This window comes from Hydrogenophaga sp. L310 (assembly GCF_055703065.1).
On the sequence record NZ_JBVPZA010000003.1, the window covers coordinates 111,610 to 333,690 of the forward strand.

Here is a 222,081-nt window from a genome sequence, read left to right on the forward strand (position 1 = left end):
ACAACACCCGGTAATCAAGAAAGCATCATGGCCAAGGAATACAAAGATCTGGTGGTTGGACTCGACATCGGCACCGCCAAAATCATGGTGGTGGTGGCCGAAGTGCAGGCCAACGGCGAACTCAAGCTCGCGGGCCTGGGGGTGTCGGCCAGCCACGGCCTGAAACGCGGCGTGGTGGTCAACATCGACGCCACGGTGCAGAGCATCCAGGCGGCCCTGAAAGAGGCCGAGCTGATGGCCGACTGCCGCATCGCCCGGGTCTACACCGGCATCACCGGCAGCCACATCCGCGGCATCAACTCCAGCGGCATGGTGGCGATCAAGGACCGCGAGGTCACGCCGGCCGACGTGGCGCGCGTCATCGAGACCGCCAAGGCGATCAACATCTCGACCGACCAGCGCCTGCTGCTGGTGGAGCCGCAGGAGTTCGTGATCGACGGCCAGGAAGTGAAAGAGCCCATCGGCATGAGCGGCATCCGGCTCGAAGCCAAGGTGCACATCGTCACCGGCGCGCAGAGCGCGGCTGAAAACATCATCAAGTGCGTGCGCCGCTGCGGGCTGGAGGTGGATCAGCTCATGCTCAACCCGCTGGCGTCCAGCCAGGCGGTGCTGACCGACGACGAGAAGGAGTTGGGCGTGGCCTTGGTCGACATCGGCGCCGGCACCACCGACGTGGCCATCTTTGCCGGCGGTGCGATCCGCCACACCGCGGTGATCCCGATCGCGGGCGACCTGATTACCAGCGACATCGCCATGGCGCTGCGCACGCCCACCAAGGACGCCGAAGACATCAAGGTCGAATACGGCTGCGCCAAGCAGTTGCTGGCCGACCCCGACACCCAGGTCGAGGTGCCCGGTCTGGGCGACCGCGGTCCGCGTCTGCTCGGTCGCCAGGCGCTGGCCGGGGTGATCGAGCCGCGGGTGGAAGAGATTTTTGCACTGGTGCAGCAGGTGGTGCGCGACTCCGGCTTCGAGGAGGTCCTGTCTTCGGGCATCGTGCTCACGGGCGGCAGTGCCGTCATGCACGGCATGGTCGAGCTGGGCGAAGACATCTTTCTGAAGCCGGTGCGCCGCGGCATGCCGCACTACGCGAGCGCCCTCTCCGACATGGTCGCCCAACCCCGGGCGGCCACGGTGATGGGCCTGCTGGAAGAAGCGCGCCTGGCGCGCGTCCGGGGCCACAAGGTCGCGCAGAAGGCGGGCTCCATGCAGAGCGCGCTGGAACGCATGAAAAACTGGTTTGTGGGGACTTTCTGATCATGAATCACACACACACGATGAGCGGTTTGTTCGGATCCCCTGCCCGCCCCGCGCGCCATGGCGCCGCGGGCCACTACCCGGTGCACCGATGTACGGAATGCACCGGGCCGCCTGGGTGATGCCGGGGCCGCGCCGCGGCCACCCCTCTGATCCATGCAACGAATTTTTATTGAAACAACGCCCGGCACCTCAGGTTCAAGGGCAACAACAGGAGAGAAAAATGAGCATCGAAATGATTGAAGTGGAAGAGTTCAACCTGGGCACCCAGATCAAGGTCATCGGCGTGGGTGGTGGCGGCGGCAACGCCGTGGAACACATGATCTCCCGCGGCGTGCAAGGGGTTGAGTTCATCTGTGCCAACACCGACGCGCAGGCCCTGGCGCGCAGCGCCACCAGCCGCACCATCCAGCTCGGCACCAGCGGTCTGGGCGCTGGCAGCAAGCCGGAAAAAGGCCGTGATGCGGCCGAACTGGCGATCGACGAAATCCGTACCGCCATCGACGGCGCCCACATGCTGTTCATCACCGCCGGCATGGGTGGTGGCACCGGCACCGGCGCGGCGCCCGTGATCGCCCGCGTGGCCAAGGAAATGGGCATCCTCACCGTCGGCGTGGTCACCAAGCCCTTCGACTGGGAAGGCGGCCGCCGCATGACCAACGCCGACAGCGGCCTGGCCGAGCTCGAAGCCAACGTGGACTCGCTGATCGTGATCCTGAACGAGAAGCTGCTCGAAGTGCTGGGCGACGACGTGACGCAGGACGAAGCCTTTGCCCACGCCAACGACGTGCTGAAAAATGCTGTGGGCGGCATCGCCGAGATCATCAATGAGTACGGCAACGTGAACGTCGACTTTGAAGACGTGCGCACCGTGATGGGTGAACCCGGCAAGGCCATGATGGGCACCGCGGTGGCCGCTGGCCCGGACCGTGCACGCATCGCCGCCGAAGAGGCCGTGGCCTGCCCGCTGCTCGAAGGCATCGACCTGTCGGGCGCCAAGGGCGTGCTGGTGCTGGTCACGGCGGCCAAGGGTTCGCTCAAGCTGTCCGAGTCCAAGCTGGCGATGAACACCATCCGCGCCTACGCTTCGCCGGACGCACACGTCATCTACGGCGCGGCCTACGACGACAGCCTGGGCGACGAGATGCGTGTCACCGTGGTGGCCACGGGTCTGTCCCGCCAGGGCGCACGCCGCACCGCGCCGCCGCTGCAGGTGCTGCGCACCGGTACCGACAACGTGGCGTTCAACATCCCGACAGTGAACACGGCGGTGGGTGGCCAGGGTGCCGGACAGCCCGACTACAACTCCATGGCGGTGCCCAGTGTCTGGCGCACCAACCGCACCCAGGCGGCGGCCAAGGTGGATGCGCTGGCTTCGGGTGGCATGGACGATTTCGAGATTCCGGCCTTTCTGCGCAAACAGGCAGATTGAGCGAAGTTCCGGGCACGTGCTGAGCCAGCATTTCGTGCCGAGACCTTGCTTGCGCGTGGGGGCAAGGCGCTCTGCTCCGCGAATGTCCCCCGGGTCGGCGGTGCCGACCCTCCTCCTTTACTTCGCTGCGCAGAACGCCTTGCCCCCACGAGCCCGTGACAGGTTGGTGTGTCAGCGGTCAGAGTGCCAACAGGTCGTCGGAACCCAGGGTAAATGGCGCAGCGAAGTCAAGGAGGAGGGCTGGCGCAGCCAGCCCGGGGGACATTCGCGGAGCCGTTTCCCCTGGGTTCCGACGACCGCCCCTGTCGGAGGAGAGCGTCATACCTATCACGGCCATCACGATTCTTCAAAGCGCTCTGGCACCGCAAAACTTAAAATCTCTGGATGCTTGCTCAAAGAACCCTGAAATCTCTCACCAAGGCGGTGGGTGTCGGCCTGCACAGTGGCCAGCGGGTGGAGTTGACGCTGCGCCCGGCCGCGCCGGACACCGGCATCGTGTTCCGCCGCGTGGACCTGCCCGAGCCGGTGGAGATTCCGGTGAATGCCGATGCCGTGTCCGACACGCGTCTGGCCTCGACCATCGCCAAGGGCGGCGCCAAGGTGCACACCATCGAGCACCTGATGAGTGCCGCCGCCGGCCTGGGGCTGGACAACCTGTATGTGGACATCACGGCCGAAGAGGTGCCGATCCTGGACGGTTCTTCGGCCTCGTTCGTTTACCTGCTGCAGAGCGCGGGCATCGTGACGCAGAAGGCGCCCAAGCGCTTCATCCGGGTGACCAAACCCGTGGAGGTGCGCGAAGGGGAGGGCAGCAACCTCAAGTGGGCGCGGCTGGACCCGTACCACGGCTACAAGCTGAGCTTCGAGATCGAGTTCAACCACCCGGCGGTGAATTCCAGCGGCCAGCGGGTCGAGTTCGACATGGGCAGCGGCCGCTACGCGAGGGAGATCGCCCGGGCCCGCACCTTCGGCTTCACGCGCGATGTGGAGATGATGCGTTCCCATGGCCTGGCGCTGGGCGGCGGCCTGGACAACGCCATCGTCATGGACGATGTGAAGGTGCTCAACGCCGACGGTCTGCGCTACCAGGACGAGTTCGTCAAGCACAAGATCCTCGACGCCATCGGCGATCTCTACATCATTGGCAAGCCGCTGCTGGCCGCCTACAGCGCCTTCCGCTCGGGTCACGCCATGAACAACCAGCTGCTGCGTGCGCTGCTGGCCCGACCCGATGCTTACGAGATCGTGAGCTTCGAGCAGGAGCGTGAAGCGCCCACCGGCTTCGCGCAACTCGCTCCCGCCTGGTAAGCGCCAGCCGGCGCCCAAGGCTTCACCGAAAAACAAGCCATGCTGCTGTTTCGCTGGACCATCTTCATGCTCCTGCTGGCGGCCGGCGTGTGTTTCGCCTTCTACATCGGCACGGGGCAGGCGAGGTTTCGCCAGTACGGGATCGTGATCCTGAAATGGACGGTCATCGCAGCGCTGGGCTTTTTTGGTGTGCTGGTGCTGGAGCGCCTTCTCTGATGTGCTGAAAGGCCAAAGGCCATCCCGACGGATGGCCTTTGGCTTTCAGGTTTTGAGCCGGATTCAGTGGGCGCCGACGAAGCGGGTGCCTTCGAACGAACGGGACTCACCGCTGGTGCGGTATTGCGCCCAGGCCACCATCAGCATCAGCGTGGCAAAACCACCGGCGATCAGCACCGGGTAAGCGGCGAGGATGTCGGTCAGCGGGAACTTCCAGTTCAGCGGACGACCAACGCCCAGCAACGCGGCGTAGAACCACGACACCGCCGACACCGAACCCGCGAACACTGCAAAGCTGCGCTGCGAGAACGACATGTTCAGCAGGGTGCCGGCCTTCTTCATCAGCGGCAGGACGCGGTGGTGCAGCAAGAAGCCATTGAGCGTCAGCAAGCAGACGACGGTGATCTTGGCTTGCAGCTTGGGGTTGGCGAAGTACTCCCAGCCTTTGACCGATGTGTCCAGCGCGATGATGCCCGCGCCGGTGGCCCAGAGTGCGACCAGGGCCAGGGCCACGGTGTTCTGCAGATCCTGCAGGTGTTTCGGGTCCATGCGTTCGTGGGGATCGCCAGAGATGAGCTGTTTGACCATGGCAATGTCGCTCATGAGGATCAACCCGATGGCCGCGCAACAGGCGATCAGGTGGGCGTAGACGAGGGCCATTCGTGAAAATTCAAGTTCCATTTGAGGTATCCGGGTGAAGGGTCAAGGGCTGTCCCGACAGAAACGGGCTCCGGGGCCCGACGGAAGTTTGCATCGAAGCCTTGGCCGCTAATGTGCCTATCCAGGCCGTGGTCATCTGTGCGCAGTTGCAACGGTTGGTCCCGTTGTCATTGATATTTATCAATTTGTACAAAAGGGGCCCTCAGGGGGAAAACCCCCATGAAGCTGTTGTTTTCATCCCTCAAATGGGGGATGCTCTGGGGAGCGCAGATACTGTTGTTACGTCCATGTACGGTTCGTAACAACCGCGCACCATCTGGCCGCTGACGGCCTGTCCCCTGTTTTCAGTAGTTCCGGCCGCCTTTGTAAGCCGCATGGGTACGTGCCTTCAGGGGGGACACCTTGTTGATGGCCTGCATCGTGCGGCTGACCTGCGCATGGGTGATGGCCAGGCCCAGGGCGTCGGCCGCGTCCTTGCCGGGCAGGCCGGGCAACTGCAGCAGGCGTTTGACCATTTCCTGCATCTGCGCCTTGTCGGCGCGGCCGTAGCCGACCACCGCTTTCTTCAGCTGCAGGGCGGTGTACTCGGCCACCGGCAGGCCGTTGGCCACCAGCGCCGTGAGGCAGCAGCCGCGGGCCTGGCCCAGCAGCAACGTGGCCTGCGGGTTGACGTTGACAAACACGATCTCGCAGACCGAGGTTTCGGGCTGGTAGCGCTTGACCACCTCGCTGATGCCGTCAAACAGGATCTTCAGCCGCTCGGGCAGCAAGGCGCCGTCTTTCGGGCTGGTCTGGATGGTGCCGCTGGCCACGTAGTGCAGCGTGGCACCCTCGGCGTCGATGACGCCAAAACCGGTGCACTGCAGGCCGGGGTCGATGCCGAGGATGCGCATGGGTGGTGTGCCGTTTCAGCGTTCAGAGGTTGAAGGTCCAGCGCACGGAGTGGAAAAACACCGGAGCGGCAAAACACAGGGCGTCCACGCGGTCGAGCAGGCCGCTGGCCCCGGTGACCGAGCGGCCGGCCGAACCCCAGTGGGTCACGCCGCGGTCGCGTTTGATGGCTTTCATGACCAGGTGCCCCAACGAACCGGCCATGCAGGCCACCAGCGCCATGGCCAGGGCCTGCAGAGGCTTGAAGGGTGTGAATCCGGCCAGGGCGACGCCGAGCAGGCCACCGGCGGCCAGGCCCGCCATCCAGCTGCGCCAGTGGAAACTGGCGCTGATCGCCGGTGCCACAGGGTCGCGCAGCCGCCGTGCCATCAGGTGCTGGACCAGCATGCAGGTCTGCACCACCAGCACCAGGAACACCACGAGGAATGCGGTCTTGCCGGCAAAGCGCGGGAAGTTGAGCCACAGCAGCGCCGGCACATGGCTCATGCCGTAGACGCAGACCATGATGCCCCATTGCAGCTTGGCGTTGCGCTCCAGAAAGCGTTGCGGGTCGTTGCCCAGCGCACTCACCACGGGGATGGCGAGGAACACATAGACCGGGATGAACACCGTGAAGAGGTTGAAGTGCTGGTTCCAGACCAGGGCGTATTGCAGCGGCAGCACGATGAAAAACGCCAGCACGAGGCTGCGGTGGTCACCGCGCCGGGTGGGCGAGAGGCTGATGAATTCGCGCAGGATGAAAAACGAGACCAGGCCGAACAGCACGATGGCCACGCTTTCGCCCGCGGCCCAGCCGACCCAGAACACCAGCGTCATCAGCCACGAGTTGCGCAGCAGGGCCTGGTAGTCGTGCAGTCGTCGGGCGCGATCGCCGGTGTGGTCGTCGGCGTGCTGGCGTTCGCGCAGCGAGAGCAGCACGCCCGCGCCGCTGGCGATCAGCAGCAGGCCGAACAGCAGCACGAACATCAGGCTGACCTGCTGTTCGGGGGTAAGGCTGCGCAGGAAGGAACCCATCAGACCTCCCGCAGGGCCATGACGGCAGCGCGTGCGCGGTTCAGGAAATCGGCACGGGCTTCATCCGCCCCCAGGGCCATCGGCTCACCGAACGTCACCGAGCACAGCACCGGCACCGGGATCACCTCGCCCTTGGGCATCACCCGCTGCACGTTGTGGATCCACGCGGGCACCAGCACCACCTGGGGAAAGCGCCGGGCCAGGTTGTAGATCCCGGACTTGAAGGCTTGCGGATCTTCCGCATGGCCGCGCGTGCCTTCGGGAAAGAGGATCAGCGAGTCACCGCTCTCCAGGGCATCGACGAGGGGTTGCAACGGGTCCTCGTCACCCTTCTTTTCGCGCTCGACATAGACCGCGTTGAACACCTCGGTGGTGATCCAGCGCTTGAAGTTCGATGCCGTCCAGTAGTCGCGCGCGGCGATCGGGCGGGTGATGCTGCGAAGTTCCTGGGGCAGAGCCGCCCAGATCAGCACCAGGTCGGCGTGGCTCTGGTGGTTGGCGAAATAGATGCGCTGCTCCGCCTTGGGCGGGCAACCGTACCAGCGGGCCTGGGCGCCGGTGAGCAGGCGCACCAGGCCGAGCAGGAAGGTGCTCACGGCCTGGGCACGCCAGTTCATGAACACATCCCGGCACAGGGCCAGAGCAAAGCGACTGCGATGTCCGAACCCAGGGACACCGCGGAACTGGCTTTGCCAGGCCGCTGGTGTCGTCCCCCTGGGGGGAAGCCGCGCAGCGGCGCAGGGGGGCACATCACGGCGCCTGAACTGCGCCCATGCGCGCCACGATGGTGCCTGTGCGGCGGGCCAGGTAGGCTGAGCCCTGCCGGGTTTCGAAGAACTTGGGGCTGGGCAGCATCACGGCCAGTCGGGCCGCTTCGTAGGCGCTCAATTTGGCGGCGGGCTTCTTGAAATAGCGCTGGGCCGCGGCTTCGGCGCCGAAGACGCCTTCTCCCCACTCCACGCTGTTGAGGTAGATCTCAAGAATGCGCTGCTTGCTGAGCAGCGCGTCCAGCGTGAGCGCGAGCACCAGCTCCTGGCCCTTGCGCAGCAGGTTGCGTTCACCCGAGAGCAGCAGGTTCTTGGCCAGTTGCTGGGTGATGGTGGAGCCACCGATGACCTTGGGCGGCTTGATGGCCTTGATGGCGGCTTCGGCCGCTTCGGGCTTTTTGGCGAGCTTGCGTTCGAGCTGCGCGGTCCGTTTCTCGACCTGCTCCAGGCGTTTTTCGTTCTTGACCCAGGCCGCTTCGATCGCGCTCCAGTCCACGCCGTCATGTTCCGCAAAGCCTGCGTCCTCGGACGCCATCACGGCCCGTTTGAGGTGCGGGCTGATCTGGTCATAGTCCACCCATTGTGCCGACCAGCGCCAGTCCTTGTCGGACCTGAGGCTCTGGCCAGCGACACGCCAGGCCTCCGAGCGCATGAAGGCAGTGCTTTGCGGATCGATCACCACCATCAGCGCGACACGCAAGACAAAAAACAGCTGCAGCGCCAATCCGGCCAGCACCACCCACAACAGCCAGCGACCGATCGATTTCATCACTGGCTGGACATCTGGGTTTGCAAAGTGGCGTCGCGCGTGAAACGGAAACGCGACACCACCACGATCTGGTCGGCCCGCTGGCGCATGGCTTCGTTGAAGCGACCAAAGCCGAGGCCGCGCACGATCGCCTGGGCACGCCGGTCCAGCGTGGTGTTGCCGGAGGTCTGCACCACCTCGGTGCCCAGCACGGTACCGGTGTGGTTCACCGTGATGACCATGGTGAGCTCGCCATAGAGCTTGCGACCCGCGGCTTCGGGGAAGTTGGTGGTCCCCCGGTCTTCGATCTTGCGGCGCAGTTCGTCGTAGTAGATCGCGTAGACCTCTTCGCGCGTGGCCGGGCTGACGTAGCGCTTGCGCGGGCGCTCGTTTTCTTGGTTGATGCGCTTTTCGATCTCGGCCAGCACCTTCACCAGCGCCCGGCGCTTGCGCTCGTGCTCAATGGTTTCCTGGCTGGTGTTGACGGCCTGCAGGTCTGGCGGTGGCATGTTGGCCAGTTGCTTGCGCACCTGGGTCAGGATCTGTTTTTGCCGCTCTTTGAGCGCTTCGATCATGCGCTCGTCTTCTTCGGGCGAGTCGCCGATGCGGGCCGTGGGGTTGGGCGGCAGGGGCGAGGTGGCCCGCCCTTTTTCCCTCTCGCCGCCACCGGCCAGTGAGGCTTGCGCAATGGCCTTGGCCTTTTCGGGCTTCTCGTCGCTCTTGGCGTTGACCAGAATGACTTCCAGCGGCGTGTCCTGAAACACCCGGTTGAAACCCTCGGGGTCGACAAAGCGGACCGTCAGCAGCGCGGCGTGCACGGCGACCGAGATTCCCAGAGCGAGTTGCAGGGTGCTCAGTTGTTTGAGAAAGGCCAGGACCGGTTTCACGCGAGCATTATCCGTGCTGGTGGCTCATATCCCGGGCGCCTCGGCAGGGGTTTCGGTGCCAGTTTCCGGACCATCGACCTGCGTTTCGTCGACGTCGATGGCCAGCGCCAGCGGCGCGGCCAGTTCGTCGTCTTCGCCGTCCTCGGATTCGCTGCTGTCATCCACATTGTCGACCGGCAAGTCGAGCCGCTCGACCACCGTGCCGGACACGTCCAGCGTGATGTGATCGATGTCGCCCAGCCGCACGCGCACATGCGCACCGCGCGGCAGGCCTTCGGCGCCCATGACCGGCAAGACCAGCGGCAGGCTGTCGGCTCGCACCAGGTTGTCCTTGATCAGCGTGGCGGTGAGCTCGCTGATGCCAGCCTGGCCCAGGTGCTTGAGCGTCCAGTAACGTTCCATGCCGTTCTGGAAACCGTTGTAGGCGGTGTAGGCGGCGTCGAAGCTGCTGATGATGGCAAACAGGTTGGCGTCTTTGGGCTTGAACGGCGCTGCGAGCGCAGCGGTCTTGCCGTGGCGCGCGCAGGCAATGATCTGCCACTGGTTGACCATGTCCACGTAACGGCGCAGGGGCGAGGTGCTCCAGGCGTAACTCTTCACACCAATGCCCGCGTGCGGCTGCGCCTTGGTGCCCATGCGCACCTTCACGCCAGGCGCCAGGCTGGCCTGGCTGCGGTAGATGCCGGGCACGCCGCAGTCGGCGAGCCAGTTGCCCCAGGTGCTGTTGGCCAGGATCATGGCCTCGGCCACCATCAGGTCGAGTGGCGCGCCGCGCTGTCGTGTGCCGATCACCACGGTTTCGTCGCCTGCGGGCTCGCTGCCCGTCACGCCTTCGAGTTTGAAGGTGTAGTCGGGCCGGTTGAAGTTTTCCGGTTTGCCGCGCACCACTTCGCGTTGCGCCTTGAGGTGGCACGCCAGGCGGAAGATGAAGGCCAGTTGCGGCTGCAGCTCTTCAATATGGGCCTCGGTGATCGCTGTACTGGCCGGCGCCTGGCCGGTCAGCCAGTCTTCGGTGATCACGGTGTCCAGTTGGTCGTGGCGCAGGTTGTGCACGATCGGCACCCGCTCCAGCACGGTGTGGCTGTCCTTGGGCTCCAGCGTGGCCTCGTCGAAGCTGACGTAGAGCGACACGGCGGGACAGTTCCGCCCGGCCATCAGCGTGTAGGCCTGCACCACCTCGTCGGGCAGCATGGTGATCTTGTGGCCCGGCATGTAGACCGTGGACAGGCGGTTGCGCGCCACCTGGTCGATGGCGCTGTCGGGCAGCACCGCGAGGCCGGGCGCCGCGATGTGGATGCCGAGCGTGACCGTGCCACTGCCCAGCCCCTGCAACGAAAGCGCGTCGTCGATTTCGGTGGTGTGCGAATCGTCGATGGAGAAGGCCTGTACGGTGGCCAGCGGCAGCTCGTCGGCGATGGCGGGGGCCTGGAGCGCCGGGAAACCCGTGCCCTTGGGGAACTGGTCGAACAGGAAGCGCTGCCAGTGGAACTGGTAGGCGCTGGCGATGGCGCCGGCGTTTTGCAGCAGGGTGAGCGGCGCCGTGTGGCTGTTGCGCGCCGCTTCCACCACGGCCTTGTATTCGGGCGCGTTCTTGTCCGGCTTGAACAGGATCTTGTAGAGCTGCTGGCGCACCGGCTCGGGGCATTGCCCGCTGGCCAGCTCGGCCGCCCAGGCTTCGATCTGGGCCTGTATCTGTTTCTTTTTCTCGATGCCGGCCAGCGCCTGCGCCAGGATCTCGGGCGGCGCCTTCTTGTAGCGGCCCTTGCCGGCGCGCCGGAAGTAGTGCGGTGCGCCTTGCAGGCAGAGCAGGGCCGCCACCTGTTGTTCGGTGCCGGCGCTGGCGCTGAAATACTCCTGCGCCAGTTCGGCAAACCCGAACTCCCCTTCGGGGGCGAATTCGTAGGCCAGCTCCAGCTCCATGGTCTCGGCCAGCGCGGTGGCCGCGGGCATCAGCTGGGCGGGGGCGGGTTTGTCAAAGCGCAGCAAGGCATTGGCGGACTTGACCTTGACCCGTTTGCCCGAATCCAGCTCCACCTGCAGGGAACTTTCGGCTTCGGACAGGAGGCGGCCGGTCATCAGTTTGCCGGCGTCGTCGAACAGAATGTGCATGGGCGGGATTGTCCCATGCGGGCGATGGACACTTCCCCGGCGACTCAGCCCACCAGCCGGAGAAACTTGAACACGGCCTCAATGTGGTCGTCAAAGTCGCTGATGGCGTGGTCGCTGCCGGGCAACAGGCGCAGCGCGCCACCGGCACAGAAGGCTTGCATCTCCCGCCAGTCCAGCACCTCGTCGTCCTGCGCCACGATGGCGAACTGCCGCTGCGGTGTGGCCGGGTGCTGCGGTCCCAGGTGCTGAATGTCGGTCTCCAGCACACGCAGCTCGTCCACGAAGGCGGGCTGGAAAAAGAAGCGCTCCTGCGGATCGTGCCAGGCCGTCTGTTCACCGATGTATTGCGCCAGATCGCGCGACGGGTGCACGGCGGGGTTGAGCAGCACCGCGCGGCAGCCGGTCTGCAGTGCCAGCCAGCGGGCGTAGAAGCCACCGAGTGACGAGCCCACCACGGCCATCTGCCCGCGCGGCCAGGCGGCGGTGCCTTCCCGGATCAGGCGGGTGGCAGCCGCAGGCGAGGGCGGCAGTTGCGGGCACCACCAGGTGACGCGCGGATGTTGCGTGTGCACCCGCTTGGCCACCTTCTGCGCTTTCATCGATTGGGGCGACGAGCGGAAGCCGTGCAGGTAGAGCAGGTGGGTGGTTTCTGGTGAAGGGGGGGTGGCGGGGGTCATCGCCGAAGGATAATCGGTGCCCATGGCCGTCGTCTTTGACAAACCCACCCTGCTGCAGCGCGTCGCCCCGATCTTTCAGGGCTTTGACGGTCCGCTGGTCTTTGCCATCCTGCTGCTCGCGGGCGCGGGGCTGATGACCATGTATTCGGTGGGTTTCGATCACGGCTCGCGCTTCGCCAGCCACAGCCGCAACATGATGCTCGCGGCCGGTGTGCTTTTTGTCGTGTCGCAGGTGCCGCCGCAGCGCCTGTTGGCGCTGGCGGTCCCGATGTACGTGCTCGGGGTGGCCTTGCTGCTGGCGGTGTTCCTGTTTGGCATCCAGAAAAAAGGGGCCCAGCGCTGGCTCAACGTGGGTGTGGTGATCCAGCCCAGCGAGCTCATGAAGGTGGCCATGCCCCTGATGCTTGCGTGGTGGTTCCAGCGCCGCGAGGGCCAGCTCAAGCCACTGGATTTTGTGGTGGCGGGCTTGTTGCTGGCGATACCGGCGGCGCTCATCCTCAAGCAGCCCGACCTGGGCACCACCTTGCTGGTGATGGCCTCCGGCATGGCGGTCATCTTCTTTGCCGGGCTGAGCTGGAAGCTGATCGTTCCGCCGGTGCTGCTGGGACTGGTGGGGGTGGTCATCCTGATCGCGATGGAACCCCAGTGGTGCGCGCCCGATGTGGACTGGCGCGTCCTGCACGAATACCAGCGCCAGCGCGTGTGCACGCTGCTCGATCCGTTCAAGGATCCGCTGGGCAAGGGGTTCCACATCATCCAGGGCATGATCGCCATCGGCTCCGGCGGTGTCTGGGGCAAGGGCTTCATGCAGGGCACACAGACCCATCTGGAGTTCATTCCCGAACGCACCACCGACTTCATCTTCGCGGCGTTTTCCGAGGAGTTCGGCCTGGTGGGCACGCTGGGACTGATGGCGGCGTTCCTCTTCCTGCTGATCCGCGGGCTGATCATCGCGGTGGATGCGCCAACCCTGTTCTCGCGTCTGGTGGCCGCTGCCATGACCGCCAATTTCTTCGTCTACGCCTTCGTCAACATGGGCATGGTGAGCGGCATCCTGCCGGTGGTGGGTGTGCCCCTGCCGTTCATCAGTTACGGCGGCACGGCGATGGTGACGCTGGGCGTCTGCCTGGGCATTCTGATGTCGGTGGCCAAGTCCAAACGCCTGATGCAGTCATGAGCCCCGTGCTGCCGCCCGAATGGGCTCGCACGACATCTCCAGCGGGCGAAGGCGTTTCCATGCAACTGCCCGATTGCCGGGTGGCGATGGTGGGAGCCGGGAACATGGGCGGCGCCATGGCCGCGCGCCTGTGTGAACTGGGCTGGCCCGTGGTGGTGTGTGACATCGACCCCGTGCGCCAGCAACAGGCGCTGGAAGCCGGCGCCTGCCTCGCCGACACCCCTGAGATGGCGGCCCGTGCGCTGGTGGCCGACGGCGTGTTGATCGTCTGCGTGGTGGACGCAGCGCAGTCGCATGACGTGCTCTTCGGTGCTGGCGGCGCCGCTGCGTCCCTGCACAGCGGCCAGGCCGTGATGCTGTGCCCGACCATCGCACCCCAGGACACCGAAGCGCTGGCAGCGGCCTTGTCCTCGCAGGGGCTGGACTGCATCGACGCGCCCATGTCCGGCGGACCGGCGCGGGCACGCGAGGGCAGCATGAGTCTCATGGTGGCTGCACCGGATGGGGTGCTGGAGTGCCATGCGGCGCTGCTCGCCGCCCTGTCGTCCAGGGTGTTTCGCATCAGCGAGCGTGTGGGCGATGGCGCCCGCACCAAGCTGGTCAACAACCTGCTCGCGGGCATCAACCTGGTGGGTGCCGCCGAGGTGCTCGCGCTGGCCGAACGCCTGGGGCTGGACTTGTCGACGACGCTGGACGTGATCGAACAATCCAGCGGCCAGAGCTGGATCGGCTCGGACCGCATGCGCCGCGCCATTGCGGGTGACCTGGCGCCGCGTGCGCACGTGACCCTGCTGGAAAAAGACACCCGGCTGGCGGTGGATGCGGCTCGGGCGGCAGGATTCAGTGGCCCGCTGGGTGACACGGCGGCCAGTGTTTTCGCCCAGGCCCACGCGGCCGGCATGGCCGGTCTGGACGACGGCGCCTTGCTGCAGCTGCTGCGGAAGACCGCGGGTTGATGCGTGCGCGCCGATCCTGGCGCGCTTGGTGCGCTCCAAGACCCCGCCACCAGCGCGCGAACGCTGTCCTTCTTACAATGGGCCCATGATTGCACGCGAACCCACCTTGGCCCGTTTGTCCAGCGCCCAGAGCCTCCTGCTCGATCCTTTTGGTTTGACACCCTCCCATTTGCAGCGCGCGCTGGGCGAAATCATGTCGCGTGGCGCGGACGATGCCGACCTCTATTTCCAGACCACGCGCAGCGAGGGCTGGAGTCTGGAAGAGGGCATCGTCAAGACCGGCAGCTTCAGCATCGACCAAGGCGTGGGCGTACGTGCCGTGAGTGGCGAAAAGACCGCTTTCGCGTATTCGGACGACCTCTCCTGGGCTTCGTTGCTGGATGCGGCGCACACCGTGCGCACGATCACGGCCCAGGGCCAGGACCGCAAGGTGCGCACGCCGGCCACCAAGGTGGCGAAATCGCGTTCACTCTACCCCGGTCTGGACCCGATCGGCACACTCGACAGCACCGCCAAGATCGCGCTGTTGGAGAAGGTTGAAAAACTCGCCAAGGCCAAGGACCCGCGCGTGGTGCAGGTCATGGCGGGCCTGGCGGCCGAACACGATGTGGTGCTGGTGGCGCGTGCCGACGGCACCATGGCCGCCGACGTGCGCCCGCTGATCCGCCTGTCGGTCACGGTGATCGCCGAACAGAAGGGCCGGCGCGAAGTCGGCTCCTCGGGTGGGGGTGGCCGCTTCGGTCTGGCGTATTTTGACGACGCCATGGTCCAGTCTTACGTGGACGAAGCTGTGGACGCAGCGCTCACCAACCTCGACGCGCGGCCTGCGCCCGCGGGTGAAATGACCGTGGTGCTGGGTTCGGGCTGGCCGGGCGTGCTGCTGCACGAGGCGGTGGGCCACGGGCTCGAAGGCGACTTCAACCGCAAGGGCTCCAGCGCGTTTGCCGGCCGCGTCGGCCAGCGCGTGGCGGCCAAGGGCGTGACCGTGCTCGACGACGGCACCATGGCCGACCGCCGCGGCTCGCTCAACGTGGACGACGAAGGCTGCCCGACGCAGAAAAACGTGCTGATCGAAGACGGCATCCTGCGCGGCTACATCCAGGACGCGATGAACGCACGTCTGATGGGCCTGAAGCCCACCGGCAATGGTCGGCGCGAGAGCTACGCCCATGTGCCCATGCCGCGCATGACCAACACCTACATGCTGGGTGGCGACAAGAGCCCCGAAGAAATCGTGGCCAGCATCAAGAAGGGCCTGTACGCCACCAACTTCGGCGGCGGTCAGGTCGACATCACCAGCGGCAAGTTCGTGTTCTCCGCCAGCCAGGCCTACTGGATGGAAAACGGGAAGATCCTGTATCCGGTCAAAGGGGCCACGCTGGTGGGCAGCGGCCCGGAATCGCTCAAGAAGATCAGCATGATCGGCAACGACATGCGCCTGGACAGCGGTGTGGGCACCTGCGGCAAGGAAGGCCAGAGCGTGCCAGTGGGCGTGGGTCAGCCCACCTTGCGCATCGACGGGTTGACGGTCGGCGGCACTGCCTGAAGCTGCGGAGGCTGGGCGGGTTCCCAGCCTGCCTCGCTGGCCCCGCTGCGGCCGGTTTGATATCATTTGTTCATCGGGAAAAACAGCCTCCCGAGTTCCTTGCGGAATAGACGGTTTTCGTCCAAGTGCTGGCCACCACCTGATGTGGAGTGCCAACCATGGAAACCGTCGACACAAATCCCTCACACGCTGTCAGTCCTGCCGCGTTGGCGGCGCTGCTCGGGCAACCCGACACCCCCTTGATTCTCGACGTGCGGCGCCCAGAACGCTTCGCACAGAGCCTGCACCGGCTGCCGCTGTCCCAGCATGTGGCACCGGATGCGCTGGTCGGCTGGATGCAGCACAGACCGCCAGAGGCGGTGGTGCTGTATTGCGTGTACGGCCACGAAGTCAGCCAGAACGCCGCAGCGCGGTTGCGCGCTGCGGGCTGGGACGCGCGCTACCTGCTGGGGGGCATCGAAGGCGGTGAGCCCGGGGTGGATGCCCCCGACCTGCTGACCAGCTGGCAAGCCACGCCAGCACCGCGGCTGCGCCAGCGTCCGGATCTGGGTGTCACCGGCGTGGGCCGTTCGCGCTGGATCACGCGCGAGCGCCCCAAGATCGACCGCATCGCCTGCCCCTGGCTGGTGCGCCGCTTCATTGACCGCGAGGCCGAGTTCTTGTTTGTGCCCACGGGCGAGGTGCTGGAGCAGGCCGGGCGCCTGGACGCCATCGCCTTCGACCTGCCCGGTGCGCCCATTTCGCACGAGGGCGAACGTTGCAGCTTCGACAGTTTGCTGGGCGCGTTTGGCCTGGAGCTGCCCGCGCTTCAATCGTTGGCCCACATCGTGCGCGGGGCCGACATCGACCGCCTGGACCTGGCCGCTCCCGCAGCGGGCTTGCTGGCGGTATCGCTGGGCATGTCGCGCCGCCACGCCGACAACGATCAAGCCATGCTGGAGGCCATGATGCCGGTGTACGACGCGCTCTACGCCTGGTGCTGCGATCAACTGGGCGGCAACGCAGAAACCCACAACTGGAGACCGGCATGAACACCGCGCGCAACGTGAATTTTCGGGAGGCCTTGCGTTTCTGGTTCAAGCTGGGTTTCATCAGTTTTGGCGGGCCTGCGGGGCAGATCGCCGTCATGCACCGCGAGCTGGTGGAGGAAAAGCGCTGGATCAGCGAGCAGCGGTTCCTGCACGCGCTCAACTATTGCATGCTGCTGCCCGGGCCGGAGGCGCAGCAGCTCGCCACCTACATCGGCTGGCTGCTGCACCGCAGCTGGGGTGGGGTGGTGGCCGGCGCGCTGTTCGTGTTGCCCTCGCTGCTGATCCTGATCGGCCTGAGCTGGGTCTATGTGGTGTATGGCCAGGTGGCCTGGGTGGCGGGCCTGCTCTACGGCATCAAGCCGGCGGTGGCGGCGCTGGTGCTGCAGGCGGTGCACCGCATGGGCGGCAAGACGCTGCGGCATCCCCGGCGCGCGCCGCTGCTGTGGGCCATTGCCGTGGGCAGTTTTGTGGCCATCGCGGTGTTTTCGGTGCCCTTTCCGGCCGTGGTGCTGGCGGCGCTGGCTTTGGGCTGGCTGGGCGGGCGCTGGGCGCCGGCGCAGTTTGCGCGCGCCGCCAGCGGGCACACCGCCGCGGTGACCGATGGCGTCCACGTGCTGGCGGTTATCGACGACCACACGCCCATTCCCGCCCATGCGCGCTTCAGCCGCGCGCGGCTGGTTCGCGTGCTGCTGACGGGGGCGGCTTTGTGGACGCTGCCCATGGGCGCACTGGTGGCCTGGGAAGGCTGGAGCGGCACGTTGCCTGCCATGGGCTGGTTTTTCACCAAGGCGGCGTTGCTGACCTTCGGCGGCGCCTATGCGGTGTTGCCTTATGTGTACCAGGGCGCGGTGGTGGAGCACGGCTGGTTGCTCGGGCCGCAGATGATCGACGGTCTGGCGCTGGGCGAAACCACGCCGGGGCCGCTCATCATGGTGGTGGCCTTCGTGGGCTTTCTGGGCGGCTGGGGCCAGCAGGTGCTGGGGCCGGACGCGCTGTTCCTCGGCGCAGCGCTGGCTGCGGTGGTGGTCACCTGGTTCACCTTTCTGCCTTCGTTCGTCTTCATCCTGGCGGGCGGCCCGCTGGTGGAGCGCACGCACAGCAGGCTGCATTTCACCGCGCCGCTGACCGCGATCACCGCGGCCGTGGTGGGTGTGATCGCCAGCCTGGCGCTGTTCTTCCTGGCCCATGTGGCCTATCCGGCGGGCACCGCTGCGAACGGCTGGATGCGACCGGACTGGGTGGCGCTGGTTCTGGTGGCGGTGGCTGCGTTGGCGCTGATCCGGTTCCAGCAGGGTGTGATCCGCGTCATCGTGGCCTGTGCGTTGATGGGTTGGGCGCTGCGTGGCGTCGTCTGGGCCTGAAGTTGTCGGCGGGGTGTAAGACGCGTGTCAAGCCGCCTGTGCTACATTCCAAACTTATGCAACAGCGCTTCGCTTTCGGCTTTTATTTTTGGTTCTCAGTCCCCGGCGGACGAGAGGCGAAGCTGTAAGCGCATCACCGAATCTCGACAAAACCGCCGGAGCCACAAGCCCGGCGGTTTTTTTTTGGCCCCTGTTTTTCTTCTTCCGTTTTCTCCGCAACCCCCACCGAGGAGCTCCCCGATGACCGCCAAAGCCACCCCCGCCAGAGCCGATGCCTGGCATTCGCGTCCCGCCGACAAGACCAGTCAGACCGACGACGAACGCATCAAGGACATCACCGTGCTCCCGCCTCCCGAACACCTGATCCGCTTTTTCCCCATCGGCGGCACGCCGGTGGAGGCCCTCATCAGCCAGACGCGCAAGTCCATTCACAACATGCTGCACGGGCAGGACGACCGCCTGCTGGTGGTGATTGGTCCCTGCTCGATCCATGACCCGGCCGCAGCGCTGGACTACGCGCGCCGCCTCAAGCCCTTGCGTGAGAAGTACGCCGACACGCTGGAGATCGTGATGCGCGTGTATTTCGAAAAGCCACGCACCACGGTGGGCTGGAAGGGGCTGATCAACGACCCCTACCTGGATCAGAGCTTCCGCATCGACGAAGGCCTGCGCATCGCGCGCCAGTTGCTGATCGAGATCAACCGCCAGGGCCTGCCAGCCGGCAGCGAATTCCTGGACGTGATTTCGCCCCAGTACATCGGTGACCTCATCAGCTGGGGCGCCATCGGCGCACGCACCACCGAGAGCCAGGTGCACCGAGAACTGGCCTCGGGCCTGTCGGCACCGATCGGCTTCAAGAACGGCACCGACGGCAACATCCGCATCGCGACCGACGCGATCCAGGCGGCGGCGCGTGGCCACCACTTCCTCTCGGTGCACAAGAACGGCCAGGTCGCGATCGTGCAGACCAACGGCAACAAGGACTGCCACGTGATCCTGCGTGGCGGCAAGGCGCCCAACTACGACGCCGGCCACGTGGCCGCGGCGGTCAAGGAGCTCGAAGCCGCCAAGCTCGCCCCGCGCCTGATGGTGGACTGCAGCCACGCCAACAGCAGCAAACAGCACGAAAAGCAGCTCGATGTGGCGCGCGACATCGCAGCGCAAATCGCAGGCGGCTCGCGCAGCGTCTTCGGCGTGATGATCGAAAGCCACATTGAAGCCGGCTCACAGAAATTCACCCCCGGCAAAGACGATGTCAGGAAGCTGGCCTACGGTCAGAGCATCACCGACGCCTGCCTGGGCTGGTCCGATTCGCTGGAGGCGCTGGAGGTGCTCTCTGAAGCCGTGCAGGGCGCACGCCAGCTGAAGTCTTGATGCCGGGTTGGGGTGCCTTGGCGCATCCCGGCGTTGGTCAAGTCCTGTGTCGAACTGGACAGACTTGTGCAGTTTGCACGCCACGGACCGTTGTCGCCGTTCAAGGCCCTTGGTATTCTGGTCTCCGTGTCGGTGAGGAAAGCTGTCGCACCTTCTTGCGTCCGCGCGCACAGCGGACCGGGAGGCCAGGCCAGAGGTCATGGGGAGTTGGCGTGGAGCAACCGGTTTTGCGTCTGGGTCTGTTGGGATTTGCCGAACCGGTGGGTCTGCGGCTGCAAGCCTGGGCCGCCCAGGTGCATGAAGGCTGGCCGCAGTGGCGCAGTTGCGACCCCCATCTGGCCGACGCCTGGATGATCAATGGTGCGTCGGTCGACGTGCTGGGTCGGGACGAGGTTGTCATCCACCACCCGTTCGGCAGTAGCGAGCGCCTGACGCTCAACCGTGCCGAGGTGGATCGACCGCTCGCCTTTGCCACGCCCTTGCCCGAGGGTTTTGCCTCGGCCGAGTTTTTCGAGGCGGACGACGAACAGAGCGTGCGCCAGCGCCTGCAGCGTTTTGAAGCCTGGCTGCGGCCTCTGCGCAGCCAGTTTGCACTCGGGGCCGAAGTGGTGAAGCGCAACGGTCTCTACAAAAACGGGGTGCACATCGTGCACGACGGCAAACTGCTCGCGGTGATCGACTTTGAGCGCTGGGTGACCGGTTTGCTGATCCCGGCCCGTCCGGTGGATCTGGCCATGGCCGAGTGGGTGCAGCGCCCCGGGTTGTCGCGCGACATCCCGTCATCCTTCATCCGGCTGCCGTTGCACCGGGTCATGTGGACCTACGCCGTGCGCACGCGCCTGGATGTGTTGCCGGAGCGCTACCGCGAGAAGATGATCTATTTGCGGCGGGTGCCGCACGTGCCGGCGCGCTGGTTTGACCAAGTGCACCTGCTCATCATGCGAGAGCTGCTGGCGATCCCGGCCTGCTTTGACGTGCTGAGGGAGCGCACCGGCATCGAAGCGTACGAGTTGGCGCACCATCTGGCGGTGCTCTACCACGCGGGTGGTCTGACCACGGACGCCGACAGCGCGCGCCGGGCCGAGCCCGCTGCGCGGCGCGCGATGACAGCTTTGCAGTTCGATCAGAACGATCAAGAGAACGATCTGCGTTCGCGTGTGGGACTGACCGAACAGATGCCGCCCTCCAGCATTCTGCGCGAGGCGCCGCACTCGCCTTTGCGCGTCTCGACCGCGTCCGCACCTTACGGGGATGGGTCACCACCAACACCGGAGCGGTCCTGAGGGGTGGATGCTGGGCAGCCTCGACGCGCCAAGGCACAATCAGGTCTGTCCATGACCCAAGATCCACACCGAGGAGTTGTCCGTATGCGCAGCCAAGTCACCGTGACCTGGGGTGAAACATCCACCTACCGCTTTGATCTGGAGGAGGTGCAGCCCATGCCGCACGACCAGGCCCGATCCTGGCTCGACGAACAGTTCACCACGCTGGGGTGTGAGCCGATCCGCCTGACCGGCAAGGTGCTGACGGCCGACAAGGTGTTGTGTGTGGCGCAGGCCGCGGGTGAAGAGCACTTTCGCGAAGCGGCCCACCGCGAATGGGCCATGACGTTCGCCCGTGCCACCAGCGCCGCGCTGGCCAAGCCGGTGGTGTCTGTGGATCTGGTGACGCAGTCGCTCGGCTACTGACGCACCGCGCCGTTTCAGGCCGTCCCGAGGGCTGACAGCAGGCGGGCGTGGATGCCGCCAAAACCACCATTGCTCATGCAGACCACGTGGTCACCGTCGCGTGCGGCGGCCACCACTTGTGCCACCAGTTCATCGATGGAGCGGGCCACCTGGGCACGTTCGCCCATGGGTTGAAGGGCTTCCACGGCATCCCAGTCAAGGCCGCCGGCGTGGCAGAACGCCAGATCGGCCGCATGCAGGCTCCAGGGCAGTTGTGACTTCATGGTGCCCAGCTTCATGGTGTTGCTGCGCGGTTCGAACACCGCGAGGATGCGACCGCCCGACGTGAGCTTCTGATCCAGGCGGCGCCTCAGACCGTCCAGCGTGGTGCGAATGGCGGTCGGGTGGTGGGCAAAATCGTCGTAGACCGTGATGGCGCCGCCCGGTCGGGCGACGGTGCCACGCACCTCCATGCGGCGGCGCACATTCTCGAACCGGCCCAGCGCATGGGCCGCTGTGTCCGGCGCAACGCCCACATGCTGTGCCGCCGCGATGGCGGCGAGTGCGTTGAGCTGGTTGTGCACGCCGGTGAGTGCCCACTCCACCCGGGCCACGGTTTGACCCCTTTCCAGCACATCAAAGGCATGGGGTTCGCCAACCGCAGTGAAGTCGCTGACCGCGGCGCCAAAGCTGCGCACCTCGCTCCACAGGCCCTGGTGCAGCACCCGGTCCAGGCTTTCTTCCAGACCATTGACCACCACCCGGCCCGAGCCCGGCACCGTGCGCACGAGGTGGTGGAACTGGCGCTCGATGGCCTTGAGGTCGTCGAAGATGTCCGCGTGGTCGAATTCAAGGTTGTTCAGGATGGCCGTGCGCGGGCGGTAGTGCACGAACTTGCTGCGCTTGTCGAAGAACGCAGTGTCGTATTCGTCGGCTTCAATGACGAAGAGGGGGTTGCGGGGCGGCTGTGCGCTCTGCTCCGTGTCCCCCGCCCGCGGCGCGGGCTCCTCCTTGATCTGCGCAGAGCGCACAGCCGCCCCGCCACCCAGTCTTGCAGATACACCAAAGTTCATCGGCACACCACCCACCAGAAAGCCCGGGTTCAGGCCGTTGGCCTCCAGAATCCAGGTCAGCATGGCGGTGGTGGTGGTTTTTCCGTGGGTACCGGCCACCGCCAGCACATGGCGACCCTGCAGCACGTGTTCGGCCAGCCATTGCGGACCGCTGGTGTAGGGGGCACCGGTGTCCAGAATGGCCTCCATCAATGGGAACTTCGGGCTTCCATCGGGCAGTCGTCCGCGGCTCACCACGTTGCCGACGACGAACATGTCGGGTGCCAGCGCCATCTGGTCGGCACCGAACCCTTCGATCAGGTCGATGCCCAGCGCCTGGAGCTGGTCGCTCATGGGTGGGTAGACGCCGGCGTCACAGCCGGTGACGCGGTGACCGGCCTCGCGGGCGAGCGCGGCCAGACCGCCCATGAACGTGCCACAAATGCCCAGAATATGAATATGCATCGGGCGATTCTAGGGGGACCAACCCTGCTGGCCGGCAGACCAAAGCTGTCCTTGGCGGCATGGGCGCGGGCCAGCAGGCAAAATGCCCCGATGCAAGCTGATCGATCTGGTCCCACCGCTGAAATGGCCGCCGTGGCCGCGCGCCTCGTGGTGGAAGAAGGGCTCGAATACGCCGCGGCCAAGCGCCAGGCCGGCAAGCAGCTCGGCTTGCCCTCGCGGGGGCTCTGGCCCGACAACGAGATGCTGGATGCGGCGGTGCGCGAGCACATCGCCATTTTTTGTGCCGACACCCAGGCGATCGAGCTGCAGGTGTTGCGGCGGTTGGCACTGGTCTGGCTGGACCGGTTGGCGGGTTTCAGGCCGCACCTGGGCGGCGCTGTCTGGCACGGCACCGCCACCCGGCACAGCGATATCCATATCCAGCTGTTCTGCGACGACCCCAAAGCGGCCGAATGGGCCTTGCTTGATCGCCGGGTGGATTACCACACGGGCACGGTCATGGGCTGGCGCGGCGAGCCGGTGGATGTGTTGTCCCTGCGCGTGCGCTGTGAGGAACTGGGGCAATGGGTGCTGATCCACCTGCTCGTGTACGACCTTGACGATTTGCGCGGGGCGCTCAAACCGGACGGGCAGGGCCGCAAGCCGCGCGGAGACGCGCAGGCCTTGCGCGATTTGATGGCACAAGGAACCGAGGAAAACTCCGCATGAGCATGAATCGACGGACCGCGTGGATGTTGGGCGTGGCAGCGGCCGCAGGCGCGGCCGGGGCCGGGTTTGCGCTGTGGCGTCATCGGCCGCAGCCGGTGTTGTCCGACGCCGAGGCCGAGTTCTGGGCTTCGCGTTTTGAAGACCCCGATGGCCAGCCGCTGGTGATGGAGCGCTTTCGCGGCCAGCCCTTGCTGGTGAATTTCTGGGCCACCTGGTGCCCACCCTGTGTCGAGGAGTTGCCATTGCTCAATGCGTTCTACCGTGAGCACCAGGCACGGGGCTGGCAGGTGGTGGGACTGGCCGTTGACCAGGTGCCTGCGGTGCGCAGCTTCCTTCAGAAGTTACCGCTGGTGTTTCCGGTGGGCATGGTCGGCTTTGCCGGCACCGAGCTCAGCCGGATCCTGGGCAATCCCGGTGGTGGCCTGCCCTACACCGTCGTGTTCGATTCGTCGGGCGTGGTGCTGCATCAAAAGGTGGGCAAAGTCAGCCAGGCCGATCTGGATTTGTGGGCGCAACTGGCTTGACAGATGGCGCGGGAGGGGGATACTTCCGCTCCAAAAAACGGGCACACATGCCGTTTGTCATGACGACTCAAATCTGGTGGAAAAAGGGATAAAGTCCCATAAATTGCAGCCAAACGTTCTTTTCTTCAGTTTGTTCATGGTGTCATGCGCCTGCGTTCCATGAGATCTGGAATGGAGCGCTTCGTGTACACTGCGACACCCCATTTGGCCAGCTGCATGCATGTTCAAGGGATTTGAGTGCAATTGGTCGGATTTGACAGATTTTCGTTGGAGTAATCATGGATCTGAGAAAGCTGAAGACACTGATTGACCTGGTGTCCGAGTCGAACGTGTCCGAGCTGGAAATCACGGAGGCCGAAGGCAAGGTTCGCATCGTCAAGAGCGCGCCGGTTGGCATGCACGCCCCGGTGACCTACACCATGGCCCCGGCGGTTCCGGCGCCCACCGCGGCAGCAACACCGGCGGTCGAGGTGGCGGCAGCCCCCGCCGTCGTGGCGGCCGAACCTGCCGGGCACACCGTCAAATCGCCCATGGTCGGCACCTTCTACCGCTCGTCCAGCCCTGGCGCCAAGGCCTTTGTTGAAGTCGGAGACACGATCAAGGAAGGCGAAACCATCTGCATCGTCGAGGCGATGAAGATCCTCAACGAGATCGAAGCCGACAAGAGTGGCACCGTCAAGCAGATCCTGGTGGACAACGGTCAGGCGGTCGAATACGGCCAGCCCCTGTTTGTCATCGAATAAGCGGCCGGCCCATGTTCAAGAAAATCCTGATCGCCAACCGGGGTGAGATTGCCCTGCGGGTCCAGCGCGCTTGTCGTGAGATGGGTATCAAGGCGGTGATGGTCTATTCCGAAGCCGATCGCGATGCCAAGTATGTGCGACTGGCAGATGAGTCGGTCTGCATCGGCCCGGCGGCTTCGGGGCAGAGCTATCTCAACATGCCCGCCATCATCTCCGCAGCCGAGGTGACCGATGCCGAAGCGATTCACCCGGGCTACGGCTTCCTGTCCGAAAACGCCGATTTCGCTGAACGGGTCGAGCAGAGCGGTTTCACCTTCATCGGTCCGTCGCCCGAGTCGATTCGCCTGATGGGCGACAAAGTCTCGGCCAAACAGGCCATGATCCGCGCGGGGGTGCCCTGCGTTCCGGGTTCGGAAGGGGCTTTGCCCGACGATCCGGTGGTGATAAAGCGCACCGCGAAGGCGGTGGGCTACCCGGTCATCATCAAGGCGGCTGGTGGCGGTGGCGGTCGTGGCATGCGTGTCGTGCACACCGAAGCGGCACTGCTGCACGCGGTGCAGACGACCAAGGCCGAGGCCGGGGCCGCCTTCGGCAACCCCGAGGTGTACATGGAGAAGTTTCTCCAGAATCCGCGCCACATCGAGATCCAGGTGATGGCCGACACGCACCGCAACGCGGTTTACCTCGGCGAGCGCGACTGCTCCATGCAGCGGCGCCACCAGAAGGTGATCGAAGAAGCGCCGGCACCCGGCATCCCCCGCCGTCTGATCGAAAAAATTGGTGAGCGCTGCGCGGCCGCCTGCAAGAAGATTGGCTACCGGGGGGCGGGCACGTTCGAGTTCCTGTTTGAAAACGGCGAGTTCTATTTCATCGAGATGAACACCCGCGTGCAGGTGGAACACCCGGTGACCGAGTGGATTTCCGGTGTGGACATCGTGCGCACCCAGATCGCGGTGGCGGCTGGCGAGAAGCTGCCGTTCACGCAGCGCCAGATCCAGTTGCGCGGCCACGCCATCGAGGTCCGGATCAACGCCGAGGACGCTTACAAGTTCACGCCCTCGCCCGGCCGCATCACCACCTGGCACATGCCGGGCGGTCCGGGGGTGCGCGTCGATTCGCACGCCTACGCCAACTACTTCGTGCCGCCGAACTACGACTCCATGATCGGCAAGATCATCGTGCACGGCGACACGCGTGAGCAGGCCTTGGCGCGCATGCGCACAGCGCTGGCTGAAACCGTGATCGAAGGCATCAAGACCAACATTCCGCTGCACCGCGAGCTGATGGTCGACGCCAGTTTTGTGACCGGTGGAACCAACATCCACTACCTTGAAGAGTGGTTGTCCCAGCGTGAGAGGTAAGCCTCTCCCCCGAAGGGCCTTCGGCGCCTTCCCCTCAGGGGGAAACACCTGCGGCCCGGCAAAGCCGGTTCCGCGGTGTGCTCGGTAAGTCTCTCCTCATTTGTTGAGGTTTCGTTGACTGTTCGAAATTCACCCCATGTCCTCCCTGTATGAGTTGGTCTTGCTGGCCCCTGAAGCCGCGGTAGAGATGGTCAGCGACGCGTTGGTGGCGCTGGACGCCTTGAGCGTCTCGGTGGAAGACGCCGATGCCCTGACGCCGTCCGAGCAGGCGCTGTTTGGTGAGCCGGGCATGCCCGCGCCCAAGGCGGGCTGGAACAGCTCGCGGGTGGTGGCGCTGTTCCAGACCGAAACCGAGGCGCGGGAAGCGGCTGCGTTGCTGGTCGTTCAGGACTTCTTTGAAGGCTGTGAGGTGCTGGGTGTGCAGGCTGTGATCGAGCAGGACTGGGTGCGGCTGACCCAGTCGCAGTTCGATCCGGTGGAGATCACGCCCACGTTCTGGATCGTGCCGAGCTGGCACGAGCCGCCCGCCGAGGCGCTACAGGTGATCCGGCTCGATCCGGGCCTGGCGTTTGGTACCGGGACCCACCCGACCACGCGCATGTGTCTGCGCTGGACGGCGCGACAGGGTGCGCAGGGGCAGCGGGTGCTCGACTACGGTTGTGGCTCGGGCATCCTGGCCATCGGTGCGGCCAAGCACGGTGCACGCGAGATCGACGCGGTCGACATCGACCCCGCTGCGGTCGAAGCCACGCGGCTCAACGCCGCGGCCAATCATGCCCAGCTGAATGCGGGTCTGCCCGACCGGGCACTGGGCGAATACGACCTGGTGCTGGCCAACATCCTGGCCACGCCGCTGAAGGTGCTGGCGCCGCTGCTTTGCAGCCATGTGCGCGACGGTGGGCACCTGGTGCTGGCCGGCATTCTGGCGCGGCAGGCCGATGAACTGAGGGAGGCCTATGCCCCCTGGGTGACTCTGTCCGTCAGCGACGAAGAGGATGGCTGGATCCTGATGACCGCGGTCAAGGCCTGAGGCCTTGTGCGTCGTGATGCCTGACGTCTGCGTCATGATTGGCAGGCCAGTTGGGCATGGCCTGCCTGCAATAATCTTGGCATGAGTTTCACCACCCGTTGCCCGGCCTGCGGAACGATGTTCAAGGTCGTTCCCGACCAGTTGAAGATCTCCGACGGCTGGGTGCGTTGTGGCCACTGCGCCGATGTGTTCGACGCCACGCTGTATCTGCAGACCTGGGAGGCGCCCGAACCCAGGCCGCCGGCACCCGAGCCCGCGCCGGCAGAAGTACCACCCGGAACAACCCCCGTGCACCCGTTCGACAGGGGGCCCGCCTCTGTGCCATCGGAGGCGGTGAATGAGCCCCCGATTCACGAACCGCAGACCACGGTCGTCGGCGAGGCCATCCCGGAAGCTTCGGTGGTCTGGGATTCGTCAGACGCGGTCATCGAATGCGCCAACGGCCTTTCCGGTCAAACGCCACCAGCAGGGTGGCCTGTGTCGCCCGAAAACGAGGACGGCGACTGGCTGCTCGCGCCGCCAGCCGAGGAATGGTCGCCGCAGCAAGAGGCAGAGGACGCGTTGGCCTGGACAGCACTGCAGGCCCCTGTCGATCCGTTGTATGACTCGCCCTTTGCACCGCTGGAAGCGGTGCGTGCGCTGGCTGAGCCGGGGCCGCTGGACTTCGAAGGCCGGCTGGAGCAGGCCAACACACCGGAGTCGCCGGCGGTGGCGGGCCGGGATGACGAGGCGGACTTTCAGGCAGAACTGGCGCGGTTCGCCGCCGCGGCGGTCGGAGCTTCACGGGCCGTTGAGGCGGAAGTCAAGGCACCACCGCCTGTGCCATTGCCCAAACCCGAGCGGGTACCGCTGGACGACGATCTGCAGGAGCAGGAGCAGGAGCAGGAGCAGGAGCAGGAGGTAGAGCCCGGCTTTGTGCTGCAGGCCCGGCGGCAGGCATTCTGGCATTCCCCGGGTGTGCGCGCTGCGCTGCTGTTGCTGGCTGTGGCTTTGGCGGCGCTGCTCACGGCGCAATGGGCTGTGCAGGAGCGCGATCAACTCGCCGCGCGGCACGCTTCGTTGATACCCCTGCTGAACCTGTTGTGCAAACCCTCGGGGTGTGTGCTGCAGGCGCCACGAGACATTGACGCGGTGGTGATCGACAGCTCGACCCTGGTCCGTCGTCTGGGCAATTTTTACTCTTTCGACCTGGTGCTCAAGAACAGCGCCCTCACGCCCGTGGCCATGCCGGCGCTGGAACTCAGCCTCACCGATGCAGCCGACACCGTCATCGCGCGTCGCGTCTTTCTGGCAGAGGAATTGCCTGGAGCGCCAGTGGTCTTGCCCGCCCAGGGTACGCAGGCTGTGAGTCTGCGCCTCTCGCTCGCCGAAGGCGGGGCGAGCGCGATGGCGGGTTACCGTGCACTCGTTTTTTATCCCTGAACCCTTCCACTCCATCCATGTCCATCCTCATCTGCGGCTCGCTCGCTTTCGACACCATCATGACGTTCGAGGGCCGCTTCGCCGAGCAGATATTGCCCAGCCAGCTGCACATCCTCAACGTGTCTTTTCTGGTGCCGGGCCTGCGCCGCGAATACGGCGGCTGTGCCGGCAACATCGCCTACGGTCTGCGCCAGCTGGGTTCGCCGGCCGTGCCACTGGCCATGGTGGGCAACGACGCACAGGACTACCTGGATCGCCTGCAGGGGCTGGGGGTGGACATCCGCTGCATCGGCACGACCTCGGACAACTACACCGCCCAGGCCATGATCATGACCGACCGTGACAACAACCAGATCACGGCCTTTCACCCGGGCGCGATGTCCGAGGCCCATGCGAACGCGGTGCCAGCCGACGCTGGCATCCGTCTGGCCATCATCTCGCCCGATGGCCGCGATGCCATGTTGCAGCACGCGCAGCAACTGCACGCCGCGGGTATCCCGTTCGTGTTCGATCCGGGGCAGGGTCTGCCCATGTTCAACGGCGAAGAGCTGACGCAGTTCATCGAGCTCGCGACCTGGGTCACCGTGAATGATTACGAGGGCAAGATGCTCAGCGACCGCACCGGTCTGAGCTTTGAGGCCATCGCGGCCCGGGTACAGGGGCTGATCGTCACCCTGGGTGAGCACGGGTGTGAGGTCTGGGAGCAGGGTGGCAGGACCCTGGTGCCCGGCGTGAAAGCGGCCGAGGTGCTGGACCCCACGGGTTGTGGTGATGCCTTCCGGGCGGCCTTGCTGCACGGTCTGGCACAAGGCTGGCCGCTGCAACGCTGTGTCGAACTGGGCAACCGCATCGGTGCGGCCAAGATCGCCAGCCGTGGCGGACAGAACTACGCGCTGGCGGACTGATCGCCACGAACCAGAGATGAAAAAGCCCGGCGCTTTCGCGCCGGGCTCGACAAGTCATCGCAGGGACGACTTCAGGGTTTGCTGGACGTCGGGAACGGCCAGGCAGCCTGAGGGTTCAGCTTGGTTTGAGCTGCAGGTGCCGCAGGGGCTGCCGGCTTCTTGGCCGGCTCAGCTTTTTTTGCTGGGGCTGCCTTTTTCACGACGGCTTTTTTGGCCGGTGCAGCTTTCTTGGCCGGAGCGGCCTTCTTCGCTGGGGCTGCCTTTTTCACGACGGCTTTTTTGGCCGGTGCAGCTTTCTTGGCCGGAGCGGCCTTCTTCGCTGGGGCTGCCTTTTTCACGACGGCTTTTTTGGCCGGTGCAGCTTTCTTGGCCGGAGCGGCCTTCTTCGCTGGGGCTGCCTTTTTCACGACGGCTTTTTTGGCCGGTGCAGCTTTCTTGGCCGGAGCGGCCTTTTTAGCTGGAGCGGCTTTCGTTGCCGGAGCGGCCTTTTTGGCCGGGGCTTTTTTCGCAGTTGCCATTGTTTTCTCCTTGATCAAGTTGCAAAGAGCACTTCAGTCGGTCGTTGTGCCGAAGAAGTGATTCAAGGCCCTGGGGTCGTGCGGATGCATCCACGGATGACCCCAAAGCGTTGAATCCTGTGACAAAACCCTGACCCCAACGCCAAGGCGCAGGAAGCAGGGTTCTGAATGTTCAAAAAACATGTGATGGATGGTTGCGGCCCCGGGTGGTGACGGTGTCAGTCCCAGGAAAGCGCTCCACCAGACTGGTATTCGATCACGCGGGTTTCAAAGAAATTGCGTTCCTTTTTGAGATCGATCATTTCGCTCATCCAGGGGAACGGATTTTCTTCGTTCGGAAACATGGGCTCCAGGCCAATCTGCGTGGCGCGACGGTTGGCGATGTAGCGCAGATAGCCTTTGAACATGGAGGCGTTCATGCCGAGCACGCCGCGCGGCATGGTGTCTTCGGCGTAGCGGTACTCCAGTTCGACCGCCTGCATGAAGAGCGCCTTGATCTCGGCCTTGAACTCGGCTGTCCACAGCATCGGGTTCTCCATCTTGATCGCGTTGATCAGATCGATGCCGAAGTTGCAATGCATGGACTCGTCGCGCAGGATGTACTGGTACTGCTCGGCGGCGCCGGTCATCTTGTTCTGGCGGCCCAGCGCCAGGATCTGCGTGAAGCCGACGTAGAAGAACAGGCCTTCCATCAGACAGGCGAAGACGATCAGACTTTTCAGCAGGGTCTGGTCGTTCTCGGGTGTGCCGGTGGCGAAGGCCGGGTCCATGATCGCTTCGATGAAGGGGATCAGGAACTCATCCTTGTCGCGGATCGACTGCACTTCGTTGTAGGCGTTGAAGATCTCGGACTCGTCCAGGCCCAGCGACTCCACGATGTACTGATAGGCGTGCGTGTGGATCGCTTCCTCGAAGGCCTGGCGCAGCAGGAACTGGCGGCACTCGGGCGCCGTGATGTGGCGGTAGGTGCCGAGCACGATGTTGTTGGCAGCGAGTGAGTCGGCGGTGGTGAAGAAGCCGAGGTTGCGCTTGACGATGCGGCGTTCGTCGTCGGTCAGCCCGTTGGGATCTTTCCAGAGCGCGATGTCGCGGCTCATGTTCACTTCCTGCGGCATCCAGTGGTTGGCGCAGGTGGCGAGGTATTTTTCCCAGGCCCACTTGTACTTGAACGGCACCAGCTGGTTGACGTCGGTCTTGCCGTTGATGATGCGCTTGTCGGCTGCGTTGACGCGGTGTGTGCTCGGCGTGGCTGCTTTGGGTGCAGCGAAAGCGGGGGCCGAATTTGCCGCAGAGGACAGTGACGCTTGCACACCCGGCATGTGAGGTGGCAGGGGAATCGATGCGGGCTTCGAGGAGGGAGTAACTTGATCGTCCCAGGTCAACATAGTGGTGTCCAATTCAACGGATTATCGAAGTGTCGGCATGAAATGCAAAGGACTCATGCGCGTGGTGAATGTTTTGTGTTGCGGTGTCGCATCGAATGCGCGACCTTCAACACCACAGCACACACACGCATCACCGGCAGCGCTCACTGGCAGGCTTCACAACCGGGGTCGTCGATCGCACAAAACTTGATGTCGGTGGCGGGCTCTGCCGACATCGAAGTCGCAACGGGTGCGACCATCGAAGCATCGTTGCCGTGCACCGAGACCGCGTTGAGCTGACCGGTGCGCCCCGTTGATTTTTCAGCCTGCGTGGCAGAGGTTGTGCGCAGGTAGTAGGTGGTCTTGAGGCCGCGCAGCCACGCGAGCTTGTAGGTGTCGTCGAGCTTCTTGCCCGAGGCGCCGGCCATGTAGATGTTCAGGCTCTGCGCCTGGTCGATCCACTTCTGGCGCCGCGCCGCGGCTTCCACCAGCCACAGCGGTTCCACTTCGAAAGCGGTGGCGTACAGCGCTTTCACTTCTTGCGGCACGCGGTCGATGGAGCGCAGCGAACCGTCGAAGTGTTTGAGGTCCATGACCATCACGTCGTCCCACAGGCCCAGCCGCTTCAGGTCTTTCACCAGGTAGCCGTTGATGACGGTGAACTCGCCCGACAGGTTGGACTTGACCGAGAGGTTGCCGAAGCAGGGCTCGATGGACGCGTCCACGCCGATGATGTTGGAGATGGTCGCGGTCGGCGCGATCGCCACGCAGTTGGAGTTGCGCATGCCGTCGGTGGCGATCTTCTGGCGCAGCGCGTCCCAGTCCAGGCTGCTGCTGCGGTCCACGTCCACATAACCACCTCGCTCGTGTGCCAGCAGGTCCAGTGTGTCGGGCGGCAGGATGCCCTGGTCCCACAACGAACCCTTGTAGCTGGCGTATCGGCCGCGCTCCCTGGCGAGTTCGGTGGAGGCCCAGTAGGCGTGGTAGCAGACCGCTTCCATCGAGCGGTCGGCAAACTCGACCGCGTCGTTGGAGGCATAGGGGATGCGCAGTTCGTACAGCGCGTCCTGGAAGCCCATGATGCCGAGACCGACCGGGCGGTGGCGCATGTTGGAGTCGCGTGCTTTCTTGACGGCGTAGTAGTTGATGTCGATCACGTTGTCGAGCATGCGCATCGCGGTCTTGATCGTCTTCTGCAGCTTCTGATGATCAACCCCACCATCTTTCAGGTGCATGAGCAGGTTGATCGAGCCGAGGTTGCAGACCGCAGTTTCGGTGTCGCTGGTGTTGAGTGTGATCTCGGTGCAGAGGTTGGAGCTGTGCACCACGCCGGCATGTTGCTGCGGGCTGCGCACATTGCAGGCGTCCTTGAAGGTGATCCAGGGGTGGCCGGTCTCGAACAGCATCGACAGCATCTTGCGCCACATGTCGGTGGCGGGCAGCTTGCGGTAGGGCTTGATCTCGCCGCGGGCGGCCTTCTCTTCATAGGCGACGTAGGCCTTTTCGAAATCGGCGCCGAACAGGTCGTGCAGGTCGGGCACGTCGTTGGGCGAGAACAGGCTCCACTCGCCTTTTTCCATCACGCGCTTCATGAACAGGTCGGGAATCCAGTTCGCCGTGTTCATGTCGTGGGTGCGGCGGCGGTCGTCGCCGGTGTTCTTGCGCAGTTCCAGGAATTCTTCGATGTCCAGGTGCCAGGTTTCCAGGTAGGTGCAGACCGCGCCTTTGCGCTTGCCGCCCTGGTTCACCGCCACGGCGGTGTCGTTGACCACCTTGAGGAAAGGCACCACGCCTTGCGATTCGCCGTTGGTGCCCTTGATGTGTGCGCCCATGGCCCGCACGCGCGTCCAGTCGTTGCCCAGGCCGCCAGCGAACTTGGACAGCAGCGCGTTTTCCTTGATCGACTCGTAGATGCCGTCGAGGTCGTCGGGCACGGTGGTCAGGTAGCAGCTGGAGAGTTGCGAGCGGCGGGTGCCGCTGTTGAACAGCGTGGGCGTGGACGACATGAAATCGAACGAGGACAGGACCTCGTAGAACTCGATGGCGCGCGCTTCGCGGTCGATCTCGTTGAGCGCCAGGCCCATGGCCACGCGCATGAAGAAAGCCTGCGGCAGCTCGATGCGGGACTTGCGCACGTGCAGGAAGTAGCGGTCGTACAGGGTCTGCAGGCCAAGGTAGTCGAACTGCAGGTCGCGCTCGGGCTTGAGCGCCGCGCCCAGACGGGCGAGGTCGAACTGCTGCAGCTTCTCATCGAGCAGCTCGTTCTGCACACCCTTCTTGATGAACTGCGGGAAGTAGTCGGCGTAGCGTGCGCCCATCTCGGTGGAGGGCACTTCTTCACCGATCACCTCCTTGACGATGGTGTGAAGCAGCAGGCGCGCGGTGGCGTAGGTGTAGTCGGGGTCTTTTTCGATCAGGGTGCGCGCGGCCAGGATGGAGGCCTTGTAGACCTCTTCGATCGGCACGCCGTCGTACAGGTTGCGCTTGGTCTCGGCGACGATCGGGTCGGCCTTGACGTCTTTGCCCAGGCCTTTGCAGGCGTCTTCGATCAGGTGCTGCAGGCGGTTCAGGTCCAGCGGCACGCGCTGGCCGCCGTCCATCACGTGCAGCAGGGCTTCGGCGGGCTTCTGCGCTTCTGCCTGATGGGCTCGTTCCTGCGTGCGGCGTTCGCGGTACAGCACGTAGGCGCGCGCCACTTCGTGGTGACCGCTGCGCATCAGGCCGAGTTCGACCTGGTCCTGCACGTCCTCAATATGGAAGGTGCCGCCGGCGGGGCGCGAGCGCATCAGCGCGCGCACCACGTTCTGCGTCAGGGCGTCCACCGTTTCGCGCACGCTGGCCGAGGCCGCGCCCTGGGTGCCGTGCACGGCCAGGAAGGCTTTCATCAGCGCCACCGCGATCTTGCTTGGCTCAAAAGGCACGACCGCGCCGTTGCGGCGGATGATCTGGTACTGGGCAAAAACCGAGCTGGCGCTGTCGGGCATGGCAGCGCTGGTGGCACCAGCGGAAGGCATCGCGGACGCGGTGGCGGATGTGGGGGATTGGGCAGTCAGCATGGTTCCTCTTTCGTTTGTTTTGTGGCGGCGGCCAAGGCGCGCGGTGTCGGATGGCAGCGTGGTGGGGAGGCCGGTTCCGCGACAAATCCGTTGGCTTGATCGGGTTTGAGCAGAAAAATCAAGAGGGTCAAGAGCCAGTTGATCGGGCGACCGCAACGCGCAGAGCACACTATATCTGGTGTGTGGTGGGTGTTCAAGCCACTACCGGTAGTGTTTGTGAAAAAACTGCGACCGACGCGATGGACCCCTTTCGTCAGACAAAAATGCCTGGGGTCTCCCGAACCGCTGCAACGTCAGCGAACGTCTGGTGACGGCTCAATGAGCCTTGCTGTCGGATTTTTTCTGCAGCAGGGATGCGGGCTGCCGGGAGTTTTGTCGTTGAAAGCGGCGCCCATGTTGCGCTGTGCAAACCGCCAGCGTTTGGGAAACTTGGGACCTCAGGGGGTCATGCGGGTAGACGGACGCGTGTCTTGGGGAAAACACGCATCGGACCAACCCAGATCTTGTTGTAGCCGTGTCCAGTCGAAACCGCTGCCTGGGTCCTGCTTGCGGCCGGGGGCAATGTGCTCGTGGCCCGCCACGTGGGCGATCGGGTAACGCCCGCCGAGGCTGGCGCACAAGCGGGTCAGGCAGTCGTATTGCGCACTGGTGAAGGGTTCGCCTTCCTGACCCTCCAGCTCGATCCCGATGGAGTCGTCGTTGCAGTTGCCGCGGCCACGCCAGCAGGACGTTCCGGCGTGCCAGGCGCGTGCATCGGCGTCGACAAACTGCACGAGTTCGCCATCGCGGCGGATGAAAAAATGCGCCGAGACTTCCATGCCACGGATCTGCTGGAAGTAGGGATGGGTGTCCCAGTCGAGCTGGTTGGTGAAGAGTTGTTCCACTTCCGGGCCCCCGTAGACGCCGGGCGGCAGGCTGATGGAGTGGATGACGATCAGGTCGATCCGTGCGCCTTCGGGACGCGGGCCGAAATTGGGCGATGCGCAGCGGCGGGCGGCACCCAGCCAGCCGCCATTCCAGTCGGTGGGCGACACGGACAGATCGCCGGCTTCAGGTTTCATCGTCACCGTCTGCGGGGGTGGTGATGCCGAGCCGCTGGATGCGGTAGCGCATCTGGCGCAGGTTCAGACCCAGACGTGCCGCGGCGGCTGTGCGGTTGAAATCGGTTTCCTTCAGCGCCTTGAGCAGAACCTGGCGCTCCTGCTCGTCCAGGTAGGTCTGCAGATCGGCCGGAATGCCTGCGGTCGGTGCCGAAACTGGGGTGGATGCTGCGAACGCTTCGACTGTTGTCGGGCTCTCCGGGCGCAACGCCATGTCGCTCGTATCGCCGAAATCTTCTGCCTGCAACACCGCACCGCTGCTGAGTGCCAACGCACGTTGCAGCAGGTTTTCCAGTTCACGCACATTGCCCGGCAACTCGCAGGTCTGCAGCCACGCCATCGCCGTGCTGGACAACGCGGGTACCGGCTGGCCCGACTCGCTGCAGATGCGTTTCAACAAGGCGTGGGCCAGCTCGGACAGGTCCTCGCGCCGCTCGCGCAGGGCGGGTGTGCGCAGACCGATCACGTTCAGACGGTAAAACAGGTCTTGCCGGAACTCACCGCTCTTGACGAGAGCGGCCAGATCGCGGTGGGTGGCGCTGACCAGGCGCACGTCCACCGCTTCTTCCTGCACGCCGCCGAGTGGGCGCACGCGCCGCTCCTGGATCACGCGCAGCAGCTTGGCCTGCATCTGGAGCGGCAGGTCGCCGATTTCGTCGAGGAACAGGGTGCCGCCCTTGGCCGCCTGGAAGTAACCTTCGCGGTCGTGGGTGGCGCCGGTGAAGGCGCCCTTGCGGGCACCGAAAAACTCGGCCTCGATCAGGTTTTCGGGAATCGCGCCGCAGTTGACCGCGACGAAGGGGCCGGTGGCCCGGTGGCTGCATTCGTGCACCGCGCGCGCCACCAGTTCCTTGCCGGTGCCCGATTCGCCCAGGATGAGCACGGGCGCCATGCTGGTCGCCACTTTTTCAATGCGGTTGCGGATCTGCACCATGCAGCCCGAGGCGCCGACGATGCGTTCGAGGGCCTGCACGCCGGCGGGCGGCGGCGGGGCGCTGCGCGGCATGGGTTCGCCCGAGGGCGGCCGCATCGCGGACGGGTACCGCTGGCTCTGCAGAGCGGCCGTCACCGCGGCACGCAGCTGCTTGAGGTCCACTGGTTTGGTGAGGTAGTCGAAAGCGCCGGATTTGAGCGCTTCGACCGCGTTCTCGGCCGAGCCGTAGGCGGTGATGACGATGCTCTTTTCGGTGCGCAGACCGGTGTTGAGTTCACGCAGCAACTCCAGGCCCAGACCGTCGGGCAGTCGCATGTCGGTGATCAGCACGTCAAAGTGGCGTTGCGCCAGCCACTCCCGGGCCTGGGTGAGGTCGGGGGCGGACACCACTTCATGACCTTCGCGCAGCAACGTCAGTTCGTAGAGGGTGCGCAGGTCCGGCTCGTCGTCGACGACCAGGATGGACGTGGGTGTGGGTGTGGTCATCTATCGGCAGGGGGAAGGGTCACCGCGTGGACAGGGACGGCGGGTCCGCCTGGGAGACGCCGGGGCGGGTCATGCCGGGCACCGAGTCAGCCACGGGGTAGGCTGGGCTTTGTTGTGCGGGCTGCCCGCTCGCTGTCGCGCTGGGCAGGAGCACAAAGAATTCGTTGCCTTCGCGCTGGTCGAGCCGGCTGCGCTGGTAGGCGATCTGCGCCCCGTAGCGCTCGCACAGTTCCCGGCAGATGTACAGGCCCAGGCCGCTGGAGCGGCTCTCCGAAGAGAAGAAGGGCTCGAACAGGTGGCGCAACACGCTGGCCTCCAGCGGTGCGCCATCGCTCCAGACCGACAGGCGCACGCGGTCTGTGCCGCCGGGCTGCGTGATGACGCGGATGGAAGAGCGCTGACCGCTGGCATGGCGCAGGGCGTTGTCCAGCAGGTTGATCAGCAGGCGCCGCAGGTGCTCGGGATCGAAGCTCACATGGGCTTGCGGCGCGTGCAGGTGCACGCCCAGGATGCCCTGAATCTGGTTCTGGCGGTTCCATTCGTGCGTGATCTGGCGCACGGTCGGATCCAGTGGCAGAGCCGACGCGTAAGCCCCGTCCTGAAGCGGTTGGGCGCGCGCCACGTTGAGGATGTCGTCCACGATGCGCGCGAGCCGCTGGGCGTTCTGCTCGATCATGCGCGTGAGCCGCTTCTGCCCGGGTTCGTTCACCTCTTCGTCGAGCAGCGCGTTGGCCTGGGTGATGGCCGACAGCGGGTTGCGGATTTCGTGCGCCACGGCCGCCGACATGCGACCCATGGCGGCCAGCTTCTCGGTGCGCACGCGGGCCTCGACTTCGCGCAGGTCCTCCAGGAACAGCACGCACAGCGCGGCCTGCGTCTGGCCCGGGGTGCGCGTGAGCCGGGTGCGGGCGAAAAACCGGTGCGAGGTGAATTCGTCGATGTCGATGCGCACCTCGGACTCCATGGGGTGCCCGAGCGCGAAGCTCTCGTTCACCAACTGGGACAGTCCTTCCCACCCGTGGCGTGCCGACAGCAGCAGTTTGGCCGCATGGGGGTAGTGCTCGCCCATGAGCATGGCCTTGGCCGCCGGATTGGCGTTGCGCACCACGCCGTGCGGGTCCACCACCAGCACGCCTTCGCTCAGGCTCTCGATCACCAGTTCGTTGACCTGGGCCTGCGTGCGGGCAGCGGCCTGGCTGCTCTGGGCCAGCACCTCTTCCCGGGCGAGTCTCACAGCGAGCTGGTTGGCCAGCAGGGCCACGATGAAGAAGCCCGTGCCCGTCAGACCCGACTGCAGGAAGCGCGAGGTGGACACCTCGCTGAGCAGCGGCGCACTCGCGGCTGCTTCACCGAGCAGGAACAGTGTGACGCTCGCGGCTGTGGCGAGCGCCAGCGTCATCGAACCCATGACCGCCGCCAGCAGGACTGGCAAGGCAAACAGGGGCGTGTAGTTGAGGCCCCCTTGCTGGAAGAACTGCAGCAGGCCGAACACCAGCAGGTCAACGCCAATGGTCAGTGGCCATTGCAGGCTGACCGCTTTCCCGGGGTTGTCGACACGCCACCAGACCATCATGGCCAGCGCGGCGGTGAGGTGCAGCGCGCTGATCAGCACCAGCCAGTCCGGGCCACCGCTGTGGTTGAGCAGCTCGAAGACCTGCAGCGCCAGCAAGACAGCGGCGATGAAGGCACGGGCCCGCATGAAGGCGCGCCACAAACGCTCGAAAGCGTGGCGCCGCTGTTCGCGCCCCAGCGATCCGTGCTCCTCATAGGGGGAGAACCAGGAGGGCGCGAAACTGGGGTGAAGGTCCTGGGCCATGTTCGTTCTTGCCTGGCGCACAGGCCCGTATCAGCTGCCCTGACGCTCGTGCGACGCGCGGTGTTCGGCGCAGCAGTAGGCGCCTCGGGGGCCTTTGATGGCCTCGTTCTCAGGCAGGTGTGCGCCACATTGCAGGCAGGCCACCATGGTCACTGGCGGGAGGGGCTTTCGGGGTGCAGGGGCTTGCGCACGGTCAGCGTCCTGCGAGCGGTTGTTGCGCCAGACCCAGAACGCCACCAGGACCACGGCCAGTACGAGCAGAAATTTCATGGACGGGGGTCTCAGGCACGCTGCAGAACGACTTCGAGAACGAAGCGGGAACCGACATACCCGAGCAGCAGAAAGCCTGCGCCGACGTAGAGTGTGCGCACTGCGGTGCGGCCCCGCCAGCCCAGCCGCCAGCGACCGACCAGCAAGACGCCCATGGTCAGCCAGGCCAGCACCGAGAAAGCCGTCTTGTGGTCCCAGACCCAGCCGTGGTCGAGTGAGCCCGAAAACCACCAGCCGGCCAGCAGCGTGGCGCTCAGCAGCGCAAAACCGGCCGCCACGAAGCGGAAGGTCAGCCGCTCCAGGGTCAGCAGTGGCAGGGTGGTGTCGGCCGCGGCGCCCAGGCGCATGGACCTTTCAGCCCGCTGCATCATCCAGGCGTGCACCACGGCCACGGCAATGAGCCCGTAGGAGGCGATGCCCAGCGCCCAGTGCAGCGGCAACCAGCTCGACCGCAGGGCCGGGTAGGGCGAGCCGGGGAATACCAGCGCCAGCAGCACCGCCACAGTGCCCAGCACGGCCAGCGTCCAGCGTGCGCGCATCTGGGGATACAGCCGTGTCTCCACCAGATACACCGTCAGGACCAGCCAGGCGGTGACCGAGAGCGCGGGTGCGAAGCCAAAGCGGGGAGGGTGTTCGAGCAGGCCCGAGGCGAGCACGAGCAGGTGCAGCAGCCAGGCGATGGCCAGCACGCCGCGTGTCTGCGCTGCCGTCAGGCGCGGGTGGGCCCAGGCCAGCACGGCGTACGACAGCGCCGCCACCGCGGACAGCAGGGCGGCGGGCGGGTTCGTCGACAGGGCGGGCAGGAGGTTCATTGGTTCAGCGCGGTACTCAGCAGGCGCCACAGGGCACGGCTAAAATCATCTGCACAGTTTAACGGTCTTGCCCCGAACGAGTTCGCCGGGTACCGGCCAGTCCATCCGGGACGCGCGGGCCTCCCGTCCGACCCGTCGCCACCCTTCCCGGCGCCCACCAGCACACCCGAGCACACCATGGCATCAGCCCTCTCAGACCGCCTCTCACGCATCGTCAAGGAAATGCGCGGCCAGGCCCGCATCACCGAAGACAACGTCGCCGACATGTTGCGCGAGGTGCGCATGGCCTTGCTGGAAGCCGACGTGGCGCTGCCGGTGGTGCGCGACTTCATCGCCCGGGTGAAAGAAAAGGCGCTGGGCCAGGAGGTGATCGGTTCGCTGTCGCCGGGGCAGGCGCTGGTGAGCATCGTCAACCGCGAACTGGCCGCCACCATGGGCGAAGGCGTGTCGGACATCAACCTCGCGGCCCAGCCGCCGGCGGTGATCCTGATGGCCGGCCTGCAGGGTGCCGGTAAAACGACCACCACCGCCAAGCTGGCCAAACACCTGATCGAGAAGCGCAAGAAAAAGGTGCTCACGGTCTCGGGTGACGTGTACCGCCCGGCGGCCATCGAACAGCTCAAGACCGTGACCGCGCAGGCCGGCGCCGAGTGGTTTCCGAGCACGCCCGACCAGAAACCGGTGGACATCGCCCGCGCCGCGATCGATTACGCACGCAGGCACTACTTCGATGTGCTGCTGGTCGACACCGCCGGCCGCCTGGCGATCGACGAAGCGCTGATGCGCGAGATTCAGGAACTGCACGCGGTGCTCAACCCGGTGGAAACGCTCTTCGTGGTGGACGCCATGCAGGGCCAGGACGCGATCAACACCGCCAAGGCCTTCAAGGATGCGCTGCCGCTGACCGGCATCATCCTCACCAAGCTCGACGGCGATTCGCGCGGCGGCGCGGCGCTCTCGGTGCGCAGCGTCACCGGCGTGCCGATCAAGTTCGCCGGTGTGTCCGAAAAGATCGATGGCCTGGAGGTGTTCGACGCCGAGCGCCACGCCGGCCGCATCCTGGGCATGGGCGACATCCTGGCCCTGGTTGAGCAGGTCACGGCTGGCGTGGACATGGCATCGGCGCAGAAGCTGGCCGCCAAGGTCAAGAGCGGTGAAGGTTTTGACCTCAACGACTTTCTCGACCAGATCCGCCAGATGAAACAGATGGGGGGGCTCTCCAGCCTGATGGACAAGTTGCCCAGCGCCATGACCGCCAAGGCCGGTCAGGTGGACATGGACCGCGCGGAAAAAGACATCAAACGCAAGGAAGGCATCATCTGCAGCATGACGCTCAGGGAGCGCAGCAGGCCCGAGCTCATCAAGGCCACGCGCAAGCGCCGCATCGCTGCCGGTGCCGGCGTGCACGTGCAGGAGGTCAACCGGCTGCTCAAGGAATTCGAGCAGATGCAGGGCATGATGAAAAAGATGAAGGGCGGCGGCCTCATGAAGATGATGAAGCGCATGGGTGGCATGAAGGGCATGCCCAAGCTGCCCGGCATGGGTTGACCGAAGTCAAGTGAGGGGAATGGTCAGCGGCCCATACTCCCTGCCCATGCTGACTGGTATCGAAATGGCGCTGGCCTTGGCCTGCATGGTGATGGCTTTGTGGTTCCGCCCCTGGCGCATGCTGGCGGGTCCCTTGCTCACGCCCGCGCTGGCTGCGCTCGCCCTGTTGCCCTGGCTCTGGCTGTTGCCTCAGAAGATGCCGCAAGGCCTTCAGGTGCAGCTCTCGGGCGCCTGCCTGCTGGTTCTGATGCTGGGCTGGCCGCTGGCGGTGCTGGTGCTCTCGGGCGTGGTGCTGGCCGTGTGGCTGCTGGGCCACTCGGATCCGGCTGCCGCGCTGTCCCAATGGGTCTGGATCGGTCTGGTGCCGGCCACGCTGGCGCTGGGTATCGGGGCGCTGTTGCGCCGCTGGCTGCCGCCCAATCCTTTTGTCTACACCCTGGGGCGGGGCTTTATCGGCACCGCCGCGGCGGTGTTTCTTTCGGGTGTGTTGCTGGAAGCCGCCCAGCAGTGGGTTGGCGGTGCCCCGCACGAGCAGGCGCTGGTGGCGCGCTGGCTCATGGCCTGGGGCGATGCCTTTCTGACGGGCATGTTCAGCGCCATCTTCGTGGCCTTCGCGCCGCAATGGCTGGCGACCTGGTCCGACGAGCGTTATCTCCAATCACCGAAGCCCTGAACGCTGGCCGGGCAAGCCGCCCGGCTCGCCACCCGCGATCAGGCGGCTTTGAGCAGCGACAGGCGCGAGGCGTGGCGCCAGGCCCGGCGCAGCACGGCCGGTGACCACGACTCTTCCGGGATCAGCAAGGCGCCTCGGGCGCGCATCCAGGACCCGAGCGCGACGTGACCGGTGGCCACGGTGAACGGCACCGCCAGGAGCAGCGGCAGGGTCACCGGCAGCATCCAGACCAGGGCTTCGATGTTCAACGAGGCCACACCGAACACCAGCACGCCGATGACGGCTGCGATCGGAGCCAGCTGGGCGAACGCGCCGCGCCAGGCCACGCCGACCGCTTCCCGGGGCGGGGACTTCCAGTCGAGCTGGATGCCGGTGACGGCGACCAGCACGAACAGCGAGTGCGCCACCATGCGGATGGGCGCCTGAAGCAGGGCCAGGGCGCTCTCCAGCAAGGCGCTGGACAGCAGGATGCCGGCGCCGCCGAAGCCTTTTTGTTCGCCCTTGAGGAACACCGACAGCAAGCCGAGCACACGGGGCAGGAACAGCAGGCACAGGGTCCAGATCCAGAGACCCAGGCGTTCGCTGGACGTGTCGTACCAGCCCGGCAGCTGGCTCGGGTCGGCCACACACAGGGCGGTGCCGAAGGCCAGGAAGGCCAGCCACATCGGGGCCGACAGGTAGGACATGGCACCGATGGCGAACATGGAACGGTGCACGCGGTGGATGCCGGGTTCGGCCATCAGGCGCGAGTTCTGCAGGTTGCCCTGGCACCAGCGGCGGTCGCGCTGCAGCTCGCTCAGCAGGTCGGGCGGCTGCTGCTCGTAGCTGCCGGTGAGGTCGGACACCAGCCACACGTGGTAGCCGGCACGGCGCATCAGGGCCGCTTCAACGAAATCGTGCGACATGATGCCGCCGGACATGCCGCCCGTTCCCTTGATCGGGGCCAGCGCGCAGTGCTGCATGAAGGGTTCGACACGGATGATGGCGTTGTGGCCCCAGTAGTGGGACTCGCCGAGCTGCCAGAACTGCATGCCGAGGGTGAACAGACGGCCCGTGACGCGCGAACCGAACTGCTGTGCGCGCGCGTGCAGCGTGGCGTGACCGATGGCCTGCGTGGCGGTCTGGATGATGCCGGCGCTCGGATTCGCGTCCATCAGCTTGACCATGGACACCAGGCAGCTGCCGCTCATGACGCTGTCGGCGTCGAGCACCACCATGTGGTCGTAGTCCTTGCCCCAGCGGCGGCAGAAATCGGCCACGTTGCCCGCCTTGCGGTGGGTGCGGCGCTCGCGCAGGCGGTAGTACACCTCGATCGGTGGATGGCCGGGCTGCTCGGCCAGGGCCGCGCGCAAGGCTTCCCAGGCGCTGCGCTCGGCGGCGGCGATGGCGGGGTCGTAACTGTCGGACAGCACGAAGACGTCGAACTGGCTGGCGTGGCCGGTGCCGATGAGCGATTCGCAGGTGGCGCGCAGGCCGGCGAACACGGTGGCCACATCTTCGTTGCAGATGGGCATGATGATGGCGGTGCGTGTGTCGGGGTTCATCGCGTGGTCGCGCACCGAGGCGGCGGTGAGGGTGTGGCGGTCGCCGCGCAGCAGCACCCAGAAACCCATGAGCGCGGTCACGAAGCCGGTGACGACCCAGGCGGACAACACGGCGAACAGCACCAGCTGGGCCATTTGCAGCCAGGTGTGTTCATCTTCCGGCTGGGCGCTGATGTACAGGCTGGCGGCCAGCGCCGTGCTCAGCAGCGTCAGCAACACGAACACCGTGCGGCGCCGGTTGGCCGCGATTTCCCAGGCCTGTGGTGTTGGTTGCTCGCTGGGGCGTACCTTGGGCGTGCGCGGTGGCAACCACTGGCTGGCGCTGGCCAGCACGGCGGTCCCGATGCTGTTCCAGAAGCCCCGCCAGGGGCGTGGCGCCATGGACCCGCGGTTGACCGGCGGGGCCGTCACCGCGTTCGGGTGGCGTTCTTCACGCAGCAGGCTGCGGCCACTCAAGGGGGCGCTCACTCGGGCAGGAGTAGTTGTGTCCATGTTTCGCTCAAGGTGTCGTTCTGGTGTTGGAGAAAGGCGCGCAGCTCGACCGGGCGGTCCGGGTCGATGCGTTCCACGCGCAGGGTCACGCGCCAGGTGCGCGTGGCCGGATTGGGGTAGGCCAGGGCTTCGAGGACCCGGCCGTTGGCGTCGGCGCTCACCACTGCGCGCACCGGGGCGTCTGCGGGCAGGTTGTCCAGCGCCGGACCGGTGAAGTCGAGCACGTACTGGGGCTGGCGCGCCTGTTCGCTGACGCTCAGCTTGGTGTAGCCGTAGCCGCGGCGGCTCTGGGTGACCCAGGCGGAAGGGGGGCGCTGTGGCGTGTCGCCCTGCCAGGCCAGCTCGTAGGCGTACTCAAAGGGTTCGCCGGGCGTGGGCAGGGTGGCGGGCACCCAGTAGGCGACGATGTTGTCGTGTGTTTCGTCGGGCGTGGGCAACTGCACCAGTTCCACGCGGCCGGCACCCCAGTCGCCCAGCGGCTGGATCCAGGCGCTGGGGCGGCGCTCGTAGCGGGCTTCCACGTCTTCGTAGCTGGCGAAGCTGCGGTCGCGCTGCATCAGGCCGAAGCCGCGCGGCTGTTGCATGGCGAACGAACTCACCACCAGCTGGCGCGGGTTCTGCAGCGGGCGCCACAGCCACTCGCCGTCCCCGGTGACCATCATCAGGCCGTCCGAGTCGTGGACTTCCGGACGGAAGTCGGTGGCGCTGGGCTGGTTCTCGCCAAACAGGAACATGCTGGTCAGCGGGGCCAGGCCGAGCGTGTTCACCGGCGCCGAGCCTGGGCGCAGGTAAACCCGGGCGTGCACGCTCACGGTGGTCTGGGCGCCCGGACGCAGCACGAAGCGGTAGGCGCCGGTGCTGCGCGGCGATTCCAGCAGGGCGTAGACCGTGATCTGCTTCGCGTCCGCCGCCGGGCGCTCCAGCCAGAACTCGGTGAAGCGCGGGAACTCTTCGCCGCTGCCGCCCACGGTGTCGATGGCGAGGCCACGGGCCGACAGGCCGTACTGCTGGCCGGCGCCGAGCGCCCGGAAGTAGCTCGCACCGAGAAAGGCGACGAGTTCGTCTTTCTTGGCCGGTTCGTTCAGTGGGTGCAGCAGCCGGAACCCGGCAAAGCCGAGGTCGCCCCACTGACTGGGATCCACCACGTTGCGCCCGTATTCAAACAGTTCGCGCCGGAAAGGCAGATCCTTCACGCCTTCAGGTGTGATTTCGTGAATGCGAACGGGTTGTGTCTGGTACAGGCCGAGGTGGAAGTACTGGGCTTCGAAAGGCAGGCTTTGCGTGCGCCAGGTGGACTGGTCTTCCCGGAAGCGGATGAACCGCATCTGGTCGTAATCCAGGGCGGCGAGGTCCGCAGGCAGTTTGTCGCTGTTTGCGCTGTAGGGTGCCTGCGCGCGGGTCCGGGCCAGCTGGCTGAGGGTGTTCCAGTCAAAGCCCTGTGCCTGCGCGGAAGCCGCGACCAGCATGGTGAGCAGCGCGATCAGCAGGGATCGGCTGCGCTGGATGCGGGGCGCTGGAAGCGGTCTGAAATCAATGGGCATGCCTGGATTAGGGCAAACCCTGTGCCAGGTCTGAAAAAACCTTTTAAATCAACTGGTTATGAATCGATTTTGATGTGATCGACCGGTTGGGCGTTTTCGGGAAGGTCCCGGATACCGGTTTTTGTCGTCGATCGGCGACAGGCAGGCGGGTGCTGGAAAAAAAACCGTGACAGATCAACGGTTTCTGGTTGTCACACATCGGCGACAGGGTCGCTGGACTCGGTGCCCGCACCGGCGCCGGCATCGCTCTTGAACAGGCCCGGCGTGAGCGCGTGTTTTTGCAGCAGGCGGTAGAACTCGGTGCGGTTGCGCTGGGCCAGACGGGCCGCATCGGCCACATGGCCGTCGGTCATTTTCAGCAGGCCGACCAGGTACTCGCGTTCGAAGCGCTGGCGCGCGTCGACGAAGCTCAGCACCTCGGCCGAGGGCGTGCGCAGGGCGCGCTGCACCAGCGCCAGCGACACCAGGGGCGTGGTGGACAGGGCGCACGCCTGCTCGACCACGTTGTAGAGCTGGCGCACATTGCCCGGCCAGGCGGACATCGTCAATGCCTTGAGCGCCTCGGGCGCAAAGCCGGAGCTGCGCTTGCCGTATTTGGCGGCCAGTTTGGCCAGGAAGTGGTTGGCCAGCAGGGCGATGTCTTCGCGCCGCTCGGCCAGCGTGGGCAGGGTCAGCGTAACGACGTTGAGCCGGTAGTAGAGGTCTTCACGGAACTGGCCCATGGCCATGGCGGCTTCGAGGTCGCGGTGCGTGGCCGAAATGATGCGCACGTCCACCGGCACCGACTGGCTGGACCCCAGCGGGCGCACCGCGCGCTCCTGCAGCACGCGCAGCAGCTTGACCTGCAGGGCCGGCGGCATGTCACCGATCTCGTCGAGCAACAGGGTGCCGCCGTCGGCGGCCTGGAACAGGCCCTTGTGGTTGGCCACGGCGTCGGTGAAAGCGCCCTTCATGTGGCCGAACAGCTCGGATTCGAGCAGGGCCTCGGGAATGGCGCCGCAGTTGACGGCGATAAACGGGCGCTTGGCGCGCGGGCTGGCCCGGTGGATCGCGCGGGCCAGCACTTCCTTGCCGGTGCCGCTGTCGCCGCGCAGCAGCACACTGGCGTCGGACTGGGCGACCATGCGGGCCTCGGCCAGCAGATCGGCCATGCGGTTGGAGCGGCTGACGATCTCGGCACGCCATTGTTCGTCGGCAGGGTGGCTCGGGCTGGCCGGTGCGCCCAAGGCCAGGGCCTGGGCGATTTTTTCCAGCAGTTCCCGGGCTTCGTAGGGTTTGGTGAGGTAGCCATAGACACCCCGCGCCGTGGCCTCCACCGCATCGGGGATGGTGCCGTGCGCGGTGAGCAGGATCACCGGCAGCGAGGGGTGGCGGGCCCGGATCTCGTCGAACAGCGCCAGGCCATCGCGCCCGGGCAGGCGCACGTCCGACAACACCAGCTGCGGGCGCTCGATGTCGAGCTGGCTCAGCGCGGCTTCGGCCGAGCCGACCGCCGTGACCTGGTAACCCGCCGCCCCGAGCCGCATCGACAGCAGGCGCAGCATGTCGGCATCGTCGTCCACCACCAGCAGGCGCGCGCGCGCCGCGCCAGGCGCCGGGGACGGTGGGCTGACTGGCGTGCTCATGGCTTCGGTGCTCGCCCGGCACCACGCGGTGTCAGGCTGCGTTCGATGGCGCGCATGGCTTCGAGCCGGTCGCTCAGCACCTCGATGCGGCGCTGGCTGTCGCGCAGCTGCTGCGACAGCCGCTCCACGCTGTCTTCCAGGCGACGCTGATCGAGCAGGCGGGCGGCCAGCAGCCGGGCCAGCGGCTTGAGGGGAGCGCTGTCGGGCGCCGGGTGGGCCATGACGCGCTGCAGCAGGCCCAGCGCGCGGGCCGTGTCGGCGGGCTGGTGGCTGTGCATCAGGACCAGCGCGAGCTGGATCTGGCGCACCGGCAGGTTGCCGGGTTCACCGAGCGCAGCCTGTTCCTGTGTCAGGCCGTTCGCTGGCAGACCCCGCAGACGGTCGGCGTAGGCGAGCACCGACTCCAGGGCTGGCGGTGTGAGGGCGTCCCCGGCCGGCGGGCTGTCCCGATCCCCGGAGGCCAGCGCGGGGGGCATCGGTGCCGGTGGGGTGGCCACTGCCGTGGTGGCGGTCGTGGGGGATGGTTCGATGGCGGGTACCGGCGGTGGTGCGGGAGCGGGTTCCGGTGTGGCGCAGGCGCTCAGGCACACGGCAGCGCTCAGGCACAGGGCGACGCGACGGGACCGGTTCTTCAGGTGGACGCGGCGGAACGCTCGCTGGAAGGTATCAACTGGCATGGGGCAATTCGATGCGGAAATGGGCGCCGTGGCGCGCGGGCAGCAACTGGACCCGGCCGCCGTGCGCTCCAATGTACTCGTGCACGATGGACAGGCCGATGCCGGTGCCCCTCACCGTGTCCGTGGGCTGGCGTTCGCCCCGGTAAAAAGGTTCAAAAACACGGTCGCGGTCGGCCTCGGCCACCCCGGGACCCTGGTCGATCACGTCGAGACAGGCCCGGCCCGCGTCGTCCTGCAGCACCAGGCGGACCAGTCCGCCATGGGGAGAAAAACGGATCGCATTCGACAGCAGGTTGCCGATGGCCGAGGCCATCTTCTCGCGATCCACCGGCAACACCATCGACGGACCTTCGGCGCGCACGCTGAGCTGGTGCGACTGCCAGCGCAGGCGCTGGGTTTCGATCTGTTCTTCCACCAGGGCCAGCAGGTCGGTGGGTTCGCGCTGGAGCTGGCGGGCTTCAAAAGCCGCGGCGTTGAAGCGCAGCAGCGCCTCGATCTGGTGTTGCAGCAACTGGGTGTTGTGCTGCAGGATGCTCACCACCTCGGCCTGGCTGGGGTTGAGCGGCCCGGCCACGCCGTCGCCCAGCACCGCCACGCCCTCGTGCAGCGAGGCCAGAGGCGTCTTGAGTTCGTGCGAGACATGGCGCAGGAAACGGGCCTTGTCGGCATCGAGTTCGGTGAGTCGAAGACGCAGCCACTCCAGCTGCTGACTGACCCGTCGCACATCGGGCGGGCCGGGGATGTCGATCGGCAGGTCGAGCCGGTTCTCGCCCAGGCCCACGATGGCTTTCTCCAGCCGCTGGAACGGCCGGGCCAGCCAGACGCCAAACCCCAGCGCCATCACGGCGGCCAGGGCGATGGAGCCCAGCACCTGTTGCGTCAACTGCCGGCGGCTTTTCTCGACGCGGTCCTGCAGCGCATCGTTGCGGTTGCCGATGATGGCCTGGACCTGCTGGGCAATCGCCGCGCTGTGGCCGTCGAGCTCGCGGAAGGCGCGGGCCACGGCGCGCTCGCGGTCGAGCGCGGTGTCCGGCGAACCGTCCAGCAGCGCCTCGACGTCGCTCAGCTGCTGCAGCCACTGGCGCGAGAACTCGGGCGGCAGTTCGTTGCTTTCGAGCCGGCGCAGGATGTCCCTGGCGTGGCCGGCCGCTTCTTCAAAACGCTGCCGCAGCTGGCGGTCGCCCAGCACCAGGGCCTGGCGGGCGGCCCGTTCCATGGTCAGGCTGCGCTCGCTGAGCGACTGGGCCGCGGTGCTCAGCGCGATCGCCTGGGTGGTGCTCTCCCGGCTCTGCGCCATGATCGTGTCGAGCGAAAACAGCGCGCGCAGGGCTGCCGCACCCAGCAGCGCGCCGATGAGCACAAAGGCCACCAGCAGCAACTGGGGGAAGGAAAACCGCAGCGTGGCTTTCAACACCGGGTGCCCCGGGTCAAGGGAGCGGTCACGGGACTGCCCTCCGCGCTGCGCACTGCGGGGCCGAGCGCCTTCGGTACGGCCCGGTGGAGGCTCATGCGGTTTCGCTCACCATCACTTCACCGCGCAGCGAATGCGCAAAGGTTTCGGTGATGCGCACGTCGATCATCTGGCCCACCAGACGGGCGGCGTTCGGTCCGGCGGCGAAATTGACCACACGGTTGCATTCGGTGCGGCCCATGAGCTCGGGCGCCTCGGCCGTGGATTTGCGCGACGGCCCTTCGACCAGGATGCGCTGCACCGTGTCTTGCCTGCTGGCGCTGATGCGGGCCACGTTGGCTTCGATCACGGCCTGCAGGTGCTGCAGGCGCTTGAGTTTCACGGCGTGGTGCGTGTCGTCGGGCAGGTTGGCCGCGGGCGTGCCCGGGCGCGGGCTGAAGATGAAGCTGAAGCTGATGTCGAAACCGATGTCGTCGATCAGCTTCATCAGCTTGCCGAAGTCTTCTTCGGTTTCGCCGGGGAAGCCGACGATGAAGTCGCTGCTCATGGCGAGATCGGGCCGGATCGCGCGCAGCTTGCGCACCGTGCTCTTGTATTCCATGGCGGTGTAGCCGCGTTTCATGGCCATGAGGATGCGGTCGCTGCCATGTTGCACCGGCAGGTGCAGGTGGTTCACCAGTTTCGGGATTTTCGCGTAGGCCTCGATCAGGCGCGGCGTGAACTCGTTGGGGTGGCTGGTGGTGTAGCGGATGCGCTCGATGCCCGGGATGTCGGCCACATATTCGAGCAGCAGCGCGAAGTCGGCGATCTCGGCCGTGTCGCCCATCTTGCCGCGGTAGGCGTTGACGTTCTGTCCCAACAGGTTGACCTCGCGCACGCCCTGGTCGGCCAGGCCGGCGATCTCCACCAGCACGTCCTCGAACGGGCGGCTCACCTCGTCGCCGCGCGTGTACGGCACCACGCAGTAGCTGCAGTATTTGGAGCAGCCTTCCATGATCGACACGAAGGCCGAAACGCCGTCGACCCGCGCGGGCGGCAGGTGGTCGAACTTCTCGATCTCGGGGAAGCTGATGTCCACCTGCGGGCGGGCTTGTCTTTCGCGCCGGGCCAGCAGTTCGGGCAGGCGGTGCAGGGTCTGCGGACCGAACACCACGTCCACATAGGGCGCGCGCTTGATGATTTCGGCGCCCTCCTGGCTGGCCACGCAGCCGCCGACACCAATCAGCACACCCTTTTTCTTCAGGTGCTGCACGCGCCCGAGGTCGGAAAACACCTTTTCCTGCGCCTTCTCGCGCACCGAGCAGGTGTTGAAGAGGATCAGGTCGGCCTCGTTCACATCCTGCGTGGGCTCGTAGCCTTCAGCGGCGTTCATCACGTCGGCCATCTTGTCCGAGTCGTACTCGTTCATCTGGCAGCCGAAGGTTTTGATAAAGACTTTTTTGGACATGCTGTGATCACCCCCTGCGCCGCTGCGCGGCTTCCCCCTGGAAGGGGGACCGCACTGGCGGCCCGGCGAAGCCGGTTCCGCGGTGCGCCTGGCGGGGCCTTTGCTGGTTGCTTGGGGTTATTCGCCGGCGCGCTTACGCTTCTCGGCGGCTTCGGCTTCGGTCAGGATCCAGACGTCGTGCACCAGGCCGTTGGGCTCCACGGTGTAGTTGACGAGCAGTTTCTGGTTCACCAGTCCGCCCGACATCAACAGCATGTTGTTGGTGCCCCGGATGCGGGAGCCGGGCGAGAGCTGGGCGGTTTTCCCGTCCAGCTGGATCACGGGGGGCTGCACCACGACCAGCGTGCCGCGCAGAGCCTTGTCCGGAAAGGTGCGCGGTTGGTTCTGGGCCAGGGCCGCGGGCGCCAGGCCGAAGGCCAGCAGGCCGATCGCGAGCGTGGTGGTGCGCCGGGCGGCGCGGAAGCGGGCAGAAAAGCAGCGGTTCATGGTATCGATCCAGAGGCTGTGGGTGGGCGGGGATGACCGCTCGCGCAAGGCAGGCGCGAGGCCTTGCATTCTCGCATGTTGGCCACGCCGCTGGAGGCGGTGCCACAACAGGTGACCAAGCAGGTGCTGCGCAGCCAGGGCTGGACGCCCGGCAAACACCGGGCCTGAAGCGCGGGCTTATTTCCAGCGGATCGGTTCGATGTGTACGCTGCCCCGCGTGCTGCTGAGCGTGAGCGCGCCTTCCTGCACGGTGGCCTGCAGCTGCATGCTGCGTTCGGCCATGGCCGCCAGCGCGGGCGCCACCTCGGTGGGCAGGCGCCAGACCTGCAGTTTCTCCAGTCGCGCGAGCTTGGTCTCGATGCCGCGCCACCAGACGTCGGCCGCCGAGCCGAAGGCGTACAGGATCACCGCATCGGCCTTGCTGCAGGCTTTGGACACCGGTTTGTCCTCGGGCTGGCCGACCTCGATCCAGATGCGCTTGCGGCCGGTGTAATCGGTCAGCGAAACATCGGGATCGTCCGGGTCCGACAGGCCGGCGCCAAAGGTCAGCGTGCCGTCGCCCTTGCAGGTGTCCTGCAGCTCGTGGGCGTGGATGGCCATGGCCGTCAGGCGCACCATCATGCGTTCGTCGGTCTCGCTCGGGTGGCGGGCAAGGGTGAGCGCGTGGTCGGCGTAGTAGCCGTGGTCGATGTCTGCGATCTGCAGGTTCGCCTTGAAGATGGTGGATTTGATGGCCATGAATCGGGCGGGCAAGAAAAAAAGCGGACACCGTCGCCGGGGTCCGCTTTTTGTAATTCTGGTGGCGATAGGTGGACTTGAACCACCGACATCAGCATTATGAATGCTGCGCTCTAACCAACTGAGCTATATCGCCAACGCGGTCGGCATTGTAGCCCAATTCGAACCCCGAATAAGGGCGGGGTCAGCGCGGCGGGCGGTCAGGCCGGCTTTTTCACGTAAGACGCGCACCAGCCCTGGGCCGCCACCTGCCTGCCCGCGAACAACGGGCAAGGCCCGGCGTCCGCGCCAGCCGTGCCCTGGTACAGCCCGCAGTTGGCACAGGTCTGGCTGTCGGCATGGTTGGGGTATTTGGTTTTGTCGGCCCGTGCCGTGTCCGCGACATAGCCGAGCGCCACGGCAGCGGCGTCCGCCTCGTCGAGCATGGGGCCGCCGCTGGCCTCCGGGGCCATCGGGGGAGCGGCGGGCTCGGGTGCGGGTGGTGGGGCCATCGGGGCGGCAGGAGCCATCTCGGGTGCAGCAGCGGGGGGTGTGGCCTGGTCCGAGCAGGCCGCGGCCAGCACGGCCCCGGAGGCGGGAATCATGAAAATGAAACGGCGGCGTGTGGTCATGGGGGTCTCCTGGAGTGGATCGGCGCGATCCACGCCCGCCGGGCTCAGACCCCAACGGTCATCGCTTGCCAGAGGCGTGGAGCCGAAGCCATTTATACGCCGGTGCCCCCGGGCGCCCTGTTACAGACTGTGTGCGTCCCAACATTGGCGCTCACTGGTGCTGGAACACCGCCTTGCGTTTGTTCACGAACGCGTCCATGCCTTCCTTCTGGTCGGCGGTGGCGAACAGCGCGTGGAACAGGCGGCGCTCGAACATCACGCCGTCGGCCAATGTGCCTTCGAAAGCGCGGTTGACGCATTCCTTGGCGGCCATCACAGATGGCTGCGAGAACTCGCAGATCATGAGTGCGGCGCCCAGGGCCTCGTCCATCAGCTTGTCCAGCGGCACCACGCGGCTCACCAGCCCGGCGCGCTCGGCTTCGGTGGCGTCCATCATGCGGCCGGTCAGGGCCATGTCCATGGCCTTGGCCTTGCCCACCGCTCGCGGCAGGCGCTGCGTGCCACCAGCGCCGGGGATGATGCCGAGCTTGATCTCGGGTTGGCCGAATTTGGCGTTGTCGGCGGCGATGATGAAGTCGCACATCATGGCCAGCTCACAGCCGCCACCCAGGGCGAAACCGCTGACCGCGGCGATCACCGGCTTGCGCACGCTGCGGATGGTTTCCCAGTTGCGGGTGATGTAGTCGCCCTTGTAGACGTCGGCGAAGGAGTAGGTCGCCATGGCGCCGATGTCGGCGCCGGCGGCGAAGGCCTTTTCGCTGCCGGTGATGATCATGCAGCCGATGCCTTCGTCGGCATCAAAGGCCTGGAGCGCGGCGCCCAGTTCGGTCATCAGCTGGTCGTTCAGCGCATTGAGCTGCTTGGGTCGGTTCAGGGTGATGATGCCCACGCGGCCTTCGGTGCGCAGGGTGATCAGTCCGGGGGTGGCGGTTTCGCTCATGGTGTTTCCTCGGGTGGTGTGTGATGATTGACGTAAACGTCAACTATAGCGGGCCGTCCGATACCGGGCCACCCAAGGGAAAACATTAACCGACCGATGGGTCGGTTAATGGTAGATTGCCGTTCCCATCCCACCACCAGCGCTGCGGAACGACGGCGCCAGGAGACAGACACCCATGAACGCACCCGCCGCGGGCAGCACCGTGCTCTATGAAGAGCGCGGCGCCGTTGCCCTGATCACGCTCAACCGTCCGGACGCCCTCAACAGTTTCACGCGCCAGATGCACCGCGAGCTCTGGGCTGCGCTGGATCGCGCCGAAGCCAACCCGGTGATCCGCGCGATGGTGCTCACCGGCGCGGGTCGCGGCTTCTGCGCCGGTGCCGACCTCGCCGAATTCGACTTCGAGCCTGGCCCCGATCTCGTCAAACGTGCCGATCCCGGGCCGGTGATCGATCAGGCTTTCAACCCCACGGCACGGCGCATCCAGTCGCTGCGGTTCCCGGTGATCGCCGCCGTCAACGGCGTGGCCGCGGGCGCGGGCGCCTCGCTGGCCATGACCTGCGACATCGCGATCGCCGCGCCCGGCGCGAGCTTCATCCAGGCCTTCAGCAAGATCGGGCTGATCCCGGACGCCGGCGGTAGCTGGTTCCTGGTGGAGCGGCTGGGCCTGGCGCGCGCCATGGCGTTGGCCATGACGGGCGACAAGCTGCCCGCCGCGCAGGCGAAAGAATGGGGAATGATCTGGGACGTGCAGGACGATCCGCTGGCCGCCGCGCTGGCTGTTGCCGAGAAGCTGGCCGTGATGCCGACCAGGGCTCTGGTCGCCACGCGCGCGCTGCTGCGCGACGCCGGCACCCGCACACTGAACCAGCAGCTCGACGTGGAGCGCGACATGCAGTCGGCGCTGGGCGCCACGCACGATTACATCGAAGGCGTGATGGCGTTCCGCCAGAAGCGCCCGGCGCAGTTCAAGGGGGAATGAATGAGCATGACGCCGCAAGAACGCGCCGCCAAGGTCGGTGAATCCATGTTCGCCGTGGACGTGGCGGCCCGCGAGACCATGGGCATCGAACTGGTCAGCGTGGAGCCCGGGCGCGCCGTGCTGCGCATGGCCGTCAAGCCGCTGCACCTCAACGGCCACCAGATCTGCCACGGTGGCTTCATCTTCACGCTGGCCGACACCACCTTTGCTTACGCCTGCAACAGCTACAACCGGAACGCGGTGGCGGCGGGCTGCAGCATCGAGTTCCTCAAGCCCGGCCAGGACGGCGACGTGCTGACCTGCGAAGGCGTGGAGCAGACGCTGCAGGGCCGGCACGGCATCTACGACATGCGGGTGACCAACCAGAAGGGTGAGGTGATCGCGATGTTCAGAGGCAAGAGTGCGGTGATTCCCGGGCAGGTCTTTCCCGAAGAGGTGCAGGCATGAACCACTTCCCGCTGGAACCGATCGAAAAAGCCAGCATCGACGAGCTGCGGGGCTTGCAGCTCAAGCGCCTGCAGGGCACGCTGCGCCACGCCTACGCGAACTCGCCGGTCTACAAGGCCAAGTTCGACGAAGCCGGCGTGCACCCGGACGACTGCCGTTCACTCGCCGACCTGGCCAAATTCCCTTTCACCACCAAGAAAGACCTGCGCGACAGCTACCCCTTCGGCATGTTCGCCGTGCCGCGCGAGCGCTGCGCGCGCATCCACGCCAGCAGCGGCACGACCGGCAAACCGACCGTGGTGGGCTACACGCTGAAGGACATCGACACCTGGTCCAACGTGGTGGCGCGCAGCATCCGCGCCAGCGGCGCGCGGCCGGGCGACATGGTGCACGTGAGCTACGGCTACGGCCTGTTCACCGGTGGCCTGGGCGCGCATTACGGCGCCGAGAAGCTGGGCCTGACGGTGGTGCCCTTCGGCGGCGGCCAGACCGAGCGCCAGGTGCAGCTGATGCAGGACTTCCGGCCCGACATCATCATGGTCACGCCCAGCTACATGCTGGCCATCGCCGACGAATTTGAGCGCCTGGGCCTGGACCCGCGCGAGAGCAGTCTGCGCATCGGGATCTTCGGCGCCGAGCCCTGGACCAACGACATGCGCGTGGCCATTGAAGCGCGCATGAACATCGATGCGGTGGACATCTATGGCCTGTCGGAAGTGATGGGCCCGGGTGTGGCCAACGAGTGCGTCGAGACCAAGGACGGACCGACGATCTGGGAAGACCACTTCTACCCCGAGATCATCCACCCCGAGACCGGTGAACCGGTGGCCGATGGCGAGATGGGTGAGCTGGTGTTCACCAGCCTGACGAAGGAGGCGCTGCCCATCATCCGCTACCGCACGCGCGACCTCACGCGCCTGCTGCCGGGCACGGCGCGCACCATGCGCCGCATGGAAAAGATCACCGGCCGCAGCGACGACATGATGATCGTGCGCGGGGTCAACGTGTTCCCGACGCAGATCGAGGAATTGATCCTGAAACGACCCGAGCTCAGCGCGCACTACCAGTGTGTGCTCACGCGCGAAGGCCATCTGGACACCCTGTCGGTGGTGGTCGAGACGCGCCCGGGCCTCGCGCCCGAGAGCATCGAAGCGCGCACCGCGGCCGAGCGGCTGCGTCACGAGGTCAAGGTGTTCGTGGGCAGCAGCGTCGAGGTGGTGCTCAAGCCCGAGGGCGGCGTGGAACGCAGCCAGGGCAAGGCCAAGCGGGTGGTGGATTTGCGGCCGAAGTAGCGGCCCCCCGCGCTCCGCCGCTGCCCGGCGGCGGGTTGACTTCCGGTCAGACTGCCGAAGCCAGCCAGGATTTGAGCAGGCTGGCATCGCCCACTGCCAGCCGCATCGCCTGTGTGGGTTCCGGCCAGACCAGCGGGCAGCGCAGCAAGCGTTTGTCGCGCGCGATCAGCGCGGTCAGGCGCTGGCGCTGGCCGCGCAGCAGGGCCACCTCGTCGAGTTTCCGGATGCGCCAGGCTTCAGCCGGCTGGCCGCGTTTTGCAGGGGGCAGTTCCACGCCCAGCCATTCGTCGCCAGCGGCCATGCCGGCGGCCTCGGCCGCGCCGCCGCGCAAAACGGTCTTGAGCGTGAGGCCGCCCGATTCGCTCACGCGCAGCCCCAGCTGCTGGGCCAGCGGGGCCTTGTCGTTGATGACCTTGGCACCGTGCTGCTGCAGCAGCGCCCGCACGGGCAGATCGGACGTGCCGTGCACCCAGTCGCGCAGTTCGCGGTCGAAGGCACGCCCGCCCAGGCGCTTGAGGGCGCGGGCAAAGTCGGCCTCGCGCATCGGGCCTCCCTGACAGCTGAGCCAGAGCTCGCGCATCACTTCGTCGAGGTTGCTGTGGCCCTCGGCGCGCAGCGTGAGGTCGAAACACATCGCCACCAGCGCACCCTTGGTGTAGTAGCTCACCGTGGCGTTGGGCGTGTTCTCGTGGATGCGGTAGTACTTCATCCAGGCGTCGAAGCTGGCCTGGGCGGCGGTCTGCACCTGCTGGCCGGGCGTCTGTTGCACCTGGTTGACGGTCTTCATCACCAGCTGGAGGTAGGTGGCGTCGTCGATCAGGCCGGCGCGGCGCAGGATCAGGTCGTCGTAGTAGCTGGTGAAACCTTCGAAGAACCAGAGCAGCTCGGTGTAGTTTTCCTGGTTGTAGTCGTAGCGCTTGAACTCGGCCGGGCGCAGGCGCTTGACGTTCCAGGTGTGGAAATACTCGTGGCTGATCAGGCCGAGCAGGGTGGTGTAGCCGTCGGTGGCTTTCAGCGCCGGAGGCTTTTCATCCTTGACCAACAGCTTGGGCAGGTCGGTGCGCTGGCAGATCAGCGCGGTGCTGTTGCGGTGCTCCAGCCCGCCGTAGCCTTCTCCGCTGGCGTGCATCATGAAGAGGTAGTTTTTGAACGGTGCTTCGCCGCCGGTACCGTGCCAGAAGCCGATCTGGGCCTCGCAGATGCGGCGCGTGTCGGCCAGCAGGCGTTCGCCGTCGAACCAGCCGCCTGCGCCGCTGACCACGAAGCGGTGCGGCACGCCGTGGGCCACGAACTCGCCGCTCCAGAACGTGCCCAGCTCCACCGGGCAGTCGGCGAGTTCGTCGTAGTCCTGCGCGGTGTAGTGGCCGAAGCCGTTGCCGTCCACGTCGCTGGCGGTCAGACCGGTGGCGACCCGCCAGCCCGCGGGTGCCTGTCCGGGAACAAGTTCCAGGCCTTGCGCCTGGTCTTCCTGTCCGATCACCCGCAGGCACAGGCTGGTGGCGTTGAAGAAACCGCGCGTGCTGTCGAGGAAGGCGGTGCGGACCGAGGCATCGAACGCGTAGACCTCGTAGCGCAGCACGAGCGCTTGACCGGCTTCGGCCGTCACCTGCCAGCTGTTCTTGTCGAGCTGGCGCAGCGGTACCGGTTCACCGCCCTGGGTGGCCTGCAGGTGCTGCAGGTGTTGCGAGAACTCCCGCACCAGGTAGCTGCCCGGTATCCACACCGGCAGGCTCAGGCGTTGGCGCGGCGCCGGGTGATCGATCTCCAGCGTGATGGCGAACAGATGGGCTTGCAGGCTCAGCACCTCGACGCGGTAGCGGACGGCGGGCTTCTCTGCGGCTGTTGAGACCGCTTTGGCGCGCGGGGAGGTCCGACGGGGGAGGTTCATGGAAGTCCGTTCACAGGGCACCAGCGCCCACAAAACAACTGAGCGCCGCCACCGCCGAGAGACGGAAGCGCAGGGTCAGCCAGGCCTGCAGGCCGGCGTGGGTGTAAAGCGTGCGGTCGGCCAGGTAGCTCAGCACCAGCACGAAGCCCAGCCAGGGCAGACCGGCGAACGGCGGCATGAGCACGCCGGGCCAGGCCAGCAGCGAGGGCACGATGCCCCAGAGAAAGTGGTTGCGCTGGGCGTGGTGCGGGCGCTCGGCGAGCGCCGCCGCATGCCGGCTGGCCAGCCAGCCAATGCCCCAGTGCACCCCGCCCAAGAATGACGCGATCAGCGCGGCGTAGCCCGCCAGCGCGACCGCCACCCAGGCCTGCAGCGCGGCATCCACCAGCCAGAGCAGGGCGGCCAGCAGCACAAAGGGGATCAGGCCGGCGTGGCCCAGGGTCCGCACCAGGGTGGTGTCGTTCGGGTCGTGCAGCACCGGCGGGGTCATCCAGCGCGCGGATCAGGGCTTGGCTTCGGCGAGCAGCTTCTCGACGCGGTCGGCGCCGATGGCGCCCGGCACGCGCGATCCGTCGGCAAAGATGATGGTGGGGGTGCCGGTGATGCGGGCCTTTTTACCGAACTCGAAGTTGCGGGCCACGGCAGCGGCATCGCATTTCGCGTCGGGCGGTGTTATGTCCTTGACCATCCAGTCGAGGAAGGCCTTGCCCTTGTCCTTGGCGCACCAGATGTTGCGTGATTTTTCGCCCGAGTCGGCGCTCAGGATGGGGTAGAGGAACACGTGGACCGTGACGTTGTCGATCTTGGTCAGGTCGCGTTCGAAGCGCTTGCAGTAGCCGCAGTTCGGATCTTCAAAGACGGCCATCTTGCGTTTGCCGTTGCCGCGCACGATGGTGAAGGCGTCCTTGAGCGGCAGGTCCTTGAAGGCGATGGCGGTGAGCTTTTCAACGCGCTGTTCGGTCAGGTCCTGCTGGGCCTTGGTGTCGATCAGCGAGCCCTGGATCAGGAAGTCGCCTTTTTCGTCGGTGTAGAAGATGTCGCTGTGGTTGATGCGCACCTCGTACAGGCCGGGCATCGGCGTCTTGGTGATTTCGTCGATGGCGGGCAGCTTGGGCAGGCGTTCGGCCAGGTTCTTGCGGATGGTGGCTTCCTGCGCGAACGCGCTCAGCGACAGCGCAGCGAGCAGCGCGAGCAGGGGGATCTTGGCGAGTTTCATAAAGTGGCCCGAGGGCATTCAAGGTTAAAAAGTCGGCAGGGCTGGCATCAGCCCGCCTGCCCCATGGCCTGGCGGGCCAGCCAGTGTTTCAGCGGGCCGAGGCGATCCACGCCCGTCATGCCCCAGTTGCGCAGGGCTTGTACGCGGCTGTCGGTCTGGGCAAACAGGCCAAACAGGCCGTCGGTCACCCAGCCCATGGCGTTCACATCGGCCTGCCGCGCGCGCTCGTAACGCCGCAGCAGCTTCAGGTCGCCCAGCTCGCGCCAGTACTCGCGCCCGTGCAGCACGCGGGCCAGTTCGGCGGCATCGGCCAGGCCCACATTGAGTCCCTGACCGGCCAGCGGGTGCATGGCGTGCGCCGCATCGCCCGCGAGCACCACACCGCCTTGCGGCGTGCGGGCGATCCAGCGCTGGGCTTTCGAGAGCTCCAGAGGCCAGGCCTGGGCCGGGCTTTCCAGTTGCATCTCGCCGAGTGCTTGAGCGCAGCGCGTCTGCACGGCCTGTGCCAGCGCTTCTGGCTCGGCTGCCAGCCAGCGGTCGGCCTGCTGTGCTTCCAGTGACCACACCAGCGCCACAGAGTTCCCTTGCGCCCGCCCCAGCGGCAGCAGGGCCATGATCTCGCCGTTCTGGAACCACTGGCGGGCCACGCCGCCGTGTGGCTGGGCGCAGCGCAGGCGGGCGGCCACGGCCTTGTGCGGGTACGGGCGGACCTCGTAGGTCAGCCCGAGTTCATCGCGGGTGGCGCTGCGCTTGCCTTCGCAGATCACCGTGAGCGCAGCGGGCGGGGCTTCCGTCAGGCACTCGATGCCGCTCTGGAAATGCACGGCATGGGCCAGCCGTTGTTCCAGCGCCGGCACGTCCACGATCCAGGTCAGCGCCTCGCTGCCCTGGTCGATCGCTGAAAACTGCACCGCACCGCCGTTGTCGCCAAAGACCTGCATGCCGGTCACCGGCGTCACGGTCGGGCCGGTGTCGGGTGCGGGACTGCTGGTGGGTGCCGCACTGTCTTCGGGCCAGGCGCGCACCGAGCGCAGCAGGTCGCGCGCCGCGGTGTTGAGCGCGTAGGCGCGCACGTCGGGAATCCCGGATGCCGGGCGCGGGGCGCTGACCAGGGCCACACGCAACCGGTCGCGGGCGAGCAAGAGCGCCAGGGTGTGCCCGACCACGCCGCCGCCCCGGATGGTGACGTCAAAACGCCGGTGGGCAGAAGAACGGTGGGAAGTGGGCGACATGGCGGGATTTTAGGAGCAGGGCACAATGCGCCCGATTCGCTCCGCCAAAACCCCCGTCCGCACCGGCCTCTACCGACCGCCGCACCCGCCATGACCACACCCACCGACGTGACCGCCCGCATCGACCAGCTCTGGATCTATCCGGTGAAGTCTTGCGCCGGCATCTCCCTCAACGAAGCCGAACTGACGGAAACCGGGCTGGCCTACGACCGCAGCTGGATGGTGGTGGACGCGCAGGGCACATTCGTCACCCAGCGCGAGCTGCCGCGTTTGGCGCTGATCCAGCCGGCGTTCAAGCTGGGCCAACTGGTGCTGCGCGCACCCGGCATGCTGGCGCTGCACCTGGCCCTGGACGCCGCCGAAGCACCCTTGCGCGTGCGGGTCTGGGACGACGAAGTCGAGGCCTACGACATGGGCGACGTGGCGGCCCAGTGGTTCAGCGATTTCCTGGGGCCGGACGCGCCCGTCGATCTGAAGCGCCTGCGCCTGGCGCGCTTCGACCCGGAGGTGCGCCGCCTGTGCAGCCTGAAGTGGACCGGTGGGCGCGAGTCCACCACCCAGTTCGCCGACGGTTTTGGTGTGCTGGTGACGAGCACCGCTTCGCTGGACGAACTCAATGCGCGGCTGGCGCAGGCCGGGCAGGGGCCGGTGGCGATGGTTCGTTTTCGACCCAACATCGTGCTCGGCGGTGTGGAGGCCCACGACGAAGACCGCCTTGGGCCCATGCACATCGCCACGGATGAGGGCAGCGCCTTAATGGAACCCGTGAAACCCTGCGCGCGCTGTCCGATCCCCAACATCGACCCGGTCACCGCCACCGCTTCGCCGGTGGTGGGCGACACCCTGCAGACCTACCGCGCCGACCCGCGCCTGGACGGCGCCGTCACCTTCGGCATGAACGCGATCGTGCTGGCGGGCGACGGCCAGGTGTTGCGTGTGGGTCAGAGCGTGTCGGCCGACTGGCGCTTCGATTGACCCCGCTGCCCGCGCGAGGTCATCGGCGGCGCCGAAACCGGCCGCCCCGCTAAAATCACCGGTTTCCCCGATCGACCCGAAAGTCCCCCATGAGCCTCCAATGCGGCATCGTGGGCCTGCCCAATGTGGGCAAGTCCACCCTTTTCAACGCGCTGACCAAGGCCGGCATCGCCGCCGAAAATTACCCCTTCTGCACCATCGAGCCCAACACCGGTGTGGTGGAGGTGCCCGATCCGCGGCTGGCCCAGCTGTCCGAGATCGTCCAGCCCGAGCGCGTGGTACCGGCCATCGTCGAGTTTGTGGACATCGCCGGTCTGGTGGCCGGTGCCAGCACCGGCGAAGGCCTGGGCAACAAGTTCCTCGCCCACATTCGCGAGACGGACGCCATCGTCAACGTGGTGCGCTGCTTCGAAGACGACAACGTGATCCACGTCGCCAACAAGATCGACCCGATCGCCGACATCGAGGTCATCCTCACCGAGCTCTGCCTGGCCGACCTGGCCGCTGTCGAGAAGGCCTTGCACCGCGTGCAGAAGACCGCGCGTTCGGGCGACAAGGAGTCCATCAAGCTGGTGGCGATCCTGGAGAAGTGCCAGGCGGCGCTCAACGACACCAGGCCCGTGCGCAGCATCGATTTCAGCAAGGAAGAGTTGCCGCTGCTCAAGCAGTTTTTCCTGATCACGGCCAAGCCGGCGATGTTCGTGGCCAACGTGTCGGAAGACGGCTTCGAGAACAACCCGTTCCTGGACCGCCTGCGCGCCTTCGCCGAGAAACAGAACGCGCCCGTGGTGGCCATCTGCGCCAAGATCGAGGCCGAGCTGGCCGAGATGGACGACGCCGACCGGCTCGAATTCCTGAAGGAACTGGGTCAGGATGAGCCCGGCCTGAACCGTCTGATCCGCGCCGCCTACAAGCTGCTGGGCCTGCAGACCTACTTCACCGCCGGCGTGAAGGAAGTGCGCGCCTGGACCATCCACGTCGGCGACACCGGCCCGCAGGCGGCCGGCGTGATCCACACCGACTTCGAGAAGGGCTACATCCGCGCCCAGACCATCGCTTTTGACGACTTCATCACCTACAAGGGCGAACAGGGGGCCAAAGACGCCGGCAAGATGCGCGCCGAAGGCAAGGAATACGTCGTCAAGGATGGCGACGTGATGAACTTCCTGTTCTCGTCCTGAACGCGCCCATGTCCGATACCGGCCGGCCCGAACCCCAACGCCTGGCCAAACGCCTGGCCGCACAGCTGCCCTGTTCGCGCAGCGATGCCGAACGCTACATCGCCGGGGGCTGGGTGCGCGTGGACGGCGCGGTGGTCGAGGAGCCCATGGCGCGGGTGCACGACGGCCAGACCGTGGCGCTGGACCCCAAGGCCAAGCTGGAGTCGCTCGACTCCGTGACGCTGATCTGGCACAAGCCCGCGGGCCGGGTGCTGCCGGACGTCTCACCCCTGCCCGATGCGCTGGCAGCAGAACTCTTCACCAACGCCAACCGGTTCAAGGGCGATCGGTCGGGCGTGCGTCCGCTCAAGGCGCACCGCCACAAGCTGCTGCCCGTGGCCCCGTTGTCCACCCCCATGAGCGGCCTGATGGTGTTTACCCAGAACCCCGGTGTGGCGCGCAAGATCAGCGACGAGTCCGCCCAGCTGGAACACGAGTGGCTGGTCGAGGTGGCGGCCGATCCCGAGCTGGACGACGAAGCCCGGCGCGACGCGGTGCTGAAGTCGATCGGCAAGGCGCTGTTTTTCGACGGCTGGAGCCTGCCCTCGGCGCGCGCCAGCTGGCAGAGTGAACACCGCCTGCGCCTGGCCATCAAGGGCACGCGGCCGGGCCAGGTCGAACACCTGTGTGAACGGGCGGGCCTGCAGCTGGTGGCGGTCCGGCGCCTGCGCATGGGCCGGGTTGCGCTCACGGGGCTGCCCGTCGGGGAATGGCGTTACCTGCTGGGTTACGAACGCTTCTGAGCCCGAGCGGCCCACACGCTCAGGGCCATCGCGAGGATCAGCACCACCAGACCCACCTGGTGCAGACGCAGCATGTGCCCTTGCGCGATCAGGAGGCCACCCAGCGCTGCGCCCAGCGCCTGTCCACCGTACATCGCGGAGGTGTTGAGCGCAACCGTGGCCGGGGCCAGCACCGGCGACAGGTGGACCAGCCGGGCCTGCTGCGCCGAATTGCAGGCGAAGCAACCCAGCGCCCAGGGCACCAGCACCAGCGCCTGTTGCCAGAAGCCCGCCTGACCCAGCGGCCAGAGCAGCAGCGTCAGCACCATGGCGCCGAGCGTGAGCAACACGGCGCGCGGTGCACCGATGCGGTCGATCCAGCGCGAAAGCCCCACGTTGCCGGCCAGGCCGAAGGCACCGAACCACAGGAACATCAGCGAGAGCGCACCGCCGCCCAGGCCGAGGGTCTGGAAGAAGTAGGGTGCGAAGTACGAGAACAGCGTGAACTGGCCGAAGGCCGAGAGCAGCGTGACGCCCACGGCGAGCATCAGGGGCGCCGAGCCCAGGGTCTGTCCCCAGGCCTGGCGCGACAGCGCCGCCGGGCGGATGCCGTTAGGCATCTCGCGCCACACCCAGGCCGCGCTGGCCAGCGACATCAAGGCCACCAGGCCAAACGCCCAGCGCCAGCCCAGCGTGCCGCCGATCCAGGCCGAGAGCGGCATGCCCATGACCGACGCCACCGACCAGCCCAGGAACACGAAGGTGATGGCGCGACCGCGCTGGGCCGGTGACACCAGCAGGCCCACGCTGGCGGCGGCCTGGGGCGTGAAGACGGCGGGCGCGATGACGGCGAGAACCCGCAGCGGCAACAGCGTGGCGTAGCTCGGCGCCAGTGCGCAGATGGCTGTGAGCAGGGCGTACCACACCAACGAGAGCGTGAGCAGGCGCCGCCGGTCCCAGCCCGCCACGAGCGTGGCGAAAGCGGGAGCGCCCAGGCCCATCAGGATGGCGGCCGCGGTGATGAGTTGGCCGGCCTGGGGAATCGACACATTCAGCGAGGCGCTGATGTCGTTGAGCGTGCCGGGTACCACCATGACCCCGGTGCCGATGACGAAGTTGCCCATCATCAGTGCCCACAGCGAGCGGGGCAGGGCTTGGTCGGTCGGTGAAAGGGTGGGGGTCATGCCGGGCGGAGTGGATTCGCAGCGCCCGAGTATCGGCGGCGACACCCCGGCCGTGTCAGAACGGCAGTCCCCCAGGGAACACCCACAGCAGGCCGGCGGTGAGCGTGAGGTAGCGCGCGAACTTGCCGATCGCCATGTAGCCCAGGCAGGGCCAGAAGGGAAACCGCAGCCAGCCGGCCACCGCGCAGATCGGATCGCCGACGCCGGGCAGCCAGGACAGCAGGCAGGTCTTGGGGCCGAAGCGCTGCAACCAGTCCAGGGCGCGCACGTGGGTGGCATGCCCGTGCCGTGCTTTATCGACCACGCGGTGCGCGCCATAGCCCATCCACCAGCTGACGGCGCCACCCAGTGTGTTGCCCGCAGTGGCGACCAGGATGGTGGGCCAGAACAGCTCGGGGTTGAGCTTGATCAACGCAAACACGGCAGGCTCCGAGCCCATCGGCAGCAAGGTGGCCGAAATGAACGCGACCAGGAAGACCGTGCTCAGGCCGACCTCGGGCAAGGCCAGTGTGTGCAGCAGAGAAACGATCCAGGCGGGCATGGGCAGAAGAAGAATCTGTGGAATGCGAGAGCATATCGCCTGCTGAAAAAACAGGCAGATACAATGCCCATCCCCGCCTGCGAAATGTCCGCTCCGCGGGGATCCCTCCAAACCCGCCATCCGAATCGCTCCCGCCATGCAACTGGGTCCGTTCACCCTGTCCAATGCCCTTTTCGTCGCGCCCATGGCCGGCGTGACGGACCGGCCGTTTCGCAAGCTCTGCAAACGGCTGGGGGCGGGTTATGCGGTGAGCGAAATGGTGACCTCGCGCCCGGACCTGCAGGACAGTCTGAAGACCTCGCGCCGTGCCGACCACAGCGGTGAGCCCGGTCCGATCGCGGTGCAGATAGCCGGCACCGACGCGGCCATGATGGCCGACGCCGCGCGCTACAACATCGACCGCGGTGCGCAGATCATCGACATCAACATGGGCTGCCCGGCCAAGAAGGTCTGCAACAAATGGGCCGGCTCGGCCCTGATGCAGGACGAAGCGCTGGCTATCGACATTGTTGAAGCCGTGGTGGCCGCCGCTGCGCCGCACGGCGTGCCCGTCACACTCAAGATGCGCACCGGATGGTGCGCCGACGTCAAGAACGCACCGACGATCGCGCTCGCCGCCGAAGCCGCTGGTGTGCAGATGCTGACCGTGCACGGACGCACCCGAGAGCAGGGCTACAAGGGCTTTGCCGAACACGACACCGTGGCCCACATCAAGAGCCGCGTGAAGATTCCGGTGGTGGCCAATGGCGACATCACCAGCCCGCAGCAGGCGCGTGAGGTGCTGCGGCACACCGGCGCCGACGCCCTCATGATCGGCCGCGCTGCGCAGGGCCGACCCTGGATCTTCCGCGAGATCGCGCACTTCCTGGCCACTGGCGAAGCGCTGCCACCACCCGAGCTGATGGACGTGAAATTCTGGCTGCTTCACCACCTGGAAGACCACTACAACCTCTACGGCGATTTCACCGGCGTGCGCAGTGCGCGCAAGCACCTGGGCTGGTACGCGCAGTCGCTACCCATCCCGGCGGTCGAGGCGCAGGCTTTCCGGCAGCGCATCAACGTGTTGACGACGGTCGAGGCTCAGTTGCAGTGTGTGAGCGAAAGTTTCGACGCATGGGATGCCACGGGTTACGACAAGATGAATTATCAAGAAGAAAACTGGAAACTGGCCGCATGAGCTCCCACAACAACCTGCACGACTGTGTGCGTGCCAGCCTGGAAGAGTATTTCCGAGACCTCAACGGCACCGACCCCGCCGGCCTACACGACATGCTGGTCAAGGCGGTCGAGAGACCGCTGCTTGAGGTCGTGATGCAGCAATCGCAGAACAACCAGTCGCGCGCCGCGCAATGGCTGGGCCTGAACCGCAACACGCTGCGCAAGAAGCTGCTGGAGCACAAGCTCATCGATTGAGCATCTGCGCTTTTGTACGAATCGAATTCAAAACCTCCCGAGACCCCTTCCCATGCGCGCACTCATCTCCGTCTCCGACAAGACCGGCATCGTCGAACTGGCCCAGACCCTGCACGGCCTCGGCGTGTCCCTCATCTCCACCGGCGGCACCGCCAGGCTGCTGGCCGAGCAGGGCCTGCCCGTGACCGAAGTGGCCGAGGTCACAGCCTTCCCCGAGATGCTCGACGGCCGCGTCAAGACCCTGCACCCCAAGGTGCACGGTGGCCTGCTGGCGCGCCGCGATGTGCCCGAGCACATGGCGGCTTTGAAGACGCACGGCATCGACACCATCGACCTGCTGATCGTCAACCTCTACCCGTTTGAAGCTACCGTGGCCAAGCCCGGCTGCACGCTGGAAGACGCGATCGAGAACATCGACATCGGCGGCCCGGCCATGGTGCGCAGCGCGGCCAAGAACTGGAAAGACGTGGCGGTGCTGACCGACGCGGCCCAGTACCCGGCCGTGATCGATGAACTCAAGGCCAGCGGCAAACTCAGCGACAAGACCCGCTTCGCCCTGTCGGTCGCCGCGTTCAACCGCATCAGCCAGTACGACGGTGCCATCAGCGACTACCTCTCGTCCATCGAGTTCGAAGAGGGCGCCAGTGTGCACAAGCGCGCCGAGTACCCCGGCCAGGCCAACGGCCGCTTCGTCAAGCTGCAGGACCTGCGCTACGGCGAGAACCCGCACCAGACCGCCGCCTTCTACCGCGACCTCTACCCGGCCCCGGGCTCGCTGGTGACAGCGAAGCAACTGCAGGGCAAGGAGCTGAGCTACAACAACATCGCCGACGCCGACGCGGCCTGGGAATGCGTCAAGAGCTTTGACGTGCCCGCCTGCGTCATCGTGAAACACGCCAACCCCTGCGGTGTGGCCGTGGGCAAGGATGCGCTGGAGGCCTACAGCAAGGCCTTCCAGACCGACCCGACCAGCGCCTTCGGCGGCATCATCGCGCTGAACCGTGTGCTCGACGGTGCCGGTGCCCAGGCCATCAGCAAACAATTCGTCGAGGTGCTGATGGCACCGGGCTACACGCCCGAGGCGCTGGAAGTCTTCAAGGCCAAGGCCAATGTGCGCGTGCTGGAAATTGCATTGCCGCCCGGTGGTCCGACCGCCTGGGACCAGGGGCTGAACCTCACCGACATCAAGCGCGTGGGCTCGGGCCTGTTGATGCAGAGCGCCGACAACCACGTGCTGCAGCGCGCCGACCTGAAGGTCGTGACCAAGCTGCAGCCAACCGAGCAGCAACTGGAAGACCTGCTGTTCGCCTGGAAGGTGGCGAAGTTCGTGAAGTCCAACGCCATCGTGTTCTGCAAGGACGGCATGACCATGGGTGTGGGCGCCGGCCAGATGAGCCGCCTCGACTCGGCCCGCATCGCCAGCATCAAGGCCGGCCACGCGAACCTGACGCTGCAGGGCACCGCGGTGGCGAGTGACGCCTTCTTCCCGTTCCGCGACGGTCTGGATGTGGTGGTGGACGCGGGTGCTTCGTGCGTGATTCAACCCGGTGGCTCAATGCGCGATCAGGAAGTGATCGACGCGGCGGATGAGCGTGGTGTGGTGATGGTGTACAGCGGCGTGCGCCACTTCCGTCACTGAGTCCACGGACTCTTTGCGAGAAAGGCCTTACTCACTCTCCCTCTGGGAGCGTGAGAAAACCCCGCTCACTTGCCCAGCAGCTTGAACACGTCCCGCGCAGCCGCAACGGTGTCTTCGATGTCCTGCGCCGTGTGCGCCGCGCTCACGAACCCGGCTTCATACAGCGCAGGCGCGATGTACACGCCGCGGTCCAGCAGACCGTGGAACAGGGTGTTGAAACGCGGGCCGTCGGTGGTCATGACCTTGGCGTAGTTCTGCGGCAGTTGGTCGAAGAGGAAGAAGCCGAACATGCCGCCCTGGCTGTCGCCGCACAGCGTCACGCCTTCGGCCGCCGCGGCGGCTGTCAATCCACTCACCAGCGACTGCGTGGTTGCCGACAACGCCTCATAGAAACCGGGCTTCTGGACTTCTTTCAGTGTGGCCAGGCCGCAGGCCGTGGCCACCGGGTTGCCGCTCAGCGTGCCGGCCTGGTAGACACCGCCCAGTGGAGCGAGCTGCTCCATCACCGCGCGCTTGGCGCCAAAGGCCGCCAGCGGCATGCCGCCACCGATCACCTTGCCCATCACCGTCATATCGGGCTCGAAACCGGGGATGAGCTGGGCGTAGACGCTCTGGGCGCCACCGAGCGCGACGCGGAAGCCCGTCATCACCTCGTCGAAGGCCAGCAGCGCACCGTGCTGCGTGCACAGCTCGCGGCAGCGCTTCATGAACGGCACGCTGGCCCGCACGAAGTTCATGTTGCCCGCGATCGGCTCGATGATCAGGCAGGCCACTTCAGGTCCGTGTTCGGTGAACGCGGCTTCCAGCTGCTCGAGGTTGTTGTATTCGAGCACGATGGTGTGCTGCACCACCTCGGGCGGTACGCCAGCGCTGGTGGGATTGCCGAAGGTGGCCAGGCCGGAGCCGGCTTTCACCAGCAGCGCGTCGGCATGGCCGTGGTAGCAGCCTTCGAACTTGATGATCTTCTTGCGACCGGTGGCGCCGCGCGCCAGGCGGATCGTGCTCATGCCGGCTTCGGTGCCCGAACTCACCAGGCGCACCATGTCGATGCTGGGCACCAGCTTGATGATCTCTTCGGCCAGTTCGACTTCGCGCTCGGTCGGCGCGCCGTAAGAGAAGCCTTCCAGCACGGCTTTCTGTACTGCTTCCACCACGGCGGGGTGGCCATGACCCAGGATCATCGGACCCCAGGAGCCGATGTAGTCGATGTACTTCTGGCCGTTGGCGTCCCAGAAATACGCGCCCTGAGCGCGCTGCACGAAACGCGGCGTGCCGCCCACCGCCTTGAAGGCTCGCACGGGCGAGTTCACGCCACCGGGGATCAGGGCTTTGGCGCGGTCAAACAGCTCTTGGTTGCGGTCGGTCATGGTGCTCGTTCAATGTCTTGTGGTGTCGAGGGGGAAATCATTGGCGTCCAGGGTGCTGTCGGACGAGGTGTCGGCTGAACCCGCCTCTTCTTCACCGTCGTCGTCGTGGGCCCAGAACAGGCGGTCCGGCACGGCATGGCCCATGCCCGGCTGAAAACCGGCATCCAGGCACTGGTCCAGGTAGGTGAGCGCCTCGGCGCAGGCCGATTGCAGGTCCGAACCACCCGCGATCAGGGCACACAGCGCCGCTGACAAGGTATCGCCGGCGCCGCTGAACGTGGCTTCAAAGCGCTCGTATCGCGCCGTGGCCAGCACCGTCTCCGGGCTGGCCAGGTGGCTTTCCAGGTATTGATCGGCGGCATTGAAGCCCGTCACCAGCGTGTAGGGCACGCCGTGCACCGCGGCCGCCCGCGCCACTTCGCGTGCGTTGGGTGCACGATCACCCTCCCATTCCGGCAGCAGCCAGCGGCAGAGGGTGCTGTGGTTGCCGACCAATACGGTGGTCTGGGGCAGCAGCAACTCGGCGCAGGCATCCAGGTAGGTGTCGATGGCCATGTCGTCCCACCAGGACAGGTCGGGCATGTAGGTGATCACCGGCACTTCGGCGTAGTCGGTGGTGATGGCAGCGATCGCGCTCAGGTTCTCCGGGCTGCCCACGAAGCCGACCTTGAAAGCGAGCACCGGCATGTCTTCGAGCGCGCAACGCGCCTGGTCGGTCACGGCTTCTTCGTCGAAAGCGATGTGGTCGTGGATCTCGGAGGTGTCGCGCACGTAGGTGCCGGTGACCACGGGCATGACGTGGGCCGATGCACTGGACATGGCGGTCAGGTCCGCACTCAGACCGCCCGCGCCGCTGGGGTCGTTGGCGTTGAACACCATCACGCAGGGCAAGGACGCTTCGCCAGCCGCGATGGCGGCGTCGGTCAGGGACTCGGGGGTGTCGGGCATGGAGGTGGTCAGGGTGTTCTGGGCGGGTTGCGCAAGGGCCGGCAGACGGCTGCGCCCATCAGGGAAGCGGGTGGCCAAGGCCCGACGGCGGCTTCATGTGGCTCGATACAATGATTGCATTCTAAGACAATGCCCCCTATAACCATGACCGAAACCAAGACTTGGATGTGCCTGATTTGCGGCTGGATCTATGACGAGGCGGCGGGGTCTCCCGAACATGGCATCGAGCCGGGCACGGCTTGGGCACAGGTTCCGATGAACTGGACCTGCCCCGAATGTGGTGCCCGCAAGGAAGATTTCGAAATGGTGCAAATCTGAGGATTGCGTCCGGCCCCCTCTGGCTGGTCGGGCTTCAAGGTTGTTGCTTCCCCCTGACACGTTTTCTGGAGCCCATCTACCGTGAGTACGACGTCTGTGCTGAAAGTTCTGGTGGTTGACGACAGCAACACCATCCGCCGCAGCGCGGAAATCTTCCTCAAGCAGGGTGGCCACGAGGTGCTGCTGGCCGAAGATGGTTTTGACGCCTTGGCCAAGATCAACGATTACCAGCCCGACCTGGTGTTCTGCGACATCCTCATGCCCCGTCTGGACGGCTATCAGACCTGTGCCATCATCAAGCGCAATGCACGCTTTGCCAGCATTCCCGTGGTCATGCTGTCGTCCAAGGACGGCGTGTTCGACAAAGCACGCGGCCGGATGGTCGGATCGCAGGAATACCTCACCAAACCTTTCACCAAAGACCAACTGCTGCAAGCGGTGCAGCAGTTCGGTAACCACCTCACCGGAGCGGCGTGATGTCCATTAAGAAAATTCTCGTTGTTGATGATTCCAAGACCGAACTGATGGTTTTGTCGGACCTGTTGGGGGAAAATGGCTACACCGTACGCACCGCCGAGAACGCTGAAGAAGCCTTTCGTCGGTTGAGCGAAGAAAAGCCGGAACTCATTTTGATGGACGTGGTGATGCCCGGTCAGAATGGGTTTCAGTTGACGCGGGCGATCGCACGCGATCCCCAGTACTCCAGCATTCCCATCATCATGTGCACCAGCAAGAATCAGGAAACCGATCGGGTCTGGGGCATGCGGCAGGGCGCACGCGACTACGTGACCAAGCCGGTGAATGTTGAGGAGTTGCTTTCCAAGATCCGGGCCCTCGGCTGAGGCCGCCGCACACCGCCAGCGACCGACCCACACCGAGCACATGGCCAACCGACAGTCACTCAAAGATCTTCAGGAACGTCTGGCCAAGCGCCTGAGCGCCGCCAAGACCCAGGCCATCACCGCCTCGTGGCTGGCGGTGGAAGTGGGCGGTCAGAAATGCCTGTTTCCGCTCGTTCAATCGGGCGAGATATTTCCCTGGACGGTCGTGCAAACCGTGCCGTATACCAAGCCCTGGTATGTGGGCGTGGCCAGTCTGCGCGGGGGTTTGCACGGTGTTGTCGACCTGCTGCAGTTGCCCGGAATGGGTGGTGCTGGCAGCGCGACGGGCACTGATCGGGTGTCTTCCGAATCCCGTCTGGTGAGTCTGCACGGCGCGCTGGGGGTCAATGCCGTGCTTTGGGTGGATCGCTTGCTGGGCTTGCGCAACCCGTCCACATTCACCGCGCTGGGCGTCCGTCCGCCCGGTGCACCGTTGTACCTGGCACGTTGCCTGATCGACCGCGACGGGCATACCTGGCAGGAACTGGACCTGCAGGCGCTGGCAGCGGAACCCGAATTTTTGACCATTGCGGCCTGACGATGGCGTGCAGCTGGCTGCGAACGCGCTGTCCGAGCTTGTTGTTGCCGCCGGTTGCGGCTTTGTTATTTTGTTGGAAGGTTTTTCATGGCCATGCTTGATCGATTCCAGGGACTGTTCAGGAAGCAAGGCGCGGACGAGCCCGATTTGAGCCACGTCACAGACCAGGAAATGGCAGAACTCGCTGCAGCCCGCCTGGCGCCGGACCGGTCAGATGACCTTGCCGAAAACCGCCTGGCGCCGGAAGACGTCGACGTGTCTTCGGGTGCCGGACTGGTGTCGCTGCCGCTGCTGGGGCGCAAGACGGCCGAGCAGCATCGGCGCAACCTGGGGACCTTGCTGGTCTTTGCGCTCGTGTTGCTGGTAGCGGTGATCTTTTTTGTGCTGAGCCAGACCGAGAAGATCAGCCAGCAGGTGGCCGCGAGCGGACAGGCTCTGATGCAGTCGCAGCGGCTGGCCAAGAGCGTGTCACAGGCCCTGGTCGGGAGTCCGGCCGCGTTCCCTGAAGTGCGTGAAAGTTCCGAGGTGCTCTCGCGCAACATGCGCGGGTTCAAGGAGGGCGACTCGGAACTGTCGATCGATGCACTGGGTGCCGCGTACACCGACCAGCTGACCGAGCTGACGCCCAGGATCGATGCCGCCATGAGCAACGCCACGACCGTGCTGGCCCAGCAGGCCATCCTGACGCAGGTGGGTGATTCGCTGCGTTCGATCAACCGCCAGTCTTCGGACCTGCTGGAAATTGCCGAAACGATTTCGGCGCTCAAGCTGGAGCGCAACGCGCCCGCCGCCGACATTTCTGCGGCTGGTCAGCTCGTGATGCTGACCCAGCGCATCGGCAAATCCGCCAACGAGTTCCTGACACTGGAGGGGGTGAGTCCCGAGGCGGTGTTCCTGCTGGGCAAGGACCTGAACACCTTCAAGGAAATCGCCGAGGCCTTGCTCAACGGCAGCGACGAGTTGCGGCTGAAAGCCACGAACGATCCACAGATTCGCGAGCGTCTGGAAGCGCTGCTCAAGCTGTACGACCAGACACGCACCGAAGCGGCGGCCATTCTGGGCAACCTGCAGGGTCTGGCGTCGGCGCGCGAGGCCCAGGCCAGCATCGTTGCCGACAGCGAACCGCTGCGCATCGGACTGCAAAAACTCCAGAGCGATCTCTCGGCCCGTGCCGGACTGGGTGGCCGCGAGCTGGCAGCGTTGCTGGCGAGTGCCTTGTTCGCCTTGCTTTGTGGTGCCGGACTGGCTTTTGTGCAACTGCAGGAAAGCCGCCAGCGTCAGCTGATGGCCGAAAACCAGCGGCTCACGGCCGAGTCGCAGGAACAGGATGCCAAGCGGGTGAACGACGCCAACCAGGCCGCCATTCTTCGGCTGATGAACGAGCTGCAGACGGTGGCCGAAGGCGACCTCACGCAGGAAGCCACGGTGACGGAGGACATCACCGGCGCCATCGCCGACTCGGTGAACTACACAGTGGAAGAACTGCGCTCGCTGGTGGGCAACGTGCAAGCCACGGCGACCCGTGTGGCGCAAACCACCTCCGCGGTGGAAAGCACCTCCACCGAACTGCTGGCCGCGTCCAACGAGCAGCTGCGCGAGATTCGCGAAACTGGCCAGTCGGTGGTGGACATGGCGCAGCGCATCAACCAGGTGTCGGGCCAGGCACAGGAGTCGGCCTCGGTGGCCCGCGTCTCGCTGCAGGCCGCCGAACAGGGTCTGCAGGCGGTGCAGGACGCCATCGGCGGTATGAATGCCATCCGCGACCAGATCCAGGAAACTTCCAAGCGCATCAAGCGCCTTGGCGAATCGTCGCAGGAGATCGGTGAAATCACCGAACTGATCTCGGACATTACCGAACAGACCAACGTGCTGGCCCTGAACGCCGCCATCCAGGCCGCATCCGCCGGTGAAGCCGGTCGCGGTTTCTCGGTGGTGGCCGAAGAAGTGCAGCGCCTGGCCGAACGTTCCGCAGACGCCACGCGCCAGATCGCGGCGCTGGTGAAGGCCATTCAGACGGACACGCAGGATGCGGTGGCCGCCATGGAGCGCTCCACGCAAGGTGTGGTCGAGGGAGCCAAGCTGTCCGACAACGCGGGTACCGCGCTGTCCGAGATCGACCGTGTGTCGCGACGCCTGGCCGAGCTGATCGAACAGATTTCGGATGCAGCATCCCGCGAAGCCGAATCGGCCAACGAAGTGGCCGGCAACATCCAGCACATTTTTGCCGTGACCGAGCAGACCGGTGAAGGCACGCGTTCGACCGCGCAACAGGTGCGCGAACTCTCGGCCATGGCCGAAGAACTGCGCCAGTCGGTGTCCCGTTTCAAGATCGCCTGACAGACAGGTCGGGTCTTCATTTCCCTACATCGCCATGCTCGACACCACCACCGACAGTTTGCCGATGGACCCACCACTCGCCGACCTCGGTCCGCTCGCCTGGGTGTTCGACGAACTGCGCAAGTCGCTCGACGGTGCCAACAAGGCTGTCAAGCGGTTCGTCCGTGAGTCAGAACAATCGCGCCACAACGATCTGGAAGCGGTCGATCCGGGGTCGCTGCGTTTGGCCCGCCAGCAGTTGCACCAGGCCGTGGGCGCCCTGGAGATGGTGGGGCTGGTGGCACCCGCTCAGGTGCTCAGGGGCATGGAGGCCGCCGTGCAGCGTTTTGTGCAGCGCCCCCAGACCTGCACCGAAGCCGCTGCTGCCAAGGTGGAGCGTGCGGGTTTTGCGCTGATCGAATACCTCCAGGCGGTGTTGAACAACAAGCCGGTCCAGCCGATGGCCCTGTTCCCCCAGTACCGGGATGTTCAGGAACTGGCTGCGGCCGAGCGGGTGCATCCGGCGGACCTCTGGCCGTTTGAACGGCAGGCGAACAACATGGCCCCGCCAGAGGGTGCCAAGGCCCTGTTGCCGGATCCCCAGTTGCGCTCGATGTTTGACCGGCTGGTCCTGCTGATGGTCAAGACGCACAGTCACGCTGCCGCGCAACAGCTCGCGCGCCTGAGTGCTGGCCTGTCGGCGGGTGCCGCCGTGCCCCGGGTGAGCACCTTCTGGCGGGTGGCGGCGGCCTATTTTGAAGCGGTGGCACACGACCTGCTGCCCGCGGATGTGTATGTCAAAAGGGCCGCCTCGCGCATCCTGTTGCAGTTCGCCGGGTTTGCGCAGGCGGTTAAGCCGGCTGAAGTGTCCGAGACCCTGCTGCGTGATCTGCTTTTTTTCTGCGCCCAGGCGCTGCCGTTGGACGATGACAAGACGCCTCACCTGAGCGCTGTGCGACAGGCGTTTGGCTTGACCGATGCGTTACCGGTTGACTACGCGTTCGCGTCCCTGGGGCGGTTTGATCCTTCGGTGCTGGCGCAGGCGCGCAAGCGCATTGGTGCCGCCAAGGAGTCCTGGGCGCTGTTCTCCGGTGGTGATGCCAACCGGGCACGACAGGTGGTGGATCAATACGGCCTGATCGGCGATTCGCTGCTCAAGCTGCACCCCGCCAGCACCGCGCTGGCCCAGGTGATGGTCAAGGCTGTGGATCAGGCGGCGCGTGGACAAGCCGGCGTAATGCGTCCCGAACTCTCGATGGAAGTGGCCACCACCACGTTGTACCTTGAGGCGGCGCTTGATGATTTCGATCCCAGCGATGAGGAGTTCACCGAGCGCACCCAGGCGCTCGCGGTCCGGCTTGAAAACGTTCTGGGTGGTGCACCTGCGGAACCCCTGGAAGCCTGGATGGAGCAGCTCTACCGCCGGGTGAGCGACAGGCAGACCATGGGCAGCGTGGTCGGTGAGCTCAAGGTATCGCTGGGTGAGGCCGAAAAGTCGCTGGATCAATTTTTCCGCATGCCGCGCGAAAAAGCCTGTCTTCATGTTGCGGTCTCGCAGCTCGCACAGATGCGTGGCGTGCTCTCGGTTCTCGGTCTGGATCAGGCGGTTCAGGCGGTGAGCCGCATGCGCACGGTCGTCGAACAGATTCTGGACACCGAGGTGGACGAAGTCATGGCCCGCGAGGCGGGCACGTTCCAGCAACTGGGGGACAACCTCAGCGCCTTGAGTTTCCTGGTCGACATGCTCAACTACCAGCCCGCGCTGGCGAAGAAGCTGTTTGTCTTTGACGAAGAGACGGGTGAGTTGCGTCCGGTCATGGGACGCACGGTGAATCCCGCGTCGTCAGCGATGACCGACGAAGTCCAGGCCATCAGCGTTGGCGTGCAGCGGGTGGTGGAGGGTGCGCAGGGCGATGTCAATCTGGCCGATCTGAGCCAGCAGCTCGATACCCTGGCCGATCAGGCTCAGCTGGCCGAGCAGCCCGGCGTGGCGCGCGCTGCGCGCGAGGCCGCGCAAGCCGTGGTCAACCACGACGCCCAGGCGGGCGCGCAGGCCCTGGTCGGGCTGTCGCAGGTGGTGATGCCCTCGTCCGTTCCCGAGGTGATACAGCAGGCCCAGGACAACGACAACGACGACGAAGACCTGCTCGACATCTTCCTGGAGGAGGCCCGAGAGGTGGTGGTCAATGGACTGGACGCGGTGCGCCAGTTGCAGGCGCATCCGGGCGAACTGGAGCAGCTCACAACCCTGCGCCGTGCCTTCCACACCCTCAAGGGCAGTTCGCGCATGGTTGGCTTGGCCGAATTTGGCGAGGCTGCCTGGGCGATGGAGCAGTTGTTCAACGCGGTGCTGGCAGAGCAACGCCCTGCCGCCACCGGCCTGCTGACCCTGGCGCACGATGCGATGGGCGCGTTCAACCGCTGGGTGGACGCGATTGAGGCCCGCGCCAACCACGAGTGGAATGCCCAAGCTTTCGTCCGCAGTGCGCAGGCCTGGCGCGACCAGGCTCTGTACCTGCCGCTGGGCGTGGCCGGTGCCGATGCCGAGTCGTTGACCGTGCCAGCCGAGCCCGAGCAGGAGGCTGCGCAGACCGTGACCGTGGTGGACTGGGATGAACCCGACGCGTTCGATGAACCGCCACCCGATTTTGCCGAAACGTCCTCTGTGGATATCGACTTCAGTCTGGAGCCCGAACCATCGATGAAGGGCGCCGAGGTGTCGTCGCCCATGCTGTCCGACATCGATTTCGACAGCCTCTCCCTGGTGTCATCGAAGGTCCAAGTGCCGGATGATGCCGAAGAGGCGATGGAGCCGGAGGACCTCGCAGGGCAAACCGCCATGGGCGTGCCGTCGATGTTCGACGACATTTCGCTCGATCTGGACGATCTGTCGGCGTTGGACAATGCCGCGCCACAGACTGTTGAAATGGCAGCCGGGTCCGAGGGAACCGGGGCAGTCGCAACCGGAGCGCAAGAGGCGCCCGGGCAGATCGACGTGGACATCTTTGCCACGCCCGAAAAGGCCGAAGCGGCCGATGTGACGATCGAGGTCGTCGACTTCGAGGACGATCAGCTCGAACAGCCGGAGCCGGATCTTGCAGAGGACCTGGCAGACCTGGCGCTGGCCGAGGTGACACCGGAAGAGGCAACGCCCGATACACCGGTGACGGACCAGGAACCGGCGTCGCCGGAAGCCACGCCGGAAGAAGAACCGGTGGTTGATGCCACGACGGACGACATGCCCGATGACCAGACCCGGTTGATCGGACCGCTGCGCATCGGCATCAAGCTCTACAACGTGTACCTGAACGAAGCCGACGAGTGGTCGCGCCGCCTGTGCACCAGCCTCGCCGAGTGGTCGCTGGAGCGTCACGAGCCCGTACCCGACCAGGCCGAGGCCCTCGCACACTCGCTGGCGGGCGCTTCCGCCACGGTGGGTTTCCAGCCGCTCTCGGACATTGCCCGGGCGCTGGAGCATGCGTTGGGCGCTGTCGCCCTGCACCAGCAGGGCGGGGTGGTCGCCACCGCCGAACAGTCGCAGCTGTTTGTCGATGCCGCCGAAGACATCCGCCGCCTGCTGCATCAGTTCGCCGCGGGCTTCTTCAAGGAGCCCAGTCCCGACCTGCTGGCCGCGCTGGACCGGCTGCTGCACGCACCCGTGCCCAGCACGGAAGGGCTGGACATCGAACCACTCTCGGGTTGGGACGCCGAACTTCCATCGGACGCAGCGCCGGGTATCGAGAGCACGGTAGCCCCAGACGATGTGGCATCGGCTTTCGCCCCGCCAGATTTCGAGGCCACGGGTCTGGGTGATCCAGCGACCGTGATCGCACCCCTGGTCGAGGCGGAGAGCCAGGGACCGGTGCAGGACATCGACGACGACATCGATGTGCTCGACACCATTGACGTGGACCTGTTCCCCATCTTTGCCGATGAGGCGCTTGAACTGCTGCCCCGGCTGGGCGCAGCCCTGCGCCAATGGGTGGCACGGCCGGAAAACACGAGTGCCCGGGCCGAGGTGCTGCGCAACCTGCACACCCTCAAGGGCAGTGCCCGACTGGCCGGCGCGCTGCGTCTGGGCGAGATGGCGCACCGCATGGAAACCGATGCCGAGCGTCTGGGATCCGAGGTGCAGAACTCGGTCGAGGTCGAGCCCCTGATGGCTTCTTTTGATGCCATCAATGCCCGCTTCGAGGTGTTGCGCCAGATCGATCCCGAAGCGCCGGATGTGGTCCGGCACGCGCCCGAACAGGCGGTCACCGATGAGCTGTCGGCGACGCCAGCACCCGAGACAGTCGCCCCCCCGGTGGTCGAATCGGTCGACACGGCAGAAATGTCTGGCCTGACCGGGCTGGATTTGCCCAGCGCACCCAAGGCCGTGATAGCCCGTGCTGGCGCTGCGGTGCGGGTGCGCCCGGAACTGCTCGACCGCTTGGTCAACCAGACCGGCGAGGTGATGATCACCCGTTCGCGCATGGAGTCCGAACTGGTCGCCCTGCGCGGATCGCTCAAGGACCTGACGGGCAACCTTGACCGCTTGCGCCTGCAGCTGCGAGATATCGAGTTGCAGGCCGAGACCCAGATGCAATCGCGCCTGGCGCAAGCCCGCGATGCCGACCAGTCGTTTGACCCGCTGGAGTTCGACCGCTTCACCCGAGTGCAGGAACTCACCCGCATGATGGCCGAGTCGGTGAACGACGTGGCCACCGTGCAACGCAACCTGCAACGCGCGGTGGAAGCGACCGAAGACGGGTTGGTCGCTCAGGGTCGCCAGACGCGCGAGCTGCAGCGCGACCTGCTGCGCACCCGCATGGTGGAGTTCGAAGGCATTTCCGAGCGGCTCTACCGCGTGGTGCGCCAAGCCTCCAAGGAAACCGGCAAACAGGTGCGCCTGGACATCGTGGGTGGTCACATTGAAATGGACCGTGGTGTGCTCGACCGGATGACCGCGGCCTTTGAACACCTGCTGCGCAACTGTGTGGTGCACGGCATCGAACCGCCCGAGGTCCGTCTGGCCGCTGGCAAGGCGGCCGAAGGGCACATCGAGGTCCGGCTGGCCCATGAACTCAACGATGTGTCGTTGGTGTTCCAGGACGATGGTGCCGGGCTGGACCTGGCGCGTTTGCGTGAGAGGGCGCTGGCGATGGGTCATGTGGTCGCGGGCACCGAGCTCAGTGACGAGGAAGCGGCCCAGCTGGTCTTCATGCCGGGACTCACGACCGCCAGCGAGGTGTCTTCACTGGCCGGGCGCGGCGTGGGCATGGACGTGGTGCGCACCGATGTGGTGGCACTGGGTGGCCGTGTCGAAACCCGTACCCGCCCGGGCCATGGCACGGATTTCAAGCTCGTGCTGCCGCTGACCACCGCTGTCACCCAGGTGGTGATGGTGCGCGCGGGTTCGCTCACGCTGGGCGTGCCGTCGAACCTGGTGGAGTTGGTCCGCCGCGTGAGTGCCGACGAGCTGGCCCAGGCCTATGCCAAGGGCACGCTGACGGTGGTCGGGGAAGAGGTGCCTTTCTATTGGGCAGGCGCCCTGCTGCAATCGTCCGCCCGGTCGCAGGAGGCCAAGGGGCGGACGCTGCCGGTGGTGATCTTCCGCAGTGCGGCGCAGCGCGTGGCCATGCATGTGGACGAGGTGCTGGGCAACCAGGAAGTCGTGGTCAAGAACCTGGGGCCGCAGCTTTCGCGTTTGCCCGGTCTGGCGGGCATGTCGGTGCTGGCTTCGGGCGCGGTGGCGCTGATCTACAACCCGGTGGCGCTGGCCACGGTGTACGGGCCACAGGTGCGTGAGTGGGTGTCCACCCAGACACAGCAGTCGGTGCAGACCGGTGCGGAGGTGCCGCTGTCGATGGACATGGCGACCAGCGCCGTGCCGCTGGTGCTGGTGGTTGACGATTCCATCACCGTGCGCCGTGTGACGCAGCGCCTGCTGCAGCGCGAGGGCTACCGCGTGTCGCTCGCCGCCGATGGCCTGCAGGCGCTGGAGCGCCTGCAGCAGGAACGCCCGACGGTGGTGCTGTCCGACATCGAGATGCCGCGCATGGACGGTTTCGATCTGGTGCGCAACATCCGCAGCGATCCGCGCCTCGCGGCCCTGCCGGTGATCATGATCACTTCGCGTATCGCCGAGAAACACCGCGAACACGCGCGTGAACTCGGTGTGGACCACTACCTCGGCAAGCCGTATGCGGAAGATGAGCTGCTGGCGCTGGTGGCGCACTACACCAAGATCGCTGCCGAAGCTTGAATCAGGGGGCTGATCGGCCTAGGGGCGACCCGACGGCGGATCGGCTTGCACCATTTGAGACAACCCCGGCTCCCGTGCCGGGGTTTTTCATTTCGGGGTCGCGCCCGGTTTTTTCACCACCGCGTAGCGCAGCAGCGTGCGCTCGCGCGCTTCGGCGTGGTCCACCACCGGGTGCGGATAGGTCTTGCCGAGTTCCACGCCCGCGGCGGCCAGCTCCAGTTCGCGCGCCTGCCAGGGCGCATGGATGCAGGCATCGGGCAAGCTGGCCAGCTGGGGCAGGTAGCGGCGGATGAACTTGCCTTGCGGGTCAAAGCGCTCGCTCTGGGTGACCGGGTTGAAGATGCGAAAGTAAGGCTGGGCGTCGCAGCCGCTGGAACTGGCCCACTGCCAGCCGCCGTTGTTGGCCGCGAGGTCGAAGTCGATCAGGTGGTCTGCGAAATAGGCCTCGCCCCAGCGCCAGTCGATTCCCAGATCCTTCACCAGGAAACTCGCCACCACCATGCGCAGGCGGTTGTGCATGTAGCCGGTCTGGTTGATCTGCGCCATGGCCGCGTCCACCAGCGGGTAGCCGGTGCGGCCATCGCACCAGGCGGCGAACAGCTCTTTCGCGTGTTTGCCTTGTTCGAACCGGATGTGGTCGTATTCGGGCTTGAAGGCCTTGTCCACCACGTGAGGGAAGTTGGCGAGGATCTGGTGGTAGAAGTCGCGCCAGATCAGCTCGCTCAGCCAGGTGCTGGCGCCGGTCATGCCCTGCAGGTGCATCTGGTACGCAACCGCCGCCACCTGGCGGATCGAGAGGGTGCCAAAGCGCAGGTGCACGCTGAGGTAGCTGGGCCCCTTGATGGCGGGGTAGTCGCGGGTCTCGTGGTAGCGGTGAATGCGCTGCACAAAATCCTCGAAGAGCTGGCGCGCGCCCTGCGCACCGGGCGCCATCTTGAGCTGGGCGGGGTCGATGGGTTCGAAGTCGATGTCGGACAGGCGCGGCACTGGCGCGTTCCATTCGCCGCCCGCCGGGCCGGGCAGCGGGGCGAGCGACGCCGTGTACCGGGCCACCGGGTAGGGTTTGAGCTGGTAGCTGTCGATCTGCTTGAGCCAGGCGTTTTTGTAAGGGGTGAACACGCCGTACGCATGCCCCGCCTGCGTCAGCACCTCGCGGCGCTCGAAGACCACGTGGTCCTTGTGACCATGGAACATGATGCCTTCATGGGCCAGTTGCCCCAGCACATGCGCATCGCGCACGTGGGCGGCGGGTTCGTCGTCGTGGTTGGCGAACACCGCCTGCACCTGCAGCTGCCGGGCCAGGGCGGGGATTTCATCCTTCGCGCGCGCATGGCGCACGATCAGACCGGTGGCTTCGGTGCCGTGCTCGCGACCCATCGCGCGCAGCCGTGCATCCAGCTGCACGAGCGATTCCCGGATGAACGCCACGCGCCGGTCGGCCGTCAGACCGCGCGCCAGCAGCGGCTCCAGGATGTCGGTGTCGAACACGAACACGCACCACACCTGACGGCAGCTTTTGAGGGCGTGGTAGAGCGCAGCGTTGTCCTCGGCGCGCAGGTCCCGGCGGAACCACATCAGGCCTTTGTCGTAGGTGTTCATGCGCTGGAAGGTTGGGTTGCAAGGCGGGGCGCTGCGAACGGGGCGGCGGCTTAAAATCCAGCCATGACCGACGATTTTGCCCCCATCAACCTGACCAATCATTTCCTGATTGCGATGCCCGGTCTCAGCGACGAGCTTTTCGGCCGCAGCGTGGTTTTCATGTGCGAGCACAGCGAGCGCGGTGCCCTCGGTCTGGTGATCAACAAGCCCAGCGACATCCTGTTGCCACGCCTGTTTGAAAAGGTTGACCTGCCCATGGGCCGCGAAGACCTGGCGCTGTTGCCGGTGTTCCAGGGCGGCCCGGTGCAGACCGAGCGCGGCTTTGTGCTGCACGAAGCGATCGAGGGCGGCGAGGGCGAATCGGTCTACGCCTCCACGCTGTCCATTCCGGGCGGGCTGGAAATGACCACCTCCAAGGACGTGCTCGAAGCCATGTCCTCGGGTGCAGGCCCGCGCAAGGTGTTTGTCACGCTGGGCTATGCCTCGTGGGGGCAAGGGCAGCTTGAATCCGAGATCACCGAAAACAGCTGGCTCACCGTGGAAGCCGATCCGAGCCTGATTTTTGACGCGCCCGTGGCCGAGCGCTACGAGCGGGCCATGGCGCTGCTGGGCTTGCAGCCGTGGATGCTGTCGCCAGATGCGGGCCATGCATGATGGCGGTGGAAGTTCCGGTCAACGGTCAGAGTTTTTTAGCCTTTGATTACGGCCTGAAACGCACGGGCGTGGCCAGCGGCAACCGCATCACGCGCACCGCCACCCCGCAGGCCACGATCGCTGCCGAAGGGGATGCGCGGTTGGCCAAAGTCGCCGAACGCATCCGAGAGTGGCAGCCCGACGCCCTGGTGGTCGGTGTGCCCTACCACCCCGACGGCGCCGCGCACGAAAACACCGCCCGCGCGCTGAAGTTCGCGCGCCAGTTGCGGGGCCGTCACGGCCTGCCGGTCTATGAGGTGGACGAGCGCTACAGCACCACCGAAGCCCATGCGCTGGGCGCGAAAGATGCCGACGCCGCATCGGCCTGCATCATCCTGGAACAGTTTTTGAGGAGCCTGCCTTGAGTGCATTGCAACTGGACGCCGAACAGCTCTACCTGGCGTTGCTGAGGGGGGTGAAAAACCTGATCGCCTCCACCCCGGAGCCGGTGTACCTGGCCGGCATCACATCGGGTGGCGCCTGGCTGGCCGAGCGCCTGCAGCGCGATCTCGGGCGCGACGGCGATGCCGGCGTGATCTCGTCCAGCATGCACCGCGACGACTTCGCCCAGCGCGGTCTGGCGCTCAGTGCCCAGACCGTGCTGCCGTTCGACGTGAACGGCGCGCATGTGATCCTGATCGACGACGTGCTCTACACCGGCCGCACCCTGCGCGCGGTGATCAACGAACTGTTCGACTACGGTCGCCCGGCCAGCGTGCAGCTGGCGGTGCTGGTGGACCGCGGCGGACGCGAACTGCCGATCGAGGCCCGGGTCTGCGCGGCCACGGTGGTGTTGGCACCGACGCAAACGCTTGAACTCGCGCGCGACGACGAGGGGCGCCTGAGCTTCGTGCTGGAAAACAAGAAGGAAGCCTGAAACGTGGCCAAGAACCCCCAACTCAACAAGAACGGTGAACTCATTCACCTGCTGTCCACCGAAGGCCTGTCGCGCGACATCCTCACCAAAATTCTCGACACCGCGGCCAACTTCGTGAGCGTGAGCAACCGCGAGGTCAAAAAGGTGCCGCTGCTGCGTGGCAAGAGCGTGTTCAACCTGTTCTTCGAGAACAGCACCCGCACGCGCACCACTTTCGACATCGCGGCCACGCGCCTGTCGGCCGACGTGTACACGCTGGACATCGCGCGCAGCTCCACCGCCAAGGGCGAGTCGCTGCTCGACACCATCGCCAACCTCTCTGCGATGGCGGCCGACATCTTCGTCGTGCGGCACAGCGAGTCGGGTGCTCCCTACCTGATCTCGCAGCACGTGGCGCCGCACGTGCACGTGATCAATGCCGGTGACGGCCGCCATGCCCACCCCACGCAGGGCCTGCTGGACATGTACACGATCCGGCACTACAAGAAAGATTTCACCCAGCTCTCGGTGGCCATCGTGGGCGACGTGCTGCACTCGCGCGTGGCGCGCTCCGACATCCATGCGCTGACCACGCTGGGCTGCCCGGACGTGCGCGTGGTCGGCCCGCGCACCCTGGTGCCGGGTGATCTTTCGCAGATGGGCGTGCGCGTCTGCCACACGCTGGAAGAGGGCATCAAGGACTGCGACGTGGTGATCACGCTGCGTCTGCAGAACGAGCGCATGAGCGGCGCGCTGTTGCCGTCGAGCCAGGAATATTTCAAGAGCTTCGGCCTCACGCCCGAGCGCCTGCGCTGGGCCAAACCCGACGCCATCGTCATGCACCCGGGGCCGATCAACCGCGGCGTGGAGATCGATTCGGCGGTGGTCGATGGACCGCAGAGCGTGATCCTGCCGCAGGTCACTTTTGGTATTGCGGTGCGCATGGCGGTGATGGGCATCGTCGCCGGGAACGAGGCATAACATGAAAATCCTGATTCAAAACGGCCGTGTCATGGACCCGGCCACCGGCCGCGACGAACTGGCCGACATCGCCATCGCAGCCGGTCGCATCATCGCCATCGGCAACGTGGCACCCGATTTCCACGCCAACCGCACCATCAACGCCAGCGGCTGTGTGGTCGCGCCCGGTCTGGTGGATCTGGCGGTGCGCCTGCGCGAACCCGGCCAGGAGCACGCCGCGATGCTGGAGAGCGAAATGGCCGCGGCGGTGGCCGGCGGTGTGACCTCGCTGGTCTGCCCGCCCGACACCGACCCGGTGCTGGACGAACCCGGCCTGGTGGACATGCTCAAGTTCCGTGCCGAAAAACTGCACCAGGCGCGCGTGTTTCCGCTGGGTGCGCTCACCCGGGGGCTGAAGGGCGAAGAGCTCACCGAGATGGCCGAACTCACCGAGTCCGGCTGCATCGGCTTCGGCCAGGCCGAGGTGCCGATCGTCAACGTGCAAGTGTTGCAGCGCGCGCTGCAGTACGCCGCCACCTTTGGCTACACCGTCTGGCTGCGTCCGCAGGACTTCTGGCTCGGCAAGGGCGTGGCCGCCAGTGGCCCGCTGGCCACACGCATGGGCCTGGCCGGCATTCCGGTGATGGCCGAGACCATCGCGCTGCACACGCTGTTCGAACTGCTGCGCTCGGTGCATGGCAAGGGCAGCGAAGCCCGCGTGCACCTGTGCCGCATCAGCAGCGCCGCCGGGCTGGCGCTGGTGCGCCAGGCCAAGGCCGAAGGCCTGCCCGTGAGCTGCGACGTGAGCGTGCACAACCTGCACCTGACCGATGTGGACATCGGTTATTACGACAGCCGCCTGCGCCTGCAGCCACCGGTGCGCCAGCAGCGCGACCGCGATGCCCTGCGTGCGGGCCTGGCCGATGGCAGCATCGATGCGCTGGTGTCCGACCACAACCCGGTGGACGCCGACGCCAAGGTGTTGCCCTTCGCCGAAGCCGAACCCGGCGCCACCGCCGTCGAATTGCTGCTCGGCCTGGCCTGCAAATGGGCGCAACAGGATGGCCTGGGCCTGATGCAGGCCCTCACCGTGCTGACCATCGGTCCGCAGGCGGTGCTGGGCAACAGCCTGGGCACGCTGCAGCACAGCGTGGGCCAGCTGACCGTGGGGGGGCAGGCCGATCTGTGCATCTTCGATCCCAACGCCAGCTGGCGTGTGGAGCCGGAGGCGTTGCGCAGCCAGGGCAAACACACGCCGTTTGGCGGCCATCAAATGCCGGTGCGTGTGCGCGCCACGCTGGTGGCCGGCTATGTCGCGCACGAGCGGAGCCCGGCCGCGGCACCGGTGTGAGCGAACGCGGGTCGCGCCTGGCAGCGCTGTGGCGGGCCGTTCGCGCCCTCGGCCATGTGCTGCGCGGCCTGTGGATCATCCGCAGCGAGTTCGGGCAGCTCACGCCCGACCAGTGTGCGCTGATGGTGCGCGAATGGTCGCGCCAGATGTTGCGCATCATGGGCGTGGAGCTGGTGGTGCGTGGCACGCCGCCCGCGAACGGGCCGGTGCTGCTGGTGGCCAACCACATTTCCTGGCTCGACATCGTGGTCATGAACGCCGCGCAGCCGGCGCGCTTCGTCTCCAAGGCCGACGTGAAACACTGGCCTGTGCTGGGCGCACTCATCACCGGCGCGGGCACGCTCTACATCGAGCGCGAGAGCCGGCGCGATGCCATGCGGGTGGTGCACCAGATGGCCGAACGCCTGCGCGCCCACGACAGCATCGCCGTGTTTCCCGAAGGCACCACGGGCGATGGCCGTTCGTTGCTGCCGTTCCACGCCAACCTGTTCCAGGCGGCCATTTCGGCCAATGCGCCGGTGCTGCCGGTCGCCATGGCCTATGCGGATGGCGCCAGCGGCGAGCGCAGCGACGCCCCGCTGTTCATTGGTGACACCACGCTGGTCGCCTCGATCTGGAGCACGCTGCGCGTCCAGGATCTGCAGGCCGTGGTGCACTACGGCGAACCCCAGTTCTTTCAGGGGCGCGACCGGAGGGCCTGGGCGCAGGACGTGCGCACCGAGGTGGCGCAGATGCTGGGGCTGGCGCCGCCGAACCACTGAAGTGCTCTGTTTTCATGGCTCCGGAGCTCCACCCCGACGCATGAAAGGGTGCAGCCCAGGGCACCGCCGGGCCGGCTTTGCCGGACGGCCAGTGCCGCCCCCTTGAGGGGGTAGCGCGGAGCGCTGCGGGGGTGTTTCCGTTCAGCCCTTCACGCGCTGCATCATCAGTTCGGTGTTGGTCTTGCGGTCGGCATTGACCTTCTGCACGGCGGGCCGTTCGCCCAGGCGCTTGAGGTAGTCGCGCACGGGCAGGTCGGCCAGGTAGTCGCGGCCATAGATGATCCGGGTCGCGCCACTCACCAGGGGCAGGTGCACGGCAGCAGCCACATCGGCCAGGGTGAAGCTGTCACCTGCGATGAACGGTGAAAACTTCGCCAGCTTGGCGAAGGCCGCGATGTTCTTCTCCAGCTGCTGACCGGTTTTTTCCTTGGCCGCGTCGCTGATCTTGCCGCCGAAGAAGGCCTCGGGGTAGAGGTTGCGCGCGACCAGCTCCAGGTGCAGTTCCAGGTAGCGCAGCAGTTCGCGGACCTTGGCCGCGGCAAACGGATCGGCGGGCAGCAGCGGTTGCTGCGGGTACTTGGCCTCGATGTATTCGAGCATCACGGTGGACTCGCAGAGCGTGCCCTCGTCGGTCTTCAGATAGGGCACCTTGCCCAGCGGGCTGGCGGCCTGGTCGGTCTCGCCCACCCAGGCCAGTTCTTCCTCAAAAGGCACGCCTTTTTCGAGCAGGGCGAGCTTGACTTTGTTGTAGTAGTTGCTGGCCGCGAAGCCGCAGAGTGTGAGCATGAAAGTCTCCGTTGTGGTCTTGTCGAGCGCCCATCGTATCGGCGACCCGGACACCGCAGGGTCGCGCATTTGACCCGTCGCTGATAGACTCTCGGCATGCATTTCGTACGCGCCCACCGCCGACTGACCTCATGGCTCGCCATGCTGGTCATGGTGTTTGGTGCGCTGGCGCCGGCCGTGGCCCAGGCCATGGTGGCCTCTTCGGACCGCGCCGATTGGGTCGAGGTCTGCAGCGCCAGCGGCATGCTCTGGGTCAAGGCCGACGGGTCCGGGGCGGTCGATGCGGGCATGGACGAACCCATGTCCGACGCGTCCCAGCATTGCCCCTGGTGCAACCTGCACGGCGGGGCTGCCGGCCTGCCACCCGTGGCCCACGTTGCGGGCTTTTTGGATGCCCCGGCCGATCCGGTGCCGGCTTTTTCTCGCGCCTCAGAGCCTTCCGCAGTCTGGGCCACGCCCCAGGCCCGCGGCCCCCCGCTCGCTTCCTGACTTCACCACGGCTGCGCACCTTGACGGGTGCTGCGTGTGTTCCATGACGTTCAGGAGGCCACATGCCTCACATTGTCCGAATTGCTTCTCCGGCGCTGCAGCGGATGTCCCGCCGCCGCGTCAACACCTGGCTGGGTGCGGCCGCGCTTGGCGGCCTGCTGGCCGGCTGTGACCAGCCGCTGAGCAAACCGCCTGCCGCCGCCTTCAAAGGCATCGACATCAGCGGCGCGCCCTATGGCCGGGGATTCACACTGACCGATTTCAACGGCCAGTCGCGCACCCTGGCCGACTACAGCGGTCGGGTGGTGATGCTGTACTTCGGCTTCGTGCAGTGCCCGGACGTGTGCCCCACCGCACTCACGCGGGCCGCTGCCGTCAAGCAGCAGCTCGGCGCCGACGCCGCACAGCTGCAGGTGATCTTTGTCACCGTGGACCCGGAGCGCGACACGTCCGAGCTGCTGCGCGACTACATGGCCGCGTTCGACCCCTCGTTCATGGCGCTCACCGGCAGCCCCGAGCAGATCAAGGCGGTGGCCGACGAATTCCGGGTCTATTACAAGAAGGTGCCCACCGGCAGCACCTACACCATGGACCACACCGCGCTGAGCTACCTGTTCGACCGTGAAGGCCACATTCGCGTGGTGCTGCGCCACGAACAGACCGCCGACGACTACACCGCCGACATCCGGCAATTGCTGGCCGAAAAGCCGGTCTGACGTTTTCCTTTTTCTCAACGCCAATTCAACTGGAGTCATCATGAAAAAACTGCTCATCGCTTCGCTGCTCGCCGTCACCGCCGGTGCCTGGGCGCAAACCACGGTCAAGGTCGAAGACGCCTGGGTGCGCGGCACCGTGGCCACGCAAAAGGCCTCGGGCGCCTTCATGCGCCTCACGCCCTCGGCCAATGCCCGTCTGGTGGCGGTCGAGTCGCCCGTGGCCGGCGTGGTGGAAATCCACGAAATGGCGATGGAAAACGACGTCATGAAGATGCGCCAGATCCCGGGTCTGGACCTGGCCGCTGGCCGCACCACGGAGCTCAAGCCCGGCGGCTTTCACGTGATGCTGATGGACCTGAAACAGCCGCTCAAGGGCGGCGAGAGCGTGCCCCTCACGCTGGTGTTCGAAGACGCCAGCAAGCAGCGCTTCAAACAGGAAGTCAAGGCGCCGGTGACCGCGCTGGGAGGCGGCAATGCACCCATGCCCATGAAGCCGGGCGCCGACATGAAGCCCGGCATGGAACACAAACACTGAGCATGCCCTACGACCACTCCGGGAGCGACTCCATGAACTTTTCATCTTCCACCCTTCGTCATGCCGCCCTTGCTCTGGCCCTGGTGCTGGGCAGCGGGCTGGCCGTGGCCAAATCCGTGCCCGGCGACGGCGCCATACCCGTGGTCGAGCTGATGCCGCTGACCCTGAAGCACGAGGCGGACCTCAAGCTCACAGCCGAGCAGATCCAGGCGCTGGACGAGTACCGCAAGCAGGCCATGCCCGGCCGCGTGGCGCTGCAGAAAAAGATCCTGACGCTGCGCGGCGAACTGCGCATGGCGATCCTGGACAACCAGCCTCCCGCGAATCGCGAAGCGCTGATGAAGCAGATCGCCGAGGCCGAGGTCGAGCACTTCAAGGGCCGCGAGCGTTGTGTGGAGGCCCTGCGCAAGATCATGAGCGCCGAGCAGTTCACTCAGATCAGCCAGCTCTACCTCGACGGTCTGCGCTGACCGGCATCTGCGCTGACTGAAACGGCTGCGGCGACCCAACCATGTCCACCCGTCTGATGCGTGCCCTCGCGCGCGGCCTGCTGGCCGCGATGCTGCTGGCCGTGCTCGCGCCCGCCGTCTCGCGTGCGCTGGCCAGCACGCGGGTGGTGGGCGACTGGGTGGAGCTCTGTACGTCGCAGGGCATGCATTGGGTCCAGTTGACCGCCGACGGGGTGGCGGCCGATCCGGCCAGCGCCGACGACCTGCTGCACGCGCTGGACGACTGCGGCCATTGCACCCTGGCGGCCGAGCGCTTTGCGCCGCTGCTGCCGGCGCTGCCGGTGTTGCCAGCGGCCGATGGCACCTGGGCCACACCGCGGCACCAGGCGGCCACCCAACACGACCTGGCCGCGCCCAGTCCCGGCGCACGCGGGCCCCCGCTGCTGAGCTGAACCCGTCGCGCGACCCCAAGGAGTGGGGTCGCTGGTTCAGAGGCCGGTGGGTTCCACCGGCATGTCTCAGGAGCTTTTCATGACTTCAACCGTCTCTTCCGTGGCGCTGGCCTGCGCCAGCAACCAGTCGATTTTTCTCGCCGGTGAATCCGGTCCCGTGTGGCGCGTGGTCGAAGGTGTCGTGCACCTGGACCGCGACAGTGGCCCGATCCGCCAGCCGGTGCAACTGGCCCTGCCGGGCGACCTGATCGGCGCCGAGTCCCTGTGTGGCCAGCCCTACCAGCTCAGCGCCAGCGCGTTCACGCGTTGCCGGCTGGAGCCGGTGCGCCCGGATGCCGCGCCCGAACCCTTGCTGCAGCAGGCCCTGCTGCAGCAACTGGACCGCAGCCAGGACATGGCCCAACTGCGCAGCGGCAACGTGCAGCAGCGTCTGACCCATCTGCTGGGCCTGATGGGGCTGGACCGCGCGGTTCATGAAGCCGGCCGGATGGGCCAGGCTGATGCGGTGCGCGAGGCCCTGCCCGCGCTGCGCGAGGTGGCCCTGCTGGTGGACGCCAAGACCGAAACCGTCTGCCGCGCCCTGGCGCAACTGCTGCCCCCGCGCAGCCGCAAGCGCGGACCGGTGCGCGCCGTGCGCGACTGGTCGAGCGCAGCACCCGCGCGCCTGGCCACGGCCTGGGCGGCCAACGCTGCACCGCTCGGCGTGGCCGCGTGACGCCCCTCTGACCACACCCCCCGGCCACTGACGCTCCGCTGTACGGATCGAGCGCGCAGCACGCGGGGCGATCCACCGGATGCGGATGAACGGTGACGCCGTGCGCCTGTGCGCCGCCCCTGCGCGGGAGCTGCCTACCCGCAGCGAGGTACCGCCGCGCCCGGGCATGTTCGCCGCTGACCACGTCGCTGCATCCATTCGCTTTCCTTTTTTTGACTTCAACAACCAGGACTCTCCATGATCGATCTCCGCCCGTCCCACCTCCACCGCGCCATGGCGCTGGCCATGCCCGCACTGAGCCTGCTGTGCAGCCAGGCGCTGGCGCAGGACGCCGCCGTCAGCACCTTGCCGACCGTGACCGTCCGTGCCGACCAGGACGCGCTGCCCGGCGCCACCCCCGTGGACCCGGCCAGCCTGCAGTCGCAGCGCGCGGCCACCAGCGACACCGCCCGCCTGCTGCAGGACACCCCCGGCGTGAGCCTCAATGGGGCGGGTGGCGTGTCGAGCCTGCCTTCGATGCACGGTCTGGCCGACGACCGGTTGCGCATCCAGGTCGATGGCATGGACCTGATCGCTTCCTGCCCGAACCACATGAATCCCGCGCTCTCCTACATCGACCCCTCGCAGCTCGGTTCGCTCAAGGTGTACGCTGGCATCTCGCCGGTGAGTGCTGGCGGCGACAGCATCGGCGGCAGCATCCTGGCCGAGTCGCGCACGCCCGAATTCGCGCAACCGGGTGAAGCCACCATCCGCCGCGGCGAGGTGGGCGCCTTCTACCGCAGCAACAACAGCGCGCGCGGCCTGAACCTGTCGGCCACCCTGGCCACCGAGCAGCTCAACGTCAGCTACAGCGGCGCCACCAGCCAGGCCGACAACTACACCGCCGGTGGTGACTTCAAGACCTACGACTTCACCGGCCGGCCGGGCCACACGCTGGCGCGCGACGAAGTGGGCTCCACCGCCTACGAGACGCGCAACCACACCCTGGGCCTGGCCTTCAAGCAGGACGCGCACCTGTTCGAGGCGAAGCTGGGGGTGCAGGACATGCCCTACCAGCTCTACCCGAACCAGCGCATGGACCTGCTCGACAACGACCAGAAGAGCATCAACCTGAGCTACACCGGCCAGCTCGACTGGGGCACGCTGGACGCGCGCGCCTACCACGAGACCGTGAACCACTTCATGGACTTCGGCGCCGACAAGCGCTACTGGTACGGCACCGCTTCGGGCGGACCCATGATGGCCAACGGCAAGCCCTGCAGCCCCATCGGCGCCAGCTGCGCCGCCGGCATGCCCATGTTCACCGAGGGCAAGACCACCGGCTTCAGCGTCAAGGGTGAGCTGCCGCTGAGCGAGCAGGACCGCTTGCGCGCGGGCATCGACCTGCAACGCTACCGCATCAACGACTGGTGGACGCCCTCGGGCGGCGGCATGTACCCCGGCACCTTCTGGAACATCCGCGACGGCGAGCGCGACCGCACGGGGCTCTGGAGCGAATGGGAGTCGCGACCGAGCGCGCAGTGGATGACGCTGGTCGGAGCGCGTGTGGAGCGGGTGGCGATGAACGCTGGCAGCGCGGTCGGCTACAACCCGGCCGGCATGGGCTTCCAGGCCCGCGATGCCAACGCCTTCAACGCCCGCGACCACCGCTCGACCGACACCAACGTTGACGGCACGGCCCTGGCGCGTTACACCGCCAGCGAGCAGGTCGACATCGAGTTCGGTTTCGCCCACAAGGAACGTTCGCCCAACGTCTACGAACGTTTCCCCTGGTCCACCTGGCAGATGGCGGCACTGATGAACAACTTCGTGGGCGACGGCAACGGCTACGTCGGCAACCTCGACCTGAAACCCGAGAAGGCCAACACGCTGTCTGCCACGTTCGACTGGCACGCTGCCGACAAGACCTGGGGCTTCCAGGCCACGCCGTACTACACGCGCGTCAGCGACTACATCGACGCGGTGCAGTGGGACGCTGCCACCAACCAGGCCGCCGCAACCCCGGTGAGGAACAAGTTCAGCGTGCTGCGCTACACCAACCAGACCGCGCGCCTGTTCGGCGTGGACCTGGCCGGGCACGCGCCACTGGCCAACAACGCGCTGGGCGACTGGGGCGTCAAGGGCCTGCTGAACGTCACCAACGGGAAAAACCTCGACACCGGCAACGGGCTCTACAACGTGATGCCGCTCAACGGCAAGCTGGCGCTGACCCACAAGACCGGCGGCTGGGACAACAGCCTGGAACTGGTGGCGGTGAAGGCCAAGACCACCGTGTCATCGGTGCGCAACGAAATCCGGACGCCGGGCTACGGGCTGGTCCACCTGCGCGGCAGCTATTCGTGGAAAACGGTGCGGCTGGACTTCGGCATCGAGAACCTGTTTGACAAGTTCTACGGCCTGCCCACGGGCGGCGCCTACGTCGGCCAGGGCACCACGATGAGCAACCCCATGCTGCCCAACTACCCGCAGTGGGGCACGGCGGTGCCGGGCATGGGCCGCACGCTGTACGCGGGCGTGAACCTGAAGTTCTGAGCCTCAAAACCCAAACCCTTCCCCCAAAAACCCGACAGGTTTCCAGATGAAGACCACCCCCAAAACCCTCCTGGCCGCCGCCGTCGCGGCCTTGGCCGCCCCAGGCACCTGGGCGCAGACCGGCCCGGCCCCGACACAGACCCTGCGCCAGACCACCGTGACCGGTTCCACCATCGACGACCGCTTCGGCGACAGCACACGCGAACCGACCAGCACGGTGAGCCTGTCCGGGCGCGAGATCGAAGCACAGCATGCCGACAACCTGGTGCAGGTGCTCAAGGCCATTCCGGGCGTGACCATCGACACGCAGGGTGGGGACGACCTGAAGATCAAGTTCCGCGGCGTGGAGAACCAGCGGTACATGGGCGAGAAGCCGGGCGTGGCCATCGTCATCGACGGCGTGCCGGTGTTCGAACGCACCGGCAAGGTCAACATCAACCTGGACAACATCGAGAGCATCAAGGTCATCAAGGGTGGCGCGTCCTACCTGTTCGGTGAGGACGCGCTCGCTGGCGCGGTCATCATCACCACCAAGCGTGGCGCCACCAACAAAGGCGTGTCCGTCGAAACCGATGTGGGCGCCTATGGCTACCAGCGCGAGCTCGCGCGCATCGGCCGCGCGAGCGACAACTGGTCTGGCCACCTGCAGTTGTCCCAGCGCAAGGCCGACGACTACCACTTCCAGTCGAACTACAAGTCCCAGGCGCTCGCGGGCAACCTGCGCTGGCTGCTGAATGGCCACTCCGACCTGACCCTGGGCCTGGAAAAAGAGGACCGCTTTCGCGACAAGCACGGCACCGTGACTGGCGTGACGCAGGCCGCACTCGACCCCAAGGGCACGCTGGGCCGCGACTACGCGCGCCACTTCGACGTGGACCTGGAGCGTGTGAACCTCACCTATTCCAACGACCTGTCCGACCGCACCAACCTGCTGGCGCTGGCCTACCAGTACCGGGATCACACCCAGTTCTGGTCGGCACCGCAACGCTTCAGCTCCACCGGTGCCCCCGTCTCCAGCCCCGACGCCTACACCACGTTCAACGACTACCACCAGACCCAGCGCGGCGTGAAAAGCGAGTTGCGCACCACCACGGGCCCGATGGCCTGGATGGGCGGCGTGGAGTTCAAACGCAACGAGTACCTGAACAAGACCCATGCCATGGTCGGCTACAGGAACAGCCCGAGTCCCATGGAAAGGCCCACGGCGGCGGGCACCGTGTTCACCGACGACCGCACCGGCGAAAACGTGCAGGCGCTCTACGGCGAAGGCCAGTGGCGTCTGGCCACGGACTGGACGCTGACCGGCAACCTGCGCCACGACCGCATCGAGCTCGACTACGACGCCAAACCGGTGTCTGGCAACGGCAACTCGAGCATCGCCGAACGCAAGAGCTTCGATGCCAACAGCGCGCGGCTGGGCCTGAGCTGGAGCGGTCTGGCCAACACCGTGCTGTTCGGCAACATCTCCACCGGCTTTCGCGCTCCCACGGTGGACCAGCTCTACCGCGGCAGCCAGAGCCCTTCGGGCAGCGTGGCCAACAACCCCGACCTGAAGACGGAGCAGGCCATCAACTTCGAGGTCGGCATGCGCAAGACCTTCACGCTGATGGACCGTGAGGCCAGCCTGCAGACCGCGGTGTTCCAGATCGACCGCAAGGACTTCATCCTGGACACCAACGGCCAGTATTCGAACGGCAACGCGGCCCATATCGCGCGCTACGAAAACATCGGCGGCGCGCGCTCGCGTGGCTTGGAGCTGGCGCTGCAGTCCTCGATCTCGCCGGCCTGGAGCTGGGACCTGGCCTACACCTACCTGGACTCGACCTTCACCCGGTACGACCAGTTCCTGCTGGCACAGGGCAATCCGCGCGGCACGCTGGTCGGCACCGGCGCTTGCATGGGCCCCAGTCCCAACTGGAACAACTGCTACCAGCTCGTGCCCTACAACAACACCGGCAACAAGGTGCCCCGCGTGCCGCCCCATGCCGTCAACCTGCGCACGTCGTGGAAGCCGGACCCGGCCTGGAAGCTGTCGGCCGAACTCGACCACCGCGCCACTGCCTGGGCCGACGAGATCAACCAGGAAAAATGGCCGGGTCGCACGGTGTTCAACCTCATGGCCGACTACAGACGCAAGACCAGCTGGCTCAGCGGGGCCACGCTGAGTGCCTTCGTGCGGGTCGACAACGTGTTCGACAAGCGCCACTACACCATCGCCCGCGGCACCAACGACGCGCAGAGCTATGCCACCAACTTCCGGTACGACGGCCGGTACAACGCCGAGGACATGTCCATCACTGTCGATCCGGGACGCGTCTGGCGCGTCGGGATGGCCCTGCGTTTCTGAGGAGGCCCCATGCAAGGACTTCGCCCCCTCGTGGAATACGCCGTGTTCGGCATCCTGCTGTTGCTCAGCGTGGCGGTCGTGGCCATCGCGCTGGAGCGGCAGCGCTTTTTCAGCCGGATCGATGCGCGTGGCTACACCAGTCGTGCCCGGCTGGAGAGCGACCTCACGCGGCGCCTGAACGTCATCGGGACCGTGGCCTCGAACGCGCCCTACCTCGGGCTGCTGGGCACGGTGCTCGGCATCATGCTCACCTTCCAGACCCTGGGCGCCACGGGCGAGATGGACGTGAAATCCATCATGACCGGGCTGGCCCTGGCGCTCAAGGCCACGGCCGCGGGCATCGTGGTCGCGATCCCCTGTGTGGCGCTGAACAACGCCTTGCGCCGCCGCGTGCGGGAGCGCCTGACGGACTTCGACGAGGCCCACGGGGGCTGACGGCGCCATGGACGAGATCGACGAAATCAACGTCGTGCCCCTGGTGGACGTGATGCTGGTGCTGCTCACCATCGTGCTCACCACGGCCACCTTCGTGGTGAACGGGCGCATACCCGTGGACCTGGCGGTCGCCAGGTCTGCGGCTGCATCACCCACCGCGCCACTGGTGCTGACCTACACGCAACACCAGACCCTGTACCTGAACGACCAGCCGGTGAGCGACCTGGCGGCGGCACTCGCCCCGCAGCCCCGCAGCACGCCGGTGGTGGTGCGCGCCGACGGGCGCCTGGTGCTGAGCAGCTTTGTGGAGCTGGTGGACAGGGTCAAGTCGCTGGGTTTCAAGCAGGTCAGCCTGGAGGTCAAGCGCTCATGAACGCCACCGTTTCGCACCGCCTGCATTGGCGCGACTGGGGCCGCTCGGTCGTGCTGCATGGCGCGCTGGTGGCGGCCCTCGCCTGGGGTATGGCCCACAGCCCGGCACCGGTCTCGCCGTCCACCCGGCTCGACATGGCCATCCAGTGGGCGGCGGAGCAACCGCCCGAGCCGGCCGTGCAACCGCCACCGCCGACCCCCAAACCGCCCGAGGTCAAACCACGACCCCCAGCCCGTGCCCAACCGGCGCCCCAGCCGCCCGCGCCACCGATCACGCCCGCCATCCAGCCCTACCCCGATGCCGTGGCAAACACCGCCGATACCGTGGTCCCGTCCGCGCCGGTGGCGACGGTGCCCACCGAGGCCCCTCGCGCCGCCACACCGGCGGTGGTGGTGCCAGCACCGCCCAGCGCCAACCCGCTGGCCGCGCAGCAGGCGCGCTGGGAAGGTTTGCTGGAAGCCGCCCTGCTCAAGCACAAGCAATACCCGCTGGTGGCGCGGCGCATGGGCCAGGAGGGCCTGGTGACGGTGGAGGCGCATTTTTCCGCTCAGGGCGAGTTGCTGGATTGTTTCGTGGCCAGTGGCTCGGGCTTCAAGGCGCTGGATGAGGCCGCGCTGCAACTGGTGCGCCAGGCCGCGGACCTGGTCCGCGCCACGCACCAGCCCGGCCGCGTGGCGCAGCTGCGCATTCCCATTGCTTACGAATTCAAGGAATCCTGAGATGAAACGTCTCTTCTTGTGCGCCCTGCTGGCGCTGGTGGGGCCCTGGGCGCAGGCCGCGGACAAGGTGGCCATCCTCTCCACCCAGTTCGTGCTGGAACGCAAATTCAAGCTCATGGAAGCGGTGGCCAGGGAACAGGGCATCGAGCTCGCGTGGACGCAGGTAGACGCCGAGGGCGAGGCCGGTGCGCGGCGTGTGCTTGACGGCGCGCGCTTCGTGCTGATCGACGCGCCGCGCAGCGACGATCAGGCGCAGATCGAGCGCGTGGCCGGCCAGCGGCTGCGCGAGCTGAGCCTGCCCACCGCCAGCATCAACGTCATGAGTCCGCCGGTGCGCCTGCGTGCCATCCACATGGACAAGGAACAGGCGCAGCGCGTGTTCGACTACTACGTGGGCGGCACCCGGATCAACCACGAGCGACTCTTCCAGTACCTGCGAGCCATCCTCCAGGGCGGCGACCTGAGCGCCATCGCGCCACCGCTGGCGCTGCCCAATGGCGGCATCTACCACCCCGGCCACGACGGGCTGGTGTTCGAGCAACTGCCGCAGTACCTGGCGTGGTGGGAGGCCAGGGCGGGGCGTCCATGGCAGGGCCTGCCGGTGATCGGCATCGAGATGTCCTCCAGCTACATCTCCGACGGCCAGCAGCGCATGCTGGACGAGACCGTGCAGGCCATCGAGCAGGCGGGCGCCCTGCCATTGATGTTCTACCGCAGCTCGCGCGTGGCCCGCGCATGGCGCGAGGCTGCGGCCACGGGGCAGTCCGAGGCCGCCGGCCGTCCGCCGCGTGGCGGTGGCGGCGGGCGCCCGGCAGCGGCAGGGGCCAGCGGGGCGCCCGCGGCGGCCGAGCAGGGCGATGGCTTTCCCAACCCCAGGGACATCGCCGCCGTGGCCGTGAACGAACCGCTCATCACCCACGAGGGCAGGGTCTTGCCGCAGGTGCTGCTGGTCAACACCTTCCTGGGCGTGGACCCCGAGGCGCGCAAGGCCTGGCACAAGGCCATGGGGGTGCCGGTCATCAACGTGCTGTCCTACCGCAGCGGCACACGTGCCGAGTACCACAAGGACACGGTGGGCGTGAACAGCTTCTACCTGCCGTTCACGCTGACGAACGCCGAGTACATCGGCCTTCAGGACCCGGTGGTGCTCACCGCCAACGAAGGTGGCGAGCTGGTGCCCATGCCCGAACAGATGCACATGCTGGTGGGCAAGGCCGTGAACCTGGCGCGCTTGCAGACCACGGCCAACGCCGACAAGCAGGTGGCGCTGTTTTTCTGGAACCACCCGCCGGGGGAAAAGAACCAGGGCGCCTCCAACCTGAACGTGCCGCGTTCCATCGAGCACCTGGTGGCGCAGCTCAAGGCCGAGGGTTATGCCTTTGACAGCACCACCGAGAAAGACATCATCGCCGCCGTGGGCCAGATGCTGCGCCCGGGTTACCGCCCTGGCACGCTGCCCGAACTCATGAAGACGGCGCACTGGGACTTTTTGCCACTGGCCGACTACCAGCGCTGGTTTGCCACGCTGCCGCCCGAGGTGCGCCAGGCCGTGAACCGGTTCTGGGGCACGGCCGACCAGAGTGTCTGGATCGCCAGGAAGAACGGTGTGACAGGCTTCGTGATCCCGCGCATGAAGCTGGGCAAGCTCGTGGTGCTGCCGCAGCCCATGCGCAGCGAGAGCGCCGCCGGGCAGCACGACGAGAAGAAGCTGTTCCATGACACCAAAGTGCCGCTGAACCACTTCTATATGGCCACCTACCTGTGGGCACGCGAGCAGTTCAAGGCCAGCGCCATCGTGCACTTCGGCACGCACGGCACGCAGGAGTGGACGCCGGGCAAGGAGCGCGGCCTGTGGGCGTTTGACGACCCGAACATCCTGGTGGGCAACACGCCCATCGTGTACCCGTACATCGTGGACAACATCGCCGAGGCCATCCACGTCAAGCGCCGGGGGCGCGGTGTGATCGTGAGCCACCAGACGCCCGCGTTCGCGCCGGCCGGTCTGTCCGACGACTTCGTGAAGATCAACGACCTGATCCGCGAGTACCAGTCGCTGGACAGCGGGCTGGTGAAGGACAACAACCGCAAGCTCATCATCGAGCAGGCGGTGAAGATGAACATGCACAAGGACATGGCCTGGCAGGTGGCCGACCTGGAGCGCCATTTCGACAAGTTCCTGCGCGACATCGAGGACTATCTGGAAGACCTGGGTTCGGCCATGCAGCCGCTGGGGCTGCACACCCTGGGCCAGGACGCCGAGCGTGCCCACCTCATCAGCAACGTGATGCAGATGCTGGGCCAGCCCTTGTACGAACAGACCGGCGTGAAAAACGCGAAGGCCGCGTTCAAGGGGGATTACAAGGCGCTGCAGCAGACCCGGCCCTACCGCTTCGTGGAGGACCACGTGTTCTCCGACCGACCGGCGGACGAGCTCACCGACACCCGGCTGCGCGCGCTGGCACTGCGCGGGCGCAAGTTTCTGGTGGACTTGCGGGCGGCCTGGGAGATCGAGGGCGTGAGTCAGGGACTGTCGGCCCGCTGGATCGATCCGTCCTACGGGGGCGACCCGATCCGCAACCCGGACGCGCTGCACACCGGGCGCAACATGTATGGCTTCGACCCCGGGCGTGTGCCCACGCGTGCCGCCTACGAGGCGGGGCGCCAGGCGGTGCAGCAGCTCATCACCAGCTACCAGGCCACGCACGGCAAGTTCCCCGAGAAGCTGGCCTTCTCCATGTGGAGCACCGAGACCATGCGCCATCTGGGCATGCTGGAAGCGCAGATTCTCTACGCCATGGGCGTCAAGCCCCAGTGGGACGAAGGCGGGCGCGTGGTGGGCATGGAGGTGATTGCGTTGGCGGAACTCGGGCGCCCCCGCATCGACGCGGTGATCTCGCTCACCGGCCTGTACCGCGACCAGTTCCCGAACGTGATGGAGCGCTTCAACGAAGCCGTGGTGATGCTGGCGGCCTTGAAGGAAGACGGTCAGCAGAACTTCATCAAGGCCAACACCGAGCGCATCCTGGCCGCGCTGCTGGCCCAGGGGGTGAAGCCCGAGGAAGCCCGCGAGTTCGCGCTGACGCGCATCTTCGGCAATGAAAGCGGCGACTACAGCACCAAGCTCACCGACGCCTCGCTGGCGTCCGACACCTGGGACGAGGGCGATGGCAAGCTGGAACGGCTCTACCTGTCGCGCATGTCCTGGGCCTACGGGCCCAACACCGCGAACTGGAGCCGCAAGCTCACCGACGGCAAGGGCCAGGAGATCAACGCCTACGCCGAACACCTGCGTGGCACCCACGCGGCCGTGTTCTCGCGCTCCAGCAACCTGCGTGGCCTGCTGGACACCGACCATCCGTTCGAGTACCTGGGCGGCATCTCCAAGGCGGTGAAGTTCCTGGACGGCAAGAACCCGCAGCTCTACATCTCCAACATGCGCGACCCGAACAAGGCCAAGCTGGAGACGGCTGAGCGGTTCATGGCCACCGAGCTGCGTTCGATCTACCAGCATCCCAACTGGATGAAGGAAATGCAGAAAGAAGGCTACGCGGGCACGCTGCAGATGCTCAACACGGTGAACAACTTCTGGGGCTGGCAGGTGATGGACCGCAACGTGGTGCGCGACGACCAGTGGCAGGCATTTCACGAGACCTACGTCAAGGACCGCTACCAGCTGGGCATGCGCGAGTGGTTCGAAAAATCCAACCCCACGGCGCTGGCCCAGGTGGCCGAGCGCATGCTGGAAGCCATCCGCAAGGACTACTGGAAGGCCGACGAACAGACGAAGCGCGAGCTGGTGCAGGTCTACCAGGAGGTGGCGGCCCGGCACGACGTGTTCACCGCCAACGACACGTTCAAGGCCTACGTGAAGGCGCTGGCGCAGGGCTTTGGGCTGGCCAGCCAGGCGGCATCGGGTGCACCCGGCAAGCCCGCCGCGCCCAGGCCCGCCGCCGCCCGGCCACCCGATGTGTCCCAGAAACCCCTGCCGGCGCCCGAGCCACCCACCGTGCGTGGGCAGGAGCTGCGCGAAGTGCGGCACGACACCCCGGTCCAGCAACTCATCTGGATCTATGGCTGGATGGCCGCGGCCATCGTGGTCTCCGGGATGCTGTTCCAGACCTGGCGCGCCCGCCGCAACGCCCGCTTCACACCCCCTGTTTCACTGAAAGCCCAACCATGAATGCCATTGAGAGTTTCCTGTACGAGATTTCGAAGTTCTTCCTGACGCCCGTGCTGGTGCTGTTGTGTCTGATGTTCGTGTATGCGCTGTTCAGCCTGGGGCAGGTGAGCATCGACCTGCTGGCACGCACGCGCCGGCCCCACGGGCTGCGGCCACTGCACCGCTACTGGCAGCGCCACGCCCACCTGGGTGAGGATGGGCTGGAGCTGCATGTGTTGAAACAGCTGGAGGTGCAGCGCATCGTCAGCCGCGTGGCCCCCATGCTGGGGCTGGTGGCCACCATGATTCCCATGGGGCCGGCGCTGGTGGCGGTGGCCGCGGGCAACACGAAGGGCATGGCGGAAAACCTGGTGGTGGCCTTTGCCGCGGTGATCGTGGCGCTGCTGGCGGCGGCCATCACCTTCGTGGTGCAGACCGTGCGCCGGCGCTGGCTGATGGAAGAGCTCAATGCCTTGCTGCTGGCCCTGCCCGACAGCGGCGCCACCGTTGCGGGGGACGTGGCCCATGTCTGATGCCCGACGCATGAAGCTCGACATCCTGGGTGACTCGGACGAGGACGATCCCATCCTGTCGGTGGTCAACATCATCGACGTGTTTCTGGTGGTGATCGCCGTGCTGCTGATGGCCGTGGTGGAGAACCCGCTGAATCCGTTCGCTACCCAGGACGTGTTGGTCATCAAGAACGCCGGCAAGCCCAACATGGAAATGCTGGTCAAGCAGGGCAACGAACTCAAGCAATACCAGTCGTCCGGGCAGATTGGCGAAGGCCAGGGCATGAAGGCGGGAGTGGCTTACCGCATGAAGGACGGCAGCATGGTGTACGTACCGGAAACCACGCCACCGGTAGACGCTGCTGCGCAGCTCCGTTCACGTTGACGGGTTGGCGGCATGGACGGATGTGGGAGCGCCGCGCTCGTCCACGTCATCGGCCGCGTCCGCCGCCGTTGCCGCGACCACCCGAGCCACCCGAGCCGTTGCCGGATCCGCTACCCGAGCCACCCGATCCGCTACCCGAACCACCGCGCGAAGCACCCGAGCCCTGTGAAGCGCCGCCGGCCGCGTGGTTGGTCGCGCCGTTCTGCGATCCCGCGGCGCGCAGGCGTTGTTCGTAGCCCGCCCCGTAGGGCAAGACCCTGCCCGGCGGGACTTCGTCGCTGTTGAGCAACGCAGGCACCGGGGTTTCATGCGGCAGAACCGGCGGGCGTTCAGGTTCCGCGGCCAGGGCGGACTGCGCCTGCAGGCACAGCAGCGCGCAGATCCCCAGACCGGATGTCCATCGGGAGAGCGTCATGGTCGGTGGTGGATGAGGTGGATCAGCGCTTGTTCATCCGGCCTTGGCCCTGGCCCATGCCCCCCGCGGCGCCAGGCCCTGTTCCGGCACCTGCGCCGCTGGCGCCAGGGCCGGGGCCTTGACCTTGACCCATACCTTGGCCGGTGCCTTGACCCAGTCCCAAGCCCTGACCTTGTGCTGGCGGGGTTTCAGGCAAGGTGATGCCCTGGGCCGCGGCGCGTTCGCGGATCAGCGCATGTTCTTCGGCCCGGATGCGTGCGCGCTCTTCCTCGGTGGTGGCGTTGCGCATTCGGGTGCGCATCTGTGCCTGTTCCTGCTCGGTCATGAACTGGCGGCCAGTGGCCGGTACCGGGTCGGCGGCCATGGCGGAGCCGGCGGTCAGCGTGAGGGCGGCCAGCAGGGCGGTGAGGAGCTTGGAGGCGGGGGTCATGGTGTTCCTTTGCAACCAGGTTGGGGGGTGTGGGACCGGGCCGCTGCAACCTGGACAGCGGCTGGGCCGACGACGCCCGGCATCGAATGCCGGAGCCGATGGCTGAATCCTGGGCCCGCTCTGTCGCCAGCACATGCCGGTTCGGGCCCGGCGTGTGGCGTGTGGTGCCGGTGTGTGTCAGCCGGTGTCAGGAGGCGGCATCGCGGGCCCTGGCGCGCGGTGGCCGGCCTACACTCCAGCGCATGAATGCGCCTATTCCTTCTGCGCTGCGCGTGCTCGTGGTGGACGACGACCCCGATCTGTGTTGCCTCTTGTCGGACTACCTGTCGGCCAACGGCTTTGTGGTGCGGACCGTGGGCGATGGCGCGGCGATGCGCGAAGCCCTGGCCAGGGAGCTGCCCGATGCCATCGTGATGGACCTGATGCTGCCGGGTGAAGACGGCCTGTCGCTCACGCGCGGCATCAAGGCGCAGTGGGACATGCCGGTGCTCATGCTCTCGGCGCGCGGCGAAGAGATGGACCGCGTGATCGGCCTCGAGGTGGGCGCCGACGACTACCTGCCCAAGCCGTTTGGTCCACGCGAATTGCTGGCGCGTCTGCGGGCGGTGCTGCGGCGCGCGCACGCTCCGTCCCCGGTGGTGGCCGAGCGTCCGCCCGACGCGCAGACGGGCGCACCCGCCGGGGCGCAGCGGCCGGCTTTTGGCCCCTACCAGCTCGACACGGCGGGCCACCGCCTGCTGCGCGATGGCCACGAGGTGGCCCTGACCAGTGCGGAATACGCGCTGCTCGCCGCCTTTGTCAGCCACCCCGGCCGCGTGCTGTCGCGCGATGTGCTGGTGGACATGCTCAAGGGCTACGACCGCGACCCCTTCGACCGCAGCGTGGACAGCCGTGTGACCCGTCTGCGCCGCAAGATCGAAGCCGATCCGGCGGCACCGCAGTTCATCCGCACGGTGCGCGGCGAAGGTTATCTGTTCAATCCGCAAGGAGATCTGGCGTGAAACGGCCCGTGGGTCTGGTGAGTCAGAACACGGTGTTGCTGGCCCTGGCCTTCATCGGCATCGAACTGCTGGTGGTGCTGGCCTTTGTCTGGCTGGTGATGCTGCCCATGGCGCGCCGCTCGGCCGACGACCTGGCGGGCCTGATGGTGCTGTCGGCCCAGACCTGGGCCGAGCTGCCCCCGGCCACGCGCCCGGCGTTTGAAACCGAACTGCGTTTGCGGCAGTCGCTGCTGATCCGGCCCGCGGTGGACGGCGCCAGCGTGGACGAATGGCACCCGCCCTTTTTCTACCTGCTGGAAGCGGCCCTGGCCGGGCGCGTCGGGCTGGACCGGCACCTGATCCGCGCCACCGACGACGCCGGTCTCGACTGGTACTGGGCGCGTGTGCCCGCGGGTGGCGGCACGCTGGCGGTGGGGCTGTCCAGCGCGCGCATCAACAGCCGGCCACTGGCCGTGTTGCTCATCGGTCTGGCCGCCGGGCTGGCGGTGGCGGTGGGGCTGGCGCTGCTGCTGGCGCGCCGGGTGGTGGCGCCGCTCGCGCGGCTGGAACAGGCCAGCGCCCAGCTGGGGCAGGGCGTGGCGCCCGACCTGTTGCCCGAGACCGGCCCGCGCGAGATCGTGGCGCTGAGCCGGCGCTTCAACACCATGGCGGTGCAGGTGCGCGAGCTGCTGTCGGCGCGCACCACGCTGCTGGCCGGTGTGTCGCACGACCTGCGCACGCCGCTGGCGCGCATGCGGCTGGCACTGGAGATGCTCAGGACGCAGCCCAGCCCCACGCTGCTGGACCGGCTGGAGCGCGACATGGAGCTGATGAACCAGCTGATCGGCAACGTGCTGGACCTGGCGCGCGGGCTGGAACACGAACCCGCCACACCGGTGGACATGGCGGCCCTGCTGCAAGAGCTGGCCGCCGAACACGCGACCGCGGCCAGCCCGGTGCAGGTGCGTTGCGAACCCTGTGTGCGCCCGGTGCCTGCCATCGCACTGCGCCGTGCGCTGGGCAACCTGCTGCAGAACGCCTTGCGCTACGCCCCTTCGGGCCCGGTGGAACTGGTGTGCGAGCAGGACGGTGCGCATTGCCGCGTCGGCGTGCTCGACCGTGGGCCCGGCATTCCGGCCGATCAGGTGGAAGCCATGTTCCAGCCGTTCCAGCGCCTGGAGCCCTCGCGCAGCCCCAAGACCGGTGGCAGCGGACTGGGCCTGGCCATCGTGCGCGAACTGGCGCAGGCGAACGGCTGGCGCGTGTCGCTCGGCGAGCGGGCCGGCGGTGGCATGGAAGCCTGGGTGGTTCTTTAGGACCTGTTCACAGCGGGGCGTCGACGGGTGGCTTCCGGGCGCCTGGCGCGGGCGGCGAAGTCGCCGAGGCACCGCGCGCGAACGTGACCACGTGGTCCACCTGGGCGCGGATGCCGATCCACTCGCCCACGGCGTGGTTGTGGTGCGAGGGCACGTGCGTCATCAGCGTCTCGCCGCTGGCCAGTCGCAGCGTGTAGAGGAACTCGGAGCCGCGAAAAGCCTTGCGGACGATCTGCGCCTTGGCGGGCGCCAGGTCGTCGTGCACGATGTCGTCCGCGCGCAGCAGCACGTCGCACAGGCCCGACTCGTAGGCGCTGGGCAGCGGGCACTCTTCCACATCATGCAGCGCGCCCAGCGGGGTCTGCACCGAAACCTCGTTGCCCACCAGCCGGATCTGCGCCGGCGCGAACACGCCGTGGCCGATGAACTCGGCCACGAACCGCGTCGCCGGCCGGTGGTAGAGCGCGTAGGCGTCGTCCCACTGGTGCAGGTGGCCCTGGTGCATGACGCCGATCACGTCGCCGATGGCAAAGGCTTCGAGCTGGTCGTGGGTGACGAAGAGCGCCGTGGCGCCCGCCGCCTTGAGGATGGCGCGCACCTCGTGCGCCAGGCGCTCGCGCAGGTCCACGTCGAGGTTGGAAAACGGCTCGTCGAGCAGCAGCAGGCGCGGGCGCGGCGCCAGCGCACGCGCCAGGGCCACGCGCTGCTGCTGGCCACCGGAGAGTTCGTGCGGATGGCGGTCCTGCATGCCGTCGAGGCCCACGAGCTTGAGCACCTCGGTCACGCGCTTTTCGCGTTCGTTGCGGGAAAGCTTGGCGATGCCAAAGCCGACGTTGCGCGCGATGTCCAGGTGGGGGAAGAGCGCGTAGTCCTGGAACACCATGCCGATGCGCCGCTGTTCGGCCGGCATGTGGTGTTGCCCGTCGCTCACCGTTTCGCCCTGCAGGGTGATGCTGCCGCTGCTGGCCCGCTCCAGCCCCGCCACGGCGCGCAGCAGCGTGGTCTTGCCACAGCCGGAAGGGCCGATCAGCACACCGATGTCGCCGGCGCGAAGGCCGAACGACACACCGTCCACCGCGGCCGGCTGTTGGCCGGCATAGCGCACACTGAGCTGGGAGACGTTGAGGAACATGGCTGATCCTGGCGGTGGGCTGTTCGGGGCCGCGGCCTCAAACAGCCTGCGGACAGGTTCAAATTGTAGATGACTACAATTCTCATTTGTGTTGATGCGGGTCAAATGACCTGTCCGGCGGGGTCTGCAACGCCCGTGCCATGATGGGCACCGTTCACACCCCTTACTCCCCGTCCCCTTCCTGACCTGACTGCCCATGCCGCGTTGGATGGCCTTTGCCCTCTTGCTCCTGCTGGCCCTGCTGCTGACGCTGCCGGTGCTGTCGCTGGGGGCTTCGTGGTTGCAGTTCGACGCCGCGGCGCGCGACGTGCTGCACCAGATGGCGCAGACGGTGCTGCCGGACTACGCGCTCACCACCGTGCTGCTGTGTCTCTGCGTGGCCCTGGGCGTGGCGCTGGTGGGCATGGGCACGGCCAGCGCGGTGACGCTGTTCGATTTCCCCGGCCGGCGCGTGTTCGAGTGGGCGTTGCTGCTGCCGCTGGCCATGCCGGCCTACGTGGTGGCCTACGCCTACACCGATTTCCTCCAGTTCAGCGGGCCGCTGCAGGTGGGCTTGCGCGAGGCCTTCGGTCTGCGGGGGCGGGTGTTCCCGGAGATCCGCAACACGCCGGGCGCGGTCTGGGTCTTCACCTTCTCGCTCTACCCCTACGTCTACCTGCTGGCCCGCACCGCGCTTTCCGAACGCGCCTCGCAGCTGATGGAGGCGGCGCGCCTGCTGGGTGCGCCGCTGTCGCGCCGCATCCGCGAGGTGGCGCTGCCGCTGGCGCGCCCGGCGGTGGCCGCGGGTGTGGCGCTGGCGCTCATGGAGACGCTGGCCGATTTTGGCGTCGCCAGCTACTTCGGCATCCAGACCTTCACCGCCGGCATCTACAAGGCCTGGCTGTCCATGGACATGCCGCTGGCGGCCGCACAGCTGGCGACCATGCTGCTGGCCATCGTGGCGCTGTTGCTTTGGCTGGAGCACCGGGCCCAGCGGCGCATGCGGTTTTCCTCCCAGCGCGGCCAGCGCGCGGGCAGTGCCGAGGCGCAGCCGGTGCGCCTGGCCGGTGGGCGGTCGGTGCTGGCGGTGCTGGTGTGTGGTTTGCCGGTCCTGTTCGGTTTTGTGTTGCCGGTGCTCTTCATGCTGCGGCCGCTGATTGGCGGCTGGGAAGACCTGCCCTGGACGATGTTCGTGCAGTGGTCGCGCAACAGCGTGTGGCTGGCGGGCCTGAGTGCGCTGCTGGCCACCGCGCTGGCGCTGGTGCTGGCGTTTGCGCTGCGCACCCGGCCCAGCATGGTCACGCGCGGCGTGGTGCAGCTCGCCAGCCTGGGCTACGCCGTGCCGGGGGCGGTGATCGTGGTGGGCCTGTTGCTGCCGGTCGGCTGGGTGCAGGCGGTGCGGCCGGAGTCGAGCGTGGGCTACTGGATCACGGCCACGGCGCTGGGCATCGTCTGGGCCTACATGGTGCGCTTCACCGCGGTGGCCTTGCAGTCGGTGCAAAGCGGTTACGCGCGCGTGCCCGCCAGCCTGGACGATTCGGCGCGCATGCTCGGCACCACCGGCGCCGGCCTTGCCGCCCGGGTGCACTGGCCGCTGCTCAGGCGCTCCACCGCCGCGGCCGCGCTGCTGGTGTTCGTCGATGTCATGAAGGAGCTGCCCGCCACCCTGGTGCTGCGGCCCTTCAACAGCGACACCCTCGCGGTGGTGACCTACCAGCTGGCGCGCGACGAGCGCCTGGGCGAGGCGGCGCTGCCCGCGCTCACGCTGGTGCTGGTGGGGCTGGTGCCGGTGATCATGCTCAGCCGCACGCTGCGCCAGCGCTGAGGGTCCGCAGCCAGACCTTCAGGGCCTACGACATCGCCTTCGGTCCCCCGTTGATCCCCCAGGGCGTACCGAAACGGTCGGTCACCATGCCGAAGGCCTCGGCCCAGAAGGTTTCGCCCAGCGGCATCTGCACGCTGCCGCCCTCGGCGAGTGCGCCGAAGATGCGCCGTGCTTCGTCGGCGCCGGGGTAGGTCAGCGCCAGCATCGCGCCCTTGATGCCTTCGAACGGCACACCCGGCGGCGTGTCGCCGGCCATGAGGGCGAAGTCGGGGTGCACCAGGTGGGCGTGCATGATCCGGTCGGCGTGTTCGGGCGGCACCGGGTCGCCATCGGGCATCTGCGCGTAAGTGATGAGGGCTTCGACCTTGGCGTCGAGCACGCGCGCATAAAAGGCCATGGCCTCGGCGCAGTTGCCGTTGTAAGACAGGTAGGCGCACAGTTGCGTCATGTTGATCTCCTGATCGGGGTGGAGGAACCCCGGGCCGGGGTCCGGGTGCGTTCAAGGTCACGACGGACGGGCCGCCCCTGTTTCGACAGGCCCCGTCACCGGGCCGACGAACGGTTCGCGGCAGCGGCGCCGCCGGTCTCTCAGCCTCTCAGCGGATCTCTTCGATCGAAAAGCGCTTGTCGGTCACCAACGGCGTGATCAGGCCGTAGCCCTGGTTCTGCCAGTGCACGAGTTCGGTCATGGCCGACGGTGTGACCTCGATGAAAGGCTGCATGTCGGCCAGCGTGTACCCGAAGTCCTTCAACGCCAGGCCGCAGACCTTGAACTTCACGCCCTGCCCGGCGTAGTAGCGCATGCGCTGCACCACCTCTTCGTATTTCGCCTCGTTCTTCTTCGCCACCGTCACCAGCTCGGTGCCGTGCAGCAGCACGATCACGCTCATGTCGTCGTTGAAGAAGCTGTAGGGCGCCTCGGTCAGCGGGTTCACGAACGAGCGCAGCCAGTACAGCGCCGCGCCCATCTTGGCCGGGTTGTCGAGGTAGAAGTCGAACAGCACTTTCGGGTTTTTGTAAGGCGTCTGCACGAAGGTCGCCTGGGCCTGCGCGGGCCACGGGGCCAGCAGCGGCACTGCGCCCATGCAGGCGGCCAGCACGGCGTGGGGCCAGAGGCGGGTGATGGGGGCGGTGTACATGGGGTGGTCTCCTGGAGTGTTGAACACACAGTCTTGCGCTACAGCCAGTATTCGGCGAGCCGCGCGGCCCATTCCTGCAGCCGCAGCAGGATCGAGCGGTGCTCCCACTGTTTCAGATCGATGGCGTTGGATTCGGCCAGGTCGCGGGCAAACATGGCGTCCAGCTGCGCCGAGAAATCGCGGCCCAGCACCGAGGCATTGATCTCGTCGTTGTGCAGGAAGCTGCGCCAGTCCAGGTTGGTGGAACCGACGGTGGACCACACACCGTCGATGGAGGCGGTCTTCGCGTGCATGACGGCGCCCCGCCGTTCGTAGATGTGCACACCGGCGCCCAGCAGCGCGGCATAGTGCGAGCGACCGGCGTGGAACACCGCCCACGAGTCGGTGTGGCTGGGCAGGATCAGCTTCACATCGACACCGCGCTGCGCCGCAGCGGTCAGCGCCGCGATCAGCTGCGGATCGGGCACGAAATACGCAATCGTGAGGTAGATGCGCTGCTCGGCATGCTCGATCGCCGACAGCAAGGTGAGGTAGATCAGGCTGCGCGGATCGCCGGCGGCGCTGCCGATCGCACGCACGATGTTGATGCCCTGCGGTTCCAGCCGCGGGAAGGGTTGGCCGGTGGCCAGTGCCGGACCCTTTTGTTTGTGCCAGGTGTCCAGGAACAGTTTCTGGAACTCCGCCACCACCGGCCCCTCGATTTGCAGATGGGTGTCACGCCAGCCCGCATCGCCGGTGGCTTTGGGCCTGGTCAGGTGGATGGACGAGCCGCTGGAATAGGCTTCGCTGATGTTGATGCCGCCGATGAAGGCGATGCGGCCATCGACCACCAGCAACTTGCGGTGGTCGCGGTTGTTCAGCCGCCAGGCCTTCTGGTTGCTGGCCAGCGGATTGACGGGGTTGAATTCCAGCACCTGGATGCCGCCCGCGCGCAGGCGATCGAAAAACGCGCGGGGCGTGTTCAGGCAGCCCACGCTGTCGTAGATCAGGCGCACCGGGACGCCGGCCGCCTGCTTGGCCAGCAGCAGCTCGGCGAACTGCTGGCCCACCTCGTCGTCGGCAATGATGTAGGTTTCCAGGTGGATGTGGTCCCGGGCCTCGCGCATGACGGCAAACATGGCCGCGTAGGTGGCGGGACCGTCCTGCAGCAGCGTGAGCTTGTTGCCCAGCACCAGCGGGCTGTCGGCGTTGATCGCCTGTTCCACGGCCAGGTGTTTGTCGAGGATGTCGCTGTCGCCTGCGCTGCGTTCCAGCGACTGCACGATGGCCGCGCTCTTGCCGGCCGACACCTCGCCGCGGGCGTTCTCGAACGCCACCGCGGTCACGGGCTGATCGATCGGCTCCAGGGCCTCGGGCGACAGGCTGGTGCAACCGGTGGTGGTGAGCACACAGGCCACAGTCAGCGCGCCCAGCGCTGCGGCCTGCCAGCGGAGCCAGGTCGGGGTCGGAGCGCGGGGGAGGCGGGACATGCGCACGATTCTCGCGTGCCTGCTGCCCGGGCGTGCGACTTTTTTGCGTGCGGTCCGGGGGTGGTACCACCAACAGGAATCGAACCTGTATCTAGCGCTTAGGAGGCACTCGTTCTATCCATTGAACTATGGCGGCAGCAGGGCGCATTGTAAAGGCGGTACGCCCGGGAGGGCCTGGGTCAGACCGCCTGGTCTGCCGCTTCGCGGCCCAGCAGGCTGCTGTGGGTGGGCACCTGTTCGCCCAGGAAGTCGAGGAAACGTCGCACGGCGGGGGTGAGGCCGCGGCGCGAGGGAAAGACCGCGTGCACGATACCCCGCGGCGGTTGCCAGTCGGGCAGCAGCCGGACCAGCCGGCCCTGGCGCAGGTCGTCTTCGCACATGTAGCTGGGCAGCCAGCACATGCCCGTGCCGGCGAGCGCGGCCAGGCGCAGCGTGAGCAGGTCGTCGGCCACGTAGCGCGGCGTGTGCTGCACAGTGGTTTCCCGCCCGTCCGGGCCGGTCAGGCGCACGCTGGCGCGGCCGTCGGTGGTCGACATGGCCATGCTGTCGAGCCGGCCCAGCTCTTCCAGCGTGGCGGGTGTGCCCTGCCGGGCCAGCAGCGCGGGGCTGGCCACCAGCACGGGCGCGTCGTCGCCCAGGCGCTTGATCACCAGGCTGCCGCTGTCGTCGAGCGTGGTGCGCACGCGCAGCGCCACGTCCACGCCTTCTTCCACCAGGTCGACCACGCGGTTGCTCACCAGCATCTCCACGCGCACCAGCGGGTAGCGCGCCAGGAATGCCGGCATCAGTTCGGCCAGCACGGTCTGCGCCAGCGTGACCGGGCAGGCCACGCGCAGGGTGCCGCGCGGCTCGGTCTGCACCTGGGCCACGGTGTCGGCCGCGGCCTGGGCCGATTCCCGCAACGCCTGGCAGTGGCGCAGGTAGGCCTCGCCGACCTCGGTGAGCGAGAGCTTGCGCGTGGTGCGCTGCAGCAGGCGCACACCGAGCTGCGCTTCCAGCCCGGCCACGCGGCGCGACAGCCGCGACTTGGGCAGGCCCAGCGCCCGGCCGGCCGCGGCGAAGCCGCCGCGTTCCACGACTTCGGCGAACAAGAGCATGTCGTTCAGGTCCTGCATGGTGCACCTCTCCGTTGATTGTCCTGATTATGGAACGATCAATATCAAATCTGGGGGCTTATCAGTGAATCGCCACGAAAGCACAATCAATTCACCGCCACGCCACGTGGCTCACCCCTTTCAGGAGATCACCATGCAACTGCTGCACATCGATTCCGCCATCACCGGCGAACAGTCCGTTTCCCGCCAGCTCACCGCCCAAACCGTGGCCGCCTGGGTGGCCACCCACCCCGGCACCCAGGTGCAGCACCTGGACCTGGCCGCCGCCGTGGTGCCCCACCTGGGCGCCGACGCGCTGGGTTTCCGCACCGGTCAAGCCGCCGAAACCGCGATCCAGCGGGAAGAAAACGCGCTGTCCGAAGCGCTGGTGAGCCAGTTCCTGGCCGCCGACGTGATCGTGATCGGCGCGCCGCTCTACAACTTCTCGGTGCCGAGCCAGCTCAAGGCCTGGATCGACCGCCTGGCCCAGGCCGGCCGCACCTTCAAGTACACCGAGACGGGACCGGTGGGTCTGGCCGGCGGCAAGACGGTGATCGTGGCCATCACGCGCGGCGGCGTGTATTCGACCAGCGAAGCCGGTCGCGCCATGGAGCACCAGGAAAGCTACCTGCAGACCGTGTTCGGCTTCTTCGGCATCACCGACGTGCGCTTCGTGCGTGCCGAAGGCGTGGCCATGGGCCCGGACGCCAAGGCCCAGGCGCTGGCCACGGCCGAAAGCGAGATCCAGAGCCACACCGCGGTGGCGGCCAACCAGGCCGTGGTGGCCGAAGCAGCCTGAGTCAACACGGTTCCGGAGCGCCGTGCCTGAACCCGGAACACGGCGGAACCGGCGTGCCGGGCCGCAGCGAGCCAGCGATGGGGGTGGGCTCAGTCGTACCTGTGCGTGAAGATCAGGTCGATGGCGTGCTCGGTGCCGGCGCGGGCGCGCAAGGTCAGGCGTTTCGAGAGGTCGTACAGGATGGACACGGTGCTCATCGCACCGGTCACGCTCTGTTCGTAGCTCAGATAGAGGTCGCTGGAGAGGCGCTTGCCCAGGGTGAGGGCGGCGTCGGTGGTGGTGGTGCCGTCGGCGTTGGTGCGGGTGCCGGTGCTGGAGAAGCCGATCTCGTCCAGTCCCAGGGTCTTGGCCAGCGCGCTGTCGAGGGGTTCGCCGCCACGGGTGAGCAGCTGGCGCGCGGCCTGCTGCAGCACGAAGGCCTGCGCGCCGGCCGATGAAGCCGGGCGGCCGAGCACCAGCCAGGCCAGCTTGTCGCCATCGGGCAGGTCGGGCGCAGCGAACAGGCCCACGCGCGGCCCCTGCGCGTTGCCGGTGATCAGCACGCCCACGCGCTGTTCCGTGTTTTCCGGCAGCTTGCGCATGGCGCGGATGTCCAGTGCCGGGTCGTCGTAGGGGCCGTTGAAGCGCATCACGCCGGATTCGATGTTCAGTTGCTGGCCGTAGGCGCGGTAGGTACCGCTGGCGGTGCGCACCTCGCCGAACACGCGCGGTGTGGGCAGGGTGGGCGTGGCCAGCACGGTGAGCTGGCCTTCAAGCCGGGTCTGGATGCCCTGGCCGCGCACCTCGAACTGCGGGCCCAGGTCGAGGCTGATGGAGACGTCGGGCAACACGCGCTGCGCGTCGCTGGCCTCGGTGGGCAGGGTGCGTGTGGTGCGCACGACCACGTCGGCGTCCAGGCTGGGGGCCCTTTCATCGGGCAGGATGAACAGCGCCGAATCGGCCTTGAGCTGCCCGCGCAACTGCAGCTCCCGGCCGGCGAGTTTCGCGCTGACGTTGCCCGAGAGCGTGAGGCGGCGGTCGGCCCGGTTGGACACGCGCAAGCGCTGCGCCGTGGCCTGCAGCTCGATGAAAGGCTGACGCAGCAGGCTGCCGGGCACGGCGCGCCATTCGGCCTGGCCACTGGCTTCGAGCGTGCCGCCGACGGCGGCGCCGCCCGGGCCTTGCAGGCTGAAGCGGTCCACGCTGATGCGGTCGCCCACGAGGGTGGCGCGCAGCTGCCCGTTGCTGAAGGCGAAGCCGTCCACCAGTGAGCGCAGCGCCAGTTGATCGCCCTGCAGGTTGCCGCGCCACGCGGGCGCGCCGCGCGTGCCGCCCAGGGTGGCGTCGGCCGTGAGCGTGCCGCTCATGCGCCAGCCCGGCGGCGCCAGCAAGGACCACACGCCCACCTGCGGCAGCCGCACCTGCGCCGTGCCGCTGATCGGCGTGCTGGAGGGCCACCAGCGGTCGAGCAGGCTGGCGTTGGTGTTGGCGCCGCCCGGGTTGAGCCGGGACGACGCGTCGGCGCGGGCCTGGCCCAGGCGTTCGGTGTCCCAGCGCACGAGCGCCTGCACCTCGCGGTCTTGTACCCGCAGGCTGATGCGTGCGTCTTTCACGCCGGCCGTCACCGGGCTGCCGGGCGCAGTGGCGCCTGACGTGGCGGACGCCACGCTGCCGTTGTCCTGCCAGCGCAGGTCGCCACCGCGGCGCTGGAGCGTGGCCGACAGCGTCAACGGCGAGGCCGTGTCGGCGGGCACGCGCAGGTCCCAGTCGCCGTCGAACACCAGGTCGCCGCTCAGGTTGTTCGCCGCGATCGGCCCGCGGCCGGGCGGCTGGCCCAGCGCCGTCAGCGCATCGATCCAGGCCAGGGACAGGCCTTGCAGGCGACCCTGGGTCTCCAGCGCCTGCGCCCGCCAGACCAGGCGCTGCCAGCTGAGGGTGATCGGCGTGTCCAGGGCCGGTGCCGTGCCGGGCTGGGGCCGCAGCTGCAGCTCGCCCGTGCCGGCGTCCACGGCCAGACCGGTCGCCGGTGTGTTTTGCCAGCGCAGCTGGAGCGGCTGGGCGTTTTGCAGCGTCCAGCTGGTGGGGACGGTGGTGTCGCCCGGCTGGTTTTCCGCCAGGCTCAGCGACAGGCGGCTCAAGTCCAGCCGGCCAGCGCCGGGCGTCAGGGTGCTGTTGCCGGCGGCGGCCAGCGTGGCCTGCCAGGGTGCGGCACTGGCGCTGCCCTGGGCGCTGAGTTGCAGGGCGTTCATCGGACCTTCGGCCCGGAGCGACACACCGCTGAACACGGTGGCCGCGGCTTGGCCGGTCTGCAGGCTCAGGCGTGGCACGGTCACCGAGGCTTGCAGCCGGGGCGCTGCAACGCCACCTTCCGGTCGGGTCTCACCCGGCGGCACCGGCCAGCCCAGCGCACCCAGACCCCCCACCCAGCCCAGACGGGCGCTGCCGCTGCCCTCGGCACGCAGCGCGTCCTGGCCGTCCAGCGCCGCGCGCACGGATTCGCCCACAAAAGGCAGGTTCTGCAGGCTGCGCATCCAGGCCAGCACGCGGGCTGCGCTGTCCAGCTGCAGGCGGGTTTCGCCCTGGCCCTGCGCGTAGGCGGCCTGGCCCTTCGCTTCAAGCCGGGCACCGGGCAGCTGCAGGCTCAGTTGGCCGTCGTAGGCCCAGCGCGTGGTATCGAGTTGGCCGCTGGCATCCAGCTGGGCGTCGGCCATGCGCACGCGCGCATCAATGAGTTCGAGCACCCCGTGCACGGGCGAGGCGGCGTCCGGTCGCCATTGCCCTTTGACGCGCACCTCGCTCAGGCGCAGGCCGCCGAGCTGGGCGCCGGCCGGCTGGCGGGCCGAAGGCAGGACGCGGGCACTCAGATCCAGCGCGTTGGGCGCGCTGGCGTCGGGTGCGGCCTGGGCGCTGAACTGGCCGTCCAGCGCACCCGGGGCCAGCGGGCTCCAGAGCAGGGCGGGGCGGATGCCCAGGGCCGACAGTTCGCCCTGCCACTGGCTCACGGTGGTGGTGGCGCCCGCCGTGTCGAGGTTGAACGCGCCCTGGCCTTTCAGTTCACCACCGCCCAGGCGCGCTTCCAGGCCAGAGACGGTCCAGCGCTTGCCGAGCTGCTGGATGTGTGCCTTCAGGCTTTGCAGCGGCAGGCCGTTCTGGTCGGCGGGGCCGATGAGCGTGTTGTCGAGGGCGAGCTGCGCGCGCCAGCCGTCGCCCTCGGGCCGGGCCTGCAGCCGGCCGCTCAGGGCTGTGGCGGGCGCGGTGGGCCAGAGCGCGGCGAGGTTCAGGGCCTGGGTGTTCAGGTCGGCGCTCACCAGCGGCTGGGCGGCCCAGGGCATGACGCGGGCGGTGAGCGCGAGCGTGGTTTCAGGGCCGGTGGTGCCGGGCGCGCCCTGGGCGTTGGCGCTCAGGTCCAGCGCGGCTTGTGCGCCGGCGAGCGTGCCGCGTGCCCGGGCTTCGGCGGCCAGGCTCAGGCCGGCACCGTCGGGCACGGTGGTGCGGATGTCGCCCTGCAGGTCCAGCGCCAGCGGCATCGGGGCTTCGCCGCCGAGGCTGAGCTGCGCGCGGTAGTGGCCGTCGGCGAGCTGCAGCGTGTCCAGGCGCAGGCGGTGGGCGGTGCTCAGGCCCGGGGTGTCGGGCAGCGCGGGCGCGTCCCCCGCATCGCTCAGGGCGCCGTAACGGTAGTGCCCGCGGATGCCGTCGAGCTTGAGCGTTGTCTTGCCCATGAGTTCAAAGTGGTCCACGCTGAACGCCAGGCTCAGCGGCAAGGGCAGCGTGAGCGCCTGCAGCGGTTCGGTCGGCGTGGGTGCTCGTTGATCGTCCACACGCAGCGTGCGGATGGTCAGCGCCTTCGGGTGCGCACCGCGGCCGAGCAGGGCGCCGGTCCACAGCGCTTCGTTCCAGTCCAGCTGCACGCCCTCGGCCTGCACGCTGAGCGCGCCCCGTGTCCAGCGCAGCGCGGCGATGCGCCCGCCGCCGCGCAGGCTGCCTTCGACGCCCTCGGTGTGCAGCTGGCCCAGGGTGTCGGTGCGCCCCTGCATCCAGCGGTCGGCCCAGCCCAGCGCCTGCGCCAGCGAGCCCGGCGTGGCGGCCCAGAGCCATAACGCCACACCGCCAGCAAGCAGCAGGGCGATCAGCGCGCCGGGCAGCCACAGGGCCAGCCAACCCAGGCGCCGCCCCGGCGGACGCGGCCCGCGCGCCGGGGTGTCGGGCGGTGGGGGCGGGTTGTGCGCTTCGTTCATGGGTGTCAGAAGCTGAAGCCGACGTTGAGGTGAACGCGCAAGCGTTTCGCGTCCACGCCGTAGGCCAGGTCCAGCTGCAGCGGCCCCACCGGGCTGTTGTAGCGCAGGCCCGCGCCCACGCCCACCCGGGTGTCCACTTGCGAGGTCTGGTTGGTCACCGTGCCCGCGTCCACGAACAGCACGCTTTCCCACGCCGTGCGCAGGCCGTTGCGCCAGATCGGGCGCTGCCACTCCAGGCTGGCCACGCCCAGGTAGCGTCCGGCCGTGACGCTACCGTCGGGTTGCACCACGCCGATGTCGCGCAGGCCGTAGCCACGCACCGTGGTGTCGCCGCCGGTGAGGAAGAGCAGGGTGTCGGGGATGGGCGCGTCGCGGTTCGCCTGCACCGCGCCGCCCTGCAGGCGCAAGGCCAGCCGGCCGAGGCGGCTGCTGGACGCAGCGTTGCCCGGCGTGTTGCCGGTCGTGAGCCATTCGTCGAGGACCTCGGTCACGGGATCCAGCGGCCAGTAGCCGAGCCAGCGCGCCTGGGTGCTGACGAAGGGCCGGCGCACGCTGCCCAGCGTCATGCCGACACCGAGCGTGAGGCCCAGGCCGTAGCCCCGGTTGGGGTAGGGCAGGGTGTCGAAGCGGCGCCAGGTCCAGCCGTAGTTGGCCGAGATGGCGGCCTCATTGCCATCGGATGAGGCCTGCGCCGACGCGGTGTTGACGGTGCGCGCGCGGTCGAACTGCAGGAAATAGCGGCGGTCGAGCAGGGCGCTGGCCTGCGCCTTGCCCGCGCTGAGCCGCAGGCTGGAGAGGGTGGTTTCATCGTCGATCTGGCGCGCCAGGCGCCCACCGGCGAGCCAGTGCCAGCCGTCGTCTTCGATCGGCGCGCTCCAGTCGGACGAGAGCTGCTGGTCGTTGCGTTCGAGCTGCAGCTTGCTCAGCGCCTGCCAGCCAATGCCGGGCACGCGCAGGTGCTTGTGTTCCGCCGAGAGGCGAGGGCCGTTGTTGGTGCTGCCGCCCACGCCGAGCACGATGCTCTGCAGCTGGGCTTCTTTCACCTGCACCACCACCGGCGCCGCACTGTCCCGATCAGCGCCCTCGGGCTCCAGTTCGACGTAGGCGAAGACCGACGTGTAGAAGCCGCTGTCGGTGATTTTCTGCTGGGCGTCCTGCAGCCGGGAGAGGCTGTAGTCGGCACCGGGCCGCAGGCCGGCCAGACCCACCAGCCGCTCCACGGTGGCCGTGCCGTAGCGCTCGGCGCCTTCCACCCGCACAGCACCCACCTGCACCGACGGCCCGGAGTCGAGCTCGATGTGCCAGTGGGCGGCGTTCGCCGTGGTGTCGATGTCGCTCAGGCTGTTGACGATGCGGCCGCGCGGGTAGCGCTCGCTGGTGAGCTGGCGCAGGGTGTCGGCCTTCACCTGGCCCCAGCCGGATTGCGTGAAACTGCGGCCCACCGCCTGCTGGCCGCTGCGCTGGATGGTTTCGCGCTGGGCCGCCGCCGCTTCGGCGGTCGCGATGTCGCCCCGGAAATAGACGCTGGACGACGCGACCGACGTCATCGGGCCCGGTTCGACGCGGATGCGTACTGTGCCCAGCGCGGGCGCTTGCGCGTCGCCAGGCGTGGCGGGCTCGCGGCGGACGCTGATCACCGGCGAAAAGTGGCCCTGCGTGCCCAGCAGGTTGCGCAGGTTCTCAGGGGCGGCAATCAGCAGGCGGTCGAGTTCGTTGCCGTCCAGGTCCTGCAGGCTGCGAAAACGCTGGAGGTCGACGTGGCGCAACAGGAAGGGTTGAAGGTTTGCCGGGGCTTCCAGCTCGATGCCGAAGCGCGCCGGGCCTGTTGCGGCGCCGTCGGCATCATCCTGCGGAGTGACGGCTGTGCCAGCGGTGTCAGGTCCGGGCGTGGCCAGCGTCTGCGCCGCGGCCCCGAGCGGCAGCAGCAAAAGCAGACAAAAAAGCCGTGTGGAAGCCACACGGCGCAGAAGGGGGAGGTTCATGCGGGGCTATTTCGAGAGCATCCTCATCGTGTCCTCCAGCCCCTTGAGGGTCAGCGGGTACATGCGCTGGCCCATCAGTTGCTGGATCACGCTGATGCTCTGTCGATACTGCCACACCCCTTGAGGTTCCGGGTTGATCCAGGCGAATTTGGGAAACGTGTGCGTCAGGCGCTGCAGCCACTCGGCGCCCGCTTCCTCGTTGTTGTATTCCACGCTGCCGCCGGGTTGCAGTATTTCGTAAGGACTCATGGTCGCGTCGCCCACGAAGATGAGTTTGTAGTCCTTGTTGTACTTGCGCATGATGTCCCAGGTCGGGAACTTCTCGGCGTAGCGGCGGCGGTTGTTCTTCCAGACGAAGTCGTAGACGCAGTTGTGGAAGTAATAGAACTCCAGGTGCTTGAACTCGCTCTTGACCGCCGAGAACAGTTCCTCGACGCGCTGGATGTGTTCGTCCATGGTGCCGCCCACGTCCATCAGCAGCAGTACCTTCACGTTGTTGTGCCGCTCCGGGATCATCTTGATATCCAGCCAGCCGGCGTTGGCCGCGGTGGCGCGGATGGTGTCGGGCAGGTCGAGTTCGAGGTCGTTGCCTTCGCGCGCGAACTTGCGCAGGCGGCGCAGCGCGACCTTGATGTTGCGCGTGCCGAGCTCCTGCGTGTCGTCGTAGTCGCGGTAGGCGCGCTGTTCCCACACCTTGACGGCCGTCTTGTTGCCGCCCTTGCCACCGATGCGGATGCCCTGCGGGTTCTTGCCACCGTGGCCAAACGGCGAGGTGCCGCCGGTACCGATCCACTTGCTGCCGCCTTCGTGGCGTTCCTTCTGCTCTTCGAGCCGCTTCTTCAGCGTCTCCATCAGCTCGTCCCAGTCCATCTTGGGCGCGTTGGCGATCTGCTCGGCCGAGAGGATGCGCTCCAGCTCCTGGCGCAGCCAGTCGGCCGGGATCGGCTTGGTGAAATCGGCGATCATCTCCACGCCCTTGAAGTAGGCGGCGAAGGCGCGGTCGAACTTGTCGAAGTGCTTCTCGTCCTTCACCAGCGCCGTGCGGCTGAGGAAGTAGAAATCGTCCATGGTGCAGGCGTCCGGATTCGTCGGCCCCACCACGTCGGCCTGCAGCGCTTCGAGCAGGGTGAGGAATTCCTTGACCGAGACCGGCAGCTTGGCTGCACGCAGGGTGTAGAAGAAGTCGATCAGCATGGCAGATCTCCAGACGTCGAGTGAACGCGCCACCAGCGCCCCGCCGCCGGGCCGCCCCAAGGCGGGGCAGCCCCCTCGGGGGGCAGCGACCCGTGAAACGGCGGAGCGTGGGGGCTCATCGATTCCGCTGGTTCATGAACACCAGCTTTTCGAACAGCGTGGTGTCCTGTTCGTTCTTGAGCAAGGCGCCCACCAGCGGCGGGATGCTGACCTTGCTGTCGGCGCTTTGCAGCGCTTCGAGCGGGATGTCTTCGGCCAGCAGCAGCTTGAGCCAGTCCAGCAGCTCGCTGGTGCTGGGCTTCTTTTTCAGGCCGGGCAGGTTGCGCACGTCGTAGAACGTTTTCATCGCCGCGGTCAGCAGGTCTTGCTTGAGGTCGGGGAAGTGCACGTCCACGATGCGCTTCATGGTTTCGGCGTCGGGGAATTTGATGTAGTGGAAGAAGCAGCGGCGCAGGAAGGCGTCGGGCAGTTCCTTTTCGTTGTTGGAGGTGATGAACACCAGCGGGCGGTGTTTGGCCTTGACCAGTTCGCGCGTCTCGTAGCAGTAGAACTCCATGCGGTCGAGTTCGCGCAGCAGGTCGTTGGGGAACTCGATGTCGGCCTTGTCGATTTCGTCGATCAGCAGCGCCACCGGCTGGTCGGCCGTGAAGGCCTGCCAGAGCACGCCCTTGACGATGTAGTTGTGGATGTCCTTGACCTTCTCGTCCCCCAGCTGCGAATCGCGCAGGCGGCTCACCGCGTCGTATTCGTACAGCCCCTGCTGCGCCTTGGTGGTGCTCTTGATGTGCCACTGCAGCAGCGGCAGCTTCAGCGCTTCGGCCACCTCCTCGGCCAGCATGGTCTTGCCGGTGCCGGGTTCGCCCTTGACGAGCAGCGGGCGCTTCAGGGTGATGGCGGCGTTGACGGCCAGCATCAGGTCCTGGGTGGCGACGTAATTCTGGGAGCCTTGGAATTTCATGACGTGGACGGGGGGGGTTGGGAAGGGAAAACGCTGGGTGGGCGGGCCGCGGTCCACTGACCGCAGCGCAGGGGATCAGGGTAATCAATAAGTGGCTGGTGATGATCGAGTCTATATAATCGAGCATTGATTTTTATCAATCATCCACCTCATTGTGCTTGCAAAATGAACCAACTGTTGCCCATGATCGCCCGTTCACTTGTCGCCGCTGCGACGTTCTCCGCGGTCGCGCTGACCGCCCAGGCGCAGGGCCTCACCGGCAACGCGGACGCCGGTCAGAAGAAGGCCGACATGTGCATCGGTTGCCATGGCATCCCGGGCTACCAGAACAGTTTTCCCGAAATCCACAAAGTCCCCAAGATTTCGGGCCAGTCGGACAAATACATCGTGGCGGCCCTGACCGCTTACAAGAAGGGTGAACGCAAGCACCCGTCCATGCGCGGCATCGCCGCTTCGCTGAGCGAGCAGGACATGGCCGATCTGGGCGCTTTCTACGCATCGCACGCGTCAAAAACCGCCACCGAAACCCCGAAGGCGGCCAACGAAGTCACGCTGGCGCTGATCGAAAAGGGTGCCTGCGCTTCCTGCCACGGCGCCAACTTCAGCAAGCCGATCGATCCGAGCTACCCCAAGATTGGTGGCCAGCACGCCGACTACCTGTTCGTGGCCCTCAAGGCCTACACGGTCGAGGGCAACAGCGTGGTCGGTCGCGCCAACCCCATCATGGCCGGCATGGCCAAGCAGTACACCCCGGCCGAAATGCGCCAGATCGCCAAGTACCTGGCTTCGCTCGACGGCGAGCTGTCGGTGGTGCCGCAGTCGCGCTTCCGCTGATCGTTGCACCGTTCATGAAAAAGCCGCTCGTTGAGCGGCTTTTTTGTGTCAGTCCTGCGTCGCCCGGCGGCGCACCTGGTCGATGTAGGCCTGGCCGTCGGGCGGTCGGCCGGCGCGCTGGCTTTCCCAGAGCATGGTGCCCAGGCATTCCATCACCTCGTGGTGCGCGGCGTGCAGATCGCCGCGTCGCGCGGCCAGCAGTTCCACCGCCTGGCGGATGCCAGGTGGCTGGTCGATGCTGCACTGTTCGCTGATCGACAGGTGCATCGACAGGTGCAGGAAAGGGTTCTCGCTGGCGCCGCTGCCCGCTTCGCCAAGGCGGGCGAGCGCCGCGTCCACGTCGGAAAGCTCGGCGTGGTATTCGGGGTGTTCGGCGATCCACTGGCCGGCCAGGGTCTCGATGGCTTCCATGGGTTGTTCGCCCAGGCGCTTGGCATGGACCGAACAGAAAAATCGCCGCACATCGGCTTGTGACGGACTGAACATGGATGCATTATCCTGCATGTTTTGAAAACAGGAGACAAGCCATGAACCAAGCCTTCATCTGCGATGCGATCCGCACCCCCTTCGGCCGCTACGGCGGCGCCCTCAGCTCGGTGCGCACCGACGACCTCGGCGCCATTCCCCTCAGAGCCCTGATGGCGCGCAACCCGAACGTGGACTGGGCCGCGATCACCGACGTGCTCTTTGGCTGCGCCAATCAGGCCGGGGAAGACAACCGCAACGTCGCCCACATGAGCAGCCTGCTCGCCGGCCTGCCGCTGGAAGTGCCTGGCGCCACCATCAACCGCCTGTGCGGCTCGGGCCTGGACGCGGTGGGCACTGCAGCCCGGGCCATCAAGGCCGGTGAAGCCGGCCTGGTGATCGCGGGCGGTGTGGAGAGCATGAGTCGCGCCCCCTTCGTCATGCCCAAAGCCGAGAGTGCCTTCAGTCGCGCCAACGCCGTGTACGACACCACCATCGGCTGGCGCTTCGTCAACAAGCTGATGAAAGCCCAGTACGGTGTGGACTCCATGCCCGAGACGGCCGAAAACGTGGCCACGGAATTCAAGATCGAGCGCGAAGCGCAGGACCGCATGGCGCTCTCAAGCCAGATGAAAGCTGTCGCCGCCATCCAGGCCGGTCATCTGGCGCGCGAAATCTGTCCGGTGAGCATCCCGCAGAAGAAGGGCGACGCCATCGTCGTGGACACCGACGAACACCCACGCGAGACCAGCCTGGAAACGCTGGCCAGGCTCAAGGGCGTGGTGCGCCCGGACGGCAGCGTGACGGCCGGCAACGCCAGCGGCGTGAACGACGGCGCCTGCGCGCTGCTGCTGGCCGACGAAGCCACCGCTGCCAAGAATGGCCTGACGCCCAGGGCCCGCATCGTGGGCATGGCGACGGCGGGCGTGGCCCCGCGCATCATGGGCATCGGCCCGGCACCGGCCACGCAGAAGGTGCTGGCGCTCACCGGCCTGACGCTGGACCAGCTCGACGTGATCGAACTCAACGAAGCCTTTGCCGCGCAAGGCCTGGCCGTGCTGCGCACCCTGGGCCTGAACGATGACGACGCGCGCGTCAACGCCTGGGGCGGCGCCATCGCGCTGGGCCATCCGCTGGGCGCCAGCGGTGCGCGCCTGGCCACCACGGCGGTGAACCGGCTGCACGCCACCGGCGGGCGCTACGCGCTGTGCACCATGTGCATTGGTGTCGGGCAGGGCATTGCCTTGATCATCGAGCGCGTCTGACCACCGGGAGCCGACATGTACTACGAGCCCGGTGTCACCGCCCACGGCCTGCCGCACGATCCCTTCAAGTCCTGCGTGGTGCCCCGGCCGATCGGCTGGATCTCCACCATGGACGGTCAGGGGCGCCACAACCTGGCGCCCTACAGCCAGTTCCAGAACGTGACCTTCAACCCGCCAATCGTGATGTTCTCGGCCAACCAGGACACCGGCGGGCAACGCAAGGACTCGGTGCGCAACGCGGAAGAAACCGGTGAGTTTGTCTGGAACATGGCCACCTACGCGTTGCGCGATGCGGTCAACATCAGCGCCGAGGAACTGCCGCACGGTGTGGACGAATTCGAGCGTGCGGGGCTCACCAAGCTGCCCTCGCGCAAGGTCAGGCCGGCGCGCGTGGCGGGCTCGCCGATCCAGTTCGAGTGCGTCTACCTCAACACCTTGCGCTTTCCCGGCGTGCCGCCCATGGGCACGGCCGACGTGGTGTTCGGGCGCGTCGTGGCGGTGCACATCGCCGATGAGGTGATCACGCCCGAGGGGCTGGTGGATGTGCTGAAGATCCAGCCGCTGGCGCGCATGGGTTACTTCGACTACACCTTCGTGGACAACCAGTTCCAGATGGTGATCCCGGGCAACAGCCGGGCCTTGCTGGCCGGGCTGGAGGGGTCGCCCGACAAGGCGGGTGCTGCGCGGGAACCCTGATCGGTGGCACGCTCAGGTGCGCCAGGCCGGCAGCTGCCAGTTGCGCCACAGCGCCAGCGCCCGCAGCCCGGCCGTGACGGCCACGCAGGCGACCAGCGCCAGCCAGCCGGGCGCGTCCATCTGCCACAGGCCCACATACACCCAGCCGCCCACGAAGGCGCACACCGCGTAGGGGCGGTGGTCGTGGAACGCGGTCGGGATCTCATTGCACACCACGTCGCGCAGCACGCCACCGAACACGCCGGTGATCAGGCCCATGAGCACGGCCACCAGCGCGGGCAGTTCCAGCAGCAGCGCCTGGTGAACGCCGGTGGCGGCGAACAGGCCCAGGCCCAGCGCGTCGGGCCACTGGATGGCCTTTTCGGTCAAGGCAAAATGGCGCACCCGCAAGAACAGCATGGCCAGCACGCACAGGGCCAGCACCCCCCACAAGATCTCCACATGGCGCACCCAGAAGAACGGCCGCTGGTCCAGCAGCAGGTCGCGCAGCGTGCCGCCGCCGAAGGCGGTGAGGAAACCGACCACGCACACGCCGACCGCATCGAGCCGCTTGCGCGCGCCCTCCATGATCCCGGCGAGCGCGAAAGCCGCCGTGCCCGCCAGCTCCACCAGCAGACGCAGGGTCTCACCCCAGAATTGAACGTTTTGCATCGCCCGATTGTCGCCCCATGCCCCTGATCACCGACCCGTACTTCTACGCTGTGTCGATTCCCGCTGTGCTGCTGCTGGGGGTGAGCAAGAGCGGTTTTGGTGCCGGCTTCGGTTCACTCGCCGTGCCCATGATGGCGCTGGCGGTCACGGTGCCGCAGGCCGCCGCGATCCTGATGCCGGTGCTGCTGGTGATGGACCTGCTGGGCATGGCGGCGTTTCGAAAGAACGTGGACCGGCAGCTGCTGCGTTTCCTGCTGCCCTTTGGCCTGATCGGCATCGTGATCGGCGCGCTGCTGTTCAAGGCACTGGACGCCAAAGTGGTGGCCGGCATCGTGGGCGGCTTCACTCTGCTGTTTCTCGCGCAACGCCTGCTGTTTCCGCCCAGGGCCGACAGCCCGCCGCCGCCGAAATGGGTGGGCGCCATCCTGACGGCGACATCGGGCTTCACCAGCTTCATCGCCCACGCCGGCGGCCCGCCGATCAACGCCTATGTGATCCCGCTGCGGCTCTCGCCGGTGCTGTTCACCGGCACCATGGCCTTCTTCTTTTTCTTCGTCAACATCTCGAAGTGGATCCCTTACGCCTGGCTCGGCCTGCTCGACGTGCGCAACATGCTGACCTCGCTGGCGCTGCTGCCGTTTGCGCCGATCGGGGTCTGGGTGGGGGTGCGCATCGCGCACCGCATCAAGCCGCTGCTGTTCTACCGTCTGGTCTACACCGGCATGTTCCTCACCGGCATCAAGCTGGTGTGGGACGCCTGGCGCTGAAGGGTGGCGATAACATAGGCCCAGTTTCAGACAACGAGGAGCTGGATATGCCGGTCGTGGTGGTTGCGAATCCCAAGGGGGGCGTGGGCAAGTCCACGCTGTCCACCAACGTGGCCGGTTATTTCGCCAGCCAGGGGCACGGCGTCATGCTGGGCGATGCGGACCGGCAGCAGTCTTCTGCACTCTGGCTGCGGCTGCGGCCGGAGACGGCCCGCCCCATCACCACCTGGAACATCTCGCACGACCTGATCGCCCGCCCGCCTCGCGACACCTCGCACGTGGTGCTCGACACCCCGGCCGGCCTGCACGGCTGGCGTTTCAAGGACGTGCTCAAGCTGGCCGACAAGGTGCTGGTTCCCTTGCAGCCCAGCATTTTTGACATCTACGCGACCCGTGCGTTTCTCGACGAGCTGGCCGAGACGCGCCACGCCGACCAGCTCGACATCGGTATCGTCGGCATGCGCGTCGATGCGCGCACCATCGCCGCCGACAAGCTGCACGAGTTCGTGGACAGCCTCGGCCTGCCGGTGCTGGGTTATCTGCGCGACACGCAGAACTACATCCACCTCGCCGCACGGGGTCTCACCGTGTTTGATGTTGCGCCGAGCCGGGTCGAGAAGGACCTGCAGCAGTGGCAGGGCATCTGCGACTGGCTGGACCGCTGATACCAGCGGAGGCGCAGCTTGTCGCGGGTCCGACACCTCGGGTGTTGCTTGCCGGCTAGAGTCGGACCCCATGAAAACCTTTGAAACCTTGGCCGATCTGGCCGCGTGCGTGGGGCAGGAAGTGGCCGTGAGCGACTGGGTCACCATCACCCAGGAGCAGGTCAACCGGTTCGCCGAAGCCACCGGGGATCACCAGTGGATCCATGTCGATGTGGAGCGCGCGCGCGCCGGTCCGTTTGGCGCACCCATTGCGCACGGTTTTCTCACACTGTCGCTGCTGCCGGTGTTTTTCGATTCGTCGTTCGAAATCCGGCGCGCCGGCGTGGGCGTGAACTACGGGCTCAACAAGGTGCGTTTCACGGCCCCGGTGCCGGTGGGCAGCCGGTTGCGCGGGCGGCTGACCCTGCTCAGTGCCGAACCGATCGAGCGCGACGGGCTGCAGATGCTGTGGTCGGTGGCGGTCGAGCGCGAGGGCGCCGACAAACCGGTGTGTGTGGCCGAGTCGCTGGTGCGCCGCTATCCGTGAGCCGCGCACCCGGTCCCGTTATTTGATGCGCACCAGCTGGCTGGGTTCGAGCCAGCCTTCAAAGGTCGACATCAGGTCGTTGATGCGATTGGCCGCTGCGGTCTGGTTGTGTTGTTGGGAAATCAGCTGGTAGGCATCGTTGCGCAGCATCCACAGCTCTTTCGCTGTCTGGGTGTGGGCAATTTTGTGGCGCAGCCGTTGCGCAGGCGCGCTGTCGCAGTCCTCCACGCAATGAAGCAGGGCGTTGCGAATGACTTGAAGATCCTTCAGGGTGGGCGTCTTGCGCGCGTTCGAGCGCGGACTGAGCGTCCCCTTGATGATCTTGGCAATGGTTGGAATCACGCGGGCCTCCGGGCGACCTGATGGGGCGCAGGGGTAAGTTGTGCGGCGGCGGGTCTCGCTCGACGCGGGCAAAGAAAGTTCAACATTGTGTCGGCGACCTGAGCCGATGTGTGGGGGTAGCTCCCCAGTGCAACAGTGACTGTTTTCACAGATGTATGGTCCCGAAGTCCTGCTGGCGCCAGGCTTCGTAAACAACCACCGCCACCGCGTTGGACAGGTTCAGGCTGCGCTGGCCCTCGACCATGGGCAGGCGCAGGCGCTGGCTGTCGGGGAACAGCGATCGCACAGCTTCGGGCAGGCCCTGCGTTTCCGAGCCGAACACCAGCCAGTCGCCGGGCTGGAAGCGGTTGTCGTACACGCTGCGGCTGCTGCGGGTGGTGCAGGCAAACAGGCGCTGCGGATCGGGTTGTTCGGATTCGAGAAATCGGGTCCAGTCGGCGTGGCGACGGACCTGGGCGTACTCGTGGTAGTCCAGGCCCGCTCGCCGCATCTGCTTGTCGTCCATCGAAAAGCCCAGGGGCTCGATCAGGTGCAGTGTGCAACCCGTGTTGGCGCTGAGCCGGATGACATTCCCCGTGTTGGGTGGAATTTCGGGCGCAACAAGAACGATGTGGAACATGGATGCAGGTCAAGGTGCTGTGGCGCGCGCGACGAGTCGGGCCGTTGGCCTGACCTAGTGTGCTCCCTGCTTTCCAGCGATGATAAGCGCAATTCTGTGTGCTCTCGGGGCATCGCTTCGCTCCTTGTTTTTCATCGCAACCTGCTTTGCTTTTGATCAGAAGCGAGTGAAATTCAGTGGGCGCTCGTGCGGGCCAGAACCAGGGCGCTGACCCGCCCCGCGCCCGCCTGCAGCAGGGCCTGCGCGGCGGCGTTGAGCGTGGTCCCGGTGGTGCTGACATCGTCCACCAGGAGCACATGGGTCTTCCGCAGGCGCGCGACATGTTGAGGATGGGTGACAAAGCTGCCCTGCAGGTTGCGCAGTCGCTGTTCACGGGGCAGCGGGTGCTGGTCGGGCGCGTTGCCGATGCGCACCAGCGCATCGGCCAGCGCGAACGCCCGGATATCGACCGCCTGCCGGCGCAAGGCCTTGATCAGTTCCCACGACTGGTTGTAGCCCCGCTCGGCCAGCCGGGACGCCGTGACCGGGACAGGCACCATCACATCGCACGTGTCCAGCAACTCGCGCCCCCCCGGCTGACGCAACATGAGGGCGGCCAGCGGACCGGCCCAGCCGGGCTCGCCCCGGAACTTGAAACGGGCGATCAACCCGTCCCACGGGTAGGCGTAGTCCACCGCGGCCACGAGGGCGTGGAGACATGTCGGGCCGCCACCCTCGCTTTGCGTCAGGCACGCGCCGCAGTGGGCGGACCCTGGCGGCAGGCGCCGGGCACAGGTCGGGCAGCGGGCTACCGGTGGTGCGTGGCGTGTTTCACAGGTCGTGCACACCGGCATCGAAGGCCAGCGCCCGCAGACCTGACACGTGCCGGGCAGGCGCTGCATGAGCTGGTGCAGAGTGTGTGTGCCGGACATGGGGCCAATATACTGGCGCCGACGCCGCAACCGCGTGCCAGAGCAAACCCGACGACCCTTGAAAACCGCATCTGAAACCGTTTCTGCCGTGCCTGGACTTGATCCGCGCGCGGCTTTGCGCTGGCTCGGCCAGTCGCGGACCCAGAGCCCGTGGCTGCACGAAGAGGTGGCCACGCGCATGGCGGAGCGTCTGAAATGGTTTCGCGACCCGCCAGCGAGCTGGCTGCACTGGGAACCGGTGGACGGCGGCCTGATGGCGCATCGGCGCTTGCGCGAACAGTTGCCGCAGGCGGTGTGTCATGTCGAATCGCGACATCTTCAGCGGGCCTTGCAGGCCACGCAGGAGCCGGCCCGACACGCCTGGAATCCGGCTCACTGGCGCCGTGCCTTCAACCCGCAGGCCGCGACCGACGACACGCGCGTGGCGATGCTCTGGGCCAACATGGCCCTGCACCACGAACCCCAGCCGCTGGACATCCTGAAACGCTGGCACAGCCGCATCCAGACCGATGGTTTTCTGATGTTTTCCTGTCTCGGCCCGGACACGCTGCGCGAGCTGCGGGCGGTGTACGCGCGAGCGGGCTGGCCCGATCCGGCGCATGCGTTCACCGACATGCACGACTGGGGCGACATGCTGGTGCACAGCGGGTTTGCCGAGCCGGTCATGGACATGGAGCGCATCAACCTGTCGTACAGCGGCGCAGCGCCCCTGCTGCGCGACCTGCGCGAACTCGGGCGCAATCTCAGCGCCGGGCGTTTTCCGGGTTTGCGTTCCCGCGCCTGGCACGCCCATCTGTGCCGGGCCATCGAAGACGGTCTGCCACGATCCGACGATGGGCGGCTCTTGCTCACCTTCGAGGTGATTTACGGCCACGCCTTCAAGCCCGCTCCCCGTGTGCCGCTGGGTCCCGCCCAGTCGGTTTCGGTCGAGGACATGCGCGCCATGCTGCGTGCCGGCAGGGGCTGAGTGGTTTTCCCGGATCACCTGCCGGGGCGTTGCAAGGGTCGGAAAGCCAGGTCCGGTTGGCCCGAATTTGGCCGCAGCGTCAGAAAAACCGGGCTGTCTCGCCGCTACAATTGACATAAATCAAACCTCTCGCGACGTTTCCCCCGCATGGCTGATCCGGTCTGCGGACCGAGCAGGGCACGGTCCGACGAGGCAGGGATGAGCCCTTCCACCACACCTCCCGCTGGGCAACCGTGTCTGCCGACGGCACACACTGACCCGGGAAATCGCCCGGGCGTTGAGCGTTGAGAAAAGGTTGACGGGTGTGGGTCGCGCGTTTGGGTATTCCCTGAGTGGGGCGGTGCACGGAATTTGTTCTAATTGGCATTGATATAAATCAATACTTATATTTGAGGCGGAAAAAGTGAGAACGACCAATCAAGCAGGAAATCTCCCCGGCAACGGACTGTCCCGGTTCCGATCGGTGGCCACGACCATGGCCTTGGGCTCGGCCGTCTGGGTGACGGAAGCGGCTCATGCGGTCAATGACCTGCCGGGTGGCCCGGCGGTCAACCAGCTCAACTTTGCACCGCCGGTCACCAGGATCGCCGAAGAGCAGCACTGGCTGCACTGGTTCATGATGGCCATCTGTGCCGTCATCTTCGTGGTCGTGTTCGGCGTGATGTTCTATTCGATCATCAAGCACCGCAAGTCGGTGGGCCACAAATCGCAGGAACTGGCCGAACCGATCTGGGTGGAACTGGGCTGGACCATCGTTCCGCTGCTGATCGTGATCGGCATGGCGCTGCCCGCGACCAAGGTGCTGGTTGCCCAGAAAGACACCACCAACAGCGACCTGACCATCAAGGCCACGGGCATGCAGTGGAAGTGGGGCTACGACTACATCAAGGGTGAAGGCGAAGGCATCGCTTTCCTGTCCACGCTGGACAGCACCCACCGCGAAATGTCCAACTCGGGCAATCCGCCCCCGACGGACGACTACCTGCTCAAGGTGGACAACCCGCTCGTGGTGCCCGTGGGCAAGAAGATCCGCATCATCACCACCGCCAACGATGTGATCCATTCTTTCATGGTGCCGGCCTTCGGCATCAAGCAGGATGCGATCCCCGGCTTCGTGCGCGACACCTGGTTCCGCGCTGAAAAGACCGGTGACTTTTATGGCCAGTGCGCCGAGCTGTGCGGCAAGGAACATGCCTACATGCCGATCCACGTCAAGGTGCTGAGCACCGAGGCGTACACCGCCTGGGTCACCGAGCAACAGAAGGCCCTGGTCGCTGCGAAGTGAACCGTGAGCTGAAGAATTCAAAGTATCCAAGGAATCAACGATGAGTGCAGTTCTCGACCATCACGACGCGCATGGCCACGACCACGACCACGATCACCACGCTCCCACGGGCTGGCGTCGCTGGGTGTACGCCACCAACCACAAGGACATCGGCACGCTGTACCTGCTGTTCGCCTTCACCATGCTCATGGTGGGCGGCGTGCTGGCCCTGCTGATCCGCGCCGAGCTGTTCCAGCCCGGCCTGCAGCTGGTCAACCCCGGCCTGTTCAACCAGCTCACCACCATGCACGGCCTGATCATGGTGTTCGGCGCCATCATGCCGGCCTTCGTGGGCTTCGCGAACTGGATGATCCCGCTGCAGATCGGTGCCGGTGACATGGCCTTTGCGCGCATGAACAACTTCAGCTTCTGGCTGATGATTCCGGCCGCCATCATGCTGGTGGCCTCGTTCTTCATGCCTGGTGGCGCCCCCGCTGCCGGCTGGACGCTCTACGCACCACTGACGCTTCAGATGGGTCCCTCGATGGACGCCGGCATTTTTGCCATGCACATCCTGGGCGCTTCGTCCATCATGGGTTCGATCAACATCATCGTCACCATCCTGAACATGCGCGCCCCTGGCATGACGCTGATGAAGATGCCCATGTTCTGCTGGACCTGGCTCATCACCGCCTACCTGCTGATCGCCGTGATGCCTGTGCTGGCCGGCGCCATCACCATGACGCTGACCGACCGCCACTTCGGAACCAGCTTCTTCAACCCCGCTGGCGGCGGTGACCCGGTGATGTACCAGCACATCTTCTGGTTCTTCGGCCACCCCGAGGTCTACATCATGATCCTGCCGGCCTTCGGCATCGTGAGCCAGGTGGTGCCTGCCTTCGCGCGCAAGAAGCTGTTTGGCTATGCCTCCATGGTGTACGCCACCGGCTCCATCGCCATCCTGTCCTTCGTCGTGTGGGCACACCACATGTTCACCACCGGCATGCCGGTGACGGGCCAGCTGTTCTTCATGTACTCGACCATGCTGATCGCCGTGCCCACGGGCGTGAAGATCTTCAACTGGATCGCGACCATGTGGAAGGGCTCGATGACCTTCGAGACCCCGATGATGTGGGCTGTCGGCTTCATCTTCGTGTTCACTATCGGTGGCTTCACCGGTCTGATCCTGTCGGTCGCCCCGATCGACATCCAGATGCAGGACACCTATTACGTGGTGGCCCACTTCCACTACGTGCTGGTGGCCGGTTCGCTGTTCGCCATGTTCGCCGGCATCTACTACTGGCTGCCCAAGTGGACCGGCGTGATGTACAGCGAAACCCGCGGCCAGATCCACTTCTGGTGGTCGATGATCTCCTTCAACATCACCTTCTTCCCGATGCACTTCCTGGGTCTGGCCGGCATGCCGCGCCGCTACGCCGACTACCCGATGCAGTTCGCCGACTTCAACGCCATCGCCTCGGTGGGTGGTTTCGCCTTTGGCATCGCCCAGGTCTATTTCTTCCTCGCCGTTGCGCTGCCCGCCATGCGTGGCAAGGGCGCCAAGGCCCCGCAGAAGCCCTGGGAAGGCGCCGAGGGTCTGGAGTGGGAAGTGCCGTCGCCGGCCCCGTTCCACACTTTCGAGAATCCCCCCAAGCTGAACGCCAGCGCCACCCGCATCGTTGGCTGAAGCCTTTGCCAGCGTTGGAAATAATGACAATGACGCCTGACCAAAAAAAGAACAACCTGCGCCTGGGCCTGATCCTGGGATCGGTGGCGCTGGTGTTTTTCCTCGGCTTCGTGGGCAAACTGGTGTTGTTCGGCGGCTGATCGCCGCCCGACACCCGTCACTTCGGAACACCCCATGGGACTGCGTCGCGAAAACTTCAAGATGGTGGGCAAGCTCGCCGTGATCACGCTGGGCATGTTCGGCTTCGGCTACGCGCTGGTGCCGATCTACAACGCCATCTGTGAAATGACCGGCATCAATGTGCTGGCACTGGCCGAGCGCGACGTGCCCGGCCAGCGCGCCGTGCTGCCGGCCAACACCCAGGTGGACCGCTCGCGCAGCATCACGGTCGAGTTCGACGTCAACACCCGCGGGCCCTGGCATTTCAAGCCGGCGGTGCGTTCGCTGCAGGTGCACCCGGGCGAGCTCACCACCGTGGTCTACGAGTTCCAGAACATCCAGGACCGCACCATGGCCGCGCAGGCCATTCCGAGTTACGCGCCCAAGCAGTCGGCCGCCCATTTCAACAAGCTGGAGTGTTTCTGTTTCACCCAGTACACGTTGAAAGCGGGTGAAAAGAAGGAATGGCCGGTGGCCTTCGTGATCGATCCGCGCCTGCCCAGGGACGTCACCACCATCACGCTGTCCTACACCTTCTTCGAGGTGGGTGGCAAGGTACCGGCGGCGCCCCAGGACGTGGCGGTGCACACGCTGCCCGTCGCCCAACCGGCGGATCCGGTATGACCCAGGTTCCCGTGCACCGGCGCAAGGGCTCGATCGGCGCCACGGTGAAAGCTGTGCTCTGGGGTTTTCTGGGTGTGCGCCGCAATGCCGACTACCAGAGCGACATTGCCAAGCTCAACCCCATCCACATCCTGGTGGTGGGCGTGGTGATGGCGCTGCTTTTTGTCGCCGGCCTGATTCTGTTGGTGAACTGGGTGGTGCCCTGAGCCCCGGTTCCCGAACACACTTTTCATTCTTCCAGCTATTCATACAAGCGTTCAGCAATTAGGAGAGAGCATGTCAGCAGCAGCACACGGCACAACGCCTTATTACTTCGTCCCCGGGCCATCCCGCCACCCGGTGATGGCGGCCATTGGCCTGTTTTTCGTCATTCTGGGCGCGGGTCAGTGGATCAACGGCGCCGAGTGGGGCATGTATTCGCTGGCCTTTGGCCTGGCGTTCTGGTTCGTGGTGCTGTTCCAGTGGTTTGGGGAGGCCATCGGTGAGAGCGAGAGCGGCATGTACGGGCGCAAGATCGACCTGTCCTTCCGCTGGAGCATGAGCTGGTTCATCTTCTCGGAGGTGATGTTCTTCGGCGCCTTCTTCACCGCGCTGTGGTGGGCGCGCACCCATTCGGTGCCGGCGCTGGGCAACATCGAGAACGCACTGATCTGGCCCGACTTCACGTCGGTGTGGCCGAGCCTGCAAGCCGGTGCCACGGCATCGCCAGCCGGCATCGTCGAGCCGTTCCAGACCATGGGCCCGTTCTGGCTGCCGACCATCAACACCGCGCTGCTGTTGAGCTCGGGCGTGACGCTGACCATCGCCCACCACGCGCTGCAGGTCGGGAACCGGGGCAAGACCATCGCCTTCATGTGGATGACGGTCCTGCTCGGCATCGTTTTCCTGTTTGTTCAGGGATACGAATACGCGCACGCCTACAGCGACCTGAACCTGAAGCTGTCTTCCGGCATCTTCGGTTCGACCTTCTTCCTGCTCACCGGCTTCCACGGGTTCCACGTGTTCGTGGGCATGCTGATGCTGCTGTTCATCACGCTGCGCCTGCAGAAGGGCCATTTCACCGCCGAGCGCCACTTCGGTTTCGAAGGCGCTGCCTGGTACTGGCACTTTGTGGACGTGGTCTGGCTGGGTCTGTACATCCTCGTTTACTGGATGTGAGTCCGGGCGCGGGGTGTGATCACGCTCCGCAGAGGCCAGAAAAAAGCGCCCGCAGGCGCTTTTTTCTTGTCCGGTATCGTTGATCCGGCTCAGCGCTGCAAGGGCAGGCCGGTGGGCTGTATCCAGCCCATCAGGTAGCTGACGAGCACCGCGACAAACAGCAGGATGGAGAATCCCACCCGGAAAGCCAGTGCACGCGCCATGTGGTTCTTGCGTGGGGCAGCTGTTTCGCCCTCTTCTCCGGTTTCGCTGGCGCCGCCGCGCATCATGAAGACCAGCGCAGCCGCCAGGCTGCCGATGATGGCGACGAAGGCCGCGATGACAAGGTATTTCATGCAACCAATTATCGGTTTCTTTCTGATTCCCGCGGGCGCTCGGACATGAGTGCCCAGTCCACGCGTTTCTGGATCGTGACGCTGGCCACTGTCGCCACGATGGCGGTGACCGCCGCGCTGGGCTTCTGGCAGCTCGACCGCGCCGGGCAGAAACGCGCGCTGCAGGAACAGCTTGATCAAAGGGGCCAGCTGGCACCCTGGTCGACCAGCGACCTGGTGCAAGCTACCGATCTCCAGGCTGGCCTGCACCGTCCCGTGATGTTGAGGGGGCACTGGGTGCAGGGCGCCAGCCTGTTTCTCGACAACCGGCAGATGAACGCACGCGCGGGCTTTTTCGTGATCACGCCGCTGCGACTCCAGGGCAGCGACCGGGCGGTGCTGGTTCAGCGAGGCTGGGTGGCGCGCGACTTCAACGACCGTAGCCGCGTGCCGACCATTGAGGCTCCTGAGGGCGAGGTCCGCCTGGAAGGCCGTCTGGCACCACCGCCGGGCAGGCTTTTCCAGCTCGGTGAGTCGGGCTCGGGGCCGATCCGGCAAAATGTCGACATCCCCGGTCTGGCCCTGGAGTTCGGCGTGCCTCTGCTGGACGTCTCTGTCTTGCAGACCGGTGACGCAGATGACGGCCTGCAGCGCGACTGGCCGCGTATCGCAGCCGGTGTCGAAAAACACCACGGTTACGCCTTCCAGTGGTTTGGCCTGTGCACCCTCGCCGGTGTTCTCTATGTCTGGTTCCAATTCATTTCCCCCCGCCGAAAGCGCACCCCCCATGGCCCAGAAGCCCGATGAACCGTTGATGCTGACCGTGCACAGCCTGCCCCAGCTGGACCAGGCGAGCGCCCAGGCCGCCGCCAGCACGCGCGCGGGTCGCTGGAAGATGCTGCTCCTGCTGCTCGTGAGCGCAGCGCCTGTGGTCGCCTCGTATGTCACCTATTACGTGATCCGTCCGGAAGGTCGCCGCAACTACGGCGAGCTGATCCAGCCGCAGCGCCCCCTGCCGGGGTTCACCGGTATCAATGCGCAGGGGCAGGCGGTACCGCTGACGACGCTCAAGGACCAGTGGCTGCTCATCAGCGTGGCCGACAGCGCCTGCAACGAGACCTGCCAGCAACACCTCTATCTGCAACGCCAGCTGCGCGAGACCCTGGGCAAGGAGAAAGACCGGCTGGACTGGGTCTGGCTGCGCACGGGCGGTGCCGATCTGGGCGAACCCTTGCGCCAGGCCACGGCCGCGGCCCAGGTGCTGCAGGTGGACGCGCAGCAGCTGGCCGAATGGTTGCAGCCAGCGCCGGGCCAGCGCCTGGAAGACCACCTGTATCTGGTGGATCCGCTGGGCAACTGGATGATGCGGTTCCCCGCGCCGCTGGACCCCAAACGGGCCAAGAGCGATCTGGACCGCCTGCTGCGCGCCTCCGCGTTCTGGGACAAGGCTGGAAGACCGTGAAGCACCCCCCGCGCCGCTTCGCGTCACCCCCCTCTCTCGCCTTCGGCGGGAGGGGAGCAACACCTGCGCCCCGGCAAAGCCGGTTGCGCGGTGTTTCTGGGTGGCTTCCCTGCGCTGGCGTGTCTCTTGTATCCGAACCGTTCAGGAACCAGTGACATGGACACCCAGCCGCTGTACGACTTCGCCCCCATCGCCCGCATCATGTTGCTGGGCGTGGTGCTCGCACTCGGACCGCTGGCCTGGGTGTGGCTGCGCAACCGCCACGCCGCGCCCGCTCAGCGCCTGCGGATGCTGACCCTTGTCACGCTGTTCCTCACCTTCGATCTGGTGCTGTTTGGTGCCTTCACACGCCTGACCGATTCGGGCCTGGGCTGCCCCGACTGGCCCGGCTGTTACGGCAGCGTGAGTCCGGTGGGCGCGAATGCGTCCATCGCTGCGGCCCAGGACGCCATGCCGACGGGGCCGGTCACCTTGTCCAAGGCCTGGATCGAGATGATCCACCGTTACCTCGCCACCGCCGTCGGCGTGCTGATCCTGGTGCTGGCCAGCGTGAGCTGGGTCGAACGCCGGCGGCTGACGGTGTCGTTCTGGTGGCCGCTGCTCACGCTGGTCTGGGTCTGCCTGCAAGGCGCGTTCGGCGCGCTCACCGTCACCATGAAGCTGTTCCCGGCCATCGTCACGCTGCACCTGCTGGGCGGGCTGGTGTTGCTGGCCTTGTTGCGGGCGCAGGCGGTGGGCTACACGCAGGCCGATCCCGTCCATCCCGGTCCGGTGACTTTGCCCAACGGCACGCGCCTCGCGCTCGGTGGGGTGTTCGCGCTGTTGTGGCTGCAGATCGCGCTCGGCGGCTGGGTCAGCACCAATTACGCCGTGCTGGCCTGCAGCGAGTTCCCCACCTGCCAGGGCAGCTGGTGGCCCAGCATGGATCTGCGCGAAGGTTTTTCGATCTGGCGCGAGCTGGGGCTGAGCCGCTCGGGCGAAGCCATTCCGTTCGCTGCGCTGACCGCCATCCACTACGTGCACCGCCTCACCGCCTACGCGGTGCTGGCGGCCCTGGGCTGGCTCGCGTGGCGGCTCTGGGCGGTGCCGGCCCTGCGCGGCACGGCGCGATCCCTGCTGGCGCTGGCGGGCCTGCAGTTGCTCAGCGGTCTGGCCAATGTGGTGCTCGACTGGCCGCTGCTGGCGGCTGTCGGCCACACCGGCGGAGCCGCAGCCCTCGTGATCGTCATGACCGGTGCCCTCTTCGGTACCCGCAACGCGGTGCACACCGTGAGCGCTTCCCCATTCAACGTTTCCCGACCGACCTGATGAGCACCGCGCCCACCCCCCCCGCCTCCGCCCTGCCGACCCCGGTCTGGCGCCAGTTCCACGCGCTGACCAAGCCGCGCGTGATCCAGCTCATCGTCTTCTGCGCCCTGATCGGCATGGTGCTGGCCGTGCCCGGTGTGCCGTCCTGGCAGCAGGTGCAGCTCGCCGCCATCGCCTCGCTGGGTATCTGGCTCGTGGCCGGCGCGGCCGCGGCATTCAACTGCGTGGTCGAACAGCAGATCGACGCCAAGATGCGGCGCACCGCCTGGCGACCCACCGCCAAGGGCGAGCTCTCCAACGTGCAGACGCTCACGTTCTCGGCGGTGCTGTGCGCACTGGGCTCGGCCATCCTGTATTTCCTCGTGAACCCGCTCACCATGTGGCTGACCTTCGCCACCTTTGTGGGCTACGCGGTGATCTACACCGTGATCCTCAAGCCGCTGACGCCGCAGAACATCGTGATCGGCGGCGCCTCGGGCGCCATGCCGCCGGTGCTGGGCTGGGCCGCCATGACCGGCGTGGTTGCGCCCGAGGCCCTCATCCTCTTCCTCATCATCTTCCTCTGGACACCGCCGCACTTCTGGGCGCTGGCGCTCTACCGCGTCGAGGACTACCGCAAGTCCGGCCTGCCCATGCTGCCGGTGACCCACGGTTCGGACTTCACCCGGTTGCAGATCCTGCTCTACACCTTCGTGCTCTTCGCCGCCTGCCTCATGCCCTTCGTGATGCGCATGAGCGGCTGGTTTTACCTGGTGGTGGCCGTGGGCTTGAGCATCGGGTTCTGCGGCTACGCCTTTGTGCTCTGGCGGGACTATTCGGACGCCCTGGCTCGCAAGACCTTCCGCTTTTCGCTGATCCACCTGTCGCTGCTGTTTGCGGCGCTGCTGGTGGATCACTACATTTCATGAAACGCACCGCTGCCATGAACCCAGCCTCCTTCACGCGCCGTCTCATGCTGCTGCTGGGCGCCAGCACCCTGGCCCTGGGCGCTTGCTCCGACAAACCCGCCGACGCCACCGCCACCGGTTTCTCGGGCATCGACATCACCGGTGCCGACTACGCCACCGGTTTTTCGCTCACCGACCACAACGGGCAGGCCCGCACGCTGGCCGACTTCAAGGGCAAGGCGGTGGTGGTCTTCTTCGGTTTCACGCAATGCCCCGACGTGTGTCCCACATCGCTGGGCGAACTGGCGCAAGCCCGGCAGCTGCTGGGCACCGATGGCGAACGGCTGCAGGGCCTGTTCATCAGCGTCGACCCCGAGCGCGACACGCCCGAAGTGATGAAGGCCTACATGGCCAGCTTCGACCCCAGCTTCCTCGCGCTCTACGCCGCACCCGAGGCGCTGCCCGAGCTGGCCAAGAGCTACAAGGTCTATTACAAGAAGGTCGACGGCAAGACCCCGACCAGCTACACCATGGACCATTCGGCGGGCAGCTACGTGTACGACCCGCAGGGGCGCATCCGTCTCTACCACCGCTACGGCAGCGGTGCCCAAGCGCTGGCGGATGACGTGAAGAAGCTGCTGAAATAGGCCAATCGGCCGGTTCACCGCCGAGCTGCTCGGGCATGGCCCCTATACTCCACCGGTCCTAAAAAGGGATACGTGGGTCCGACTGCCTTGGCGCCAATGCAAAGGCATGGGGCCCGATCCAACTAATGTGAAATTGCCTGGGGAGGTACGTCTCGTGTTCAAGTCCGTCGCCAAAAGCGTTTGTGCCGTTGTGCTGTTGTCTGTCGTCGCCGCGTGTGGCTCTCACCGTGTTGATCCGGATGAGCTCCGTGAAGCCGCCATGAAAGCCGGCAGGAAGTACCCACAAACCTATATCTCCAGCATCTCGGTGACCTTGCAAGATGCCGATCCCGATGACAACCGGCTGACGCACAAAAAGGAACTCGAAGCCAAGTTCCCGGAGATCATCAGGGAAGAGCTGGAGGATCAGGGCTACCGGGTGCTCACGACTGACCCGGGCAAGTCCCAAGGTGTGGCGTTGGTGAACGTCAAGGTGACATACGACCCCGGAAACCGCGCTCTGCGATGGGGTGTACTGGCTTTTTCCGGAATCGGGAAAGGAACCTTGGAGGTGCAACTGGATGCCGTCGACGCGGTCTCGGGATCGTTGCTGGTGAGACGCAAGGACAACGATACGACGCGCGGGGGCGGCTTCGGTGGCAACTTCTACGACGATGCAGAAGATTTTGTCGGTGACATGGCATCCGACTTGGGCGAGGCCCTGACCGAGTTCCAGTCACAGCCCTCCACCGGCACGCAGCTGTCTGCTGGCGCCGTCTGATCGCGGCACAGCCGGCGCCATGCGGCGCGGACTGTGCCGGATCAGACTCAGTCCACCTTGGCGCCGCTGAGCTTGACGACCCGCTCGTATTTGGTGCGCTCGGCGTTCATGAACTGACCGAACTGCTCCGGGCTGCTCGGTGCCGGCTCGGCCATCAGCAACGCAAACCGGGACTTGACTTCCGGGCTCTGCAGGGCCTGGGTGAAGGCGGCGTTGAGCTTGCGCACCGTGTCGGCGGGCGTGGCCGCCGGCACCACCAGACCCCACCAGGTGTCGATGCTGAAGCCGGGCAGGGTTTCGGCCACCGTGGGCACGTCGGGCATGCTGGCCGTGCGCTGTGCCGTGGTGACGGCCAGCGCCTTCAGCTTGCCGGCGCGGATGTTGGCGGATGCCGTGGCGAGGTTGTCGAAGTTGAAATCCACCTGGCCCGAGAGCAGGCCGAGCTGGGCCGGGTTGCCGCCGTTGTAGGGGATGTGCACCGCGAACACGCCCGCCTGGTTCTTGAACATCTCGCCCGCCAGGTGGCCGGCGCTGCCGTTGCCCCCCGAGCCGTAGTTCAGCTTGGCGGGGTTGGCCTTCGCGTAGCGGATCAGGTCGGCCAGGGTGTTGATGTTCAGCCGCTGTGCCGCATCGGCGTTCATCACCAGCACGTTGGGCACGCGCAGCATTTGCGTCACCGGGGCGAAATCTTTCACCGGGTCATAGGGCAGCTTGCTGAACAGCCAGGGGTTGATGCCGTGCGACGCCGTCGTGGCGATGCCGATGGTCAGGCCGTCGGGCGCCGCCTTGGCCACGGCGCTCACGCCGATGTTGCCGCCCGCGCCCGGCCGGTTCTCCACGATCACGGTGCCCAGCGAGCCTTTCACGGCTTCGGCCAGCACGCGCGCGGTCTGGTCGATCGGGCCTCCGGCACCGAACGGCACGACGATGCGCGTGGTGGTCTGGGCTTGCCCCAGCGCAGGCAGCATCAGCGCGGAAGCGGCCAGGGAAATGGCGGTGACGAGATGGCGGCGGTTCAACATGAGGCGGTCTCCGGGAGTTGTTGTTGGAACGGGAAGAAGGCGGTGATCACAGCTTGTCGGCTGCGCTGGTGAACGAATCGGCGTAGAACTCTTCGGGTGGCAGGCCCGCCTGGGCACTGTACTGCGTGCGCGCCGACTCCACCACGATGGGCGCGCCGCAGGCATAGACCTGGTGGCCCGACAGGTCGGGGAAATCCTGCAGCACCGCGAGGTGTACAAAGCCCGTGCGACCGCTCCAGCCGTCTTCGGGCAGTGCGTCGGAGATCACCGGCACATAGTGCAGGTTGGGCATCGCGGCGGCCTGGGCCAGCAACCAGTCGTGGTGGTAGAGGTCGGCCGGTCGGCGCCCGCCCCAGTACACGGTGGTCGGCCGGTGGATGCCCTTGAAATGCATGTGCTGGATGATGGCCTTGACCGGCGCAAAGCCGGTGCCCGAGGCCAGCAGGATCACGGGTTTTTCGCTGTCTTCGCGCAGGTAGAAGCTGCCATAGGGCCCTTCGATGCGCAGAATGTCTTTCTCCTTCATGGCGCCGAACACGTGGTCGGTGAACTTGCCGCCCGGCATGTGGCGAAGGTGCAGCTCCATGGCCGGCTGGCCGGCCTGCGTGTGCGGCGCGTTGGCCATGGAGTAGCTGCGGCGGTCGCCGTCGCGCAGCAGGAATTCGATGTACTGACCGGCGTGGTACTGGAAGGTGTCGGACGCGGGCAACTGCAGGTGCATCACGATCACGTCGTGCGAGGCACGCTCCAGCCGGTTCACGCGCACCGGCATCTTCTTGATCGGGAAGGCGCCTGCTTCGGTGACCTGGCGCGACTCCAGCACCACGTCCGATTGGGCCACGCCGCAGCAGGTCAGCGCATAGCCGGCGGCTTCTTCATCGGCGCTCAGGGCCTTGGCCTGGTGCGGACCATGGGTGATCTGGCCGCTGACCACTTTGCATTTGCACGAGCCGCAGGCGCCGTCCTTGCAGCCATACGGCAGACCGATGCCCTGGCGGATCCCCGCGGCCAGGATGGCCTCGTCGGGTTCGGCAGTGAAGCTGCGCCCGCTGGGTTCGATGGTGATGGTGAATGTCATACTGGCATGGTGTTGTGGTTGGGGCGCTGTGTTGCGTCGCGACACAAAAGCAAACGATCATTGTCGCAAATCTGGGAATCGCATGAGCCTTCTGGGCGCTTTGCCCGCACGCTTCCGGCGTGAGCGGGTGTTGATCATTGGCTGTGGTGACGTGGGCCAACGAGCGGCTCGCGTGCTGGGTGGCGGCCGGCGGTTGCGGCTGCTGGCACTCACCTCCACACCCGAACGCAGCGATGCCCTGCGTGCACAGGGCATCACACCCCTGCAGGGCAACCTGGACGATGCCCGCAGCCTGGGGCGCCTCGCCGGGCTGGCCACCCGTGTGCTGCACCTCGCACCGCCCCCGACGGGTGAATCGTCCGACTGGCGGCTGGATACCCGCACCCGGGCGCTGGTGCGGGCGCTGGCGCAGCGCTCGTTGCCTGTGGCGCTGGTGTACGGCTCCACCAGTGGTGTCTACGGGGACCGGCAGGGACAATGGGTGAGCGAGGCCACACCGGCTCAGCCGCGCACGCCGCGCGCCTGGCGGCGTGTCGATGCCGAGGCCAGGGTGCACTGGCTCGGTCGCGCCACGGGCGTGCGCACCAGCGTGCTGCGCATCCCCGGCATCTACGCGCCCGACCGCGAGGGCGGAACGCCGCGTGAGCGCCTGCTGCGCGGCACGCCGGTGCTGTGTGCTGAAGACGACGTTTTCACGAACCACATCCACGCCGACGACCTGGCGCGGGCCTGCGTGCTGGCGCTGTGGCGCGGGCAGCCGCAGCGCAACGTCAACGTGAGTGACGACACCGATCTGAAGATGGGTGACTACTTTGATCTCGCGGCCGACCTGTATGGACTGCCCCGTCCGCCGCGCATCGCGCGCAACGCCGCAGGCGATCAGTTGCCGCTGATGCTGCTGAGCTTCATGAGCGAATCGCGCCGGCTGCACAACCAGCGCATGAAGGCTGAACTGGGCCTGCGCCTGCGCTATCCCACAGTGGCCGAAGGCCTGGGGAGCTGATCAGGCGCCGGGCGTCATGGAGGCCAGCAGCCAGGCTGTGTACCCCACATACAGGGCCAGCAGCACCAGCGCCTCCAGCCGGTTGATGCGCCCGGGGCCGCGGAAGCCCCAGCCCGTCGCGAAGAGCAGCACGGTCAGGCCGGCCATCATCGGCAGGTCGCGCGTGAGCACATCCCCGCCGATGTCCATCGGGGCAATCACACCCGCAAGACCGACTACAGCCAGCGTGTTGAACAGGCCGGACCCCAGCACATTGCCCAGGGCGATGTCGTGTTCCCCCTTGCGCGCCGCCGCCACGCAGGAAGCCAGTTCGGGCAACGAGGTGCCCAAGGCCACCACGGTCAAGCCGATGATGAGGTCACTCACGCCCAGTGACTGCGCGATCGACACCGCGCCCCAGACCAGCAGGCGCGAGCTGCCCACCAGCAACAGCAGGCCCAGACCCAGCCACATGAGCGCACGCCGTATCGGCATCGGATGTGCCTCCAGCTCGGTGGCTGTTTCGGTGGCCAGGGCATCGCCGCCGCCGCTGCGGGCCTCGACGATGGACCAGGTCACCAGCGTGCCGAACACCAGCAGCAGCACCGCGGCGTCGAGCCTCGAGAGCACGCCGTCCCAGACCAGCAGCGCCGACAGCGCGGTCACCGCCATCAGGATCGGGAGCTCCTTGCGCAGGATCACCGACCGCACCAGGATCGGCGCGATCAGCGCCGTGATGCCGAGGATCAGCGCCATGTTGACGATGTTGGAGCCCCAGGCGTTGCCCAGTGCGAGCCCGGGATTGCCTTGCGAAGCCGCCAGGACCGACACCACCATCTCGGGCGCCGAGGTGCCGAAGCCCACGATCAGCATGCCGACCAGCAGTGGGGGCACGGCAAAGTGCTGGGCCGTCGCCGAAGCCCCGGCCACAAAACGGTCGGCGCTCCAGACCAGCAGTATCAATCCGGCGAGGATGGCAAGGGAAGGCAGCAGCATGGGAAGTCGGGCCCGGGTTGTTGGACAATGAAGTGGATTGTGTCAGCTGATCCTCGCCCCCCCTTCCTGTCGGACATGACGTCCGGCGGGCTCCTCCAGCGCCGCCGCGTTGCGCCCGCACCATGAGTTCATTGCCACCCGATCGGCCAGACGTCCCCGCTGCTGCCGTCCAGCCGTCGGGTTTCTGGGGCTCGCCCCTGCGGTCACGCCTGGCGCTCACGGCGGGCGCCGTGGTGCTCATGCTGCTGCTGCTGTGGTGGTGGCGGCCGCTGCTGCTCATTCCCGGCACGCAGCCGTTGGTCATGTCGGGGGGTGATCCCTACCTGCGTGCCTTGATGCGCACCATTTCGGCCAGTGAGTCCAACGTGCTGCGGCCTTACCACGTGTTGTACGGGCACGGCTATGTGTGGACGCTGGATATGCACCCCAACCGTTGCGAACCCATCGGGCAGGGGCCCAACCGGGGCAACTGCTCCACCGCCGCCGGGCGGTACCAGCTGCTCTACAGCACCTGGCTCGAACTGGCCGCACGCAACCACCCGCAACGCACCGACGATCCCCTGGATGCCACCGGGCTGAGTTTTGCGCCCGTGCATCAGGACATGGTGGTGCACGCCTGGCTGTCCGAAGCACGCTGGGGCAACCTGTCGGCCCAGTTGCGGCAGGGGCGGGTGCAGCCGGTGTTGCGGCGGCTCTCCGGCACCTGGACCAGCCTGGGCTATGGCATCGAAACCAACAGCATGAGCCGCCAGCTGCCGCGCATCTACCAGCAGGTGCTGAAGGAAGAACTGGCCCGTGCAGGGACGGATGCGGCGGAGCAGGCCGCTGAAAAACAAAAAGGCCGCACAGCGAAAACTGTGCGGCCTTGAGTGTGGTGCCGGGGCCGGAATCTAAAATCAGCCTGTAACCCGCATAAAACCTAGAGATTTCATCGAAGGTTTTAGAAAGTACCGACAAAAGTACCGTCATTTTTCATGATGCCGCCTTGTTGCATGAATCACACGGTGCGAGCGATCCAAGTTTTGGGTCTGGCCTTGGCTGTCCTTGGCTGTCCTGGGGATCTTGTCTTCATCTTGGGTGCGTTGTTCAACGAACTTCGTCCAAGTGCCATTACTTCGACAGAACCGAGTCAATGTTCATTCTACCGAGTGCGCCACTGCTAGACTGCCGAAAAACAGGAGGTCACCATGGGAACATTCAGCCCGGTCCATTGGGTAATCGCCATCGCCTTGCTGGCGGCTCTAGGCGCTTTCGTCTACTTCGTCGGCTCGCTCCTGTGGGCTGGCGCGAAGTCTCAAGGCAAAGGCAAGCTGATCGCTGCGGCGGTCCTGCTTCCTGTTGCAGTGCTGGCGATCATGGGGATTGCTGGTGCCATGAACAGCGAAGGCGGCACAAAGCCGCCTGCTGATACTGAGTGGTGGAAGAACGATAAGCCGGTTGGCAATTAGCTCTTTGTCCGCTGAATGCCGTCAGGGCTGATGGAGGAAGCCCCTTTGGGTAGCGCGTCGTAGTCGGCCTTACTTGATATTTGCTTTGGCCCCGTCTGCGATGCTTGCGCCTGCTGCCCACCCTGGCTGGCCCGTACGCTTGTTGATAAGCACATCCGGGTTCTTCACCGAGTTGCCCATGTTGTCGATGTGCGCCCGGCTTATCTCTCTGAGTCGGCACCGTCATTGTGTTCTGCCCCGGCCATGTTGCCGGTTTTTTTTTGACCCCGGCACAGACCGCCCGTGGACAATGAAGCGCACAAACATTCAGGGGGATAGTGATGCGCGAATCGGTGCTGCTGGTCTTGCTTTGTCTTGGCGGCTCTGCCTTTCTGTACGGCGTAGGCCTGCCGTTGGGTCTGGTGGTCGCACTTGCCATCACGGTGTGCACAGCCGACTTCATGATGCTTCGATACAGCAGGAGGGCGCCAACGGAAAAGGGAAACCGTCACCCAGAACGATCTACACAAGCACTGCCGACAGGGGAGCAATGCGATAGCGATGATCCAAGGGGTGGCATCAAGCAAAAGCCGCAAGTCGATGCGTCAACCGATGCCCCCGCGCCAGACGAGCGTCCCGAGGCAATGGGAACAGCACCAGAACCAGAATGGAAAAGGCAGAGGTTCCTCCGTGTGCCCGCGAGGCGTGATGAGCCTGAAAAGGCTACGCACCAAGCAACTCCCGATAGGCGAATTTTTCAGTTCACCGCCCCCCCCACACGCCCTGCGGCTGCGCCCCTCCATGACACCAGAGGGAAGACAGGCATTCCTGAAAAGTCACAGGCCCCCTTCGACCCGTTGGCGCAGTATCAGCCCGAGCAATTCAATACGAGTCCGCGCTCAGCCCCCGTTGAGGCGTTCACATTCACTGCAGACACCAGCCCCCCAAACATGCCAATGGGGCCAGCATGGGAACCGCCACCCATCAGGCGGCGACCTGATCGGACTCAAGCGCCGAATTCACCTCGACCTGTTCCAGCCATTCTCAAGCCTGAGGACTACCAGCGGAATGCTGGACTGCGTGGGTACCTCTACCTCGCTCGAAACCCCGAACACTGGGAAGGCCTCTTCAAAGTCGGGCAAACAATCCGTCACCCAACCAAACGGGTTGACGAACTAAACACGCTACATGCCCAACACAAGGACATTGGCAAATTCGATCTCCTTGATGTCGTTGAGGTGGTCGATGCCTACGGGGCTGAGCAGGTGTTGTTCAAGGTCTTGAACGATCTGCGACCTGTGCAAGGCAGGGAATTCTTCATTGCAGATCATGAATATTTGCGACGTGCCATGACCGCAGTGGCAGATTTCATCCGGGGCCAACCAGATGAGTTGAACCGAATCTATCGCGACCTCGATCCCGGGCAGTTCCCTTCGTGGCCAGGACGCGTCCCTTGGTACAACCACCATGGGGTCGCGCGCGCCAAGGGATGGGTGTACCTCGCAAGATGTCAATTCCACTACGCTGACACCTACCTCTTTGGAGCAACCTCAAGTCACCCCAATACGGCGTTGAAGGAACTGAACGAAGGGCAGAGGCTGGCTACACCGCAGATCGGCTTCTACACCGTGGTGTTCGCCCTGCCGGTGTCGAATACGACTGCCTCCAGGACCATGGGGTGGCGAGCGATGTCCGCATGGAAACTGAAAGGTTCACGGTCCTACATCAGGGGGCCGCTAGAGCAAATATCAAGGGCGTTGAAGGACAGCCTCTCTACGCCTGGCACCTGACTACCTTGGCGCAGTCAGGACGTTTTGGCGCTCTCCACCTTCAACCGCTCCCGTTTTGCAGCGGCCATCTTCGCCAGAATTGCGAATGCTTGCGGGCTTGGCGACTTCGGCGTGGTCTTGCTTGAGGGTACGTTGGGTTTGTCCATTCCACCCTCCATGAAGGACATCAGATTTTCGGTGTCGCAACCATTTCTGCCGTTGAACTATCTGTTGTTAAGTTGCTGGAAAAAGTCTGCGCAGGTCTGTCCACGAAACTGTGGATCGTCATAGAGACATCTGCATGCGACAGCGATAGCAGATGCTGCTGGCTGGAAGACGGTTTCCTTGGCCAGTTTGACGATGCACGCATTACCGTCTTTGTAGCCGAATAGACCTTTGCCCGAACCTCTAACGACACCGGAATATCTGTCTTGGTACTCATGGCCGCAGGACTGAAAGATCGCAGCGCTGGTGGCCCCGTTTGATGCTCCTGGCATGTTGTCAAGAATGCACTCAGCGAAGTTGCCAGCCAACGCACCCGGGCTTAGGAAACACAACCCAGCAAGAACAATGCTGTTTGAAAATGACTTCACGCTCCCTCCTCCTCTCTTGCCATCACTGAATATCTGGAGTTGGAGACTATCCCATTTTCAGGAGCCCGTCGCTACGAACGACGGAGTTGCTTTCCGGTGGCTTGCAAATATCGCCCAAACCCGGCCAGTGCCCTCGTGGAGTGCGTCGTGTGTTCATCAAGCAAGTGCAGGTAAGTGGTCCAGTGCATGCCTTTGGGTCGCCCTTCTGGCATGTTCAGGATGCCTCGCGCCCACCCCAATCGATCCCGGACTTTGTTCGCTCGCCTGACGGCCAAGTCCCCATCGGTTTCTCTCTGACTGCGGTATGCCAGCCCGAAACAGTGACGACACGCATACAGGCCGTTGCCGCTGTAGAGCACCGCCACCCGTCGCCCACACCCAGCGGCCGGACAAAGCCACCATGGTCGCTTGCCACCGAAATGACAGGGCGTCCAGTCAAGCCGCACCGTGTTGAGGCAGTCCTTCCATTCACCACCGCGCCAACTCTGGCGGTAGCTCAGCGCCACGAAATCATCTGCAACGACGATGTTGATCGAAGCAACTTTTTCACCGTGGCGCGTCCAGTGCCACCCGAATGCGTTGCCTTGCTGCAGCATTCCGGCGCAGTGCAGTCGCCGGATGTCCAGAGACCGTTTGTCGTCCGTGCACGGCATGCCGTCGCGCCTTCCGCTGTAAAGTCCACCCATGTTTTTCCCTTTCTGTTTATCCGAAATCAACAGGCAAGTTTGTTGCTGACCATTTCATGCTCCTGACTTGCCCTTGCTGCCCGTTGGCCCGCTAACTCGGTTTGAAGCCGTTGCAGCGTTGCAGCATGAACACCAACTCCTCCTGTATCAATGTGCCGCCGGTCTCCGCCCGATGCCAGTTTCCGCAGCGCCACCGGCCAGCACCGTGAAGGTGGGCACACTCTATGCATAGTCGGCGGTTGTCGCCCTCACGATCCCGGATCACCAGCCGGTCTGCCTGTTGCTCTGCATCGGTCAGGGACAGACCCTTCTCGGTGAAGCGAGAAAGCCGCGCCGTGAAGGTGTCGATTTCCTGCCCGTTCATGGCCTCGCTGTGCGGCCAGCAGCAGCGGTCGGGTTCCGCAGCCGCTTCGGTGTGTTTGTCGTTTGCCGCTGCCTTGGTGGCCTCGATTTTCTGGAAAGGTGCCGGGGGGCACCCTACGAAACCTACGGAACCAGCCCCCTGATCCCGTTGCTGGGGTTTTGTAGGTTTCGTAGCCTGATGGTCAGGGGCTATTTCGGTTTTTAAGCGTGCCAGCCAGCTCATGCACCACCCCCATTCATCAGCATGGGGTGAATCAGGTAGCGGTCGCTAGGTCTGCCACCCTTCGCCCCGGATGGCGCCACTTCGCGCACCAGCCAGCCGTAGTCGGCCAGCAAGTCCGCCGCCTTGCGCACCGCGTCCGGTGTTCCCAATCCCGTCCAACCCTTCACGGCCACCAGTCGGGGTGTGAATGCATCCAACAGCACGCCGTCGCCGTCACACAGCTTGCCCGCCTTGATTTTGTCCAGCAGTTGTTTGGCCCCAGCGGTTTCCGGGATCACCGCCGCCGCATAGATGCGCTCGGCATGGGTTCGCAGGTAGTCCCCCCAGGTCAACGCCCGGATCAGTTCACGCCTATGGATCAGGCCGCCGCTGTCCGGGGTATCCACCAAGGCGAAGATCAGCGCCAGAGCTGGAATCAGCTTGCGGTACTTGCTCAGGTGGGACACCAACGCCGGATGCAGTTCATCGCCTCGGATCTCGGTTTCAAACGGGATCAGCCATTCCTCAAACATGGCTTGCGCCTCAGGGGTGAACCGCCATTCATGAGGGTCGGTGTCGGTCGCGGGTTGCAGTTGGTTCAGGCGCTCAAACACAGCCCATGCTGCCTGTTTCGCCGGGGTGTCAGGCCATTGGTCCACATAGACGAACTTCTGGTTCACATCGGGCCACACGGCCAACCCAAACCGCTGCAACAGGCCATCGTCACCCGCACCACCCGCCACCGCCTCGCGCACATAGCTCTGCAGTTTGCCGGGTTGCATTCCGCCCAACATCGCCAGACACACCAGCGAAATGTAGGATTCGCCGCGCCCGATGCGGTCAACCGCATGGCCTTGGTTGCCGTCATAGCCCGTCAGGTAGAAGCCGCGTGCGCCTTCCTGTCCTTGCCTGTCCATGCTGCATAGCAAGCCGTGGAGTTCATCGCGGTACACCAGCACGCCCCAAGGGTTCACCGTCAGCAGTTCACCCAACTTTTCCACGGTGGCATCGTTGACCAGATAGCGCCGCATCGTGGGTTCGACTGGGGCGTCCACCGGCTGCAACATCGCCCGCGCCTTGGCTGGTTCTTTTGCCGCCACCGATGTCGCCTGTCTCTCGTTGTGCCTTCCGGCCAGTTCCGCCACCTTGCTATCGAGTTCCCAGGCTTCATGCGCCGCTTGCCACTGTTCCCGCTCGTTCGCTTCGAGCCGGTGCAGGGGCTTCAACACCTCGGACAAGGCCGGGGACTTCATCACGCCCGGCCTGCCCACGATCAAGCCCCACAGGTTCGGCACCACGCGCCAATCGTCCCGTGCCTTCGGTGCCACCACAGCCCGCGCACCGATCAAGCTGGACAAGGCCACCACAGCCCCCACCGCCGTGAAGTCTGGGGGGCACTGCATCCGGTGGGCAATGTCCGCCACCCAGCCGCGCAAAGCCTCGGGCAACAGGTCCAGGTCGAACGCCTGCACCGCCGGCAAGGCATCGGGCAGCGGTGTCGGATCGGGCCATGCCGCGTTTTCACCAACGGTGTCCAGACCAGAAAAATCGGCCTCCAGGCTGGTCAGCTTTTGGAAACTTTTGGCAACTTCAATGCCAGCCGTCACCGCTTGCATTCCGGCCAGCCGGTGCAGGTCATTGAAGTCCGTATCCTTGTCGCCGCGCTCTGCCGGAAATTCAGGAACGGCCAGCCAGCCGCCCACCGCTCGCGCCGCTTCTGTCGCCTTGGTCACACCGGGGTTGCCCTCGGTCTTCCAATCGTCATCAGCGGCTAGGATCAGCCGCAGCGCCGGGTATTTGCCATGCAAGGCTTCGGCCACCGCTCGCAGGTTCCCCGCATTGAAAGCCACCGCCACCGCATGCCCCGTGGCTGCATGGATGCTTGCGCCCGTGGCGTAGCCCTCACACACGATCAGCACGCCGTCAGGCTTGCCGATGGCGTGATAACAGCCCTTCACCCGTCCACCGGGTTGAAAGCGCTTGCCACCTTCGGGGTCGATCACTTGCAGGCTGTGAAGCGTGCCCAACACGTCGCGCATGGGGATCAGCAGTGCCTCGCCTTCGGTCTTCACACCGTAGGTATGCACTCCTTTGGCTGTCAGGTAGGGGTGGGTCGTTGCAGGTCTTGCAGCCTGCCAACGTGCTGCAGCTTTCATTGCCGCCTGTTGCTGGCGCTGTGCGGTGTCCGCTTCGCGTTGTTGTCGCATGGCCTCGACCCGCTGCCGATGGGCCTCGCGTTCGGCTTGGGTCATGGTGTCGGTGGACTTGCCGCACCATTGCTGTGTGAAGCCCTCACGCCAGCAACCAAAGGCACCGGCAGGGATGCCGTCTCCATGCAGCACATACCAGCCGGAATCGTCTTTGGCTTTGCCGTTCGTGCTGAACCGGTGCAGCGCGCCGTTGCCTTGGATTTCATCTGGTGGCGTCAGGCCAGCGGCTTGGATCGCGCTTCGGAAATGTTCGGTGGGGTCTGAAAGGACGATCACAGCCGCCCCCCGATCTGCTCCAGAAACTGCCGTGCCGTGCCAATGGTGGGCAGGTAACGCACCAGCCCCCAGCATTCAGACCAATACGTCACCGGCCCGTTGGTCGGTTCCGTGCGGTGCAGGGTGTGGCCGCGCAAAGCAAAGGCCGCCCGCAAAGTGGAAAACGCTTTGTCGTTACGTTCCGCCGTGGGAAAATCCAACTCGTTGATCGCGGTCGCCGTGGTGGTGTGGAAGCCCCCGGCGGCCTTTTCTTTTGGGGTGGTGGTGATTGCCATGTCCACCCCTTACGCCGTGGCCTGCGCTTCCATCCAAGCACGCACGGTGCCGACATTCCAAGCGGTGACACGCTCGGACAATTTGACAGGTTTTGGGAAGGTGCCCGCCTTCACCTTGCGCCAGAGGGTTGGAGCACTGAAGGGCAGTGGTGCCGGTATCTCTGGCCGCTTGGGGCTTTGCACCAGTTGCGACTCGCGGATAAACGCGCTATCTGGGAGCTTGTCGAATGATGGGATCGTCTGTGCTGGTTGTTGCGCAGGGATGCTGGATGCAATCGGCGTTTTGAGTGATACGGGTTTCTGTGACATTTCGTGCCGTCCTATGAAGTTGACGGCTCGAATGTCTCTGACTATCAGGCGTTGGTCACTGGCGAAAAATCACGTTTATTTCGTGTCAGTTGGTGCTCGCCGATTCACCACCTCCTCAATCATCTCGTCCAGTTCTGTGATTAGGTCACGCTCAAAATTTCTAGCGACTGCCGCTTCATACACTTTCAGCATTCGTTGGTCGGCAGGTTCGCCGCCACTGGCAATCACCTCCTCGCTCATCCTGGCGCAAAGTCGCCACCACTCACGTTGTTTCTCGCGCTCATCTCTTGTCATTCCAACAAATACCTTGTTCTCCTTCACCAGTCGCATGATGTGCCGCTCGTCCTTATGGAAAGCGGCCGCGACTTGTGCCACAGCGTCCGCGTAGCTAACCCCGGCATCCAGGAGTGTGTAGTAATGGTTTGCGATGCTGAACCCAGTAGTTTTGTCCTTGTCTTTGGGGCGCCCTTTTTTCTTTGGTGGAAGACGGTCCAAAAGTAGCGCTTGGGTGACTATGGCGTTCACCACTTTCTGAAAATCTGGGTCAATTTTTTCACCATCCAATACCAGCCCCGCAAGCGTTACCAACGCGTCATAGTCAGCGCCGTTTTCGTCGTTCGCCAACGCCCTAAGTGCACACTCTTCTCTGCTTGGGATGGATATTCGCTTACGTTCCATGCTTTCCCTGTTTTCGCCCCTGACAAAGGACCAGCGCAGCCCGTCAGGGAAACGGGTTTTCGGGGATCAGTCTAGTGCTGGCAAAACGGTTTTACTTCTGTGCTGCGCGCAGCGGGATTACTTCTGCACCGATGCGCAGCTTGTCCAGATAGTCCGACCAGCGCTGCATCATGTCTCGCCGTGCAGGCAGGTGCGCCGTGCGGTTGTAGGCCCGTCCATTGGGGTCTTTCACCGCGTGGGCCAATTGGTGTTCGATCAGATCCACCCGCTCACTCAGCAGCTCATCCATGATCGTGCGTGCCATGGCTCGGAACCCGTGGGCGCTGTGAACATCTTGCGCATACCCCATGGCGCGCAAAGCCCCGTTGATGGTGTTTTCAGACATCGGCCGTTCACCGGTGCGCAAGCCGGGGAACACATACCGCCCATGGCCTGTGAGGGGTTGCAGGCTGCGCAGAATTGCCACCGCCTGGGTAGACAGCGGAACAATGTGGTCGGTCTTCATCTTCATCTTGCTGCCCGGTATGCGCCACTCTGCCGCGTCCAAGTCCATTTCTACCCATTCGGCTGTGCGCAGTTCACCGGGTCGCACAAACACCAGTGGTGACAACTTGAGCGCTGCCACTGTGTAGGGGTGCCCGCTGTAAGCGAATATGGAGCGCAGCAGTTCACCCGCCTTTTTGGGTTCTGTGATGGCTGCATAGTGTTTGGGCGCGGCCCTTGTCAGCGCGCCTTTCAGGTCGGGTGTTGGGTCGCGCTCTGCGCTGCCGGTGGCTATGGCGTAGCGAAACACCTGCCCAATGTGTTGCTTGACGCGCTGCACGCTCTCTAGTGCGCCCCGAGCTTCCATGTGTCGCAAAGTGGCCAGCACGTCACGCGGGCCAATGGTCGATATTGGCATGGCTCCAAGGTACGGGTAAACGTCATGGGCCAGCCACTTTTCAATTTTCCTGGTGGTGCTGGCCATCCGATCAGCCGCCGTCTTCTTCAGCCAGTCGCGTGCCACCGCTTCAAAGGTGTTTGCAGCCTCTGCCGCCTTGGTTAGTTTTTCCTGACGCTTGGCTTCCATGGGGTCGATCCCATCGGCCAGCAGTTCCCGTGCCTTGTCACGCCTCTGGCGGGCTTTGGCAAGCGACACCGCCGGATATACACCCAGCGCCAGCGTCCTTTGCTTGCCCAGGAACCTGTAGCTCATGCGCCAGTACTTTCCGGCTTCCTTGACATGCAGATACAGCCCCTGTCCGTCGGCGTGCTTTTCGCCCACCGTTGTGCCGTTGGGCTTGATGTTTTTCACGAAGGTATCTGTCAGCGCCATGGATGCCCCTTTTGTTGGTATCTCTGGTGCTGGCATTTCCAGATACCGACATAGATACCAACGTTTTGTTGGTATGTCATGTTACGAGGCGATAGCTGGTGAGACAAGAAAAAACCCGCGACGCTAGGAAGCGTGCGGGTTCTTGAGGCTTTGTGAGGCCGTCTGACTCTAGTACGTGGTGCCCGGGGCCGGAATCGAACCGGCACGCCTTGCGGCGGGGGATTTTGAGTCCCCTGCGTCTACCAATTTCACCACCCGGGCTGGAATCTGGGAGACAGAAATTATGGCACAGTGGGGCCCATGAACTACCCAACCATTGAAGACGCCATCGGTAACACGCCGCTGGTGGCGCTGCAGCGCATCGGTGCGGCGGACAACCAGGCTCGGGGCAACGTCATTCTGGGCAAGCTGGAGGGCAACAACCCGGCGGGCTCCGTCAAGGACCGGCCGGCGGTGTCCATGATCCGGCGCGCCGAGGAGCGCGGCGAGATCAAGCCCGGCGACACGCTGATCGAAGCCACCTCGGGCAACACCGGCATTGCGCTGGCCATGGCCGCGGCCATCAAGGGTTACCGCATGGTGCTGATCATGCCGGAGGACCTCTCGATTGAACGTGCGCAGACCATGAAGGCCTTTGGCGCCGAGCTCATCCTCACGCCCAAGAGCGGCGGCATGGAGTACGCCCGCGATCTGGCCGAAAAGATGCAAGGCGAAGGCAAGGGCCGCATGCTGGACCAGTTCGCGAACGCCGACAACCCACGCATCCACTACGAGACCACCGGCCCCGAGCTCTGGGAGCAGACCGGCGGACGCATCACCCATTTCGTGAGCGCCATGGGCACCACCGGCACCATCACTGGCGTGTCGCGCTTTCTCAAGGAAAAGAACCCGGCCATCCGCATCGTGGGTGCCCAGCCCAGCGAAGGCTCGCGCATCCCCGGCATCCGCAAATGGCCCACCGAATACCTGCCGAAAATTTACGACCCCAGCCATGTGGACGAGCTGGTGTACGTGAGCCAGGGTGATGCCGAAGACATGTGCCGCCGCCTGGCGCGCGAAGAGGGCATTTTTGGAGGCATCTCGGCGGCAGGAGCCTGCTGGGTCGCCCTGCAGATTGCGCAGCAGGTGGAAAACGCCACCATCGTCTTCGTCGTTTGTGACCGCGGCGACCGCTACCTGTCCACCGGCGTGTTCCCGGCCTGAACAGGTGAGCGCCGAGTACCGTTTCTGCCCCTGCTGCGCCACGCCGCTGACGCTCACGGGCGCCGAGGAGGACGGCGGTTTCAAGGAGCGGCTGCGTTGCCAGGCCTGCGACTTCACGCACTGGAACAACCCCACGCCCGTGCTCGCGGCCATCGTTCAGGTCGGTGAGCGGGTTCTGCTCGCGCGCAACGCGGCCTGGCAGAACCGCATGTTCGGTCTGATCACCGGATTCATGGAAGCGGGTGAGACGCCCGAAGAAGGTATCCGGCGGGAGATTGCCGAAGAAACCGCGCTGGAGGTGACGGCGCTGCAGCTGGTGGGTGTGCACGACTTCCAGCGCATGAACCAGATCATCATCACCTACCACGCGCAAGCCACCGGCGAGATCCGGCTTTCGCCCGAACTGGTCGAATACAAGCTGCTGGCGCCGGCACAGCTGAAGTGCTGGCGCGCGGGTACCGGGCTGGCCCTGGCCGACTGGTTGCGAGGCAAGGGCATCGAACCGGTGTTCATGGAAACGCTGCCCTCAGACCCCCATCAGGCGAACGCTGCCAAGTCGCTCTGACACCCGTTGCCCGTTGGGGTCCACGGCCACCTGGCCGCGGATTGGCTGGACATCCGCTTGACATAGAATCGTTCAACCACAGGAATCCCTCCATGAACGCCGACAAAGAACTTGATGCCCGCGGCTTGAACTGCCCCCTGCCCATCCTGAAAGCCAAGAAAGCCCTGGCTGACATGACCAGCGGACAGATCCTTCGCGTGGTGTCTACCGATGCCGGGTCGGTGCGTGATTTCCAGGCCTTTGCCAAGCAGACGGGCAACGAACTCGTGGAACAGCAGACGGTGGGCACCGAGCATTTCACGCTGCTCAAACGCCGTTGAGGGCGTGAACGGTTGTTGCCCTGAGCCGCAACAACCCGATACGTTGTTTCCATGGAAGTCCTGCTGATCGACCCACTGGTCCCCGAGGCCCTGAGCTGGTTGCGCGAGCGCTACGAGGTGGCCTTCCGTCCGGATCTGGCCGACGACCCGGTCGCGCTGCGCAACACCGCCTACAAGACGCGCGCCATCGTCCTGCCACCCCATGTGGTGGTGTCGCAGGAATTCCTGGACTTTTCACCCAAGTTGCAGCTGGTGGCTCGCATGCAGATATCCAGCGACAACACCGATCTGGAGGCCTGCGCCCGGCGCCACGTGCGCGTGGTGCAGGCGCGCAGCGCCACGGTGCGCTCCAACGCCGAGTACCTGCTGTATGGCCTGCTCATGCTGTACCGCCGGGGCATGATCAGTGCGTTGCTCGGTCGCCAGATGGCGCAGGTGCGCATGGGGCGGGAGCTGGCGGGCAGCACCGTGGGTGTGCTCGGGCTGGCCCCGGTGGCTCACACGCTCGCGCCCATGCTCAAGGGCCTGGGCGTGCGCCTGCTGGGCTACGACCCGGCCGTGCACCATGCCGCGCCCATCTGGGCCAAGCTCGGTGTGGAGCCGGTTCCGCTCAACGATCTGCTGGCGCGTTCCGACGCGGTATCGCTCCAGGTGGTTTATGCCTCCCGCTTCCGGGGCTGGATCAACGAGCGGCTGCTCAACCACTGCAAGCCTGGCCAGCTGTGGGTCGGTGTGAGCCGCAGCTCGCTGTTCGACCCGGAGGCCCTGGCCCTGGCCCTGACCGATGGCCGCATCGACGCCTGTCTGCTCGACGGCGCCAATCCGGCTTTTGCGGCCGAAGGCACGCCGCTGTACAACGTGCCCAACCTGCACCTGACGCCGCGCCTGGGTTCTCATACCCGCGAAGCCAAGCTGCGTGCCAGCTGGTACGTCGCTCACCGCATCCACGAGACGCTGTCGCCTGCGACAGCCGCGACAAAACAGAGCGAATTCTCCGAACTCGACAGCCTGAACCACCCGTCCGACCTGGAAGACCCGCAGGCGGTTTCGCCGTCGCAGTGGGAGTCGCTGGCGGTCCACCACCGGCCCTGAACGCGGTTCAGGTCCGCGCGGTGGCGGGGTCAGTTGCCCAGTCGCGCCAGTTGCTCGCGCACCTTGGCCAGCGTGGCCGTGAAGTCGGCTACACGCTTCTTTTCCTGATCGATCACCGCCGGCGGTGCCTTGGCCACGAAGGCCTCGTTGCCCAGCTTGCTGTTGGCCTTCGTGACCTCGTTTTCGAGGCGCGTGGCTTCCTTGGACAGGCGCACTTTTTCGGCGGACACGTCGATCTCCATGAACAGGCACAGACGCGCCTCGCCCACCACGGCCACGGGAGCGGCCTGCGCGGCGGCGGCCCAGGCTGCCTCGTCGGTGAAAACCTTCACCTCGCTCAGCTTGGCCAGGCCCTGCAGCACGGCGGCATTGGCTTGCATGAAGGCCGTGTCGCCCAGCACGTAGAGCGGCAGGCGGGTGGCGGGCGAGACGTTCATCTCGCCGCGCAGCGTGCGGCAGGCGTCCACCAGGCCCTTGAGCTTGGCCACAGCCGCTTCGGCGGTTGGATCGATGCGCTCGGGCTGGCTGACGGGGTAGGCCGCCACGCTCACCGACTCGCCCGCGCGGCCCGCGACAGGCGCGACCTTCTGCCAGAGTTCCTCGGTGATGAACGGGATGACCGGATGGGCCAGGCGCAGGATGGTCTCCAGCGTGCGGATCAGCGTGCGGCGGGTGGCGCGCTGCTGCGCTTCGTTGCCGGTGTTGATCTGCACCTTGGCGATTTCCAGGTACCAGTCGCAGAATTCGTCCCAGACGAACTGGTAGATCGTGTTGGCCACGTTGTCCAGCCGGTATTCTGCGAAACCCTGGGCCACCTCGGCTTCCACACGCTGCAGCTTGGAGACGATCCAGCGGTCGGCGGGGCTGAACTCCAGGTAACCGCCGGGCAGGCACTCGGCCGCACCGTGGTCCTTGAGGCCGCAGTCCTGGCCTTCGCAGTTCATCAGCGTGAAGCGCGTGGCGTTCCAGAGCTTGTTGCAGAAGTTGCGGTAGCCCTCGCAGCGCTTGCTGTCGAAGTTGATGCTGCGGCCCAGCGACGCCAGTGCGGCGAAGGTGAAGCGCAGCGCGTCGGCGCCGTAGGCCGGGATGCCCTCGGGGAATTCCTTTTCGGTCTGCTTGCGCACCTTGGGCGCGGTCTCGGGCTTGCGCAGGCCGGTGGTGCGCTTGTCCAGCAGGGGAGCCAGCGAGATGCCGTCGATCAGGTCCACCGGGTCGAGCACGTTGCCCTCGGACTTGCTCATCTTCTGGCCCTGCGCGTCGCGCACCAGGCCGTGGATGTAGACGTGCTTGAACGGCACGCGGCCGGTGAAGTGCGTCGTCATCATGATCATCCGGGCGACCCAGAAGAAGATGATGTCGTAGCCCGTCACCAGCACGGTGCTGGGCAAATACAGGTTGTAGTCGTCGGTGGCGGAGGGCGCCCGCTGCGCCGCCGGGCCGCCCCAAGGCGCAGCAGCCCCCTCGGGGGGCAGCGAGGACGCGCCAGCGCCGAGCGTGGGGGCTACAGCGTCGGGCCAGCCCATGGTGGAGAAAGGAACCAGGGCCGATGAATACCAGGTGTCGAGCACGTCTTCGTCGCGCGTGAGGATCTTGCCCGCGCCGGCCTGGGCCTGTGCTTCTTCCAGACAACGCGCCACGTAGACCTGGCCCTGCTCGTCGTACCAGGCCGGGATCTGGTGGCCCCACCAGAGCTGGCGGGAGATGCACCAGTCCTGGATGTTGTTCATCCACTGGTTGTAGGTGTTGACCCAGTTCTCGGGCACGAACTTCACCTCGCCCGACTGCACGGCGGCGATGGCCTTGTCGGCGATCGAGGTGCCGCTGGTGTTGTGTTCATTGCCCTTAGAGGTCATGGCGACGAACCACTGGTCCGTCAGCATGGGTTCGATCACCTGGCCGGTGCGGGCGCAGCGCGGCACCATGAGCTTGTGCTTCTTGGTCTCGACCAGCAGGCCGGCGGCTTCGAGGTCGGCCACGACCTGTTTGCGGGCGACGAAACGGTCCAGGCCGCGGTATTTTTCGGGCGCGTTGTCGTTGATGGTGGCGTTGAGCGCCAGCACGCCGATGATGGGCAACTGGTGGCGCTGGCCGACGGCGTAGTCGTTGGCGTCGTGGGCGGGCGTGACCTTGACCACGCCGGTGCCGAATTCGCGGTCCACGTAGGCATCGGCGATCACCGGGATCTCGCGCTCGCACAGCGGCAGCTTCACGTACTGGCCGATCAGCGCGCTGTAGCGCTCGTCTTCCGGATGCACCATCACCGCCACGTCACCCAGCAGGGTTTCAGGGCGGGTGGTCGCCACCGTGAGGTGACCCGAGCCATTCACCAGCGGGTAGGCGATGTGCCAGAGGAAACCGTCTTCCTCTTCGCTTTCCACCTCCAGGTCGGACACGGCCGACATCAGCACCGGGTCCCAGTTCACCAGGCGCTTGCCGCGGTAGATCAGGCCCTGCTGGTAGAGCTTCACGAAGGTGTCGGTGACGACCTTGCTCAGCTTCTCGTCCATGGTGAAGTACTCGCGGCTCCAGTCCACGGAATCGCCCATGCGGCGCATCTGCGTGGTGATGGTGTTGCCGCTTTCTTCCTTCCATTCCCAGACCTTGGCGACAAAGTTCTTGCGCGCCTCGGCGGGCGTGGGGCCCATGTCGTGGCGGCTGATGCCTTTTTCCTGCAACTGGCGCTCCACCACGATCTGCGTGGCGATGCCCGCGTGGTCGGTGCCCGGCACCCAGACCGTGTTGGCGCCGCTCATGCGGTGGTAGCGCGTGAGGCTGTCCATGATGGTCTGGTTGAACGCATGGCCCATGTGCAGCGTGCCGGTCACGTTGGGCGGCGGCAGCTGGATGGCGAAGGACGGCGCGCCTTCCTTGGGCGCGCCCGTGCCGCGGAAGCCAGCCACGCCGTAGCCACGCTGCTCCCACTCGGGTCCCCAGTGGGCTTCGAGCGCGGCGGGCTCGAACGATTTGGAGAGCGATTGCAGGCCGGGTTGGTGCAGGGTGTCGGACATGGGTGGGCGCAGAAGTGGATCGGCGCCCCGCAGGGCGCCGACAGGGTGAACTCGGGAATGGCCTGATTTTATTCCGCGGCGGGGGTGGGTATCTCGCGGGCCGCTTCGATGCATTCTTGCAGCACCCGAGAGTCGCCCACCTGGTTGGCCAGCAGCAGGATCAGCCGGGCATTGAGCAGTTCGCTGTCTTCGCGGCTCAGGCCTGCATGGGCATCGAGCAGCTGTTCGTAAAAGGCGTCAGCGTCCTGGAAGTGGAGGGCGAGTTTCATGGTTGATCTCCGCGCAGTCCGAGGCAACGTTCGATGGCCGACACCAGTTGGGCGTCGACCGACTCGCCGGTGGCGGCCAGGTAGCCGTCGGGACGCAGCAGCGCCCAGGCGTGGCCAAAGACATGGCAGGCGCCCTGCAGGTGGCCCTGGTGGTCGCGGATATGCTCCAGCGCCTGCGGCGTGGCGTCGGGCCCGAGCACCTGCACGCTGCGCACCGGCGCATCCAGACACAGCCGCCGCAAACGCTGCAGGGCCGCGGCCGACAGATCGCCAAACACCAGCACCAGCAGGCCGCCCGCGGCCCAGTCAAGCAGCTCGTTGACGCAGCCTCGGGTACCGTCGGCCCAGGCGAAACGCACGTTCTGCACCGACAGCCCCGCGCCGCCGCCAGCCCGGTAGGTGCACGCGCTGGAGCGGCTGTAGGGGTTGGCCACCGCCATGCGCCCGGTGTTGATCAGGCTGCGCGCAAACGGGTACTGCCTGGCCAGCCCGATGGTGGCCTGGCGGAACAGCCGCTCGATGCCGGCGGCCGGGCGCAGAAACCGTGCGGTGCGGTTGGTCACGCACACGTTTTGCTGCGCGGCCTCGATGCGTTCCTCGTTGTAGCTCGCCAGCAGGGAAGCGTCTGCCTGGCCCTTGAGTACGGCCGCGAGTTTCCAGGCCAGGTTGTCGGCGTCCGCCACGCCGGAGTTGCCCCCGCGTGCACCAAACGGGCTCATGACCTTGGCCGCATCGCCGATCAGGAACACCCGCCCGTGGCGCATGGCGTGCACGCACTCGCTGCGGTAGGTGTAGGGGCCGACCCAGACGATGTCCACCTCCACATCGGCACCGAAATGGCGCGCCAGCCGTTCGCGCACCGCTGGTTCACGGCTCACGGCTTCTGGGTCGCTGTCGGGTGCCATCTGGTAGTCGATGCGCCAGACCTCGTCGGCCATCAGGTGCTGCCAGACCGCGCGGTTTTCGTTGAATGGCGCCTCGATCCAGGTGTGGCGCTCCACCGGCGGATGTCTGGAAAAGCGCACGTCGGCGATGCACCAGCGGTCATCGCCCCGTCGGGTGTCAAACGGCACTTGTAGCCACTGACGCAACGGGCTGTTCGCGCCCGTGGCGTCGATCACGTGTTCGGCCTCCATGCGGTAGCGGCCCGCCGGTGTGTCCACGGTGAGCGTGGCGCATGTGTCGTTTTGCTCGAAGGCCACCAGCCGGTTCTGCCAGCGCAGCTCCACATGGCCGAGCCCGTGGATGCGCTCGACCAGATAGCCTTCGACATAGAACTGCTGGATGTTGATGAACGGTGGCTGGCGCGAGAGATGGAAATTGCCTTGCTGCTTCAGATCGAAGCTGAAGACCTCATCCCCGCCCGCGAAGGTTCGCCCCACACTCCACTGCACGCCCTTGGCAGCCACCCGCTCGTAAATGCCCAGGCGTTCGAAGATTTCCAGCGATTTCTGCGTGTAGCAGATGCCGCGCGAAGAGGCGCCTTTGACGCCCACGGTGTTGTCTTCGTCGATCAACACCGAGGCCACGCCGTAGCGGGCCAGCGAGCAGGCCAGCGTCAGCCCGGTGAGGCCGCCGCCGACGATGACCACGGTGTGGCGCACCAGGGGGTCGCCCTGCAACTCGGGGGGCGCTTCAAACGGGTATTCGGGCAGGTCGTAGCCCGAGCCACCGCTGAATTCGTATCCGTTTGTGGGTCCGGTTTCCCGGTACGTGTCGACGTGGCTGTTCATGGTCTCCTCACGGGATCGGTGCTCGCGGGCTGTCACTGCGGACAGTCGTCTGGCTGCGGCCTGAGTGGCGCGGCTGACAGCCCTCAGCGCAATCGCGATGCCAGTTTGAGGGTTTCCCGCTGGGCTGTCGATGGTGTTGAGAGTTGTTATCAATACTATCAACGAGATAGTCATAAACAATTTGCCACATAGGCCAGAACAATTAGACGAGGTCTGCCAACGGGCGTAAGGTGCCATCTGTCTCAACGGGGTGTTCCGGCGTGGGCACCTGGTTGGGCGTTTCTTCAACCACGACAAGGAGATACCCCATGGCCGCATTGAAAGGCTCGAAAACCGAGCAGTGCCTGAAAGACGCCTTCGCTGGCGAATCGCAGGCCAACCGCCGTTACCTGTACTTCGCAAACAAGGCCGACGTGGAAGGCCAGAACGACGTGGCCGCGCTGTTCCGCTCGACCGCGGAGGGGGAAACCGGCCACGCACACGGCCACCTGGAGTTCCTGGAGCAGTCGGGCGATCCGGCCACCGGCCTGCCCATCGGCCCCACGCGCCAGAACCTGGAATCGGCTGTCGCTGGCGAAACCCACGAGTACACCGACATGTACCCGGGCATGGCCAAGACCGCGCGCGAGGAAGGTTTCGACGAAATCGCCGACTGGTTCGAGACCCTGGCCAAGGCCGAGCGCTCGCACGCCAACCGCTACACCAAGGCGCTGAACGAGCTGGTCGATTGAATGGACCCACCCCCGCCGCGCTGCGCGCGACCCCTTCAAGGGGGCTGAGGACCGCGGCTCCGAGCCTGCCTGCGCAGGCTTGGACGGGACGAAGAGTCAGCGACTTTGACGCTGACGCGGCCAGCCAGGCACGCTGGCGGCCCGGCGGAGCCGGTTCCGCGGCGGCGTTCTGGGCGCGTGCTCCGGACGCCGCTTTTGAAAGGGCTGCACCCGTGGAGTCTTTTCAAAAGCCCCAGAAAAACCCGCACAGACGAGGAGATGAGACATGGCAACCGAAGGCAACCTGCAGGCTCCGACGCGGCACGCACTCGACTGGAAGGGCCCCGACTTCCACGACGAGGAAAAGTGTTTTGTCGAGCTCGAACGCATCTTCGACATCTGCCATGGCTGCCGGCGCTGCGTGAGCCTCTGCGGGGCGTTTCCTACGCTGTTCGATCTGGTCGACGAGAGTTCGACCATGGAGGTCGACGGCGTCGCCAAGCCCGACTACTGGAAGGTGGTCGACCAGTGCTACATGTGCGACCTCTGCTACATGACCAAGTGCCCGTACACGCCGCCGCACGAATGGAATCTGGACTTCCCGCACACCATGCTGCGCGCCAAGGCCATCAAGTTCAAGAAGGGCGAGGTCAAGCTGGCCGAACGTTTTCTCGCCTCCACCGACGTGCACGGCCAGTTCGCCGGCATTCCCGTTGTGGTGCAGGTGGCCAACGCGGTCAACAAGACCAAGGCCATGCGCAGTGTCATGGAAAGCGTGGCCGGGGTGGACAAGGACGCCTGGCTGCCCGAACTGGCGACGAAAAAATTCCGCTCCGGCACACCAGAGGCCACGTCGTCCAACGTGGTGAATGGCGAGAAGACGCCGGGCAAGGTGGCCATTTTTTCCACCTGTTATATCAACTACAACGAACCCGGTATCGGCCTCGACCTGCTGAAGATCCTGAACCACAACGCCATTCCGTACGTGATCGTGGAGAAAGAAAAGTGCTGCGGCATGCCCAAGCTGGAGCTGGGCGACCTCGACTCGGTGCAGGCCAGCAAGGAGGTCAACATCCCGGTGCTGGCGAAGTACGCGAAAGACGGCTTCGCCATCCTCGCCGCGGTGCCGAGCTGTGCGCTGATGTTCAAGCAGGAAATCCCGCTCATGTTTCCGGACGACGCCGACACCCAGCTCGTGAAGGAGCACATGTGGGACCCGTTCGAGTACCTCATGGCGCGCAAGCGCGACGGCCTGCTGAAGACCGAATTCCCGCAGCCGCTGGGCAACGTGAGCTACCAGATCCCCTGCCACGGCCGGGTGCAGAACATCGGCCGCAAGACCGAAGAAATGTTCAAGATGATCCCCGGCACCACGCTCAACACCATCGAACGCTGCTCGGGCCACGCGGGCACCTTCGGCGTGAAGAAGGCCTACCACCAGCAGGCCATGAAAATCGGCAAACCGGTGTTCAAGGCCATGGCGACCATGAAGGACGGAGCCAAACCCGACTACATCAGCTCCGACTGTCCGCTCGGTGGCCACCACATCGCGCAGGGTTTTGAAGTCAATGGCCTGGGCGCGCCCGAGCTGCAGCACCCGCTGAGTCTGGTGGCCAAAGCCTACGGATTGAAATAAGGAACACCCGATGCAACTCACCGGACACATCACCCCCGACAGCCTCATGAGCCTGGAGGCCTACAGCAAGTGGCGCAAGGCGCACAAGCCCGAGGTCATCGCGCACCGCAAGCTGCGCAGCGTGCAGCTGGGCGAACACATCAACCTGCAGTTCGAGAGCGAGATGACCATCCGCTACCAGATCCAGGAAATGCTGCGCATCGAAAAGATCTTCGAAGAAGAGGGCATCCAGCAGGAGATCGAGGCCTACGCACCGCTGGTGCCGGACGGCAGCAACTGGAAGGCCACGGTGATGATCGAGTACACCGACGCCAACGAGCGCAAACGCGAGCTGGCGCGCCTGATCGGCGTGGAAGACCGCCTGTTTGTCGAGGTCGACGGTCAGGCCCGTGTCTACGCCATCGCCGACGAAGACCTGGACCGCGAGAACGATGAAAAGACCAGCGCCGTGCACTTCGTGCGCTTCGAGTTCACGCCCGCCATGTGTGCCACAGTCAAGGCCGGTGGCGCCGTCAAACTGGGCTGCGACCACACCCACTACCCGGCCCACACCCAGATCCCCATGGAAACGCTGGCCAGCCTGGCCGGCGACCTGAAGTAACCGGTCCCGTTGGTCATAATCGGGCTTCCTGCGGGAAGCCCTTTTTGTGTTTCCTCCCGCTGCGTCCACGACAACATGCTGTTCCTCATCTCCCCCGCCAAGGCCCTCGACTTCGAGACGCCGGCCCACCTTGCGACCCACACCCAGCCGCTGTTCGTGAAACAGGCGGCCGAGCTCATCGACGTGATGCGCGACAAGTCGCCGCAGCAGATCGCCGATCTCATGGGCCTGTCGGACCCGCTCTCGGGCCTGAACTTCGCGCGTTACCAGGCCTGGGTGCCGAGGTTCACCGCGAAGAATTCCAAGCAGGCGGTGCTGGCGTTTGACGGCGATGTCTACGGCGGGCTCGACGCAAAGAGCCTGGGCGAAGCCGAACTCGACTGGCTGCAGCAGCACCTGTGCATTCTCAGTGGCCTCTACGGCGTGCTGCGTCCGCTCGACTGGATGCAACCCTACCGGCTGGAGATGGGCACGCGCCTCGTCACGCCGAAGGGCAAGAACCTGTACCAGTTCTGGGGCAGCCAGATCGCCGACTACCTCAACCAGCGCGCCCGCGCCGACAAGAGCCCGGTCGTGATCAACCTTGCCAGCGAAGAGTATTTCAAGGCGGTGGACCGCCGTGTGCTGCAGCCGCGCGTGGTCAGCTGCGTGTTCGAAGAGCGCAAGGGCGACGGCTTCCAGATCATCAGTTTCTTCGCCAAGCGCGCGCGTGGCCTGATGGTGCGCTACGCGGTGAAGCACCGCGTGACCACGCCCGAGCAGCTCAAGGGCTTTGATCTGGACGGCTACCGGTTTGTGGCGGCCGCATCCGACACAGACCGGCTGGTGTTCCGCCGCGAACAGAAGCCCTGACCCATGACGGGCGACACCATGGTGCAAACCATCACCCCCGAGTTGCGCCGCTGGATCGTGGAGCAGACCGTCGCCGGTTTTTCGCCCGAATCGGTGCTCGATGCCATGGTGAAGGCGGGCTGGCAGAAGGAGCTGGCGGCCTCGGCGCTGGAAGACAGCTTGCGTGAACACCTGGGGCAACGCGGGGGCGGCCGGGCCGGGGATGCGGCGCCAGCGGCCGTGCCCCGTTCCCAGAGCGCCACAGCAGCGCCGCGCCTGCCCGAGATCAGCCTGTCGCCCTCACTGCTGTGCCTGGACGCCGGCGACCGCCAGGTCCGTGTGCTCGCGACGCTGGCGCTGCCGCGGGTGGTGGTGCTGGGCGGGCTGTTGAGCGACGAGGAGTGCGAAGCGCTCATCGATTTGGCCCGTCCGCGCCTGGCGCGCTCCCTCACGGTGCAGACCCAGACCGGGGGTGAAGAACTCAACCCCGACCGCACCAGCAACGGCATGTTTTTCACCCGCGGTGAAAGCGAGCTGCTGCGCCGCATCGAGGCGCGCATCGCCCGCCTGGTGAACTGGCCGCTGGAAAACGGCGAGGGCATGCAGGTGCTCAACTACCCGGTGGGTGCCGAATACAAACCGCATTACGACTACTTCGACCCGGCCGAGCCGGGCACGCCCACGATCCTGCAGCGCGGCGGGCAGCGCCTCGCCACGCTGGTGATGTACCTCAACGAGCCGGCCGAGGGCGGCGGCACCATCTTCCCGGACGTGGGGCTCGAGGTGGCGCCGCAACGCGGCAACGCCGTGTTCTTCAGCTACGACAAGCCCAGCCCGATCACCCGCACGCTGCATGGCGGCGCGCCCGTGGTGCAGGGTGAAAAATGGGTCGCGACCAAGTGGCTGCGCGAACGCGAATTCATCTGAACCGATCTTTCATGAACCTCCCAGAACATTCCCAGCTCGGCAAGGCCTCGGCCTACATCGACCAGTACGACGCGTCGTTGCTGTTCCCCTTGCCGCGCGAAGCGAAACGCCGCGAGATCGGTATCACCGGCAGCATCCCGTTTCTTGGCGCTGACATGTGGACCGCGTTCGAGCTGAGCTGGTTGAATGCGCGCGGCAAGCCGCAGGTGGCGCTGGCGCACATCACCGTGCCTTGCGAGAGCACGCACATCGTCGAGAGCAAGTCGTTCAAGCTCTACCTCAACAGCTTCAACAACACCCGGATGGAGAGCGCCGACGCGGTGCGCGAACGCATCCGCGGCGACGTGAGCGCGGCCATCTGGAGCGGCGGCCCCGTCAAGGCCGGCGCCGGAGTGCGCCTGTTGCTGCCCGAGCTGTTCGACTGTGAACCGGTCAAGGAGCTGGAAGGTTTGTCGATTGACCGGCTCGACGTGGAATGTGACCACTACCAGCCTGCGCCCGAGTTGCTGAGCGCCGCCCTGGATGAAAAGCCGGTGGAAGAAACCCTGGTGAGCCATCTTCTGAAGAGCAACTGCCTCGTCACCGGTCAGCCCGACTGGGGCAGCGTGCAGATCCGCTACAGCGGCCCGCAGATTCACCAGGCCGGCCTGCTGCAGTACATCGTGAGTTTCCGCAACCACAACGAGTTCCACGAGCAGTGCGTCGAGCGCATCTACACGGACATCATGGCGCGTTGCAAGCCCACCAAGCTCATGGTCTACGCCCGCTACACGCGCCGCGGCGGACTCGACATCAACCCCTGGCGCAGCAGCCACCCACAGCTGCCGCCAGCGAACGTGCGCACCGCGCGGCAGTGAGGCCGCCGGCGCTCACAACATCTTCTGGATCAGCGCGCCTTTGAACAACACCGGCCCGGTCGGACCGGTTTCGCTCGGCACGCCGCCCTTGGGCTCCAGGCTGATTGCCAGCGCCGGCACTTCGCGCACGTCGCGCTGGTCGGCCGCCAGCTGCAGCAGCTTCTCCTGACTCAGCACGCCCAGTGAACGCGGTGCCGCGCCGGGCGGCAGCGCCCAGAGCTGCAGGGACTTGTCGGCCGCTTCCTGGTAGCCACCCACGCGCTGCAGCGTGAGGCGGCCGTTCTTCGGGTCGAAGGTCACCAGCATGGACGCGCTGGCCTGCTCGTCATTGAGCACGGCCACGTATTCGATCTGCGGTTGCGCTGACAGCTGGGCCTGCAGCTCACCGATCTGCGCACCCATCTCGTCGCGCAGGCCCACGGCCGTGACGACCGCCAGCACCGTGGCCAGCGCGCCGGCCGCGGTGGTGCCGCGCCACAACGCCAGGCTGCGCAGCCAGCCGCCCGGTTTGGGTGGCGCTTTCGCTTCGTGCGCGGCGGCCATGGCGGCCTGTTCGCGCTCGGCTCGCACGAGGTTGTCAATGCGCGTCCACACCGCGGGCGAAGGTTCGACGGGGGCCTGCAGCTCGTTCATGCTGGCCACGCGGCTTTGCCAGATGAGCGCGGCCGCGCGCACCGGTGCCTGTTCGCGCGCCAGCGCTTCAAAACGGCGGCGCGCACCACCGCGCAAGGTGCCCAGCGCGTAGGCGCTGGCCAGACGGTCCAGCAGTTCGGGGTGTTGGGGCAAGTTCATGCAAACCTCGCCATGCATTGGCGCAGGTGGTCCAGCCCGCGGCGTATCCAGGTTTTCACCGTGCCCAGTGGCAGCTTGAGCTGTTGCGCCAGCTCGCCGTGGCTCAGGTCGCGCAGGTAGGCCAGGCTCACCACCTCGCGTTGCCGGTTCTCCAGTCGCCCCAGGCACTGGTGCAGCGCCCAGGCCTGCTGGCTCGCGAGGCTGGTGTCCATGGGATTGGGGGAGTTGCCTTCGAGCGTGTCGGCCATCGCCTCGTCGATTTCATCGGTCAGGTGTTCACGCTCGGCCTTGCGGCGGCGCAGCAGGTCCAGCGATCGGCTGCGCACGATCAGGCCGAGCCAGGCCATTGGCGGGCTTAACGACGCGCGGTAGTCGGGCGCGGTGCGCCAGATCTGCAGAAAGGTCTCTTGCAGTGCGTCTTCGGCCCACTCGTTGTTGCGCACCACCCGCATCGCGAGACCGTAGAGCTTGCCCGAGGTCTGGTCGTACAGCGCTTTCAGGGCGGGCTCGTCGCGCCGGGCCACGCGGTCGATCAGCGCCATGAGTTCGTCGTCGGGTTGGTCTCGCATGCGCGCATTGTGCGGGAGCGCCCGACCCGCCGTGGACCACAGGGTCTTGAACGGGGCCAGGCCGATCATCATGGCCGCCGCCGGCGGGGCAACACCTGGGTGGGCACGCTCAGGGCGGTGAGCGGCGTCACGTTGAGCGCGGTGGGCGCGGCTTCGACCAGCTGGTCGGTGTGCCACACGCGCAGGCGCGCCGCGCCTTCGGGCACGCCCTGCAGCGTGGCCACACCCGCGGCGTCGGTCTTGACGGCCCAGGGCGAGTCGGTGACGAACAGGAAGCCGCGCATGGAGCCGTGGATGTGGCAACCCAGCTGCAGCGGGCCCGCCTGGCCGAGCGTCACTTCGGCGCTTTCGGGTGGTAGGCCGTCAGCCTTGCCGCCCAGCCGCAGTTCAAACCCCGCGCCCGGTCCGGCGGTGAGGCCGGCAAGCCCGGCGGGCAGGCCGCGCACATGGTGTTCCCAGCCGTCGAGGTTGGTGAAGCGCACGCGCGAACCCACCGGCACCAGGGTCAGCGCCGGATCGAACCGCATCTTCTGCTGGGTGATCGTCGCCTGCACCGGCGCAGGCACCGGTGGCTTGGTGCCGTTGACCGGCTCGACCAGCACCACGGCGTCGGCCAGCGGCTGGCCATCGCGCGCGAGCAGGGTGATCTGCACCGTGGCCGCCTGGGCGGCGCCTGCGAGCAGCGCAATCGCGGCAGCCGCGGCGCCTGACAAGGCCCCGGCCTTCATCGCGTGTTCACCACGTCGCGGTGCATCGGCGCGAGCAGCGCGAGCAACTGGTTCTGGCGGGTGAACGGGATGCCGCGCGCGTCCATGCTCACTTGCAGCACCTCCACCAGCGCGTTGAAGTGGCTGCGCGTCACGTCCATCTCGGCATGGGCCTCTTTCATGTCGGGGCCCTTGTAGACGCAGGGGCCACCCGCGAGCTGGCAGACCTGGTCGGTCAGCTGCTTGGCGAGGTTGTCGAGCTTCGTTTCCTTGAACTGCTCGCCGATGCGGGCATCGGCCTTCAGGCGGATCACGAAGTCGTCCATCAGGGCGCGGATGCCGGCCTGTTCGCCGAAAGCCTGGTACAGCCCGGGCGCGGGCGCCACCGGGTAGGCGGAGGCGGGCGTGGCTTGCAGGGGAGCGGGCATGCTCTGGGCCAGGACGTGCCCGCTGCCCATGGCGAGCAGGGTGAGGGCGGTGGCGGTGATGAGGTGTTTCATGTCGGTCTTCATGGGGTGATGGGATGGGGAATGCTCAGAAGGCGATCTGTGCCGAGAGGTAGACGCCGGTCTGCTTCCTGTTGCCGGTGGTGGCGGGCACGATGCGTCCCAGGTCCACGTAGGCGGCGGTGAGCGAGACGTTTTTGCTCGGCGCCCAGGCGATGAAAATGTCTTTCCAGTCGTCGGCACGCAGGCCGTCGCCCAGGCCCGCGGCGGCGCCCGCGCGCTGCAGCTTGTTGGGCATGGCGCGGTACTCGAAGCCCACGGCCACGTTCTTGCTCAGCAGGTAGGCGACCGAGAGCTCGGGCATGAGCTCGTAGCCGTTGTCCGCGCCGCCCAGCCGGGCGCCAAAACCGAGCAGGCCGTTCTGGTTGGCCTGGGTGGCGCGCAGCGTGCCGTTGACCACCACGCCTTGTGCGAGGAAGAGCTTGGTCGCGCTCACGTAGAAGTCCACGCCATCGCGTTTCGCGCCCAGCGCGTCGAGCGTGCCGTCGAGCCCGCTGGAGCGCAGGCGCTTGGCCTGAACGCCCACGGCGATCTGCGGCATCAGCGAGTCGCTGTCGAGCACGGCATCGCCGGCCACGCGCAGCTTGGCGCCCAGGATGTCCTGCTTCAGGTGCAGGCCGGGCAGACCGAGCAGCGTGCCGGTGATGCCGGTGTCGAAATCCTGATGGCCGAAGGAGAGTTCCAACCGGTCGTTGAAGCCCACGGCCACGCCCGCCGCGGTCAGGCCGTGGTCCCTCGTTTCGGCTCGGCTCAGGTAGGCCGACACGCCTTTTTCGCCCTCGGTGGCCTGGCTGCCGATCACGGCCCAGGGGCTGATGCCGCCGCCGGCCGCGCCTTCCACCGTGCTCACGCCGCCGGTGAGCAGCAGCTTGCCGGTGTCGGCCTGGGCGGGTGTGGCGGCAAGCAGGGCGGCCGAGGCCGCCAGTGCCAGCAGGGTGGTCGATGTGGCCTGGGGGCGACGGGTCTCGGTGAGGTGATTCATGGGGTGGTTCATCGCGTGTTGGGGTGAAGTGTTTGCTGGTGGGGTGTCGATGCCAGCGCGGGGTCTGCACAGCTGGCCCACCCACTACGCAACCCGGCGCCGTGTGGATTCAGCGATGTGAATCACCTCAAAAATTTGTGGGTTTCTGAATCCACCCGTTGGGGCGTCTGCGTATCCGGGGTGTCGGCAGCGCTGGTCCCACCCGATCAACGCCACCGGCCCCACGACAACCGAACCCACCCCACCTCAAGGAAACACCACCATGTCACGCTCCACCTCTTCCGCTTTCACCGCATCCACCCCGCTGATCGCCGCCACCCCGTCACGCCGCTCCTTCATGGGCACCGGCGGCGCGCTCTCTGCCGTCGCCGTGGCCCTGCTCGCCGGCAAAGACGTCATGGCCGCCGGCATGAAGGGCGACATGTCCAAAGACGTGTCCATCCTCAATGTGGCGCTGGGCCTGGAGCACGAAGCCATCAACGCCTACCAGCTCGGCGCCGGCAGCGGCCTGCTGCAGAAGCCGGTGCTTGATGTGGCGGTGCAGTTCCAGGGCCACCACAAGACCCACCGCGACGCGCTCATCGCCACCATCCAGAAGCTCGGCGGCAAGCCGGTGGCCGAGATGAAGCTGGAGGAATACGCCAAGGCGCTCAACGCTGCTTCGCTGAAGAGCCAGGGCGACGTGCTCGACCTCGCGGCCCGCCTGGAGCTGGGCGCGACCAACGCCTACCTGAGCGTCATTCCCGCGCTGGGTGACCGCGAACTCGCCAAGGTGGCCGCCCGCCTGGCCGCCGACGAGACCATGCACTTCACGGTGCTGAACAACGCCCTCGGCCGTACGTTGCCGCCGGGCGCGTTCTCGTTCGGCGCCTGATCCGCGTGTTTTTCGGGCCGGGGACGGTTGGCCGCCCCGGCTATTTCGCTGTCACACCCGTTCTTCTTTCAACCGCAACGAGGAGTTTTTCCATGTTCATCAAAACCACCCTGGCTGCCGCAGCAGCCCTTGCCCTCACAGCTTGCGCCTCCAAGATGAGCGCACCGGCCATGGCGTATTCGCAGGTCGGCCTGCCCGCCACCGTGCAGGTGCCCGCCGGTCACAAGGTCGCCATGGAAACCGTGGGTGTGGGCCAGATCACGTACGAGTGCCGCGCCAGGAAAGACATGGCCGGCCAGTTCGAGTGGGTCTTCGTCGGCCCCGATGCCATACTGATGAGCCGCAACGGCCAACAGGTCGGCAAGTACCACGGCCCGCCCGCCACCTGGGCCAGCATGGACGGCTCCCAACTCACCGCCACCCAGCTGGCGGTGGCGCCCGCTGCGGCCGGCAGCATCCCGCTGCAGCTGGTGAAGGCCAACCCGGCGATGGGCATGGGCGCCATGCAGGGCGTGACCTACATCCAGCGCGTGAAGACGCAGGGCGGCGTGGCTCCTGCCATGGCCTGCGATGCGGCCAAGATGGGCAGCCAGCAGATCGTCAATTACCAGGCCGACTACATCTTCTGGAAGGCCGCGTGAGCCAGGTTCACACCGCGCGGTTGAAACCTTCCAGCAGGTTCACCGCGTTGGTGCCCACCGCGTCCACCGCGTAGCCGCCCTCGAAGGTGAACACCGTGGGCAGGCCGGCACTGGCCAGCGCCTCGCCCACGGCGAAGTAGTCGGCGCTTCGCAGCGTGAAGCCCGAGATCGGGTCGCCTTCGAAGGTGTCCAGGCCCATGGGAACCACCAGCGCGTCGGCGTTGAAGGCGTTCACCGCGTCCAGCGCCTGGCCGAGCGCCGCGCGCCAGGTGGCGAAGTTGGTGCCGCGCGGCAGCGGCAGGTTGAGGTTGAAGCCCTCGCCCGCACCCGCACCGCGCTCGTCCGCATGGCCCAGGAAAAAGGGGTACTCGGTCACCGGGTCGCCGTGGATCGAGACCGTCAGCACGTCCGCACGCTCATAGAAGATGGTCTGCGTGCCATTGCCGTGGTGGTAGTCCACGTCCAGCACCGCCACACGCTGCTTCCCGCCGTCGCACAGCGCCTGCGCCGCAATCGCCGCGTTGTTCAGGAAGCAGTAGCCACCCAGAAAGTCCGGCCCTGCGTGGTGGCCCGGCGGGCGGGTGAGCGCAAACACCGAGCGCGCACCGCCCAGCACCTCGCGCGCCGCCGCCAGCGCACAGGCCGCGCCACCGCGCGCCGCGGCCCAGGTGCCCGCCATCAGCGGTGAGCCCGAGTCAAAACAAAACAGGCCCAGCCGCGCCGCGAAGTTCTGCGGCAGCACGTCGGTGCGGAAGGCGTGTTGGTTCCCCAGCGGCCAGACCGAGGGCAGGGCATCGCGCAATCCGTTCGCCGGGTCCATGGCCACCCACTCATCCCAGGCGCCGGTCAGAAACTGCGTGTAGCACGCGTCGTGCACGCGGGCGATGGCAGCGTCCAGATCGACTTCAGCCACCTCGGGGGTTTCCAGCGCCCCCAGCGACCGGCGCTGCAGCTCCGTCAACACGAAGTCCAGCCGCGCCGGCACCTCGTGGCACGGCACCATCCGGCCGCGGAACATCTCTTCGCGTCCCTGGTGCAGGGCGTGGTGGGGGTTGTGAAAGGTTTTCATGCGGCGCAGTGTCGCATGGGGCTCGTCGTTGCCGGGCACCACTTCGCCGGGGCATGAACGGTACCGAACAGTTGTGCGCCGCGAAGCCCGCTACGATGCGATTTACGGCCCGCGCCTTGAACCGAGCCCCTGCACATGACAACGATCCAGCACCCTTCGCGCACCCGCACCCGGCAACTGATCGGTTTGGCTGGCTGGATGGCCCTGTGTTTTGCCACCGCCGCTGCGGGCGCGGTCGCGTCGACCAACGCCAAATCGTTCTACAGCGGGCTGGTGCAACCGGCCTGGGCACCGCCCGGCTGGCTGTTCGGCCCGGTGTGGGCGACCCTGTTCACCATGATGGCCATCGCCGCCTGGCTGGTCTGGCGCGCGCCGGCAGAGCCCGCCGCACGGCGCTGGGCACTCGGCCTGTTCGTCGTGCAGCTCGCCGCCAACGCCTTGTGGAGCTGGCTCTTCTTCGCCTGGCAAAAGGGCGGCTGGGCGTTCGCAGAAGTGCTGGTGTTCTGGGTGCTGATCGCGCTCACCTGCGCCGCGTTCTGGCGCATCCGGCCGCTGGCCGGCGCCCTGCTGCTGCCCTATCTTGTCTGGGTAGCGTTTGCCTCGTACCTCAACTGGGTGCTGTGGCAGGCGAATCCGGCGATCCTGGGTTGAACCCCCTGCTTCCGCTCTGTCTTCAGCGACCCCGATTCCTTATTCACCACCCAAGGAGCATCCATGTCATCCGGAAAAATCCTCGTCGCCCAGGGCGGCGGCCCGACTGCCGTCATCAATCAGTCCCTCGTGGGCGTGGCGCTGGAGGCGCGGCGCTTCCAGAACGTGAAGCTGGTCTACGGCGCGCGACACGGCGTGCGCGGCATCGTGGACGAAAACTTCGTGGACCTCACGCAGGAGACCAGCCACAACCTCGAAGCCGTGGCGCGCACGCCGGCTTCGGCGCTGGGCTCCACGCGCGACAAGCCCGACCTGAAGTACTGCCAGGAAATCTTCAAGGTTCTCAAGGCACACGAAATCGAGCACTTTTTCTACATCGGCGGCAACGACTCGTCGGACACGGTGCGCATCGTGAGCGAAGAGGCGCGCAAGGCCAACTACCCGCTGCGGTCCATCCACATCCCGAAGACGATCGACAACGACCTGGTGGGCAACGACCACACGCCCGGCTTCCCGTCGGCGGCGCGTTTCGTGGCGCAGGCTTTTGCCGGCGCCAACCTCGACAACGCTTCACTGCCCGGCGTGTACGTGGGCGTGGTGATGGGCCGGCACGCGGGCTTTCTCACCGCCGCATCGGCGCTGGGCAAGAAGTTTCCGGACGACGGCCCGCACCTGATCTACGTGCCCGAGCGCGTGTTCGAGATTCCGAAGTTCCTGGCCGACGTGAAGGCCATGTATCAGCGCCACGGCCGCTGCGTGATCGCGGTGAGTGAAGGTATTCACGACGCGTCGGGCCAGCCCATCATCACCCAGCTGGCCAAGGACATCGAGAAGGACGCACACGGCAATGTGCAGCTCTCGGGCACCGGTGCATTGGCCGATCTGCTGTGCGAAGAGATCAAGAACAAGCTGGGCATCAAGCGCGTGCGCGGCGACACCTTTGGCTACCTGCAGCGCAGCTTCATCGGTTGTGTTTCCGACGTGGACCAGCGCGAGGCGCGCGAGGTGGGCGAGAAGGCGGTGCAGTTCGCGATGTGGGGCAGCGTGGACGGTTCGGTGGCGATCAAGCGCACCGGCTTCTATTCGGCCGACTACGAGCTGCTGCCGCTGGACGCGGTGGCCGGCAAGACGCGCACCATGGAAGACGAGTTCATCACCGCCAGCGGCACCGACGTGACCGACGCTTTCCGCCTGTACCTGCGCCCGCTGCTGGGCTCCGACATGCCCGACGCCTACCGCCTGCGCAACAACCCGGTGGCCAAGGTGCTGCACAGGGGCTGAACGGGGCAGGGGGTCGGGGTCCCGCTGTCGCGCCGATTGGGGATTGATCTCTTGTGATCCGCTGCGGGGGCTGATAGCCTGCAGCTTCGCCGTCGCACTTCCGGCGCTGCCGGTGCACGGTGCACGTCCTGCCCTCTGTGACCTTTGTCAGAAAGCGAGCGATCCGTGAACCCTGCCATCCTGCCCACCTTCCGTTTCCCCGAAGGCACCTGCATCGCCCAGGCTCAGCCCCACATGGGGGTGCCCGTGACGCTGAATTCCCCCGGTCGAGCGGTCATGACCGACCTCACCCATGTGCGCGCCGCCACCATCGCGCCCGACATGGGGCTGAACGAGGCGCGCCAGACCATGATCCACCAGGGTGTGCGCCTGCTGTTCGTGGTCAGCGAGATCCCCTGGATGGACGGACTCATCACCTCGACGGATCTGGAGGGTGAACGCCCGATGCAGGTGATCAACCAGCGCGGTCTCCGCTACGAAGACCTGACGGTGGCCGACGTGATGTCTCCCCTGGGCCAGCTGGATGCGATCGACCTCGACGATCTCGCGCACACCACGGTCGGCAAAGTCGTGGCCACCCTCAAGCACGTGGGCAGACGCCACATGCTGGTGGTGCAGAAGGGGGACGACAGCCAGGGACCGCGGGTGCGCGGCGTCATTTCTCAAACGCAGATCGAGCGCCAGCTGGGCAAGCCCATCGATGTGATCGAACTCGCGGGCAACTTCGCCGAGATCCGGGTGTCGCTGGCGGCCTGAAGCGCGCTGGCAGACAGTTGCCGGCTCAGCCCAGCGCCTTGAACGGCTGCAGCGGTGAGAGCGGCGTGAAGCCGCCCGGGCGTTTTTCTTTCATGGCGGCGATGGACTCGCGCACATGCGCGTTGCTCCAGATCGCGCCCTGCAGCCAGCCCATCTGGCGCAGGCTGTCTTCCACGGAATGGTCGCGTGCGTAGTTCACGGCCTGCTTGGTGCCCCAGATAGCGATCGGCGGCTTGCTGGCAATCTCTTTCGCGCACAACAGCGCCGCGGCGAGCATGGCCTCGGCCGTGTCGAACACTTCGTTCACCAGCCCGTAGGCCAGCGCTTTGGCGGCGGGCAGGCGGCGGCCGGTGTAGGCCATCTCTTTCACCACGGCGAACGGGATCAGCTTGGGCAGGCGCTGCAGCGTGCCCACGTCGGCCACCATGCCGATGTTGATTTCCTGGATGCAGAAAAACGCGTCTGCCGTGGCGTAGCGGATGCAGGCGGCGGTGACCATGTCCACCGCGCCGCCGATGCAGCCGCCCTGGATGGCGCAGATCACCGGGAAACGCAGGTTCTCGATCTTGGTGAAAGTGGCCTGCATGTCGGTCAGCAGATCGAAGATGGCGGCGCGGCCTTCGGGGCTCTGGTCGTCCATGGTGATGGCGCCACTGAAGGTTTCCAGCGCCATGCCGGCGCTGAAGTGTTTGCCGGTGCTGCTGATCACCAGCGCGCGCGCCGTGCCTTCGGTGTGGAGGGCGGTCAGCACCTCGTCCAGCTCGCGCCAGAAGGTGGGGTGCATGGTGTTCATCGCTTCGGGCCGGTTGAGCACCAGGTGGGCGACGTTATCCGTCAAGCTCAGGGAAAAGCAGGTCGGTGTGGTCATTGGAGGCCTTGTCTTTGTGGGGTTTGGAAGGAAGCGAAGCACTGTAGCCCGAGGCCTCTTCGCCTTCTGTCCCGGGCTTGACCAGCTTGCCCACGCGCACGCCCAGCAGGCGGATGCGCCGGCTCAGGTCCACACGCTTGAGACACTGGCCCGCCTGGCGGCGGATGGTGGCAGCGTCGTCGGTGAAGTGATCGATCGTCACGTCGCGCGTCACGCTCTGGAAATTGTCATACCGCAGCTTGATGCCGATGGTTTTGCCCGCATAACCCTTGCGTTGCAGGTCGTCGGCGACCTGCTCGCACAGCGTGGTGAACACCGTGCCCAGCTCGGCGCGGTCACGCACCGCGTGCAGGTCGCGCTCGAAGGTGGTTTCGCGGCTCATGCTCACCGGCTCGCTCTCGGTCACCACCGGGCGCTGATCGCGGCCCCAGCTCACTTCGTGCAGCCAGTGGCCGTAGCTCTTACCGAAGTGTTCGATCAGCCAGCCGGGCTCGCGCGCCGCCAGTTCGCCGATGGTGTGGATGCCATACCCCTGCAGCTTCTCATCGGCCTTGGGGCCCACGCCGTTGACCTTGCGGCAGGGCAGCGGCCAGATCTTCGCCTCCAGATCGTCGGGCCAGACGATGCTGATGCCGTTGGGCTTGTTGAATTCGCTCGCCATCTTGGCGATCAGCTTGTTCGGCGCCACGCCGATGGAGCAGGTGATGCCGGTGGCCTGGAAGATGCTCTTCTGGATCAATCGCGCCAGCACGCGCCCGCCCTCGCGCTGGCCGCCGGGCACGTGGGTGAAGTCGATGTAGACCTCGTCCACGCCGCGGTCCTCCATCACCGGCGCGATCTCCAGGATGGTGCTCTTGAACAGGCGCGAGATGCGGCGCACCTCGTCGAAGTCCACCGGCAGCAGGATCGCCTGCGGGCAGAGCCTGGCCGCCTTCATGAGCCCCATGGCCGAGCCCACGCCGAACTGGCGCGCGGGGTAGGTGGCGGTGGTGATGACGCCGCGCCCGGTGTAGCCCGAAAGGCGGGGGAAAAAATCAACCGGGATGCGGCTGAGGTCGCCATCGGTCCAGTCGCGTTCCGGGTAGGCCTCGCGCAGTCGGGCCAGCACATCGTCCTCGCGCCGCCGCCCGCCGCCGATCACCACCGGCAGGCCCTTGAGCTGCGGGTAGCGCAGCAGCTCCACCGACGCAAAAAAGGCGTCCATGTCCAGGTGCGCGATGCGCCGGGGCAGGGGGGCGTGTGGGTTGGTGGGGGCGGTCACGGCGCCAAGCATAGCGCTGTGGATGCGCGGTGCGGCGGGCTAAGATGGTCCATCTGCGCAGCGCCGTCGCGCTGCCGTTTTCTGGGAGCGCCAACATGAACGCACTGTCCCGCCTGATCGCCGCCCTGCTCGTGGGCGCGGGCATCGCCGTCGCCGGTTTTTCGGTGAGCCAGGGTCTGGAGCGCTTCCGCATGTCGGACCGCTCAGTCACCATCAAGGGCCTGGCCGAAAAGGATGTGGAGAGCGACTTCGCCATCTGGACGCTGAGCTTCCGCCGCGCTGGCAACGAGTTCGGCACCGTGCAGCAGGCGCTGGCCGCCGACCGCGAAAAGGTGCTGGCCTTTTTGAAGGAGCGCGGATTCACCGACGCCGAACTCGAAGCCCGGCCGCTCCAGGTGCAGGACCTGATGGCGCGCGACTACGCGCAGGGCAACGTGCCTTTCCGCTTCAACGGCAGTGGCCAGGTGCTGGTGAAGACGAGCCGCGTGGCCGATGTGGCCAGCGCCGCGCTGGCGGTGGACCCGCTGATCCAGGGTGGCATCCAGCTTGGGGGCGACGGCGAAGGCGCCAGCGGCCCGCGCTACCAGCTGCGCGGCTTCAACGACATCAAGGCGCCGCTGCTCGCCGAAGCCACACGCAACGCGCGCGAGCAGGCCGACAAGTTCGCGGCCGAAGCGGGGGCCAGCCTCGGCCCGTTGAAAAACGCCAACCAGGGCGCGATCCGCATCACCGGCACCGACGGCAACGACTTCGATGACGGCAGCTCGCGCAGCAAGCGGCTGCGCGTGGTGAGCACGTTCGAGTATGAGTTGAGGTAGAGCACCCCCCGCAGCGCTTCAAGCGTCGGGTCGCGCTTCGGACGCCTCTGCTGCGGGCGTGTCGCCTTCCATGTCCCCGGGAATGCCTGACCAGCTTTCCCAGCCCGGGCCAAAGGTTTCGATGGGGTGCTGCGTGCGCTCCGAGCCGTTGCCGCAGAGCAGGTCGTCGGTGGCGCAATAGCGGTCACAACCCCAGCAGTTGCGCTCGGGGTGGGGTGGGTTGACCGGGAAGCGTTTGGCCATGACCGAAGGCGGTTGGCGCACCCGGAACCTCAGATCGACTTCTGCACCAGCCAGCCCTTGAACAGCCAGGGCAGGCTGGGGCTGGCGCCGGCGGGCACGCCGCCTTTGCTCTCGGCGCTGACGGCCAGCTCGGTCACACCTTGCAGATCGGTCTCTTTCACCGGCATCTGCAGCGTCTTGTATTTGCTCTCGATCACACCCAGCGAGCGCGGCGCGGCATCGCCCGCGATGGCCCAGACCTGCATGCTGTCTTCGCGGCCTTCTTTCACGTCGTTGAGCCGCTGCAGCAGCAGGGCACCGTCCTTGGGGTTGTAGGTGGCGAGCATGGCGGGTTTCTGCTGGTTGTCCTGCAACAAGGCCACCTGGCGGATCTGTGGCACCTCAACCAGCCGGGCCTGGGCGTGCTGGATCTGCGCCTGCAGCTGCGTCATCAGGCTGCTGTGGGCAGCCCAGCCGATCAGCAGCACGAGCAGCAAAAAAATGGCCAGTGCGCGCCACCAGGGGCTGACGCGGCGGTCGGAAATTTCGGTGGAGTTGATGGATGTCATGGCGGTAGCGGTTTTCTTTTTCCCATTCAGGTGAAGTGGGATTACCATCGGCCCCTTTTCGGGAGTTTCAGGCACGGCGCATTCTCCCACGCACCCCCACGTCAGACGACTTCGCTGCGATGTCCATCAACGAATCCGACCAAACCATCACCGACTGGCCCGACAGCGGGTCAGAGGTGCCCACGCTGCCCGTTGGCCGCCTGGTGTATGCCAGTGTGTGTCTGGTGCAGGAGGCGGTGCTGGACGAGATGCGCCGCATCCGCGACCACGCCTTGGCACACAACGGGCCGGAGGGCATTCGTGTGGCGCTGCTGTACATGAGCGGCTGGTTCGTCGAATGGATGGAGGGGCCCGAGGGCGCGATCCAGGCGCTGTTGCAACGCGTGGCGCAGGATCCTCGGCACCAGGGGATCAAGGTGATTCACCGCAGCGTGGGACGGCCCCGGCTGTTCCGCCCCTGGATCGGCTCCATCGTGCAGACGCCCGAACGGCCCGATGCCTTTGGCCTGCGTGTGTTCGAACAGCTGGACCGGTTCGAGGCTGGCCAGGTGGTGGACCCGGCCAGCGTGTGGCTGGCGCTTTGCTCGCCGGCCGTGGCCGCCATGCCGACACCCTTGGGCCAGTACCCCCGGATCATGCTGCTCTCGGCGCGAGGCGCCCGGACGTTCGACCTGATCACCTGGCTGGCGAGCGTGCAGCGGCAGCCCCTGGTGCGGCGCCGCTTCGCTGGCGCTGCCGACGATGCCCCCGATGTGGAGAGCGACTACCTCGACCTGCCGGCACACGGTCGGCAGGGCCTGCGGCTGATCGCGAATGCCCGCAAGGGGCTGGCCATGGGCATGACACACGCGTTCCTGCCCGATTACACGGCCGTGGTGGTGCTGCTCGACCAGGATCCGGCCGCCAACCAGCGCATCGTTGATCGGGTGCTCGCGGCCTGCCGCCAGGTGCACCATTTGCCGACCATCGTGGGACTGGGAACGCAAGCGGAACTGACCACCGATTTGATGGAACAGGTCGAGCGCCAGGGACTGGCCTGGCTCGCAGCCCGCACCCGCACGGGCAAGCCCGATCTGGGGGACTACTGGGTGGCCTTGCTGCCAGCGCTGAACGCGCTGGAGTGAATGGGCACACCCCCGTCGCTTGTTCGCTGCGCGTAACCGCTCCGCCCCTCAAGGGGCAGCGCGAGTGGCCCGGCGGAGCCGGTTCCACCGCGCTCTGGGTTGGGCACGTCGCTCCGGCTAAACCCTCAAGCGGCCTTGGGGTAGGTGCCGGGCAGCAGGATGCTCTGGTCCACGTTCTGGATGTTGGTGTGGCCGCAGAAGGCCATGGTGATGTCGAGTTCCTTGTGGATGATCTCCAGCGCTTTCAACACGCCTTCTTCACCCATGGCACCCAGGCCGTAGACCATGGCGCGGCCGATCATGGTGCCGCGTGCGCCCAGCGCCCAGGCCTTGAGCACGTCCTGCCCGCTGCGGATGCCGCCGTCCATCCAGACCTCGATCTGGTCACCCACCGCGGCCACGATGGCGGGCAGCGCCTCGATGCTGCTCGGCGCACCGTCGAGCTGGCGGCCGCCGTGGTTGCTGACCACGATGGCATCGGCCCCGCTGGCCACAGCGAGCTTGGCGTCTTCCACGTCCATGATGCCTTTGAGGATCAGCTTGCCGCCCCATTGCTGCTTCACCCAGGCCACGTCTTGCCAGTTCAGCGTCGGGTCGAACTGCTCGTTGGTCCAGGACGCGAGTGAACTCATGTCGCTCACGCCCTTCACGTGGCCCACCAGGTTGCGGAAGGTGTGGCGGCGCGTGCCCATCATGCCCAGCACCCAGCGCGGCTTGGTCGCGATGTTGAGCACGTTGCCCAGCGACGGGATCACCGACGCTCGCATCTTGTTTTTCAAATCCTTGTGGCGCTGGCCGATCACCTGCAAATCGAGCGTGAGCACCAGCGCGCTGCACTTGGCCACCTTGCAGCGTTCGATCATTCGGGCCATGGCCTCGCGGTCGCGCATCATGTAGAGCTGGAACCAGAACGGCGCGGTGGTGTGTTCGGCCACGTCTTCGATCGAGCAGATGCTCATGGTCGACAGCGTGAACGGGATGCCGAACCTTTCGCAGGCCTTGGCCGCCTTGATCTCGCCATCGGCGCTCTGCATGCCCGTCAGCCCCACGGGCGCGATGCACACCGGCATCTTCACGGCCTGGCCCACCATCGTCGTGGCGGTCGTGCGGTTCTCCATGTTCACCGCCACGCGCTGGCGCAGCTTGATCTTCTGGAAATCGTCGCTGTTGGCGCGGTAGGTGCTCTCGGTCCAGGAGCCGGAATCGGCGTAGTCGTAGAACATGCGCGGTACGCGTTTTTTGGCCAGCACGCGCAGGTCTTCGATGGTGGTGATCACGGTCATGGGTTTGTCTCCGGGGTGTCGTTGGGTGAGCTGCAGGCGATGTTAGCGAGGCGGGCCGGAAATGGCTTGTGAAAGCGGGACAGTGGGGGTTGAAATTTCTGATGCCCCAACCGGGGGATGTCGCCGCGCCGAAGCGCCTTGGAGGCGTCAGGTGCCCGGCGTATCATGATCTGGCTGGGAGCCCACGCACCGGAGGAACACCATGACGCACCGTTTTTCGAAGCACGCCGTTCAAGTCCTTCAACCCCTGGCGGCAGCCGCCACACTGGCGCTGGCGCCTGTGGTGGCGCAGGCGCAGACGGCGCCCACGCAGTTGTGGGTTGACCTCTCCACCTCCACCATGACCGGCATGCCCGAGATGATGCAGGGCGGTGTCGGCGGCATGATCGGCGGGCTCTTCGGCGGCGGTCGTGGCGGTGGCGGCTCGCAGACCTACGGCCACGCCAGCGGCCGTTTCATCCAGCAGGGCAGCGGGCCCAGCCTGACCGGCGCCTTCCCGCCCAACCGCGTGATCGACCTCGCGCTCTACAACCCGCGCAAACCCGGCACCGAGGCTGCGCTCGCGATCCCGCCAACCATGGGCATGGGCGAGCAGCTGCCGCTGGTGCCACCCAGCCCGAGTTTCAAGGAGCCGGGTGACAGCGCGCCCGGCGAGGTGCCCGAGGTCAAGGGCCGCCTGCTGGTGTACTGGGGGTGTGGTGAGAAAGTGCGCCCCGGTCAGCCGAAAGTGATCAACCTCGCCAGCAACCCGGCGCAGTGGGCGCCGGTGCTGGCCGGGCGGCACGCGCCCGAGCGCGCCGCCAAGGTGGGTGCGCAGCACGCGCTCTACCCCAACGAGAAGAACACCGTGAACCCGAAGGCCGACACCTCGCTCGTGGGCGAACACCAGGTGCGCGGCGAAGGCGTGCCCGAGTCCATGCGCTTCCAGCTGGCCGAGCGGCAGGACCTCATGTCCGCCATCCGCCTGCAGAGCCAGGGGCAACTCACGGAGAGCATCCAGCTGAGCTGGCTGACCGTGCCGCGCGCCCACGCCTACCACCTGCACGCCATGGGCGCGGTGGGGCAGGACATGGTGCTCTGGTCGAGCGCAGACAACGGCGACGCCGGGCTCGGCCTGTTCGACTACCTCACCGAAAGCACCAGCGCCAAGTGGGTGAAAGACAAGGTGCTGCTGTCGCCGGGCACCACCGAGTGCGCCGTGCCGCAGGGCATCTTTGCGAGCCCGGGGGGCGAGGCGGGCGGCGCCATGTTGCGCATGATCGCCTACGGCCCCGAGAGCACCCTGAGCCACCCGGCGCGCCCGGCCAACGCGCCCAAGTCCTGGCAGCCGGAGTGGACGGTGCGTGTGCGCACCAAGAGCCAGACCATGGCGATGCTGGGCATGGACATGGGGGGCATGGCCGGCGGCAGCGAGAGCAGCAGCGACAGCGCTCCCGCCGAGGAGCAGGCAGAAAAGCCCTCGGGTCTGCCCGGCGCGGCCGGCAGCATCCTGCGCGGCATCTTCGGCCGCTGAACCGGCGGCGCGCTTCAGCTGGCGGCGGGCAGGGCCTGCGCCCGCTCGGCGTCCGACAGCGGTTCCAGCCAGCCCAGCTGCTGTTCCAGCACCGCCACGGTGGCTTCCGACGCATCGGCGCCGCGCGCCTGCCGCTCGGTGATGCGCGCGCGCAGCACGTCCACCGGCGCCTCGCAGGCGAGGATGTGAAACGGCACGCCCGCGCCCTGCGCCAGCGCCGCGAAATCGGCGCGCTCGGCCGCGCGCAGAAAGGCCGCATCCACCAGCACCGTCCAGCCGTCGGCGAGCAGCATGCGCGCGCGCGACAGCAGCGAGGCGTAGGTGTCAACGTGGGCCTGCGGGCTGTAGAGCCCGGCGTTCAGACCCGAGCCGCTGGCCGCCAGCGCACTCATGCCGTGCAGGCGCTTGCGCTCCACGTCGGAGCGCAGGCGGATCGCGCGTCCGCTGGTCTCGGCGGCGAGCCAGCGGCTGGAGGCCCAGGTCTTGCCGCTGCCAGAGAGGCCGTGGGTGATGAGCAGTTGCGGTGCGGGTGGGTGGGCGATGTCGCGCGCCAGCGCGAGGTAGCGCCGGGCTTCGGCCAGACACGCGTCGGCTTCGGGCGAGGCGCCTGCGCCGCCCAGCTGCCCCAGGCGTATCGCCGCCACCTTGGCGCGCACCCCGGCGCGGTAGCTGGCGAAGAAGGTCCACACGGTGTGCGAAGACACATCGCCACTCGCATCGAGCCAGGCGCTCAGCAGCACGTTGGCCAGGCCGGGGCGGCCGTGGGCCAGCAGGTCCATCCAGACAAAGGCCATGTCGTTGGCCACGTCGATCCAGCGCAAGCCGTCGTTGAACTCGATGGCGTCGAAGGGCAGGACCTCGTCCTCGATCAGCACCAGGTTGGCCAGGTGCAGATCGCCATGCCCCTCGCGCACGCGGCCCTTCTGCCGGCGCCGGGACAGCAGCGGTTCGATGGCGTTGAAGCGCTGCTCGGTCCAGTCGCTCAGCTCGCGCACCAGGGCGGCGTCGGCGGGGTCGGTCAGGGCCGTGCGCAGGGTGCTGAAGTTGTCGCGCGGCCAGCGCATGGCCGCGGTCGGGTGGCCCCAGGGGTCACCGTTGCCGGCCACCGCGGCCCGGGCCTGAAACGCCGCCATGCGCCGCGCCAGCCCGCTCATGTGTTCGGGCGTCAGCGCGCCGCGCTCGCACAGGTGGTCCAGCCGGGCCGCCTCGTCGAAGCGGCGCATCTGCACCGCGAACTCGATCGCCTGCCCGGCGTCGGCCTTGCCGGGCTCGCCCCAGCGCGGCGCCTCGGGCGTGCCGACGATGGGCAACACGCCCAGGTAGAGCTGCGTCGCGGGTTGGTCCAGGTTCTGGAAGCGCCGGTTCACCCGGATCTCGGTCTCGCTGGCCTGGCGGCGCAGGGCCAGGGTGCTGAAATCCATGAAGGGAAAACGCACCGGCTTTTTGATCTTGTAGGCGAAATCCCCCGCCAGCAACACCCAGGCGCCGTGCGTTTCCATCAGCTCCACGCGTTCCACCGGCTGCGGCTGCACGGCGGCGTACCGCGCCGGCTCCAGCAGGGCGGTGATCAAGGGCGGCAGCGCATCGTTCATGCGAGCCACTGTAAGCCAGCTCCCCCTGACGCTGCCTGACACCCTTCTTTCCTGGCTGCTTCAGAGGTGAAAATGATTTCCCAGCGACCCCCATAACGACGCCCGGAGACAGCAACCATGAACCTCGCCCACCTGCTCGAACGCGTGGCGCTTCAAGAACCTGCGCGCCCCGCCATCTTCAGCGGCGCCCGGTGCGTGGCTACCCACGGCCAGTGGGCAGATCGCGCCGCGAGAGTGGGCGCTCACCTTATATCTGCCGGTCTGGCGCCCGGCGACCGCGTTGTGCTCTTCATGCGCAACCACCCGCGCTACCTGGAGCTGATGTTCGGCGCCTGGTGGGCCGGGCTGGTGGTGGTGCCGGTCAACGCCAAGCTGCACCTGAAAGAAGTGCAGTGGATCGTGGAGAACTCGGCCGCGCGCTGGGCCTTCGTGACCAGCGACGTGGCGCCCGACCCTGCGGCGCTCACCGGGCTGGACGGCGTGATGGACGCCGAATCCGCCGCCTGCACCGCGTGGCTGGAAGAGGGCGAAGCCCTGCCCGCCATCGAAGAACGCGCCGCCGAAGACACCGCCTGGCTGTTCTACACCAGCGGCACCACCGGCCGCCCCAAGGGCGTGATGCTCACGCACCGTAACCTGCTCACCATGGGGCTGACCTACTTCAACGACGTGGACGCCATCGCGGCCGGCGACGCCATCGCCTACGCCGCGCCCATGTCGCACGGCGCCGGCCTCTACGCCATCCCGCACCTCATGGCCGGCGCGCGCCACGTGGTGCCCGCCTCGGGCGGCTTCGACGCGGCCGAGCTGTTCGCGCTCGGCCGCCAGCTCGGGCCGCTCTCGCTGTTCGCTGCGCCGACCATCGTCAAACGCATCGTCGACGAGGCCGAGGCGGAGGGCTTCACGCCCCAGAAGTGCGGTGAAAGCTTCAAGACCATCGTCTACGGCGGCGCGCCCATGTACGCGGCACACATCCAGCGCGCCCTGCGCGTCATGGGCCCGCGCTTCGTGCAGATCTACGGCCAGGGCGAAAGCCCCATGGTCGGCACCGCCCTCAGCCGCGCGCACCTGGCCGACACGGCGCACCCGCGCTACGCCGAGCGCATCGCTTCCGTGGGCGTGGCGCAGACGCCCGTGCGCATCCGAGTGGCCGGGCCAGACGGCGAGCCGCTGCCGCCGGGCGAAGTGGGCGAAGTGCTGATCCAGGGCGACAGCGTCATGGCCGGCTACTGGCGCAACCCCGAAGCCACCGCCGCTGCCGTGCGCGACGGCTGGCTCTGGACCGGCGACATGGGCGCGCTCGATATCGACGGCTTCCTCACCCTCAAGGACCGCAGCAAGGACCTCATCATCAGCGGCGGCAGCAATATCTACCCGCGCGAGGTGGAGGAGGTGCTGCTCACCGCGCCCGGCGTGGCCGAAGTGGCCGTGGTCGGCGCGCCCGACCCCGAGTGGGGCGAAATTGTGGTGGCCTTCGTGGTGCCGTTGTCGGGCGCTGCGCTGGATGCCAAGGCGCTCGACACCTTCTGCCTGGACCAGATCGCCCGCTTCAAGCGGCCCAAGCGCTATCAGATCGTGGATGCGCTGCCGAAGAACAACTACGGGAAGGTGTTGAAGACGGAGTTGCGGGAGCGGCTGTAGATCGGCAAGCGAGCGCGGGTCCATTGATGAAGCTCAATCGTGCTGGCTTCTTGCGGCATATAAGGAGGGCGGTGCGTGCGCCACGCGCCGGGCCGGTGCCACCGACCCGCTTGCCTTGATTGAAAGACATCAGGCTTTTCAAACAGGAGGATCAATCATGCAGACCAACGCACTCCCTCACTACGACATGTCGGTCAACACAACCGGCTGCTGCTTCAAGTTCAACCCCGACGGTTGGGATGCGCAGGAGCTCCACTTTCGTGACAAACCGTTCGTGCGTGCCAAGACGCACAGCCTGATGCACGTGCCCATTGACATGGGCAGGGTTTTCTCGCGCGTGCAGAAACACATGGAAGACGCCGGCGCCATTGACGGGTCGGACACCATCGTGCTCTCGCGCGACACATCATCTTTCGCCGGAGAGCATTTGTTCGCGGTGCCAAAGGCGGTACCGGAAGAAGAGATGACCACGCTCTCGGGCGACTTCGTCACCAAGGTCTTTGAAGGCCCCTACCAAGAGGCCCGCCACTGGCACGAGGCCATGGCAGAGCTGGCTCGCGCCCGCGGCAGCGAGCCGAAATCGATCTGGTTTTTCTACACCACCTGCCCGAAATGCGCGAAGGCCTATGGGAAGAACTACGTGGTGGGTGTCGCCGAGGTCTGACGGATCGGCTTGCGGGGGGCGGGGCAAAAGGCAAGACCCCGTTGTTCGCCAGGCGCTCGACGCCTTCTGCCTCGTGATCCGTTCCCATCAAGCCGCCTGCGCGCCCAGGTCCTGGATCTGCTTCACCCAGCGCTGCACCTGCTCGGGCTTGGCCTCGCTGGCCGGCCCGAGGTGCGTCAGCCGGGTGGGCTTGAGGCCGACGAACTCCAGGATCTGCCCGCGCAGCTGCCAGATCAGGGCGTTCCTGTAGGCCAGCCGCATGAACCAGCCCGGGGTGTCGGAGGTGATCACCACGCGCGCACTGCGCCCCGTCAACATCGGGAGCGGCAGGCCGAGCAGGCTCTTCTTGCGGGTGTCGAAGGCCCTGCCCGGCAGCAGCGCCCGGTCAAACAGGCCTTTGAGCTTGGCGGGCAGCCCGCCCCACCACATGGGCGTGGACATCATGAAGTGCTCGCTCCACGACAGGTCTTGCAGCAGTTGCTCCAGCGCGGGCTCCAGCGCCTTGGGTTGCTGGTAGTCGACCCAGCCGAAGTCGGCGTCGAACGCCAGGTCGTGCAGGTGGGTGAGTCGAACCTCGTGCCCGGCCTGGCGCGCGGCGTTGGCATAGGCCTCCACCAGGGTGCGGGACAGCGAACGTTCGGCCGGGTGGCCGTTGAGAATGAAGATGCGTTTCACGGGCGTGCTCCTATAAAATTGACCGGAGTCAAATTTATAGATCAAAAAATGACCAAGGTCAATATAAATTGACTGAGGTCACTTTATGGCCGCCCATGCCCCATGAAAAAAGCCGTCCAGCAGCGAACCCTTGAAACCCGCTCCCGACTGACCTCGGTGGCGGACCAACTCGTCGCCGAAAAAGGCTTCGAGGCCCTGCGCATCGAAGAAACCGTACAAGCCGCGGGCGTGGCCAAGGGCACGTTCTTTGCCCATTTCAAGGACAAGGACGAGCTGATGGACCTGCTCATCGGCCAGCGCATCGAGACCCTGCTCGACCGCATGGCAGCCGAACCGGCGCCGCGTGACGCAGACCAGCTGGCCCAGCGCCTGATGCCGCTGGTGGAGCTGATGTCGTCAGAGCGCTACGTGTTCGACCTCATCATGCGGCGCTCGGGCGCCATGGCGGTGGAAGAGATCGGCCCCATTGCCCTCAGCTTCGGCCGGCTCGGCGAGCTCGTGGGTCAGTGGCTGGTGCAGGGCGCGTTCCGCAAAGACGTGCCGATCGAGATCCTGGTCGAGGGCGTCGAGGCCTTTCTGATGCAGACCCTGGCGCTGAACTTCTGCGCCCTGCACAAGGACAAGACCATGAAGGCTCGGCTGCAGCCTTACTTGCGCGCCTGGCTGGCGCCTGCGGCGGGATGACTGGACCCAACCCGCAACTTACGCCCGGGTATTTGGCGTGGGCCGATGGGTATGATAGGGTAATACCTCTACATACTCTAGGAGGGCACCATGCCATCAACCGCCATTCGCCCTGTTGCGATCAAGATCGACGAAGACACCAAAGCCCGCGTGAAGCGCTTGGCTGATGCGCGCCAACGCACTTCGCACTGGCTGATGCGCGAGGCCATCACGCAGTACGTCGAGCGGGAAGAAAAGCGCGAGGCCTTCCGGCAAGACACGCTCCAAGCCTGGGAAACCTACCGTGCTACGGGCGTGCACGTGACGGCCGAAGAAGCCGATGCCTGGTTGGCAAAGCTCGAACAGGGCGAGGACGTGGAACCGCCTGAATGCCACGCCTGATCTGGTCCCCGCAGGCGCTGCTCGATGTGCAGCGCCTTTATCGCTTCCTGGCGATCAAGAACACCGACGCGGCCCAAAGGGCTGTGCAAGCCCTGCGGCAGAGCGTGAGGGTGCTCGGGCAACAGCCTGGTATTGGACGCCCCATTGAAGACATGCCTGTCGAGTTCCGGGAATGGGTCATCGACTTTGGAGACAGTGGTTACGTGGCGCGGTACCGCGTGGATGCGGAGGCCATCGTCATTCTTGCCGTGCGGCACCAGAAAGAAGCGGGCTTCTGAACTCTTCAGCTAAGCACGGGCATTGGGCTCGATGGCAAAAGGCAAGACCTGAATCCTGCGCTTCCTCGTTCTCATGGCGTTCGAACAGCGCCAGACAACGGCCCACGTAGAGCGCCGCTGCGGTGGACAGCAACGGTATGAGTGCGACCCACCAGTAGTCCGTGACGGGGTTTGCCACCACAAAGAACAGTCGATTGGCCGTTGTGACGGCCTCAGGTAAATACGCTGCCAGATGCACCACCGTGGGGGCAATGAAATTGGCGTGGTGAAAAGCGAGCAGTATGGGTGGCAGCAGCCAGGCAGTGAACAAAGCCAGCGGGCGGAGCGACCCCATAACCGCCAGCATGGCGAATCGTTGGTTCAGACGCGAAGCCAGGTGGGGCACGGTCGCCCGCCAGCTGCGCACGAAGATCAGCGCGCTGGCCGACAACCATGCTACGAAAACCTCGAGCACAAAGGACACTGTGCTGCCTGCCGGGCCGCCCAAGGCTGATAGGCCTGCATCGGCCGCTCGGGTCAGCACGTCGCACACCACAAACACGCCCAGCGCGGCCCCGCTGGGCAGCCAAGACCTGTCTCTGCTGTCCATTCCGAGCCAGCGTGGCCGCAATATCAGCAGCGGCACAACGTAGCTGATCAGCACGCCCAGACCAATGGCCACCCTGCTGTGTTGCGCATGCCATGCCCACAAGACAGCGCCGGTGAACCCCAGGGGCACCAGCATCCAGCCCGATAGCAGTTGCTGCCTGAACGCCCAGCGCAACCCAGTGGGGCCGCTATCGAGTCCAAATCCGCGACGCCCAAGGCCTGCAGCGCTCGCCGCCACAGTGCCGCGGTCGCGTACGCAAGGCTCGCCATCGCCAGAAACAACAGCCCGAAAGCTTGCAACGGTTCCAGCGGCACCGAAAAGTGCTGCATCACCTGTGCCAAGTCGGCAGGCTCAAACACCCCTGACGCCATGTCGTCACGAGCAAAGTCCCCCAACGCAAGCTGCAGCTAGACGGTGGCAAGAAAGGCGTGCAGGGTCCACCACGCGGCGAGCCCCATGCTGCGTATCAGGTTGCTGCGATTTGTCGTGCGGTTCCTCATGGGATCAAGTGTCGATTCAGCCCTGAGACATCCCAAACCCGTCCGCGCGCAGGGTGAGGCCGATCACCTGAGGGTGCGTGAGTTCGCAGTCGATGCGGATGTCGAACGGGCGCGGCTGGGCGTCGTTCATGGGGCGCCCTCCCTGGGCGGCGTTGTTGTTGACTGATGGCTTGGCGGCCATTGTGTACGTTTCGTTACCCCGGTGACAAGCGACTCGGACCGGGAGGGGCGTAGGGGCGGGTCAAGTTGTGGGTGCGGGGCGCCGATAAGCACTGAACACCTCTCAAGGATTCCGCATGGACATGAATGTCTCTCCCGCTCTGCTCATGGATCGCGAGATTCAGATGAGCAACAGCCAGACCGCGCAGGAAGCGCAAATCCTCGTCATGAAAAAAGCCATGGACATGCAGGAGTCAGCGTCGGCGGCGTTGCTGAACGCCGTGGCGGGCAATCTGCCGCTGGCGGGCAGCGGGCAGCGGGCAGCGGGTCGGTGGGGACACAGGTCAACACGATGGCTTGAGGCCAGCGCCGCCGCTACGGCCGCCGCAACATCCGCGCCGCCAGCACGCTGGCCAGCAGCACCAGCGCGCTGCCCGTCAGCGCGGTGAACTGCAGTGCGTCGGTGAAGGCGGCGCGGGCCATGAGGGTCAGTGTTTGCGCCGCGTCGGCGGGCAGGCGTTCGGCCACCGCGAGGGCGCCGCCCAGGGTGGCCAGCGCTTCGGGTGGCAGGCCCTGGCCGCCGGCCTGCGCGAGCTGCTGGCGGTTGATCAGCGTGCCCGCGCTGCCAAACAGCGCGATGCCCAGTGCGCCGCAGAATTCCGAGCTGGTTTCGGCGATGGCCGAGGCGGCGCCCGCGCGCTCGGGGGGTGCCGAGGTGATGATCTGTTCGGTGCCGATGGCGAACACCGGCGCCATGCCCAGGCTGACCACGACCATGCCGGCCACCAGCACCCACAGCGCCCAGGGGCCGTCGGCCCACACCATCAGCAGCATGCCGGCCGCTGCCGCCGCGAGGCACCACACCATTACCGGCCCGGGCCCGAAGCGCCGTGCCAGCCAGGGCGCCAGCACCAGGGAGCCGAACACGAAGCCGCCCGCCCACGGCACCGTGGCCCAGCCGGCCTGCAGTGGCGAGAGCGCCAGCACCATCTGCAGGTGCTGGGCGATGAAGATGTAGATGCCGAACATGGCCAGGCACGACAGCCCGTAGGCCATGATGGCGGTGCGGAAGGTGGGGATGGCGAACAGCCGCAGTTCGAGCAGCGGGTAGTCGATGCGCTTCTGGCGCCGCACGAAAGCCACGCCGAGGGCCAGCCCGGCGAGCAGCAAGGCCAGCCGCCCGGGACTCGGTCCGTGTTCGGCCATGGCCTTGACGGCGTAGATCAGGCCGAGCACGGCGCTCAGCGAGAGCAGCACGCTCGGCGCGTCGATGCGGCCGGCGTTCTCGTCGCGGTACTCGGGCAGCAGGCGCGGCCCCAGCACCAGCAGCAGGGCCATCACCGGCACGGCGGGCAGGAACACCGAGCCCCACCAGAAGTGCTCCAGCAGCCAGCCGCCGACCAGCGGGCCGATGGCGCTGCCGACCGAGAACGCGGTGATCCACACGCCGATGGCGAACTGGCGCTGTGTCTTGTCGTGAAACATGTTGCGGATCAGTGAGAGCGTGGACGGCGCGAGCGTGGCACCGGCGATGCCCAGCAGCGCGCGCAGCACGATCAGCTCGTTGGGGGTTCGCGCGAACGCGGCCAGCACCGAGGCCACGGCGAAGAAGGCCGCGCCAATCAGCAGCAGGCGGCGGCGCCCGATGCGGTCGCCCAGCGTGCCCATGGTGATCAGGAAGCCGGCGAAAAAAAAGCCATAGATGTCGATGATCCAGAGCAGTTGTGAGGCGCTGGGCACCAGCGCCCGGCTGAGCGCGGGCACGGCCAGGTTGAGCACCGTCAGGTCCATGGCATAGACCAGACAGGGCAGGGCGATCATGGCCAGGCCCCACCACTCGCGGCGGGTGGCCCGGGCGGGCGGGGTGTCCGGCAAGGTGGACGGGGCAGGGTTCATGGTATCGGCGGCATCGGGCACGGGCTTGTTCCGCCCGGTACGAAGGCGGGGCCAAGGCGAATGACAGGGACGAAGTGCCCCCTCATACCACGACGATCACCCCGTCCGGATTTCGACATCCGGGCTCTGCGAAGGGGCGGTTCCGTTCAGGCCGACAGAACAGCGTTGCCCGTGGGCAGGGTCACCGTCGGAATGCTGCTGGCGTCCTTGATCACCTGGCGTTGCGGCACGTAGTGCAGCAGCACGTCGGTTTCCTTCTTGACCACGGCATAACACTCGCAGCTCAGGGCTTCGAGTTTGGGGCGGTCCAGCACCTTGATCAATCCGCGTCCGTACGAAATCACACCCAGCTGCTGCAGCTTCAGCGCCGCCTGGGTGACGCCCTCGCGGCGGACACCGAGCATGTTGGCGATGAATTCCTGCGTCATGGTCAGCTGGTTGCCGGAGAGCCGGTCCATGGACAGCAGCAGCCAGCGGCAGAGTTGCTGGTCGATGGCGTGGTGCCGGTTGCACACGGCGGTCTGGGCGACTTGTGTGATCAGGGCCTGCGTGTAGCGCAGCATCAACACCAGCAACTCGCCATGGCGCTTGAACTCATCCTTCACCCGCGACCGGGGCAGGCGGTAGGCATGACCGGCGCTTTGCACCAGCGAGCGGCTGGGCGTGCTCTCGCCACCCATGAACAAGGTGATGCCCAGCAGGCCTTCGTTGCCCACCACAAGGATCGCGGTGGAGGCGCCGTTTTCCATCACGTACTGCAGCGAGACGATGGCGTCGGTGGGGAAGTAGACGTGGCGCATGGGACGCCCTGATTCGTACATGAGCCCGCGCAGCGGCAGCGCAACCAGTTCCAGATAGGGGAACAGCCGGTCCTGAACTTCCGGTGACAAGGCGGCCAGCAGATGGTTCTGCCGAGGATGAGGCTGGATTTTGGTTTTGGTGGACATCTCGATGCTCTGGGGGAGCTGGAGCTTGTATGACACCCGCTCAAAATTGCGTGGAGCATACACGCACAGCGCGTGCGGGGTCTGCGGGCTGCACAGAGGCCTTGTAAGAACGGGGCATCACCAGGTCGTGCGCGTCTTCAGCAACGTGAAGCGCTACCCGCGACTGCGCGCTCAGACCGCTGGACGGGTCGGCGCGGGCGTGTTCAGCTGCAGCTGACGCTGCCGCAGCCGCTCATCGTCGCCGGCCGCACCCGGTCCGGGTCGGCCAGGGTTTCGGTGCGGCTGTCGAAACCCACGTCTTTCAGGTGCAGGGCGAGGCCGGCGTCCATGCTGGCGGCGTGTTGCGGGAACCATTCGACCAGCGCCTCGGCCAGGCGGGTGATGATTTCCGGGTCGTCGTTCTGATAGTGGGGAATCACCGCGTGCAGCGTTTCCATGATGGTCGCGTGGTGCGAGGCGTGGCAGTTGTCGGCGGTGAAGCCGGTGGCGAGCATCCAGCGTTCTTCCTGCGCAAAGTGGGCGGCGGTGTGCTCCACAAACTCGCGGTAGAGCGGCAACTGCTGGTCTTGCGGGGTGGCGAGCAACTGGTTGAGCAGGGTGACGAACTCTTCGTGCGTCTCGTCCATGCGGGCATCGCCGGTCTGCAGGCCGGGGGCCCATTCCAGGCCGGTGGTGACGGGGGCTTCGGGCGTGGCGGTGGTGTTCATGGGGCGCAACTGTACGGGGTGGGCGGGCCGGGGGACTTGATGGAGGTCAAGCGCCGCAAGACACCGATTGTGCCAGCGGGCGCCGTCTATGATGGCGACGGCGCACCCGCCGGGCCGCGCTTTCCAGCCACCACAGCCAGGAGGAACCCATGGGATTCGTTGACGCGATCAAGACCTGTTTTTCCAAGTACGCCAGTTTCAGCGGCCGCGCGACGCGCTCTGAATACTGGTGGTGGGTGTTGTTTGTGGTGCTGGGCGGTGTGGTCACGGGGGCAGTGAACGACGTCCTGAACGGTGTTTTCGGCCTCGCCATCCTGGTGCCGTCCATCGCCGCGGCGGCTCGCCGCCTGCACGACATCGGCAAGAGTGGCTGGTGGCAGCTGGTGGGTTTCATTCCCCTGCTGGGACTGATCCTGATGATTTACTGGACCGTGCAGCCCAGCCAGGGCGACAACGAATACGGTTCGGCCGGGCCGCTGACCGCCGGGATCTGAGCCAGGCGCCCGCTCAGGCCAGGCGGGCGCGGTGGCGCGTGATCTGGCTCAGCACCTGGACCGGCGCGGTGCCACCCAGGGTGTTGCGGGCGTTGAGGCTGCCGCGCAGGCTCAGGCACTCGTAGACGTCTTTTTCAATGCTGGCGTTGAAGCCCTGCAGCACCGCCAGCGGCAGTTCGGACAGATCGCAGGCGTGGCTGGTGGCGGCTTTCACGGCGTGGGCCACGGTTTCGTGGGCGTCGCGGAAGGGCAGGCCTTTTTTCACCAGGTAGTCGGCCAGGTCGGTGGCGGTGGCGTAGCCCTTCTTGGCGGCTTCTTCCATGGCGATGGCGTTGACGGTGATGCCGCCTTCCTTCTGGCCCGTGGCCGGGTTGGGCTGGCCGCCGACCATCTCGGCAAAGATGCGCAGCGTGTCCTTGAGCGTGTCCACCGTGTCGAACAGCGGCTCCTTGTCTTCCTGGTTGTCCTTGTTGTAGGCCAGCGGTTGGCCCTTCATGAGCGTGAGCAAACCCATGAGGTGGCCGAACACGCGGCCGGTCTTGCCGCGCGCGAGTTCAGGCACGTCGGGGTTTTTCTTCTGCGGCATGATCGAACTGCCAGTGGTGAAGCGGTCGGCGATCTTCACGAAACCGAAGTTCTGGCTCATCCACAAAATCAGCTCTTCGCTGAAGCGGCTGATGTGCACCATGCACAGGCTGGCGGCGGCGGTGAACTCGATGGCGAAGTCGCGGTCGCTCACGCCGTCCAGGCTGTTCTGGCAGACCTGCGGGTTGCCTTGTTCATCCACCATGCCCAGAGTGACGGCCACACGCTCGCGGTCCAGCGGGTAGGTGGTGCCGGCGAGGGCCGCAGAGCCCAGCGGCAGGCGGTTGGTGCGGCGGCGCACGTCGGCCAAACGCTCGGCGTCGCGGGCGAACATTTCCACATAGGCCAGCAGGTGGTGCGCAAAGCTCACCGGCTGCGCCACCTGCAGGTGGGTGAAGCCGGGCAGGATGACCTCGACGTTCTGCTCGGCCACGTCCACCAGCGCAGTCTGCAGTTCAACCAGCAGGTCAGAAATCAGGTCGATCTCGCTGCGCAGCCACAGGCGCACGTCGGTGGCGACCTGGTCGTTGCGGCTGCGGCCGGTGTGCAGGCGCTTGCCGGCATCGCCCACCAGCTGGGTCAGGCGGGCTTCGATGTTCAGGTGCACGTCTTCCAGGTCGAGCTTCCACTCGAACGTGCCGGCTTCGATCTCGGAGCGGATCTGCGCCATGCCGCGTTCGATGGACGTGCGGTCGTCGGCGCCGATGATGCCCTGTGCGGCCAGCATTTCCGCGTGTGCCAGGCTGCCGGTGATGTCGGCCAGCCAGAGGCGTTTGTCAAAAAACACGCTGGCGGTGTAGCGCTTGACCAGTTCGCTCATGGGCTCCGAGAATAGGGCGGACCAGGCTTCGGATTTCTTGTCGAGTTGGTTGGTGGACATGGTGGTGCCAGCGGCTGGGTAGGGAATTGGAGGGCGGCGGGTGCGCCGGGCCGGGCTGGCCGGGTTTTACAAACGGATCTGTGCTGCCCATATCGGGCGGTCGCGGCCTATAGTGCGAGCCATGCAAGACTCCCGAATTTTATCGAGCTTCCAGGACCTCGCACCAGCGTCCGGCACGCGGCCCCTGCGGCGCATGCCCGAGCCGGTGCGCGCCAGCGAACTGGTGTTCGACACCTGCAAGGTCGGCGTGGTGCTGCGGGCGGTGCTGTTCGTGCAGGCCGTCGTGTGGGTGGCGGCAATGTTTGACGCCCAGGGGTGGTGGGCCTGGGCCGGCCAGATGGCCATGCTGACAGGCGCTGCCCTGCCCGCGACACTGGTCTGGTTGCTGGGCGTGTGTGCCCTCAAGCGGCCTCTGGGTCGCCTGCCGATGCCGGCGCAGTGGACCGCGGGCACCTCGTTGGGGGCCTTGGCGGCGTTGTATGGCTGTGCGCTGCTGCACTGGATGGGGCTGGTGGATCCGGCGCCCTGGCTGGCCAGCGCGGCCTCGGGTGCGTTGTTGGCGGCGGTGCTGGTGGCGGCGCTGGTCTGGCGCGCCCGCGCCCGCACACCGGCGAGCACCGCCGCGCGGCTGGCCGAGCTGCAGGCCCGCATCCGGCCGCACTTTCTGTTCAACACGCTCAACAGCGCGATCGCGCTCGTGCGGGCCGAGCCTGCCAAGGCCGAGCGCCTGCTCGAAGACCTGAGCGAACTGTTCCGTCACGCACTCGCTGACTCCAAGGAAGCGGTGCCGCTGAGCCAGGAACTGGAGCTGGCCCGGCACTACCTGGCGATCGAGCAGGTGCGTTTTGGCGCTCGCCTGCGGCTGGAATGGAGCATCGACGAGTCGGCCTCCGAGGCCCGGCTGCCACCGCTGATCCTTCAGCCGCTGGTGGAAAACGCGGTCAAGCACGGCGTGGAGCCCAGCCCCACCGGTGCCGTGGTGCGCATCAGCACGCAGCGGCGTGGCAGCGTGGTGGTGATCAAGGTGACCAACACCGTGCCGGCGGGCAGCGGCACCAGAGGCAACGGGCTGGCGCTGGACAACGTGCGCCAGCGCCTGGCCCTGTTGCACGACGTGCAGGGGCGGTTTCAGAGCGCACTGGTCGATGGCGTGTTTCAGGTTCGCCTTGAAATACCGGTATAAGCTGTTGTTTCGAGCCTGACAGCAAGGGAGCGTGGCATGGCATTGAAGGTTTTGATCGTTGACGACGAAACATTGGCCCGTTCGCGGCTGCGCACGTTGCTGGGCGATTGCGCCGATCCGCGCACCGAGATCGTGGGCGAAGCGGCCAACGCGGTGCAGGCCATGGAGCAGATCCAGCGCACGGCCTGCGATCTGGTGCTGCTGGATGTTCACATGCCCGGTGTCGACGGCATGGCGCTGGCCGCCAGCCTGCGTCAGATGGTATCGCCGCCGCAGATCATTTTCGTCACGGCCTACGCTGAACATGCGGTGCAGGCGTTTGACCTGGAAGCCATCGACTACCTGACCAAGCCGGTGCGACTGGAGCGCCTGCAGCAAGCGCTGCAGAAAGCGCAGCGCCTGCGCAGTGTGGGTGGCGAGGGCGCCGCGGCAGATGCGCACGGTGCAGCGGATTGCCTGCTGATCCAGGAGCGCGGACGCAGCGAGCGCGTGGCGCTGTCCGATGTGATCTACCTCAAGGCCGAGCTGAAATACATCACCGTGCGCACGGCCGAGAAGGAGCACATCTACGACGGCGCCTTGAGCGATCTGGAACAGAAGTACGCGCACCTGTTCGTGCGCGTGCACCGGAATGCGCTGGTGGCGCGCCGCCGGGTGCGGGCGGTGGAGAAGCACAACGATCCGGTGGAAGGCGAGGGCTGGACGGTGCGGCTGGATGGGGTGGACGAGCGGCTGGCCGTTTCCCGTCGCCAGCTGGCTGCTGTGCGTGAAGCGCTGATGAGCTGAACGGGCTTCTTTGGCGGTGCTCGGTTTTATCGGCGGCTTGGGTCTCCGGTCACTCCGGTCATCGGCAACCGGGGTGACCGATTCCGCTCATGTCCCCCGGCGGCTGAAGCCGCCTCCTCCTTTACTTCGCTGCATCAGTCACCCCGTTTGCCGATGACCTTCATGGCGAACGGACTGCTCAATGCTGGAACGCCCACGCGGCTCTGGCTGGCGAGGACATGGCGTTCTGCATAGCGAAGTAAAGGAGGAGACGGCCGCAGGCCGTCGGGGGACATGAGCGGCGCAGAGCGCCATGGCCTCGCCAGCGCGCGAGGTTGACGAACGGAACAAAGCTTCAGACCTCAGCCGCCTCAATCAAGAACCGAACCCGCCGCTGACCCTGCCACTCATCCGCATCCAGCCGGAACGCCAGCTTCACCCGCTCGGGCAAAGGTTCGGTGTGGCCAAACCAGATGCCGTCCACCGGGTCGCCCTGGTGCTTCATCTTCAGCGCCAGGTGCTTCTCTCCGACAAGCCGCTGCGACACGATCTGCAGCTCTTCGCAGAACACCGGCGGCGCAAAACCCTGGCCCCACACCTCCTTGTGCAGCGTGTCCACCAGGTCGGTGCGGCGGTACTGCTTGTCGAGCGCGCCGTCGGCTTCCATGCGGCGCTGCAGCGTGGCGGCGTCGAGCCATTCGTGCGCCACCTGCTGCAGCGCGGCTTCAAAAATGTCCAGGTGTTCTTCGTCGATGGTGCAACCCGCCGCCATGGCGTGGCCGCCGAAGCGCAGCAACACGCCCGGGTGGCGCTTGGCCACGAGGTCGAGCGCGTCGCGCAGGTGGAAGCCGGCAATGGAGCGGCCCGAGCCCTTGAGCTCGTTTTCCTTGCCCTCGGCGCCGCTGGCGGCGAACACGAAGGTGGGCCGGTGCATCTTGTCCTTCAGGCGCGAGGCCACGATACCGACCACGCCTTCGTGGAAGTCCGGGTCGAAGACGATCAGCGCCGGTGGCGGCTCTTCGGATTCGTCGAACATCTCTTCGGCCAGCATCAGCGCCTGGTCGCGCATCTCGCCTTCAATCGCTTTGCGCTCGCGGTTGATGCCATTGAGCATGCGCGCCAGTTCGTCGGCGCGCAGGCCATCGTCGGTGGTCAGGCACTCGATGCCCAGCGTCATGTCGGCCAGGCGGCCGGCGGCGTTCAGGCGCGGGCCCAGCGCAAAGCCGAAGTCGAAGCTGGTGGCTTTTTGAGGCTGGCGCGCGGCCACGTTGAACAGCGCCGTCATGCCCGGCGGCATGGCGCCGGCTCGCACGCGCTTCAGGCCCTGGGCCACGAGGCGGCGGTTGTTGGCGTCAAGCTTCACCACGTCGGCGACCGTGCCCAAGGCGACCAGGGGCAGCAGCGTGTCGATCTTCGGTTGTGACTTGGCATCGAACACACCCCGTTCGCGCAGCTCGGCGCGCAGCGCCAGCAGCACGTAGAACATCACGCCCACGCCGGCGATCGACTTGCTCTCGAAGCTGCAACCCGGCTGGTTGGGGTTGACGATCACGCAGTCGGCGGGCACCACGACCTCGCCGCCTTTCAGCGCGGGGAGGTGGTGGTCGGTCACGATGACCTGCAGGCCCAGCTCGCGGGCGGCGCGCACACCGTCGAGGCTGGCGATGCCGTTGTCCACGGTGACCAGCAGGTCGGCGCCCTGCGCCTTCACGCGCTTCGCGATGGCGGGCGTGAGGCCGTAGCCGTCGGTCACGCGGTCGGGCACGAGGTAGTTCACGCGGTCAAAACCCATGGGTGCGCCCAGCAGGCGCAGGCCGCGCAGGCCCACGGCGCAGGCGGTGGCGCCGTCGCAGTCGTAGTCGGCCACGATGCAGATGGCTTTGTTGGTCGCCATGGCGTCGGCCAGCGCGCGGGCGGCTTCCTGTGCGCCCTTCATGGAAGACGGCGGCAGCAGCAGCGAGAGCGCGTCGTCGAGCTGCTCCTTGGCGGTGATGCCGCGCGCGGCAAACAGGCGCGCCAGCAGCGGGTGCACGCCGCCTTGCTCCAGTGCCCAGGCGGCGCGGGGGGGGACATCGCGGGTGATGATCTTCATAGGGTTTCGAGGGCTTTCCAGGCAGGTTCACGGCCCAGCAGTTTTTTGAACAGGCGTCCCAGGCGTGCGCCGGCGCCGTGTGGGGCGTTGACCCAGGTCTGCGCGCAGCGCTCGCCGCAGAGCGTGAGCGTGACCGGCTCAGCACGACGGGCTGCGTCCAGCAGGGTTTTGATCTCGGTGGCGTCGAGCTGCGCCCAGGCCTGTTGCCAGGCCGTCCAGTCGGCGCGCAACGCGGCCTGGCGCAGGGTATTGGGGACGGTGGGTGCGGGTCGCAGCGGTGCGGGTGCTTCCAGGGCCCCCGCACCGCTGATCCAGAAACCGTTGACCGGCAACAGGCCCCGCGCGGTGCGCGCATCGTGCACCGGGTGCGTGTAGAACAGCATCTGTGCTTCGCTCTGCAGGCGCTTGAGCAGCTGGCTGCCGGCCGGGTTGGCGGGGCTCTGGGGCATCCAGCTGTCCACCGGGCGGCCGCTCACGCGGTCCAGGCTGGCGCAGGCGATGCCGCGCAGCGGCTCGCCGCTGGCGTGCCAGAGTGTGGCCGACTCAAAGCGCAGGGTGATGCCGTCTTCGGCGCAATAGGGCTTGAATGCGTCGAACAGGCCACGGGCGTCTTCATCGGTCAAGCCGATCTGCTCGCCCGGCAGCAGGCTCACGTGATCCGTGCCGATCTGGAAATGGCAGGGGCTGAACCAGGCCTGTGGCGTGGCGGGTTCGGCACTCCCGGCGGCGGCCCAGGGGATCTGGCCGTCGTCACAGGCTGAACCATCGGCCTTCACCAGGCCCCGGATCTGCGCCAGCGCGCGCTCGTGCGGCAGGCTCAGCGAGTGCTCGTCACCGCTGTCGGTGGTCGCAGGTGCCAGCTCAGCCAGCAAGGCCCCCAGGTTCGGCAGGTTCAGGCTGTTCAGCACGGTCTGGCACTCCGGCGCACTGGCGCTGGCAAACGGGATCAGCAAGTGCTGGGGCAGAGAGGACGGGGCTTCTGGGGCCATGGAGGCAACGGACATGGGTGCGATTGTCGGGGATGCCACAATCCGCACTGGACTTCATGATGCAAACCCCCTACGAACTCATACTCGGCTGGCGCTACACCCGCGCCGGCCGCGCCACCCGGCGCAACGGCTTCATCTCCTTCATCTCGGGCGTGTCCATGCTGGGCATTGCGCTGGGCGTGGCGGCGCTCATCATCGTGCTGTCGGTGATGAACGGCTTCCAGAAGGAGGTGCGCGACCGCATGCTGGGCGTGCTTTCGCACATAGAAATTTTCGAGCCGGGTGGCCAGGCGATCCCCGACCTGGCGGCCACGCTGGCCACCATCGAGCGGCATCCCGAGGTGCTGGGCGCGGCGCCTTTCGTGGGCGCTCAGGCGCTGATGGCGCGGGGTGAGGACATGAAGGGCGCGCTGGTCCGGGGCATCGATCCGGCGCTGGAGCCCAAGGTGACGGACCTCGCAGCCGATCTGGCCGACACCGTGTTGCCGCGGCTGGTGCCGGGTGCGTTCGGCGTCATTCTGGGCGGTGAGCTGGCACGCAGCCTGGGGGTGGGCACCGGCGACACGGTGACCCTGATCGCACCCAGCGGTCAGGTGACGCCCGCCGGCGTGGTGCCGCGCATCCGCCAGATGACGGTGGTCGGCACCTTCGATTCGGGCCACTTCGAATACGACTCGGCGCTGGCCCTGCTGCACCAGGAAGACGCCGCGCGCATCTTCCGCGTCGAAGGGCCCACCGGTGTGCGCGTGAAGATCAAGGACCTGCACGCCGCGCGCGAGGTGGCGATTGCCATCGCCGCCGACCTCGATCCGGGCCTGCTGGTGCGCGACTGGACGCGCCAGAACCGCAGCTGGTTCGCGGCGGTTCAGCTGGAAAAACGCATGATGTTCATCATCCTCACGCTGATCGTGGCGGTGGCGGCGTTCAACCTCGTGTCCACGCTGGTGATGACGGTGACCGACAAGCGCGCCGACATCGCCATCCTGCGCACGCTGGGCGCCAGCCCGCAGAGCATCATGGGCATCTTCATGGTGCAGGGCGCGATGGTGGGCATCATCGGCACCGGCGCCGGCCTGCTGCTGGGGCTGGGCGTGGCCTTCAACATCGATACCCTCGTGCCCGCGCTGGAGCGCCTGCTGGGCGCGAGCTTCCTGCCCCAGGACGTGTACCTCATCAGCAGCATGCCCAGCGATCCGCAACAGGGCGACATCCTGCCGGTGGGCCTGATTTCGCTGGTGCTGTCGTTTGTGGCGACCATCTACCCGAGCTGGCGTGCGAGCCGCGTGAACCCCGCGGAGGCGCTGCGTTATGAGTGACCAGCCCATGTCTCCCGTTGTTCTCCAGGCCACCGGCCTGACCAAACGTTTCTCCGAAGGCCGGCTCGATGTGACCGTGCTGCAGGGCGTGGACCTGACGGTGCGCAAAGGCGAAACCGTGGCCATCGTCGGCGCTTCCGGCTCGGGCAAGAGCACGCTGCTGCACCTGCTCGGCGGCCTGGACGCGCCCACCAGCGGCAGCGTGCAACTCATGGGGCAGACGATGTCGGGCCTGAGCGCGACGCAGCAGGGGGCGCTGCGCAACCGGCACCTGGGCTTCGTCTACCAGTTCCACCACCTGCTGCCCGAATTCAGCGCGCGCGACAACGTGGCGATGCCGCTGTGGATCCGCCGCCTGCCGCGTGCTGAAGCGGCCGAAATCGCCACCCGGACCCTGACGCGCGTCGGGCTGGCCGGGCGCCTGCACCACCGACCGTCCGAACTGTCGGGTGGCGAACGCCAGCGCGTGGCCATCGCGCGCGCGCTGGTGACGCAGCCGGCCTGTGTGCTGGCCGACGAACCCACCGGCAACCTCGATCGCGCCACCGCCGACGGTGTGTTCGAACTCATGATGCAGCTCGCCCGCGATCAGGGCACGGCCTTCATCGTCGTCACCCACGACGAGACGCTGGCGGCGCGCTGCGGGCGCGTGCTGCGCCTGACGGCCGGTGTGCTGACCTGAGGGTTCAGGGCCGGGTCTGGACGAAGCGCAGCGGCTGCGCCATGCCCTGCACGTGGATCAGCAGCGTGCGGCCCTGCAGCTCGTAGCGCTCGGCCTTCTGCAGGGCAGCGAGATAGCGCGCCTCCTGCTCGTTCGCCGGCCCCATGCAGGCCATCTTGGTCGAACCCATCTGGTCGAAGCCGATGTGGCCCTGCGTGATGCGGACCGAACCGAAGAAGCGGTTGCACGAACCGTTGCCGGCGACGCGACCCGCCTCGGGGAAGGTCAGCGTCGCCTGCGAGCGCTCCATCACGGCGCTGTCGCCCAGGGCTTCCAGCCGCCACTCGGTGCCCGTGAGCGAGGGCGCGGCGGGCTGTCCGGCGCAGGCGGCCAGCGAGAGGGAGATGGCCAAGCAGGCGAAGGGGCGGACGAAACAAGAGGTCGAATGGGACATCGGGGGCTCCGGGGCCGCACGGTGTGCCCCACATCGGGCACGCTTCAGGCGGCACAATCAAGGTTATACCGCCATGTGGATCGACACCCATTGCCACCTCGACGCACCCGAATTCGGCGCTGAACACGCGCTGGCGGTGGAGGCGCGCGAGAGGGCGCGTGGGCTGGGCGTGGGCTTGTGCGTGATCCCGGCGGTGGAGCGCAGCAACTTCGACACCGTTCGCCGGCTGGCACACCGGCTGGGCGACGCCTACGCGCTGGGCATCCACCCGATGTGCGTGCCACAAGCGCGCGACGAAGACCTGGATGCGCTGGACGCGGCGCTGACCGAACACCGCGACGATCCGCGGCTGGTGGCGGTGGGCGAGATCGGGCTGGACTTCTTCGTGCCTGCGCTGTGCGAGCCCGCCATGCGCGAGCGCCAGGCCCGCTTCTACCGCGCGCAGCTGCGGCTGGCGCGCCGGCACGGCCTGCCGGTGATCCTGCATGTGCGGCGCAGTGCCGACCCCTTGCTGGCCGCGCTGCGCGAGCTGCCGGTGGCGGGCGGCATTGCCCACGCTTTCAACGGCAGCGCGCAGCAGGCGCAGGCCTTTCTGGACCTCGGTTTCAAACTCGGCTTCGGTGGCGCGGTGACGTTCGATCCGGCGCTGAAATTGCGTCGCCTGGCCGCCGAACTACCGCTGTCGGCGCTGGTGATGGAAACCGACGCGCCCGACATCCCGCCGCATTGGCTGTATGCAACGGCGGCGGAGCGCGCAGACGGGCGCTCGCAGGGGGTCAACACGCCGGCCGAGCTGCCGCGCATTGGGCAGGTGGTGGCGGATCTGCGGGGTGTGCCGACCGACGCGCTGGCGCGGGCGACCAGCGCCAACGCCCTGGTGGCGCTGCCGAAACTGGCGGCTTTGGCAGCGGGAGGGGCCGTGGCTTGAGCCGCCTGCAGGGTTTGCCGCCGGTGCTCGACGCGGGCACGCGCCTGCTGGTGCTGGGCAGTTTTCCGGGTGTGGCATCGCTGCGCGCGCAGCAGTATTACGGCCACCCGCAGAACCAGTTCTGGAAGATCCTGGGGGCGCTCTGGCAGCAGCCGCTGACCACGTTGCCGTATGCCGAGCGCATCGCCGCGCTGCACGAGCATGGCCTGGGGCTGTGGGACGTGTACGGCGCCTGTGAGCGCGAGGGCAGTCTGGACGCCGACATCCGCGCCGCCGAACTCAATGACTTCGCAGCGGTGCAGCGGCAGTGCCCGCTGCTGGAGGCGATTGCGCACAACGGGGGTGAGAGCTTCCGGCATGCCAAGCACACGTCGGCATTCGGACTGCCGGTGTACAAGTTGCCATCCACCAGCCCGGCGAACGCGAGCTGGTCGTTTGATCGCAAGCTCGCTGCGTGGGCTGAGGTGTTGCGGCGGCATGGGGTTGCTGTTTAGCACCCTTTGCCCATAGACCTCGCGGGCGCTTGCTGCGTCGGTGCGCTCTGCGCCGCTCATGTCCCCCGGCCCGGCTTCGCCGTGCCTCCTCCTTTACTTCGCTATGCAGAACGCACCGCCACAGCAAGCTGGAGACGTGGGGGTGATCCAGCGTCGAACTGAGAAATGGTGGTTGGGACGTCGACGTCGGGTGGCTGACGCAGCGAAGTCAAGGAGGAGGGCCGGAACGGCCCGGGGGACATTCGCGGAGTCGGCCGCGCGGCGTCATCGTCCCCGCACCATGCCAGCCAGAAACACGAGCCCGGAAGAAAAACCACCCGGCGCGAGAAAAGCCCAGACGGCTTCCCTGTTCATAATGATCGCTTTGCAGTTCCAGAAGTGACAAAGATGCAGTATTGGTTGCCCGTCCGCGCAGCGACGGATTCAGGGGGTTCGCCCGCCCGCCGCCCCATGGCATGGTTTCCCCGCCTGTTGGGCGGCGATCGCCCGGGAGTCCGGGCATGAAGAGCGGAGCCAATGCCACGGCCCGCCGCCGTACCGGGCCGCAGACCCTGCCCGACGTGACCATGTCCGAAGACGGCGAGGTGCGTTTCCTGCACCTGGGGACCGAGTGGATCCAGGGATCGATGATCATCGACGCGCCGTTCGACATCGAGCTCGACTATGTGCAGCGCATGATGGCCTGGCTGCTGTTCGTGGAGCCCGATTCCGTGGGCAAGCGCCGCGCCATGCAGCTCGGGCTGGGCTCGGCCGCGTTGACCAAGTTCCACTTCAAGCAGTTGCGCATGGACACCACGGCGATCGAGATCAACCCGCAGGTGCTCGCGGCCTGCCGTGGCTGGTTCAAGCTGCCGCCCGACGGCCCGCGCCTGCGCGTGCTGCTGGCCGATGCGGAGCAGGAAATCCGCAACCCGGCGCACACCGGCCAGATCGACGCGCTGCAGGTCGATCTGTACGACCACGAGGCCGCCGCACCCGTGCTCGACAGCCCCGATTTCTACGCCGACTGCCGCTCGGTGCTGACCGACGAGGGCGTCATGACGGTGAACCTCTTTGGCCGCGACGCGAGCTACGAGCGCTCGCTGCAGAGTATCTGCGCGGCGTTTGGTGAAGGCGCGGTCTGGGCTTTCAAGCCCACGCGCGAGGGCAACACCATCGTGCTGGCGCAACGCACCGCCGACCGCCCCACGCGCATGGCGCTGCTGGCGCGGGCCGAAGAAATCCAGTCGCGCTGGCGCCTGCCAGCGGTCAAATGGCTGCGCATTTTCAAACCGGTTGACTGAACGTGTCATGAAAACCACCACCACCAAGGCCCCTGCGCCCAGGCCCGCTCACGAACCCGGGCCGCTCGACTGGCGCACGCTGGTGGGCTGGCTGCGCGAAGATGGCGTGATCTCGGCGGACGAGGCGGCCCGCACGGTGGCGCGCTGTGCGTCGGCGCACAGCGCCCAGCACCCGCTGCAGCGGCTTGCGGTGGTGGGCGTAGCGCGCGAGGCCGACGGACATGTGCTTGACATTGAGCAGCTCACGCAGTGGCTGGCCGGACACAGTGGCATGGATTATTTCCGCATCGATCCGCTGAAGGTCGACGTGGGCAAGGTGGCCGACGTGATGAGCGCGGCTTACGCCGAGCGCCACAAGGTGCTGCCGGTGCAGGTGGGTGTGGCCGAGGTGGTGGTGGCCACGGCCGAGCCCTTCATCCGCGACTGGGTGCCCGAGGTGGAGAGGCAGACGCGCAAGAGCGTGCGCCTGGTGCTGGCGAGTCCGCAGGACGTGGCGCGCTACACGGCCGAGTTTTTCGCTCTCGCCCGATCGGTTCGTGCGGCGAGCAAGCTGGGTGGCCAGGGGGGGTTTGGCAGCTTTGAGCAACTGGTTGAACTCGGCAAGGCCAACAAGCAGCTCGATGCCAACGACCAGCACGTGGTGCAGGTGGTGGACTGGCTCTGGCAATACGCCTTCGACCAGCGTGCGAGCGACATCCACCTGGAGCCGCGGCGCGAGCAGGGCGTGATCCGTTTTCGCATCGACGGCGTGCTGCACCCGGTCTACCAGATGCCCATGGGCGTGATGAACGCGATGATCGCGCGCATCAAGCTGCTGGGCCGCATGGACGTGGTGGAAAAGCGCCGTCCGCAGGATGGCCGCATCAAGACCCTGCGCCCCGGTACGGGCACGGGCGCGAGCGCGGTGCGCGGTGACGAGGTCGAGATGCGCTTGTCCACCCTGCCCACCGCCTTTGGCGAGAAGCTGGTGATGCGCATTTTTGATCCCGAAGCCACAGTGAAGGACCTGAGCGCGTTGGGTTTTGCGCCGCACGACGCCCAGCGCTGGCAGTCGCTCACCAGCAAGCCCTACGGCATCGTGCTGGTGACCGGACCGACCGGCTCGGGCAAGACCACCACGCTCTACGCCACGCTCAAGCGCCTGGCGACCGAAGAGGTGAACGTGAGCACGGTGGAAGATCCGATCGAGATGATCGAGCCCGCCTTCAACCAGACCCAGGTGCAGCCGCACCTGGACCTGGACTTTGCCCAGGGCCTGCGCGCCCTGATGCGGCAGGACCCGGACATCATCATGGTCGGCGAAGTGCGCGACCTGCCCACCGCCGAGATGGCGGTGCAGGCCGCGCTGACCGGCCACCTGGTGTTCACCACGCTGCACACCAACGACGCACCCAGCGCCATCATGCGGCTGATGGAGCTGGGCATCCCGCCTTACCTGATCAACGCCACCGTGCTTGGTGTGCTGGCGCAGCGCCTGGTGCGCACCCTGTGTCAGGCCTGCCGCGTGCGCGAGGACGATGCAGGCACCACGGCGTCGCGCGAAGCCCTGGCCGAGCTGGTCAAGCCCTGGCAGATCAGCGGCAAGTACCGGCCTTATCGACCGGTGGGCTGTGTCGATTGCCGCATGACTGGCTACCACGGTCGCATGGGCCTGTACGAACTGCTCGTGGTCACCGAGACCTTCAAGAGCAAGGTGAGCCGCGAGCCGGTGCTCGAAGCATTGCGCAGCCAGGCGGTGAAGGACGGCATGCGGCCGCTGCGCCTGGCCGGGGCGGCGCGCGTGGCTGAAGGCCTGACGACGCTGGACGAGGTGCTGGCCTGCACGCCGCCCGTGAACGGCTGAAGGCCATCGCCCCCACACTCCGCCGCTGCGCGATGTGCCAAACGTTTGACCGGATCGTTGTCCATGATTTTCAGCAAGGGCTTATATTCCGGTCTCCACACGTCCGCTTGCTGAAATGTCCGAGATGATCCCGATCAAGACCGAATCCGCCTGGCGCGGCACCGCCGATTGCCGCAACTGCGGCATCCGCGAGATGGTGCTGTTTGCCGACCTGCGCGAAGAGGACTTCAACCTGATCCACGCGCCCATCGACGACCTCGAATTCAGCGCGGGTCAGCCGCTGGTGCGCATGGGTGAAACGGCCACATCGCTTTACACCCTGCGGTCGGGGGTGATCAAGCTGGTGCGCAACACGGTGGACGGGCGCCAACGCATCGTGCGCGTGCTGCGCTCGGGTGATGTGATCGGTCTTGAAGCCCTGATGGGCCCGGTGTACGACTCCGATGCCATTGCGCTGACCAACATCAAGGTGTGCCGCTTGCCACTGCAGGTGATCCAGCGCCTGAACCGCGAAACGCCGCGGCTGCACCAGCGCCTGATGGAGCAGTGGCACCACAGCCTGAAAGAAGCCGACGACTGGCTGGCCGAGCTCAATTTCGGCAACGCGCGCCAGCGGGTGGCCGGACTCATTCTCAAGATGCGCGCCGAGCACGACGTCACGGTGGCCAACCTGTTCTCGCGCGAAGACATGGGCGCGATGCTCGATCTCAAGCTGGAGACGGTGAGCCGCACGATCTCGGCCTTCGAACGCGAGGGCCTGATCGAACCTCTCGACAAGCAGGGCCGCGCGTACCGCGTGGTCGACGCGGACCGGCTCTCGGCCCCCAAGGCCTGAGAGGCTGTCCCGAGCGGTCTTGGCCCGGCGTGACAGCAGGTCGCGCGGGGTCTGCCGATAATCGGAACGATGCCTTCCCCTTCCGCGCCACCCGTACCCCACCTCGCCACCGGTCTGCTGCTCGCCAGCGCCGGCTCCATCGCCTTCAGCGGCAAGGCCATCATCGTCAAGCTCGCGTACCGCCACGGCGTGGACGCGGTGACGCTGATCATGTACCGCATGCTGTTCGCGCTGCCGCTGTTCCTGGCGCTGGCCTGGTGGGCCAGCCGGGGCAAGGCAGCCCTCACCGGCAAAGACTGGCTCGGCATCGTCGGCCTGGGGTTCACCGGCTACTACCTCGCCAGCTTTCTCGATTTCTGGGGCCTGCAATACATCAGCGCCAGCCTGGAGCGGCTGATCCTGTACCTCAATCCCACGCTGGTACTGGTGCTGGGCTGGTTCATCTACAAGCGGCGCATCAGCGGCCTGCAGGCGCTGGCCATGGCCGTGAGCTATTGCGGCGTGCTGCTGGTGTTCGGGCACGAGGCCGGCTTCCAGGGCCCGAACGCGGTGCTCGGGACGCTGCTGGTGTTTGGCAGCGCCATCAGCTACGCGATCTACCTGGTCTACAGCGGTGAGCTGGTCAAGCGCCTGGGCTCGCTGCGACTGGTGGGGCTGGCCACCAGCGTCGCCTGCGGCCTGTGCCTGCTGCAGTTCGTGATCCTGCGCCCTTTGAGCGCGGCCGACGTGGCGCCCGAGGTGATCTGGCTCTCGCTGCTCAACGCCACCTTGTGCACCTTTGCACCGGTGCTCATGGTCATGATGGCGATCGAACGCCTGGGCGCCGGCCTGACCGCGCAGACCGGCATGATCGGCCCCATGTCCACCATCGTCATGGGCGTGCTGATCCTGGGCGAGCCGTTCAACGGCTGGATCGTGGCGGGCACGGTGCTGGTGCTCGCGGGTGTGTTTCTGGTGACGCGTTTCGGCAAGCCCGCTGCGGGCCAGTGATTGTTTTTTTGACAAGGAGACACGGACATGGACTTCGGCATCAAAGGCAAATGGGCGCTCGTGTGTGGCGCGAGCAAGGGGCTGGGGCTGGGCTGCGCGCAGGCGCTGGCGGGTGAGGGCGTGAACGTGGTCGTGGTGGCGCGCGGGCGTGAAGCGCTGGAAGCTTCGGCCGCCGGCATCCGCACCGCGTCGCCCGGCGTGCAGGTGATCGCCGTGGCCGCCGACATCACCACCACAGAAGGCCGGGCAGCGGCGCTGGGTGTGGCCGGCGGGCCGGGTACGGCATTCGACATCGTGGTCACCAACGCGGGCGGCCCGCCGCCGGGCGACTTCCGCAACTGGGACCGCGAGGCCTGGATCAAGGCCGTGGACGCCAACATGCTCACGCCCATCGAACTCATCAAGGCCACGGTGGACGGCATGGCCGCGCGCGGTTTCGGCCGCATCGTCAACATCACCAGCAGCGCGGTGAAGGCGCCGATCGACATCCTGGGCCTGTCCAATGGCGCACGCAGCGGCCTGACGGGTTTCGTGGCCGGCGTGGCGCGCAGCGGCCTCGCGGCGCAGGGTGTGACCATCAACAACCTGCTGCCCGGCAAGTTCGACACCGACCGCCTCAAAGGCACGTTGGCGGGTGCCGCCAGCAAGAGCGGCAAGAGCGTGGACGAGGTGCGCGCGGTGCAGATCGCCCAGGTGCCGGCCAAGCGATTCGGCACACCGGATGAGTTCGGCGCCATCTGCGCCTTCCTCTGCAGCCAGCAGGCGGGCTACCTCAACGGCCAGAACATCCTGCCTGATGGCGGGCTGTACCCAGGAACATATTGATCAGCGCCGCGACGACACCAGAATCCCGCCGACGATCAGCACGAACCCCGCCGCGTGGTACAGCTGCGGCAGCTCGCCCAGCAGCGTGGCCGACATCAGCGCGGCGAACAGCGGTGTGAGGTTGTTGAAGAAACCTGCGACCGTGGGCCCCACGCGTGCCACGCCGATGCCCCAGCTGCGGTAGGCCAGCAGCGACGGGCCAACCGCCACGTAGACCAGTGCCATGATCAACGGCCAGCCCCATTGCATGTGGCCGGTGGGTGCGGGCGGCAGGGTCAGCCATTCGGCGCCGGTCATCATGCCCGACCAGCCCAGGCCAAAGACGATCTGCGCCAGCAGGAAGGCGGCCCAGTCGGCCTTGATGTCGGGCGCGTAGCCGCCTTCGGGCGGGCGCACCAGCAACCAGCTGTACCAGGCCCAGGTGAGCGCGGCCAGCAGCATCCAGCCGTCACCCGCGACCAGCCGCAGCGCGCCCAGTTGCGCCAGCTCACCACGTGAAAGTACGACCGCCACACCGGCCAGTGAGAGCGCAGCGCCCACGGCTGCGCGGCGCGAGACCGGCACACCGTAGAGCACGCGGCCGAGCAGCAGCATCCAGATCGGGATGCTGGAGGCCACCAGCGTCACGTTGATCGGTGTCGAGGTCTTGAGCGCCATGTACTGCAGGGCGTTGTACAGGCCCACGCCGAGCAGGCCCAGCAGCGCGAAACGCCGCCGCTGTGGCCACAGGCCGCTGCCCGGGCGCAGCACCCAGGCGGCGAGCGGCAGCAGCAGCACGCCGGCGAGCACCCAGCGCAAGAGGTTGAAGGTGATCGGTGGAATGGAGCCCTGCATCATCCGCCCGACCACGGCGTTGCCGGCCCACATGAGCGGCGGGATCAGCAGCAGGGCGATGGTGGACGGCGTGAGGCGGGCGGGTGTGGACATGCGGCGACTGTACCCACACGGTCATGTCCCGCGCTGGAGCGGGGCCTGTGCATCTGGCCCGCAGGCGACACGGCCGTTTCGTGGCAGCATGTGGGTCGTTTCAAAAAAAGCAGGAGATTCCCATGACCCAGACCAGCCGCGCCGTGCGCATCCACGCCAACGGCGGCCCCGAACAACTGGTGATCGATACCGTGGACGTGGGCGAACCCGGCCTCGGCCAGGTGCGCATCCGCCACAAAGCCATCGGCCTGAACTTCATCGACGTGTACCAGCGCAGCGGCCTGTACCCCAACACCATGCCGCTCGCGCTGGGCATGGAAGGCGCGGGCGTGATCGAAGCCGTGGGCGAGGGCGTGACGCACCTGAAGGCGGGCGACCGAGCCGCCTACGCCGCCAACCCGCCCGGCAGCTACTGCGATGTGCGTGTGATGCCGGCCATGAACGTGTGCCAGCTGCCCGATTCGATCAGCTTTGAGACCGGCGCGGCCATGATGCTCAAGGGCCTGACCGCGATGTACCTGCTCAAGCGCTGCAAACCGGTCGAGGGGCTGGAGCGGGGTGACTTCGTGCTGTTCCACGCGGCGGCTGGCGGTGTCGGACTGATCGCCTGCCAGTGGGCCCGGGCGCTCGGTCTGCGCCTGATCGGCACCGCGGGTTCGGACGAAAAATGTGCGCTCGCCCGAGAGCACGGTGCCGAGTTCACCATCAACTACCGCAGCGAAGATTTCACCGCCCGTGTGAAGGAGATCACCGGTGGCCAGGGTGTGAAAGTGGTCTACGACTCGGTGGGCAAGGACACGTTCGACAAGTCGCTCGACTGCCTGATGCCGTTCGGCCTGATGGTGAGTTTCGGCAACGCCAGCGGCCCGGTGGCGCCGTTCGCGCCCGGCATCCTCGGCCCCAAGGGTTCGTTGTATGTGACGCGCCAGACGCTGTTCACCCACATCACCAGCCGCGAGCGCACGCAGGCCATGGCCGACGAGCTGTTCGCGGTGGTGGGCAGCGGCGACGTGAAGATCCGCATCGACCAGCGCTTTGCGCTCACCGATGTGCAGGCTGCCCACCGCAGCCTGGAAGCCCGACAGACCACGGGCTGCACCATCCTGTTGCCCTGAGCAGGGAGCACCCGCACGCGCCTTCGCCGCGAGGCTCAACCGCGAGGTGGTGCCTTGGCGGGTTTTTCTGGCGGTGGTGGCGGCTGGTGCCGTGTGGCCAGGTAGAAGCCCAGGATGCGCGCCACATAGGCTCGTGTTTCCGGAAAGGGCGGCACGCCCTGGTGGCGATCGACCGCGCCTTCGCCGGCGTTGTAGGCGGCCGAGGCCTTGACCACATCGTGATCGAAACGCTGCAGCAGCCAGCCCAGATAGGCCAGGCCACCTTCGATGTTCTGCTGGGGGTCCAGCGGATTGCGAACGCCAAATCGGCGGGCCGTGGCGGGGATGAGCTGCATCAGGCCCTGCGCGTTCTTGGGCGACACCGCGAGCGGGTTGAAGTTCGACTCCGCGCGCACGATGGATACCGCGAGGCGCGGGTCCACGCCGTAGTAGGGCGCGCGCTCCTGTACCCGCTGGGCCCAGCGGCGGCGTTCCCGGTTCAGCTGGTCCAGGTAACGTTTCACCACTTCGTGGCTCACCGGCTCGGTATGGTTTTCCAGCGACCCGGCTGTTGGCTCGGGCATGCATGGCGGGCGCTGCCCGTCCCCTGGGACCGGACCGGCCTCGGTGAAAAACCGGATGGCCTCGGCGTGGCCGTTCTGGGCCGCCAGTGCCAGCATGAAGCGCCCCTGGGCCTGCGCTTTCGGCACGCTGCGCTGCTGCAGCAGCAGGTGGCCGAGCCGGTACTGGCCATCCGCACTGCCCTGTCGCGCCGCGCTGCAATAGTGTTGCGCTGCCAGATGAAAGTCCAGTGCGCGCATGGCCGTCTGGCCTTGCTCCAGCAACTGAGGCAGGTCGGGCCCGCCGTCGGCTGCAGCCTCGGGGGGGTGGTCGCCCAGGGTGCGCAATGAAACGACGATGCCGGTGTCAGCGCCCACCGCCGGCACCGCGCCGGCCAGTGTGGCCAGCGTCAGCAAGGTCTGCCGCCAGCGCACCGTGTGCTCCCATCAGGCCAGCGCCACCACTGGTTGCGGTGCCACGGTCCGCAGGGCCGTGCGCAGGTGGCTCAGGGTGCTGTCCACGTCGTGCCACTTGTCGAGACCAAAGAGGCCGATGCGGAAGGTCTTGAAGTCCGTGCCTTCGTCGCATTGCAGCGGCACGCCCGCGGCGGTCTGCAGGCCTGCGGCGAGAAATTTCTTGCTTGACTGGATGTCGGGATCGGTGGTGTAACTGACCACCACGCCCGGCGCCTGGAAGCCCGGCGCCGCCACGCTGGGGAAACCGTGTTCTTCCAGCAGCGCGCGCACGGCGCGACCCAGGGCGATCTGTTCATCGCGCACTTTGGCGTAGCCGTAGGCCTCGGTTTCTTTCATGGTGTCGCGCAGCCGCAGCAGGGCGTCGGTCGGCAGCGTGGAGTGGTAGGCGTGGCCGCCGCCTTCGTAGGTCTCCATGATCTGCAGCCACTTCTTGAGGTCCATGGCGAAGGTGGTGCTCTGCGTGGCGTCGATGGCTTTCCGGGCGCGCTCGCTCAGCATCACCATGGCGCAGCAGGGTGAGCTGCTCCAGCCCTTCTGGGGCGCAGAAATCAGGATGTCGACACCAGTGGCTTTCATGTCCACCCACATCGCGCCCGAGGCGATGCAGTCCAGCACGAACAGGCCGCCCACGGCATGCACCGCATCGGCCACGGCGCGCAGGTAGTCGTCGGGCAGCATCATGCCGGCGGCGGTTTCCACGTGCGGCGCGAAGACCAGTGCCGGTTTTTCTTGGGCGATGGTGGCTTTTACCTCTTCAATCGGTGCCGGCGACCAGGCGGCTTGCGCGCCCTCGGCGGTACGGCGCGCTTTCATGACCGTGTGGCTGGCGGGGATCGAACCCATGTCGAAAATCTGCGTCCAGCGGTAGCTGAACCAGCCGTTGCGGATCACCATGACATGTTTATCGTGCGCAAACTGGCGCGCCACCGACTCCATGCCGAAAGTGCCGCTGCCCGGCACCAGCACCGCCGAATGCGCGCCGTAGACGCGCTTGAGCATGGCCGAGATGTCGGTCATCACGCCCTGGAAGCGCCTGGACATGTGGTTGAGTGCGCGGTCGGTGTAGACCACCGAAAATTCGAGCAGGCCGTCGGGGTCGACGTGGGGCAGCAATCCGGGCATGGGGTGTCTCCTGGCAGGTCGCTCTGAAAGAGGGTCTGCCAGATTAGCACAGGGCTGTGAAGACTGCACCCCCCCAATGGGCAGCCCCCTCGGGGGGCAACGACCCGCGCAGCAGCGGAGTGGGGGTCGCGTTTTTCCGCCGGGCCGCCCCAAGGAAAAACAGCCCCTCGGGGGGCAACGACCCGCGTAGCGGCGGAGTGTGGGGGCCTGTCTATTTGCTCCGGCGCACGCGCAGGATTTCGTCCAGGATCAGGGCGATGGCGCCGATGGTGATGCCCGCATCCGCCACGTTGAACGCCGGGAAATGCCCGCCCGGGAAGAGGCCGGAGAGGAACGACCAGTGGAAATCCAGGAAGTCGACCACGTAGCCGTGCAGCACGCGGTCGATCACGTTGCCGATGGCGCCACCCAGGATGCAGGCGAGCGCAAACGCGAACAGCTTTTGCCCCGGATGCGAGCGCAGCATCCAGACGATGAAGATGGCCGCCACGATGCCCACACCGGTGAAGAACCAGCGCTGCCAGCCGCCGGCCGAAGCCAGGAAGGAGAACGCCGCGCCGGTGTTGTGCACGCGGACCACGTTGAAGAAGCTGGTGACAGTCGTGCTGTCGCCGAGGCGGTAGTTGCCGAGGATCAGCACCTTGGTGAACTGGTCCAGCAACACGATGGCAGCGGCCAGACCCAGCCAGGGCCAGAGGGAGCCTTTGATCCTGGCCATCAGGCGATCACCCGCTGTTCACCGCTGCCGTGCAGGTTGCTCACGCAGCGGCCGCAGAGCGTGGGGTGGGCCGCGTCGGAGCCCACGTCGTCGCGGTAGTGCCAGCAGCGTTCGCATTTCTGCGCCGCACTGGGCGCCACCGCCACCTGCAGTTCGGCGCCGTCCACCACCGTGGCGGCGGACGTGATGGTGACGAACTTCAGGTCGTCACCGAGCGAGCGCAGCAGGGCCGCGTCGTCGGCGCCGGCGGTGATCACCAGCGTGGCCTGCAGCGACGCGCCCACGGCACCCGCGGTGCGCAGGTCTTCGATGGCCTTGTTGGCCACGTCGCGGATGGCGCGGATGCGGTTCCACTTTGCCAGCAGCGCTTCGTTGGCTGATGGCAGCGGCGAGAAGGTCTCGAAGAAGATCGAACCCTGGTTCTTGTCACCCACGAAATGGCCCCAGGCCTCCTCGGCGGTGAAACTGAGGAAAGGCGCCATCCAGCGCAGCATGGCGTTGGTGATCTGGTGCAGCGCGGTCTGGGCCGAGCGCCGCGCCAGGCTCTTGGGCGCCGTGGTGTAGAGGCGGTCCTTCAGCACGTCGAGGTAGAACGCGCCCAGGTCTTCCGAGCAGTAGACCTGCAGCTTGCTCACCACCGGGTGGAACTCGTAGACGTCGAAGTGCGCCAGGATCTGGGCCTGCAGCTCGCTGGCGCGGGCCAGCGCGTAGCGGTCGATCTCCAGCATCTGGTCCAGCGGCACGGCGTCGGTAGCGGGGTCGAAGTCCGACACGTTGGCCATCAGGAAACGCAGGGTGTTGCGGATGCGGCGGTAGGCGTCGACCACGCGGGCCAGGATCTTGTCGTCGATGTTGAGGTCGCCCGAGTAGTCGGTGCTGGCCACCCACAGGCGCACGATCTCGGCGCCGAGCTTGCTGTTCACGCTCTGCGGCTCCACCGTGTTGCCCAGGCTCTTACTCATCTTGCGGCCCTGGCCGTCGGTGGCGAAGCCGTGGGTCAGCAGGCCTTTGTAGGGCGCGCGGTCGTACAGCGCGCAGCCCAGCAGCAGCGAGCTGTGGAACCAGCCGCGGTGCTGGTCGTGGCCTTCGAGGTAGAGGTCGGCCTCGGGGCCTTGCGCGTGGCTGGCGCCATTGGGGTAGGCGTGGGCGTGGCTGCCGCGCAGCACGTGCCAGAAGGTCGAGCCGGAGTCGAACCAGACCTCCAGGATGTCGGTGCTCTTGGTGTAGTGCGGGGCGTCGGCACCGAGGATCTCTTCGGCCGTCACGCGGCTCCAGGCCTCGATGCCGCCCTTTTCGACGATGTCGGCGGCCTGGTCCAGGATGTCCATGGTGCGCGGGTGCAGCTCGCCCGAATCCTTGTGCAGGAAGAAGGGTACGGGCACGCCCCACGAGCGCTGGCGCGAGATGCACCAGTCGGGCCGGTTGGCGATCATGTCGCGCAGGCGGGTCTTGCCGTTCTCGGGGTAGAAGCTGGTGTGGTCGATGGCGTCCAGTGCCAGCTGGCGCAGGGTCTTGGGCGCCTTGTCCTTCGTGAACACGCCATCGCCCTCGTCCATGCGCACGAACCATTGCGCGGCGGCGCGGTAGATCACCGGCGTCTTGTGGCGCCAGCAGTGCGGGTAGCTGTGGGTGATCTTCACCGTGGCCAGCAGGCGGCCGGCGTTCTTCAGCGCTTCGAGGATGACCGGTACGGCCTTCCAGATGTGCAGGCCGCCGAACAGCGGGAAGTCGGGCGCGTAGGCGCCGTTGCCCTGCACGGGGTTGAGGATGTCGTCGTACGCCAGACCGTTGGCGACGCAGGAGTTGAAGTCGTCCACGCCGTAGGCCGGCGCCGAGTGCACGATGCCGGTGCCGTCGCTGTCGCTCACGTAGTCGGCCACATAGACCGGCGACAGGCGGCGGTAGCCTGCGTCCACGTCGTACAGCGGGTGGCGGAAGTTGAGGCCGCCGAGCTGGTCACCCTGGGTGGTGGCGAGCACGTTGCCTTGCAAGCCGAAGCGCTCCAGGCACTTTTCAACCAGCGTTTCGGCCAGCACCAGACAGCCCATGGGCGTATCGACCAGCGCGTAGGTCAGTTCGGGGTGGGCGTTGAGTGCCTGGTTGGCGGGGATGGTCCAGGCGGTGGTGGTCCAGATGACGGCGAAGGCGGTCTTGCCCGCGGGCAGACCGGTCAGGCCGAAGGCGCCGGCCAGCTGGGCGGCATCGTCGGTCTCAAAGGCCACGTCCAGCGTGTCGCTCTGCTTGTCGGCGTATTCGATCTCGAACTCGGCCAGCGAGCTGCCGCAGTCGAAACACCAGTACACGGGTTTCAGCCCCCGATAGACAAAACCGCGCTCGATCACACGCTTGAAGGCGCGGATTTCGCCGGCCTCGTTGGCCGGGTCCATGGTGCGGTAGGGGCGCTCCCAGTCGCCGAGCACGCCCAGGCGCTTGAAATCTTCGCGCTGCTGATCGATCTGCTCGGTGGCGAAGGCGCGGCTCTTGGCCTGCATGTCGTCACGGCTCAGGTTGCGGCCGTGCAGTTTCTCGATCGCGTTCTCGATCGGCAGGCCGTGGCAGTCCCAGCCGGGGATGTACTGGGCATCGAAGCCGGCCAGCTGGCGCGACTTGACGATCATGTCTTTCAGTACCTTGTTCAGCGCGTGGCCGATGTGCAGCTTGCCGTTGGCGTAGGGCGGGCCGTCGTGCAGCACGAACAGCGGAGCGCCCTGGCGGGCGTCGCGCAGGCGCTTGTAGAGGCCGCCGCCGTTCCAGTCGTTGACCCAGGCCGGCTCACGCTTGGGCAGGTCGCCGCGCATGGGGAACGGCGTGTCGGGCATGTTCAGCGTGGCGCGGTAGGCGCTGGCTTCGGGCTTGGCCTCGTTCTTCGGGGCAGCAGGTTTTTCAGACATGGTGGTCGGCTTTCGAATTCGGGATCGGCAAAGGCGGGCTCGGAGGTGCGGCGTGGCGCACGGGGGTGGGGCGGGTCGCCCTGAGCCTGTCAGAGGGCGCGCGGCCCGGGGCTCGGCGCCCCGGCAGCGGCGTTAAATTCGGTCGCGGGTGGTCTGGCGGTGCGTCTGGGTGTGCAGCGACGCAAAAAACGCACGCGCATCGTCGCGGTCCTTGGCAATGCCCCGGGTGAGGGCGTCCAGACCGTCGTACTTCAGCTCGTCGTGCAGTTTGTGCAGCAGTTCCACGCGGATGATTTTACCGTAGGCCTCTCCGCCGGGCAGGCTGGCGGCCATGTTGGCCGGCCAGTCCAGGCAATGGGTTTCCAGCAGCACGCGCCCGCCGTTCACGTCGTCGGGGTCCAGCGAAGGGCGCACGCCGAGGTTGGCCACGCCCGCCAGGGGCTGGCCTTGGGGCGTGAGTCCGTGCACGTGCACGGCAAAAATGCCGCTCGCGGCCGGCTTCCAGTGGGCAAAGCGCAGGTTGAGCGTGCGAAAGCCGTCGCCAGCCCCGGGGCGGCTTTCGGCCAGCTGGCGCCCGAGCTTGCGGCCGTGCACCACGTGCCCGCTCACCGCGTAGGGGCGGCCCAGCAGGGTGGCCACGCGGTCCATGTCGCCCGCGGCCAGCGCATCGCGCACGGCGGAGCTGGACACCCGGATGCCGTGAACTTCGTAACTCTGCATGCGCGCGACGTCAAAACCCAGCTGGGCACCCGCGGCGTCCAGCATGGCGTAATCCCCCGCGCGCTGGGCGCCGAAGCGGAAGTCGTCACCGACCAGCACATAACGCACGCCCAGGCCAGCGACCAGCATGTCCTTGATGAAGGCATGGGGCGGCTGCCCGGCCAGGCGCGCGTTGAAGGGCAGGACCACGCACTGGTCCACACCGCAGCGTTCCAGTTCTTCGAGCTTGTCGCGCAGCGTGGCGATACGGGCCGGGGCCAGGTCGGGCTTGTGGTGCAGGGCGGCAAAGTAGTCGCGCGGGTGGGGTTCGAAGGTCATCACGCAGCTGGGCACATCGCGGTGCCGGGCTTCGTTGTTCAGCAGCGCCAGCATGGCCTGGTGGCCCCGGTGCACGCCATCGAAGTTACCGATGGTGAGCGCGCAGCCGGATGGCGACGCGCTGGTGGCGCCGTGCTGCAGGTTCCAGAGTCCTCGGATGATTTTCATGGGCAATGCCCGCCCCATCCGGGGTGTTGGGCGCGGTTCAGGATGTTTGTCACAGAAGCGCTGTATATTGACACATGACAGGCGGTCCCTCTGGAGCGTGAGGGGCCGTGCTGAAGACAGATTGTCCGGTTGTTTGTCAACATGGAGGTGGGTCTTGAAGGTTCTGAAGCTGTCTGCGCAGGGGCTGCCACAGTCCTGGATCAGCCTGGAAGAAGCCGTGCTGCATTACGCTGCGGATGAGGTGCGCTGGGAAATGGGCGCCGAAGTTGCGGTGTTCCATGGCGGTCACAACGCCATCACCGGACGGCAGTCAATCATCACCATCAACTCCATCATCGGCACCCAGGGCGTGCCGCGCATCAACCCTTTCGACCTGCGGCCCACGCTCACCAACAGCAAACTCTTTGCCCGCGACCGTTGCCTGTGTGGCTATTGCGGCGGGCATTTCCACGAAGAAGAGCTGACGCGCGAGCACATCATGCCGCTGGGGCAGAATGGCCGTGACACCTGGATGAACGTGGTGACGGCCTGCCGCTCGTGCAACCACCGCAAGGGCAACCGGACGCCCGAGCAGGCCCACATGCCCCTGATCTACACGCCTTACGTGCCCAGCCTGTGGGAAGACTTCATCTTGCGCAACCGCCGCATACTGGCGGACCAGATGGAGTTCCTGATGTCCCACCTTCCCAAGAGCTCCCGGCTACACGCCTGAGCGTTCTCGTATTTCACTCCAACTACAATTTAAGGTGCAACTTTTTGTTGCTCATGCGCGTTATTGAACGCTTTATTGGTAGTTTTCAAGGGAGTGAATGATGAAAAGCTTTAATCAAGCAGGTGTTTCTTTGTCTGGTCGCTGGAGCCGGTGG

At 66.3% G+C, this 222,081-nt stretch carries 218 protein-coding genes, 3 tRNA genes and 1 pseudogene (2 of these 222 cut by a window edge); 123 read left to right on the plus strand and 99 right to left on the minus strand.

All coding sequences use genetic code 11. The features are described 5' to 3' along the window. The 5 genes from AC0GNO_RS07195 to AC0GNO_RS07215 form a co-directional block, all read left to right on the plus strand. Positions 1–14, plus strand: partial view of a cell division protein FtsQ/DivIB gene (locus AC0GNO_RS07195; RefSeq protein WP_472903515.1) — the 3' end only. The gene continues 781 nt to the left of window position 1, outside the view; the window shows 14 of its 795 coding nt (coding positions 782–795); the start codon falls outside the window, past its left edge; the stop codon is at positions 12–14. Positions 15–27: 13 nt separating this feature from the next. Next, the gene (ftsA, locus tag AC0GNO_RS07200; protein ID WP_305280347.1) at positions 28–1,257 is read left to right on the plus strand and encodes a cell division protein FtsA; all 1,230 of its coding nucleotides are present in this window, start codon (positions 28–30) and stop codon (positions 1,255–1,257) included. A 223-nt stretch (positions 1,258–1,480) separates the two neighbouring features. Continuing rightward, a complete protein-coding gene (ftsZ, locus tag AC0GNO_RS07205; protein ID WP_472888683.1) occupies positions 1,481–2,689 on the plus strand; it encodes a cell division protein FtsZ in 1,209 nt (402 codons plus the stop codon). A 384-nt stretch (positions 2,690–3,073) separates the two neighbouring features. Next, entirely contained in the window at positions 3,074–3,997 is a 924-nt protein-coding gene (gene lpxC / locus AC0GNO_RS07210; protein ID WP_177132143.1) for a UDP-3-O-acyl-N-acetylglucosamine deacetylase, read from the plus strand. Between the two features lie 39 nt (positions 3,998–4,036). Further along, complete coding sequence (locus tag AC0GNO_RS07215; RefSeq protein ID WP_472903516.1) at positions 4,037–4,213, plus strand: hypothetical protein; 177 nt, start codon at positions 4,037–4,039, stop codon at positions 4,211–4,213. A 63-nt stretch (positions 4,214–4,276) separates the two neighbouring features. Here the strand turns inward: AC0GNO_RS07215 and AC0GNO_RS07220 are convergent, their stop codons facing one another. From AC0GNO_RS07220 to AC0GNO_RS07255, 8 genes are all read right to left on the minus strand, one after another. Beyond that, complete coding sequence (locus tag AC0GNO_RS07220; protein WP_472903517.1) at positions 4,277–4,873, minus strand: hypothetical protein; 597 nt, start codon at positions 4,871–4,873, stop codon at positions 4,277–4,279. A gap of 344 nt (positions 4,874–5,217) precedes the next feature. Beyond that, complete coding sequence (gene ruvC, locus AC0GNO_RS07225; protein WP_472903518.1) at positions 5,218–5,766, minus strand: crossover junction endodeoxyribonuclease RuvC; 549 nt, start codon at positions 5,764–5,766, stop codon at positions 5,218–5,220. A gap of 22 nt (positions 5,767–5,788) precedes the next feature. Continuing rightward, positions 5,789–6,778, minus strand: a complete 990-nt coding sequence (locus AC0GNO_RS07230) for a phosphatidate cytidylyltransferase (RefSeq protein ID WP_472903519.1) — start codon at positions 6,776–6,778, stop codon at positions 5,789–5,791. Beyond that, the gene (locus AC0GNO_RS07235; RefSeq protein ID WP_472887718.1) at positions 6,778–7,395 is read right to left on the minus strand and encodes a lysophospholipid acyltransferase family protein; all 618 of its coding nucleotides are present in this window, start codon (positions 7,393–7,395) and stop codon (positions 6,778–6,780) included. The genes AC0GNO_RS07230 and AC0GNO_RS07235 overlap by 1 nt, the downstream gene beginning before the upstream one ends. A gap of 133 nt (positions 7,396–7,528) precedes the next feature. Continuing rightward, positions 7,529–8,314 carry a transglycosylase domain-containing protein gene (locus AC0GNO_RS07240; RefSeq protein ID WP_472903520.1) on the minus strand — a complete coding sequence of 262 codons (786 nt, stop codon included), beginning with the start codon at positions 8,312–8,314 and terminating at the stop codon, positions 7,529–7,531. Beyond that, complete coding sequence (locus tag AC0GNO_RS07245; protein ID WP_472887716.1) at positions 8,314–9,180, minus strand: energy transducer TonB; 867 nt, start codon at positions 9,178–9,180, stop codon at positions 8,314–8,316. Before AC0GNO_RS07245 ends, AC0GNO_RS07240 begins: the two co-directional genes overlap by 1 nt. A gap of 24 nt (positions 9,181–9,204) precedes the next feature. Further along, positions 9,205–11,289 (minus strand): ribonuclease catalytic domain-containing protein, encoded by a 2,085-nt coding sequence (locus AC0GNO_RS07250; RefSeq protein ID WP_472903521.1) that lies wholly within the window; start codon positions 11,287–11,289, stop codon positions 9,205–9,207. A 44-nt stretch (positions 11,290–11,333) separates the two neighbouring features. Next, positions 11,334–11,966 carry a YqiA/YcfP family alpha/beta fold hydrolase gene (locus AC0GNO_RS07255; protein WP_472903522.1) on the minus strand — a complete coding sequence of 211 codons (633 nt, stop codon included), beginning with the start codon at positions 11,964–11,966 and terminating at the stop codon, positions 11,334–11,336. Positions 11,967–11,988: 22 nt separating this feature from the next. Here AC0GNO_RS07255 and rodA point away from each other — a divergent pair, with 22 nt between their 5' ends. The 8 genes from rodA to AC0GNO_RS07295 all read left to right on the plus strand — a co-directional run bounded on the left by rodA (position 11,989) and on the right by AC0GNO_RS07295 (position 21,099). Further along, the gene (rodA, locus tag AC0GNO_RS07260; RefSeq protein ID WP_472903523.1) at positions 11,989–13,143 is read left to right on the plus strand and encodes a rod shape-determining protein RodA; all 1,155 of its coding nucleotides are present in this window, start codon (positions 11,989–11,991) and stop codon (positions 13,141–13,143) included. 59 nt (positions 13,144–13,202) lie between these two features. After that, entirely contained in the window at positions 13,203–14,099 is an 897-nt protein-coding gene (locus AC0GNO_RS07265; RefSeq protein ID WP_472903524.1) for an NAD(P)-dependent oxidoreductase, read from the plus strand. 85 nt (positions 14,100–14,184) lie between these two features. Next, positions 14,185–15,645, plus strand: coding sequence for a metalloprotease TldD (gene tldD / locus AC0GNO_RS07270; RefSeq protein ID WP_472903525.1), 1,461 nt, complete (start codon positions 14,185–14,187; stop codon positions 15,643–15,645). A 158-nt stretch (positions 15,646–15,803) separates the two neighbouring features. Next, positions 15,804–16,676: a chromate resistance protein ChrB domain-containing protein gene (locus AC0GNO_RS07275; protein WP_472903526.1), complete on the plus strand. Its 873-nt coding sequence runs from the start codon at positions 15,804–15,806 to the stop codon at positions 16,674–16,676. After that, positions 16,673–18,037, plus strand: coding sequence for a chromate efflux transporter (chrA, locus tag AC0GNO_RS07280; RefSeq protein WP_472903527.1), 1,365 nt, complete (start codon positions 16,673–16,675; stop codon positions 18,035–18,037). The genes AC0GNO_RS07275 and chrA overlap by 4 nt, the downstream gene beginning before the upstream one ends. Before the next feature lie 240 nt (positions 18,038–18,277). Beyond that, a complete protein-coding gene (locus tag AC0GNO_RS07285; RefSeq protein WP_472903528.1) occupies positions 18,278–19,411 on the plus strand; it encodes a 3-deoxy-7-phosphoheptulonate synthase in 1,134 nt (377 codons plus the stop codon). A gap of 212 nt (positions 19,412–19,623) precedes the next feature. Then, entirely contained in the window at positions 19,624–20,694 is a 1,071-nt protein-coding gene (locus tag AC0GNO_RS07290; RefSeq protein WP_472887707.1) for a hypothetical protein, read from the plus strand. A gap of 84 nt (positions 20,695–20,778) precedes the next feature. Continuing rightward, positions 20,779–21,099, plus strand: a complete 321-nt coding sequence (locus tag AC0GNO_RS07295; protein ID WP_177132091.1) for a hypothetical protein — start codon at positions 20,779–20,781, stop codon at positions 21,097–21,099. A 14-nt stretch (positions 21,100–21,113) separates the two neighbouring features. Here the strand turns inward: AC0GNO_RS07295 and mpl are convergent, their stop codons facing one another. Next, positions 21,114–22,595 carry a UDP-N-acetylmuramate:L-alanyl-gamma-D-glutamyl-meso-diaminopimelate ligase gene (gene mpl / locus AC0GNO_RS07300; protein ID WP_472903529.1) on the minus strand — a complete coding sequence of 494 codons (1,482 nt, stop codon included), beginning with the start codon at positions 22,593–22,595 and terminating at the stop codon, positions 21,114–21,116. Between the two features lie 90 nt (positions 22,596–22,685). Here mpl and AC0GNO_RS07305 point away from each other — a divergent pair, with 90 nt between their 5' ends. The 7 genes from AC0GNO_RS07305 (at position 22,686) to AC0GNO_RS07335 (ending at position 29,288) form a co-directional block, all read left to right on the plus strand. Next, positions 22,686–23,303 carry a hypothetical protein gene (locus tag AC0GNO_RS07305; RefSeq protein WP_472887705.1) on the plus strand — a complete coding sequence of 206 codons (618 nt, stop codon included), beginning with the start codon at positions 22,686–22,688 and terminating at the stop codon, positions 23,301–23,303. Beyond that, the gene (locus tag AC0GNO_RS07310; protein ID WP_472887704.1) at positions 23,300–23,827 is read left to right on the plus strand and encodes a TlpA disulfide reductase family protein; all 528 of its coding nucleotides are present in this window, start codon (positions 23,300–23,302) and stop codon (positions 23,825–23,827) included. The genes AC0GNO_RS07305 and AC0GNO_RS07310 overlap by 4 nt, the downstream gene beginning before the upstream one ends. A gap of 278 nt (positions 23,828–24,105) precedes the next feature. Then, entirely contained in the window at positions 24,106–24,570 is a 465-nt protein-coding gene (gene accB, locus AC0GNO_RS07315; RefSeq protein ID WP_472903530.1) for an acetyl-CoA carboxylase biotin carboxyl carrier protein, read from the plus strand. Between the two features lie 11 nt (positions 24,571–24,581). Beyond that, on the plus strand, positions 24,582–25,931 hold the full coding sequence (gene accC / locus AC0GNO_RS07320; RefSeq protein ID WP_305280408.1) for an acetyl-CoA carboxylase biotin carboxylase subunit: 1,350 nt from the start codon (positions 24,582–24,584) through the stop codon (positions 25,929–25,931). A 145-nt stretch (positions 25,932–26,076) separates the two neighbouring features. Beyond that, a complete protein-coding gene (prmA, locus tag AC0GNO_RS07325; RefSeq protein ID WP_472903716.1) occupies positions 26,077–26,961 on the plus strand; it encodes a 50S ribosomal protein L11 methyltransferase in 885 nt (294 codons plus the stop codon). A gap of 81 nt (positions 26,962–27,042) precedes the next feature. After that, positions 27,043–28,383 (plus strand): DUF3426 domain-containing protein, encoded by a 1,341-nt coding sequence (locus AC0GNO_RS07330; protein ID WP_472903531.1) that lies wholly within the window; start codon positions 27,043–27,045, stop codon positions 28,381–28,383. Positions 28,384–28,400: 17 nt separating this feature from the next. Further along, positions 28,401–29,288 carry a carbohydrate kinase family protein gene (locus AC0GNO_RS07335; RefSeq protein ID WP_472887701.1) on the plus strand — a complete coding sequence of 296 codons (888 nt, stop codon included), beginning with the start codon at positions 28,401–28,403 and terminating at the stop codon, positions 29,286–29,288. A gap of 71 nt (positions 29,289–29,359) precedes the next feature. Here the strand turns inward: AC0GNO_RS07335 and AC0GNO_RS07340 are convergent, their stop codons facing one another. From AC0GNO_RS07340 to AC0GNO_RS07375, 8 genes are all read right to left on the minus strand, one after another. Continuing rightward, a complete protein-coding gene (locus tag AC0GNO_RS07340; protein WP_472903532.1) occupies positions 29,360–29,824 on the minus strand; it encodes a histone in 465 nt (154 codons plus the stop codon). Between the two features lie 200 nt (positions 29,825–30,024). Beyond that, entirely contained in the window at positions 30,025–31,191 is a 1,167-nt protein-coding gene (locus AC0GNO_RS07345) for a ribonucleotide-diphosphate reductase subunit beta (RefSeq protein WP_472887700.1), read from the minus strand. A gap of 143 nt (positions 31,192–31,334) precedes the next feature. Next, complete coding sequence (locus AC0GNO_RS07350) at positions 31,335–34,226, minus strand: ribonucleoside-diphosphate reductase subunit alpha (protein ID WP_472903533.1); 2,892 nt, start codon at positions 34,224–34,226, stop codon at positions 31,335–31,337. A gap of 437 nt (positions 34,227–34,663) precedes the next feature. Further along, complete coding sequence (ampD, locus tag AC0GNO_RS07355; protein ID WP_472903534.1) at positions 34,664–35,287, minus strand: 1,6-anhydro-N-acetylmuramyl-L-alanine amidase AmpD; 624 nt, start codon at positions 35,285–35,287, stop codon at positions 34,664–34,666. Continuing rightward, entirely contained in the window at positions 35,277–36,746 is a 1,470-nt protein-coding gene (locus tag AC0GNO_RS07360; RefSeq protein WP_472887697.1) for a sigma-54-dependent transcriptional regulator, read from the minus strand. Before AC0GNO_RS07360 ends, ampD begins: the two co-directional genes overlap by 11 nt. Positions 36,747–36,765: 19 nt before the next feature. After that, on the minus strand, positions 36,766–38,562 hold the full coding sequence (locus tag AC0GNO_RS07365; RefSeq protein ID WP_472887696.1) for a sensor histidine kinase: 1,797 nt from the start codon (positions 38,560–38,562) through the stop codon (positions 36,766–36,768). Positions 38,563–38,592: 30 nt separating this feature from the next. Continuing rightward, on the minus strand, positions 38,593–38,832 hold the full coding sequence (locus AC0GNO_RS07370; protein ID WP_472887695.1) for a PP0621 family protein: 240 nt from the start codon (positions 38,830–38,832) through the stop codon (positions 38,593–38,595). An 11-nt stretch (positions 38,833–38,843) separates the two neighbouring features. Continuing rightward, positions 38,844–39,644, minus strand: a complete 801-nt coding sequence (locus AC0GNO_RS07375; RefSeq protein ID WP_472903535.1) for a cytochrome C assembly family protein — start codon at positions 39,642–39,644, stop codon at positions 38,844–38,846. A 177-nt stretch (positions 39,645–39,821) separates the two neighbouring features. Between AC0GNO_RS07375 and ffh the strand changes: the two genes are divergently transcribed. Both ffh and AC0GNO_RS07385 read left to right on the plus strand, forming a co-directional pair. After that, positions 39,822–41,192 (plus strand): signal recognition particle protein, encoded by a 1,371-nt coding sequence (ffh, locus tag AC0GNO_RS07380; RefSeq protein ID WP_472887693.1) that lies wholly within the window; start codon positions 39,822–39,824, stop codon positions 41,190–41,192. Between the two features lie 46 nt (positions 41,193–41,238). Continuing rightward, entirely contained in the window at positions 41,239–41,865 is a 627-nt protein-coding gene (locus AC0GNO_RS07385; protein ID WP_472903536.1) for a hypothetical protein, read from the plus strand. A gap of 38 nt (positions 41,866–41,903) precedes the next feature. Here the strand turns inward: AC0GNO_RS07385 and mdoH are convergent, their stop codons facing one another. The 11 genes from mdoH to AC0GNO_RS07440 form a co-directional block, all read right to left on the minus strand. Continuing rightward, complete coding sequence (mdoH, locus tag AC0GNO_RS07390; RefSeq protein WP_472903537.1) at positions 41,904–43,901, minus strand: glucans biosynthesis glucosyltransferase MdoH; 1,998 nt, start codon at positions 43,899–43,901, stop codon at positions 41,904–41,906. Then, positions 43,874–45,442, minus strand: a complete 1,569-nt coding sequence (locus tag AC0GNO_RS07395; protein WP_472903538.1) for a glucan biosynthesis protein G — start codon at positions 45,440–45,442, stop codon at positions 43,874–43,876. The genes mdoH and AC0GNO_RS07395 overlap by 28 nt, the downstream gene beginning before the upstream one ends. Positions 45,443–45,633: 191 nt before the next feature. After that, on the minus strand, positions 45,634–47,067 hold the full coding sequence (locus AC0GNO_RS07400; RefSeq protein WP_472903539.1) for a sigma 54-interacting transcriptional regulator: 1,434 nt from the start codon (positions 47,065–47,067) through the stop codon (positions 45,634–45,636). Continuing rightward, complete coding sequence (locus AC0GNO_RS07405) at positions 47,064–47,744, minus strand: hypothetical protein (RefSeq protein WP_472887688.1); 681 nt, start codon at positions 47,742–47,744, stop codon at positions 47,064–47,066. The genes AC0GNO_RS07400 and AC0GNO_RS07405 overlap by 4 nt, the downstream gene beginning before the upstream one ends. Continuing rightward, entirely contained in the window at positions 47,734–49,158 is a 1,425-nt protein-coding gene (locus tag AC0GNO_RS07410) for a sensor histidine kinase (RefSeq protein WP_472903540.1), read from the minus strand. Before AC0GNO_RS07410 ends, AC0GNO_RS07405 begins: the two co-directional genes overlap by 11 nt. Positions 49,159–49,249: 91 nt before the next feature. Continuing rightward, positions 49,250–50,602 carry a tRNA (N6-isopentenyl adenosine(37)-C2)-methylthiotransferase MiaB gene (miaB, locus tag AC0GNO_RS07415; protein ID WP_472903541.1) on the minus strand — a complete coding sequence of 451 codons (1,353 nt, stop codon included), beginning with the start codon at positions 50,600–50,602 and terminating at the stop codon, positions 49,250–49,252. 117 nt (positions 50,603–50,719) lie between these two features. Then, positions 50,720–51,088 (minus strand): hypothetical protein, encoded by a 369-nt coding sequence (locus AC0GNO_RS07420; protein ID WP_472903542.1) that lies wholly within the window; start codon positions 51,086–51,088, stop codon positions 50,720–50,722. A 177-nt stretch (positions 51,089–51,265) separates the two neighbouring features. After that, positions 51,266–51,826 (minus strand): YaeQ family protein, encoded by a 561-nt coding sequence (locus tag AC0GNO_RS07425; protein ID WP_472887684.1) that lies wholly within the window; start codon positions 51,824–51,826, stop codon positions 51,266–51,268. A 59-nt stretch (positions 51,827–51,885) separates the two neighbouring features. After that, a tRNA-Met gene (locus AC0GNO_RS07430) sits at positions 51,886–51,962 on the minus strand. Between the two features lie 64 nt (positions 51,963–52,026). Then, positions 52,027–52,437: a high-potential iron-sulfur protein gene (locus AC0GNO_RS07435; protein ID WP_472903543.1), complete on the minus strand. Its 411-nt coding sequence runs from the start codon at positions 52,435–52,437 to the stop codon at positions 52,027–52,029. A 151-nt stretch (positions 52,438–52,588) separates the two neighbouring features. Then, positions 52,589–53,377 carry an enoyl-CoA hydratase gene (locus AC0GNO_RS07440; protein WP_472903544.1) on the minus strand — a complete coding sequence of 263 codons (789 nt, stop codon included), beginning with the start codon at positions 53,375–53,377 and terminating at the stop codon, positions 52,589–52,591. A gap of 175 nt (positions 53,378–53,552) precedes the next feature. On the opposite strand from AC0GNO_RS07440, the gene AC0GNO_RS07445 reads away from it, so the two are divergent. The 3 genes from AC0GNO_RS07445 to paaK are packed head-to-tail and all read left to right on the plus strand — an operon-like array spanning position 53,553 to position 56,098. Then, positions 53,553–54,359, plus strand: a complete 807-nt coding sequence (locus AC0GNO_RS07445) for an enoyl-CoA hydratase-related protein (protein ID WP_472903545.1) — start codon at positions 53,553–53,555, stop codon at positions 54,357–54,359. A 6-nt stretch (positions 54,360–54,365) separates the two neighbouring features. Beyond that, positions 54,366–54,806, plus strand: coding sequence for a hydroxyphenylacetyl-CoA thioesterase PaaI (paaI, locus tag AC0GNO_RS07450; protein WP_472903546.1), 441 nt, complete (start codon positions 54,366–54,368; stop codon positions 54,804–54,806). Beyond that, entirely contained in the window at positions 54,803–56,098 is a 1,296-nt protein-coding gene (gene paaK, locus AC0GNO_RS07455; RefSeq protein WP_472903547.1) for a phenylacetate--CoA ligase PaaK, read from the plus strand. The genes paaI and paaK overlap by 4 nt, the downstream gene beginning before the upstream one ends. A gap of 46 nt (positions 56,099–56,144) precedes the next feature. Here the strand turns inward: paaK and AC0GNO_RS07460 are convergent, their stop codons facing one another. The 4 genes from AC0GNO_RS07460 to AC0GNO_RS07475 are packed head-to-tail and all read right to left on the minus strand — an operon-like array spanning position 56,145 to position 60,434. Beyond that, on the minus strand, positions 56,145–57,986 hold the full coding sequence (locus tag AC0GNO_RS07460; protein ID WP_472903548.1) for a M61 family metallopeptidase: 1,842 nt from the start codon (positions 57,984–57,986) through the stop codon (positions 56,145–56,147). Positions 57,987–57,996: 10 nt separating this feature from the next. Continuing rightward, positions 57,997–58,476 carry a DUF3429 domain-containing protein gene (locus AC0GNO_RS07465; protein WP_472903549.1) on the minus strand — a complete coding sequence of 160 codons (480 nt, stop codon included), beginning with the start codon at positions 58,474–58,476 and terminating at the stop codon, positions 57,997–57,999. A gap of 12 nt (positions 58,477–58,488) precedes the next feature. Further along, a complete protein-coding gene (locus AC0GNO_RS07470) occupies positions 58,489–59,202 on the minus strand; it encodes a DsbC family protein (RefSeq protein ID WP_472903550.1) in 714 nt (237 codons plus the stop codon). A gap of 47 nt (positions 59,203–59,249) precedes the next feature. Continuing rightward, on the minus strand, positions 59,250–60,434 hold the full coding sequence (locus AC0GNO_RS07475) for an FAD-dependent monooxygenase (RefSeq protein WP_472903551.1): 1,185 nt from the start codon (positions 60,432–60,434) through the stop codon (positions 59,250–59,252). Between the two features lie 90 nt (positions 60,435–60,524). Here AC0GNO_RS07475 and AC0GNO_RS07480 point away from each other — a divergent pair, with 90 nt between their 5' ends. From AC0GNO_RS07480 to AC0GNO_RS07490, 3 genes are all read left to right on the plus strand, one after another. After that, entirely contained in the window at positions 60,525–61,409 is an 885-nt protein-coding gene (locus tag AC0GNO_RS07480; protein WP_472903552.1) for an MOSC domain-containing protein, read from the plus strand. Positions 61,410–61,498: 89 nt separating this feature from the next. Then, a complete protein-coding gene (gene ychF / locus AC0GNO_RS07485) occupies positions 61,499–62,590 on the plus strand; it encodes a redox-regulated ATPase YchF (RefSeq protein ID WP_472887673.1) in 1,092 nt (363 codons plus the stop codon). An 8-nt stretch (positions 62,591–62,598) separates the two neighbouring features. Continuing rightward, positions 62,599–63,372, plus strand: coding sequence for an RNA pseudouridine synthase (locus AC0GNO_RS07490; RefSeq protein ID WP_472903553.1), 774 nt, complete (start codon positions 62,599–62,601; stop codon positions 63,370–63,372). Here the strand turns inward: AC0GNO_RS07490 and AC0GNO_RS07495 are convergent. Together AC0GNO_RS07495 and AC0GNO_RS07500 are read right to left on the minus strand one after the other, a co-directional pair. After that, complete coding sequence (locus AC0GNO_RS07495) at positions 63,357–64,535, minus strand: MFS transporter (protein WP_472903554.1); 1,179 nt, start codon at positions 64,533–64,535, stop codon at positions 63,357–63,359. The genes AC0GNO_RS07490 and AC0GNO_RS07495 overlap by 16 nt on opposite strands. Before the next feature lie 55 nt (positions 64,536–64,590). Then, on the minus strand, positions 64,591–65,076 hold the full coding sequence (locus AC0GNO_RS07500) for a YqaA family protein (RefSeq protein ID WP_472887670.1): 486 nt from the start codon (positions 65,074–65,076) through the stop codon (positions 64,591–64,593). 136 nt (positions 65,077–65,212) lie between these two features. On the opposite strand from AC0GNO_RS07500, the gene dusB reads away from it, so the two are divergent. Genes dusB through purH form a run of 3 tightly spaced genes read left to right on the plus strand, consistent with a single transcriptional unit; the run spans position 65,213 to position 68,128 of the window. Then, positions 65,213–66,253: a tRNA dihydrouridine synthase DusB gene (dusB, locus tag AC0GNO_RS07505; RefSeq protein ID WP_472887669.1), complete on the plus strand. Its 1,041-nt coding sequence runs from the start codon at positions 65,213–65,215 to the stop codon at positions 66,251–66,253. After that, positions 66,250–66,489: a helix-turn-helix domain-containing protein gene (locus AC0GNO_RS07510; RefSeq protein WP_472887668.1), complete on the plus strand. Its 240-nt coding sequence runs from the start codon at positions 66,250–66,252 to the stop codon at positions 66,487–66,489. Before dusB ends, AC0GNO_RS07510 begins: the two co-directional genes overlap by 4 nt. 52 nt (positions 66,490–66,541) lie before the next feature. Further along, on the plus strand, positions 66,542–68,128 hold the full coding sequence (gene purH, locus AC0GNO_RS07515) for a bifunctional phosphoribosylaminoimidazolecarboxamide formyltransferase/IMP cyclohydrolase (RefSeq protein WP_472903555.1): 1,587 nt from the start codon (positions 66,542–66,544) through the stop codon (positions 68,126–68,128). 65 nt (positions 68,129–68,193) lie between these two features. Here purH and hemL read toward each other — a convergent pair whose 3' ends face one another. Beyond that, positions 68,194–69,495, minus strand: a complete 1,302-nt coding sequence (gene hemL / locus AC0GNO_RS07520; protein WP_472903556.1) for a glutamate-1-semialdehyde 2,1-aminomutase — start codon at positions 69,493–69,495, stop codon at positions 68,194–68,196. A gap of 9 nt (positions 69,496–69,504) precedes the next feature. Beyond that, positions 69,505–70,443, minus strand: coding sequence for a bifunctional hydroxymethylpyrimidine kinase/phosphomethylpyrimidine kinase (gene thiD / locus AC0GNO_RS07525; RefSeq protein ID WP_472887723.1), 939 nt, complete (start codon positions 70,441–70,443; stop codon positions 69,505–69,507). Between the two features lie 144 nt (positions 70,444–70,587). Here thiD and AC0GNO_RS07530 point away from each other — a divergent pair, with 144 nt between their 5' ends. The 6 genes from AC0GNO_RS07530 (at position 70,588) to AC0GNO_RS07555 (ending at position 80,743) form a co-directional block, all read left to right on the plus strand. Continuing rightward, positions 70,588–70,761 (plus strand): rubredoxin, encoded by a 174-nt coding sequence (locus tag AC0GNO_RS07530; RefSeq protein ID WP_305361420.1) that lies wholly within the window; start codon positions 70,588–70,590, stop codon positions 70,759–70,761. Positions 70,762–70,842: 81 nt separating this feature from the next. After that, complete coding sequence (locus AC0GNO_RS07535; protein ID WP_305361419.1) at positions 70,843–71,238, plus strand: response regulator; 396 nt, start codon at positions 70,843–70,845, stop codon at positions 71,236–71,238. Then, positions 71,238–71,603 (plus strand): response regulator transcription factor, encoded by a 366-nt coding sequence (locus AC0GNO_RS07540; RefSeq protein WP_305361418.1) that lies wholly within the window; start codon positions 71,238–71,240, stop codon positions 71,601–71,603. The genes AC0GNO_RS07535 and AC0GNO_RS07540 overlap by 1 nt, the downstream gene beginning before the upstream one ends. Before the next feature lie 40 nt (positions 71,604–71,643). Then, on the plus strand, positions 71,644–72,180 hold the full coding sequence (locus tag AC0GNO_RS07545) for a chemotaxis protein CheW (RefSeq protein ID WP_472903557.1): 537 nt from the start codon (positions 71,644–71,646) through the stop codon (positions 72,178–72,180). A gap of 87 nt (positions 72,181–72,267) precedes the next feature. After that, positions 72,268–74,517, plus strand: a complete 2,250-nt coding sequence (locus tag AC0GNO_RS07550; RefSeq protein ID WP_472903558.1) for a methyl-accepting chemotaxis protein — start codon at positions 72,268–72,270, stop codon at positions 74,515–74,517. Positions 74,518–74,551: 34 nt separating this feature from the next. After that, on the plus strand, positions 74,552–80,743 hold the full coding sequence (locus AC0GNO_RS07555; protein ID WP_472903559.1) for a hybrid sensor histidine kinase/response regulator: 6,192 nt from the start codon (positions 74,552–74,554) through the stop codon (positions 80,741–80,743). 87 nt (positions 80,744–80,830) lie between these two features. Here the strand turns inward: AC0GNO_RS07555 and AC0GNO_RS07560 are convergent, their stop codons facing one another. Next, positions 80,831–82,342: a cryptochrome/photolyase family protein gene (locus tag AC0GNO_RS07560; RefSeq protein ID WP_472903560.1), complete on the minus strand. Its 1,512-nt coding sequence runs from the start codon at positions 82,340–82,342 to the stop codon at positions 80,831–80,833. Between the two features lie 63 nt (positions 82,343–82,405). On the opposite strand from AC0GNO_RS07560, the gene AC0GNO_RS07565 reads away from it, so the two are divergent. Genes AC0GNO_RS07565 through AC0GNO_RS07590 form a run of 6 tightly spaced genes read left to right on the plus strand, consistent with a single transcriptional unit; the run spans position 82,406 to position 86,963 of the window. Continuing rightward, a complete protein-coding gene (locus AC0GNO_RS07565; RefSeq protein WP_177131934.1) occupies positions 82,406–82,996 on the plus strand; it encodes a YqgE/AlgH family protein in 591 nt (196 codons plus the stop codon). Further along, positions 82,996–83,400, plus strand: a complete 405-nt coding sequence (ruvX, locus tag AC0GNO_RS07570) for a Holliday junction resolvase RuvX (protein ID WP_472903561.1) — start codon at positions 82,996–82,998, stop codon at positions 83,398–83,400. The genes AC0GNO_RS07565 and ruvX overlap by 1 nt, the downstream gene beginning before the upstream one ends. Further along, positions 83,397–83,912: a bifunctional pyr operon transcriptional regulator/uracil phosphoribosyltransferase PyrR gene (gene pyrR, locus AC0GNO_RS07575; protein WP_472903562.1), complete on the plus strand. Its 516-nt coding sequence runs from the start codon at positions 83,397–83,399 to the stop codon at positions 83,910–83,912. Before ruvX ends, pyrR begins: the two co-directional genes overlap by 4 nt. Positions 83,913–83,915: 3 nt before the next feature. After that, positions 83,916–84,872, plus strand: a complete 957-nt coding sequence (locus AC0GNO_RS07580) for an aspartate carbamoyltransferase catalytic subunit (protein WP_472903563.1) — start codon at positions 83,916–83,918, stop codon at positions 84,870–84,872. 1 nt (position 84,873) lies between these two features. Further along, a complete protein-coding gene (locus AC0GNO_RS07585; protein ID WP_472903564.1) occupies positions 84,874–86,202 on the plus strand; it encodes a dihydroorotase in 1,329 nt (442 codons plus the stop codon). Beyond that, the gene (locus tag AC0GNO_RS07590) at positions 86,199–86,963 is read left to right on the plus strand and encodes a lysophospholipid acyltransferase family protein (protein WP_472903565.1); all 765 of its coding nucleotides are present in this window, start codon (positions 86,199–86,201) and stop codon (positions 86,961–86,963) included. Before AC0GNO_RS07585 ends, AC0GNO_RS07590 begins: the two co-directional genes overlap by 4 nt. Positions 86,964–87,104: 141 nt before the next feature. Here the strand turns inward: AC0GNO_RS07590 and AC0GNO_RS07595 are convergent, their stop codons facing one another. Next, positions 87,105–87,749, minus strand: a complete 645-nt coding sequence (locus AC0GNO_RS07595; protein WP_472887656.1) for a glutathione S-transferase family protein — start codon at positions 87,747–87,749, stop codon at positions 87,105–87,107. A 96-nt stretch (positions 87,750–87,845) separates the two neighbouring features. On the opposite strand from AC0GNO_RS07595, the gene AC0GNO_RS07600 reads away from it, so the two are divergent. From AC0GNO_RS07600 to AC0GNO_RS07665, 14 genes are all read left to right on the plus strand, one after another. Further along, complete coding sequence (locus tag AC0GNO_RS07600; protein ID WP_472903566.1) at positions 87,846–88,238, plus strand: DUF2946 domain-containing protein; 393 nt, start codon at positions 87,846–87,848, stop codon at positions 88,236–88,238. Positions 88,239–88,300: 62 nt separating this feature from the next. Further along, positions 88,301–88,954, plus strand: coding sequence for an SCO family protein (locus tag AC0GNO_RS07605; RefSeq protein ID WP_472903567.1), 654 nt, complete (start codon positions 88,301–88,303; stop codon positions 88,952–88,954). Positions 88,955–88,994: 40 nt separating this feature from the next. Beyond that, on the plus strand, positions 88,995–89,489 hold the full coding sequence (locus AC0GNO_RS07610; protein ID WP_472887653.1) for a copper chaperone PCu(A)C: 495 nt from the start codon (positions 88,995–88,997) through the stop codon (positions 89,487–89,489). A 32-nt stretch (positions 89,490–89,521) separates the two neighbouring features. Continuing rightward, positions 89,522–89,959: a hypothetical protein gene (locus AC0GNO_RS07615; RefSeq protein WP_472903568.1), complete on the plus strand. Its 438-nt coding sequence runs from the start codon at positions 89,522–89,524 to the stop codon at positions 89,957–89,959. A 41-nt stretch (positions 89,960–90,000) separates the two neighbouring features. After that, positions 90,001–90,390: a DUF2946 family protein gene (locus AC0GNO_RS07620; RefSeq protein WP_472903569.1), complete on the plus strand. Its 390-nt coding sequence runs from the start codon at positions 90,001–90,003 to the stop codon at positions 90,388–90,390. 79 nt (positions 90,391–90,469) lie between these two features. After that, positions 90,470–91,105: a cyclic nucleotide-binding domain-containing protein gene (locus AC0GNO_RS07625; protein WP_472903570.1), complete on the plus strand. Its 636-nt coding sequence runs from the start codon at positions 90,470–90,472 to the stop codon at positions 91,103–91,105. Positions 91,106–91,342: 237 nt separating this feature from the next. Further along, on the plus strand, positions 91,343–93,637 hold the full coding sequence (locus tag AC0GNO_RS07630) for a TonB-dependent receptor (RefSeq protein ID WP_472903571.1): 2,295 nt from the start codon (positions 91,343–91,345) through the stop codon (positions 93,635–93,637). 46 nt (positions 93,638–93,683) lie between these two features. Next, complete coding sequence (locus AC0GNO_RS07635; protein ID WP_472903572.1) at positions 93,684–95,984, plus strand: TonB-dependent receptor; 2,301 nt, start codon at positions 93,684–93,686, stop codon at positions 95,982–95,984. A 9-nt stretch (positions 95,985–95,993) separates the two neighbouring features. Further along, the gene (gene exbB / locus AC0GNO_RS07640; protein WP_226464997.1) at positions 95,994–96,419 is read left to right on the plus strand and encodes a TonB-system energizer ExbB; all 426 of its coding nucleotides are present in this window, start codon (positions 95,994–95,996) and stop codon (positions 96,417–96,419) included. 7 nt (positions 96,420–96,426) lie between these two features. Further along, on the plus strand, positions 96,427–96,792 hold the full coding sequence (locus AC0GNO_RS07645) for an ExbD/TolR family protein (protein ID WP_472903573.1): 366 nt from the start codon (positions 96,427–96,429) through the stop codon (positions 96,790–96,792). Next, positions 96,789–97,511: an energy transducer TonB gene (locus AC0GNO_RS07650; RefSeq protein WP_472903574.1), complete on the plus strand. Its 723-nt coding sequence runs from the start codon at positions 96,789–96,791 to the stop codon at positions 97,509–97,511. Before AC0GNO_RS07645 ends, AC0GNO_RS07650 begins: the two co-directional genes overlap by 4 nt. 1 nt (position 97,512) lies before the next feature. After that, positions 97,513–101,691, plus strand: a complete 4,179-nt coding sequence (gene cobN, locus AC0GNO_RS07655; RefSeq protein ID WP_472903575.1) for a cobaltochelatase subunit CobN — start codon at positions 97,513–97,515, stop codon at positions 101,689–101,691. Beyond that, positions 101,688–102,203: a MotA/TolQ/ExbB proton channel family protein gene (locus AC0GNO_RS07660; protein WP_472903576.1), complete on the plus strand. Its 516-nt coding sequence runs from the start codon at positions 101,688–101,690 to the stop codon at positions 102,201–102,203. The genes cobN and AC0GNO_RS07660 overlap by 4 nt, the downstream gene beginning before the upstream one ends. Then, the gene (locus AC0GNO_RS07665; RefSeq protein WP_472903577.1) at positions 102,196–102,567 is read left to right on the plus strand and encodes a DUF2149 domain-containing protein; all 372 of its coding nucleotides are present in this window, start codon (positions 102,196–102,198) and stop codon (positions 102,565–102,567) included. The genes AC0GNO_RS07660 and AC0GNO_RS07665 overlap by 8 nt, the downstream gene beginning before the upstream one ends. A gap of 46 nt (positions 102,568–102,613) precedes the next feature. Here the strand turns inward: AC0GNO_RS07665 and AC0GNO_RS07670 are convergent, their stop codons facing one another. Both AC0GNO_RS07670 and AC0GNO_RS07675 read right to left on the minus strand, forming a co-directional pair. Further along, entirely contained in the window at positions 102,614–102,982 is a 369-nt protein-coding gene (locus AC0GNO_RS07670) for a hypothetical protein (protein WP_472903578.1), read from the minus strand. Positions 102,983–103,004: 22 nt separating this feature from the next. Beyond that, on the minus strand, positions 103,005–103,412 hold the full coding sequence (locus AC0GNO_RS07675; RefSeq protein ID WP_472903579.1) for a hypothetical protein: 408 nt from the start codon (positions 103,410–103,412) through the stop codon (positions 103,005–103,007). A 242-nt stretch (positions 103,413–103,654) separates the two neighbouring features. Between AC0GNO_RS07675 and AC0GNO_RS07680 the strand changes: the two genes are divergently transcribed. Beyond that, positions 103,655–104,413, plus strand: a complete 759-nt coding sequence (locus AC0GNO_RS07680) for a response regulator (RefSeq protein WP_472903580.1) — start codon at positions 103,655–103,657, stop codon at positions 104,411–104,413. Continuing rightward, positions 104,410–105,708 (plus strand): ATP-binding protein, encoded by a 1,299-nt coding sequence (locus AC0GNO_RS07685; protein WP_472903581.1) that lies wholly within the window; start codon positions 104,410–104,412, stop codon positions 105,706–105,708. Before AC0GNO_RS07680 ends, AC0GNO_RS07685 begins: the two co-directional genes overlap by 4 nt. A 7-nt stretch (positions 105,709–105,715) precedes the next feature. Here AC0GNO_RS07685 and AC0GNO_RS07690 read toward each other — a convergent pair whose 3' ends face one another. Beyond that, positions 105,716–106,840, minus strand: a complete 1,125-nt coding sequence (locus tag AC0GNO_RS07690; RefSeq protein WP_472903582.1) for an ABC transporter ATP-binding protein — start codon at positions 106,838–106,840, stop codon at positions 105,716–105,718. A 196-nt stretch (positions 106,841–107,036) separates the two neighbouring features. Here AC0GNO_RS07690 and AC0GNO_RS07695 point away from each other — a divergent pair, with 196 nt between their 5' ends. Beyond that, on the plus strand, positions 107,037–108,644 hold the full coding sequence (locus AC0GNO_RS07695; protein WP_472903583.1) for an ABC transporter permease: 1,608 nt from the start codon (positions 107,037–107,039) through the stop codon (positions 108,642–108,644). 25 nt (positions 108,645–108,669) lie between these two features. On the opposite strand, the gene AC0GNO_RS07700 is transcribed toward AC0GNO_RS07695, so the two are convergent. From AC0GNO_RS07700 to AC0GNO_RS07720, 5 genes are all read right to left on the minus strand, one after another. Next, the gene (locus tag AC0GNO_RS07700) at positions 108,670–109,092 is read right to left on the minus strand and encodes a VOC family protein (RefSeq protein ID WP_472903584.1); all 423 of its coding nucleotides are present in this window, start codon (positions 109,090–109,092) and stop codon (positions 108,670–108,672) included. Positions 109,093–109,240: 148 nt separating this feature from the next. After that, positions 109,241–109,783, minus strand: coding sequence for a DsrE family protein (locus tag AC0GNO_RS07705; RefSeq protein ID WP_472903585.1), 543 nt, complete (start codon positions 109,781–109,783; stop codon positions 109,241–109,243). 38 nt (positions 109,784–109,821) lie between these two features. Next, positions 109,822–111,252 (minus strand): cardiolipin synthase, encoded by a 1,431-nt coding sequence (gene cls, locus AC0GNO_RS07710; RefSeq protein WP_472903586.1) that lies wholly within the window; start codon positions 111,250–111,252, stop codon positions 109,822–109,824. Between the two features lie 61 nt (positions 111,253–111,313). Next, positions 111,314–111,388, minus strand: a tRNA-Arg gene (locus AC0GNO_RS07715). Positions 111,389–111,431: 43 nt separating this feature from the next. Then, positions 111,432–112,367, minus strand: a complete 936-nt coding sequence (locus AC0GNO_RS07720; RefSeq protein ID WP_472903587.1) for a LysR substrate-binding domain-containing protein — start codon at positions 112,365–112,367, stop codon at positions 111,432–111,434. A gap of 133 nt (positions 112,368–112,500) precedes the next feature. Between AC0GNO_RS07720 and AC0GNO_RS07725 the strand changes: the two genes are divergently transcribed. Beyond that, complete coding sequence (locus AC0GNO_RS07725) at positions 112,501–113,145, plus strand: FMN-dependent NADH-azoreductase (RefSeq protein ID WP_472887601.1); 645 nt, start codon at positions 112,501–112,503, stop codon at positions 113,143–113,145. Positions 113,146–113,234: 89 nt separating this feature from the next. Here the strand turns inward: AC0GNO_RS07725 and AC0GNO_RS07730 are convergent, their stop codons facing one another. The 4 genes from AC0GNO_RS07730 to AC0GNO_RS07745 all read right to left on the minus strand — a co-directional run bounded on the left by AC0GNO_RS07730 (position 113,235) and on the right by AC0GNO_RS07745 (position 121,493). Continuing rightward, the gene (locus AC0GNO_RS07730) at positions 113,235–117,359 is read right to left on the minus strand and encodes a translocation/assembly module TamB domain-containing protein (protein WP_472903588.1); all 4,125 of its coding nucleotides are present in this window, start codon (positions 117,357–117,359) and stop codon (positions 113,235–113,237) included. 5 nt (positions 117,360–117,364) lie between these two features. Beyond that, positions 117,365–119,341 (minus strand): autotransporter assembly complex protein TamA, encoded by a 1,977-nt coding sequence (locus tag AC0GNO_RS07735; RefSeq protein WP_472887599.1) that lies wholly within the window; start codon positions 119,339–119,341, stop codon positions 117,365–117,367. 6 nt (positions 119,342–119,347) lie between these two features. Next, a complete protein-coding gene (locus tag AC0GNO_RS07740; RefSeq protein WP_472887598.1) occupies positions 119,348–120,535 on the minus strand; it encodes a vWA domain-containing protein in 1,188 nt (395 codons plus the stop codon). A 115-nt stretch (positions 120,536–120,650) separates the two neighbouring features. Further along, complete coding sequence (locus AC0GNO_RS07745) at positions 120,651–121,493, minus strand: AAA family ATPase (RefSeq protein WP_472887597.1); 843 nt, start codon at positions 121,491–121,493, stop codon at positions 120,651–120,653. A gap of 165 nt (positions 121,494–121,658) precedes the next feature. Between AC0GNO_RS07745 and AC0GNO_RS07750 the strand changes: the two genes are divergently transcribed. Next, positions 121,659–122,327, plus strand: a complete 669-nt coding sequence (locus AC0GNO_RS07750; protein ID WP_472903589.1) for a c-type cytochrome — start codon at positions 121,659–121,661, stop codon at positions 122,325–122,327. Between the two features lie 48 nt (positions 122,328–122,375). Here AC0GNO_RS07750 and AC0GNO_RS07755 read toward each other — a convergent pair whose 3' ends face one another. Continuing rightward, positions 122,376–122,813: a DUF1841 family protein gene (locus AC0GNO_RS07755; RefSeq protein ID WP_472903590.1), complete on the minus strand. Its 438-nt coding sequence runs from the start codon at positions 122,811–122,813 to the stop codon at positions 122,376–122,378. A gap of 41 nt (positions 122,814–122,854) precedes the next feature. Between AC0GNO_RS07755 and pcaF the strand changes: the two genes are divergently transcribed. Together pcaF and AC0GNO_RS07765 are read left to right on the plus strand one after the other, a co-directional pair. After that, the gene (gene pcaF / locus AC0GNO_RS07760; RefSeq protein ID WP_472903591.1) at positions 122,855–124,057 is read left to right on the plus strand and encodes a 3-oxoadipyl-CoA thiolase; all 1,203 of its coding nucleotides are present in this window, start codon (positions 122,855–122,857) and stop codon (positions 124,055–124,057) included. 15 nt (positions 124,058–124,072) lie between these two features. Continuing rightward, positions 124,073–124,753, plus strand: a complete 681-nt coding sequence (locus AC0GNO_RS07765) for a flavin reductase family protein (RefSeq protein ID WP_472903592.1) — start codon at positions 124,073–124,075, stop codon at positions 124,751–124,753. 12 nt (positions 124,754–124,765) lie between these two features. Here AC0GNO_RS07765 and AC0GNO_RS07770 read toward each other — a convergent pair whose 3' ends face one another. Then, a complete protein-coding gene (locus AC0GNO_RS07770; protein WP_472903593.1) occupies positions 124,766–125,404 on the minus strand; it encodes a trimeric intracellular cation channel family protein in 639 nt (212 codons plus the stop codon). 17 nt (positions 125,405–125,421) lie between these two features. On the opposite strand from AC0GNO_RS07770, the gene AC0GNO_RS07775 reads away from it, so the two are divergent. The 3 genes from AC0GNO_RS07775 (at position 125,422) to AC0GNO_RS07785 (ending at position 127,362) form a co-directional block, all read left to right on the plus strand. After that, positions 125,422–126,171, plus strand: a complete 750-nt coding sequence (locus AC0GNO_RS07775; protein ID WP_472903594.1) for a sulfite exporter TauE/SafE family protein — start codon at positions 125,422–125,424, stop codon at positions 126,169–126,171. Between the two features lie 47 nt (positions 126,172–126,218). Then, positions 126,219–126,836: a nucleotide-binding protein gene (locus tag AC0GNO_RS07780; RefSeq protein WP_472887591.1), complete on the plus strand. Its 618-nt coding sequence runs from the start codon at positions 126,219–126,221 to the stop codon at positions 126,834–126,836. 70 nt (positions 126,837–126,906) lie between these two features. Continuing rightward, complete coding sequence (locus AC0GNO_RS07785) at positions 126,907–127,362, plus strand: MaoC family dehydratase (protein WP_472887590.1); 456 nt, start codon at positions 126,907–126,909, stop codon at positions 127,360–127,362. An 18-nt stretch (positions 127,363–127,380) separates the two neighbouring features. On the opposite strand, the gene AC0GNO_RS07790 is transcribed toward AC0GNO_RS07785, so the two are convergent. From AC0GNO_RS07790 to AC0GNO_RS07800, 3 genes are all read right to left on the minus strand, one after another. Beyond that, positions 127,381–127,776: a hypothetical protein gene (locus AC0GNO_RS07790; protein ID WP_472903595.1), complete on the minus strand. Its 396-nt coding sequence runs from the start codon at positions 127,774–127,776 to the stop codon at positions 127,381–127,383. Positions 127,777–127,849: 73 nt separating this feature from the next. Further along, positions 127,850–128,323 carry a tRNA (uridine(34)/cytosine(34)/5-carboxymethylaminomethyluridine(34)-2'-O)-methyltransferase TrmL gene (trmL, locus tag AC0GNO_RS07795; protein WP_472903596.1) on the minus strand — a complete coding sequence of 158 codons (474 nt, stop codon included), beginning with the start codon at positions 128,321–128,323 and terminating at the stop codon, positions 127,850–127,852. A gap of 173 nt (positions 128,324–128,496) precedes the next feature. Beyond that, positions 128,497–129,234 carry a ComF family protein gene (locus AC0GNO_RS07800; RefSeq protein ID WP_472887587.1) on the minus strand — a complete coding sequence of 246 codons (738 nt, stop codon included), beginning with the start codon at positions 129,232–129,234 and terminating at the stop codon, positions 128,497–128,499. An 88-nt stretch (positions 129,235–129,322) separates the two neighbouring features. Here AC0GNO_RS07800 and AC0GNO_RS07805 point away from each other — a divergent pair, with 88 nt between their 5' ends. From AC0GNO_RS07805 to AC0GNO_RS07835, 7 genes and pseudogenes are all read left to right on the plus strand, one after another. Further along, entirely contained in the window at positions 129,323–130,201 is an 879-nt protein-coding gene (locus AC0GNO_RS07805) for a methyltransferase domain-containing protein (protein WP_472887586.1), read from the plus strand. A gap of 475 nt (positions 130,202–130,676) precedes the next feature. Beyond that, positions 130,677–131,477 (plus strand): annotated as a pseudogene (gene coxB / locus AC0GNO_RS07810) (cytochrome c oxidase subunit II); the annotation flags it as partial. A 49-nt stretch (positions 131,478–131,526) separates the two neighbouring features. After that, positions 131,527–133,152, plus strand: coding sequence for a cytochrome c oxidase subunit I (gene ctaD, locus AC0GNO_RS07815; protein WP_472903597.1), 1,626 nt, complete (start codon positions 131,527–131,529; stop codon positions 133,150–133,152). A 29-nt stretch (positions 133,153–133,181) separates the two neighbouring features. Continuing rightward, complete coding sequence (locus AC0GNO_RS07820; RefSeq protein ID WP_304828105.1) at positions 133,182–133,292, plus strand: cytochrome oxidase small assembly protein; 111 nt, start codon at positions 133,182–133,184, stop codon at positions 133,290–133,292. A gap of 34 nt (positions 133,293–133,326) precedes the next feature. Next, positions 133,327–133,935: a cytochrome c oxidase assembly protein gene (locus tag AC0GNO_RS07825; protein ID WP_472903598.1), complete on the plus strand. Its 609-nt coding sequence runs from the start codon at positions 133,327–133,329 to the stop codon at positions 133,933–133,935. Further along, complete coding sequence (locus AC0GNO_RS07830; protein ID WP_472887583.1) at positions 133,932–134,141, plus strand: DUF2970 domain-containing protein; 210 nt, start codon at positions 133,932–133,934, stop codon at positions 134,139–134,141. Before AC0GNO_RS07825 ends, AC0GNO_RS07830 begins: the two co-directional genes overlap by 4 nt. 70 nt (positions 134,142–134,211) lie before the next feature. Further along, positions 134,212–135,093 (plus strand): cytochrome c oxidase subunit 3, encoded by an 882-nt coding sequence (locus tag AC0GNO_RS07835; RefSeq protein WP_472887582.1) that lies wholly within the window; start codon positions 134,212–134,214, stop codon positions 135,091–135,093. Positions 135,094–135,182: 89 nt separating this feature from the next. Here AC0GNO_RS07835 and AC0GNO_RS07840 read toward each other — a convergent pair whose 3' ends face one another. Continuing rightward, complete coding sequence (locus AC0GNO_RS07840) at positions 135,183–135,428, minus strand: twin transmembrane helix small protein (RefSeq protein ID WP_472887581.1); 246 nt, start codon at positions 135,426–135,428, stop codon at positions 135,183–135,185. A gap of 45 nt (positions 135,429–135,473) precedes the next feature. Here AC0GNO_RS07840 and AC0GNO_RS07845 point away from each other — a divergent pair, with 45 nt between their 5' ends. The 6 genes from AC0GNO_RS07845 (at position 135,474) to AC0GNO_RS07870 (ending at position 140,471) form a co-directional block, all read left to right on the plus strand. After that, the gene (locus AC0GNO_RS07845) at positions 135,474–136,214 is read left to right on the plus strand and encodes an SURF1 family protein (protein ID WP_472887580.1); all 741 of its coding nucleotides are present in this window, start codon (positions 135,474–135,476) and stop codon (positions 136,212–136,214) included. Beyond that, positions 136,195–136,869: an SCO family protein gene (locus AC0GNO_RS07850; RefSeq protein WP_472903599.1), complete on the plus strand. Its 675-nt coding sequence runs from the start codon at positions 136,195–136,197 to the stop codon at positions 136,867–136,869. Before AC0GNO_RS07845 ends, AC0GNO_RS07850 begins: the two co-directional genes overlap by 20 nt. 156 nt (positions 136,870–137,025) lie before the next feature. After that, the gene (locus AC0GNO_RS07855; protein WP_472903600.1) at positions 137,026–138,177 is read left to right on the plus strand and encodes a COX15/CtaA family protein; all 1,152 of its coding nucleotides are present in this window, start codon (positions 137,026–137,028) and stop codon (positions 138,175–138,177) included. After that, entirely contained in the window at positions 138,177–139,085 is a 909-nt protein-coding gene (cyoE, locus tag AC0GNO_RS07860) for a heme o synthase (RefSeq protein WP_472903601.1), read from the plus strand. The genes AC0GNO_RS07855 and cyoE overlap by 1 nt, the downstream gene beginning before the upstream one ends. Before the next feature lie 14 nt (positions 139,086–139,099). Next, the gene (locus tag AC0GNO_RS07865) at positions 139,100–139,711 is read left to right on the plus strand and encodes an SCO family protein (protein ID WP_472903602.1); all 612 of its coding nucleotides are present in this window, start codon (positions 139,100–139,102) and stop codon (positions 139,709–139,711) included. A gap of 154 nt (positions 139,712–139,865) precedes the next feature. Continuing rightward, complete coding sequence (locus AC0GNO_RS07870; protein ID WP_472903603.1) at positions 139,866–140,471, plus strand: hypothetical protein; 606 nt, start codon at positions 139,866–139,868, stop codon at positions 140,469–140,471. 47 nt (positions 140,472–140,518) lie between these two features. Here the strand turns inward: AC0GNO_RS07870 and AC0GNO_RS07875 are convergent, their stop codons facing one another. Then, complete coding sequence (locus tag AC0GNO_RS07875) at positions 140,519–141,493, minus strand: Bug family tripartite tricarboxylate transporter substrate binding protein (RefSeq protein ID WP_472903604.1); 975 nt, start codon at positions 141,491–141,493, stop codon at positions 140,519–140,521. Between the two features lie 46 nt (positions 141,494–141,539). Then, a complete protein-coding gene (locus AC0GNO_RS07880; RefSeq protein WP_472903605.1) occupies positions 141,540–142,571 on the minus strand; it encodes a CDP-6-deoxy-delta-3,4-glucoseen reductase in 1,032 nt (343 codons plus the stop codon). Positions 142,572–142,653: 82 nt separating this feature from the next. Here AC0GNO_RS07880 and AC0GNO_RS07885 point away from each other — a divergent pair, with 82 nt between their 5' ends. After that, positions 142,654–143,574, plus strand: a complete 921-nt coding sequence (locus AC0GNO_RS07885; protein ID WP_472903606.1) for an SDR family oxidoreductase — start codon at positions 142,654–142,656, stop codon at positions 143,572–143,574. On the opposite strand, the gene AC0GNO_RS07890 is transcribed toward AC0GNO_RS07885, so the two are convergent. Continuing rightward, the gene (locus tag AC0GNO_RS07890; protein WP_472903607.1) at positions 143,575–144,549 is read right to left on the minus strand and encodes a calcium/sodium antiporter; all 975 of its coding nucleotides are present in this window, start codon (positions 144,547–144,549) and stop codon (positions 143,575–143,577) included. A 122-nt stretch (positions 144,550–144,671) separates the two neighbouring features. Between AC0GNO_RS07890 and AC0GNO_RS07895 the strand changes: the two genes are divergently transcribed. The 3 genes from AC0GNO_RS07895 to AC0GNO_RS07905 all read left to right on the plus strand — a co-directional run bounded on the left by AC0GNO_RS07895 (position 144,672) and on the right by AC0GNO_RS07905 (position 147,766). After that, a complete protein-coding gene (locus AC0GNO_RS07895; RefSeq protein WP_472903608.1) occupies positions 144,672–145,418 on the plus strand; it encodes a glycoside hydrolase family 24 protein in 747 nt (248 codons plus the stop codon). 318 nt (positions 145,419–145,736) lie between these two features. Further along, complete coding sequence (locus AC0GNO_RS07900) at positions 145,737–145,997, plus strand: hypothetical protein (protein WP_472903609.1); 261 nt, start codon at positions 145,737–145,739, stop codon at positions 145,995–145,997. 320 nt (positions 145,998–146,317) lie between these two features. Continuing rightward, positions 146,318–147,766, plus strand: coding sequence for a GIY-YIG nuclease family protein (locus AC0GNO_RS07905; RefSeq protein WP_472903610.1), 1,449 nt, complete (start codon positions 146,318–146,320; stop codon positions 147,764–147,766). A 14-nt stretch (positions 147,767–147,780) separates the two neighbouring features. Here AC0GNO_RS07905 and AC0GNO_RS07910 read toward each other — a convergent pair whose 3' ends face one another. From AC0GNO_RS07910 to AC0GNO_RS07955, 10 genes are all read right to left on the minus strand, one after another. Continuing rightward, positions 147,781–147,912: a hypothetical protein gene (locus AC0GNO_RS07910; RefSeq protein WP_472903611.1), complete on the minus strand. Its 132-nt coding sequence runs from the start codon at positions 147,910–147,912 to the stop codon at positions 147,781–147,783. Positions 147,913–147,932: 20 nt separating this feature from the next. Beyond that, positions 147,933–148,187 carry a hypothetical protein gene (locus AC0GNO_RS07915; protein ID WP_472903612.1) on the minus strand — a complete coding sequence of 85 codons (255 nt, stop codon included), beginning with the start codon at positions 148,185–148,187 and terminating at the stop codon, positions 147,933–147,935. 222 nt (positions 148,188–148,409) lie between these two features. Beyond that, a complete protein-coding gene (locus AC0GNO_RS07920; protein ID WP_472903613.1) occupies positions 148,410–149,054 on the minus strand; it encodes a hypothetical protein in 645 nt (214 codons plus the stop codon). Between the two features lie 61 nt (positions 149,055–149,115). Next, on the minus strand, positions 149,116–149,610 hold the full coding sequence (locus tag AC0GNO_RS07925) for a hypothetical protein (RefSeq protein WP_472903614.1): 495 nt from the start codon (positions 149,608–149,610) through the stop codon (positions 149,116–149,118). After that, complete coding sequence (locus tag AC0GNO_RS07930) at positions 149,607–152,075, minus strand: DUF3987 domain-containing protein (protein ID WP_472903615.1); 2,469 nt, start codon at positions 152,073–152,075, stop codon at positions 149,607–149,609. The genes AC0GNO_RS07925 and AC0GNO_RS07930 overlap by 4 nt, the downstream gene beginning before the upstream one ends. After that, entirely contained in the window at positions 152,072–152,350 is a 279-nt protein-coding gene (locus AC0GNO_RS07935; protein ID WP_472903616.1) for a hypothetical protein, read from the minus strand. The genes AC0GNO_RS07930 and AC0GNO_RS07935 overlap by 4 nt, the downstream gene beginning before the upstream one ends. Before the next feature lie 9 nt (positions 152,351–152,359). Further along, positions 152,360–152,659, minus strand: coding sequence for a helix-turn-helix transcriptional regulator (locus tag AC0GNO_RS07940; protein WP_472903617.1), 300 nt, complete (start codon positions 152,657–152,659; stop codon positions 152,360–152,362). 75 nt (positions 152,660–152,734) lie between these two features. Then, on the minus strand, positions 152,735–153,337 hold the full coding sequence (locus tag AC0GNO_RS07945) for a hypothetical protein (RefSeq protein WP_472903618.1): 603 nt from the start codon (positions 153,335–153,337) through the stop codon (positions 152,735–152,737). 91 nt (positions 153,338–153,428) lie between these two features. Further along, on the minus strand, positions 153,429–154,652 hold the full coding sequence (locus AC0GNO_RS07950) for a tyrosine-type recombinase/integrase (protein WP_472903619.1): 1,224 nt from the start codon (positions 154,650–154,652) through the stop codon (positions 153,429–153,431). Positions 154,653–154,828: 176 nt separating this feature from the next. Further along, positions 154,829–154,913 (minus strand) — tRNA-Leu (locus tag AC0GNO_RS07955). Positions 154,914–154,952: 39 nt separating this feature from the next. Here AC0GNO_RS07955 and cysM point away from each other — a divergent pair. The 4 genes from cysM to AC0GNO_RS07975 all read left to right on the plus strand — a co-directional run bounded on the left by cysM (position 154,953) and on the right by AC0GNO_RS07975 (position 157,832). Next, a complete protein-coding gene (gene cysM / locus AC0GNO_RS07960; RefSeq protein ID WP_472903620.1) occupies positions 154,953–155,855 on the plus strand; it encodes a cysteine synthase CysM in 903 nt (300 codons plus the stop codon). A gap of 4 nt (positions 155,856–155,859) precedes the next feature. Beyond that, entirely contained in the window at positions 155,860–156,420 is a 561-nt protein-coding gene (locus tag AC0GNO_RS07965) for an NUDIX domain-containing protein (protein ID WP_472887568.1), read from the plus strand. 92 nt (positions 156,421–156,512) lie between these two features. Beyond that, the gene (locus AC0GNO_RS07970; protein WP_472887567.1) at positions 156,513–156,740 is read left to right on the plus strand and encodes a sulfurtransferase TusA family protein; all 228 of its coding nucleotides are present in this window, start codon (positions 156,513–156,515) and stop codon (positions 156,738–156,740) included. Between the two features lie 51 nt (positions 156,741–156,791). Then, positions 156,792–157,832, plus strand: a complete 1,041-nt coding sequence (locus tag AC0GNO_RS07975) for an NAD(P)-dependent oxidoreductase (RefSeq protein WP_472903621.1) — start codon at positions 156,792–156,794, stop codon at positions 157,830–157,832. A 29-nt stretch (positions 157,833–157,861) separates the two neighbouring features. Here the strand turns inward: AC0GNO_RS07975 and AC0GNO_RS07980 are convergent, their stop codons facing one another. The 3 genes from AC0GNO_RS07980 to AC0GNO_RS07990 form a co-directional block, all read right to left on the minus strand. Further along, a complete protein-coding gene (locus AC0GNO_RS07980) occupies positions 157,862–160,840 on the minus strand; it encodes a valine--tRNA ligase (RefSeq protein ID WP_472903622.1) in 2,979 nt (992 codons plus the stop codon). A gap of 68 nt (positions 160,841–160,908) precedes the next feature. Further along, a complete protein-coding gene (locus tag AC0GNO_RS07985; RefSeq protein WP_472887564.1) occupies positions 160,909–161,109 on the minus strand; it encodes a DUF2783 domain-containing protein in 201 nt (66 codons plus the stop codon). Continuing rightward, on the minus strand, positions 161,106–162,842 hold the full coding sequence (locus tag AC0GNO_RS07990) for an FAD-dependent monooxygenase (protein ID WP_472903623.1): 1,737 nt from the start codon (positions 162,840–162,842) through the stop codon (positions 161,106–161,108). Before AC0GNO_RS07990 ends, AC0GNO_RS07985 begins: the two co-directional genes overlap by 4 nt. Positions 162,843–163,150: 308 nt before the next feature. Between AC0GNO_RS07990 and AC0GNO_RS07995 the strand changes: the two genes are divergently transcribed. The 6 genes from AC0GNO_RS07995 (at position 163,151) to queF (ending at position 168,404) form a co-directional block, all read left to right on the plus strand. Further along, a complete protein-coding gene (locus tag AC0GNO_RS07995; RefSeq protein WP_068176239.1) occupies positions 163,151–163,573 on the plus strand; it encodes a rubrerythrin family protein in 423 nt (140 codons plus the stop codon). Positions 163,574–163,838: 265 nt separating this feature from the next. Next, positions 163,839–165,188: a (Fe-S)-binding protein gene (locus AC0GNO_RS08000; protein ID WP_472903624.1), complete on the plus strand. Its 1,350-nt coding sequence runs from the start codon at positions 163,839–163,841 to the stop codon at positions 165,186–165,188. 10 nt (positions 165,189–165,198) lie between these two features. Then, on the plus strand, positions 165,199–165,789 hold the full coding sequence (locus tag AC0GNO_RS08005) for a DUF3501 family protein (RefSeq protein WP_472903625.1): 591 nt from the start codon (positions 165,199–165,201) through the stop codon (positions 165,787–165,789). Between the two features lie 75 nt (positions 165,790–165,864). Further along, positions 165,865–166,641 carry a peroxide stress protein YaaA gene (yaaA, locus tag AC0GNO_RS08010; RefSeq protein WP_472903626.1) on the plus strand — a complete coding sequence of 259 codons (777 nt, stop codon included), beginning with the start codon at positions 165,865–165,867 and terminating at the stop codon, positions 166,639–166,641. A gap of 3 nt (positions 166,642–166,644) precedes the next feature. Next, positions 166,645–167,547 carry a 2OG-Fe(II) oxygenase gene (locus tag AC0GNO_RS08015; protein WP_472903627.1) on the plus strand — a complete coding sequence of 301 codons (903 nt, stop codon included), beginning with the start codon at positions 166,645–166,647 and terminating at the stop codon, positions 167,545–167,547. A gap of 11 nt (positions 167,548–167,558) precedes the next feature. Next, positions 167,559–168,404: an NADPH-dependent 7-cyano-7-deazaguanine reductase QueF gene (gene queF / locus AC0GNO_RS08020; RefSeq protein WP_472903628.1), complete on the plus strand. Its 846-nt coding sequence runs from the start codon at positions 167,559–167,561 to the stop codon at positions 168,402–168,404. A 12-nt stretch (positions 168,405–168,416) separates the two neighbouring features. On the opposite strand, the gene AC0GNO_RS08025 is transcribed toward queF, so the two are convergent. The 5 genes from AC0GNO_RS08025 to AC0GNO_RS08045 all read right to left on the minus strand — a co-directional run bounded on the left by AC0GNO_RS08025 (position 168,417) and on the right by AC0GNO_RS08045 (position 171,960). After that, positions 168,417–169,196 carry an anti-sigma factor gene (locus AC0GNO_RS08025; protein ID WP_472887557.1) on the minus strand — a complete coding sequence of 260 codons (780 nt, stop codon included), beginning with the start codon at positions 169,194–169,196 and terminating at the stop codon, positions 168,417–168,419. Beyond that, the gene (locus AC0GNO_RS08030; RefSeq protein ID WP_472903629.1) at positions 169,193–169,765 is read right to left on the minus strand and encodes a sigma-70 family RNA polymerase sigma factor; all 573 of its coding nucleotides are present in this window, start codon (positions 169,763–169,765) and stop codon (positions 169,193–169,195) included. The genes AC0GNO_RS08025 and AC0GNO_RS08030 overlap by 4 nt, the downstream gene beginning before the upstream one ends. 68 nt (positions 169,766–169,833) lie before the next feature. Then, complete coding sequence (locus AC0GNO_RS08035) at positions 169,834–170,493, minus strand: cupredoxin domain-containing protein (RefSeq protein WP_472903630.1); 660 nt, start codon at positions 170,491–170,493, stop codon at positions 169,834–169,836. Next, positions 170,490–170,972, minus strand: coding sequence for a group I truncated hemoglobin (locus tag AC0GNO_RS08040; protein ID WP_472903631.1), 483 nt, complete (start codon positions 170,970–170,972; stop codon positions 170,490–170,492). The genes AC0GNO_RS08035 and AC0GNO_RS08040 overlap by 4 nt, the downstream gene beginning before the upstream one ends. A gap of 34 nt (positions 170,973–171,006) precedes the next feature. After that, the gene (locus AC0GNO_RS08045; RefSeq protein WP_472903632.1) at positions 171,007–171,960 is read right to left on the minus strand and encodes a DUF3034 family protein; all 954 of its coding nucleotides are present in this window, start codon (positions 171,958–171,960) and stop codon (positions 171,007–171,009) included. 262 nt (positions 171,961–172,222) lie between these two features. Here AC0GNO_RS08045 and AC0GNO_RS08050 point away from each other — a divergent pair, with 262 nt between their 5' ends. Together AC0GNO_RS08050 and AC0GNO_RS08055 are read left to right on the plus strand one after the other, a co-directional pair. Further along, a complete protein-coding gene (locus AC0GNO_RS08050; RefSeq protein WP_472903633.1) occupies positions 172,223–172,834 on the plus strand; it encodes a ferritin-like domain-containing protein in 612 nt (203 codons plus the stop codon). Between the two features lie 92 nt (positions 172,835–172,926). After that, positions 172,927–173,475: a DUF3455 domain-containing protein gene (locus AC0GNO_RS08055; RefSeq protein ID WP_472903634.1), complete on the plus strand. Its 549-nt coding sequence runs from the start codon at positions 172,927–172,929 to the stop codon at positions 173,473–173,475. Positions 173,476–173,482: 7 nt separating this feature from the next. Here AC0GNO_RS08055 and AC0GNO_RS08060 read toward each other — a convergent pair whose 3' ends face one another. Next, positions 173,483–174,544, minus strand: coding sequence for a histone deacetylase family protein (locus AC0GNO_RS08060; RefSeq protein WP_472903635.1), 1,062 nt, complete (start codon positions 174,542–174,544; stop codon positions 173,483–173,485). A 135-nt stretch (positions 174,545–174,679) separates the two neighbouring features. Between AC0GNO_RS08060 and AC0GNO_RS08065 the strand changes: the two genes are divergently transcribed. From AC0GNO_RS08065 to AC0GNO_RS08075, 3 genes are all read left to right on the plus strand, one after another. Further along, positions 174,680–175,195 carry a TspO/MBR family protein gene (locus AC0GNO_RS08065; protein ID WP_472903636.1) on the plus strand — a complete coding sequence of 172 codons (516 nt, stop codon included), beginning with the start codon at positions 174,680–174,682 and terminating at the stop codon, positions 175,193–175,195. 63 nt (positions 175,196–175,258) lie between these two features. Beyond that, complete coding sequence (locus tag AC0GNO_RS08070; RefSeq protein WP_472887548.1) at positions 175,259–176,476, plus strand: 6-phosphofructokinase; 1,218 nt, start codon at positions 175,259–175,261, stop codon at positions 176,474–176,476. A gap of 165 nt (positions 176,477–176,641) precedes the next feature. Beyond that, complete coding sequence (locus AC0GNO_RS08075; protein WP_305361921.1) at positions 176,642–177,232, plus strand: CBS domain-containing protein; 591 nt, start codon at positions 176,642–176,644, stop codon at positions 177,230–177,232. Positions 177,233–177,257: 25 nt separating this feature from the next. Here the strand turns inward: AC0GNO_RS08075 and AC0GNO_RS08080 are convergent, their stop codons facing one another. Next, positions 177,258–178,100, minus strand: a complete 843-nt coding sequence (locus AC0GNO_RS08080; RefSeq protein ID WP_472903637.1) for an enoyl-CoA hydratase-related protein — start codon at positions 178,098–178,100, stop codon at positions 177,258–177,260. Then, on the minus strand, positions 178,060–179,373 hold the full coding sequence (locus AC0GNO_RS08085; RefSeq protein WP_472903638.1) for a Y-family DNA polymerase: 1,314 nt from the start codon (positions 179,371–179,373) through the stop codon (positions 178,060–178,062). The genes AC0GNO_RS08080 and AC0GNO_RS08085 overlap by 41 nt, the downstream gene beginning before the upstream one ends. Before the next feature lie 83 nt (positions 179,374–179,456). On the opposite strand from AC0GNO_RS08085, the gene AC0GNO_RS08090 reads away from it, so the two are divergent. Continuing rightward, a complete protein-coding gene (locus AC0GNO_RS08090) occupies positions 179,457–180,179 on the plus strand; it encodes an SIMPL domain-containing protein (RefSeq protein ID WP_472903639.1) in 723 nt (240 codons plus the stop codon). 18 nt (positions 180,180–180,197) lie between these two features. Here AC0GNO_RS08090 and AC0GNO_RS08095 read toward each other — a convergent pair whose 3' ends face one another. Both AC0GNO_RS08095 and AC0GNO_RS08100 read right to left on the minus strand, forming a co-directional pair. Further along, complete coding sequence (locus tag AC0GNO_RS08095; protein WP_472903640.1) at positions 180,198–180,422, minus strand: DUF3079 domain-containing protein; 225 nt, start codon at positions 180,420–180,422, stop codon at positions 180,198–180,200. A 29-nt stretch (positions 180,423–180,451) separates the two neighbouring features. After that, positions 180,452–180,970, minus strand: coding sequence for an anti-sigma factor domain-containing protein (locus AC0GNO_RS08100; protein WP_472887544.1), 519 nt, complete (start codon positions 180,968–180,970; stop codon positions 180,452–180,454). Positions 180,971–181,089: 119 nt separating this feature from the next. Here AC0GNO_RS08100 and AC0GNO_RS08105 point away from each other — a divergent pair, with 119 nt between their 5' ends. Continuing rightward, entirely contained in the window at positions 181,090–182,094 is a 1,005-nt protein-coding gene (locus tag AC0GNO_RS08105) for a BLUF domain-containing protein (RefSeq protein WP_472903641.1), read from the plus strand. Positions 182,095–182,219: 125 nt separating this feature from the next. On the opposite strand, the gene AC0GNO_RS08110 is transcribed toward AC0GNO_RS08105, so the two are convergent. Next, positions 182,220–183,377, minus strand: coding sequence for an alpha-hydroxy acid oxidase (locus AC0GNO_RS08110; protein WP_472903642.1), 1,158 nt, complete (start codon positions 183,375–183,377; stop codon positions 182,220–182,222). A gap of 202 nt (positions 183,378–183,579) precedes the next feature. On the opposite strand from AC0GNO_RS08110, the gene AC0GNO_RS08115 reads away from it, so the two are divergent. Continuing rightward, positions 183,580–184,890 carry a hypothetical protein gene (locus tag AC0GNO_RS08115; RefSeq protein ID WP_472903643.1) on the plus strand — a complete coding sequence of 437 codons (1,311 nt, stop codon included), beginning with the start codon at positions 183,580–183,582 and terminating at the stop codon, positions 184,888–184,890. Positions 184,891–184,904: 14 nt separating this feature from the next. Here AC0GNO_RS08115 and AC0GNO_RS08120 read toward each other — a convergent pair whose 3' ends face one another. Further along, entirely contained in the window at positions 184,905–186,482 is a 1,578-nt protein-coding gene (locus AC0GNO_RS08120; protein ID WP_472903644.1) for a bifunctional aminoglycoside phosphotransferase/ATP-binding protein, read from the minus strand. A 117-nt stretch (positions 186,483–186,599) separates the two neighbouring features. Between AC0GNO_RS08120 and AC0GNO_RS08125 the strand changes: the two genes are divergently transcribed. Both AC0GNO_RS08125 and AC0GNO_RS08130 read left to right on the plus strand, forming a co-directional pair. Then, positions 186,600–188,123, plus strand: coding sequence for an AMP-binding protein (locus AC0GNO_RS08125; RefSeq protein WP_472903645.1), 1,524 nt, complete (start codon positions 186,600–186,602; stop codon positions 188,121–188,123). Between the two features lie 157 nt (positions 188,124–188,280). Then, positions 188,281–188,787 carry a hydrolase gene (locus AC0GNO_RS08130; protein ID WP_472887538.1) on the plus strand — a complete coding sequence of 169 codons (507 nt, stop codon included), beginning with the start codon at positions 188,281–188,283 and terminating at the stop codon, positions 188,785–188,787. Between the two features lie 87 nt (positions 188,788–188,874). On the opposite strand, the gene AC0GNO_RS08135 is transcribed toward AC0GNO_RS08130, so the two are convergent. Next, positions 188,875–189,462, minus strand: coding sequence for an NAD(P)H-dependent oxidoreductase (locus AC0GNO_RS08135; RefSeq protein WP_472887537.1), 588 nt, complete (start codon positions 189,460–189,462; stop codon positions 188,875–188,877). A 102-nt stretch (positions 189,463–189,564) separates the two neighbouring features. Here AC0GNO_RS08135 and AC0GNO_RS08140 point away from each other — a divergent pair, with 102 nt between their 5' ends. From AC0GNO_RS08140 to AC0GNO_RS08150, 3 genes are all read left to right on the plus strand, one after another. Next, on the plus strand, positions 189,565–190,146 hold the full coding sequence (locus tag AC0GNO_RS08140) for a TetR/AcrR family transcriptional regulator (protein ID WP_472903646.1): 582 nt from the start codon (positions 189,565–189,567) through the stop codon (positions 190,144–190,146). 90 nt (positions 190,147–190,236) lie between these two features. Then, positions 190,237–190,527, plus strand: coding sequence for a CopG family ribbon-helix-helix protein (locus AC0GNO_RS08145; RefSeq protein WP_472903647.1), 291 nt, complete (start codon positions 190,237–190,239; stop codon positions 190,525–190,527). Beyond that, the gene (locus AC0GNO_RS08150) at positions 190,515–190,805 is read left to right on the plus strand and encodes a type II toxin-antitoxin system RelE/ParE family toxin (RefSeq protein WP_472903648.1); all 291 of its coding nucleotides are present in this window, start codon (positions 190,515–190,517) and stop codon (positions 190,803–190,805) included. The genes AC0GNO_RS08145 and AC0GNO_RS08150 overlap by 13 nt, the downstream gene beginning before the upstream one ends. On the opposite strand, the gene AC0GNO_RS08155 is transcribed toward AC0GNO_RS08150, so the two are convergent. After that, positions 190,765–191,529: a hypothetical protein gene (locus AC0GNO_RS08155; protein ID WP_472903649.1), complete on the minus strand. Its 765-nt coding sequence runs from the start codon at positions 191,527–191,529 to the stop codon at positions 190,765–190,767. The two genes, AC0GNO_RS08150 and AC0GNO_RS08155, sit on opposite strands and share 41 nt — an antisense overlap. A 709-nt stretch (positions 191,530–192,238) precedes the next feature. Here AC0GNO_RS08155 and AC0GNO_RS08160 point away from each other — a divergent pair. Continuing rightward, positions 192,239–192,502 (plus strand): YjfB family protein, encoded by a 264-nt coding sequence (locus AC0GNO_RS08160; RefSeq protein WP_472903717.1) that lies wholly within the window; start codon positions 192,239–192,241, stop codon positions 192,500–192,502. Here AC0GNO_RS08160 and AC0GNO_RS08165 read toward each other — a convergent pair. From AC0GNO_RS08165 to AC0GNO_RS08175, 3 genes are all read right to left on the minus strand, one after another. Further along, positions 192,429–193,949 (minus strand): MFS transporter, encoded by a 1,521-nt coding sequence (locus tag AC0GNO_RS08165; protein WP_472903650.1) that lies wholly within the window; start codon positions 193,947–193,949, stop codon positions 192,429–192,431. The two genes, AC0GNO_RS08160 and AC0GNO_RS08165, sit on opposite strands and share 74 nt — an antisense overlap. 146 nt (positions 193,950–194,095) lie before the next feature. Continuing rightward, positions 194,096–194,896 carry a Crp/Fnr family transcriptional regulator gene (locus tag AC0GNO_RS08170; protein ID WP_472890077.1) on the minus strand — a complete coding sequence of 267 codons (801 nt, stop codon included), beginning with the start codon at positions 194,894–194,896 and terminating at the stop codon, positions 194,096–194,098. Positions 194,897–195,099: 203 nt separating this feature from the next. After that, positions 195,100–195,603 carry a bacteriohemerythrin gene (locus AC0GNO_RS08175; protein WP_472903651.1) on the minus strand — a complete coding sequence of 168 codons (504 nt, stop codon included), beginning with the start codon at positions 195,601–195,603 and terminating at the stop codon, positions 195,100–195,102. 149 nt (positions 195,604–195,752) lie between these two features. On the opposite strand from AC0GNO_RS08175, the gene AC0GNO_RS08180 reads away from it, so the two are divergent. Next, positions 195,753–196,097 (plus strand): DUF805 domain-containing protein, encoded by a 345-nt coding sequence (locus AC0GNO_RS08180; protein WP_472903652.1) that lies wholly within the window; start codon positions 195,753–195,755, stop codon positions 196,095–196,097. A 13-nt stretch (positions 196,098–196,110) separates the two neighbouring features. On the opposite strand, the gene argH is transcribed toward AC0GNO_RS08180, so the two are convergent. Further along, the gene (gene argH / locus AC0GNO_RS08185; protein ID WP_472903653.1) at positions 196,111–197,562 is read right to left on the minus strand and encodes an argininosuccinate lyase; all 1,452 of its coding nucleotides are present in this window, start codon (positions 197,560–197,562) and stop codon (positions 196,111–196,113) included. Positions 197,563–197,683: 121 nt separating this feature from the next. Here argH and AC0GNO_RS08190 point away from each other — a divergent pair, with 121 nt between their 5' ends. Both AC0GNO_RS08190 and AC0GNO_RS08195 read left to right on the plus strand, forming a co-directional pair. Continuing rightward, the gene (locus AC0GNO_RS08190) at positions 197,684–198,745 is read left to right on the plus strand and encodes a sensor histidine kinase (protein WP_472903654.1); all 1,062 of its coding nucleotides are present in this window, start codon (positions 197,684–197,686) and stop codon (positions 198,743–198,745) included. 36 nt (positions 198,746–198,781) lie between these two features. Continuing rightward, positions 198,782–199,531: a LytR/AlgR family response regulator transcription factor gene (locus AC0GNO_RS08195; RefSeq protein ID WP_472903655.1), complete on the plus strand. Its 750-nt coding sequence runs from the start codon at positions 198,782–198,784 to the stop codon at positions 199,529–199,531. Positions 199,532–199,865: 334 nt separating this feature from the next. On the opposite strand, the gene recJ is transcribed toward AC0GNO_RS08195, so the two are convergent. Then, complete coding sequence (gene recJ / locus AC0GNO_RS08200) at positions 199,866–201,602, minus strand: single-stranded-DNA-specific exonuclease RecJ (protein ID WP_472903656.1); 1,737 nt, start codon at positions 201,600–201,602, stop codon at positions 199,866–199,868. Further along, a complete protein-coding gene (locus AC0GNO_RS08205; protein WP_472903657.1) occupies positions 201,599–202,606 on the minus strand; it encodes a phosphoglycerate mutase in 1,008 nt (335 codons plus the stop codon). Before AC0GNO_RS08205 ends, recJ begins: the two co-directional genes overlap by 4 nt. A gap of 44 nt (positions 202,607–202,650) precedes the next feature. Between AC0GNO_RS08205 and AC0GNO_RS08210 the strand changes: the two genes are divergently transcribed. Together AC0GNO_RS08210 and lolD are read left to right on the plus strand one after the other, a co-directional pair. Continuing rightward, positions 202,651–203,907 carry a lipoprotein-releasing ABC transporter permease subunit gene (locus AC0GNO_RS08210; protein ID WP_472890121.1) on the plus strand — a complete coding sequence of 419 codons (1,257 nt, stop codon included), beginning with the start codon at positions 202,651–202,653 and terminating at the stop codon, positions 203,905–203,907. A gap of 7 nt (positions 203,908–203,914) precedes the next feature. After that, positions 203,915–204,589 carry a lipoprotein-releasing ABC transporter ATP-binding protein LolD gene (gene lolD, locus AC0GNO_RS08215; RefSeq protein ID WP_472903658.1) on the plus strand — a complete coding sequence of 225 codons (675 nt, stop codon included), beginning with the start codon at positions 203,915–203,917 and terminating at the stop codon, positions 204,587–204,589. Positions 204,590–204,593: 4 nt separating this feature from the next. Here lolD and AC0GNO_RS08220 read toward each other — a convergent pair whose 3' ends face one another. Then, positions 204,594–204,980, minus strand: coding sequence for an META domain-containing protein (locus tag AC0GNO_RS08220; protein WP_472903659.1), 387 nt, complete (start codon positions 204,978–204,980; stop codon positions 204,594–204,596). 115 nt (positions 204,981–205,095) lie between these two features. Here AC0GNO_RS08220 and AC0GNO_RS08225 point away from each other — a divergent pair, with 115 nt between their 5' ends. The 7 genes from AC0GNO_RS08225 to AC0GNO_RS08255 all read left to right on the plus strand — a co-directional run bounded on the left by AC0GNO_RS08225 (position 205,096) and on the right by AC0GNO_RS08255 (position 212,220). After that, complete coding sequence (locus tag AC0GNO_RS08225) at positions 205,096–205,950, plus strand: TatD family hydrolase (protein ID WP_472903660.1); 855 nt, start codon at positions 205,096–205,098, stop codon at positions 205,948–205,950. Then, complete coding sequence (locus tag AC0GNO_RS08230) at positions 205,947–206,444, plus strand: DNA-deoxyinosine glycosylase (protein WP_472903661.1); 498 nt, start codon at positions 205,947–205,949, stop codon at positions 206,442–206,444. Before AC0GNO_RS08225 ends, AC0GNO_RS08230 begins: the two co-directional genes overlap by 4 nt. A gap of 500 nt (positions 206,445–206,944) precedes the next feature. After that, complete coding sequence (locus tag AC0GNO_RS08235) at positions 206,945–207,727, plus strand: class I SAM-dependent methyltransferase (RefSeq protein ID WP_472890089.1); 783 nt, start codon at positions 206,945–206,947, stop codon at positions 207,725–207,727. A gap of 7 nt (positions 207,728–207,734) precedes the next feature. Then, the gene (tfpB, locus tag AC0GNO_RS08240) at positions 207,735–209,570 is read left to right on the plus strand and encodes a type IV pilus assembly ATPase TfpB (RefSeq protein WP_472903662.1); all 1,836 of its coding nucleotides are present in this window, start codon (positions 207,735–207,737) and stop codon (positions 209,568–209,570) included. A gap of 115 nt (positions 209,571–209,685) precedes the next feature. Then, positions 209,686–210,405, plus strand: coding sequence for a Crp/Fnr family transcriptional regulator (locus tag AC0GNO_RS08245; RefSeq protein ID WP_472903663.1), 720 nt, complete (start codon positions 209,686–209,688; stop codon positions 210,403–210,405). 69 nt (positions 210,406–210,474) lie between these two features. Then, on the plus strand, positions 210,475–211,395 hold the full coding sequence (locus AC0GNO_RS08250) for a DMT family transporter (protein ID WP_472903664.1): 921 nt from the start codon (positions 210,475–210,477) through the stop codon (positions 211,393–211,395). Positions 211,396–211,422: 27 nt separating this feature from the next. Continuing rightward, positions 211,423–212,220, plus strand: coding sequence for an SDR family oxidoreductase (locus AC0GNO_RS08255; protein ID WP_472903665.1), 798 nt, complete (start codon positions 211,423–211,425; stop codon positions 212,218–212,220). Here the strand turns inward: AC0GNO_RS08255 and AC0GNO_RS08260 are convergent, their stop codons facing one another. Next, positions 212,221–213,147 (minus strand): DMT family transporter, encoded by a 927-nt coding sequence (locus tag AC0GNO_RS08260; RefSeq protein ID WP_472903666.1) that lies wholly within the window; start codon positions 213,145–213,147, stop codon positions 212,221–212,223. It abuts the gene before it with no gap. Positions 213,148–213,269: 122 nt separating this feature from the next. On the opposite strand from AC0GNO_RS08260, the gene AC0GNO_RS08265 reads away from it, so the two are divergent. Then, positions 213,270–214,262, plus strand: a complete 993-nt coding sequence (locus AC0GNO_RS08265) for a quinone oxidoreductase family protein (RefSeq protein ID WP_472903667.1) — start codon at positions 213,270–213,272, stop codon at positions 214,260–214,262. A gap of 35 nt (positions 214,263–214,297) precedes the next feature. On the opposite strand, the gene AC0GNO_RS08270 is transcribed toward AC0GNO_RS08265, so the two are convergent. From AC0GNO_RS08270 to AC0GNO_RS08290, 5 genes are all read right to left on the minus strand, one after another. Continuing rightward, a complete protein-coding gene (locus AC0GNO_RS08270) occupies positions 214,298–215,236 on the minus strand; it encodes a lytic transglycosylase domain-containing protein (protein WP_472903668.1) in 939 nt (312 codons plus the stop codon). Positions 215,237–215,248: 12 nt separating this feature from the next. Next, positions 215,249–216,400 carry an aminotransferase class V-fold PLP-dependent enzyme gene (locus tag AC0GNO_RS08275; RefSeq protein WP_472903669.1) on the minus strand — a complete coding sequence of 384 codons (1,152 nt, stop codon included), beginning with the start codon at positions 216,398–216,400 and terminating at the stop codon, positions 215,249–215,251. A 211-nt stretch (positions 216,401–216,611) separates the two neighbouring features. Then, positions 216,612–217,118 (minus strand): signal peptidase II, encoded by a 507-nt coding sequence (gene lspA, locus AC0GNO_RS08280; RefSeq protein ID WP_472903670.1) that lies wholly within the window; start codon positions 217,116–217,118, stop codon positions 216,612–216,614. Then, complete coding sequence (gene ileS / locus AC0GNO_RS08285) at positions 217,118–220,009, minus strand: isoleucine--tRNA ligase (protein WP_472903671.1); 2,892 nt, start codon at positions 220,007–220,009, stop codon at positions 217,118–217,120. The genes lspA and ileS overlap by 1 nt, the downstream gene beginning before the upstream one ends. 132 nt (positions 220,010–220,141) lie before the next feature. Then, positions 220,142–221,215: a bifunctional riboflavin kinase/FAD synthetase gene (locus tag AC0GNO_RS08290; RefSeq protein WP_472890100.1), complete on the minus strand. Its 1,074-nt coding sequence runs from the start codon at positions 221,213–221,215 to the stop codon at positions 220,142–220,144. A 154-nt stretch (positions 221,216–221,369) separates the two neighbouring features. On the opposite strand from AC0GNO_RS08290, the gene AC0GNO_RS08295 reads away from it, so the two are divergent. After that, the gene (locus tag AC0GNO_RS08295) at positions 221,370–221,927 is read left to right on the plus strand and encodes an HNH endonuclease (RefSeq protein WP_472903672.1); all 558 of its coding nucleotides are present in this window, start codon (positions 221,370–221,372) and stop codon (positions 221,925–221,927) included. A 100-nt stretch (positions 221,928–222,027) separates the two neighbouring features. Beyond that, positions 222,028–222,081: the beginning of a hypothetical protein gene (locus tag AC0GNO_RS08300; protein ID WP_472903673.1), read on the plus strand. Its footprint extends 390 nt past the window's final position; 54 of the gene's 444 nt are visible here — the first part of the coding sequence; its start codon is at positions 222,028–222,030; its stop codon lies beyond the right edge, outside the window.

Bases quoted from the DNA above. Each gene is read 5' to 3' on its own strand.
- argH (WP_472903653.1), bottom strand. From the start codon at position 197,562: ATGTCCACCAACCAACTCGACAAGAAATCCGAAGCCTGGTCCGCCCTA.
- exbB (WP_226464997.1), top strand. From the start codon at position 95,994: ATGCAAGGACTTCGCCCCCTCGTGGAATACGCCGTGTTCGGCATCCTG.
- AC0GNO_RS08095 (WP_472903640.1), bottom strand. From the start codon at position 180,422: ATGGCCAAACGCTTCCCGGTCAACCCACCCCACCCCGAGCGCAACTGC.
- AC0GNO_RS07400 (WP_472903539.1), bottom strand. From the start codon at position 47,067: ATGAGCACGCCAGTCAGCCCACCGTCCCCGGCGCCTGGCGCGGCGCGC.
- AC0GNO_RS08025 (WP_472887557.1), bottom strand. From the start codon at position 169,196: ATGAACTTGCCCCAACACCCCGAACTGCTGGACCGTCTGGCCAGCGCC.
- yaaA (WP_472903626.1), top strand. From the start codon at position 165,865: ATGCTGTTCCTCATCTCCCCCGCCAAGGCCCTCGACTTCGAGACGCCG.
- AC0GNO_RS08165 (WP_472903650.1), bottom strand. From the start codon at position 193,949: ATGAACCCTGCCCCGTCCACCTTGCCGGACACCCCGCCCGCCCGGGCC.
- ffh (WP_472887693.1), top strand. From the start codon at position 39,822: ATGGCATCAGCCCTCTCAGACCGCCTCTCACGCATCGTCAAGGAAATG.
- ftsZ (WP_472888683.1), top strand. From the start codon at position 1,481: ATGAGCATCGAAATGATTGAAGTGGAAGAGTTCAACCTGGGCACCCAG.
- AC0GNO_RS07565 (WP_177131934.1), top strand. From the start codon at position 82,406: ATGACCGACGATTTTGCCCCCATCAACCTGACCAATCATTTCCTGATT.
- AC0GNO_RS08260 (WP_472903666.1), bottom strand. From the start codon at position 213,147: ATGTCCACACCCGCCCGCCTCACGCCGTCCACCATCGCCCTGCTGCTG.
- AC0GNO_RS07690 (WP_472903582.1), bottom strand. From the start codon at position 106,840: ATGTTCCTCAACGTCTCCCAGCTCAGTGTGCGCTATGCCGGCCAACAG.
- AC0GNO_RS07350 (WP_472903533.1), bottom strand. From the start codon at position 34,226: ATGCTGACTGCCCAATCCCCCACATCCGCCACCGCGTCCGCGATGCCT.
- AC0GNO_RS08105 (WP_472903641.1), top strand. From the start codon at position 181,090: ATGTCCATCAACGAATCCGACCAAACCATCACCGACTGGCCCGACAGC.
- AC0GNO_RS07235 (WP_472887718.1), bottom strand. From the start codon at position 7,395: ATGAACTGGCGTGCCCAGGCCGTGAGCACCTTCCTGCTCGGCCTGGTG.
- ruvX (WP_472903561.1), top strand. From the start codon at position 82,996: ATGGCGGTGGAAGTTCCGGTCAACGGTCAGAGTTTTTTAGCCTTTGAT.
- ychF (WP_472887673.1), top strand. From the start codon at position 61,499: ATGAGCCTCCAATGCGGCATCGTGGGCCTGCCCAATGTGGGCAAGTCC.
- AC0GNO_RS07915 (WP_472903612.1), bottom strand. From the start codon at position 148,187: ATGAGTACCAAGACAGATATTCCGGTGTCGTTAGAGGTTCGGGCAAAG.
- AC0GNO_RS07785 (WP_472887590.1), top strand. From the start codon at position 126,907: ATGAAAACCTTTGAAACCTTGGCCGATCTGGCCGCGTGCGTGGGGCAG.
- AC0GNO_RS08035 (WP_472903630.1), bottom strand. From the start codon at position 170,493: ATGAAGGCCGGGGCCTTGTCAGGCGCCGCGGCTGCCGCGATTGCGCTG.
- AC0GNO_RS07495 (WP_472903554.1), bottom strand. From the start codon at position 64,535: ATGACCCCCACCCTTTCACCGACCGACCAAGCCCTGCCCCGCTCGCTG.
- cobN (WP_472903575.1), top strand. From the start codon at position 97,513: ATGAAACGTCTCTTCTTGTGCGCCCTGCTGGCGCTGGTGGGGCCCTGG.
- AC0GNO_RS07215 (WP_472903516.1), top strand. From the start codon at position 4,037: ATGCTGCTGTTTCGCTGGACCATCTTCATGCTCCTGCTGGCGGCCGGC.
- AC0GNO_RS07480 (WP_472903552.1), top strand. From the start codon at position 60,525: ATGACCACACCCACCGACGTGACCGCCCGCATCGACCAGCTCTGGATC.
- AC0GNO_RS07310 (WP_472887704.1), top strand. From the start codon at position 23,300: ATGAGCATGAATCGACGGACCGCGTGGATGTTGGGCGTGGCAGCGGCC.
- AC0GNO_RS07530 (WP_305361420.1), top strand. From the start codon at position 70,588: ATGACCGAAACCAAGACTTGGATGTGCCTGATTTGCGGCTGGATCTAT.
- AC0GNO_RS07285 (WP_472903528.1), top strand. From the start codon at position 18,278: ATGACCGCCAAAGCCACCCCCGCCAGAGCCGATGCCTGGCATTCGCGT.
- AC0GNO_RS07840 (WP_472887581.1), bottom strand. From the start codon at position 135,428: ATGAAATACCTTGTCATCGCGGCCTTCGTCGCCATCATCGGCAGCCTG.
- AC0GNO_RS08145 (WP_472903647.1), top strand. From the start codon at position 190,237: ATGCCATCAACCGCCATTCGCCCTGTTGCGATCAAGATCGACGAAGAC.
- AC0GNO_RS08235 (WP_472890089.1), top strand. From the start codon at position 206,945: ATGAAGAGCGGAGCCAATGCCACGGCCCGCCGCCGTACCGGGCCGCAG.
- AC0GNO_RS07865 (WP_472903602.1), top strand. From the start codon at position 139,100: ATGAACCCAGCCTCCTTCACGCGCCGTCTCATGCTGCTGCTGGGCGCC.
- AC0GNO_RS07755 (WP_472903590.1), bottom strand. From the start codon at position 122,813: ATGTTCAGTCCGTCACAAGCCGATGTGCGGCGATTTTTCTGTTCGGTC.
- AC0GNO_RS07780 (WP_472887591.1), top strand. From the start codon at position 126,219: ATGCCGGTCGTGGTGGTTGCGAATCCCAAGGGGGGCGTGGGCAAGTCC.
- AC0GNO_RS07470 (WP_472903550.1), bottom strand. From the start codon at position 59,202: ATGAAACTCGCCAAGATCCCCCTGCTCGCGCTGCTCGCTGCGCTGTCG.
- AC0GNO_RS07585 (WP_472903564.1), top strand. From the start codon at position 84,874: ATGAAAATCCTGATTCAAAACGGCCGTGTCATGGACCCGGCCACCGGC.
- AC0GNO_RS08120 (WP_472903644.1), bottom strand. From the start codon at position 186,482: ATGAACGATGCGCTGCCGCCCTTGATCACCGCCCTGCTGGAGCCGGCG.
- AC0GNO_RS08180 (WP_472903652.1), top strand. From the start codon at position 195,753: ATGGGATTCGTTGACGCGATCAAGACCTGTTTTTCCAAGTACGCCAGT.
- AC0GNO_RS07735 (WP_472887599.1), bottom strand. From the start codon at position 119,341: ATGAACCTCCCCCTTCTGCGCCGTGTGGCTTCCACACGGCTTTTTTGT.
- AC0GNO_RS07985 (WP_472887564.1), bottom strand. From the start codon at position 161,109: ATGAAACTCGCCCTCCACTTCCAGGACGCTGACGCCTTTTACGAACAG.
- AC0GNO_RS07345 (WP_472887700.1), bottom strand. From the start codon at position 31,191: ATGTTGACCTGGGACGATCAAGTTACTCCCTCCTCGAAGCCCGCATCG.
- AC0GNO_RS07275 (WP_472903526.1), top strand. From the start codon at position 15,804: ATGGAAACCGTCGACACAAATCCCTCACACGCTGTCAGTCCTGCCGCG.
- AC0GNO_RS07510 (WP_472887668.1), top strand. From the start codon at position 66,250: ATGAGCTCCCACAACAACCTGCACGACTGTGTGCGTGCCAGCCTGGAA.
- AC0GNO_RS08160 (WP_472903717.1), top strand. From the start codon at position 192,239: ATGAGCAACAGCCAGACCGCGCAGGAAGCGCAAATCCTCGTCATGAAA.
- tfpB (WP_472903662.1), top strand. From the start codon at position 207,735: ATGAAAACCACCACCACCAAGGCCCCTGCGCCCAGGCCCGCTCACGAA.
- AC0GNO_RS07720 (WP_472903587.1), bottom strand. From the start codon at position 112,367: ATGCAGGACCTGAACGACATGCTCTTGTTCGCCGAAGTCGTGGAACGC.
- AC0GNO_RS07775 (WP_472903594.1), top strand. From the start codon at position 125,422: ATGCCCCTGATCACCGACCCGTACTTCTACGCTGTGTCGATTCCCGCT.
- AC0GNO_RS07675 (WP_472903579.1), bottom strand. From the start codon at position 103,412: ATGACCCCCGCCTCCAAGCTCCTCACCGCCCTGCTGGCCGCCCTCACG.
- AC0GNO_RS07910 (WP_472903611.1), bottom strand. From the start codon at position 147,912: ATGGACAAACCCAACGTACCCTCAAGCAAGACCACGCCGAAGTCGCCA.
- AC0GNO_RS07835 (WP_472887582.1), top strand. From the start codon at position 134,212: ATGTCAGCAGCAGCACACGGCACAACGCCTTATTACTTCGTCCCCGGG.
- dusB (WP_472887669.1), top strand. From the start codon at position 65,213: ATGCAACTGGGTCCGTTCACCCTGTCCAATGCCCTTTTCGTCGCGCCC.
- ftsA (WP_305280347.1), top strand. From the start codon at position 28: ATGGCCAAGGAATACAAAGATCTGGTGGTTGGACTCGACATCGGCACC.
- purH (WP_472903555.1), top strand. From the start codon at position 66,542: ATGCGCGCACTCATCTCCGTCTCCGACAAGACCGGCATCGTCGAACTG.
- AC0GNO_RS08250 (WP_472903664.1), top strand. From the start codon at position 210,475: ATGCCTTCCCCTTCCGCGCCACCCGTACCCCACCTCGCCACCGGTCTG.
- AC0GNO_RS07980 (WP_472903622.1), bottom strand. From the start codon at position 160,840: ATGTCCGACACCCTGCACCAACCCGGCCTGCAATCGCTCTCCAAATCG.
- AC0GNO_RS07330 (WP_472903531.1), top strand. From the start codon at position 27,043: ATGAGTTTCACCACCCGTTGCCCGGCCTGCGGAACGATGTTCAAGGTC.
- AC0GNO_RS07610 (WP_472887653.1), top strand. From the start codon at position 88,995: ATGAAAAAACTGCTCATCGCTTCGCTGCTCGCCGTCACCGCCGGTGCC.
- AC0GNO_RS08175 (WP_472903651.1), bottom strand. From the start codon at position 195,603: ATGAACACCACCGCCACGCCCGAAGCCCCCGTCACCACCGGCCTGGAA.
- mpl (WP_472903529.1), bottom strand. From the start codon at position 22,595: ATGCATATTCATATTCTGGGCATTTGTGGCACGTTCATGGGCGGTCTG.
- AC0GNO_RS08090 (WP_472903639.1), top strand. From the start codon at position 179,457: ATGAACGCACTGTCCCGCCTGATCGCCGCCCTGCTCGTGGGCGCGGGC.
- AC0GNO_RS08205 (WP_472903657.1), bottom strand. From the start codon at position 202,606: ATGTCCGTTGCCTCCATGGCCCCAGAAGCCCCGTCCTCTCTGCCCCAG.
- AC0GNO_RS07695 (WP_472903583.1), top strand. From the start codon at position 107,037: ATGCCGCGTTGGATGGCCTTTGCCCTCTTGCTCCTGCTGGCCCTGCTG.
- thiD (WP_472887723.1), bottom strand. From the start codon at position 70,443: ATGCCCGACACCCCCGAGTCCCTGACCGACGCCGCCATCGCGGCTGGC.
- AC0GNO_RS07925 (WP_472903614.1), bottom strand. From the start codon at position 149,610: ATGAGCTGGCTGGCACGCTTAAAAACCGAAATAGCCCCTGACCATCAG.
- AC0GNO_RS08150 (WP_472903648.1), top strand. From the start codon at position 190,515: ATGCCACGCCTGATCTGGTCCCCGCAGGCGCTGCTCGATGTGCAGCGC.
- AC0GNO_RS08015 (WP_472903627.1), top strand. From the start codon at position 166,645: ATGACGGGCGACACCATGGTGCAAACCATCACCCCCGAGTTGCGCCGC.
- AC0GNO_RS08110 (WP_472903642.1), bottom strand. From the start codon at position 183,377: ATGACCGTGATCACCACCATCGAAGACCTGCGCGTGCTGGCCAAAAAA.
- cysM (WP_472903620.1), top strand. From the start codon at position 154,953: ATGAACTACCCAACCATTGAAGACGCCATCGGTAACACGCCGCTGGTG.
- AC0GNO_RS08100 (WP_472887544.1), bottom strand. From the start codon at position 180,970: ATGACATCCATCAACTCCACCGAAATTTCCGACCGCCGCGTCAGCCCC.
- AC0GNO_RS07435 (WP_472903543.1), bottom strand. From the start codon at position 52,437: ATGACCACACGCCGCCGTTTCATTTTCATGATTCCCGCCTCCGGGGCC.
- AC0GNO_RS07490 (WP_472903553.1), top strand. From the start codon at position 62,599: ATGTCCGATACCGGCCGGCCCGAACCCCAACGCCTGGCCAAACGCCTG.
- AC0GNO_RS07770 (WP_472903593.1), bottom strand. From the start codon at position 125,404: ATGCAAAACGTTCAATTCTGGGGTGAGACCCTGCGTCTGCTGGTGGAG.
- AC0GNO_RS08085 (WP_472903638.1), bottom strand. From the start codon at position 179,373: ATGCTTGGCGCCGTGACCGCCCCCACCAACCCACACGCCCCCCTGCCC.
- hemL (WP_472903556.1), bottom strand. From the start codon at position 69,495: ATGACCGACCGCAACCAAGAGCTGTTTGACCGCGCCAAAGCCCTGATC.
- AC0GNO_RS07855 (WP_472903600.1), top strand. From the start codon at position 137,026: ATGGACACCCAGCCGCTGTACGACTTCGCCCCCATCGCCCGCATCATG.
- AC0GNO_RS08170 (WP_472890077.1), bottom strand. From the start codon at position 194,896: ATGTCCACCAAAACCAAAATCCAGCCTCATCCTCGGCAGAACCATCTG.
- AC0GNO_RS07880 (WP_472903605.1), bottom strand. From the start codon at position 142,571: ATGACATTCACCATCACCATCGAACCCAGCGGGCGCAGCTTCACTGCC.
- AC0GNO_RS07750 (WP_472903589.1), top strand. From the start codon at position 121,659: ATGAACCAACTGTTGCCCATGATCGCCCGTTCACTTGTCGCCGCTGCG.
- AC0GNO_RS08275 (WP_472903669.1), bottom strand. From the start codon at position 216,400: ATGCCCGGATTGCTGCCCCACGTCGACCCCGACGGCCTGCTCGAATTT.
- AC0GNO_RS07670 (WP_472903578.1), bottom strand. From the start codon at position 102,982: ATGACGCTCTCCCGATGGACATCCGGTCTGGGGATCTGCGCGCTGCTG.
- AC0GNO_RS08265 (WP_472903667.1), top strand. From the start codon at position 213,270: ATGACCCAGACCAGCCGCGCCGTGCGCATCCACGCCAACGGCGGCCCC.
- AC0GNO_RS07740 (WP_472887598.1), bottom strand. From the start codon at position 120,535: ATGCTGATCGACTTCTTCTACACCCTGCGTGCAGCCAAGCTGCCGGTC.
- AC0GNO_RS08255 (WP_472903665.1), top strand. From the start codon at position 211,423: ATGGACTTCGGCATCAAAGGCAAATGGGCGCTCGTGTGTGGCGCGAGC.
- AC0GNO_RS07555 (WP_472903559.1), top strand. From the start codon at position 74,552: ATGCTCGACACCACCACCGACAGTTTGCCGATGGACCCACCACTCGCC.
- ileS (WP_472903671.1), bottom strand. From the start codon at position 220,009: ATGTCTGAAAAACCTGCTGCCCCGAAGAACGAGGCCAAGCCCGAAGCC.
- AC0GNO_RS08070 (WP_472887548.1), top strand. From the start codon at position 175,259: ATGTCATCCGGAAAAATCCTCGTCGCCCAGGGCGGCGGCCCGACTGCC.
- AC0GNO_RS07375 (WP_472903535.1), bottom strand. From the start codon at position 39,644: ATGAACCTCCTGCCCGCCCTGTCGACGAACCCGCCCGCCGCCCTGCTG.
- mdoH (WP_472903537.1), bottom strand. From the start codon at position 43,901: ATGGACACAACTACTCCTGCCCGAGTGAGCGCCCCCTTGAGTGGCCGC.
- AC0GNO_RS07605 (WP_472903567.1), top strand. From the start codon at position 88,301: ATGCCTCACATTGTCCGAATTGCTTCTCCGGCGCTGCAGCGGATGTCC.
- AC0GNO_RS07800 (WP_472887587.1), bottom strand. From the start codon at position 129,234: ATGTCCGGCACACACACTCTGCACCAGCTCATGCAGCGCCTGCCCGGC.
- AC0GNO_RS07545 (WP_472903557.1), top strand. From the start codon at position 71,644: ATGGCCAACCGACAGTCACTCAAAGATCTTCAGGAACGTCTGGCCAAG.
- AC0GNO_RS07635 (WP_472903572.1), top strand. From the start codon at position 93,684: ATGAAGACCACCCCCAAAACCCTCCTGGCCGCCGCCGTCGCGGCCTTG.
- AC0GNO_RS07820 (WP_304828105.1), top strand. From the start codon at position 133,182: ATGACGCCTGACCAAAAAAAGAACAACCTGCGCCTGGGCCTGATCCTG.
- AC0GNO_RS07945 (WP_472903618.1), bottom strand. From the start codon at position 153,337: ATGGAACGTAAGCGAATATCCATCCCAAGCAGAGAAGAGTGTGCACTT.
- AC0GNO_RS07250 (WP_472903521.1), bottom strand. From the start codon at position 11,289: ATGCACATTCTGTTCGACGACGCCGGCAAACTGATGACCGGCCGCCTC.
- AC0GNO_RS07370 (WP_472887695.1), bottom strand. From the start codon at position 38,832: ATGAAATTTCTGCTCGTACTGGCCGTGGTCCTGGTGGCGTTCTGGGTC.
- AC0GNO_RS07255 (WP_472903522.1), bottom strand. From the start codon at position 11,966: ATGACCCCCGCCACCCCCCCTTCACCAGAAACCACCCACCTGCTCTAC.
- AC0GNO_RS07445 (WP_472903545.1), top strand. From the start codon at position 53,553: ATGAACGCACCCGCCGCGGGCAGCACCGTGCTCTATGAAGAGCGCGGC.
- lpxC (WP_177132143.1), top strand. From the start codon at position 3,074: ATGCTTGCTCAAAGAACCCTGAAATCTCTCACCAAGGCGGTGGGTGTC.
- AC0GNO_RS07825 (WP_472903598.1), top strand. From the start codon at position 133,327: ATGGGACTGCGTCGCGAAAACTTCAAGATGGTGGGCAAGCTCGCCGTG.
- AC0GNO_RS08005 (WP_472903625.1), top strand. From the start codon at position 165,199: ATGCAACTCACCGGACACATCACCCCCGACAGCCTCATGAGCCTGGAG.
- AC0GNO_RS08060 (WP_472903635.1), bottom strand. From the start codon at position 174,544: ATGAAAACCTTTCACAACCCCCACCACGCCCTGCACCAGGGACGCGAA.
- paaI (WP_472903546.1), top strand. From the start codon at position 54,366: ATGACGCCGCAAGAACGCGCCGCCAAGGTCGGTGAATCCATGTTCGCC.
- chrA (WP_472903527.1), top strand. From the start codon at position 16,673: ATGAACACCGCGCGCAACGTGAATTTTCGGGAGGCCTTGCGTTTCTGG.
- AC0GNO_RS07460 (WP_472903548.1), bottom strand. From the start codon at position 57,986: ATGAACCTCCCCCGTCGGACCTCCCCGCGCGCCAAAGCGGTCTCAACA.
- AC0GNO_RS07895 (WP_472903608.1), top strand. From the start codon at position 144,672: ATGAGTTCATTGCCACCCGATCGGCCAGACGTCCCCGCTGCTGCCGTC.
- AC0GNO_RS07360 (WP_472887697.1), bottom strand. From the start codon at position 36,746: ATGACCACACCCACACCCACGTCCATCCTGGTCGTCGACGACGAGCCG.
- cyoE (WP_472903601.1), top strand. From the start codon at position 138,177: ATGAGCACCGCGCCCACCCCCCCCGCCTCCGCCCTGCCGACCCCGGTC.
- AC0GNO_RS07230 (WP_472903519.1), bottom strand. From the start codon at position 6,778: ATGGGTTCCTTCCTGCGCAGCCTTACCCCCGAACAGCAGGTCAGCCTG.
- recJ (WP_472903656.1), bottom strand. From the start codon at position 201,602: ATGAAGATCATCACCCGCGATGTCCCCCCCCGCGCCGCCTGGGCACTG.
- AC0GNO_RS07730 (WP_472903588.1), bottom strand. From the start codon at position 117,359: ATGAACGAAGCGCACAACCCGCCCCCACCGCCCGACACCCCGGCGCGC.
- AC0GNO_RS07700 (WP_472903584.1), bottom strand. From the start codon at position 109,092: ATGACGCAACTGTGCGCCTACCTGTCTTACAACGGCAACTGCGCCGAG.
- AC0GNO_RS07625 (WP_472903570.1), top strand. From the start codon at position 90,470: ATGACTTCAACCGTCTCTTCCGTGGCGCTGGCCTGCGCCAGCAACCAG.
- AC0GNO_RS07650 (WP_472903574.1), top strand. From the start codon at position 96,789: ATGAACGCCACCGTTTCGCACCGCCTGCATTGGCGCGACTGGGGCCGC.
- AC0GNO_RS08290 (WP_472890100.1), bottom strand. From the start codon at position 221,215: ATGAAAATCATCCGAGGACTCTGGAACCTGCAGCACGGCGCCACCAGC.
- AC0GNO_RS07465 (WP_472903549.1), bottom strand. From the start codon at position 58,476: ATGACCCCGCCGGTGCTGCACGACCCGAACGACACCACCCTGGTGCGG.
- AC0GNO_RS07725 (WP_472887601.1), top strand. From the start codon at position 112,501: ATGCAACTGCTGCACATCGATTCCGCCATCACCGGCGAACAGTCCGTT.
- AC0GNO_RS07595 (WP_472887656.1), bottom strand. From the start codon at position 87,749: ATGCTCACACTCTGCGGCTTCGCGGCCAGCAACTACTACAACAAAGTC.
- AC0GNO_RS07240 (WP_472903520.1), bottom strand. From the start codon at position 8,314: ATGAAATCGATCGGTCGCTGGCTGTTGTGGGTGGTGCTGGCCGGATTG.
- pcaF (WP_472903591.1), top strand. From the start codon at position 122,855: ATGAACCAAGCCTTCATCTGCGATGCGATCCGCACCCCCTTCGGCCGC.
- AC0GNO_RS07905 (WP_472903610.1), top strand. From the start codon at position 146,318: ATGCGCGAATCGGTGCTGCTGGTCTTGCTTTGTCTTGGCGGCTCTGCC.
- AC0GNO_RS07645 (WP_472903573.1), top strand. From the start codon at position 96,427: ATGGACGAGATCGACGAAATCAACGTCGTGCCCCTGGTGGACGTGATG.
- AC0GNO_RS07615 (WP_472903568.1), top strand. From the start codon at position 89,522: ATGAACTTTTCATCTTCCACCCTTCGTCATGCCGCCCTTGCTCTGGCC.
- AC0GNO_RS08065 (WP_472903636.1), top strand. From the start codon at position 174,680: ATGACAACGATCCAGCACCCTTCGCGCACCCGCACCCGGCAACTGATC.
- AC0GNO_RS07940 (WP_472903617.1), bottom strand. From the start codon at position 152,659: ATGTCACAGAAACCCGTATCACTCAAAACGCCGATTGCATCCAGCATC.
- AC0GNO_RS08195 (WP_472903655.1), top strand. From the start codon at position 198,782: ATGGCATTGAAGGTTTTGATCGTTGACGACGAAACATTGGCCCGTTCG.
- AC0GNO_RS07395 (WP_472903538.1), bottom strand. From the start codon at position 45,442: ATGCCCATTGATTTCAGACCGCTTCCAGCGCCCCGCATCCAGCGCAGC.
- AC0GNO_RS07600 (WP_472903566.1), top strand. From the start codon at position 87,846: ATGCATTTCGTACGCGCCCACCGCCGACTGACCTCATGGCTCGCCATG.
- ampD (WP_472903534.1), bottom strand. From the start codon at position 35,287: ATGAAACCTGAAGCCGGCGATCTGTCCGTGTCGCCCACCGACTGGAAT.
- AC0GNO_RS07550 (WP_472903558.1), top strand. From the start codon at position 72,268: ATGGCCATGCTTGATCGATTCCAGGGACTGTTCAGGAAGCAAGGCGCG.
- AC0GNO_RS07265 (WP_472903524.1), top strand. From the start codon at position 13,203: ATGCAACTGCCCGATTGCCGGGTGGCGATGGTGGGAGCCGGGAACATG.
- AC0GNO_RS08080 (WP_472903637.1), bottom strand. From the start codon at position 178,100: ATGACCACACCGACCTGCTTTTCCCTGAGCTTGACGGATAACGTCGCC.
- AC0GNO_RS07560 (WP_472903560.1), bottom strand. From the start codon at position 82,342: ATGAACACCTACGACAAAGGCCTGATGTGGTTCCGCCGGGACCTGCGC.
- AC0GNO_RS07420 (WP_472903542.1), bottom strand. From the start codon at position 51,088: ATGAACCGCTGCTTTTCTGCCCGCTTCCGCGCCGCCCGGCGCACCACC.
- tldD (WP_472903525.1), top strand. From the start codon at position 14,185: ATGATTGCACGCGAACCCACCTTGGCCCGTTTGTCCAGCGCCCAGAGC.
- AC0GNO_RS07365 (WP_472887696.1), bottom strand. From the start codon at position 38,562: ATGGCCCAGGACCTTCACCCCAGTTTCGCGCCCTCCTGGTTCTCCCCC.
- AC0GNO_RS07665 (WP_472903577.1), top strand. From the start codon at position 102,196: ATGTCTGATGCCCGACGCATGAAGCTCGACATCCTGGGTGACTCGGAC.
- AC0GNO_RS07995 (WP_068176239.1), top strand. From the start codon at position 163,151: ATGGCCGCATTGAAAGGCTCGAAAACCGAGCAGTGCCTGAAAGACGCC.
- AC0GNO_RS07335 (WP_472887701.1), top strand. From the start codon at position 28,401: ATGTCCATCCTCATCTGCGGCTCGCTCGCTTTCGACACCATCATGACG.
- trmL (WP_472903596.1), bottom strand. From the start codon at position 128,323: ATGTTCCACATCGTTCTTGTTGCGCCCGAAATTCCACCCAACACGGGG.
- AC0GNO_RS07830 (WP_472887583.1), top strand. From the start codon at position 133,932: ATGACCCAGGTTCCCGTGCACCGGCGCAAGGGCTCGATCGGCGCCACG.
- AC0GNO_RS08155 (WP_472903649.1), bottom strand. From the start codon at position 191,529: ATGCTGGTGCCCCTGGGGTTCACCGGCGCTGTCTTGTGGGCATGGCAT.
- AC0GNO_RS08225 (WP_472903660.1), top strand. From the start codon at position 205,096: ATGTGGATCGACACCCATTGCCACCTCGACGCACCCGAATTCGGCGCT.
- AC0GNO_RS08125 (WP_472903645.1), top strand. From the start codon at position 186,600: ATGAACCTCGCCCACCTGCTCGAACGCGTGGCGCTTCAAGAACCTGCG.
- AC0GNO_RS07630 (WP_472903571.1), top strand. From the start codon at position 91,343: ATGATCGATCTCCGCCCGTCCCACCTCCACCGCGCCATGGCGCTGGCC.
- AC0GNO_RS08050 (WP_472903633.1), top strand. From the start codon at position 172,223: ATGTCACGCTCCACCTCTTCCGCTTTCACCGCATCCACCCCGCTGATC.
- AC0GNO_RS07660 (WP_472903576.1), top strand. From the start codon at position 101,688: ATGAATGCCATTGAGAGTTTCCTGTACGAGATTTCGAAGTTCTTCCTG.
- paaK (WP_472903547.1), top strand. From the start codon at position 54,803: ATGAACCACTTCCCGCTGGAACCGATCGAAAAAGCCAGCATCGACGAG.
- AC0GNO_RS07220 (WP_472903517.1), bottom strand. From the start codon at position 4,873: ATGGCCCTCGTCTACGCCCACCTGATCGCCTGTTGCGCGGCCATCGGG.
- AC0GNO_RS08115 (WP_472903643.1), top strand. From the start codon at position 183,580: ATGACGCACCGTTTTTCGAAGCACGCCGTTCAAGTCCTTCAACCCCTG.
- AC0GNO_RS08030 (WP_472903629.1), bottom strand. From the start codon at position 169,765: ATGCGAGACCAACCCGACGACGAACTCATGGCGCTGATCGACCGCGTG.
- AC0GNO_RS08130 (WP_472887538.1), top strand. From the start codon at position 188,281: ATGCAGACCAACGCACTCCCTCACTACGACATGTCGGTCAACACAACC.
- AC0GNO_RS07540 (WP_305361418.1), top strand. From the start codon at position 71,238: ATGTCCATTAAGAAAATTCTCGTTGTTGATGATTCCAAGACCGAACTG.
- AC0GNO_RS07845 (WP_472887580.1), top strand. From the start codon at position 135,474: ATGAGTGCCCAGTCCACGCGTTTCTGGATCGTGACGCTGGCCACTGTC.
- AC0GNO_RS07745 (WP_472887597.1), bottom strand. From the start codon at position 121,493: ATGAAATTCCAAGGCTCCCAGAATTACGTCGCCACCCAGGACCTGATG.
- miaB (WP_472903541.1), bottom strand. From the start codon at position 50,602: ATGTCCAAAAAAGTCTTTATCAAAACCTTCGGCTGCCAGATGAACGAG.
- rodA (WP_472903523.1), top strand. From the start codon at position 11,989: ATGGCCGTCGTCTTTGACAAACCCACCCTGCTGCAGCGCGTCGCCCCG.
- ruvC (WP_472903518.1), bottom strand. From the start codon at position 5,766: ATGCGCATCCTCGGCATCGACCCCGGCCTGCAGTGCACCGGTTTTGGC.
- lolD (WP_472903658.1), top strand. From the start codon at position 203,915: ATGTCTCCCGTTGTTCTCCAGGCCACCGGCCTGACCAAACGTTTCTCC.
- AC0GNO_RS07405 (WP_472887688.1), bottom strand. From the start codon at position 47,744: ATGCCAGTTGATACCTTCCAGCGAGCGTTCCGCCGCGTCCACCTGAAG.
- AC0GNO_RS08210 (WP_472890121.1), top strand. From the start codon at position 202,651: ATGCAAACCCCCTACGAACTCATACTCGGCTGGCGCTACACCCGCGCC.
- AC0GNO_RS08000 (WP_472903624.1), top strand. From the start codon at position 163,839: ATGGCAACCGAAGGCAACCTGCAGGCTCCGACGCGGCACGCACTCGAC.
- AC0GNO_RS07975 (WP_472903621.1), top strand. From the start codon at position 156,792: ATGGAAGTCCTGCTGATCGACCCACTGGTCCCCGAGGCCCTGAGCTGG.
- AC0GNO_RS07295 (WP_177132091.1), top strand. From the start codon at position 20,779: ATGCGCAGCCAAGTCACCGTGACCTGGGGTGAAACATCCACCTACCGC.
- AC0GNO_RS07385 (WP_472903536.1), top strand. From the start codon at position 41,239: ATGCTGACTGGTATCGAAATGGCGCTGGCCTTGGCCTGCATGGTGATG.
- AC0GNO_RS07890 (WP_472903607.1), bottom strand. From the start codon at position 144,549: ATGCTGCTGCCTTCCCTTGCCATCCTCGCCGGATTGATACTGCTGGTC.
- AC0GNO_RS07705 (WP_472903585.1), bottom strand. From the start codon at position 109,783: ATGTACACCGCCCCCATCACCCGCCTCTGGCCCCACGCCGTGCTGGCC.
- AC0GNO_RS07620 (WP_472903569.1), top strand. From the start codon at position 90,001: ATGTCCACCCGTCTGATGCGTGCCCTCGCGCGCGGCCTGCTGGCCGCG.
- AC0GNO_RS07935 (WP_472903616.1), bottom strand. From the start codon at position 152,350: ATGGCAATCACCACCACCCCAAAAGAAAAGGCCGCCGGGGGCTTCCAC.
- ctaD (WP_472903597.1), top strand. From the start codon at position 131,527: ATGAGTGCAGTTCTCGACCATCACGACGCGCATGGCCACGACCACGAC.
- AC0GNO_RS07475 (WP_472903551.1), bottom strand. From the start codon at position 60,434: ATGTCGCCCACTTCCCACCGTTCTTCTGCCCACCGGCGTTTTGACGTC.
- AC0GNO_RS08045 (WP_472903632.1), bottom strand. From the start codon at position 171,960: ATGAATCACCTCACCGAGACCCGTCGCCCCCAGGCCACATCGACCACC.
- AC0GNO_RS07885 (WP_472903606.1), top strand. From the start codon at position 142,654: ATGAGCCTTCTGGGCGCTTTGCCCGCACGCTTCCGGCGTGAGCGGGTG.
- AC0GNO_RS07850 (WP_472903599.1), top strand. From the start codon at position 136,195: ATGGCCCAGAAGCCCGATGAACCGTTGATGCTGACCGTGCACAGCCTG.
- queF (WP_472903628.1), top strand. From the start codon at position 167,559: ATGAACCTCCCAGAACATTCCCAGCTCGGCAAGGCCTCGGCCTACATC.
- AC0GNO_RS07970 (WP_472887567.1), top strand. From the start codon at position 156,513: ATGAACGCCGACAAAGAACTTGATGCCCGCGGCTTGAACTGCCCCCTG.
- AC0GNO_RS07425 (WP_472887684.1), bottom strand. From the start codon at position 51,826: ATGGCCATCAAATCCACCATCTTCAAGGCGAACCTGCAGATCGCAGAC.
- lspA (WP_472903670.1), bottom strand. From the start codon at position 217,118: ATGGCCAGGATCAAAGGCTCCCTCTGGCCCTGGCTGGGTCTGGCCGCT.
- cls (WP_472903586.1), bottom strand. From the start codon at position 111,252: ATGTCCCGCCTCCCCCGCGCTCCGACCCCGACCTGGCTCCGCTGGCAG.
- AC0GNO_RS08040 (WP_472903631.1), bottom strand. From the start codon at position 170,972: ATGAAACACCTCATCACCGCCACCGCCCTCACCCTGCTCGCCATGGGC.
- AC0GNO_RS07305 (WP_472887705.1), top strand. From the start codon at position 22,686: ATGCAAGCTGATCGATCTGGTCCCACCGCTGAAATGGCCGCCGTGGCC.
- AC0GNO_RS08140 (WP_472903646.1), top strand. From the start codon at position 189,565: ATGAAAAAAGCCGTCCAGCAGCGAACCCTTGAAACCCGCTCCCGACTG.
- AC0GNO_RS08190 (WP_472903654.1), top strand. From the start codon at position 197,684: ATGCAAGACTCCCGAATTTTATCGAGCTTCCAGGACCTCGCACCAGCG.
- AC0GNO_RS07900 (WP_472903609.1), top strand. From the start codon at position 145,737: ATGGGAACATTCAGCCCGGTCCATTGGGTAATCGCCATCGCCTTGCTG.
- AC0GNO_RS07440 (WP_472903544.1), bottom strand. From the start codon at position 53,377: ATGAGCGAAACCGCCACCCCCGGACTGATCACCCTGCGCACCGAAGGC.
- AC0GNO_RS08245 (WP_472903663.1), top strand. From the start codon at position 209,686: ATGTCCGAGATGATCCCGATCAAGACCGAATCCGCCTGGCGCGGCACC.
- AC0GNO_RS07990 (WP_472903623.1), bottom strand. From the start codon at position 162,842: ATGAACAGCCACGTCGACACGTACCGGGAAACCGGACCCACAAACGGA.
- AC0GNO_RS08055 (WP_472903634.1), top strand. From the start codon at position 172,927: ATGTTCATCAAAACCACCCTGGCTGCCGCAGCAGCCCTTGCCCTCACA.
- AC0GNO_RS07875 (WP_472903604.1), bottom strand. From the start codon at position 141,493: ATGTTGAACCGCCGCCATCTCGTCACCGCCATTTCCCTGGCCGCTTCC.
- accB (WP_472903530.1), top strand. From the start codon at position 24,106: ATGGATCTGAGAAAGCTGAAGACACTGATTGACCTGGTGTCCGAGTCG.
- AC0GNO_RS07680 (WP_472903580.1), top strand. From the start codon at position 103,655: ATGAATGCGCCTATTCCTTCTGCGCTGCGCGTGCTCGTGGTGGACGAC.
- accC (WP_305280408.1), top strand. From the start codon at position 24,582: ATGTTCAAGAAAATCCTGATCGCCAACCGGGGTGAGATTGCCCTGCGG.
- AC0GNO_RS07765 (WP_472903592.1), top strand. From the start codon at position 124,073: ATGTACTACGAGCCCGGTGTCACCGCCCACGGCCTGCCGCACGATCCC.
- AC0GNO_RS07950 (WP_472903619.1), bottom strand. From the start codon at position 154,652: ATGGCGCTGACAGATACCTTCGTGAAAAACATCAAGCCCAACGGCACA.
- AC0GNO_RS07500 (WP_472887670.1), bottom strand. From the start codon at position 65,076: ATGCCCGCCTGGATCGTTTCTCTGCTGCACACACTGGCCTTGCCCGAG.